This window comes from Pseudomonas frederiksbergensis (assembly GCF_017114915.1).
GTDB lineage: Bacteria > Pseudomonadota > Gammaproteobacteria > Pseudomonadales > Pseudomonadaceae > Aquipseudomonas > Aquipseudomonas frederiksbergensis_I.
On sequence record NZ_JAAUOE010000003.1, the window covers coordinates 57,527 to 270,620 of the forward strand.

General features: G+C 60.2%; 206 protein-coding genes, 2 tRNA genes, 2 pseudogenes and 1 riboswitch. Of the genes and pseudogenes, 154 read left to right on the plus strand and 56 right to left on the minus strand.

Translation table 11 applies throughout. The annotated features are described in order from the left end of the window. Positions 1-169: 169 nt before the first annotated feature. From cysM to HCU66_RS03230, 5 genes are all read left to right on the plus strand, one after another. A complete protein-coding gene (cysM, locus tag HCU66_RS03210; RefSeq protein ID WP_205887131.1) occupies positions 170-1,072 on the plus strand; it encodes a cysteine synthase CysM in 903 nt (300 codons plus the stop codon). Then, entirely contained in the window at positions 1,072-2,457 is a 1,386-nt protein-coding gene (gene rlmD, locus HCU66_RS03215) for a 23S rRNA (uracil(1939)-C(5))-methyltransferase RlmD (RefSeq protein WP_205887132.1), read from the plus strand. The genes cysM and rlmD overlap by 1 nt, the downstream gene beginning before the upstream one ends. 88 nt (positions 2,458-2,545) lie before the next feature. After that, positions 2,546-4,789 (plus strand): GTP diphosphokinase, encoded by a 2,244-nt coding sequence (relA, locus tag HCU66_RS03220; protein WP_205887133.1) that lies wholly within the window; start codon positions 2,546-2,548, stop codon positions 4,787-4,789. A 130-nt stretch (positions 4,790-4,919) separates the two neighbouring features. After that, positions 4,920-5,753 carry a nucleoside triphosphate pyrophosphohydrolase gene (gene mazG, locus HCU66_RS03225; RefSeq protein WP_205887134.1) on the plus strand — a complete coding sequence of 278 codons (834 nt, stop codon included), beginning with the start codon at positions 4,920-4,922 and terminating at the stop codon, positions 5,751-5,753. A gap of 25 nt (positions 5,754-5,778) precedes the next feature. Beyond that, positions 5,779-6,321, plus strand: a complete 543-nt coding sequence (locus HCU66_RS03230) for a DUF2058 domain-containing protein (protein WP_008074959.1) — start codon at positions 5,779-5,781, stop codon at positions 6,319-6,321. Positions 6,322-6,502: 181 nt separating this feature from the next. Here HCU66_RS03230 and fabB read toward each other — a convergent pair whose 3' ends face one another. From fabB to HCU66_RS03255, 5 genes are all read right to left on the minus strand, one after another. Next, positions 6,503-7,723 (minus strand): beta-ketoacyl-ACP synthase I, encoded by a 1,221-nt coding sequence (fabB, locus tag HCU66_RS03235; RefSeq protein WP_007937568.1) that lies wholly within the window; start codon positions 7,721-7,723, stop codon positions 6,503-6,505. Between the two features lie 11 nt (positions 7,724-7,734). After that, positions 7,735-8,250 carry a 3-hydroxyacyl-[acyl-carrier-protein] dehydratase FabA gene (gene fabA / locus HCU66_RS03240; RefSeq protein ID WP_205887135.1) on the minus strand — a complete coding sequence of 172 codons (516 nt, stop codon included), beginning with the start codon at positions 8,248-8,250 and terminating at the stop codon, positions 7,735-7,737. A gap of 247 nt (positions 8,251-8,497) precedes the next feature. Further along, on the minus strand, positions 8,498-10,411 hold the full coding sequence (locus HCU66_RS03245; protein ID WP_205887136.1) for an ATP-binding protein: 1,914 nt from the start codon (positions 10,409-10,411) through the stop codon (positions 8,498-8,500). Further along, complete coding sequence (locus HCU66_RS03250; RefSeq protein WP_205887137.1) at positions 10,408-11,340, minus strand: ABC transporter substrate-binding protein; 933 nt, start codon at positions 11,338-11,340, stop codon at positions 10,408-10,410. Before HCU66_RS03250 ends, HCU66_RS03245 begins: the two co-directional genes overlap by 4 nt. Before the next feature lies 1 nt (position 11,341). Then, complete coding sequence (locus HCU66_RS03255; protein WP_205887138.1) at positions 11,342-13,465, minus strand: TonB-dependent receptor domain-containing protein; 2,124 nt, start codon at positions 13,463-13,465, stop codon at positions 11,342-11,344. A gap of 196 nt (positions 13,466-13,661) precedes the next feature. Here HCU66_RS03255 and HCU66_RS03260 point away from each other — a divergent pair, with 196 nt between their 5' ends. The 10 genes and pseudogenes from HCU66_RS03260 to HCU66_RS03300 all read left to right on the plus strand — a co-directional run bounded on the left by HCU66_RS03260 (position 13,662) and on the right by HCU66_RS03300 (position 20,775). Next, entirely contained in the window at positions 13,662-14,687 is a 1,026-nt protein-coding gene (locus tag HCU66_RS03260) for an NAD(P)H-dependent glycerol-3-phosphate dehydrogenase (RefSeq protein WP_205887139.1), read from the plus strand. Between the two features lie 35 nt (positions 14,688-14,722). Continuing rightward, a complete protein-coding gene (locus HCU66_RS03265; protein ID WP_007937595.1) occupies positions 14,723-15,070 on the plus strand; it encodes a DUF4389 domain-containing protein in 348 nt (115 codons plus the stop codon). Next, on the plus strand, positions 15,067-15,519 hold the full coding sequence (gene sixA, locus HCU66_RS03270) for a phosphohistidine phosphatase SixA (protein ID WP_205887140.1): 453 nt from the start codon (positions 15,067-15,069) through the stop codon (positions 15,517-15,519). Before HCU66_RS03265 ends, sixA begins: the two co-directional genes overlap by 4 nt. Before the next feature lie 173 nt (positions 15,520-15,692). Continuing rightward, positions 15,693-15,818, plus strand: a pseudogene (locus HCU66_RS27470) (hypothetical protein); the annotation flags it as partial. A 32-nt stretch (positions 15,819-15,850) separates the two neighbouring features. Then, a complete protein-coding gene (locus HCU66_RS03275; protein WP_205887141.1) occupies positions 15,851-16,294 on the plus strand; it encodes a hotdog fold thioesterase in 444 nt (147 codons plus the stop codon). A gap of 162 nt (positions 16,295-16,456) precedes the next feature. Then, the gene (locus HCU66_RS03280; protein ID WP_205887142.1) at positions 16,457-17,263 is read left to right on the plus strand and encodes an alpha/beta fold hydrolase; all 807 of its coding nucleotides are present in this window, start codon (positions 16,457-16,459) and stop codon (positions 17,261-17,263) included. Continuing rightward, positions 17,260-18,114 (plus strand): alpha/beta fold hydrolase, encoded by an 855-nt coding sequence (locus HCU66_RS03285; RefSeq protein WP_205887143.1) that lies wholly within the window; start codon positions 17,260-17,262, stop codon positions 18,112-18,114. The genes HCU66_RS03280 and HCU66_RS03285 overlap by 4 nt, the downstream gene beginning before the upstream one ends. A gap of 50 nt (positions 18,115-18,164) precedes the next feature. Then, positions 18,165-18,824 (plus strand): glutathione S-transferase family protein, encoded by a 660-nt coding sequence (locus tag HCU66_RS03290; protein WP_205887144.1) that lies wholly within the window; start codon positions 18,165-18,167, stop codon positions 18,822-18,824. Between the two features lie 8 nt (positions 18,825-18,832). Next, positions 18,833-19,639, plus strand: coding sequence for a DUF4892 domain-containing protein (locus HCU66_RS03295; protein WP_205887145.1), 807 nt, complete (start codon positions 18,833-18,835; stop codon positions 19,637-19,639). 80 nt (positions 19,640-19,719) lie between these two features. Beyond that, on the plus strand, positions 19,720-20,775 hold the full coding sequence (locus tag HCU66_RS03300) for an AI-2E family transporter (RefSeq protein WP_205887146.1): 1,056 nt from the start codon (positions 19,720-19,722) through the stop codon (positions 20,773-20,775). Positions 20,776-20,832: 57 nt separating this feature from the next. Here the strand turns inward: HCU66_RS03300 and lapD are convergent, their stop codons facing one another. From lapD to HCU66_RS03320, 4 genes are all read right to left on the minus strand, one after another. Further along, positions 20,833-22,773, minus strand: coding sequence for a cyclic di-GMP receptor LapD (gene lapD, locus HCU66_RS03305; protein ID WP_205887147.1), 1,941 nt, complete (start codon positions 22,771-22,773; stop codon positions 20,833-20,835). A gap of 22 nt (positions 22,774-22,795) precedes the next feature. Then, a complete protein-coding gene (gene lapG / locus HCU66_RS03310) occupies positions 22,796-23,503 on the minus strand; it encodes a cysteine protease LapG (RefSeq protein WP_205887148.1) in 708 nt (235 codons plus the stop codon). Positions 23,504-23,719: 216 nt separating this feature from the next. Continuing rightward, complete coding sequence (locus tag HCU66_RS03315; protein WP_205887149.1) at positions 23,720-24,115, minus strand: YbaN family protein; 396 nt, start codon at positions 24,113-24,115, stop codon at positions 23,720-23,722. 10 nt (positions 24,116-24,125) lie between these two features. Beyond that, positions 24,126-24,713, minus strand: coding sequence for a UPF0149 family protein (locus HCU66_RS03320; RefSeq protein WP_205887150.1), 588 nt, complete (start codon positions 24,711-24,713; stop codon positions 24,126-24,128). A 285-nt stretch (positions 24,714-24,998) separates the two neighbouring features. Here HCU66_RS03320 and recQ point away from each other — a divergent pair, with 285 nt between their 5' ends. From recQ to HCU66_RS03340, 4 genes are all read left to right on the plus strand, one after another. Further along, positions 24,999-27,125: a DNA helicase RecQ gene (recQ, locus tag HCU66_RS03325; RefSeq protein ID WP_205887151.1), complete on the plus strand. Its 2,127-nt coding sequence runs from the start codon at positions 24,999-25,001 to the stop codon at positions 27,123-27,125. A gap of 119 nt (positions 27,126-27,244) precedes the next feature. Further along, the gene (locus tag HCU66_RS03330; RefSeq protein WP_205887152.1) at positions 27,245-27,679 is read left to right on the plus strand and encodes a MarR family transcriptional regulator; all 435 of its coding nucleotides are present in this window, start codon (positions 27,245-27,247) and stop codon (positions 27,677-27,679) included. A gap of 128 nt (positions 27,680-27,807) precedes the next feature. Then, complete coding sequence (locus HCU66_RS03335) at positions 27,808-29,610, plus strand: motility hub landmark protein FimV (protein ID WP_205887153.1); 1,803 nt, start codon at positions 27,808-27,810, stop codon at positions 29,608-29,610. A 112-nt stretch (positions 29,611-29,722) separates the two neighbouring features. Beyond that, positions 29,723-30,010, plus strand: a complete 288-nt coding sequence (locus HCU66_RS03340; RefSeq protein WP_205887154.1) for an Rdx family protein — start codon at positions 29,723-29,725, stop codon at positions 30,008-30,010. Here HCU66_RS03340 and HCU66_RS03345 read toward each other — a convergent pair. After that, positions 30,004-30,897: a DMT family transporter gene (locus HCU66_RS03345; RefSeq protein WP_205887155.1), complete on the minus strand. Its 894-nt coding sequence runs from the start codon at positions 30,895-30,897 to the stop codon at positions 30,004-30,006. The genes HCU66_RS03340 and HCU66_RS03345 overlap by 7 nt on opposite strands. 102 nt (positions 30,898-30,999) lie before the next feature. Beyond that, on the minus strand, positions 31,000-31,758 hold the full coding sequence (locus tag HCU66_RS03350) for a helix-turn-helix transcriptional regulator (protein WP_205887156.1): 759 nt from the start codon (positions 31,756-31,758) through the stop codon (positions 31,000-31,002). A 133-nt stretch (positions 31,759-31,891) separates the two neighbouring features. Between HCU66_RS03350 and HCU66_RS03355 the strand changes: the two genes are divergently transcribed. Next, positions 31,892-32,707: a UDP-2,3-diacylglucosamine diphosphatase gene (locus tag HCU66_RS03355; protein WP_063342878.1), complete on the plus strand. Its 816-nt coding sequence runs from the start codon at positions 31,892-31,894 to the stop codon at positions 32,705-32,707. 139 nt (positions 32,708-32,846) lie between these two features. Here HCU66_RS03355 and HCU66_RS03360 read toward each other — a convergent pair whose 3' ends face one another. After that, positions 32,847-33,437 (minus strand): HD domain-containing protein, encoded by a 591-nt coding sequence (locus tag HCU66_RS03360; RefSeq protein ID WP_205887157.1) that lies wholly within the window; start codon positions 33,435-33,437, stop codon positions 32,847-32,849. A gap of 49 nt (positions 33,438-33,486) precedes the next feature. After that, positions 33,487-33,798, minus strand: coding sequence for an Mpo1-like protein (locus tag HCU66_RS03365; RefSeq protein ID WP_205887158.1), 312 nt, complete (start codon positions 33,796-33,798; stop codon positions 33,487-33,489). Between the two features lie 158 nt (positions 33,799-33,956). Here HCU66_RS03365 and HCU66_RS03370 point away from each other — a divergent pair, with 158 nt between their 5' ends. Then, positions 33,957-35,018, plus strand: coding sequence for an AraC family transcriptional regulator (locus HCU66_RS03370; RefSeq protein WP_205887159.1), 1,062 nt, complete (start codon positions 33,957-33,959; stop codon positions 35,016-35,018). On the opposite strand, the gene HCU66_RS03375 is transcribed toward HCU66_RS03370, so the two are convergent. Next, positions 34,975-36,429 (minus strand): TrkH family potassium uptake protein, encoded by a 1,455-nt coding sequence (locus tag HCU66_RS03375; protein ID WP_205887160.1) that lies wholly within the window; start codon positions 36,427-36,429, stop codon positions 34,975-34,977. The two genes, HCU66_RS03370 and HCU66_RS03375, sit on opposite strands and share 44 nt — an antisense overlap. Positions 36,430-36,551: 122 nt before the next feature. Here HCU66_RS03375 and HCU66_RS03380 point away from each other — a divergent pair, with 122 nt between their 5' ends. After that, a complete protein-coding gene (locus HCU66_RS03380; protein ID WP_205887161.1) occupies positions 36,552-37,115 on the plus strand; it encodes an NAD(P)H nitroreductase in 564 nt (187 codons plus the stop codon). Positions 37,116-37,236: 121 nt separating this feature from the next. On the opposite strand, the gene HCU66_RS03385 is transcribed toward HCU66_RS03380, so the two are convergent. The 6 genes from HCU66_RS03385 to HCU66_RS03410 all read right to left on the minus strand — a co-directional run bounded on the left by HCU66_RS03385 (position 37,237) and on the right by HCU66_RS03410 (position 41,370). After that, positions 37,237-38,577 (minus strand): ATP-binding protein, encoded by a 1,341-nt coding sequence (locus HCU66_RS03385; RefSeq protein ID WP_205887162.1) that lies wholly within the window; start codon positions 38,575-38,577, stop codon positions 37,237-37,239. A 76-nt stretch (positions 38,578-38,653) separates the two neighbouring features. Beyond that, positions 38,654-39,103, minus strand: a complete 450-nt coding sequence (locus HCU66_RS03390; protein ID WP_019579533.1) for an LTXXQ domain-containing protein — start codon at positions 39,101-39,103, stop codon at positions 38,654-38,656. A 163-nt stretch (positions 39,104-39,266) separates the two neighbouring features. Continuing rightward, positions 39,267-39,944 carry a response regulator transcription factor gene (locus HCU66_RS03395; protein ID WP_008010984.1) on the minus strand — a complete coding sequence of 226 codons (678 nt, stop codon included), beginning with the start codon at positions 39,942-39,944 and terminating at the stop codon, positions 39,267-39,269. 7 nt (positions 39,945-39,951) lie between these two features. Then, on the minus strand, positions 39,952-40,362 hold the full coding sequence (locus HCU66_RS03400) for an SH3 domain-containing protein (RefSeq protein ID WP_205887163.1): 411 nt from the start codon (positions 40,360-40,362) through the stop codon (positions 39,952-39,954). A 110-nt stretch (positions 40,363-40,472) separates the two neighbouring features. Continuing rightward, positions 40,473-40,772: a YciI family protein gene (locus tag HCU66_RS03405; RefSeq protein ID WP_007984134.1), complete on the minus strand. Its 300-nt coding sequence runs from the start codon at positions 40,770-40,772 to the stop codon at positions 40,473-40,475. Between the two features lies 1 nt (position 40,773). Then, a complete protein-coding gene (locus tag HCU66_RS03410) occupies positions 40,774-41,370 on the minus strand; it encodes a septation protein A (protein WP_205887164.1) in 597 nt (198 codons plus the stop codon). 87 nt (positions 41,371-41,457) lie between these two features. Here HCU66_RS03410 and HCU66_RS03415 point away from each other — a divergent pair, with 87 nt between their 5' ends. The 5 genes from HCU66_RS03415 (at position 41,458) to rluB (ending at position 46,205) form a co-directional block, all read left to right on the plus strand. Continuing rightward, positions 41,458-42,321, plus strand: coding sequence for a PHP domain-containing protein (locus HCU66_RS03415; protein WP_205887165.1), 864 nt, complete (start codon positions 41,458-41,460; stop codon positions 42,319-42,321). A 13-nt stretch (positions 42,322-42,334) separates the two neighbouring features. Next, positions 42,335-42,964 (plus strand): L-threonylcarbamoyladenylate synthase, encoded by a 630-nt coding sequence (locus tag HCU66_RS03420; RefSeq protein WP_205887166.1) that lies wholly within the window; start codon positions 42,335-42,337, stop codon positions 42,962-42,964. 66 nt (positions 42,965-43,030) lie between these two features. Further along, positions 43,031-43,789: a segregation and condensation protein A gene (locus HCU66_RS03425; protein WP_420908041.1), complete on the plus strand. Its 759-nt coding sequence runs from the start codon at positions 43,031-43,033 to the stop codon at positions 43,787-43,789. Between the two features lie 11 nt (positions 43,790-43,800). Further along, positions 43,801-44,775: an SMC-Scp complex subunit ScpB gene (scpB, locus tag HCU66_RS03430; protein ID WP_205887168.1), complete on the plus strand. Its 975-nt coding sequence runs from the start codon at positions 43,801-43,803 to the stop codon at positions 44,773-44,775. Between the two features lie 182 nt (positions 44,776-44,957). Then, complete coding sequence (gene rluB, locus HCU66_RS03435; protein ID WP_205887169.1) at positions 44,958-46,205, plus strand: 23S rRNA pseudouridine(2605) synthase RluB; 1,248 nt, start codon at positions 44,958-44,960, stop codon at positions 46,203-46,205. Between the two features lie 101 nt (positions 46,206-46,306). Here the strand turns inward: rluB and HCU66_RS03440 are convergent. After that, a pseudogene (locus HCU66_RS03440) lies at positions 46,307-47,020 on the minus strand (M29 family metallopeptidase); the annotation flags it as partial. Between the two features lie 881 nt (positions 47,021-47,901). Here HCU66_RS03440 and HCU66_RS03445 point away from each other — a divergent pair. After that, on the plus strand, positions 47,902-49,323 hold the full coding sequence (locus HCU66_RS03445; RefSeq protein WP_205887170.1) for an amino acid permease: 1,422 nt from the start codon (positions 47,902-47,904) through the stop codon (positions 49,321-49,323). A gap of 207 nt (positions 49,324-49,530) precedes the next feature. After that, on the plus strand, positions 49,531-49,944 hold the full coding sequence (gene arfB, locus HCU66_RS03450; RefSeq protein WP_007938537.1) for an alternative ribosome rescue aminoacyl-tRNA hydrolase ArfB: 414 nt from the start codon (positions 49,531-49,533) through the stop codon (positions 49,942-49,944). Here the strand turns inward: arfB and HCU66_RS03455 are convergent. The 6 genes from HCU66_RS03455 to phhA form a co-directional block, all read right to left on the minus strand. Then, positions 49,941-51,140: an MFS transporter gene (locus HCU66_RS03455; RefSeq protein ID WP_205887171.1), complete on the minus strand. Its 1,200-nt coding sequence runs from the start codon at positions 51,138-51,140 to the stop codon at positions 49,941-49,943. The genes arfB and HCU66_RS03455 overlap by 4 nt on opposite strands. A 102-nt stretch (positions 51,141-51,242) precedes the next feature. After that, the gene (locus HCU66_RS03460; protein WP_205887172.1) at positions 51,243-51,425 is read right to left on the minus strand and encodes a hypothetical protein; all 183 of its coding nucleotides are present in this window, start codon (positions 51,423-51,425) and stop codon (positions 51,243-51,245) included. Positions 51,426-51,500: 75 nt separating this feature from the next. Continuing rightward, positions 51,501-51,632, minus strand: a complete 132-nt coding sequence (locus HCU66_RS27295; protein ID WP_277397041.1) for a hypothetical protein — start codon at positions 51,630-51,632, stop codon at positions 51,501-51,503. A 297-nt stretch (positions 51,633-51,929) separates the two neighbouring features. Beyond that, on the minus strand, positions 51,930-53,123 hold the full coding sequence (locus HCU66_RS03465; RefSeq protein WP_241015343.1) for an amino acid aminotransferase: 1,194 nt from the start codon (positions 53,121-53,123) through the stop codon (positions 51,930-51,932). Then, positions 53,123-53,479 carry a 4a-hydroxytetrahydrobiopterin dehydratase gene (locus HCU66_RS03470; protein WP_018929944.1) on the minus strand — a complete coding sequence of 119 codons (357 nt, stop codon included), beginning with the start codon at positions 53,477-53,479 and terminating at the stop codon, positions 53,123-53,125. The genes HCU66_RS03465 and HCU66_RS03470 overlap by 1 nt, the downstream gene beginning before the upstream one ends. Before the next feature lie 105 nt (positions 53,480-53,584). Further along, entirely contained in the window at positions 53,585-54,370 is a 786-nt protein-coding gene (gene phhA / locus HCU66_RS03475; RefSeq protein WP_205887173.1) for a phenylalanine 4-monooxygenase, read from the minus strand. A 281-nt stretch (positions 54,371-54,651) separates the two neighbouring features. On the opposite strand from phhA, the gene HCU66_RS03480 reads away from it, so the two are divergent. The 64 genes from HCU66_RS03480 (at position 54,652) to HCU66_RS03795 (ending at position 123,530) form a co-directional block, all read left to right on the plus strand. Beyond that, on the plus strand, positions 54,652-56,211 hold the full coding sequence (locus HCU66_RS03480; RefSeq protein ID WP_205887174.1) for a sigma-54-dependent transcriptional regulator: 1,560 nt from the start codon (positions 54,652-54,654) through the stop codon (positions 56,209-56,211). A 407-nt stretch (positions 56,212-56,618) separates the two neighbouring features. Continuing rightward, the gene (locus HCU66_RS03485; RefSeq protein ID WP_205887175.1) at positions 56,619-57,359 is read left to right on the plus strand and encodes a flagellar basal body rod protein FlgF; all 741 of its coding nucleotides are present in this window, start codon (positions 56,619-56,621) and stop codon (positions 57,357-57,359) included. A gap of 45 nt (positions 57,360-57,404) precedes the next feature. Further along, positions 57,405-58,190, plus strand: coding sequence for a flagellar basal-body rod protein FlgG (gene flgG, locus HCU66_RS03490; protein WP_205887176.1), 786 nt, complete (start codon positions 57,405-57,407; stop codon positions 58,188-58,190). Positions 58,191-58,242: 52 nt separating this feature from the next. Then, positions 58,243-58,938 (plus strand): flagellar basal body L-ring protein FlgH, encoded by a 696-nt coding sequence (flgH, locus tag HCU66_RS03495; protein ID WP_030130509.1) that lies wholly within the window; start codon positions 58,243-58,245, stop codon positions 58,936-58,938. Between the two features lie 18 nt (positions 58,939-58,956). Further along, on the plus strand, positions 58,957-60,066 hold the full coding sequence (locus tag HCU66_RS03500) for a flagellar basal body P-ring protein FlgI (RefSeq protein ID WP_205887308.1): 1,110 nt from the start codon (positions 58,957-58,959) through the stop codon (positions 60,064-60,066). Positions 60,067-60,077: 11 nt separating this feature from the next. Next, the gene (flgJ, locus tag HCU66_RS03505; RefSeq protein ID WP_205887177.1) at positions 60,078-61,364 is read left to right on the plus strand and encodes a flagellar assembly peptidoglycan hydrolase FlgJ; all 1,287 of its coding nucleotides are present in this window, start codon (positions 60,078-60,080) and stop codon (positions 61,362-61,364) included. 23 nt (positions 61,365-61,387) lie between these two features. Beyond that, positions 61,388-63,448: a flagellar hook-associated protein FlgK gene (gene flgK, locus HCU66_RS03510; protein WP_205887178.1), complete on the plus strand. Its 2,061-nt coding sequence runs from the start codon at positions 61,388-61,390 to the stop codon at positions 63,446-63,448. Between the two features lie 13 nt (positions 63,449-63,461). Continuing rightward, the gene (locus HCU66_RS03515; RefSeq protein ID WP_205887179.1) at positions 63,462-65,027 is read left to right on the plus strand and encodes a flagellar hook-associated protein 3; all 1,566 of its coding nucleotides are present in this window, start codon (positions 63,462-63,464) and stop codon (positions 65,025-65,027) included. A gap of 96 nt (positions 65,028-65,123) precedes the next feature. Then, on the plus strand, positions 65,124-68,684 hold the full coding sequence (locus HCU66_RS03520; protein WP_205887180.1) for a glycosyltransferase: 3,561 nt from the start codon (positions 65,124-65,126) through the stop codon (positions 68,682-68,684). A gap of 255 nt (positions 68,685-68,939) precedes the next feature. Then, complete coding sequence (gene rfbF / locus HCU66_RS03525) at positions 68,940-69,713, plus strand: glucose-1-phosphate cytidylyltransferase (RefSeq protein ID WP_205887181.1); 774 nt, start codon at positions 68,940-68,942, stop codon at positions 69,711-69,713. Further along, positions 69,695-70,777 (plus strand): CDP-glucose 4,6-dehydratase, encoded by a 1,083-nt coding sequence (gene rfbG / locus HCU66_RS03530; RefSeq protein WP_205887182.1) that lies wholly within the window; start codon positions 69,695-69,697, stop codon positions 70,775-70,777. The genes rfbF and rfbG overlap by 19 nt, the downstream gene beginning before the upstream one ends. Further along, entirely contained in the window at positions 70,774-71,334 is a 561-nt protein-coding gene (gene rfbC, locus HCU66_RS03535) for a dTDP-4-dehydrorhamnose 3,5-epimerase (protein WP_205887183.1), read from the plus strand. Before rfbG ends, rfbC begins: the two co-directional genes overlap by 4 nt. A gap of 11 nt (positions 71,335-71,345) precedes the next feature. Continuing rightward, positions 71,346-72,203: an NAD-dependent epimerase/dehydratase family protein gene (locus HCU66_RS03540; protein ID WP_205887184.1), complete on the plus strand. Its 858-nt coding sequence runs from the start codon at positions 71,346-71,348 to the stop codon at positions 72,201-72,203. Then, positions 72,193-73,263: a class I SAM-dependent methyltransferase gene (locus HCU66_RS03545; RefSeq protein WP_205887185.1), complete on the plus strand. Its 1,071-nt coding sequence runs from the start codon at positions 72,193-72,195 to the stop codon at positions 73,261-73,263. Before HCU66_RS03540 ends, HCU66_RS03545 begins: the two co-directional genes overlap by 11 nt. 16 nt (positions 73,264-73,279) lie before the next feature. Next, positions 73,280-74,017 carry a cephalosporin hydroxylase family protein gene (locus HCU66_RS03550; protein WP_205887186.1) on the plus strand — a complete coding sequence of 246 codons (738 nt, stop codon included), beginning with the start codon at positions 73,280-73,282 and terminating at the stop codon, positions 74,015-74,017. A gap of 51 nt (positions 74,018-74,068) precedes the next feature. Further along, positions 74,069-77,008 (plus strand): TIGR00180 family glycosyltransferase, encoded by a 2,940-nt coding sequence (locus HCU66_RS03555; protein ID WP_205887187.1) that lies wholly within the window; start codon positions 74,069-74,071, stop codon positions 77,006-77,008. A 31-nt stretch (positions 77,009-77,039) separates the two neighbouring features. Beyond that, positions 77,040-78,041: a UDP-N-acetylglucosamine 4,6-dehydratase (inverting) gene (pseB, locus tag HCU66_RS03560; protein ID WP_205887188.1), complete on the plus strand. Its 1,002-nt coding sequence runs from the start codon at positions 77,040-77,042 to the stop codon at positions 78,039-78,041. Then, positions 78,038-79,201 carry a UDP-4-amino-4,6-dideoxy-N-acetyl-beta-L-altrosamine transaminase gene (gene pseC / locus HCU66_RS03565; protein ID WP_205887189.1) on the plus strand — a complete coding sequence of 388 codons (1,164 nt, stop codon included), beginning with the start codon at positions 78,038-78,040 and terminating at the stop codon, positions 79,199-79,201. Before pseB ends, pseC begins: the two co-directional genes overlap by 4 nt. A gap of 6 nt (positions 79,202-79,207) precedes the next feature. Continuing rightward, positions 79,208-79,903, plus strand: coding sequence for a pseudaminic acid cytidylyltransferase (gene pseF / locus HCU66_RS03570; protein WP_205887190.1), 696 nt, complete (start codon positions 79,208-79,210; stop codon positions 79,901-79,903). Then, positions 79,900-81,402, plus strand: coding sequence for a UDP-2,4-diacetamido-2,4,6-trideoxy-beta-L-altropyranose hydrolase (gene pseG / locus HCU66_RS03575; protein WP_205887191.1), 1,503 nt, complete (start codon positions 79,900-79,902; stop codon positions 81,400-81,402). Before pseF ends, pseG begins: the two co-directional genes overlap by 4 nt. After that, on the plus strand, positions 81,399-82,451 hold the full coding sequence (gene pseI, locus HCU66_RS03580; protein WP_205887192.1) for a pseudaminic acid synthase: 1,053 nt from the start codon (positions 81,399-81,401) through the stop codon (positions 82,449-82,451). The genes pseG and pseI overlap by 4 nt, the downstream gene beginning before the upstream one ends. A 229-nt stretch (positions 82,452-82,680) precedes the next feature. Continuing rightward, positions 82,681-83,607 carry a ketoacyl-ACP synthase III gene (locus HCU66_RS03585; protein ID WP_007894181.1) on the plus strand — a complete coding sequence of 309 codons (927 nt, stop codon included), beginning with the start codon at positions 82,681-82,683 and terminating at the stop codon, positions 83,605-83,607. Positions 83,608-83,704: 97 nt separating this feature from the next. After that, positions 83,705-84,997, plus strand: a complete 1,293-nt coding sequence (locus HCU66_RS03590; protein ID WP_205887193.1) for a motility associated factor glycosyltransferase family protein — start codon at positions 83,705-83,707, stop codon at positions 84,995-84,997. Further along, positions 84,994-85,263: a hypothetical protein gene (locus tag HCU66_RS03595; RefSeq protein ID WP_205887194.1), complete on the plus strand. Its 270-nt coding sequence runs from the start codon at positions 84,994-84,996 to the stop codon at positions 85,261-85,263. The genes HCU66_RS03590 and HCU66_RS03595 overlap by 4 nt, the downstream gene beginning before the upstream one ends. A 255-nt stretch (positions 85,264-85,518) precedes the next feature. Beyond that, the gene (locus HCU66_RS03600; RefSeq protein WP_205887195.1) at positions 85,519-86,370 is read left to right on the plus strand and encodes a flagellin domain-containing protein; all 852 of its coding nucleotides are present in this window, start codon (positions 85,519-85,521) and stop codon (positions 86,368-86,370) included. A 71-nt stretch (positions 86,371-86,441) separates the two neighbouring features. Then, entirely contained in the window at positions 86,442-86,807 is a 366-nt protein-coding gene (locus HCU66_RS03605; RefSeq protein WP_205887196.1) for a flagellar protein FlaG, read from the plus strand. A gap of 82 nt (positions 86,808-86,889) precedes the next feature. Beyond that, a complete protein-coding gene (gene fliD, locus HCU66_RS03610; protein WP_205887197.1) occupies positions 86,890-88,326 on the plus strand; it encodes a flagellar filament capping protein FliD in 1,437 nt (478 codons plus the stop codon). A 126-nt stretch (positions 88,327-88,452) separates the two neighbouring features. Next, on the plus strand, positions 88,453-88,848 hold the full coding sequence (fliS, locus tag HCU66_RS03615) for a flagellar export chaperone FliS (RefSeq protein ID WP_205887198.1): 396 nt from the start codon (positions 88,453-88,455) through the stop codon (positions 88,846-88,848). Positions 88,849-88,858: 10 nt separating this feature from the next. After that, positions 88,859-89,155 (plus strand): flagellar protein FliT, encoded by a 297-nt coding sequence (gene fliT, locus HCU66_RS03620; protein ID WP_205887199.1) that lies wholly within the window; start codon positions 88,859-88,861, stop codon positions 89,153-89,155. Positions 89,156-89,327: 172 nt separating this feature from the next. Next, the gene (locus tag HCU66_RS03625) at positions 89,328-90,803 is read left to right on the plus strand and encodes a sigma-54 dependent transcriptional regulator (RefSeq protein ID WP_007938611.1); all 1,476 of its coding nucleotides are present in this window, start codon (positions 89,328-89,330) and stop codon (positions 90,801-90,803) included. 128 nt (positions 90,804-90,931) lie between these two features. Then, entirely contained in the window at positions 90,932-92,137 is a 1,206-nt protein-coding gene (locus tag HCU66_RS03630; RefSeq protein ID WP_205887309.1) for a sensor histidine kinase, read from the plus strand. A gap of 5 nt (positions 92,138-92,142) precedes the next feature. Next, on the plus strand, positions 92,143-93,528 hold the full coding sequence (locus HCU66_RS03635) for a sigma-54-dependent transcriptional regulator (protein ID WP_205887200.1): 1,386 nt from the start codon (positions 92,143-92,145) through the stop codon (positions 93,526-93,528). Between the two features lie 129 nt (positions 93,529-93,657). Then, a complete protein-coding gene (gene fliE / locus HCU66_RS03640; RefSeq protein WP_205887201.1) occupies positions 93,658-93,987 on the plus strand; it encodes a flagellar hook-basal body complex protein FliE in 330 nt (109 codons plus the stop codon). A 15-nt stretch (positions 93,988-94,002) separates the two neighbouring features. After that, positions 94,003-95,790, plus strand: coding sequence for a flagellar basal-body MS-ring/collar protein FliF (gene fliF / locus HCU66_RS03645; protein ID WP_205887202.1), 1,788 nt, complete (start codon positions 94,003-94,005; stop codon positions 95,788-95,790). After that, positions 95,783-96,802 carry a flagellar motor switch protein FliG gene (fliG, locus tag HCU66_RS03650; RefSeq protein WP_205887203.1) on the plus strand — a complete coding sequence of 340 codons (1,020 nt, stop codon included), beginning with the start codon at positions 95,783-95,785 and terminating at the stop codon, positions 96,800-96,802. The genes fliF and fliG overlap by 8 nt, the downstream gene beginning before the upstream one ends. A gap of 7 nt (positions 96,803-96,809) precedes the next feature. Next, positions 96,810-97,610 (plus strand): flagellar assembly protein FliH, encoded by an 801-nt coding sequence (fliH, locus tag HCU66_RS03655; protein ID WP_205887204.1) that lies wholly within the window; start codon positions 96,810-96,812, stop codon positions 97,608-97,610. Further along, entirely contained in the window at positions 97,600-98,958 is a 1,359-nt protein-coding gene (fliI, locus tag HCU66_RS03660; RefSeq protein WP_205887205.1) for a flagellar protein export ATPase FliI, read from the plus strand. Before fliH ends, fliI begins: the two co-directional genes overlap by 11 nt. Before the next feature lie 6 nt (positions 98,959-98,964). After that, complete coding sequence (gene fliJ / locus HCU66_RS03665) at positions 98,965-99,414, plus strand: flagellar export protein FliJ (RefSeq protein WP_205887206.1); 450 nt, start codon at positions 98,965-98,967, stop codon at positions 99,412-99,414. Between the two features lie 91 nt (positions 99,415-99,505). Beyond that, the gene (locus HCU66_RS03670) at positions 99,506-99,811 is read left to right on the plus strand and encodes an STAS domain-containing protein (protein WP_205887207.1); all 306 of its coding nucleotides are present in this window, start codon (positions 99,506-99,508) and stop codon (positions 99,809-99,811) included. Positions 99,812-99,816: 5 nt separating this feature from the next. Next, positions 99,817-101,520, plus strand: coding sequence for an ATP-binding SpoIIE family protein phosphatase (locus HCU66_RS03675; protein ID WP_205887208.1), 1,704 nt, complete (start codon positions 99,817-99,819; stop codon positions 101,518-101,520). A 32-nt stretch (positions 101,521-101,552) separates the two neighbouring features. Further along, entirely contained in the window at positions 101,553-101,900 is a 348-nt protein-coding gene (locus HCU66_RS03680; RefSeq protein WP_205887209.1) for an Hpt domain-containing protein, read from the plus strand. A gap of 156 nt (positions 101,901-102,056) precedes the next feature. Beyond that, entirely contained in the window at positions 102,057-103,424 is a 1,368-nt protein-coding gene (locus HCU66_RS03685) for a flagellar hook-length control protein FliK (protein ID WP_205887210.1), read from the plus strand. Positions 103,425-103,587: 163 nt separating this feature from the next. Beyond that, entirely contained in the window at positions 103,588-104,088 is a 501-nt protein-coding gene (gene fliL / locus HCU66_RS03690; RefSeq protein ID WP_205887211.1) for a flagellar basal body-associated protein FliL, read from the plus strand. Between the two features lie 9 nt (positions 104,089-104,097). Further along, on the plus strand, positions 104,098-105,066 hold the full coding sequence (gene fliM, locus HCU66_RS03695; protein ID WP_205887212.1) for a flagellar motor switch protein FliM: 969 nt from the start codon (positions 104,098-104,100) through the stop codon (positions 105,064-105,066). Between the two features lie 55 nt (positions 105,067-105,121). Continuing rightward, positions 105,122-105,580 carry a flagellar motor switch protein FliN gene (fliN, locus tag HCU66_RS03700; protein WP_420908040.1) on the plus strand — a complete coding sequence of 153 codons (459 nt, stop codon included), beginning with the start codon at positions 105,122-105,124 and terminating at the stop codon, positions 105,578-105,580. Further along, the gene (fliO, locus tag HCU66_RS03705; protein ID WP_205887214.1) at positions 105,581-106,024 is read left to right on the plus strand and encodes a flagellar biosynthetic protein FliO; all 444 of its coding nucleotides are present in this window, start codon (positions 105,581-105,583) and stop codon (positions 106,022-106,024) included. Then, positions 106,024-106,782, plus strand: coding sequence for a flagellar type III secretion system pore protein FliP (fliP, locus tag HCU66_RS03710; RefSeq protein ID WP_205887215.1), 759 nt, complete (start codon positions 106,024-106,026; stop codon positions 106,780-106,782). Before fliO ends, fliP begins: the two co-directional genes overlap by 1 nt. Then, positions 106,779-107,048 carry a flagellar biosynthesis protein FliQ gene (gene fliQ, locus HCU66_RS03715; protein WP_007938648.1) on the plus strand — a complete coding sequence of 90 codons (270 nt, stop codon included), beginning with the start codon at positions 106,779-106,781 and terminating at the stop codon, positions 107,046-107,048. The genes fliP and fliQ overlap by 4 nt, the downstream gene beginning before the upstream one ends. Before the next feature lie 3 nt (positions 107,049-107,051). Then, positions 107,052-107,834 carry a flagellar biosynthetic protein FliR gene (gene fliR, locus HCU66_RS03720; protein WP_205887216.1) on the plus strand — a complete coding sequence of 261 codons (783 nt, stop codon included), beginning with the start codon at positions 107,052-107,054 and terminating at the stop codon, positions 107,832-107,834. Between the two features lie 3 nt (positions 107,835-107,837). Beyond that, positions 107,838-108,977, plus strand: a complete 1,140-nt coding sequence (gene flhB, locus HCU66_RS03725; RefSeq protein WP_205887217.1) for a flagellar biosynthesis protein FlhB — start codon at positions 107,838-107,840, stop codon at positions 108,975-108,977. 229 nt (positions 108,978-109,206) lie between these two features. Beyond that, positions 109,207-111,336 carry a flagellar biosynthesis protein FlhA gene (gene flhA / locus HCU66_RS03730; RefSeq protein ID WP_205887218.1) on the plus strand — a complete coding sequence of 710 codons (2,130 nt, stop codon included), beginning with the start codon at positions 109,207-109,209 and terminating at the stop codon, positions 111,334-111,336. A gap of 11 nt (positions 111,337-111,347) precedes the next feature. Further along, a complete protein-coding gene (flhF, locus tag HCU66_RS03735) occupies positions 111,348-112,673 on the plus strand; it encodes a flagellar biosynthesis GTPase FlhF (protein WP_205887219.1) in 1,326 nt (441 codons plus the stop codon). Between the two features lie 116 nt (positions 112,674-112,789). After that, positions 112,790-113,620 carry a flagellar synthesis regulator FleN gene (gene fleN, locus HCU66_RS03740; protein ID WP_003222917.1) on the plus strand — a complete coding sequence of 277 codons (831 nt, stop codon included), beginning with the start codon at positions 112,790-112,792 and terminating at the stop codon, positions 113,618-113,620. Further along, complete coding sequence (gene fliA / locus HCU66_RS03745; RefSeq protein WP_108231306.1) at positions 113,617-114,357, plus strand: RNA polymerase sigma factor FliA; 741 nt, start codon at positions 113,617-113,619, stop codon at positions 114,355-114,357. The genes fleN and fliA overlap by 4 nt, the downstream gene beginning before the upstream one ends. A 167-nt stretch (positions 114,358-114,524) precedes the next feature. Then, entirely contained in the window at positions 114,525-114,896 is a 372-nt protein-coding gene (locus HCU66_RS03750) for a chemotaxis response regulator CheY (protein ID WP_003183998.1), read from the plus strand. Positions 114,897-114,917: 21 nt separating this feature from the next. Beyond that, on the plus strand, positions 114,918-115,706 hold the full coding sequence (locus HCU66_RS03755) for a protein phosphatase CheZ (protein ID WP_205887220.1): 789 nt from the start codon (positions 114,918-114,920) through the stop codon (positions 115,704-115,706). 37 nt (positions 115,707-115,743) lie between these two features. Continuing rightward, positions 115,744-118,002, plus strand: coding sequence for a chemotaxis protein CheA (locus HCU66_RS03760; protein ID WP_205887221.1), 2,259 nt, complete (start codon positions 115,744-115,746; stop codon positions 118,000-118,002). Positions 118,003-118,051: 49 nt separating this feature from the next. Beyond that, positions 118,052-119,200, plus strand: a complete 1,149-nt coding sequence (locus HCU66_RS03765) for a protein-glutamate methylesterase/protein-glutamine glutaminase (RefSeq protein WP_205887222.1) — start codon at positions 118,052-118,054, stop codon at positions 119,198-119,200. Next, positions 119,200-119,940 carry a flagellar motor protein gene (locus HCU66_RS03770; RefSeq protein WP_007938659.1) on the plus strand — a complete coding sequence of 247 codons (741 nt, stop codon included), beginning with the start codon at positions 119,200-119,202 and terminating at the stop codon, positions 119,938-119,940. Before HCU66_RS03765 ends, HCU66_RS03770 begins: the two co-directional genes overlap by 1 nt. Positions 119,941-119,955: 15 nt before the next feature. Continuing rightward, positions 119,956-120,849, plus strand: a complete 894-nt coding sequence (gene motD, locus HCU66_RS03775; RefSeq protein ID WP_205887223.1) for a flagellar motor protein MotD — start codon at positions 119,956-119,958, stop codon at positions 120,847-120,849. A gap of 43 nt (positions 120,850-120,892) precedes the next feature. Continuing rightward, complete coding sequence (locus tag HCU66_RS03780; protein WP_205887224.1) at positions 120,893-121,681, plus strand: ParA family protein; 789 nt, start codon at positions 120,893-120,895, stop codon at positions 121,679-121,681. Positions 121,682-121,711: 30 nt separating this feature from the next. Further along, positions 121,712-122,578 (plus strand): CheW domain-containing protein, encoded by an 867-nt coding sequence (locus tag HCU66_RS03785; protein WP_205887225.1) that lies wholly within the window; start codon positions 121,712-121,714, stop codon positions 122,576-122,578. A gap of 73 nt (positions 122,579-122,651) precedes the next feature. Continuing rightward, positions 122,652-123,137 (plus strand): chemotaxis protein CheW, encoded by a 486-nt coding sequence (locus HCU66_RS03790; protein ID WP_007938663.1) that lies wholly within the window; start codon positions 122,652-122,654, stop codon positions 123,135-123,137. Further along, a complete protein-coding gene (locus tag HCU66_RS03795) occupies positions 123,138-123,530 on the plus strand; it encodes a DUF2802 domain-containing protein (protein WP_205887226.1) in 393 nt (130 codons plus the stop codon). It begins immediately after the preceding gene. Between the two features lie 137 nt (positions 123,531-123,667). Here HCU66_RS03795 and HCU66_RS03800 read toward each other — a convergent pair whose 3' ends face one another. Beyond that, entirely contained in the window at positions 123,668-123,997 is a 330-nt protein-coding gene (locus HCU66_RS03800) for an EscU/YscU/HrcU family type III secretion system export apparatus switch protein (protein WP_205887227.1), read from the minus strand. Beyond that, on the minus strand, positions 123,994-125,568 hold the full coding sequence (gene fliK / locus HCU66_RS03805) for a flagellar hook-length control protein FliK (RefSeq protein WP_205887228.1): 1,575 nt from the start codon (positions 125,566-125,568) through the stop codon (positions 123,994-123,996). The genes HCU66_RS03800 and fliK overlap by 4 nt, the downstream gene beginning before the upstream one ends. Before the next feature lie 197 nt (positions 125,569-125,765). Between fliK and ccmA the strand changes: the two genes are divergently transcribed. From ccmA to HCU66_RS03865, 12 genes are all read left to right on the plus strand, one after another. After that, complete coding sequence (ccmA, locus tag HCU66_RS03810) at positions 125,766-126,401, plus strand: cytochrome c biogenesis heme-transporting ATPase CcmA (RefSeq protein WP_205887229.1); 636 nt, start codon at positions 125,766-125,768, stop codon at positions 126,399-126,401. Beyond that, positions 126,398-127,066 (plus strand): heme exporter protein CcmB, encoded by a 669-nt coding sequence (gene ccmB, locus HCU66_RS03815; protein ID WP_205887230.1) that lies wholly within the window; start codon positions 126,398-126,400, stop codon positions 127,064-127,066. The genes ccmA and ccmB overlap by 4 nt, the downstream gene beginning before the upstream one ends. Positions 127,067-127,160: 94 nt before the next feature. Then, complete coding sequence (locus HCU66_RS03820; RefSeq protein WP_205887231.1) at positions 127,161-127,916, plus strand: heme ABC transporter permease; 756 nt, start codon at positions 127,161-127,163, stop codon at positions 127,914-127,916. After that, the gene (ccmD, locus tag HCU66_RS03825) at positions 127,913-128,089 is read left to right on the plus strand and encodes a heme exporter protein CcmD (RefSeq protein WP_007939192.1); all 177 of its coding nucleotides are present in this window, start codon (positions 127,913-127,915) and stop codon (positions 128,087-128,089) included. Before HCU66_RS03820 ends, ccmD begins: the two co-directional genes overlap by 4 nt. Further along, the gene (ccmE, locus tag HCU66_RS03830; RefSeq protein ID WP_205887232.1) at positions 128,086-128,541 is read left to right on the plus strand and encodes a cytochrome c maturation protein CcmE; all 456 of its coding nucleotides are present in this window, start codon (positions 128,086-128,088) and stop codon (positions 128,539-128,541) included. The genes ccmD and ccmE overlap by 4 nt, the downstream gene beginning before the upstream one ends. Before the next feature lie 3 nt (positions 128,542-128,544). Beyond that, entirely contained in the window at positions 128,545-130,548 is a 2,004-nt protein-coding gene (locus HCU66_RS03835; protein WP_205887233.1) for a heme lyase CcmF/NrfE family subunit, read from the plus strand. Then, entirely contained in the window at positions 130,545-131,081 is a 537-nt protein-coding gene (locus HCU66_RS03840) for a DsbE family thiol:disulfide interchange protein (RefSeq protein ID WP_205887234.1), read from the plus strand. The genes HCU66_RS03835 and HCU66_RS03840 overlap by 4 nt, the downstream gene beginning before the upstream one ends. Then, entirely contained in the window at positions 131,078-131,551 is a 474-nt protein-coding gene (locus tag HCU66_RS03845) for a cytochrome c-type biogenesis protein (RefSeq protein ID WP_205887235.1), read from the plus strand. Before HCU66_RS03840 ends, HCU66_RS03845 begins: the two co-directional genes overlap by 4 nt. Continuing rightward, positions 131,544-132,746, plus strand: coding sequence for a c-type cytochrome biogenesis protein CcmI (gene ccmI, locus HCU66_RS03850; protein WP_205887236.1), 1,203 nt, complete (start codon positions 131,544-131,546; stop codon positions 132,744-132,746). The genes HCU66_RS03845 and ccmI overlap by 8 nt, the downstream gene beginning before the upstream one ends. A gap of 14 nt (positions 132,747-132,760) precedes the next feature. Continuing rightward, positions 132,761-133,165 (plus strand): hypothetical protein, encoded by a 405-nt coding sequence (locus HCU66_RS03855; RefSeq protein ID WP_205887237.1) that lies wholly within the window; start codon positions 132,761-132,763, stop codon positions 133,163-133,165. A gap of 218 nt (positions 133,166-133,383) precedes the next feature. After that, positions 133,384-133,596 (plus strand): type II toxin-antitoxin system HicA family toxin, encoded by a 213-nt coding sequence (locus HCU66_RS03860; RefSeq protein ID WP_205887238.1) that lies wholly within the window; start codon positions 133,384-133,386, stop codon positions 133,594-133,596. After that, positions 133,596-134,000, plus strand: a complete 405-nt coding sequence (locus HCU66_RS03865; protein WP_205887239.1) for a type II toxin-antitoxin system HicB family antitoxin — start codon at positions 133,596-133,598, stop codon at positions 133,998-134,000. Before HCU66_RS03860 ends, HCU66_RS03865 begins: the two co-directional genes overlap by 1 nt. Positions 134,001-134,089: 89 nt before the next feature. Here HCU66_RS03865 and HCU66_RS03870 read toward each other — a convergent pair whose 3' ends face one another. The 8 genes from HCU66_RS03870 to gcl all read right to left on the minus strand — a co-directional run bounded on the left by HCU66_RS03870 (position 134,090) and on the right by gcl (position 144,253). Next, positions 134,090-135,295, minus strand: coding sequence for an MFS transporter (locus tag HCU66_RS03870; RefSeq protein WP_205887240.1), 1,206 nt, complete (start codon positions 135,293-135,295; stop codon positions 134,090-134,092). Between the two features lie 151 nt (positions 135,296-135,446). After that, positions 135,447-136,445: a sulfate ABC transporter substrate-binding protein gene (locus HCU66_RS03875; protein ID WP_205887241.1), complete on the minus strand. Its 999-nt coding sequence runs from the start codon at positions 136,443-136,445 to the stop codon at positions 135,447-135,449. 150 nt (positions 136,446-136,595) lie between these two features. After that, the gene (locus HCU66_RS03880) at positions 136,596-137,510 is read right to left on the minus strand and encodes an urea transporter (RefSeq protein WP_205887242.1); all 915 of its coding nucleotides are present in this window, start codon (positions 137,508-137,510) and stop codon (positions 136,596-136,598) included. A 196-nt stretch (positions 137,511-137,706) separates the two neighbouring features. Then, on the minus strand, positions 137,707-139,122 hold the full coding sequence (pyk, locus tag HCU66_RS03885) for a pyruvate kinase (RefSeq protein WP_205887243.1): 1,416 nt from the start codon (positions 139,120-139,122) through the stop codon (positions 137,707-137,709). After that, a complete protein-coding gene (locus tag HCU66_RS03890) occupies positions 139,112-140,392 on the minus strand; it encodes a glycerate kinase type-2 family protein (RefSeq protein WP_205887244.1) in 1,281 nt (426 codons plus the stop codon). Before HCU66_RS03890 ends, pyk begins: the two co-directional genes overlap by 11 nt. A 163-nt stretch (positions 140,393-140,555) precedes the next feature. Further along, on the minus strand, positions 140,556-141,446 hold the full coding sequence (locus HCU66_RS03895) for a 2-hydroxy-3-oxopropionate reductase (protein WP_205887245.1): 891 nt from the start codon (positions 141,444-141,446) through the stop codon (positions 140,556-140,558). A gap of 92 nt (positions 141,447-141,538) precedes the next feature. Further along, entirely contained in the window at positions 141,539-142,321 is a 783-nt protein-coding gene (gene hyi / locus HCU66_RS03900; protein WP_205887246.1) for a hydroxypyruvate isomerase, read from the minus strand. 156 nt (positions 142,322-142,477) lie between these two features. After that, positions 142,478-144,253: a glyoxylate carboligase gene (gene gcl / locus HCU66_RS03905; protein ID WP_205887247.1), complete on the minus strand. Its 1,776-nt coding sequence runs from the start codon at positions 144,251-144,253 to the stop codon at positions 142,478-142,480. A 266-nt stretch (positions 144,254-144,519) separates the two neighbouring features. Between gcl and HCU66_RS03910 the strand changes: the two genes are divergently transcribed. Continuing rightward, positions 144,520-144,960, plus strand: coding sequence for a GlcG/HbpS family heme-binding protein (locus tag HCU66_RS03910; protein WP_205887248.1), 441 nt, complete (start codon positions 144,520-144,522; stop codon positions 144,958-144,960). Between the two features lie 130 nt (positions 144,961-145,090). Here HCU66_RS03910 and HCU66_RS03915 read toward each other — a convergent pair whose 3' ends face one another. Continuing rightward, the gene (locus HCU66_RS03915) at positions 145,091-145,699 is read right to left on the minus strand and encodes a TetR/AcrR family transcriptional regulator (RefSeq protein WP_205887249.1); all 609 of its coding nucleotides are present in this window, start codon (positions 145,697-145,699) and stop codon (positions 145,091-145,093) included. A 134-nt stretch (positions 145,700-145,833) separates the two neighbouring features. Between HCU66_RS03915 and HCU66_RS03920 the strand changes: the two genes are divergently transcribed. Then, positions 145,834-146,748 carry a DUF808 domain-containing protein gene (locus HCU66_RS03920; protein ID WP_205887250.1) on the plus strand — a complete coding sequence of 305 codons (915 nt, stop codon included), beginning with the start codon at positions 145,834-145,836 and terminating at the stop codon, positions 146,746-146,748. Positions 146,749-146,822: 74 nt separating this feature from the next. On the opposite strand, the gene HCU66_RS03925 is transcribed toward HCU66_RS03920, so the two are convergent. Beyond that, positions 146,823-147,611, minus strand: coding sequence for an MlaA family lipoprotein (locus HCU66_RS03925; RefSeq protein ID WP_205887251.1), 789 nt, complete (start codon positions 147,609-147,611; stop codon positions 146,823-146,825). Next, the gene (locus HCU66_RS03930) at positions 147,604-148,902 is read right to left on the minus strand and encodes an alpha/beta fold hydrolase (protein ID WP_205887252.1); all 1,299 of its coding nucleotides are present in this window, start codon (positions 148,900-148,902) and stop codon (positions 147,604-147,606) included. Before HCU66_RS03930 ends, HCU66_RS03925 begins: the two co-directional genes overlap by 8 nt. Before the next feature lie 221 nt (positions 148,903-149,123). Here HCU66_RS03930 and HCU66_RS03935 point away from each other — a divergent pair, with 221 nt between their 5' ends. Continuing rightward, positions 149,124-149,492, plus strand: a complete 369-nt coding sequence (locus tag HCU66_RS03935; RefSeq protein WP_205887253.1) for a hypothetical protein — start codon at positions 149,124-149,126, stop codon at positions 149,490-149,492. A 119-nt stretch (positions 149,493-149,611) separates the two neighbouring features. Here the strand turns inward: HCU66_RS03935 and HCU66_RS03940 are convergent, their stop codons facing one another. Beyond that, complete coding sequence (locus tag HCU66_RS03940; RefSeq protein ID WP_205887254.1) at positions 149,612-151,207, minus strand: glycoside hydrolase family 17 protein; 1,596 nt, start codon at positions 151,205-151,207, stop codon at positions 149,612-149,614. A gap of 286 nt (positions 151,208-151,493) precedes the next feature. Here HCU66_RS03940 and HCU66_RS03945 point away from each other — a divergent pair, with 286 nt between their 5' ends. The 3 genes from HCU66_RS03945 to HCU66_RS03955 all read left to right on the plus strand — a co-directional run bounded on the left by HCU66_RS03945 (position 151,494) and on the right by HCU66_RS03955 (position 154,497). Further along, the gene (locus HCU66_RS03945) at positions 151,494-152,345 is read left to right on the plus strand and encodes a glycine betaine ABC transporter substrate-binding protein (protein WP_205887255.1); all 852 of its coding nucleotides are present in this window, start codon (positions 151,494-151,496) and stop codon (positions 152,343-152,345) included. Between the two features lie 185 nt (positions 152,346-152,530). Further along, a complete protein-coding gene (locus tag HCU66_RS03950) occupies positions 152,531-152,842 on the plus strand; it encodes a DUF485 domain-containing protein (RefSeq protein ID WP_205887256.1) in 312 nt (103 codons plus the stop codon). Continuing rightward, on the plus strand, positions 152,839-154,497 hold the full coding sequence (locus tag HCU66_RS03955; RefSeq protein ID WP_205887257.1) for a cation acetate symporter: 1,659 nt from the start codon (positions 152,839-152,841) through the stop codon (positions 154,495-154,497). The genes HCU66_RS03950 and HCU66_RS03955 overlap by 4 nt, the downstream gene beginning before the upstream one ends. Positions 154,498-154,845: 348 nt before the next feature. Here HCU66_RS03955 and gltA read toward each other — a convergent pair whose 3' ends face one another. Continuing rightward, the gene (gene gltA / locus HCU66_RS03960) at positions 154,846-156,132 is read right to left on the minus strand and encodes a citrate synthase (protein ID WP_205887258.1); all 1,287 of its coding nucleotides are present in this window, start codon (positions 156,130-156,132) and stop codon (positions 154,846-154,848) included. 363 nt (positions 156,133-156,495) lie between these two features. Here gltA and sdhC point away from each other — a divergent pair, with 363 nt between their 5' ends. The 12 genes from sdhC (at position 156,496) to HCU66_RS04020 (ending at position 170,792) form a co-directional block, all read left to right on the plus strand. Continuing rightward, positions 156,496-156,870: a succinate dehydrogenase, cytochrome b556 subunit gene (gene sdhC, locus HCU66_RS03965; protein WP_032830362.1), complete on the plus strand. Its 375-nt coding sequence runs from the start codon at positions 156,496-156,498 to the stop codon at positions 156,868-156,870. Then, positions 156,864-157,232, plus strand: coding sequence for a succinate dehydrogenase, hydrophobic membrane anchor protein (sdhD, locus tag HCU66_RS03970; RefSeq protein WP_205887259.1), 369 nt, complete (start codon positions 156,864-156,866; stop codon positions 157,230-157,232). Before sdhC ends, sdhD begins: the two co-directional genes overlap by 7 nt. 3 nt (positions 157,233-157,235) lie before the next feature. Then, the gene (gene sdhA, locus HCU66_RS03975; RefSeq protein ID WP_205887260.1) at positions 157,236-159,008 is read left to right on the plus strand and encodes a succinate dehydrogenase flavoprotein subunit; all 1,773 of its coding nucleotides are present in this window, start codon (positions 157,236-157,238) and stop codon (positions 159,006-159,008) included. A gap of 11 nt (positions 159,009-159,019) precedes the next feature. Continuing rightward, the gene (locus HCU66_RS03980; protein ID WP_205887261.1) at positions 159,020-159,724 is read left to right on the plus strand and encodes a succinate dehydrogenase iron-sulfur subunit; all 705 of its coding nucleotides are present in this window, start codon (positions 159,020-159,022) and stop codon (positions 159,722-159,724) included. Between the two features lie 262 nt (positions 159,725-159,986). Continuing rightward, positions 159,987-162,818, plus strand: coding sequence for a 2-oxoglutarate dehydrogenase E1 component (locus HCU66_RS03985; RefSeq protein ID WP_205887262.1), 2,832 nt, complete (start codon positions 159,987-159,989; stop codon positions 162,816-162,818). A gap of 42 nt (positions 162,819-162,860) precedes the next feature. After that, positions 162,861-164,078, plus strand: a complete 1,218-nt coding sequence (odhB, locus tag HCU66_RS03990; protein ID WP_205887263.1) for a 2-oxoglutarate dehydrogenase complex dihydrolipoyllysine-residue succinyltransferase — start codon at positions 162,861-162,863, stop codon at positions 164,076-164,078. 107 nt (positions 164,079-164,185) lie between these two features. Then, the gene (gene lpdA, locus HCU66_RS03995) at positions 164,186-165,622 is read left to right on the plus strand and encodes a dihydrolipoyl dehydrogenase (protein WP_205887264.1); all 1,437 of its coding nucleotides are present in this window, start codon (positions 164,186-164,188) and stop codon (positions 165,620-165,622) included. Between the two features lie 199 nt (positions 165,623-165,821). Beyond that, the gene (gene sucC / locus HCU66_RS04000; RefSeq protein WP_007919879.1) at positions 165,822-166,988 is read left to right on the plus strand and encodes an ADP-forming succinate--CoA ligase subunit beta; all 1,167 of its coding nucleotides are present in this window, start codon (positions 165,822-165,824) and stop codon (positions 166,986-166,988) included. Then, a complete protein-coding gene (gene sucD / locus HCU66_RS04005) occupies positions 166,988-167,869 on the plus strand; it encodes a succinate--CoA ligase subunit alpha (protein ID WP_095191616.1) in 882 nt (293 codons plus the stop codon). The genes sucC and sucD overlap by 1 nt, the downstream gene beginning before the upstream one ends. A gap of 301 nt (positions 167,870-168,170) precedes the next feature. Next, positions 168,171-169,484, plus strand: a complete 1,314-nt coding sequence (brnQ, locus tag HCU66_RS04010) for a branched-chain amino acid transport system II carrier protein (RefSeq protein WP_205887265.1) — start codon at positions 168,171-168,173, stop codon at positions 169,482-169,484. A 169-nt stretch (positions 169,485-169,653) separates the two neighbouring features. Continuing rightward, on the plus strand, positions 169,654-170,391 hold the full coding sequence (locus HCU66_RS04015; protein ID WP_205887266.1) for a DUF599 domain-containing protein: 738 nt from the start codon (positions 169,654-169,656) through the stop codon (positions 170,389-170,391). Continuing rightward, a complete protein-coding gene (locus tag HCU66_RS04020) occupies positions 170,391-170,792 on the plus strand; it encodes an MAPEG family protein (protein WP_205887267.1) in 402 nt (133 codons plus the stop codon). The genes HCU66_RS04015 and HCU66_RS04020 overlap by 1 nt, the downstream gene beginning before the upstream one ends. 64 nt (positions 170,793-170,856) lie before the next feature. Here HCU66_RS04020 and HCU66_RS04025 read toward each other — a convergent pair whose 3' ends face one another. Next, positions 170,857-171,102 (minus strand): hypothetical protein, encoded by a 246-nt coding sequence (locus HCU66_RS04025; protein WP_205887268.1) that lies wholly within the window; start codon positions 171,100-171,102, stop codon positions 170,857-170,859. 157 nt (positions 171,103-171,259) lie between these two features. Between HCU66_RS04025 and HCU66_RS04030 the strand changes: the two genes are divergently transcribed. The 4 genes from HCU66_RS04030 to HCU66_RS04045 all read left to right on the plus strand — a co-directional run bounded on the left by HCU66_RS04030 (position 171,260) and on the right by HCU66_RS04045 (position 174,967). Then, the gene (locus HCU66_RS04030; protein ID WP_205887269.1) at positions 171,260-171,736 is read left to right on the plus strand and encodes a PaaI family thioesterase; all 477 of its coding nucleotides are present in this window, start codon (positions 171,260-171,262) and stop codon (positions 171,734-171,736) included. After that, positions 171,733-172,185 carry a PaaI family thioesterase gene (locus HCU66_RS04035; protein ID WP_205887270.1) on the plus strand — a complete coding sequence of 151 codons (453 nt, stop codon included), beginning with the start codon at positions 171,733-171,735 and terminating at the stop codon, positions 172,183-172,185. Before HCU66_RS04030 ends, HCU66_RS04035 begins: the two co-directional genes overlap by 4 nt. A gap of 81 nt (positions 172,186-172,266) precedes the next feature. Further along, complete coding sequence (gene htpG / locus HCU66_RS04040; RefSeq protein ID WP_205887271.1) at positions 172,267-174,171, plus strand: molecular chaperone HtpG; 1,905 nt, start codon at positions 172,267-172,269, stop codon at positions 174,169-174,171. Positions 174,172-174,238: 67 nt separating this feature from the next. After that, on the plus strand, positions 174,239-174,967 hold the full coding sequence (locus HCU66_RS04045; protein WP_205887272.1) for a dienelactone hydrolase family protein: 729 nt from the start codon (positions 174,239-174,241) through the stop codon (positions 174,965-174,967). 56 nt (positions 174,968-175,023) lie between these two features. Here the strand turns inward: HCU66_RS04045 and HCU66_RS04050 are convergent, their stop codons facing one another. Beyond that, a complete protein-coding gene (locus HCU66_RS04050) occupies positions 175,024-175,911 on the minus strand; it encodes a pirin family protein (protein ID WP_205887273.1) in 888 nt (295 codons plus the stop codon). A 61-nt stretch (positions 175,912-175,972) separates the two neighbouring features. Then, positions 175,973-176,389 carry an OsmC family protein gene (locus HCU66_RS04055; protein WP_205887274.1) on the minus strand — a complete coding sequence of 139 codons (417 nt, stop codon included), beginning with the start codon at positions 176,387-176,389 and terminating at the stop codon, positions 175,973-175,975. A gap of 186 nt (positions 176,390-176,575) precedes the next feature. Here HCU66_RS04055 and HCU66_RS04060 point away from each other — a divergent pair, with 186 nt between their 5' ends. Then, the gene (locus tag HCU66_RS04060; RefSeq protein ID WP_205887275.1) at positions 176,576-177,040 is read left to right on the plus strand and encodes a DUF3859 domain-containing protein; all 465 of its coding nucleotides are present in this window, start codon (positions 176,576-176,578) and stop codon (positions 177,038-177,040) included. Between the two features lie 68 nt (positions 177,041-177,108). On the opposite strand, the gene HCU66_RS04065 is transcribed toward HCU66_RS04060, so the two are convergent. Genes HCU66_RS04065 through purM form a run of 3 tightly spaced genes read right to left on the minus strand, consistent with a single transcriptional unit; the run spans position 177,109 to position 179,539 of the window. Continuing rightward, positions 177,109-177,822 carry a DUF3108 domain-containing protein gene (locus tag HCU66_RS04065; RefSeq protein ID WP_205887276.1) on the minus strand — a complete coding sequence of 238 codons (714 nt, stop codon included), beginning with the start codon at positions 177,820-177,822 and terminating at the stop codon, positions 177,109-177,111. Positions 177,823-177,830: 8 nt separating this feature from the next. Continuing rightward, positions 177,831-178,481, minus strand: a complete 651-nt coding sequence (gene purN, locus HCU66_RS04070) for a phosphoribosylglycinamide formyltransferase (RefSeq protein WP_205887277.1) — start codon at positions 178,479-178,481, stop codon at positions 177,831-177,833. Beyond that, positions 178,481-179,539 carry a phosphoribosylformylglycinamidine cyclo-ligase gene (gene purM / locus HCU66_RS04075; RefSeq protein WP_205887278.1) on the minus strand — a complete coding sequence of 353 codons (1,059 nt, stop codon included), beginning with the start codon at positions 179,537-179,539 and terminating at the stop codon, positions 178,481-178,483. The genes purN and purM overlap by 1 nt, the downstream gene beginning before the upstream one ends. Positions 179,540-179,912: 373 nt before the next feature. Here purM and HCU66_RS04080 point away from each other — a divergent pair, with 373 nt between their 5' ends. From HCU66_RS04080 to HCU66_RS04100, 5 genes are all read left to right on the plus strand, one after another. Next, positions 179,913-180,971 (plus strand): DUF2066 domain-containing protein, encoded by a 1,059-nt coding sequence (locus tag HCU66_RS04080; RefSeq protein WP_205887279.1) that lies wholly within the window; start codon positions 179,913-179,915, stop codon positions 180,969-180,971. 32 nt (positions 180,972-181,003) lie between these two features. Continuing rightward, positions 181,004-182,077 carry an AI-2E family transporter gene (locus HCU66_RS04085; RefSeq protein ID WP_205887280.1) on the plus strand — a complete coding sequence of 358 codons (1,074 nt, stop codon included), beginning with the start codon at positions 181,004-181,006 and terminating at the stop codon, positions 182,075-182,077. Between the two features lie 209 nt (positions 182,078-182,286). After that, a complete protein-coding gene (hda, locus tag HCU66_RS04090) occupies positions 182,287-182,991 on the plus strand; it encodes a DnaA regulatory inactivator Hda (RefSeq protein WP_007898944.1) in 705 nt (234 codons plus the stop codon). Positions 182,992-183,219: 228 nt separating this feature from the next. Beyond that, positions 183,220-183,855: a C40 family peptidase gene (locus HCU66_RS04095; protein ID WP_205887281.1), complete on the plus strand. Its 636-nt coding sequence runs from the start codon at positions 183,220-183,222 to the stop codon at positions 183,853-183,855. A gap of 166 nt (positions 183,856-184,021) precedes the next feature. Further along, a complete protein-coding gene (locus HCU66_RS04100) occupies positions 184,022-184,558 on the plus strand; it encodes a C40 family peptidase (protein ID WP_205887282.1) in 537 nt (178 codons plus the stop codon). Between the two features lie 132 nt (positions 184,559-184,690). Here HCU66_RS04100 and HCU66_RS04105 read toward each other — a convergent pair whose 3' ends face one another. Then, on the minus strand, positions 184,691-186,004 hold the full coding sequence (locus HCU66_RS04105) for a PQQ-dependent sugar dehydrogenase (RefSeq protein WP_205887283.1): 1,314 nt from the start codon (positions 186,002-186,004) through the stop codon (positions 184,691-184,693). Between the two features lie 68 nt (positions 186,005-186,072). Then, on the minus strand, positions 186,073-186,657 hold the full coding sequence (locus HCU66_RS04110; protein WP_205887284.1) for a hypothetical protein: 585 nt from the start codon (positions 186,655-186,657) through the stop codon (positions 186,073-186,075). A gap of 154 nt (positions 186,658-186,811) precedes the next feature. Continuing rightward, a riboswitch (cobalamin riboswitch) is annotated at positions 186,812-187,046 on the plus strand. An 81-nt stretch (positions 187,047-187,127) separates the two neighbouring features. On the opposite strand from HCU66_RS04110, the gene cobO reads away from it, so the two are divergent. From cobO to HCU66_RS04175, 14 genes are all read left to right on the plus strand, one after another. After that, the gene (gene cobO / locus HCU66_RS04115) at positions 187,128-187,739 is read left to right on the plus strand and encodes a cob(I)yrinic acid a,c-diamide adenosyltransferase (protein WP_007936078.1); all 612 of its coding nucleotides are present in this window, start codon (positions 187,128-187,130) and stop codon (positions 187,737-187,739) included. After that, positions 187,736-189,118, plus strand: coding sequence for a cobyrinic acid a,c-diamide synthase CobB (locus HCU66_RS04120; RefSeq protein WP_205887285.1), 1,383 nt, complete (start codon positions 187,736-187,738; stop codon positions 189,116-189,118). Before cobO ends, HCU66_RS04120 begins: the two co-directional genes overlap by 4 nt. Next, positions 189,115-189,765 (plus strand): 5,6-dimethylbenzimidazole synthase, encoded by a 651-nt coding sequence (gene bluB / locus HCU66_RS04125; RefSeq protein ID WP_205887286.1) that lies wholly within the window; start codon positions 189,115-189,117, stop codon positions 189,763-189,765. The genes HCU66_RS04120 and bluB overlap by 4 nt, the downstream gene beginning before the upstream one ends. After that, entirely contained in the window at positions 189,762-190,670 is a 909-nt protein-coding gene (gene cbiB / locus HCU66_RS04130) for an adenosylcobinamide-phosphate synthase CbiB (protein WP_205887287.1), read from the plus strand. The genes bluB and cbiB overlap by 4 nt, the downstream gene beginning before the upstream one ends. After that, a complete protein-coding gene (cobD, locus tag HCU66_RS04135) occupies positions 190,663-191,655 on the plus strand; it encodes a threonine-phosphate decarboxylase CobD (RefSeq protein ID WP_205887288.1) in 993 nt (330 codons plus the stop codon). Before cbiB ends, cobD begins: the two co-directional genes overlap by 8 nt. Continuing rightward, the gene (locus tag HCU66_RS04140) at positions 191,652-193,103 is read left to right on the plus strand and encodes a cobyric acid synthase (protein ID WP_205887289.1); all 1,452 of its coding nucleotides are present in this window, start codon (positions 191,652-191,654) and stop codon (positions 193,101-193,103) included. The genes cobD and HCU66_RS04140 overlap by 4 nt, the downstream gene beginning before the upstream one ends. A 38-nt stretch (positions 193,104-193,141) precedes the next feature. Next, positions 193,142-193,663: a bifunctional adenosylcobinamide kinase/adenosylcobinamide-phosphate guanylyltransferase gene (cobU, locus tag HCU66_RS04145; protein ID WP_205887290.1), complete on the plus strand. Its 522-nt coding sequence runs from the start codon at positions 193,142-193,144 to the stop codon at positions 193,661-193,663. Continuing rightward, positions 193,660-194,715 (plus strand): nicotinate-nucleotide--dimethylbenzimidazole phosphoribosyltransferase, encoded by a 1,056-nt coding sequence (gene cobT, locus HCU66_RS04150; RefSeq protein ID WP_205887291.1) that lies wholly within the window; start codon positions 193,660-193,662, stop codon positions 194,713-194,715. The genes cobU and cobT overlap by 4 nt, the downstream gene beginning before the upstream one ends. After that, complete coding sequence (gene cobC, locus HCU66_RS04155) at positions 194,712-195,287, plus strand: alpha-ribazole phosphatase family protein (RefSeq protein ID WP_205887292.1); 576 nt, start codon at positions 194,712-194,714, stop codon at positions 195,285-195,287. Before cobT ends, cobC begins: the two co-directional genes overlap by 4 nt. Before the next feature lie 2 nt (positions 195,288-195,289). Further along, on the plus strand, positions 195,290-196,021 hold the full coding sequence (locus tag HCU66_RS04160; RefSeq protein WP_205887293.1) for an adenosylcobinamide-GDP ribazoletransferase: 732 nt from the start codon (positions 195,290-195,292) through the stop codon (positions 196,019-196,021). Positions 196,022-196,242: 221 nt separating this feature from the next. Continuing rightward, positions 196,243-196,647, plus strand: a complete 405-nt coding sequence (locus HCU66_RS04165; protein ID WP_205887294.1) for a MarR family winged helix-turn-helix transcriptional regulator — start codon at positions 196,243-196,245, stop codon at positions 196,645-196,647. 52 nt (positions 196,648-196,699) lie between these two features. After that, positions 196,700-197,908 (plus strand): MFS transporter, encoded by a 1,209-nt coding sequence (locus HCU66_RS04170; protein WP_205887295.1) that lies wholly within the window; start codon positions 196,700-196,702, stop codon positions 197,906-197,908. After that, positions 197,905-198,027 carry a hypothetical protein gene (locus HCU66_RS27300; RefSeq protein WP_052967201.1) on the plus strand — a complete coding sequence of 41 codons (123 nt, stop codon included), beginning with the start codon at positions 197,905-197,907 and terminating at the stop codon, positions 198,025-198,027. The genes HCU66_RS04170 and HCU66_RS27300 overlap by 4 nt, the downstream gene beginning before the upstream one ends. 56 nt (positions 198,028-198,083) lie before the next feature. Further along, the gene (locus HCU66_RS04175) at positions 198,084-198,635 is read left to right on the plus strand and encodes a glutathione peroxidase (protein ID WP_205887296.1); all 552 of its coding nucleotides are present in this window, start codon (positions 198,084-198,086) and stop codon (positions 198,633-198,635) included. A gap of 89 nt (positions 198,636-198,724) precedes the next feature. Here the strand turns inward: HCU66_RS04175 and HCU66_RS04180 are convergent, their stop codons facing one another. The 3 genes from HCU66_RS04180 to HCU66_RS04190 form a co-directional block, all read right to left on the minus strand. After that, entirely contained in the window at positions 198,725-199,996 is a 1,272-nt protein-coding gene (locus tag HCU66_RS04180) for an OmpP1/FadL family transporter (RefSeq protein WP_205887297.1), read from the minus strand. A gap of 149 nt (positions 199,997-200,145) precedes the next feature. Then, positions 200,146-200,625: a hypothetical protein gene (locus HCU66_RS04185; protein ID WP_205887298.1), complete on the minus strand. Its 480-nt coding sequence runs from the start codon at positions 200,623-200,625 to the stop codon at positions 200,146-200,148. A 274-nt stretch (positions 200,626-200,899) separates the two neighbouring features. Next, on the minus strand, positions 200,900-201,124 hold the full coding sequence (locus HCU66_RS04190; protein WP_003204606.1) for a hypothetical protein: 225 nt from the start codon (positions 201,122-201,124) through the stop codon (positions 200,900-200,902). A 990-nt stretch (positions 201,125-202,114) separates the two neighbouring features. Here HCU66_RS04190 and HCU66_RS04195 point away from each other — a divergent pair. Both HCU66_RS04195 and HCU66_RS04200 read left to right on the plus strand, forming a co-directional pair. Beyond that, positions 202,115-202,438, plus strand: a complete 324-nt coding sequence (locus HCU66_RS04195) for an SEL1-like repeat protein (RefSeq protein ID WP_338136412.1) — start codon at positions 202,115-202,117, stop codon at positions 202,436-202,438. A 175-nt stretch (positions 202,439-202,613) separates the two neighbouring features. Then, positions 202,614-203,978, plus strand: a complete 1,365-nt coding sequence (locus HCU66_RS04200; protein WP_169342498.1) for a DNA recombination protein RmuC — start codon at positions 202,614-202,616, stop codon at positions 203,976-203,978. A 17-nt stretch (positions 203,979-203,995) separates the two neighbouring features. Here the strand turns inward: HCU66_RS04200 and HCU66_RS04205 are convergent, their stop codons facing one another. Then, positions 203,996-207,466, minus strand: a complete 3,471-nt coding sequence (locus HCU66_RS04205; protein ID WP_205887300.1) for a hybrid sensor histidine kinase/response regulator — start codon at positions 207,464-207,466, stop codon at positions 203,996-203,998. A gap of 300 nt (positions 207,467-207,766) precedes the next feature. Here HCU66_RS04205 and HCU66_RS04210 point away from each other — a divergent pair, with 300 nt between their 5' ends. The 3 genes from HCU66_RS04210 to HCU66_RS04220 all read left to right on the plus strand — a co-directional run bounded on the left by HCU66_RS04210 (position 207,767) and on the right by HCU66_RS04220 (position 211,312). Continuing rightward, complete coding sequence (locus HCU66_RS04210) at positions 207,767-208,078, plus strand: cupin domain-containing protein (protein WP_205887301.1); 312 nt, start codon at positions 207,767-207,769, stop codon at positions 208,076-208,078. Positions 208,079-208,183: 105 nt separating this feature from the next. Beyond that, positions 208,184-209,335, plus strand: a complete 1,152-nt coding sequence (locus HCU66_RS04215) for a TDT family transporter (RefSeq protein WP_205887302.1) — start codon at positions 208,184-208,186, stop codon at positions 209,333-209,335. Positions 209,336-209,437: 102 nt separating this feature from the next. After that, positions 209,438-211,312, plus strand: a complete 1,875-nt coding sequence (locus HCU66_RS04220; protein ID WP_205887303.1) for an MFS transporter — start codon at positions 209,438-209,440, stop codon at positions 211,310-211,312. A gap of 52 nt (positions 211,313-211,364) precedes the next feature. Here the strand turns inward: HCU66_RS04220 and sugE are convergent, their stop codons facing one another. Further along, entirely contained in the window at positions 211,365-211,679 is a 315-nt protein-coding gene (gene sugE, locus HCU66_RS04225; RefSeq protein ID WP_205887304.1) for a quaternary ammonium compound efflux SMR transporter SugE, read from the minus strand. Positions 211,680-211,839: 160 nt separating this feature from the next. Next, entirely contained in the window at positions 211,840-212,760 is a 921-nt protein-coding gene (gene rdgC / locus HCU66_RS04230) for a recombination-associated protein RdgC (protein ID WP_205887305.1), read from the minus strand. A 160-nt stretch (positions 212,761-212,920) separates the two neighbouring features. Between rdgC and HCU66_RS04235 the strand changes: the two genes are divergently transcribed. Beyond that, positions 212,921-212,996 (plus strand) — tRNA-Val (locus HCU66_RS04235). Between the two features lie 18 nt (positions 212,997-213,014). Next, positions 213,015-213,091, plus strand: a tRNA-Asp gene (locus HCU66_RS04240). Positions 213,092-213,094 lie beyond the last annotated feature (3 nt).

The window sequence follows — 213,094 nt, forward strand, 5'->3', positions numbered from 1 at the left end:
TTTATTGGCTGATGACGCCATCGCGGGCTTGCCCGCGAAGAGGCCCCTCACATCCACCATAAAACCAGCCTTATTCCCATAAGCCATAAGTCCCTTACTTTGCGTGATATGGCCTGCGCACGTTTGCCGGTATGATAGTCGCCCCCGCAGTCTGGATTGCGAATACGCCATGACCTTGCAGTACCCAACCATCGCCGATTGCGTCGGCAACACTCCGCTGGTCCGTTTGCAGCGCCTGCCTGGCGTCACCAGCAACACCCTTTTGCTCAAGCTCGAAGGGAACAACCCGGCGGGTTCGGTCAAGGACCGTCCGGCGCTGTCGATGATCACCCGCGCCGAGTTGCGCGGGCAGATCCACGCCGGCGATACGCTGATCGAAGCGACCTCGGGCAACACCGGGATCGCCCTGGCCATGGCCGCCGCGATCAAGGGTTACAAGATGATCCTGATCATGCCGGACAACTCCAGCGCCGAACGCAAAGCCGCGATGACGGCCTATGGCGCCGAGCTGATTCTGGTCAGCCAGGAAGAAGGCATGGAAGGCGCGCGCGACCTCGCCCAGCGAATGGAAGCCGAAGGCCAGGGCAAGGTATTGGACCAGTTTGCCAACTTCGACAATCCCGAGGCGCACTACACCACCACCGGCCCGGAAATCTGGCGTCAGACCCAGGGCACCATCACCCATTTCGTCAGCTCGATGGGCACCACCGGCACCATCATGGGCGTCTCGCGCTACCTCAAGGAACAGAACGACAACGTGCAGATCATCGGCCTGCAACCGATGGAAGGCTCGGCGATTCCGGGCATCCGTCGCTGGCCGCAGGAATATCTGCCGAAGATCTACCAGGTCGATCGCGTGGACCGGATCGTCGACATGGCGCAAAGCGAAGCCGAAGACGTGACCCGTCGTCTGGCCCGCGAAGAAGGCATCTTCTGCGGCGTGTCCTCGGGCGGTGCTGTGGCGGCGATGCTGCGTCTGTCCAAAGAAGTTGAAAATGCGGTGATCGTCGCGATCATCTGCGACCGTGGCGACCGTTACCTGTCGACCGGCATTTTCGACGCGCCCAACTGATGGCCAAACACGAGAGAGGCCTGCGCTTCCAGCCCACGGGCGGCAGCAAGGCCCCGCAAGTCCCGACCGGTAAAAAGCAGCGCTTGACCATCGAGCGCCTGGCCAATGATGGTCGCGGTATCGCGTTTTTTGAAGGTCGCACCTGGTTCGTCATCGGCGCATTGGCCGGTGAAGAGGTCGAGGCTCGGGTCTTGGGTGCCCACGGCAAAGTGGTCGAGGCACGTACCGAGCGGGTGTTCAAGACCAGTGAACTGCGCCGCCCGGCGCCGTGCGCCCATGCCGGCCGCTGCGGTGGTTGCAGCGTGCAGCATCTGCCCCATAACGAACAGCTCGCCCTGAAACAGCGCATGCTCGCCGAGCAATTGTCGCGGGTTGCCGGTGTCGAACCTGATGAGTGGGCAGCGCCGTTGAGCGGTCCGGAGTTCGGTTACCGGCGTCGCGCCCGAGTGGCGGTGCGTTGGGACATGAAAGCGAAAAAACTCGAAGTCGGCTTCCGCGCAGCCGGCAGTCAGGACATCGTCGCCATCGACGAATGCCCGGTGCTGGTACAGCCCTTGCAACCGATCATGACCGGCTTGCCGGACATGCTGCGGCGTTTGAGCAAACCTCAGGCGCTGGGGCATGTGGAGTTGTTCAGCGGTTCGTCATTGGCGGTGTTGCTGCGGCACATGGCGCCGTTGTCCGAAGCTGACATGACGATCCTCAAGGAATTCTGCGCGTTCCATGAGGCCCAGCTGTGGTTGCATGGCAACGGCGATCCGCAACCGGTCGAGGCCGATCAGTCCCTGGGTTATCGCCTTGAGCAGTGGGACTTGAACCTGGCGTATCGACCGGGAGACTTCATCCAGGTCAACGCCGGGGTCAACGAAGCGATGGTCGCCCAGGCATTGGAGTGGTTGGCGCCGAAATCCGATGAGCGGGTTCTGGATCTGTTCTGTGGCTTGGGCAACTTTGCCTTGCCGCTGGCCAAAGCCGTTCGCGAAGTGGTGGCGGTGGAAGGCGTGCAGGCCATGGTCGAGCGGGCCGCTGCGAACGCGGCTAGCAACAATCTGAATAATGCGAAGTTTTTTCAGGCCGATTTATCCCAGCCTTTGGCTGATGCCGAATGGGCCAGTGAAGGCTTTTGTGCGGTACTCTTGGACCCACCTCGCGACGGTGCTTTGGAGGTGGTGCGCAAGCTGGCGTCCCTGGGTGCCGAGCGATTGGTGTATGTGTCGTGCAACCCTGCAACGCTGGCGCGCGACACGGTCGAATTGATCAAGCAGGGCTACCGGTTAAAACGTGCCGGGATTCTCGATATGTTTCCTCAGACGGCGCATGTCGAGGCCATGGCGTTATTTGAAGCGAGCCAGGATGGCTCGTCTGGTCCGACTGACCGTCCGTAACGCCGCGCCCCAGCCCGACGGGGCGTACGGACAATGAAGGTCAGCGATTTGACGCATTGAATCTGCGTCGTAGGGAAGGTAAAGCAAGATGGTACAGGTGAGAGCACACCAGCCGATCAACACAGACGGCAGTATCAATCTCGAGGCTTGGCTCGATCACGCGGTCAGTATCGATACGGCACTGGATCGCGAAGCCTTGAAGGAGGCCTGCGAGTTCGCTCGCGAGGCCGAACAACAAGCCAATGCGGCAAAGAATCTGTGGTCCGAAGGGAACTCGAGTTTCCGCACGGGCCTTGAGATCGCCGAGATTCTCGCCGACCTCAAACTCGATCAGGATTCGTTGGTCGCGGCGGTCTTGTACCGCGGCGTGCGCGAAGGCCAGATCCAGTTGCCGGCAGTCAGCCAGCGCTTCGGCCCGGTGGTGGCCAAACTGATTGACGGCGTGCAACGCATGGCGGCGATCAGCGACAGTCTGAGTCCGCGTAAATCCATGGTGATGGGCACCCAAGGCCAGGTGGAAAACCTGCGCAAGATGCTCGTGGCCATGGTCGACGACGTGCGCGTCGCGCTGATCAAACTGGCTGAACGCACCTGCGCGATCCGTGCGGTGAAAACTGCCGATGACGAGAAGCGCAACCGCGTCGCCCGTGAAGTCTTCGACATCTACGCGCCGCTGGCTCACCGCCTTGGTATCGGTCACATCAAGTGGGAGCTGGAGGACTTGTCCTTCCGTTACCTGGAGCCCGACCAGTACAAGCAGATCGCCAAGTTGCTCCACGAGCGACGGCTGGATCGCGAGCGTTTCATCAGCGATGTGATGACCCAGCTGAAAAACGAATTGCACGCCACGGGCGTTGAGGCCGACATCAGCGGCCGGGCCAAACACATCTATTCGATCTGGCGCAAAATGCAGCGCAAGGGTCTGGAATTCAGCCAGATCTACGACGTGCGCGCCGTTCGCGTGCTGGTGCCGGAAATGCGCGACTGCTACACCGCGCTGGGCATCGTCCACACTTTGTGGCGGCACATCCCGAAAGAGTTCGACGACTACATCGCCAACCCGAAAGAGAACGGCTATCGCTCGCTGCACACCGCGGTGATCGGTCCTGAAGGCAAGGTGCTGGAAGTGCAGATCCGCACCCATGCCATGCACGAAGAAGCCGAGCTGGGTGTTTGCGCGCACTGGCGTTACAAGGGCACCGACGTCAAGTCAGGCTCGAACCACTACGAAGAGAAAATCTCCTGGCTGCGTCAGGTCCTGGAGTGGCACGAAGAGCTGGGCGATATCGGCGGCCTTGCCGAACAGCTGCGGGTCGATATCGAGCCGGACCGGGTCTACATCTTCACCCCGGACGGTCACGCCATCGACTTGCCGAAGGGCGCGACACCGCTGGACTTCGCCTACCGCGTGCACACCGAGATCGGTCACAACTGCCGCGGCGCCAAGATCAACGGGCGCATCGTGCCGCTCAACTACAGCCTGCAAACCGGTGAGCAGGTCGAGATCATCACCAGCAAGCACGGCACCCCGAGCCGCGACTGGCTGAACCCGAACCTGGGTTACGTCACCACTTCGCGGGCGCGGGCCAAGATCGTTCACTGGTTCAAATTGCAGGCCCGCGATCAGAACGTCGCGGCCGGTAAAACCTTGCTCGAGCGCGAACTCAATCGCCTCGGCCTGCCGCAGGTGGATTTCGACAAGCTGGCCGAGAAGGCCAACATGAAGACCGCCGAGGACATGTTCGCCGCCTTGGGCGCGGGCGATTTGCGCCTGGCGCAACTGGTGAACCTGGCGCAGCAACTGGTCGAGCCGGAACGCGGCAACGAACAGCTGGAACTGATCCCGCGCAAAGCCACCGGCTACAAACCGGGCAAGCGCGGCGACATCCAGATCCAGGGCGTCGGCAACCTGATGACCCAGATGGCCGGCTGCTGCCAGCCGTTGCCGGGGGACGCCATCGTCGGTTACATCACCCAGGGCCGTGGCGTGAGCATTCACCGTCAGGACTGCGCCTCGGTGCTGCAACTGGCCGGGCGCGAGCCGGAGCGGATCATCCAGGTCAGCTGGGGTCCGGTGCCGGTGCTCACCTATCCGGTGGACATCATCATCCGCGCCTACGACCGCTCCGGTCTGCTGCGTGACGTGTCGCAGGTACTGCTCAACGAGCGGATCAACGTGCTGGCGGTCAACACCCGCTCGAATAAAGAGGACAACACCGCTTTGATGTCCCTGACCATCGAGATTCCGGGGCTGGATGCGCTGGGGCGGTTGCTGGGGCGGATTTCCCAGTTGCCGAACATCATCGAAACCCGCCGTAACCGCACGCCGTGAGAAACCTTCACGGAAATTGATGGTGAGATTTGTAGGAGCGAGGCTTGCCCGCGAAGGCGGTGTGTCAGGCACGACGCCTTCGCGGGCAAGCCTCGCTCCTGCAAGTGATGTGTGTAGGGATTAATGAAAGATGTATTCACTTGAAGATCTATTGCACCTGATGAACCGCCTGCGCGACCCGCAATACGGTTGCCCGTGGGACATCAAGCAAACCTACGCCACCATCGTCCCGCACACCCTGGAAGAAGCCTACGAAGTCGCCGACGCCATCGAGCGCGGCGACTTCGATCACTTGCAGGGTGAGTTGGGCGACTTGTTGTTCCAGGTGGTTTATTACAGCCAACTGGCCCGGGAAGAAGGGCGCTTCGAGTTCGATGGCGTAGTCGACAGCATCACCCGCAAGTTGATTCGCCGTCACCCTCACGTGTTCCCCACCGGTGACCTGTACGCGCCGCTGGACATCCCGCGTTTGAATGAAGAACAGGTCAAGCAACGCTGGGAGGAGATCAAGGCTGAGGAACGGGCCGAGAAGTCTTCGGCGCCGCAGCAGTTGTCCTTGCTCGACGACGTACCCGCGGCGCTGCCGGCGCTGTCCCGTTCGGCAAAGCTGCAGAAGCGCGCAGGGCAGGTCGGTTTCGATTGGCCGGACGCCTTGCCGGTGCTCGACAAGGTGCGCGAAGAGCTCGATGAAGTGCTCGAAGCCATGTCCGAAAACGATCCGGCAGCGGTGGCCGACGAAATCGGCGACCTGCTGTTTTCCGTGGTCAATCTGGCGCGACACCTCAAGGTCGACCCGGAAACGGCACTGCGTGGCGCGAACACAAAATTTGAAAGACGCTTCCGATTTATCGAACAGGCATTGCGCGACACCCGCCGTCCCATAGAAGATTGCACCCTCGAAGAGTTGGACGCCTTATGGGGCGAAGCCAAACGTCAGGAAAAGAATTTGCCCAGCTGCGGCTGAGCTGTTGCCTAAGTGAGTAAGCACCATGAGCCTTTCCCTTCGCGACCAGTTGCTCAAAGCAGGGCTGGTCAACCAAAAGCAGGCCAAACAGGTCGGCAAAGAAAAACAGAAACAGCAGCGCCTGGCCCACAAAGGCCAGATCGAACTCGATGACTCCCAGCAACGTGCAGCCCAGGAGGCCATGGCCGAGAAGGTCAAGCGCGACCAGGAACTCAACCGTCAGCAGCAGGAGAAGGCCGAAGCGAAGGCCCGCGCCGCCCAGGTCAAGCAATTGATCGAAGTCTCGCGTCTGCCCAAACTGACCACCGAGGACTACTACAACTTCGTCGACGACAAGAAGGTCAAGCGCATCTCCGTCAACACGCTGATGCGCAACAAGCTCAGCAGCGGTTCCCTGGCGATCGTGCATCACGCCGGCGGTTACGAAGTGATCCCCCGTGAAGCGGCCCTGAAGATTCAGGAGCGCGATCCCCAGCGCATCGTGCAGCTGAATGTGAAGACTGAAGAAGTCAGTACCGAAGACGATCCGTACGCGGCCTATCAGATCCCTGACGATCTGATGTGGTAAGCCGTTAGCGGCTGTAAAAACGACAAACCCCGCCGATGCGGGGTTTGTCGTTTTCAATCCAGCCATTATGCAGAACGCGCTTCGCCTGGCTCCTACGAAGAGCGATTCCCTGAGCCAATGTACAGACAAAAAAACGCCCCGAACCAGTCGGGGCGTTTTTATGTGTGGCGTAGGTAGGGTATTACTTACCCTGCCAGCGCTTCAGTACCAGCGTGGCGTTGGTGCCGCCGAAGCCGAAGCTGTTGCTCATCACGGTGTTGATGGTGGCGTCTTCGCGAGTCTTGGTCAGGATCGGCATGTCCGCCACTTCCGGGTCCAGTTCGTCGATGTTGGCGGAACCGGCCATGAAGTTGCCTTCCATCATCAGCATGCAGTAGATCGCTTCGTGAACGCCGGCGGCGCCCAGGGAGTGACCCGACAGGCTCTTGGTGGAGCTGATGGCCGGAGCGTTGTCGCCGAACACTTCACGCACACCTTTCATTTCCATCACGTCGCCGACCGGAGTCGAGGTGCCGTGGGTGTTCAGGTAGTCGATCGGTGCGTCAACGGTGGACATGGCCATCTGCATGCAGCGGATGGCGCCTTCGCCGCTTGGGGCGACCATGTCGTAGCCGTCGGAGGTCGCGCCGTAGCCAACGATTTCCGCGTAGATCTTCGCGCCGCGGGCCAGAGCGTGTTCCAGCTCTTCGACCACGACCATGCCGCCACCGCCGGCGATGACGAAACCGTCACGCTTGGCGTCGTAGGCACGGGAAGCTTTTTCCGGGGTTTCGTTGTACTGGCTGGACAGGGCGCCCATGGCGTCGAACAGGAACGACTGGCTCCAGTGCTCCTCTTCACCGCCGCCGGCGAACACGATGTCCTGCTTGCCCATCTGGATCTGTTCCATGGCGGTACCGATGCAGTGAGCACTGGTGGCGCAGGCAGACGCGATGGAGTAGTTCAGGCCCTTGATCTTGAACGGGGTGGCCAGGCAGGCGGAAACGGTGCTGCTCATGGTCCGCGTTACACGGTATGGGCCGACGCGCTTGACGCCTTTCTCGCGCAGGATGTCCAGCGCTTCCATCTGGTTCAGCGTGGAGGCGCCACCGGAACCGGCGATCAGGCCGGTACGCGGGTTGGAGACTTGCTCTTCGGTCAGGCCGGAGTCTGCGATGGCATCTTTCATGGCCAGGTAGGCGTAAGCCGCCGCGTGGCCGACGAAGCGATAGATCTTGCGATCGATCAGTTCTTCGAGGGGAAGGTCAATGGAGCCGGAAACCTGGCTACGCAGACCCATTTCGGCATATTCCGGGTTGAACCGGATGCCAGGGCGGCTTGCACGCAGGTTAGCGGAGACGGTCTCTTTGTCATTGCCCAGGCACGAAACGATGCCCAGACCAGTGATAACGACGCGGCGCATGCGGATAACCCTTAGAAGTTGTCAGTGGAGGTGAAAACGCCGACCCGAAGGCCATCGGCGGTGTAGATTTCGCGGCCGTCGACACTGACCGAACCATCGGCGATGGCCATGTTCAGTTTGCCCTTCAGGACGCGTTTGATATGAATGTTATAGGTGACTTTACTGGCGGTCGGCAGCACCTGACCAAAGAACTTCACTTCGCCGGAACCCAGGGCGCGACCGCGGCCCGGCAGGCCTTGCCAGCCGAGGAAGAAGCCGACCAGTTGCCACATGGCATCCAGGCCCAGGCAGCCCGGCATCACCGGATCACCTTCGAAGTGGCAGGCGAAGAACCACAGGTCCGGGGTGATATCCAGCTCGGCGACCAATTCACCTTTGCCGTACTTGCCACCCTCTGGGCTGATATGAGTGATGCGATCGACCATCAGCATGTTCGGGGCGGGCAGTTGCGCGTTACCCGGGCCGAACAGCTCACCACGACTACAGCGCAGCAGGTCTTCCCGGGTAAAGGCGTTTTGTTTGGTCATGCGAGCTCCTCAATAGTCCCGTGCGGCAGGGTGGGGCGAATCTTCCCGGCCGATCGAAGCGTCATGCCTCGAGTCAGCAGCCTACTCATAGACTATTGCGTTGTGGTGAAAGTCACAGCACCAAGGACATGAATGTACACTTGTGCACTGAAATTATTATTCAAGCCCCTTTTGGGGCTCGTTCGGGTGCCTAAGACTGCCGCACTTTCGTCATTCACGCCAGTCGCAGATAGCCGAATGGCCTGTACTACTGCACCCAACGCTGCAGAATTTGCTGCAAATCAGTGCGTTTGAAGGGCTTGGCCAGGTAATCGTTCATTCCCGCCGATAAACAGGCTTCGCGGTCGCCCTGCAAGGCGTTGGCCGTCAGCGCGATGATCGGCACGTCAGCGCAGCCGGGCAGTTGGCGAATTTGTCGGGTGGCCTCGTAGCCGTCGATGACCGGCAGTCGGCAGTCCATCAGAATCGCTTCGAAAATCAGGCTTTCGGCGCTGCGCACCGCTTGTGCGCCATCAGTAGCGACGCTGACCGTAAAACCCAGGCTGCGCAACATGGCTTCGACGACGGTGCGGTTGACCGGGTTGTCTTCCACCAGCAGCAGATTGCGACCTTCGCCGTGGGCATGGCCGGTGTGTATTCGCGGCGTCAGCGTCAGTGTCTGCGTCGGCAGCGGCTGCTTATAGAGGGCCAAAGGTATTTCCAGGGTGAACACCGAGCCCACGCCTTCTTCGCTCTGGGCGCGCAAGGTGCCGCCCATCCGCTCCGCCAGGGTGCGGGCAATCGGCAGCCCCAAGCCAGTGCCGCCGTAACGTCTTGAAATCGAGCTGTCGGCCTGCTGGAACGCGTCGAACATCAATTCCAGGCTTTCGGCCGGGATGCCGATTCCGCTATCGCGTACGGTGCAGGTGAACCACAGCAGTTCGTGATCCAGGGACTGCCACTGCGGTTCGATCGTGATGCGACCCCGTTCGGTGAACTTCAGCGCATTGCCGATGAGATTGACCAGAATCTGCCGGATCCGCGTCGGATCGCCCTGAACCTGTAGCCCGCGCATGTCCTCGGGAATTTGCAGTTGCAGGTCGAGCCCGCGTTGTACCGCGCTGTGCTGGAACGACTGGGCGCAACTGCCGATCAAGTCCGCGAGGTTGAATGCAATGTGCTCCAACTCCAGTTCCGAGCGCTCGATGCGCGAGAAATCGAGAATGTCGTTGATGACTTTGAGCAGGTGTTCGGTGGACTCCGAGGCCAGTGCCGCGTACTCGATCTGCTCCTCGGTCATCTCGGTGGTTTCCAGCAGTTGCAACATGCCCAGCACACCATTCATCGGCGTGCGCAGTTCATGGCTCATCATGGCCAGGAAATCGGATTTGGCGTTGTTGGCCCTTTCCGCTTCCTCGCGGGTCTGGATCAATTGCGCCATGGCCTGATGCTGTTCGCGGCTGGCTTGTTCAAGGCCTTGGGCAAGGTTGTTGATGTGTTGCGACAGGGCGCCCAGTTCGGTGTCGTCGACAATCGGCAGCGGTGTTTTGTAGTCGCCTTCCTGGATCGCCTTGACCGCATTGCCGATGTCGTGGATCGGTTGCGACAGGCTGCCGGCCAGGCGCCGAGCCAACAGAAACGTGAACAACAGGGCGAACAAGGCCAGGATCGCGGCCTTGAACAGGATTTCCTGCTGGCGCTGGCTGAAGGCGTCGTTGGACAGTCCGACGATCACCCGGCCCAGATAATCCTCGCCCGGTGCACTGGCGGCGGTACGGCTGTTCTGAAAGATGTCGTTGTTGAGCGCGATGCGTTGCAGCCGTACCGGTGCCTGGAACACTTCGACCTGGCGCGAGCGGTTGTGGGTTTCCGAAGGTTGTTCGACGTACACCAGAATCCGGTTGGTGCTGTCCTGTACCTCCAGAAAGCGCACATTGGGGGTGGCCAGGGTGGCCTTGAGCAAACTTTCGAGCACGTCGTTATTGCCCGAGATCACCCCGTATTCGGTGGCCGGTGCCAGTTGGTTGGCGATCAGTTGACCGGTGCGGTTGAGTTCCTGGCGCAGGTCCTGGATTCGCACGAAGGTGAAGAAACTGATCAGCAGCAACGTCAGCAACAGCGCCGGGCCGAGGCTGATGATCTGGGTACGGGTATTGATGTCCCAACCGCGACGAAAGGTCATGGGCGGCGTTCTCCTTCGGCCAGCTGTGTTGCGACAGAGGCTTCATTCATCGGTTCAATGCTTAATGAACGAGCCACTTGCGGGTTGCTCAAGACCTTGAAGTGCTGCGGATAAAGTGTGCGCGGCCAAGTGTGCGAAGGTCGGTCGAGCAATTCGTCGAGAATCTTCAGCCAATCGCTCTGGTCGCTGTAGGTGCTGGCGAGGCTGCCGGCCCTGACGAAGGCGGCGTTGGGGCCGATCAGCGGCAGTTGCCGCGCGTAGCTGCTGAGCAGCAGGTTTTTCACGGTTTTGGGGTTGTACAGATCAGGATCGTCCAGGCCCAGCAGCACGTCACTGTTTTTCAGCAGGGCCTGCAAGGGGCGGCTGTCATGGGTGTTGTCCCAGCGCTCGGTCACCACTTCAAGGCCCAGGGGCTGGGCGGCTTGACGCAGCTCCTTCAACAGGAATTCGCTATGGCTGTCGAAAAGCACGCCGACCCGTCGGGCCTCGGGCAGGAGAAGTCGAGTCAGGCGCAACTGTCGATCCAGCGGCGGATCGCTCCACAGCAGGCTGAGGTGCGGGGGTGAAACATCGCCAAAGCGTTGGTGGGCTTGCAGGCGGCTGATGCGCAACACCAGCGTCGCCGGGCCCCGGGTGTCTTGCAGACGCCAGTCGAGGCTTTGCAAGTCAAGCAGAATCAGGCGAGTGCCAGCGGACAGTTGGCCGGGCGCCGGCAAGCTGGCGACCGGCTGGAAACGCACGCTGTCGGTGGGGCGCAATTCGCTCAGGGCCTGAACGAAAGACCGCACCCCCGGGCTGTCTTCGGCGCCGGTCAGCAAGATGTCATCAGCCCGTACCGGCAGATTGCACAGCAGCCCGGCAAACGCCAGGCACAACCCGGCCAGCAGGCGGCCAAGGGTTGGCGTCTTGCGTGACAGGCGATGTTGCATCTTAAAACTCCAGCTCCGCGCTGAAGTAGAGCACCCGGCGCTCGTCGTAATTGTTATCGACGAAGGTCGTGGGCTGATTGTCGAGGCGTTGCTGGAGAACCCCGGCCAGTTCCAGATTGGCCTTGCCCAGGCCGATGCGTTTGGCGATGCGGGTGTCGACCCGTTCGAAACGGTAACCGTTGAGGGCGTCGGCGCCATAGTAGAAGAGCGCGCTGTTCCAGCCGTGGTCCCAATTGCGCAGCCAACCGGCGGAGCCGCTGTGGCGGGCCGTCTGTTGTGCATCCAGCGGGTTGCTCGCCTCGGCATCGACATAGGCGTAGGTCAGGCGCAGACGGTCGGCACTACTGACGCGCCAGTCCAGTTGGGTCTCAGTCCCGGTATAGCGCGAGTTGTTGGAGTTGCTGGCGATGTACTGATTGTTGCGCAGCGGTTCGCTGATCATGCCGGTGATTTCGTCGTAAAACAGTTTTACATCGACCGTCAGCCCCCACTCGGCGAAGTAGCCGTTGTAGCCCAATTCCCGGGAACGCATGCGCTCTTGTTCAAGGTCGCCTGGGCCGCGGGTCCTGACGAAATAGCGGGCGCTGGTCTGGCCGTAGGCACTGGGTTGCAAGTTGGTCACCTGGTAGCTCCAGTTGACGCTGTTTTCGAACATGTCCGGTGAGCGGACGGCTTCCGAATACACCGCGCGCAAGCCGTGGCGCGGGTTGATCAGGTAATTGACCGCCACCCGTGGAGTCAGCGAGCTGCCGGTCAATTGCGTGTTTTCGAACATCGCGCCGCCCTGCAGCAGCCAGTGCTCGGTGGCGCGCCACTCGAGTTGGCCGAACGCCCGCCAGGTGGTGTCGTCGAGCGTGCCATTGAAGTAGGTCTCGGAATCTGCCCGGTCGTAACGATAGTTCATGCCGCTGACCAGCCGCAGAGTGTCGGACAGGCTGAGGGTGTCTTGCAGTTCGAGGTCGTAGCGCGATTCCCGGGCGCTCTGATCGATGTCGCCGCACAGCGTTTGGCTGGCGCCGTTTCGCCATTGCGCCAGAACCTGATTGGCCAGGGCTTGTTCCGCTGCCGTGCCGGGAGGCGCGCCGAGGCCGGTGAAGCGTGCGATGTTGCGCGCCAGACGTTCGGTGTAATTGGGGTTGAGTTGCCAAAGCTGGGTCAGTTCCGGGCTGAACGAGACCTCGGCATCGCAGGCGCGCCAGGTCTGCTGACGGTCCCAGTGTTGCGCCGAACCCTGAATGTAAAGGCTGTGATCGGGGTTGATGTCCAGGTTCCAGCGCAGCGACCCGGCGTAGTCCTTGGCGATGACGTCGGAATTGTTCCCGGCGGCGGTAATCCCTGAGAACACCGGGCGGTAGGTATAGGGTCGCTGATTGGTCCCGTCCTTGGCATTCAGTTGCCAATCGATGCTCTGGTTTTCATTGAGCGTCTGGCTGACGGCGAGGCTGAAGCGGTTCAAGCGACGGCTGTCGCGGTAATCGGCGCCGGTGCGGTCCGAGTCGAAGCCATCGTCCTGTTGGCCGGACAGCGACAGGCGCAGGTCGCCACTGTCCCAACCCATGCCCTGGCTGGCGTAGAAGTCGTTGATGCCGCGCTGGCCGCGGGTGACTTTCAGCCGCGTGCCATGGCTGTCGGCCGGTTTGCGGGTGATGATGTTGACCACCGCCATCAACGCGTTGGCGCCGTAGCTGACGGTGTTCGGGCCACGGAAAACCTCGATGCGTTCGATGTCTTCCATGGCCACCGGAATGTCACTCCAGTCCACCGTGGCCAGGCCCGCGCGGTACACCGAGCGGCCGTCGATCAGCACTTGCATGCGCCGCGCTTCACTGGCGTTGGTCCCGTGGTAGTTCACCGCGGCCTGATTGCCGTTGATATTGCCAACCATCATCCCCGGCACCAGCCGCAGCAACTCGCTGATGTCCCGCGCGCCGCTGGCGTTGATCAGTTCGCTGTCGATCACCGTCATGCTGCCCGGCACGGCCGCCGGCGACTGCTTCAGGCGCGTCGCGGTCAGTACTTGCGGCAACGGATCGTTGTCCAGGAACAGATCGTCGGCCAGCAATGGCGGGCTGAAAATCAGCGCCAGCACCAGTGGCGAGCGAGGAGAGCGGGAGCCAAAAGACACGGTACGGCCTTGATAGCGATTAGTTGGCGCGCATGTTAACCGAGCTCAACGACTTTTCCAGTCACGTTATGGGCATTTTCCTCGGTTTTCTTGGTCTTCTTCCTACAAGTGTCGGTAATTGATGCGGGGGCTGGCCGCCACTGGGCCGCTCCGTATAATGCCGGCATCGCCACTGGTATGGATTAACGGATTGCATATGACTGAACAGCGCCCAATTGCGGTCCTGGGAGGCGGAAGTTTTGGTACCGCCGTGGCTAATCTGCTGGCCGAGAACGGGCATCAGGTGCGGCTGTGGATGCGTGACCCCGAGCAGGCCGAGGCCATACGGGTCAATCGCGAGAACCCGCGTTACCTCAAAGGCATCAAGATTCTTCCTGCGGTGGAGGCGGTCACGGACCTGCAAGCCACCCTGCAGGCCTGCGACCTGTGCTTCGTCGCGCTGCCGTCCAGCGCGCTGCGCTCGGTGCTGGCACCCTTCGCTCAGCTTTTGAGCGGCAAAATGCTGGTGAGCCTGACCAAAGGCATTGAAGCCCATACGTTCAAGCTGATGAGCCAGATTCTTGAAGACATCGCCCCGCAAGCGCGCATCGGCGTGCTGTCCGGGCCGAACCTGGCCCGTGAAATCGCCGAACACGCGCTGACCGCCACGGTGGTCGCCAGCGAAGACGAAGACCTTTGCCGGCAAGTCCAGGCCGCGCTGCATGGCCGGACCTTTCGCGTGTACGCCAGCGCCGACCGCTTTGGCGTGGAGCTGGGCGGGGCGCTGAAGAACGTCTACGCCATCATCGCCGGCATGGCGGTGGCGCTGGGCATGGGGGAAAACACCAAGAGTATGCTGATCACCCGGGCGCTGGCGGAAATGACCCGCTTCGCGGTGAATCAGGGCGCCAACCCGATGACGTTCCTGGGGCTGGCGGGGGTCGGTGATTTGATCGTCACCTGCTCGTCGCCGAAAAGCCGCAACTACCAGGTCGGGTTTGCCCTCGGCCAGGGCTTGAGCCTGGAGGACGCGGTGACCAGTCTGGGCGAAGTGGCCGAAGGCGTGAACACCCTCAAAGTGCTCAAGGCCAAGGCTCAGGAAGTGGGTGTGTACATGCCGCTGGTCGCCGGATTGCACGCGATTCTGTTCGAAGGGCGCACGCTTGAGCAGGTGATTGAGCTGCTGATGCGGGGGGAACCGAAAACCGACGTGGACTTTATCTCCACCAGTGATTTCAACTGAGTACTTAACCGATACGGGCAGGGAGCGAGACAGACATGAACGATCCGAAAGTAGAAGGCAAGTACGAATCCATCCTGCTGCGGGTGCTATGGATGATTGTCTATGTGCTGGTCTGGCAAGTGGCGCAACTGATCCTCGGTGCAGTGGTGCTGGTGCAGCTGATCTATCGTTTGATTTATGGCGCACCGAGCGCCAGCCTGATGAACTTCGGCGACAGCCTGAGCCAGTTTCTGGCGCAGATCGGTCGTTTCGGCAGTTTCCACAGCGACCAGAAACCCTGGCCGTTCGCCGATTGGCCAGCGCCGCGTACTCCGGAAGGTGAAGCCCCGCACGTTGTGGCGCCGGCACCGCATCCGGCCCGAGATGAGGAACCGAAGCTATGAAACTCTGGGTATTGCGTCATGGTGAAGCCGAACCTCACGGTACTCGCCCGGACTCCGAGCGGACTCTGACCGTCAAGGGGCGTGAAGAGGTGTTGCGCACTGCCGCACAATTGATCGGCCAGCCGCTCACCGCCATTTATGCCAGTCCTTATCATCGAGCGCAGGAGACGGCAGAAATCGTGCGTACGGCGCTGGGTTTCGGGCCGGAGATACGCACGGTCGACTGGCTCAAGCCCGACACTTTTCCGCAAGCAGTGGCGGAGCAGTTGGTGTCCGTGGATCATGCGCTGCTGGTCAGCCATAACCCGCTGGTCGGTAACTTGCTGGGTTACTTGCAGCACGGTCATGTGCAGGAACCGGAGAGAGTCGGCACCGCCGGGTTGGCCGAACTTGAAGGCGATGAACTGCTGGTCGGGGCGATGAAGCTCAACGGCATCAAAACCCCATAACCTGCCTTTGCTTCTGCTTTTGTAGGAGCGAGGCTTGCCCGCGAAGCTTTTAGCGTTTTCGAAGGCCCCTTCGCGGGCAAGCCTCGCTCCTACATGGACGGTGACGTTCTTTTTTGTGTGAAACAGTCAACCAAGCACCTGCTTGGTTGGCTGCGCTTGCGCCAGACCAAAAATGGGCGGTGGAAAACGGCTTCCTGACACCGACCCTGAAGATCAAACGCAACATGATCGAAGCGGCTTACGGCGCGCGCTTCGAAGAATGGAGCGCGCGCAGCGAGGCGGTGCTGTGGCAGGATTGAGCCACGAACAACACTAACAAAGGAACGTAACGATGAGTCTGTGGCGCACCACTCCCAACGTCGAGCAGTTGAACGCAATCCAGAAAAATACCATCGGCGAAGTGCTGGATATTCGCTTCGAAGCCTTCGATGACGAGTCCCTGACCGCGAGCATGGTCATCGACCATCGCACGCACCAGCCGTATGGATTGCTGCATGGCGGCGCCTCGGTGGTGCTGGCCGAAACCGTCGGCTCGATGGCCAGTTTCCTGTGCATCGACGCCAGCAAATTTTACTGCGTGGGCCTGGAAATAAACGCCAACCATTTGCGCGGCCTGCGCAGTGGGCGAGTGACGGCGGTGGCCAAGGCGATTCACATCGGGCGCACCACCCATGTCTGGGATATCCGTTTGAGCAGCGATGAGGGCAAGGCCAGTTGTGTGTCGCGGCTGACCATGGCGGTGGTGCCGTTGGGGGAGAAGCCGCCGGCGCGTTGAAGCAGCAAAGTCAAAAGATCGCGTGCCCCCGGAGCTGCCGAAGGCTGCGATCTTTTGATTCTGGCGACATCTCCTACCACCATTCCTGGCAGTTATGGTCATTGCTGTAGGATCCCGTCTTACAGACAATCAACTCTTGTTCTCGCTGATGGATCTGCCGGTATGTCGCAACAGATATTTTTCGCCCACGCCAATGGTTTCCCCTCGGCCACGTACGGCAAGCTGTTTGCCGCGCTGGCGCCGGAGTACCAGGTGGCGCATCTGGAGCAGCACGCCCATGACCCGCGTTTTCCGGCGGACGACAACTGGCACAACCTGGTGGATGAGCTGATTCATCACCTCAAACAGCAGCCGGAACCGGTCTGGGGCGTCGGCCACTCCTTCGGCGGCGTGCTGCACCTGCATGCCGCGTTGCGTTGCCCTGAGCTGTATCGCGGCGTGGTAATGCTCGATTCACCGGTGTTGACCCGCGCCGATCAATGGGTGATCCGGGCCGCCAAACGCTTCGGTTTCATCGACCGCCTGACCCCGGCCGGCCGTACGTTGGGACGACGGGAAGAGTTCGCCGATCTGGAGGCGGCCCGCCTGTATTTCGCCGGTAAGACCCTGTTTCGTGGCTTCGATCCGGAATGCTTCGAGGCCTATCTTCAACATGGATTGCAAAAGGTCGGCGACAAGCTGCGCCTGCGTTTCGACCCGGCCACGGAAATCAGCATCTACCGTGGCGTGCCCCACACCAGCCCCGGTCGCGCGCGGCAGCTGAAAGTGCCGCTGGCGGTAGTTCGCGGGCACAAGAGCCGCGTGGTGATGCGTCATCACGCTCGTTCCGTCGGGCGCATGCCGCTGGGTGAATCCTTGACCCTGCCCGGTGGCCATATGTTTCCCCTGGAACGTCCACAGGACACGGCCACGCTGCTCAAGCATCTGTTCAGTCGCTGGGAAGGTCGCCGCCAACAGGATTGCGCATGAGCAGCGTCGTCGAGGAAGTTCGCTTGAGCCTGCCGCACATCGAGTTGGCGGCGCACTTGTTCGGTCCCGAGGACGGCTTGCCGGTGATTGCCTTGCACGGCTGGCTGGACAACGCCAACAGCTTTGCCCGGCTGGCACCCAAGCTCAACGGCTTGCGCATCATCGCGCTGGACATGGCCGGGCACGGTCACTCGGGGCATCGGCCGAACGGCGCCGGTTACGCGCTGTGGGACTATGCCCACGACGTGTTACAAGTGGCCGAACAGTTGGGGTGGAAACGTTTTGCGCTGCTGGGGCATTCCCTCGGGGCGATCGTCTCGCTGGTGCTGGCCGGGTCGTTGCCGGAGCGGGTGACTCATCTGGCGTTGATCGACGGCATCATCCCTCCTACAGACAACGGCGAAAATGCCGCCGAGCGCATGGGCATGGCCCTGCAAGCGCAGCTGGATCTGCGGGAGAAACGCAAACCGGTCTACGGCACCCTCGACCGAGCCATCGAAGCGCGCATGAAAGGCCTGGTGGCGGTCAGTCGCGAAGCCGCTGAACTGCTGGCCCAGCGCGGCTTGATGCCGGTGCCGGGCGGTTATACCTGGCGCACCGACAACCGCCTGACGCTGCCGTCGCCGCTGCGTCTGACCACTGACCAGGCGATGGCTTTCGTCCAGCGCGTCAGTTGTCCTGCACACCTGGTGGTCGCGGCTGACGGCATGCTCGCCAAACATCCCGAGTTGCTGGAACGTCTACCCTTTAGCCATGAACAGTTGCCTGGCGGCCATCATTTGCACCTCAATGACGAACCCGGTGCCGGTCTTGTCGCAGACTGTTTCAATCGGTTCTTCGCCGTTCCTTGACTTGCGCCGGGCAACTGTCGAGGCTGGGCGGGTTGAAATGGGAGACAACCATGATAGATCTGTACACCGCTGCGACCCCCAATGGCCACAAGGTCTCTATCGTGCTCGAGGAACTCGGCCTGCCCTACACGGTGCATGCCTTGAGTTTCGATAAAAAGGAACAGAAGTCCGAGGCGTTCCTCAAGATCAATCCCAATGGGCGGATTCCGGCCATTGTCGACCGCGCCAATGACGATTTCGCCGTGTTCGAATCCGGCGCGATCCTGATTTACCTCGCCGAGATGACCGGCAAACTGCTGCCCCGGGATCCGAAAGGGCGCTCGGTGGTGTTGCAGTGGCTGATGTTCCAGATGGGCGGCATCGGCCCGATGCAGGGCCAGGCCAACGTGTTTTTCCGCTATTTCCCGGAAAAGCTCCAGGGCGCCATAGACCGCTATCAACATGAAACCCGACGCCTGTATGAAGTGCTCGACACGCGTCTGCAAGCCGTGGAATTTCTGGCGGGTGAATACAGCATTGCCGACATCGCGACCTTTCCGTGGGTCCGTGGCCACGACTGGTCTGGTGTCTCGGTGGACGGCTTGCCGGCCTTGCAACGCTGGATGGCCGCCATGGAGGCGCGTGCGGCGGTACAACGCGGTTTGCGGGTGCCAGAGCGCATCGATGACGACAGCGTCATCAAAGGTGCCCAGGCCATGTTGATCCGATGAGTCTATCCATGCGCTCACTCACTCTGCTGGCGCTGTGCAGTTTCAGTCCCTGGTTATTGGCCGCTGACATTCCGGGCAGTCAGGACTTGCCGATCGTACCGCGCATGGCCGATGCGCAAATCGTCGATTATCGCCCCGCGGCTGAACTTGAACGGATCTACCCGCTGGGTTCGATCCGCAAGATCAGCGGTCAGTTGCGCTTTGACGGCCAGGTCACCGCACGGGGGCAAACCACCTCGGTCACCTACGAATTGCCGCCGGAGCATTCCTCCACCGATGCCTTCACCGCCGCCCGCGAAGCCTTGCAGAAGCAGGGCGCCGAGCTGTTGTTCTGGTGTCAGGCCCGCGATTGCGGCGAAAGCAGCTTGTGGGCCAATGAAGTCTTTGGCAATGCCAAGCTTTATGGCTCCGATAACCAGCAGGCTTATTTACTGCTGCGTCTGGCGGCCCCTCAGGACAACACATTAGTGGCGCTTTACAGCATCACTCGCGGCAACCGCAGGGCGTATCTGCACGTCGAGCAGTTCAACGCCGCTGCGCCGCTGGGTGATCTGGTGCCGACGTCCGCGACCTTGCTGCGCCAGCTCAAAAGCACCGGAAAACTCGATTTTCCTAAACTCGTCGGCGACCCTGACGACACCTGGCTGCGTTTGATTTCCCGAGGCCTGAACTTGGATACCACGCTGCGCGTCAATGTTTCGGGGCCCAATGCCGAAGCCTGGCGTCAGGCGCTGATCGGCCAGGGTGTACGGTCGGCACGGATGGAAACCGGCAGCGTCGAGGGCTCTGGTCTGCGCTTTGAACTGTTGCGGTAAGTTTCATTCGGCGACGCATGGTGTGCGTTCGCCTACTCTTTGCTGAGTGACTTTTTCGGCTGATTTTTTCGGAATTTTACATGCTCAATAACGATCGGCTGTTGGTGCAGATCCTGCTTCTGGTGCTATTTGGCGCGAGTTTATGGGTGATGGCGCCGTTCTGGTCGGCGCTGTTCTGGGGCGCGGTGCTGGCGTTTGCCAGTTGGCCGCTGATGCGCCTGCTGACCCGTTGGCTCAATGGCCGTGAATCCCTGGCAGCATTGTTGCTGACGCTTGGCTGGATGATATTGGTGGCGGCGCCACTGGTGTGGCTGGGGTTCAACCTGGCGGATCATGTGCGCGATGCCACGGCGTTCATCAAGGATGTGCAAGTCGACGGTCTGCCTGAGGCTCCGGCGTGGCTGGGCGCTATTCCCTTGGTCGGCGAGCGGCTGGTAGGGATCTGGAACAGCATCGATCAGCAAGGCGCGGCGATGATGCTGGCGATCAAGCCCTATCTGGGCCAGGTCGGTAACTGGTTGCTGGCGCGCAGTGCGCAGATCGGCGGCGGGATTCTCGAGCTGACACTGAGTATTGTTTTCGTGTTCTTTTTCTACCGGGACGGGCCACGGCTGGCGGTGTTCGTCCATGGGTTGCTGGAGCGGCTGATCGGTGATCGTGCCGGCTATTACATCGAACTGGTGGCGGGCACCGTGCAGCGGGTGGTCAACGGGGTCATCGGCACCGCGGCGGCTCAAGCGGTACTGGCATTGATCGGCTTCCTGATTGCCGGCGTGCCCGGGGCATTGGTGCTGGGGATTGTGACGTTTTTGCTGAGCCTGATTCCGATGGGGCCGCCCTTGGTATGGATTCCGGCCACGGCGTGGCTGGCCTGGAAGGGCGAGTACGGGATGGCGGTGTTCCTCGGGGTTTGGGGGATGTTCATCATCAGCGGGGTCGACAATGTGCTTAAGCCGTACCTGATCAGTCGGGGCGGGAATTTGCCGTTGGTGATTGTGTTGCTCGGGGTGTTTGGCGGGTTGATTGCGTTCGGGTTTATCGGGCTGTTCATCGGCCCGACATTGTTGGCCGTGGCTTACAGCCTGCTGACCGATTGGAGCAAGAGCCAGGCTCGGGTTGAGGAGCGCCGGCCCTGAGGCACCGACGTGGTGAACGATGAAGCGGTGTATCCGGGATGATGCGGACCTGCCGATTTACATCGGCTCCGGCGGCCCGATCAAGCGCCCCATCACCCCGAATACCCCTAGCTCTCGAATCACCTCCAGCTCCCCCTGTGTCTCAACCATCTCGGCAATCAACGGCAGATCAATACTGTTGGTCGCCCGAAAAATCGCCTCGATGAACAGGCGTTTATCACCCTGCTCATCGATGCCACGAATGTACGCACCGTCGATTTTCAAGTAAGCCAAACCCAATTGAGTCAGGTTACCGATCTGGCTGAAGCTGCCGCCAAAATGCTGCAACCCGATGCGGTAACCGGTGTTGAGCAGGCTATGGCTCAGGCGTTGCAGCTCTTCGGGGGGCGGTAGTTGGCGTTCGTCGATTTCCAGCGTCAGCAGCGGCGCGAGCTCCGGCAGTGATTCGAGCAGGTCGCAGATCAGTTTCAGCTGGGTCTGATCGCGCAGGGTGCTGCCGGACAGGCTCAACGCGAGTGGCCAACGGTTGGCGGCCAGGTATTCGAGGGTGGTTTCGAGCATCGCCAGGTCGAACCGCGCCGACCAGCCAAGGCGTTCGATCCACGGCAGGAAATCCCCGGCGGCTATCGCCTCGCCTTGGGGATCAAGCAGGCGTGCGAGGACTTTGTGATGCAGCACCTGGCTGGTGTCGGCGCACTGCACCACCGGCTGGAAATACAGCTGCATATTGCCTTCGGTCAGCGCGTCGTCGATCCAGTTACGCCAGTCGCGTTGGGACTGGTTGAGCGCGTTATCGGACTGGGCCAGGTAAATCCACGGTCGCTCGGGATGTTGCCGAGCCTGGGTCAGTGCCTGATCGAGGCGCAGCAGCACATCGTCCGCCGGTTCGCCGGGGTGATAGGCGACCACGCCCAGATGCGCCACTGGCATGCAATCGCTGGCGCCAGTCAGGCGCAGGTTTTCCAGGGTGGCGCTGATTTCGGAGGCCAGGCGTGCGGCATCCTTACTGTCCAGGCCTGGAGTCAGCAAGCTGAATTCGCCGCCGCGATTGCGTGCGGCGAGCCAGGTGCGACGTTCCGGTGGTTGCGTCAGGCGCTTGAGCAATTCGCCGACGGCACTGATCAGGGCATCGGTGCGCTGGCCGCCCAGGCGTTGGTTGAGGCCGATCAGGTCATTGATCCGCAGCATCAGCAAATGACCGTCGCGGCTTTGCTCGCAAACCAGTAATTGATCGGTCAGTTGTTCATCCAGCAAGCGTCGGTTGGCCAGGCCCGTGAGGCTGTCCTGATAGGATTCGGCGCGCAGCTTTTCGCTGCGCGCGGCCTCTTCGGAGAACAAGGCTTTGAGTTTTTCGACCATCTGGTTCATGGCCAGCACCACGCGTTTCAACTCCGGTGTGCGCGGCAGTTTCGGCAGGCTCAGGAACTCGCGTTTGCTGATGGCTTCGGCCTGTTTGACCATCTTGTCGAGTGGCCGCAGTTGCCGGCGCAACAACCAGCCGCCAAACACCGCGCTGAGCAGTCCGCAAATCAGCAGCCAGATCAGACTGCCAAGGGTGCTGTCCCAGAGTTTGGCCAGGGCGAATTGCGGATTGCTCAGCACCTGGACCCGGGCTGCCTGCTCCCAACCCCGCATGACCAGTGCATCGCCACCCTGCGGACGCAGGTTCACCAGGTCGACGAACCAGCCGGGAACACCCTCGATTTGCGCCGTTATGCTGCGTTCCACCATTACCTGTTCATTTTCGATATTGATGACCCGAATGCTGCTGAAATAACCACTGTCGAAAATCGAGCTGACCATCAATTCGATCATCGCCGGGTCGTCGATCTGCGCGGTCAACGACAGGCCCAGCGCCGTGGCGGCGTCCTGGGCATGGGAGCGCAACTGGCTGAGCATCTGGTCGCGAGAGCTTTCCAGGCTGACAAAAAAACTGCCGCTGAAGGCCACCAGCAAGAACAGGCAAATGGCGAGAAACAACTGTTTACGCAATGACATAAAACGCTCCTTGCTATAGCGGCTAGCCTTCGCCTACGGCGAACCCTTCGATTTGCATCTTTTTCAATACGTCTTGCCAGCGCGACAGTTTTTTCGAGTCGCTGCTGCGTTTGCCGCCATTGGCCCCTGGCAAGTACAGGCCTTCGGCGTTGAAGGCATACACCGGCAACAGGTCGTTGCGTTGGGAAGCGGGGCGTATCTCGCCGATCAGGTTGTCCAGCACCAGCGGATCGGCCGTGGGGCTGCTGTAGAAGGTCAACACCATGTGCGCCTGATTCCGGGTCAGGGCCTTGACGTAGGTGATGCGCAGATTCTCGCTGGGAATCCCGAGGTGACGCAGGCTGAAGTATTTCGCCAGAGCGTAGTCTTCACAGTCGCCTGCGGCCTTGATCAAGGATTCCACGGGCGTGGCCCAGTAATCGGTCTGACGCCAAATGCGCGTGTCATCCTGAAAACTCAGTTGCTGATTGAAGAAGCGATTGACCGCGTTCAGTTGTTCGCGCTCAGGCTGGTTGCGTTCGCTTTGCAGCATCTGGCTCCAGGCCTCGATCCGTCCCTGTGCCTGGCCAAGGGGACCGTAACGTTTTTCGGCCGTTTGCAGAATCTGCGCAAAATCCCAGTCGGCCCGGACACTGCCCAAACCGGCCAGCAGAAAACTCATCAGCAGCAGCCATCCGCCGAACCGAAGTCGGAGCGTTGACCATCCTGGACTACGCAGACCGCGGGACATGTCTGACTGCTCGGATGCAGATTGCCTGAAGTCTAGGTGGTGTTTACGGCGAGGGAGGGCAGGTCGTCGGACGAAAGGCGCAGGATTGATGATCGTTCCCATGCTCTGCGTGGGAATGCATCCTGTGACGCTCTGCGTCACACCGGCGAAGGGACGCGGAGCGTCCCGGGCGGTATTCCCACGGGGACCGTGGGAACGATCAAGTGATTCAAAAACTCAGGATCTATGCAGTGTTTTCTGCTTGAGGATGTAAACCGTCACCAGCACTGCACTGGTCAGCATGAACCCACGCGCCCACGGCAGGGGCACCAGGTAGCAGGAAAGCAGGATGCTCGCCCACATCAACCCGATGGTGTAGACCTTGCCCTTGAGCGGGATGCCGTTGCCGTCCAGGTAATCGCGAACCCACGGCCCAAGCCGGGGATGTTCCACCAGCCAATGATAGAAACGCGGTGAACTGCGGGCGAAACAGGCGGCCGCCAGCAACAGGAACGGTGTGGTGGGCAGCACCGGCAGGAAAATCCCGATCACCCCCAGCACTACGCTCAGCCAGCCGATGGCCAGCAGCACGTAGCGCAACATCAGGGGGCGGTTGCCTATGGGGTTGTCCATAGGCAAAACCTTAGTGGTGACGTGGCTTGAGGATCGCCGGTTTTTCGTCTGGCGCGTTGCACAGCAAGTACAGCGCGGTCAGGGCTTCCGGGATCTGCACGATCATGTCGTCCATCAGGTTGGCGTCGGCCGCGATGTCGGAGAACTCAGGCTGTTCATCGAACAGACCCGAACCGACCATGATCGGCAGCAGCATTTCGCTGACTTCGTCTTCGGCGGTTTCGAACCAGGCCGCTTCGCGCAGGAACACGCCTTCCATGAAGCCGATGCACCAGCCTCGCAGGTCGGAATCGTCCGGGTCGTCGCCCAGGTCAAGTTCGCACGGCAGCTCGAACTCTTCATCGGACGCCAGTTGGCGGGCGATGTGCGCCTTGAGCAGTAAAAGGGTGGATTCGATCGCTTCACGCTCGGTGTCGTCGGCGTAATGCGGCTCTTCGGCGAAGAGCGCGTCGATCCATTCACGGTCGGGAACGCTTTCGGAACAGATCGACAGCGCGGTGAGGTAGCCGTGGGCGGCCACGTAGTCCAGCGCCTCGTCATGCAGCTCGTCGGCGTCGAGGAAGACTTGCAGGCGGGTTAGTTGCTCAGCGAAGGACATTAAAGGGCTACCTTGGGGAATATACGATGCGGGAATTCTAGGCCTTCTTGAGCGCACAGGCCAGCCGCGCGGCATATTTGCCCCCACAGGTTGGCTTGCGTGCGTCTTATCAGTGGCGCCCTTTGCAGAGGAGGGCTCGGGTATACTCCCGCGTTTTGTGATGCCCTGCTGGCATCCAGGCTGAAATATGAAGCGTCATGCAATGCGCACTTACGATTTGTCAGTGCAGCTTTCGTGATTCTGAACCAGCCTTGCAGGGATGTTTCGGTGATTTTTGGAGTTTTTATGCTCGAACAGGCTCAACGCGTTCTCAAGGACATCTTCGGCTACGACAGTTTCCGTGGCCGTCAGGGTGCAATCATTGAGCGCGTGGCCAGTGGCGGCGACGCCCTGGTACTGATGCCTACCGGGGGCGGCAAGTCCTTGTGCTTCCAGGTGCCGGCTCTGCTGCGCGAGGGCCTGGCGGTGGTGGTGTCGCCGCTGATCGCGCTGATGGACGATCAGGTCGCTACTCTCGAAGAGCTGGGCGTCGCCGCGGCGTCGTTGAACTCCACCCTCAGCGCCGAGCAGCAGCGCGATCTCGCCGCACGGATCAAGCGTGGCGAGGTGAAAATGCTCTACCTGGCACCCGAGCGTCTGGTTCAGCCACGGATGCTGGCCTTCCTGCAAAGTCTCGAAATCGCCCTGTTCGCCATCGACGAAGCGCACTGCGTATCCCAATGGGGCCACGACTTTCGTCGTGAATACCTGCAATTGGGGCAGTTGGCGGAACTGTTCCCCAGCGTTCCGCGCATTGCCCTGACCGCCACCGCCGACAAGCGCACCCGGGAAGAAATCGTCGATCGCCTGCACTTGCAGGATGCCGAGCGCTTTCTGTCGAGTTTCGACCGCCCCAACATTTTTTATCGCATCGTGCCCAAGGAACAGCCGCGCAAGCAGTTGCTGGCATTCCTCGCCGAGCGGCGCAGCGATGCCGGCATCGTTTACTGCCTGTCGCGCAAAAAGGTCGACGAAGTGGCGGTGTTCCTCAGCGAGCAAGGCTTTCCGGCGCTGCCGTACCACGCCGGTCTGGCCAACGAAACCCGGGCGCATCACCAGAAGCGCTTCCTCAACGAGGAAGGCCTGATCATGGTCGCCACCGTGGCGTTCGGCATGGGGATCGACAAGCCCAACGTGCGTTTTGTGGCGCACCTCGATTTGCCCAAGTCCCTTGAGGCCTACTACCAGGAAACCGGTCGCGGCGGTCGTGACGGTCTGCCGGCGGATGCCTGGATGGCGTACGGCCTGCAAGACGTGGTGATGCTCAAGCAGATGCTGCAAAACTCCGAAGGCGACGAGCGCCACAAGCGTCTGGAGCAGCACAAGCTTGACGCCATGCTCTCGCTCTGCGAAGAAACCCGCTGCCGTCGCCAGACCCTGCTCGCGTACTTCGACGAAGACATGCCCGAGCCTTGCGGCCACTGCGATAACTGCATCGACGGCGTGCAGACCTGGGATGCCACCGAGCCGGCCCGTCAGGCGCTGTCGGCGATCTACCGCACCGGCCAACGCTACGGCGTCGGCCATCTGGTGGACGTGTTGCTGGGCAAGGACAACGAAAAGGTCCGCAGCTTTGGCCATCAGCATTTGTCGGTATACGGCGTAGGCAAAGCGCTGGGCGAAAGTGAATGGCGCTCCTTGTTCCGACAGCTTGTTGCCCGCGGTCTGGCGGACATCGACCTGGAAGGGTACGGCGGGCTGCGCCTGAGCGATACTTGCCGACCGCTGCTCAAGGGCGAAGTGACCCTGGAACTGCGCCGCGACCTCAAGCCGCAAACCACCGCCAAAAGCAGCAAGAGCCAGGCCAGCCAACTGGTGCGCTTCGAGGAGCGCGAACAGTGGGAAGCCTTGCGTGCCCTGCGCCGCAAACTGGCCGAAGAGCATGGCGTGCCGCCGTATGTCATTTTCCCCGACTCGACGCTGCTGGAAATGCTCCGCAGCCAGCCGACCTCGCTGGCGCAAATGGCCACGGTCAGCGGCGTCGGTGCGCGCAAGCTGGAACGTTACGGCGAAGCCTTCCTGGAAGTGCTCGGCGGTCAGGTCGAGGCACCGAAAGTGGTGGCCGATGTGCGCCACGAACTGATCACGCTGGCCCGGGCCGGCATGACACCGCTGCAGATCGCCGGTCAGCTGCAATGCTCGGAAAAGAACGTCTACACGATGCTTGCCGAGGCCATCGGCAAGCAGCAGCTGTCGCTGGAACAAGCGCTGGACCTGCCCGAAGAGTTGATGGGCGAAGTCCAGGACGCTTTCCTTGACGGCGAAGGCGAGTTGCCGCCGGTGGCGGAGATAGCCGCGTTGTTCGCAGGGAGAGTGCCGGAAGGCGTTTTGTATTGTGTTCGCGCTGCTCTGCAGTCGGAATTCGAAATTTGAATGACCTGCCGCGCAGATGTAACGATTCAGTACAGCGCACACCTTGCCTATAGCCAAAGGTCATGCTTAGCTGACTAATAATTAGTTTTTCTCTATTTCAGTCTAACCATGAGTGTTTTATGCCGTTAACCGATCAACACCGTTTTGGCATGCAACTGGCCCAGATGTCCCGAGGCTGGCGTGCCGAACTGGACCGCCGACTGGCAGGTTTGGGTCTGTCCCAAGCGCGCTGGCTGGTGCTGCTGCACCTGGCGCGTTTCGATGATGCCCCGACCCAGCGCGAGTTGGCGCAAAGCGTCGGTGTCGAAGGGCCTACCCTGGCTCGACTGCTCGACAGCCTGGAAAGCCAGGGACTGGTGCAACGTCAATCGGTGCTGGAAGATCGTCGGGCGAAAAAAATCGTCCTCTGTGCCCCGGCCCGGCCCTTGATCGAACAAATTGAAACCATTGCCACGCAACTGCGCCACGAATTGTTCGCAGGCGTCGATGAGGCGGATTTGAAGGTCTGCATGCGGGTTCACGGGCACATTCTGGCCAACCTGGAAAAATCTTGAGGCACAACCACGCGCCGGACTTTTGAGATACCCCGTTGGGCAGACTATAAAGAACTACTAGGCAATATTGTGTTCGTACCGGATGTGCGAACACGTACAGGTTGGTTCTGGTTATCTAAGGGATGCTCATGCTCGAGAGTTGGCACGTTGTATTGCGGTGTTGCGCCAGGCTGCTGCTGGTCGGTGGTGCCGTCACTTACTCGGCATTGGCCCCTGCGCTGGGTTTGGGTGAGATCACCCAGCATTCGGCGTTGAATCAGCCGTTCAATGCCGATATCGCCCTGGTGGACGCCGGTGGCCTGGAGGAGGGCGAGCTGTCGGTCAGCTTGGCGACGGCGGACGAATTCAGTCGCGCCGGTGTCGAGCGGGTGTTCTTCCTCAATGATCTGAAGTTCACACCGATCCTGCGGGGCAACCGCAGCCTGATCCGGGTGACTTCCAGCAAACCGGTCAAGGAACCCTTCCTGAATTTTCTGGTGCAGCTCAATCAGCCCAACGGGCATTTGCTGCGCGAATACACAGTGCTGATCGATCCGCCGGGTTCGCCGGGGATTGTTCCCGCCAGTGACGACCCCGCGCCGCGCCCTCAGTCGTCCGCGTTCCCGTCCGTCGAACCGGCTGTTGCTCCGCCACCTGCCGTGAAGAGTTCGGCACCCAAGCCTGATGTCGATAAACCCGCCGCCGCACCGGTGAGTGATCCTGTTGCCGAACAACTGGCCACCAGCGTGCTGCAGAACCAGCAGCTGCAAAAGACCATTGATGAGCTCAATGCGAAGCTTCAGGCCCAGGACGAGCAGATCGCCGGTCAGAAAAAACAGGTGATCGAACTGCAAACCCAGTTGGCGGAAGTCAAACAGGCATCGCCGGCACCGGTTGCGCCCGCGGTGCCGACGCCGGTCCCGGCGGTTGTCGAGACGCCCGAGGCCAGCCATTGGCCGCTGATCGTCGGGTTGTTGGCGCTGATGGCTTTGGTGATGCTCGGCGTGTTCATTCGCCGTCAACGGCAGCAGGTTCAGGCCTTGCCCGAGCCATTACCCGTGCAGCCGTCGCGCCATGAGCCGGTGCCCAACCATGCCGCAGAACCGATCAGGCCGGCGTCCCAGCCGCAACCGGTAGCCGGATCGGCTGATGAGACTGCTGCAGGCGATGTGCTGGAAGGGGTTGGTATCTACCTGGCTTATGGACGTTTGGCCGAGGCGGCCGGTTTGTTGCGAGAGGCGTTGGTCAGGGAACCCCAGCGCACCGATCTGGCCGTGCAACTGCTGGAAGTCCTCGGCAAACAGGGGGACGCGCAAGCGTATGACGCGCAGGAAAGCAGTCTGCGCGATGCCGGGTTCGATGCACAGCAACTGCAGGATATCCGTACCCGCTATCCGAAACTGGTCAGCGCCGTGCCGGTCGCCGCCGTGGCAGTGACTCCACCCACGGCTGTAATCCCTGAAGCGGCACAAGGCGATGAGTTCAAGTTGAATCTGGATGACCTGTCGATGGATGCGAACTGGGACCTGATCAGCCCCTTCGAAAACTCACCGTCCAGCGCCAAACCGTCGAGTGAACCCTTGCCGGCGGACGAGCCTGGGTTCACTTCGAACCTGCACATATTGCCCGATGTCTTCGAAATGCCCGACGAGCCGACGCTGGATGAACCTGAGCTTGAATGGGTCGCCGAACCTGACGCTCAATCCCTGGACGACACCTTTCTCAACGAATTCAGCGATCCCGGTCAGCCGCTGGAGCTTGAACCGCTGAATGCTGAGTTGATCGATCTTGAACCAGTCGGGTCGAGCCGCGCGGGCAAACTCGAACAGGCCCAGACCTGCATCGACGATGGCGATCTGGACAGTGCCATCGAGCTGCTCAACGAGTTGCTCAAGGAAGGCGACGAACCGCTCAAGGAAACGGCCCGGACGCTGTTGGCCGGTATTCGCTGAAGATCGAAAAGATTGCAGCATTCGCTGGCAAGCCAGCTCCTACAGGAATGTATGTCATCCCACCTTTGCAGCTATCATGGCGACGCCCTCAGGCTCAGGAGTTTTGCCAATCATGACTGCGCGTAAACCGGAAATCGTCATCACCTATTGCACGCAATGCCAATGGCTGTTGCGCGCTGCCTGGCTGGCCCAGGAACTGCTCAGCACTTTCGGTGACGATTTGGGCAAAGTGTCCCTGGTGCCCGGCACTGGCGGGGTTTTTCATATTTTCTGTGACGATGTACAGCTCTGGGAGCGCAAGGCCGACGGCGGTTTCCCCGAGGCCAAGGTGCTCAAGCAGCGGGTCCGCGATCAGATCGATCCGGACCGCGACCTGGGCCACAACGAGCGCACTCAGTGAGACGAGGCTTGTACAGCAACGGTCTTTTTGCTTGAGCCACCCGAGAATCGGCTGGAAACCACAATCGCCACAATGATCAGTGCACCGCCGATCAGCATGCGCAGGGTCGGGTTTTCATCAAACAGCAGCCAGGCCACGGTGATGCCATAAACCGGCTCCATCGCGAACACCACTGACGCGGTTCGCGCCTTGATAACCGCCAGGCTGGCGACGAACAGACTGTGGGCCACACCAGTGCAGAATACACCGAGCAAACCGATCCACAGCCAGTCGATGGCGCGCACTTCGCTCAACTGCGGCAGTGCCACCGGTAGCAGGCAGATAGCAACCACCACGTTCTGACACAGTGCAGCCTGCACCGGCGGAATCCTTGCGGAGCTGGCGCGATTGGTCAGAGACAGCAGGGCGAACAGCAAACCGGACGCCACCGCCCACAGCAGGCCGGTGGTGGCGCCGCTGGCCAGATCGAAGTCCGGCGTGACCAGCACCAGTCCGACGCTGACCAGCACCACCAGCAGAATTTCATTGGCGCGGATTCGCTCGCGGAAGACCAGCCCTTCGAGGATCACGGTAAACGCCGGGAAACTGGCAAAACCCAGGGTCGCGATCGCCACCCCGGCCACCTTCACCGCGATGAAGAAACTCACCCAGTGCCCGGCCAGCAGCAGGCCACTGAGCAACAGGCGGCGCCAGTCCGTGGCGTCGAGTGTCTGCCAACGGGTAGTGCTGGCGAACCGGGCGAAAAATGCCAGGGCGAGGACGGCAAACGCGGCACGGCCGAACACGATGATGGCCGGGGAGGCGGCGGCGAGTTTGCCGAACACGCCGGTCAGGCCGAACATCAGTGCACCGATATGCAGAGCGCCAAGGGCGGTACGGGGAGTCATTGCGATCCTTGATAAACGTATCGAATCCGGCCGACAACATCGCCGGCCCATATCCATCCATTGAATCGTGCTGAGCGGGCTATGTCTGTCGCCAGACTCGCGTCATTTGTCGCCAGCCTCGCGCCGCAATCTACCGGGGGGGGCCCCGAACTCACGCAGCACCGCCGCGGCGAAAGCGCTTTGTGAGCTGTAACCGACCCGACTGGCAATCTCGCCAATGGGCAGCGCCGAATCGCGCAACAAGCCCACGGCGATGTGCAACCGGCGACTGCGAATGTAGTCCATCGGTGTCTGCCCGCATTCCGCTACGAAGCGCGCGTGCAACCGGGCGCTGGACAGGCCGACAATGCGCGCCAGATCGGCGACTTGCAGTGGATAGGCCGCGTATTGATCGATGTGTGCATTGAGCGCCGCATAAGGCAGGCGCCGGCCACCCACCCTGTCGGGTTTGGTGTTATTGAGGCTGGCCAGCAGCAACACCGCGCCTTGCTGGGCGATCAGCGGATCACTGATCGGGCTGCCCGCCAGCCAGCTCACCAATTGGCTTTGCCTGGCGTCCAGCGACAGGCGCCCGGCATTGTCGAGCAAGCGGCGACTGGCTTCGGCGTGGTCCCCCAGTGACTGAGAAACCCACTGATCGCTCGGCACATCCAGCACCAGGCAACGACTGCCATGGGCGCTGTCGCAGGCATGATGCGCCCCGGACGGCACGACCACGAAGCTCTGCTGAACCACCTGGCTGCCACGCCCCTCGACCTCGAAATCCAGTGCGCCTGACAGCCCGAATACCAGTTGTGCGTGGTCGTGACTGTGGACGATCAGGTCGTGGGTGTATTGGCGGAGTGTGAGGATCGGTCTCATCGCAGGTCTCCCGGAGCAGGTTGCCAGTCTACACCGCCATCCCCGGACTCACTGTCACCACACTGACTTGTTTATGTCACTTGCTGTTAACGGCATCGGCGCAAGCTCGCAAAAAATATCGCAGAGGTTGCCCATGACCAGCGCCGAGCTCGCCAAACCCAGCCGTAAGCAACGTGTGCGCACCTTGTGGATTTCCGACGTGCATTTGGGCACCCGGGACTGCCAGGCCGAACACCTGTCGCAGTTTCTCAAGGGCTACCACGCCGACAAAATTTACCTGGTCGGTGACATCATCGACGGCTGGAAACTGCGCAGCGGCATGTATTGGCCCCAGGCGCACACCAATGTGATTCGTCGCCTGTTGACCATGAGCAAGCGCGGCACGGAAGTGATCTACGTCACCGGCAACCATGACGAATTCCTGCGCCGTTATTCGAAACTGATGCTGGGCAATATCCAGTTGGTGGACGAAGCGGTGCATGTGACTGCCGATGGTCGTCATCTGCTGGTGATTCACGGCGATCAGTTCGACGTGATTACTCGCTACCACCGCTGGCTGGCTTTCCTCGGCGACTCGGCCTACGAATTCACCCTGACCCTCAACCGCTGGCTCAACCATTGGCGTGCCCGTTATGGCTACGGCTATTGGTCGCTGTCGGCGTACCTCAAGCATAAGGTCAAGACCGCCGTCAGCTTCATCAGCGATTTTGAAGAAGCCATCGCCCACGAATGCGTCAAACGCGAGTTGCATGGCGTGGTGTGCGGGCACATTCACCATGCCGAGATTCGCAAGGTCGGCGAGGTGGATTACCTCAATTGCGGGGATTGGGTGGAGTCGTGCACGGCGCTGATCGAACATTGGGACGGCTCGATCGAGTTGTATCGGTTGGCCGATGCCCAGGCGCGGGAGGCGGAGTTGAAGGCCATTAAAGTCGCGGAGCCGGCTTAAAAATCGGTGTATTGGCCGGCCCCATCGCGGGCAAGCCCGCTCCCACAGGATTGTGGTGGTGCACAACTTTTTGAACGCCGCAAAACCTGTGGGAGCGGGCTTGCCCGCGATGGACCGCGCAGCGGTCCCCTGCGATCCATCAGGCCGGCGCCTGTTCTTCCATCGCCGCCTTGTAGATCGAGTTCTTCGGCTGCGCAAACAACCGCTCCATCATCGGTTCGAAGAAGCTCAGCGGCAGCGTGTCGTATTGCGGATCAAATGCCGCCGCATCGTAGCGGGCGCAAAATTCGATGGTCGCCTGATACTGCGGATGAGCGTTGAATTGCTCGCGCAAATGCCGATCCATGCCCAGGTGATGGAAGAAGTAATAGCCCTGGAAAATCCCGTGTTTCTCCACCATCCACAGGTTCTCGGCACTGACGAATGGCCTGAGGATCGCCGCGGCGATGTCCGGGTGGTTATAGGAGCCCAGTGTGTCGCCGATGTCATGGAGCAAAGCGCAGACCACGTACTCTTCGTCGCGACCATCGCGCCAGGCACGGCTGGCGGTTTGCAGGGAGTGGGTCAGACGATCCACCGGGAAACCGCCGAAATCCCCCTCCAGTAACTTCAAATGCGCCACGATCCTTGTAGGCAATTGCCGGGCATAGGCGCTGAAGTCTGCGGCGATGATCGCCCAGTCTTCCAGCGTGCCGTCCTGCATGTGGGAAAAGCGGGCGCGGGCATTCATCGGCTAGCCTCTTGTTCTCATTAAAAGGAATGTTTTGAGTGTAGGGAGCCTAGAACGGTACGCGACCCACAATCATGTCGCGGTACATGACGAAATCGCCGAGCAGGCTGTAAACAGGATGCGCAAAGGTTGCTGGACGATTCTTCTCGAAGAAGAAATGCCCGACCCATGCGAAGCTGTAACCGGCCAGCGGCAGCGCCAGCAACCACCACCATGCGCCTTTGGCGAGGATCAGCGCCAGAATGAAAATAACCAGCGTGGTACCGACAAAGTGCAATCGTCGGCAAATGCTGTTGCGGTGCTCGCTGAGGTAGTACGGGTAAAACTCAGCGAAGCTGTTGAAACGCTTGATGTTTTCCACGACCGCGATCTCTGTGGTTGTTAAACAGGCGACAAGATGTGCCGCGGGTAGCCTATTTAAGTCTAGAGTGATCATAGGCATCAGCCAGTGACAATAGGCGCCACTTTAGTATCCTTCGGCATTGGGTCGTGGCATGCGGCCATCACGTAGTAAACGCCATGAGCGAACGAACGACTTCTGCAAGCTGGGCGATGGGGATTGTCAAAGCACTGGAAATGGACGGCCTGGATTGCCGGGTTATGTTCAAGCAGCTGGGGCTCGACTATGCGGCACTGGATGATCCGGATGCGCGCTTCCCGCAAGATTCCATGACGCGGCTCTGGCAGCGCGCGGTCGAGCTGTCCGGCAACCCGGCGATCGGCCTGAACATGGGCAAGGTGGTGCGACCGGCGTCCTTGCACGTCGCCGGTTACGCCTTGATGTCCAGCCAGACCCTGGCCGAAGGCTTTCAGCGTCTGGTGCGTTATCAGCGAATCATTGCCGAAAGTGCCGACCTGAGTCTTCGCTTGCTGGACGAAGGCTACGCGTTGGTTCTGACGGTGCATGGCGACCATCTGCCGCCGACCCGACAAAGCGCCGAAGCATCGCTGGCCTGTGCCCTGTCGCTCTGCGGCTGGCTGACCGGTCGCACGCTGCAACCGCGCAAAGTGCTGCTGCAAGGTGACCAACCCGTCGATCTCGAACCTTATAAGCAAGCCTTCCATGCCCCGATGATGTTCAACGCGCCCTATGACGCCTTGATCTTCGAGCGCGCCGACCTGGAGGCACCGTTGCCCACCGCCAACGAGGCCATGGCGCTGCTGCACGACCGCTTTGCCGGTGAGTACCTGGCGCGGTTTTCCGAGAGTCGCGTGACCCACAATGCACGGCAGGTGCTGTGCCGTTTGCTGCCCCAGGGCGAACCCAAGCGCGATGCGGTGGCGCAGGCGCTGCACCTGTCGCAACGCACCTTGCAGCGACGCTTGCAGGAAGAGGGCACGAGTTTTCAGACGTTGCTGGATGACACGCGGCGTGAACTGGCTGAGCAATACCTGGCGCGACCGGGCATGACGCTGCTGGAAATTGCCTACCTGTTGGGGTTTGCCGATCCGAGCAACTTCTTCCGCGCCTTCCGACGCTGGTTCGACACCACCCCCGGCGAATACCGGGCGCGGCTGGTGGAAGCGCCCAATCCGGTCAGTGACGCCAAAATGCCGGGATACACAGAACAAACACCGTAATGATCTCCAGTCGGCCCAGCAGCATGCCGAACGAGAGAATCCATTTTGCGGCATCCGGCAGGCTGGCGAAGTTACCCGCCGGACCAATCGTTTCGCCCAATCCCGGGCCGACGCCGGACACCGTGCTGGCCGCGCCGGTAAGGGCTGTCATCCAGTCCACCCCGAGCAACGACAACAGCAGTGCGATCACGCAAATGGTGATGGCGAAAAAGAACGAAAAGGTCAGAATCGAGCGCACGATTTCTTCGTCGAGACGGTGTCCGTTGTATTTCTGCTTGATCACCGCACGCGGGTGAATCAACTGGTTAAGGTTGGCCTTGAGCAGAATATAGGCCACCTGGAAGCGGAATATCTTGATCCCGCCCGCGGTCGAACCCGAGCAGCCGCCGACAAAACCCAAGTAGAAAAACAGCATCAGCGAGAAGTTGCCCCAGAGGCTGTAGTCCCCCAGTGCAAAACCGGTGGTGGTGACCACCGAGGTCACGTTCAGCGCCACATGTCGCAACGCCTCCAGCCAGTGCAGTTGAGTGGTCCACCAATACCAGGTGCCGAGCACCAGCCAGGTCACCAGCAACATGCCGAGCAAACCTTGAACCTGCTCATCCTTGATCAGTGCCCGCCGATTGCCACGCAGGGTCGCCACATACAGGGTGAACGGCAGGGCGCCGAGAATCATGATGACGATCGCGACCCAATGCACCGCAGGCTCCGGCCACTTGGCCAAAGACTGGTCGGAGGTCGAGAAACCACCGGTGGAGATCGCCGACATCGCGTGGTTGATGGCGTCGAACAGGCTCATCCCGGCCCACCAGAACGCCAGGCTGCCGACAATGGTGATGCCGATGTAGGACGCAACGATCAAACGCGCCACCATGTGCGAACGGGGCATGACCTTTTCGGAACGGTCTGACGACTCGGTCTGAAACAGCCGCATGCCACCGATGCGCAGCAGTGGCAGAATCGCTACCGCCATGCCGATAAAGCCGATCCCGCCGATCCAGTGCAACAATGAGCGCCACATCAGGATGCCGGGAGACATGGTGTCCAGGCCCGTAAGCACCGTCGCACCGGTGGCGGTGATGCCGGACATGCTCTCAAAGAATGAGTCGGTGTAGCTGATGTTCTGGGTCAGCAGAAATGGCAGCGCGGCGAAGATGCACACCACCAGCCAGCTGCTGACGGTCAGCAGGTACATGTCTCGCGGGCGCAGATGGATGTGCTCGGGGCGTCCCGGAATCACCAGGGCCAGGCCGGCGACAAAGGTGATCATGCTGGCCCAGAGGAACGATGGCAGGTCGCTGGTGTGCTCGAAGACCACCAGGGTGGCCATGGGCACGACCATGGAGATGGCCAGCGTGATCAGGAAGATGCCGATGATGAAACCAATGATCCGTAAGGTCGGCAACGCCATGAAGTCCGCTCGGGCTGAAATAGGGAAGGGCGCCATTCTACCTGTGGGGCAGGGCATGTAAACCGGCAGCCCTGCGGTAGATACCGCTAGAATAGGCGGACATTTTCTACAGGAGGTGGCCGATGCAGGCTCTCGACGCTTTGCTCAACCGTGTTTCCGTTCCACGACTGCTCGATCCGGCGCCTACTGCCGAGCAACGGGAAGTGCTGTTTGCCGCCGCGATGCGCGCGCCGGATCACGGCCATTTGCAGCCTTGGCGCTTCCTGACAGTCGAAGGCGCGGCACGCGAGCAAATGGGCGAGTTGCTGGCCGAGGCCGCGAAGCTGCAAGACAGCGAGGTGTCAGAAGCCGTGCTGGACAAGGCCCGTAACGGCCCGCTGCGTGCACCGCTGGTGGTGGTGGTGATTGCCCGTTTGCAGGATCACGTCAAATACCCCAAATCCGAACAATTGTTGGCGGCGGGCTGTGCGGCTCACGGAATTTTGCTGGCTGCCTACGCGCAAGGCATTGGCGCAGTGTGGCGCACCGGTGAGCTGGCGTATTCGGCGCATGTGGCCAAAGGCTTGGGCCTGGCGGAAGGGGAACAGGTGATTGCGTTCCTTTATCTCGGTACGCCGCAGAAAGAACCGCGGGTGGCGGAGAAGGTTGATCTGGCCGAGTTCGTCAGCGCCTGGCCAGCCGAGTAAGGATCGTACCCACGCTCTGCGTGGGAACGCCTCAATGGACGCTCTGCGTCCGCTGTGACGCAGAGCGTCACGGGCTGCATTCCCACGCAGAGCGTGGGAACGATCACTATCACCACAGAATTTACGGCTGGACGACAGCCCCCGGCACCAACGGCAATTCCAGGCTGGCAATAAACCCGCCCCCCGGGTGATTGGCCAGCACCAGACTGCCGCCATGGCGCTCCGCAGCACGGCGTGCAATGGCCAGCCCCAGGCCATGCCCGGCTGCTGTCTGCCCCGGCGCCCGATAGAAGGGTTCACCCAGTTGATTCAAGTGCTCGACCTCTACGCCGGGGCCGTGATCGCGCACGCTGACCACAATCCTGTCGCCCTGACGCAATGCCTGCATTTCGATCGGTTGCCCGATCGGGTTAAAACGCTGGGCATTGCGCAGCAGGTTGTCCACGGCGCGTTCGATCATGGTCGGCCAGCCTCTGAGGTTCAGTTGCGGCTCGGCCTCAAGGTGCACGTTCTGCTCTGGCGAACCGAGCTGAGCATCTTTTTGCAGGGTATTGAGTAGCGCATTGAGATCCACCTCTTCAGCACTGGCGTTGTCGGCATCGACCCGCGCCAGCACCAGGATTTCGCTGATCAGCGCTTCCAGTCGATCGCACTCACGGGTCAGGCGCGGCCAGAGTTTTTCTCGTTGCTCAGGATTGGCCCGCTCGGCCAGCGCCAGCGCAACGCGCAAGCGGGCCAAGGGTGAGCGCAATTCGTGGGACACATCGCGCAGCAATTGCCGCTGACTGCCGATCAGGCTTTGCAGGCGCGCACCCATGCGGTTGAAGTCGTTGGCCAGTACGCCAAATTCATCGCGACGGTTGGCCAGTTGCGCCAGGCTGTTTTGTTGATACGTCGTTTGTCCCAACTCATGCACCGCGCCGCGTAAACGGCTCAGCGGTCGGGTGATGGAAAAGGTCACCAGCAGGCTGAACAAGGTCAGTACCACCAGGGCGATCCCCAGGGCACTCAACGGCCAGAGCAGGCTTTCGCGGTGCCAGGCGTCCAGTTCCGGGTGCGGAATGCGATAGATCAGCAGGTAGGTGTCGCCGGTCTTGGCGCTGGTGTATTCATCAGTCAGGCGCCGCCATGGCAGGCGTCGATCATCATTTTGCTGCCGGGCTTCGAAGGCAGCCGCACGCCGAGGAAAGGTGCCGCGCACCACCGGGTCGCCCGTCTCGTTGAGCACCTGAACGTCGATGTGATACTGGCGCTTGCGCTGCTCCAGAATGTCCTGGGCAGCGTCTTCGCCCTGGCTCTCGTAGGTTTGCGTCCACTGTTCGGCCAGGGTGTTGAGGCCCGGGTGGCGACTGAGAATCCACGCGTCCTGGTTGAGCATGTGCCCCAGCAGAATGGAAAGCCCTGCAACCAGAGCGATGGCCAGCCAAAAGCTGGCCAGGATACGCCAGAACAATGAGCGCACAGAAAATCCTCGAACAAAGAAAGCCCAACGGCGATTAACCGTTGGGCTGGATCGTGAACCTAGAACATTATTGCGCCTACTGCGCTTTTTGCGCTTGCTGCGCTTTCCAGGCCTTGAACTCGGCCCATTCGGCGCGACGCTCAGCCTGTTTCTTCTGGATCTCGTCGAATTGCTTCTGTTGATCCGGTTTCAGCAGGGCGCGAACGTCGGCTTCGGCTTTCTTGTGCTTGGCCTCCATCTCGTCTTTCAGGGCTTTCTGGTCGGCTGGCGAGAGTTTTTCCAGGTACTTGTCGACCAGTTGCTGACGCTCGTGCATCTGCTCGCCCATGATCTTGCGGATCTGCTCGCGTTGTTCGCGGCTCAGGTCCAGCTGGCTGTAAGGGCCTTTACCGTGCATGCCGTGCATCTGACCGCCGTGGCGTGAGCCGTCCATGTGATCACCCATCGGGCCTGTGCCTTCAGGCATGGCCATGGCAACGGTCGGCAGGGCGGCAGCAAACATCAGAGCGATAAGAGTCTTGCGCATGGTGTATCTCCTTGTCTCGTTCCCGGTACGTTCCGGATGTGTGCAGATTACGCAGATCAAGGTCAACGGCGGTCAGCGGAGCGTAAAGCTTGGGTAAAGACGGTTTTCTACCTTCCTGACAATTCCACTACGGTCTGGGTAGGGGGATCGCAGGTCGTGCTTGTCAGAGGCTGTAGTAGTAACCGCGACTGCGCAGGGCCACGATGCGCGGGCGGCCGTCGGGATGCGGGCCGATTTTTTTGCGCAGGTTGCTGACGTGCATGTCCAGGCTGCGGTCGTACAGGGTCAGTTTTCGACCGAGGGCGATTTGCGCCAGTTCCTGTTTGTCCAGCGGTTCGCCGGGCTGCTTGAGCAGGGCTTCGAGCAGGCGGCTTTCAGAGACGGTGAGGGTGAATTCCTGTTCATCGATGCTGACCACGCCGCGCACCGGGCTGAAGCATAAATCGCCCAGTTCGAGCTGGCTGGAGACGGCCGTCGGATGACTGCGGCGTAATACCGCGCGCAGGCGGGCGGTCAGTTCCCGTGGGTCGCACGGCTTGGCCAGGTAATCGTCAGCGCCCAGTTCCAGGCCGAGGATGCGGTCCAGCGGTTCGCCACGGGCCGACAGCATCAGTACCGGCAAATCCGGATGGTCGCTGCGCAGTTGCTTGAGCAGTTCCAGGCCGCTGCCATCCGGCAGCATCACGTCCAGCACCACCGCCGCCGGAGACGTTTCGGCCAGCGCGCGACGGGCGCTCTGGCCATCGTGGCAGGCGCGGACCTGAAAGCCTTCCTGGCTCAGCCAACTGCTCAGGAGCTCACACAGCTCCTGGTCATCATCAATTAGTAACAGCTCGCTCATGACTCACTCAATTTAGCCATTGCCGACGTGTTCTACGTCCACCACTGGCGAAGATACCGCAGAGCAGGGCCAATAGCGCTACTCCGGCCCCGGTGACGAACCATTGCTGCTGGTCGGTCAGCAGGCGCGGCAGCGGGCTGGCCAGGGCTTCCTTGAGTTGCAGCTTCAGGCGCTGATTCTCCTGGCGCAACCGGCTCAGCTGGGCGCCTTCGCGTTCGGCATCGGTATTTTGCAGTTGTTTGCTCAATTCTTCTCGTTGCTGTTCGCTTGCCTTCAAGCGTTGCTGCAACTCGGTGATCTGGCTGCCGGCACTCAAGGACAGCGGCGTCGAGTTACCGCCTTCGGCGCTTTCTTCACCGTGGGCGGGCGCCATGATCGACAACGTCACCAACATCAGACACAACGGACCTTTGCGCATCGCAACTCCTGATTCCAATACGAGTATTGGGCAGGTTGTCGGCCGGTAAACGAGAATAATGAGCGATTGAACGCGCGATGAACCGACAAGGCTTACCGCGCGGGAGGATTTTACGGCAGGACTTGCTTGAACGGTTTGACCAAAACATTGGCGTAGACGCCTGCGGCAATGTACGGGTCGGCGTCGGCCCAGGCCTGGGCGGCGCTCAGAGAGTCGAATTCGGCGACGATCAGGCTGCCGGTGAAACCCGCCGCGCCCGGGTCATTGCTGTCGACCGCCGGGTGTGGGCCGGCCAGTACGATACGACCTTCGCCTTTGAGCACTTGCAGACGCTCAAGGTGCGCAGGCCGTGCGGCCAGTCGGGCTTCCAGGGAGTTGGCGACGTCTGTGGCAATGATTGCGTAAAGCATGTCAGTCCTCGGTTTTTGGCGTTGTGGTGTCGGCGTCATGCAAGTGGCGGGACAGGTAGATGCCCTGGCCGACCAGGAACAGCAAAGTCATGCCCAGGCTGCCGAAGACCTTGAAGTCCACCCAGATGCTCTGGAAGGTGAACGCGACGAACAGGTTGGCGGCGCCGCAAAACAGGAAAAAACCGATCCAGGCAATATTCAGGCGGGTCCAGACCGGCTCCGGCAGGGTCAGCGCGTGGCCCATGATGCGTTTGATCAGCAGTTGATCACCGATGAAGTGGCTGCCGATGAACCCGAGGGCGAACAGCCAGTTGACCACCGGGGCTTTCCATTTCAGGAAGGTCTCGCTGTGGAACGCCAGGGTCAGGCTGCCGAAGACCAGGCAGGCGATGAGGGTCAGCCACTGGCTCTTTTCCAGCTTGCGCTGCTTGATGTACAGCGTGCCATAGACCACCAGGGAGCTGATGATCAGCATCGCGGTGGCACTGTAAATACCACCGACAGACAGTTGATGCCCGCCAATGTCGACGACCCGTGGATCGATTTTGAATACGATGAAAAACAGCAGAAGCGGGATGAAGTCGATGAATTGTTTCACAGTGGCAGCCAGAAGCAGGATGTGGCGGCATAATAACAAACATATTGACGCGCGATAGCGTCAGCTGATTTGAGGTGACACAGTCCTGTGAATGTTGATTTGCACTGCCATAGCACGGCCTCCGATGGCGCCCTGGCGCCTGCGGCACTGGTTGAGCGTGCGTTCGAGAAAGGCGTGCGAGTCCTGGCCTTGACCGATCACGACACCCTTGAAGGCCTCGATGAGGCCCGGAGCGCCGCCACGGCGCTGGGGATGCAGCTGGTCAATGGCGTCGAATTGTCCTGCACCTGGGGCGGGGCGACTATTCATGTGCTGGGTTATGGTTTCGACGTCAATGCCGCACCATTGGTCGAGGCTATCGCAAAATTGCACGATGGCCGCTGGTTACGGTCCGAAGAAATAAGCCGCAAGTTGGCGTTGAAAGGCATGCCGGGGGCGCTTGACGGTGCCCGGGCCATTCAGCAGGAACTGGGCGACAGCGGCAACGCGCCGGCCCGTCCGCACTTCGCTGATTGGATGGTGCGCGAAGGTTTTGTCAAGGATCGCGCCGAAGCGTTCCGCAAATGGCTGGGGGCCGGCAAACTGGGGGACGTCAAACAACACTGGCCGACCCTCGAAGACACCGTCGAAACCCTGCGCGCCGCGGGTGCCTGGGTCAGCCTGGCGCATCCCTGGCACTACGATTTCACTCGCAGCAAGCGTCGCCGCCTGATTTCTGACTATATTCAAGCCGGGGGCCACGCGATCGAAGTGGTCAATGGCCATCAGCCCGCCGAGCAAGTGGGCAGCCTGGCAATTCTTGCCCGTGAGTTTGGTCTGCTGGTCAGCGCCGGCAGTGATTTTCATGGCCCTGGAGGCTGGTCCGAGATCGGTGAATATCGCCCGCTTCCGGAGGATCTGCCACCACTGTGGTGTCGGTTCAAACATGACCCAATTATTACCGCCGTCTGAACAGGTAGAGAATGTGAGTCAATTTTTCCAGATTCATCCGGAAAACCCGCAAGCGCGCCTGATCAAACAGGCTGTCGAGATCATCCGCAACGGCGGGGTGGTGATTTATCCCACAGACTCTTCCTACGCCATTGGTTGCCAGATCGGCGACAAGAACGCCGTGGAACGTGTGCGCCGGCTGCGTCAGCTGGATGAGAAGCACAACTTCGCGCTGATTTGCAGCGACCTGTCGCAGTTGGGGCTGTTCGCCAAAATCGACACCGGCACTTTCCGTCTGCTCAAGGCGCACTTGCCGGGGCCTTACACCTTCATTCTCAACGCCACTCGCGAAGTCCCGCGGCTGTTGCTGCATCCGAAAAAACGCACCATCGGCCTGCGCGTGCCGAGTCATCCGATTGCCCTGGCGCTGCTGGAAGAACTCGGCGAACCGCTGATGAGCGTGACCCTGATCATGCCCGGCGACACCGACCCGTTGACCGATCCCTACGAAATGCGCCAATTGCTGGAGCATCAGGTCGACCTGATCATCGATGGCGGTTTCGGCGGGATCAAGGCGTCCACTGTGATCAACCTCGCCGACGGCGAGCCGCAAGTCATCCGTGTCGGTTGCGGCGACCCTGCGCCCTTCATGGCCGAGGCGTAGATGTCTGCGGTAGAACCAGAACCGGTCGACAGCCAGGCCGGGGCCCAGCAAGAACTGCCTTTCGCCATGGTCTATGGCCAGGCGGTCATGGAAATGCCGCTGGACCTGTACATCCCGCCGGATGCCCTCGAGGTTTTTCTTGAGGCCTTCGAAGGTCCGCTCGACCTGCTGCTGTACCTGATCCGCAAACAGAACATCAACATCCTCGACATCCCGGTGGCGGAAATCACCCGGCAGTACATGGGCTATGTCGAGTTGATGCAGTCGGTGCGCCTGGAGTTGGCCGCCGAGTACCTGGTCATGGCTGCGATGCTGGCCGAGATCAAGTCGCGGATGCTGCTGCCGCGGGCCGAAACCATCGAAGACGAAGAAGAAGACCCCCGCGCCGAACTGATCCGCCGCTTGCAGGAGTACGAACGCTTTAAGGCCGCCGCCGAAGGCATCGATGGCCTGAGCCGGGTCGGTCGCGACGTGGTGGTGCCCAAGCTCGACGCCCCGGAGGCCCGGGCGCGCAAGCTGCTGCCGGACGTGAGGCTGGAAGAATTGCTGATGTCCATGGCTGAGGTCTTGCGCCGTGGCGACATGTTCGAAAGCCACCAGGTCAGCCGCGAGGCCTTGTCCACCCGCGAGCGCATGAGTGATGTGCTGGAACGGCTCAAGGGCGGTGGTTTCGTGCCTTTTGTCGAGCTGTTCACCGCTGAAGAAGGGCGCCTGGGGGTGGTGGTGACCTTTATGGCGATCCTCGAACTGGTCAAGGAATCCTTGGTCGAGCTGGTGCAGAATGAACCGTTCGCGGCGATACACGTGCGAGCCCGAGCCGAATAACGAGTTGAATCATGAACCTGACTGAACCCCGCGAGCTGGCGCCACTGCTTGAAGCCTTTCTGTTGGCCTCGGGAAAACCACAATCGCTTGAGCGCCTGTTCGAACTCTTCGAAGAGGGCGAGCGGCCCGAACCTGCGGTTTTCAAGAAAGCGCTGACGATTCTGGGCAAATCCTGCGACGGCCGAGCTTTCGAGCTGAAGGAAGTCGCCTCCGGGTATCGCCTGCAGATCCGCGAAAAGTTCGCGCCGTGGGTAGGACGTTTATGGGAAGAACGGCCGCAGCGTTACTCGCGGGCCATGCTCGAAACCATGGCCCTGATCGCCTATCGCCAGCCGATCACCCGGGGCGAAATCGAAGACGTGCGCGGCGTGGCGGTCAACAGCCACATTGTCAAAACCCTGCTGGAGCGGGAGTGGATCCGCATCGTCGGTTACCGCGACGTGCCCGGCAAACCGGCGATGTTCGCCACCACCAAGGCGTTTCTCGATCACTTCAACCTGAAGAACCTCGACGACCTGCCGCCGCTGGCCGAGCTGCGCGAGCTGGAACCCGAACCGATGCTCGAATTCGACGACGCACCGGTGCCGGCCGGGTTGCAAGCATTGGCGGATGCCAGCGCCGAGCCGGAAGAGCCCAAGGAAGAAACCAGTTTCCACACGCTGTTGCTGGAGCTGGACACCATGGAGGAGGGGCTCAAGACCGATTTCGACGATTTGCTGCGCGATGGCGAGTTGACCGAGACCGAAGAGGTTTTACAGCCGCCGGAGCCGGAAATCGACGCTGAACTTCTGGGTGAGCCCCAAGCCACTGTCGAACAAGAGCAGGAAGATGATGTGCTGGGCGTCGCCGAAGCTCGCGAGAAACTGCTGGCCGCCGTCGCCGCCCTCGAACAGCCGAAACCCGAGCCCGAGCTGACCGACGAAGAAGCCGAAGCCCAGGCCCTGGCAGAAGCGATTGAGGCCGAACGCCGTCAGTTCGAAGATTGAAGCCCGCCAAGGCGCCACCGGTCGGCGGAAAAGCAAATAACCTTCTGTCGATCAGCTAGTCTCTGATGCGCGAACGCTGTCATGAGCGTATGATTCGCGACCCTTTGGCGATCCCTTCGTCAAACGATCAGATTTCATATCTTCAGGCCACGCCTGAACAGACCACACCGGGAGGTGCCCAGATGAGTATCAACGACCAGAAAGACGACCAGGAAATCGGCCCGGCAGGCGAAAAACTGCAAAAAGTTCTCGCCCGCATCGGCGTCGGCTCGCGCCGTGACGTAGAAGCCTGGATCAGCCATGGCCGCATCAAGGTCAACGGCAAAGACGCCACCCTCGGCCTGCGTGTCGATCTGCATGACGCCATCACCATCGATGGCAAGGTGATCAAGCGCGAAGAAGCCGCCGAGTCGGTACGCCGCGTGATCATGTACAACAAACCCGACGGTGAAATCTGCACCCGTGACGACCCGGAAGGCCGTCCAACCGTGTTCGACAAGCTGCCGCGTCCCAAAGAAGGGCGCTGGATCAACATCGGCCGTCTGGACATCAACACCACCGGTTTGCTGATGTTCACCACCGACGGTGAGCTGGCCAACCGCCTGATGCACCCGTCCTACGAGATGGACCGCGAATACGCGGTCCGGGTGCGCGGTGAAGTCGACGACGAGATGATTGAGCGTCTCAAGGCCGGTGTCGTCCTCGAAGACGGCCCGGCGCGTTTCACCGATATCCAGCAGGCGCCGGGTGGCGAAGGTTTCAACCATTGGTACCACTGCGTGGTCATGGAAGGTCGTAACCGCGAAGTTCGTCGTCTGTGGGAATCTCAGGGTCTGGTGGTCAGCCGCCTGAAGCGCGTGCGTTTCGGTCCGGTGTTCCTGAACTCCGACCTGCCGATGGGTCGCTGGCGCGAAATGAGCCAGTACGAAGTCGACGTCCTCAGCGCCGAAGTCGGCCTGACCCCGGTGGCCATGCCGCAGTTGAATGCCAAGAGCAAGGACAAGCTCGAGCGGATGCAGCGCAAGTCGTCGCGGCCGATGGCCAAGACCGAACGTGTGCGTACGCTGCGTCCGGCTACCGGTGCCCCGGCTGCCGGCCCGCGTCCGAACCGTGAGCCGCAGATCGAAGGCGAGCGCCCGGCCCGCAAGCCAGCGCCACGTCAGGACGGCGAGCGCGGCCCACGCGCGCCGCGTCCGGCCAACGGTCGTACTGAGCGTGGCGAAGGTGGTCGTAGCGATCGCGGTGCGCCTGCCGGTCGTGGCACCCCCGTGGCAGACCGCCCGGCCGACACCAAGCGCCCGGCCAAGCCGGCGCCGAAGAAACGCCCAGGCATCGTGCTGGTCGACCGTGACGCGCCCTCGGGCAAACGCCGCGGCGCACCCGCCGGTTCCGGCCAGCGTCCGGGCTTCGGTCGTCGCAAGCCTGAGTAATCGGTAAGCGCCCCATGAAAAACGCCATCCCTCGGGATGGCGTTTTTTTGTGCCTGGTTTTGGCTGATCGTTCCCACGCGGAGCGTGGGAACGATCAGCCAGAAGACAAACCGCCCATCAAACACCGGCTCATCATCCAGCGCCAACACGCCGCCAGAGAAGATCAGGTCCAGATGATGGCTGCCCTTGGCGCCTCCGCCCAACCCCAGGTGCAAGCCGCAATGGCGTTCTTCGAACCCGGCATTGCGCGCATACAAGTCTTTCACGCCTTCGTTGGTACCGATCCCCAACTCCTCGATACGCCGATTGGACGGATTGGCGTCCAGGTACTTGTTGAAGTCATGTTCCAGTCCCGGCACATCGATGGCGATTTTGCTGAAGGTCGAGTGCTCGATCCATAACTCCAGGGGTGAAGCCAGTACGCCGTACTTGCGGGCAAACGGAATGGTGCCGAGGAACGTCCCCATAAACTTGACCCGGCCATTAATGGCCTCGCTATGGGTGGCGATCTCGCCGGGCGCCAGATCGAAGTTGCCGATGCCGTTAATGTCGGTCCACTTCTTGATACTGCTCAAGGGTGTTTCGAACCACGAGCCATGATCATCTTTAAAACTTAAAGTGGTGGCGTGGGACATGCGCTGGATCAAGTGGCTGTTCAACCCGGCAATCCGCTGCGGGGTGACACTGAACGTGTCGTAGAAGTAATCGCCGTAATCCTTGAACAGCAGCGACTTCTTCCAGTTCTGCGCCATCACGCCTTGCAGCGCGCGGACAAAGTCCGGGCCGTCGGGACGCAGGTTGGGCAGCGGCGCGTTTTTCATTCATCGAAAAGCGCGTCAACTAGCTGGGCGATGCGGCTCGGCTAGTCGCTGAAAACCTAGTCCACAGGTTTTTGCAAAGAAATGATTAAACAATTTTCATTTGAACTAATTATTCCATTTTTCGAAAGCAAGTTTCTTAATGAAAAACAGAAAACCAAGTCGGAAAATTCATGAGGAAGCTTCCTATCGTCAATTTACAGTCAGCATGTCTTTGGATCTGATTTGGAAAACTTATGTTACGCGTTGTAAATAAAACCTTACGAAAAGCGCGCTCAAACCTCGTGCAATGTGGCTAAGGAAAAGGCTGTAAGGAAAACCTGCCGTCTGCCGGTGTAATGACGCTATCCAAGGGCTCTGGCGCGCTTGTTTCAGAATCGTATGAAGGGTGAGATGCGCCCCATGCCTGTCGTGCAGGTGCATAACAAGAAGGAGGCGCAATGAACGCCGTGACTCATCTCCATCTCTCATCGTGGGGCGATTTTTCCGCTGCCCCCGTCGAAGACCTGCAAAGGTCTGACTCAATTTTTGCAGCCGCCCGAGACCCTCGAGGCGGACACAGGCAATCCCGGCAACCGACACGCTGATCCAGCGGTGTCTGGCAGCAGGGGGTTACAGGTGTACAATGCGCCGCGTTTTAACTGTGACCCTCTGCGTAACAGCGCAAACCTCAAGGCTATCGGCCTTGTTCACTCCGTCGCGTCACGAGCGTGTCGGGTTCGATTTCGTCACAGATAAAAACAAACAGGTGACGCATGACTGTCGTAAAAACGCTGAACTCCTGGTGCCTGCGCTGGGGTTTGATCGGCGCTGCTTGTAATCGCAATTGAGCAGCAACGTCTACTGAACATCATCAAACCTTGCGTGAGACCTTTTTCATGAGTGGACAAAACTCGCATTCAGGCGAGCTTAAACGCGGCCTGAAAAATCGCCATATTCAACTGATCGCCCTCGGTGGCGCGATCGGTACCGGGTTGTTCCTCGGCTCGGCCGGTGTACTGAAATCCGCCGGCCCGTCGATGATTCTCGGCTACGCCATTTGCGGCTTCATCGCCTTCATGATCATGCGCCAACTGGGTGAAATGATCGTCGAAGAGCCCGTAGCCGGTTCCTTCAGCCACTTCGCCCACAAATACTGGGGCGGTTTTGCCGGTTTCCTGTCGGGCTGGAACTGCTGGATTCTGTACATTCTGGTGGGCATGTCCGAGCTGACCGCGGTCGGTAAATACATCCACTACTGGGCACCGGATATCCCGACCTGGGTTTCGGCCGCCGCGTTCTTCGTGCTGATCAATGCGATCAACCTGGCCAACGTCAAAGTCTTCGGTGAGGCCGAGTTCTGGTTCGCGATCATCAAGGTCGTGGCGATCGTTGGCATGATTGCCTTGGGCAGCTACCTGCTGGTCAGCGGCCACGGTGGTCCGCAAGCCTCGGTGACCAACCTGTGGTCCCATGGCGGTTTCTTCCCGAATGGGGTCAGCGGTCTGGTGATGGCCATGGCGATCATCATGTTCTCCTTCGGTGGCCTGGAAATGCTCGGTTTCACCGCCGCTGAAGCCGACAAACCGAAAACCGTGATCCCGAAAGCCATCAACCAGGTGATCTACCGGATCCTGATTTTCTACATCGGTGCGCTGGTGGTCCTGTTGTCGTTGACCCCTTGGGACAGCCTGCTGACGACGCTGAACGCGTCCGGCGATGCCTATAGCGGCAGCCCGTTCGTGCAGGTGTTCTCGATGCTCGGCAGCAACACCGCCGCGCACATCCTCAACTTCGTGGTCCTGACCGCGGCGCTGTCGGTGTACAACAGTGGTACTTACTGCAACAGCCGCATGCTGCTGGGCATGGCCGAGCAGGGCGATGCGCCGAAAGCCTTGTCGAAGATCGACAAGCGTGGCGTGCCGGTACGTTCGATCCTGGCGTCAGCCGCCGTGACCCTGGTCGCCGTGCTGCTGAACTACCTGGTTCCGCAACATGCGCTGGAACTGTTGATGTCGCTGGTGGTAGCGACCCTGGTGATCAACTGGGCGATGATCAGCTTCTCGCACTTCAAGTTCCGCCAGCACATGAACAAGACCCGGCAGACGCCGCTGTTCAAGGCCCTGTGGTATCCGTACGGCAACTACATCTGCCTGGCGTTCGTGGTGTTCATCCTCGGCGTGATGCTGCTGATCCCGGGCATCCAGGTTTCGGTGTATGCGATTCCTGTGTGGGTTGTGTTCATGTGGGTTTGCTATGGCATCAAGAACAAGCGTAGTGCGCAGCAGGTGTTGCAGGCTGCGGGTTCCGCTGCCAAGTAAGTGCAAAACGCAGAAACAACAAACCCGGCCATGTGCCGGGTTTTTTGTGGGCGATAAAAAACGTTGAATTTGCATGAAACCTGTAGGAGCGAGGCTTGCCCGCGAAGAAGACGCCACGGTTTATCAGGCAAACCGCGTTATCGTTCTTCGCGGGCAAGCCTCGCTCCTACAAGGTATTCTGGCGGTCCTGATATCGGACTTTTTTCCATGCTGGTGATTTCCAACAACGTGCATCTGCCGGATGCCGAGATCGAGTTGACGGCCATTCGTGCCCAAGGCGCCGGTGGGCAGAACGTCAACAAGGTCTCCAGTGCCGTGCACCTGCGCTTCGATATTCCGGCCTCGTCCTTGCCCGAGTTTTACAAGGAACGGCTACTGGCGTTGCGCGACAGTCGCATCACCAGCGAAGGGGTGTTGATCATCAAGGCCCAGCAATACCGCACGCAGGAGCAGAACCGTGCCGATGCGCTGGAGCGTCTGACCGAGTTGATTCTCAGCGCCACCAAAGTGGAAAAGAAACGCCGTCCGACCAAGCCGACTCTGGGTTCGAAAAAGCGTCGGCTCGAATCCAAGACCAAACGCGGCAGCATCAAGGCCGGGCGTGGCAAGGTGGATTTCTAGCGCACTTCACGCTCTTCCCGATACTTAGGTGCCTGTCGGTACAAATAAACACTCAGCATCAATCCGCTCAAAGCGGCGAGGGCGGCGAACAGGAAGATCGAGGCAAACCCGAATCCAGCCGCTATCGCACCCGCCAGCGGTCCGGTAATTCCCAGCGACAAATCGATAAACAGCGAATAGGCCCCAACTGCTGAGCCACGGCTGGAGGCGGGCACCAGGTTGACCGCTTCCACGCCCAACGCCGGGAACACCAGCGAGAAACCGAAGCCGCTCAGCGCCGCACCGGCCAGTGCCCAATGGGCATCCGGCGCCAGCCACAGCAGCAACAGTCCGAGGGTTTCCACACAAAGGCAGGCAATTGCCACACGAAAGCCGCCGAGGCGGTTGATCAGGTTGCCGAACAGCAATCGCGCGCCAATGAAACAGGCGCCGAACAGGCTCAGGCACAACACCGCGTTGGACCAATGCCGGGTGGCGTAATACAGGGTGATGAAGGTCGCGATGGTGCCAAAGCCGATGGAACCCAGTGCCAGGCCGCAGCCATGAGGAAACACCCGCCCCAGCACATGCATGAACGGCAAACGTTCACCGGCGACAATCGGTGCCGCCGTTTTCGGCCAGGCCAGCGCCACGCCCAGCACGGCCAGCAGCACGATGCTCACGCCCATGCTCCACAGCCCCAATTGACTCACCAGCAGTACCCCCAGCGGTGCGCCGACCGCCAACGCGCCATAACTGGCGATGCCGTTCCAGGAGATGACCTTGGCGGTATTCGCCGCGCCGACCCGGCCGATGCCCCAGCCGATCGAACCTGAGCCCACCAGACTTTCCGCGCTGCCGAGCACCAGTCGGCCGATCAACAGGCTGATCAGGCTTAACGTCGGCAGGCTTAGGGTCCAGGCCGAAATCAGCATGAACACACCGCTCAAACCACAGCCGGCGAGGCCATACATCACCGCCAGCTTGCTGCCCTTGTTATCGATGATGCGCCCGGCGTAAGGGCGGCTGAGCAGGGTGGCCAGGTATTGCACGCTGATCACCAGCCCGGCGATCACCGCGCCAAAGCCGAGGTCGCTGTGGACGTAGCCCGGCAATACGGCCAGGGGAATACCGATATTGAGGTAGCCGATGAACGTGAACAGGACGATGGAAACGACTTGCAGCGTGACCGCCAAGGGGCGCTGGGTTTCTGACATGGGTAAAGGTCCACGGGGCAGCAGGATAGATAGGCTGCTTATGATAGCGGCGCGGCGCTCGTGGGGCGTGAAAAAGTAAAACTATTTGCCAGACGGCGGGGATCAGGATTTTGCGGGGGCGACCAGTTGCGTTGTGACCAGGGCGGCCAGGGCGTTTTCTTCGCTGCCGAAGCGGGCCAGCAAGGTGGCTTGTTTCTCGGGGGAAAGACGGTTCCAGATGTCGATCATCTTCTCGGCGGTGCCGATCAGGACGCTGGCCTGGGCTTCAGTGAAATCATCGCTCATGGTGCGGGCTCGCGGTTCAGGCAGTGTGGAAAGCGCATGTTAGCGCTTTCCACACGGTCTGGCATTGCAGGTGTATCAGTCTTCTCTGTCGGCCTGACGGCGTTCAGGTGCTTCTTTCGACTCGGGCTGTTGGGCACCGGCTTGTTGCGTGGTTGTCTGCTCAGTTTCGTGCAGGCTTGGGAAGGGGAGATTAGGGATCTCGTGCATGTTCGCGCTCCTCGCTAAGTCTGTTGATAGATCTGGTAGATCCGCGCTTTTAAAAAAGCCTGGGCAGGATACAGCAGGAGAAATGACAAATAGACTTTTATATCCATATGTTGCGACGGATGGGATTGTCTAGACAGGTCGGTAAGTGGGGGGGGAGACGATGATTGATGATCGTTCCCACGCTCTGCGTGGGAATGCAACCCGGGACGCTCCGCGTCCCAACAGCGGACGCAGAGCGTCCAATGAGGCATTCCCACGCGGAGCGTGGGAACGATCAGTTTGCAGGTGTTTGAGGGGTTACTTGCAGACGTCGGCGATGGCTTCTGCCAGCAGATTCAGCCGCGTCGCATCGATCCCCGCGACGTTTGCCCGGCCAGAGCTGACCATGTACACGCTGTGATGCTCGCGCAGCTGTTTGACCTGCTCCGGCGACAAACCGGTGTAGGAAAACATCCCGCGTTGCACGCCAATGTGCGCAAACCGCTCGCGCAAGCCATGGGGTTCAAGCGCTTCGACCAGACCGCTGCGCAATTGGGCGATGCGCAAACGCATGGTTTCCACTTCGTCGGCCCAGCGGCTTTTCAGCTCTGGATCGCCAAGAATGGTCGCGACCACGGCGGCGCCATGATCCGGTGGTGTCGACCACAGGTTACGGGCGATGTTGGCCAGTTGACTGCGGATATCCACCAGCTTGTCGGCGGTTTTTGCGCAGACAATCAGCGCGCCGGTGCGGTCGCGGTACAGCCCGAAGTTCTTCGAGCAGGAGCTGGTGATCAGCACTTCCGGCAACTCGGCCGCGAACAGCCGGGTCGACCAGGCATCCTGCTCCAGGCCGTCGCCAAAGCCCTGATAGGCGAAGTCGATCAGAGGCAGCAAATCACGACTGCGCACCACGTCCAGCACCCGACGCCAATCGTCATGGGACAGGTCGAAACCGGTCGGGTTGTGGCAGCAGGCGTGCAGCAGTACCACATCGCCCTTGGGTGCTTGATTGAGCACCGCCAGCATCGCTGCCACATCGAGACGGTTATCGCTACCCACATACGGGTAGTGACTGACCTTGACCCCGGCCGTCGCGAAAATGGTTTCGTGGATCGGCCAGGTCGGATTGCTCAGCCACACGCCACGGCCCGGCAGGCACTGGGCAATGAAGTCGGCGCTCAAGCGCAGCGCGCCGGTGCCGCCCGGTGTTTGCGTGGCGCCGGCCCGTTGCTCGATGATCAGCGCCGAATCGGTACCCAGCACCAACTCGTTGATGACTTTGCCGAACGCCGCATCGCCGTGACCGCCGATGTAGGTCTTGGTGGCCTGGCGATCCACCAGGCGCTGCTCGGCAAGCTTCACCGCTTCAAGGATTGGCGTCAGGCCCTGGGAGTCTTTATAGACCCCCACGCCCAAGTCGAATTTGCGCGGGTTGGGGTCCTGCGCATAGGCCTCCATCAGGCCGAGAATCGGATCGCCGGGTACTCGGCCGATGGCGTCGAAATGCATTATTTGCGGCCCTCGGCATCTTTGGCCACTTCGTCAGTGCGCGCGGCCATGATGAAGTCGTTGCGATGCAGGCCCTTGATGGAGTGGCTCCACCAGGTCACGGTGACTTTGCCCCACTCGGTCAGCAGGCCCGGGTGGTGACCTTCGGCCTCGGAGATTTCACCGACGGCGTTGGTGAACGCCAGTGCGTGCTTGAAGTTCTTGAACAGGAAAACTTTTTCCAGTTGCATCACGCCGTCGCGGACTTCGATGTTCCAGTCCGGGATCTGCTTGATCAGGATCGGCAATTCTTCGTCGCTGACCTGAGGGGCGTCGGCGCGGCAGGCTTCGCAATGGGCTTGGTTCAATGTGGACATGATGTGTTCCTGAAATCGAGTGTTTTGAAAAACGGTCGTCAGTGGGGCCACGCTAAAGCAAAGCGGCGATCCGTAACAGACTCACTTGATGCCAAAAGGCGCGGGTCACGCAGCTTTTGGCGGAAATTTCGGTGCGTGCAACCCAAGCTGCATGGCTTGCTTGACCATGCCCATGATGTCTTCGTGGGCCAGATCGAACAGGCGCTTGAGGTTTGGCAAGACAAAGTACAGCGGTTGCAGAATGTCGATGCGGTACGGCGTGCGCATGCATTCCAGCGGGTCGAAGGCCTGATGCTCAGGCTCGTTCGACAGGCAGTAAACGGTTTCTTTCGGCGAGGACAGAATGCCGCCGCCATAGATGCGCAGGCCTTGCGGCGTGTCGACCAGGCCGAATTCGATGGTCATCCAGTACAGGCGCGCCAGGAACACGCGCTCTTCCTTGGAAGCCTGTAGGCCGAGTTTGCCGTAGGTGTGGGTGAATTCGGCGAACCAGGGGTTGGTCAGCAGCGGACAGTGGCCAAAGATCTCATGGAAAATATCCGGCTCTTGCAGGTAATCCAACTCTTCGCGGGTACGAATAAAGGTCGCCACTGGAAATTGCTTGCTCGCCAGCAATTCGAAAAAGGTCTGGAAGGGAATCAGTGCGGGCACTCGGGCAACTTGCCAGCCGGTCGTTTCACCGAGGACTTTGTTGATTTCACCGAGTTGCGGGATGCGGTCGTGGGGCAGACCGAGTTTTTCGATACCGTCCAGGTATTCCTGGCACGCACGCCCCTCGACCACTTTCAGTTGGCGAGTGATCAGCGTGTTCCACACCGCGTGTTCTTCGGCGGGGTAGTCGATAAAACCTTGCGCATCGGGCTCACGAGCCACGTATTGCGTCTGCTTCATGCTGCTCTCCTGCTAGGGGATACATTCTTGTTGTGTGTACAGCTATGGACCTAGAAATACCCCAAGGAGTGCGGTGTTGCAGCAGGTGATTCGTGCCATGCGCAGGAAAAATCCATGCTTTTCGTAAAGTATTCGTTACGGATTGGCGTCCATCGCGCAAGTATTGATATTTGCGGGTTTGAAATGGCTCACAGGTGTCACATAATCTTGACGACTATCTTGAGGCCCGAGCCGAAAATTTCTTGCTCCGGGCCTCGTTTACCGCTGTTACGGGCCTTTATATGCGTATCAAAGTCCACTGCCAGAACCGCATCGGTATCCTGCGCGACATTCTCAACCTGCTGGTCGAGTACGGGATCAACGTCGCCCGCGGTGAGGTGGGCGGTGAGCACGGCAATGCGATCTATCTGCACTGCCCGAACCTGATCAACATCCAGTTCCAGGCATTGCGGCCGAAGTTCGAGGCGATTGGCGGGGTCTTCGGCGTCAAGCGGGTAGGGCTGATGCCCAGCGAGCGTCGGCACATGGAGCTCAATGCCTTGCTCGGTGCCCTGGAGTTTCCCGTGCTGTCGATCGACATGGGCGGCTCCATCGTTGCGGCCAACCGTGCGGCGGCGCAGTTGCTCGGGGTGCGGGTGGATGAGGTGCCGGGGATCCCGCTGTCGCGGTACGCCGAGGACTTCGACTTGCCGGAACTGGTGCGCGCCAACAAGTCGCGGATCAACGGCTTGCGGGTCAAGGTCAAGGGTGACGTGTTTCTCGCCGACATCGCGCCGCTGCAATCGGAGCATGATGAAAGCGAAGCCATGGCCGGCGCCGTGTTGACGCTGCACCGGGCGGACCGGGTAGGCGAGCGCATCTATAACGTGCGCAAGCAGGAGTTGCGCGGCTTCGACAGCATTTTCCAGAGCTCGAAAGTGATGGCGGCGGTGGTTCGCGAAGCGCGGCGCATGGCACCGCTGGATGCGCCGCTATTGATAGAAGGCGAAACCGGCACCGGCAAAGAGTTGTTGGCGCGGGCCTGTCACCTGGCGAGCCCGCGTGGGCAATCACCGCTGATGGCCCTCAACTGCGCCGGTCTGCCGGAGTCCATGGCCGAGACCGAATTGTTCGGCTACGGCCCCGGCGCCTTCGAAGGGGCGCGGGCCGAAGGCAAGCTCGGGCTGTTGGAACTGACGGCGGGCGGTACGTTGTTTCTTGATGGCGTCGGCGAAATGAGCCCGCGCTTGCAGGTGAAATTGCTGCGCTTTCTGCAGGACGGTTGCTTCCGTCGCGTAGGCAGCGATGAAGAGGTCTATCTGGATGTGCGGGTGATCTGCGCGACTCAGGTGGACTTGTCCGAGCTGTGCGCGCGTGGTGAGTTTCGCCAGGATTTGTACCACCGTTTGAACGTGCTCTCGCTGCATATCCCGCCGCTGCGCGAGTGCCTCGACGGGTTGGCGCCACTGGTGGAGCACTTCCTCGATCAGGCCAGTCGACAGATCGGTTGCCCGTTGCCGAAACTGGCGCCGGCAGCGATGGAGCGGCTCAGTCACTATCACTGGCCGGGTAACGTGCGGCAGCTGGAGAATGTGCTGTTTCAGGCGGTTTCCCTGTGCGATGGCGGCACCGTCAAGGCCGAGCACATTCGTCTGCCGGACTACGGCGTACGTCAGCCGCTTGGCGATTTCTCTCTTGAGGGCAGCCTGGACGAGATTGTCGGGCGTTTCGAGAAAGCGGTGCTGGAGCGCTTGTATTCCGAGCATCCGAGCAGTCGGCAACTGGGCAAGCGGTTGGGGGTTTCCCATACCACCATTGCCAATAAGTTGCGCGAGTATGAGGTCGGCAAAGAGCTCGGCTAAGCAGCTTGATCGTTCCCACGCTGCGCGTGGGAATGCCTCAATGGACGCTCCGCGTCCGCTCTTGGGACGCAGAGCGTCCCGGGCTGCATTCCCACGCAGAGCGTGGGAACGATCAACCGAATTATTGCAGGCAGATCGCGCAGGTTGGTTTGCGGCCGCTTCGCGCCCGAGCGGGAGCAGGCTCCCTCGCCACAGGGGAACGATCAGCATCCAGGCTGATCCTTGCCTCTTGGCGGCATAACACCGCCGGTTTTTCGTCTTCGATACATTCCCCCAATCCCCTCCGAATCCCCCAAGTCCTTTGTTTGCCGGGCCCCGCGCTGCCAGAAAAAAGTTGGTCTGCAAATTGCTTATGGCTCAGCAGTACAGCGGTGGGCGGCAAACGTCCGGCATGCAGAGGAAAGAGTGTGGACAAGTACCTTTATGTGGCAATGACCGGCGCCAGCCAGAATGCACTGGCGCAGAAGGCTCATGCCAACAACCTGGCGAACATCTCTACCAACGGTTTTCAAAAGGACCTGGAGCAGGCCCGTTCGATGCCTGTGTTTGGTGACAGCTTTCCGGCGCGCGCATTTGCCATGAGCGAACGTCCGGCCACCGACTTCTCCGCAGGCTCGCTGGTGGAAACCGGTCGCGACCTCGATGTCGCGGTGCAAGGCAACGGCTGGATCGCCGTGCAGAACCCCGATGGCGGTGAGAGCTACGTGCGCACCGGCAGCCTGAACGTTGACGCCCTGGGCGTGCTGCGCGCCGGCAACGGTATGCCGGTGATGGGCAATGGCGGACCGATTGCGGTGCCGCCCGAGCAGCAGATCGAAATCGGCGAAGACGGCACCATCAGCATCCGTGCGATGGGCGAAGGCCCGCGGGTGATGGCTGAAGTCGACCGCATCAAACTGGTCAACCCGGACTTCAGGAACATGACCAAAGGCCTGGACGGTTCGATCCACACCAAGGACGGCAAGCCGGCGCAAGCCGATGCCAACGTCAAGCTGGTGTCCGGCTTCCTGGAGTCGAGCAACGTCAATGCCGTGGAAGAAATGACTTCGGTGCTGGCGCTGGCCAAGCAGTTCGAGCTGCACGTCAAGATGATGAACACCGCCAAAGACGATGACCAGGCCATGGCTCGGGTCTTGCAGATCAGCTAATTATCAGAACGTCGCGCCGTAAAACAGGCGCACGAGGAGAATCGAATGCTTCCGGCTCTATGGGTTGCCAAAACAGGTCTGTCCGCCCAGGACACCAACCTCACCACCATTTCCAACAACCTGGCGAACGTATCGACCACGGGTTTCAAACGTGACCGCGCCGAGTTCCAGGACTTGCTGTATCAGATCAAACGCCAGCCAGGCGCCCAGTCGACCCAGGACAGCGAACTGCCGTCGGGTCTGCAAGTGGGTACCGGTGTGCGCATCGTCGGCACTCAGAAAAACTTCACCGCCGGCAGCCTGCAAACCACCGAGCAGCCACTGGACATGGCCATCGACGGTCGCGGTTTCTTTCAGATCCTGCAGCCCGATGGCACCACGTCCTACACCCGTGACGGTACCTTCCACCTGGACTCCAACGGCCAGATCGTCAACGCCAGCGGCTTCGCCCTGGAGCCGGCCATTGTCATTCCGAACAACGCCCAGACCTTCACCGTCGGCCGTGACGGCACCGTGTCCATCACCGTTGCCGGCAACCCGGCCGCTCAGGTGATCGGCAACCTGCAAACCGCCGACTTCATCAACCCGGCCGGTCTGCAAGCGGTGGGTAACAACCTGTTCCTGGAAACCGCTGCCAGTGGCGCGCCGCAAGTCGGCACTCCGGGCCTGGCCGGTTTCGGCACCACGCTGCAGAACACCCTGGAAACGTCCAACGTCAGCACCGTTGAAGAGATGGTCAATATGATCACCACTCAGCGCGCCTACGAGATGAACTCCAAAGTGATCTCCACCGCCGACCAGATGCTCTCGTTCGTAACGCAGAATCTGTAATCAAGTCTATGAGGCGGCCATGAGGTCGCCTGCAACACCGTGAGGTAGGGGCATGAATCGCTTTGTATCTGTTCTGGCACTGAGTGGGGCCGTTGTGCTCGCGGGCTGCGTCGCCCCGCCGCCCAAGCCCAATGACCCTTACTACGCCCCGGTGTTGCCGCGCACGCCGCTACCGGCTGCCGCCAATAACGGCTCGATCTACCAGGCCGGTTTCGAACAAAACCTGTACAGCGACCGCAAGGCGTTCCGGGTCGGAGACATCATCACCATCACCCTGAACGAGCGCACCCAGGCGAGCAAGAACGCCAACTCGCAGATCGACAAGAACAGCAAGACCGACATCGGCCTGAGCTCATTTTTCGGGGGCGGCCTGAGCACCAGTGATCCAGTGGGCAGCGGTAGCTTGAGTCTGGATGTCGGTTATGAAGGTGACCGCGCCACCAAGGGCGACAGCAAGTCCGGCCAGAGCAACAGCCTGACCGGTTCGATCACCGTGACCGTTGCTGACGTGTTGCCCAACGGCATCATCGCCGTGCGTGGCGAGAAGTGGCTGACCCTCAATACTGGTGACGAGCTGGTGCGGATTGCCGGCCTCGTTCGTGCCGATGACATCGCCACCGACAACACCGTGTCGTCGACCCGCGTCGCCGATGCACGCATCACCTATTCGGGCACCGGTGCGTTTGCCGATGCGAGTCAGCCAGGCTGGTTCGACCGTTTCTTCCTCAGCCCGCTGTTCCCTTTCTAGGTGGCTTTTCTGGTGAGCATGTTGAATCTTAAACACCTGATGGTGGCCGCCTTTTTGTTGTCCGCAGCCTTCGATGTTCAGGCCGAGCGGCTGAAGGACATCGCCAGTATTTCCGGCGTGCGTTCCAACCAATTGATCGGCTACGGCCTGGTGGTCGGGCTTAACGGCACCGGCGACCAGACGACCCAGACCCCGTTCACCCTGCAGACCTTCAACAACATGCTCTCGCAGTTTGGCATCAAGGTGCCGCCAGGTTCCGGCAACGTGCAATTGAAGAACGTCGCGGCCGTGTCGATCAGTGCTGATCTGCCGGCGTTTGCCAAGCCGGGTCAGCAGATAGATATCACCGTAGCGTCCATCGGTAACTCCAAGAGCCTGCGCGGCGGCACCTTGCTGTTGACGCCGCTCAAAGGTATCGACGGCAACGTCTACGCCGTGGCTCAAGGCAACCTGGTGGTCGGCGGCTTCGATGCCGAAGGTCGTGACGGTTCCAAGATCACCGTCAACGTTCCATCGGCCGGTCGCATCCCGGGCGGTGCATCGGTCGAGCGTGCGGTGCCGAGCGGCTTCAATCAGGGCAACAGCCTGACACTGAATCTCAACCGTTCGGACTTCACCACCGCCAAGCGCATCGTCGACAAAATCAACGACATGCTCGGCCCTGGCGTCGCTCAGGCCATTGACGGTGGCTCGATCCGCGTGACCGCGCCGCTCGATCCGAGCCAGCGGGTCGACTATTTGTCGATCCTCGAAAACCTCGAAGTCGACCCGGGTCAGGCGGTGGCGAAAGTCATCATCAACTCGCGCACCGGCACCATCGTGATCGGTCAGAACGTCAAGGTTTCCCCGGCCGCCGTGACCCACGGCAGCCTGACCGTGACCATCACCGAAGACCCGATCGTCAGCCAGCCAGGTCCTCTGTCCAACGGGCAGACGGCGGTCGTGCCGCGCTCGCGGGTCAATGCGCAGCAAGAAGCCAAGCCGATGTTCAAGTTCGGCCCGGGCACCACCCTCGACGAGATCGTTCGTGCGGTGAACCAGGTCGGCGCGGCACCGGGTGACTTGATGGCGATCCTCGAAGCGCTGAAACAGGCCGGCGCGTTGCAAGCCGACCTGATCGTGATCTGAGGACGGCGATCATGGATATGCGCAAAAGCGGTCTGGTCAGCAGCAGCGACTCGGGTTCCTACTCGGACCTGAACCGCCTGAACCAGCTCAAGGTCGGCGACAAGAACAGCGATGCGAACATGCGCAAAGTGGCGCAGGAATTCGAGTCGCTGTTCCTCGGTGAAATGCTCAAGTCCATGCGCTCGGCCACCGAAGCGCTGGGGCAGGACAATCCGCTCAACACGCCAGCGGCCAAGCAATACCAGGAAATGTACGACCAGCAGTTGGCCGTTTCCCTGTCCCGCGAAGGCGGCGGTATCGGTTTGGCCGACGTGCTGATGCGCCAGATGTCGAAGAACAAACCGCTGGCGCCGGGTGAGGCTGCAGCCGCGTCTGCCGCCAAGCAGGCTGCCGCGAAAGCTGCCGTGGAAACGCCGATTGCCGCCGGCACGGTCGCCACCAACGGGCCGCTGTCGCGCCTCAATGGTGAGCGCCCGTTGTGGGCGTCGCGCTCGGTGACGGCGCCGGCCGGAGCGGGTGAGGGCGCTCACCGCAACGACATGGCACTGATCAATCAGCGGCGTCTGGCGCTGCCGCCGAAACTCGCCGACCGTTTGCTCGCAGGGCTGGTGCCGTCGGCATCGACCACCACCGCAGCGCAGAACAAAATCCAGCTGCCGCAGAACACCACGACCGGTGCCGGCCCGCTGTACAACGGCGACTGGCTGGCTTCGCAAACGGATACGACCTCCAGTGGGCGCCTGCAGATTTATGGGCGTGCCATGGCGCAAATCCCCCTGGCGCCGCCGAAGAAAGCCTTCAGTTCCGCCGACGAATTCGTCAACACCATGCTGCCGATGGCCAAAGAGGCCGCCGACCGAATCGGTGTCGATCCGCGTTACCTGGTGGCTCAGGCCGCCCTGGAAACCGGTTGGGGCAAATCGGTCATGCGCGCCCAGGATGGCAGCAGCAGCCACAACCTGTTCGGCATCAAGGCCAGCGGTAACTGGAAGGGCGATTCGGCGCGGGCGATCACCAGCGAATTCAGAAATGGCGCGATGGTCAAGGAGACGGCCGAGTTCCGTTCCTACGCCTCTTACAAGGACAGCTTCCATGACCTTGTGACGCTGCTGCAAAGCAACAATCGCTATCAAGATGTGCTGAAGTCGGCCGATAACCCGGAACAGTTTGTACGCGAGTTGCAAAAAGCCGGGTATGCAACCGACCCGGATTACGCAAGCAAGATTTCGCAGATAGCCAAGCAGATGACGAGTTACCAGAACTACGCTGCGGCGGGCGCTTCCACTACGCCTTTATAGGCACAAGGCATAAGGTTTGAATCATGAGTTTGCTCAACATCGGGATGTCGGGTTTATCCGCTGGCCAAAGCGCATTGATGGTGACCGGTAACAACATTGCCAACGCCGACACCGCAGGCTACTCGCGTCAGCAAACCGTGCAGGGCACCAAGGCCGCGAATCAGTTCGGCAATGTCTACATCGGCACGGGTACGACCCTGGCCGATGTGCGTCGGGTGTACAACAGCTACCTCGATGCGCAACTGCAAACCAGCACCTCGCTCAACAGCGACTCGGCGGCCTACGCCGGGCAGATCAGCCCGCTCGATAAGTTGCTGTCTGACAGCGGCACCGGCCTCAATGGCGCCCTGACCAAGTTCTTTGCCTCGGTACAGAACGTCAACGCCAAACCGGGCGACGATGCTTCCCGCCAACTGCTGCTCAGCGATGCGCAAGCCCTGAGCAACCGGTTCAACTCGATCTCCAGCCAGTTGACCACGCAGAACGCGAACATCAACGGCAATCTGGAGAACATGGCCGATCAGATCAACAAACTGGCGACCACCGTGGCCCAGTTGAACCAGAAGATCTCCGAAGTTTCCAACGCCGGCGGCCAGCCCAACGACTTGCTCGACGCGCGTAACGAGACTGTGCGCCAGTTGTCCACCTTCACCGGTGCGCAAGTGATCGAGCGCGACGGTAACCTCGACATTTACCTGGGCAGCGGTCAGCCGCTGGTCATGGGCAGCACCGCCAGCAAGCTGGAAGTGGTGCCGAGCAAAGACGACCCGTCGCGTTCGGCCATTCAGCTCAACCGCGGCTCGAGCACCATCGACATCACCTCGGTGATGACCGGTGGCGAAATGGGCGGCTTGCTGCGTTATCGCAGCACCGTGCTGGACCCGGCCATGAATGAGCTGGGGCGCGTGGCGCTGGTCGTTGCCGATCAGATGAACACCATCCAGGCCCAGGGCATCGACAAGAACGGTGACTTCGGTTCGAACCTGTTCAACAGCATCAACAGTGCCGCGCAAATGGCCCAGCGCAGCGTTGCCACGGTCGGCAACAGTGCCGGCTCAGGCAACTTCGACGTGAGCATCGAGGACAGCGGCAAGCTGACCATCAACGATTACAAAGTCACCTTCACCAGCGCCACCAACTACACCGTGCAGCGCCTGCCTGAAGGCACCGCCATGGGTGCGTTCAGCACGTTGACCACGCCGCCGCCGGTGATCGATGGCTTCTCCATGAAGCTCACCGGGGGTACCGCCGCCGCCGGCGACACGTTCAAGATCACCCCGACCCGTAACGCGGCGACCAACATAAAGACCGAGATGACCGACTCCAAACGTCTGGCCATCGCGGCACCGTTGGGTGCAGCCATCGCGCCGGGTGGCAGCGGTACCTTGACCATTGCGGCCAGCGGTCAACCGACCCTGACCACGCAGTTCAATATCTACGACTCGGCCACCACCCTGGCCATTCAGAATGGCCTGAAGAATTCGACCCCGGTCAAAGTGGTTTTTGGTGCCACCGGTGGCACCACCCAGACTTACCAGTTGCTCGATGCCAAAGGTAATGCACTCAGTACCGGCACCATTGTGCCGGGCCAGAACAATACACTGAGCCTGAGTATTCCACTGGTCGACGCCAGCGGCGCCGCGATCATGGATCCGGGGCCGCCAGCCGTGCAGCGCACCGCGACTTTCGACATGACCGTGGCCGGTTCGCCAGGTCAAGGCACTGCGATCAACGTCACGCTCAGTCAGCCCGGCACCCTGGACAACCGCAACGGCACCGTACTGGCTGGCTTGCAAACCAAGCAGGCCGTGGATACCGGGTCGGCCAGCAATGGCATTTCCCTGACCGACGCCTACGGCAAACTGGTCGAGGGCGTCGGCGCCAAGGCCGCGCAAGGCAAGCTCGACAGCGCTGCCACCGAGGCAATCCTGGCCAACGCCAAGGGCGCTCGCGATTCGCTGTCGGGTGTCGACCTTGATGAGGAAACCGGCAACCTGGTCAAGTATCAGCAGTACTACACCGCGTCTTCGCAGATCATCAAGGCTGCGCAGGAAATCTTCAGCACACTGATCAACAGTCTTTAAGGAGTCGTAGCCCATGCGCATTTCTACCGCCCAGTTTTACGAGTCCTCTGCTGCCAACTATCAGAAGAATTTCGCCAATGTGGTCAAGAGCAGCGAAGAGGCCAGCAGTCTGGTTCGCGTCAAGACCGCGGCCGATGATCCGGTCGGCGCTTCGCGTCTGTTGCAATTGGGTCAGCAGGCTTCGATGCTCGATCAGTACGAAGCCAACGCCACGACCATCAAGGCGACCCTCGGTGCTACCGAAGCGGTGATGACCAGCATCGGCAATGTATTGCAGCGCGCCAGGGAACTGGCCGTTGGCGCGGGCAATGCCGGTTACACCGATGCCGACCGCCAAGCCAACGCCTCGGAGCTGGGGCAGATCGAAGAGCAGTTGCTGAGCCTGATGAACAATAAGGACGAGAACGGCAAGTACATCTTCGCCGGCTCCAAGGGCGATACCGTGCCGTTCACACGCAACAATGACGGGACTTACAGCTATAACGGCGATCAGGTGACTCTTGACTTGGTGATCGGTGACACCATGTCGATGGCCACCAACAGCACCGGTTGGGATGCGTTCCAGCAAGCGATCAACACCAGCCGCAGCGAAGTCACCAGGACTGCGCCGGTCGTGGATGACGGCCGCGTGACCCTGTCCAACGGCCAGGTGTCGTCGAACGTCACCTACAACGACAAATTCCGCAGTGGCGAGCCATATACCGTGGACTTCGTCAGCGGCACCCAGCTGCAGATCACCGACTCGGCCGGCAACGACGTGACTGCCGAAGCCAGTCAGGGCGGCGCATTCGATCCGGCCAGCAAGGTGGGCCAAGCCGTCACTTTCCGCGGCGTCGAGCTGACTTTGAACATCAACCTGGGCGCTGGCGACACCGCGGCGACCGTGCTGCCTGGTCACACTTTTACCCTGGCGGCCAAGCCGGACACCTTCAGCGCTACCGGCAGCCCGGGCAACCCTTCGGCGGCGCAGGTCACCGGCAGCAGCATCACCAATCCGGTGGATTACCACGCCAGTTTCCCTACCGGCTCGGCGATTCTGAAGTTCACCAGCGCCACCGCCTTCGAACTGTACGCAGCGCCCTTGACGGCCAACAGCAAGCCGGTGTCTACCGGAACCATGGCTGGCAGCGTCGCCACGGCATCGGGTGTGAGCTTCACCCTGACCGGTACGCCGGCGGCCAACGATCAGTTCAGCATCGCGGTCAACACTCACGAAACCCAGAACATCCTGGACACCGTGAGCCAGTTGAAAACCGCATTGAATACGCCAACCAACGGTGACCCGATCGCTACTCAGAAACTGCAAGCGTCACTGGCTTCAGGCATTGCCAACCTGGCCAGCGGTATTGATCAGCTGTCCAGCGCCTTGAGTTCGGTCGGTGGTCGCGGTGCTGCCCTGGATACCCAGAGCGATACCAACCAGAGCCTTAAACTGGCCAACACCCAGACCCAATCGTCGATCCGCGATTCCGATGCGGCCGAAGTGATGACCCGACTGACCTTGCAACAAACCATGTTGCAGGCCTCGCAACTGGCCTTCAGCAAGATTGCTCAGTTGGGCCTGTTCAACAAGGTCTGAGCCTGCGCCTGCCGAGCAGCCAACCGTCTTTTTTTTAAGCGGTTCCGGGGCCTCTGCCTGAAAGGGTAGAGGCCCGCCGCTCGAGAGTTTCCCGCCGTGAATCAACGCCCCCTCGTCAGCATCGTCATCCCTGCCTTCAACCCGCGCTTTTTCAGTCAGGCATTGGAAAGTGCGCTCGCCCAGACTTACGAGCACGTCGAAATCGTTATTTGTGACGATTCGTCTGGCGACGAGATCCGCGACATTGTCGAGGCCTTCATCGAGCCGGCTCACCCGGTTCGCTACCTGCGCAATCCACAACATCTCGGGTTGCAGAAGAATGTGCTGCGTTGCGTAGAGCAAGCCGGTGGCGAATTCATCAAAGTGTTGTGCGACGACGATCGTCTGTTTGCGCCCAGCGTTGCGTTGCAGGCGCAGGTGTTGATCGACCACGCGGACGTGAATGTGGTGTTTGCCCTGCGGATGCTCAGCGACGCCGGCAATTTTCTGTTGCCGTCGCGGGTGGATAATTGCCGCTTTTGTCCAAGCGATGCGTTGCTCAAGGGCGACGATATGCTGGCGATTTTCGAGGGCACGCCCAAGAACTTCCTCGGCAATTTCAGCTCTGCCTTGATGCGTCGCGCTGATGTGCTGGAGCTGTTGCCAGCCTTGATCCAGGAAGGCGCCGGGTTCATCGCCATGCTCGATTTCGCCTTGTTCGTGTGCCTGATGCGCCGCGCTAACCTGGTGTCACTGAACACCGTGTTGAGCACCGAGCGGCTGTATCCGGAGCGACTGAGTCGAACCCCTGAGATGCTCAAGGCTGCGGCGCTCGAGTGGAGCTGGCTGGCGCAGATGCTTGCGGTACGCAGTGGCGAATCGGCGCCGGCATCGGGCTGGGTTCGCTATATCGACCTGAGCAAAGTCACTGATCAACCCCACGCCTGGGAAGAATTGTATGTGACGCGCATCCTCGGCAACCGCAGCACAGTGGTCAATGGTCGAGTAGGTGGGGAGAGCGAGAGTTACGCCGACTTCTATCGCCAATGGCTGGCGATACGCAGGTTCTCGGCAGTCGAGCAGCGGCTCATGCCAGCGTGCATCGACAGCTGGGCATTCCGCCCGCAGATCGTGCCGATCATCATTGACAGCCGTGCCGACAGCGCAGCGTTGAAATCCACATTGCAGAGCATCAGTGCTCAGCTGTATGCGCCTCAGGCGGTGGTGGTGCTGTCCGATGCGCACTGTGATGCCGATGATCGAATCGTTCAGTTGCCGTTCCAGTCGAACTGGGCGCAACAGCTCAATGCCGTGGTCCCGCAACTGGAAGGCGCCCACTGGTTTTACCTGCTGCGCGCTGGTGACACCTTGCGTGAATCCGCTCTGCTGATTCTGGCAGAGCGCATTGCCGGTTCTGCGGGGCTCCTCTGTGTCTACAGCGATGAGGGTGCGCTGGTCGACGGCGAGTCGATCGACCCGGTGTTCAAGCCCGATTTCAACCTCGACCTGATGCGCGCCTACCCTTACGTCGGCCGAGCCCTGGCCTTCGAACGTCAGCACTTCATGGCGCTGGGCGGGTTTGACCCGGCTCACGGCGAGCTGGCCCCCCATGACCTGATGTGGCGTCTGGTGGAAGAGGTCGGTCCGCAGACCATCGAGCACATCGCGGAAATTCAGGTGGAGTCGAGCCTGGCCTTTTCCGACTGGCTGTCATTACCCGAAGTCATCGAAAACAACGCTGGCATGATCGGTGCGCACCTGGACCGTATCGGTGTGGCGCACGCTGTCCGTCACGAAGAACTGCCACTGATTAATCGCATCGATTACCGGCATGAGACGCGTCCGCTGGTATCGATCATCATCCAGACCGGTGATTCGCTTTACGCCTTGCAGCGTTGCACCGAAGGTTTGATCGAGCGCACGGCTTACACCCGGTACGAAATCCTGATCGTCGACAGCGGCACTGACGACCCGGCGATGCTCGACTGGTTGGTTGCCATGACGCAGCTGGGGGCCGCGATGCTGCGGGTGATTCGTTACGCCGGTGACGCCAACGACGCAGCGATCCGCAACTTCGCCGCGAGCCTGGCTCATGGCGAATACTTGCTGCTGCTCAGTCCTCAGATGTTGATCTGCGACAGCGATTGGCTGGACGAATTGCTCAACCACGCACAGCGTCCCGAAGTGGGGGTGGTCGGTGCCCGGATTCTCAGTCCGCAGGGTGCGATCGTCAGCGCCGGGTTGATCCTCGGGTTGGCGGGGTCGGTCGGTTCGCCATTTGCCGGTGAGGCTGCCGACTCTCGCGGCTACATGCAGCGGTTGCACGTGACCCAGAACTGGAGCGCGGTCAGTGACCGCTGCCTGATGGTTCGCAAGGAAGTTTTCGATAGTCTGGGGCAGCTCGATGAGATGACGTTTACCCACAGCCTCAGCGATGTCGATTTATGCCTGCGGGCGAACGATAACGGCTACCTGGTGGTCTGGACGCCGTACTCCAGCGTGGTGCTGGCCCCGGAAGGCGAGGAGTCGACGCTGCAATTGTGCGAGCGTGAACAGGACGCCTTTTATCATAAATGGCTGCCGAAGATCGCCAGGGATCCGGCCTACAGTCCGGCACTGAGCCTCGGGGTTTCCAGCTTCAGCCTGGAGCCTTCGTTGCGCAACAACTGGAACCCGTTCTGCACCCGTGCATTGCCGTTGATTCTCGGTCTTCCGGTCAATAGCACTGCCGTCGGTCACTACCGGGTGATCGCACCGCTGACGGAACTCGAAGCCACTGGACGAGTGATTGCACGGGTGGCCCATGAGTCGCCGTCGATCGTGGAAATCGAGCGTCTGTCCCCGGACACCATCGTCCTGCAAGGGCGTTACAGCGAAGGCTCGGCCGGCGATATTCTGCGGATGAAAAAGTATTCCAGCGCCCTGCGGGTTTTCGAACTCGACGACTACATTGTTAGCGCACCGAAGAAAAACGCTCACGCCCGCAACAAACCGGTGAACATCGAACAGATGCTGCGCGAAGGCATCGGCCTGTGCGATCGCTTGGTAGTCACTACCCAACCATTGGCCGATGCCTTGTCGAGCATGCACAACGACATTCGCGTGGTGCCGAACATGCTGTCGCCGGACCCTTGGGCCACGCTGACCAGTCGTCGCCGCACCTCCAGCAAGCCGCGCGTTGGTTGGGGTGGTGGCACCAGTCACACCGGGGACCTGGAGATCATTGCCGAGGTGGTGCGCGAGCTGGCGGACGAAGTCGAGTGGGTGTTCTTCGGCATGTGCCCCGACGCCTTGCGCCCGTATGTTCACGAGTTTCATTCCGCTATCGGCTTGCAAAGTTACCCGTTCAAACTGGCGAGCCTGAACCTCGATCTGGCACTGGCTCCGCTGGAGTTCCACATCTTCAACGATTGCAAAAGCAACCTGCGATTGCTGGAGTACGGCGCCTGCGGATACCCGGTGATCTGCACTGACACCGAGGCCTATCGCGGCCACTTGCCGTGCACCAGAGTCTTCAGTAACAGCACGGACGAATGGCGGCAGGCGATTCGCATGCACCTGGCCGACCCGGACGCCAGTTACCGCATGGGTGATGAACTGCGCGAAGCGGTTCATCGGGACTTCATGCTGCGGGGCGATAACTTGAACCACTGGCTGTGGGGTTGGTTGCCGGACTGATTCTGTTATTAGCTCTAAACATCAAAAGATCGCAGGCTTCGACAGGGATGTAGGCCGAAGGCTCGAGCCGCGTTCGGACGATCTTTTTTGTCCTGCGCAATTGGCTCACTTCCTGCAAGTCCCCCATATATCGCCATAAAACCTTCACTGCCAAGGGCGTGAGTGGCCCAGTGGCTGCGGGTAAATGATGTGCATCTGACGGTTCGCCGACCCCCCGAGGGGCTGCCGCGCCGTGCGAAGAGCAAGAGGACAGCGATGAAGGCAGTAATTCTGGCAGGTGGTCTCGGTACGCGCATCAGCGAAGAGTCGCACCTCAAGCCCAAGCCGATGATCGAGATCGGCGGCAAGCCAATTCTTTGGCACATCATGAAACAGTACTCCGCCCACGGAATTCATGACTTCGTGATTTGCCTTGGCTACAAGGGATACGCGATCAAGGACTTCTTCGCCAACTACTTCCTGCACACCTCCGACGTCACTTTCGACATGCGCAATAACCGCATGGATGTTCACCAGAACTATAGCGAGCCGTGGAGCGTCACCCTCATCGACACTGGCGAGGAAACCATGACCGGTGGCCGTCTGTTGCGCACGGCGCCCTATCTGAAAGATGAAAAAGCCTTTTGCTTCACCTATGGCGATGGCGTCTGCGACGTCGACATCAGTGCGCTGGTGAAATTTCACGAGGCCCACGGCAAGTTGGCCACCGTTACCGCTGTGCAACCGCCAGGTCGTTATGGCGCCCTGCAACGCATGGGTGACCAGGTTTTGGGGTTTACTGAAAAACCGCGCGGTGATGGCGGCTGGATCAATGGTGGATTTTTTGTTCTGTCACCGCAGGTACTGCCCTACATCGCGGGTGATGCGACCAGTTGGGAAGCGGAGCCGCTGATGCGTCTGGCCGAGCTTGAGCAATTGCGTGCCTTCGAGCACTCGGGCTTCTGGCAACCGATGGATACCCTGCGCGACAAGAACCACCTCGAAGCACTGTGGCAGAGCGGGGAGGCCCCATGGAAACAATGGGACTGAGCCCGCAATTCTGGTGCGGCAAACGGGTGCTGGTCACCGGGCACACCGGTTTCAAGGGCAGTTGGCTGACTCTGTGGCTGCAAAGCCTCGGTGCCGAGGTCAGCGGTTTTGCCCTCGACCCGTCCACTGAGCCGAGTCTGTTCGAACTGGCGCGGGTGCACGAAGGCATCAATGACCAACGCGGCGATCTGCGTGACCTCGGTGCCCTGCTGGAACTGATCGCCGAGACGCAGCCGCAAATCGTCCTGCACCTGGCGGCCCAGCCGCTGGTGCGCGAAGGCTATCGCGACCCGCTGGGCACCTATTCCAGCAATGTCATGGGCACGCTCAACCTGCTCGAAGCGATCCGTCAGGTTGGTGGCGTGCGTGCCTGTGTGCTGGTGACCACCGACAAGGTCTACGCCAACAAGGAATGGCTGTGGCCCTACCGCGAGGACGAAGCGCTCGGTGGTCACGATCCGTACAGCAGCAGCAAGGCTTGCTGCGAGTTGCTGGCCCAGTCTTATGCCGCGTCGTTTTTCCCCGCCGAAAAGTATGCCGAGCACGGCCTGGCGTTGGCCACTGCCCGTGCCGGCAACGTACTGGGGGGTGGCGACTTTGCCCCGGAGCGCCTGATTCCCGATGTACTCAAAGCCTGGTCGGTCGACGAACCGGTGACCCTGCGCTACCCGCACGCCGTGCGCCCATGGCAACACGCGCTGGAGCCGCTGGCTGGTTATCTGCAACTGGCTGCCGGTCTCTACGAACAAGGCCCTGAGTTTGCCGGTGCATGGAACTTCGGCCCGAGCGAAGCCGACATGTGCAGCGTCGGAGACGTGGTCGAGTTGCTCGCCAACCGCTGGCCGCAAGCACGTGGATTGCGCATCGAACCCAGTGATTTGCACGAAGCAGGCTTGCTGCGCCTGGACAGCAGTCGCGCTCGTCAGGTGCTTGGCTGGCAACCACGCTGGTCGTTGCAGCAGTGCCTGACCCAGACCCTCGATTGGCATCTGGCGTGGCAGAACGGTGACGACATGCGCACGATGACTTTGTGCCAATTGAATTTCTACAGGGAACGGTCATGACTGAGTTCACGCTCCAGACGCTGGCGCTGGATGGGTTGTATCTGATCCAGCAAAAAGTGTTCTGCGATGATCGAGGCCGGTTTGCCCGGCTGTTTTGCCAGAGCCGTCTGACATTGCAGGGCCGCCCGTTTGCCATCCGTCAGATCAACCATTCACGTACGGTCGAAAAGGGCAGTGTGCGTGGCCTGCACTATCAAAAAACCGGCTATGCAGAGTCCAAGCTGATCACCTGCATACGTGGTGCGGTGTGGGACGTGGTGGTGGATCTGCGGCCCCAGTCACCGACGTATTTGCAGTGGCACGCCGAAGAGTTGCAGGCCGACGATGGGCGCAGTTTGCTGATCCCGGCGGGCTTTGCTCATGGTTTTCAATCCCTGACCGACGACTCGGAAGTGCTCTATCTGACAGACGCGGACTACGCGCCGGATCATGAAGCAGGCCTGTCGGTCACAGATCCTGCGTTGTCGATCCCTTGGCCATTGCCCGTCAAGAACCTGTCGGCCAAAGATGCGTGCCATCCTCTGCTGGACAAAGACTTCAGCGGTGTCGAACTGTGACGGGGCACCCCATGACAGTGCTGGTTACTGGCGCCACCGGTTTTGTCGGCCGGCATCTGATCAGCGCCTTGCTCGCCAAAGGTTTCAAGGTCCGTGCGGTTTCTCGAAATATCGAAGCTGCGCGCGCGATGCCGTGGTCCGATGAAGTGGAGTATGTCGCCGCGGATATCCACGCACCGGATCTAGACGTGGAAAGCCTGGCCGATGGTATGGATGCTATTGCGCATCTGGCGTGGGCCGGCCTGCCGAACTACCAGGCACTGTTCCATTTCGAGCGAAACCTGCCACTGGATTACGCGTTTCTCAAGCGGGTGATCGAGGCCGGTGTCAGCCAGGTGCTGGTCACTGGAACCTGTTTTGAGTATGGGCTGCAAAGTGGCCCGTTAAGTGAGGCGATGGCCGCACAGCCCTGCACCCCCTATGGCCTGGCCAAACACACGTTGCGCCTATTCCTCGAAGCCTTGCAGCGTGAGCGCGCGTTCACATTGCAGTGGGTACGGCTGTTCTATCTGCATGGCGAGGGACAGAACCCCAACAGCTTGTTGGCCAGTCTCGACCGGGCCATCGACGCCGGTGACACGCAGTTCAATATGTCGAAGGGCGACCAGTTGCGTGACTACCTGGACATCAGGCAGGCCGCTTCCCGGCTTGCATCACTCATTGCCCGTCGCGATGTCGATGGCGTGATCAACTGTTGCAGCGGCCAACCGGTGTCCGTGCGGGCGCTGGTTGAGCAGCGTGTGCGCGAGCGCCAATCCTCCATCGTCCTGAATCTTGGGCACTACGGTTATTCCGTCCATGAACCCATGGCATTTTGGGGTGTTGCCCAGCGGATTTCGCAACTGACGGGAGAAGAGCATGCAGCATGAACTCTATCGAGCGTCCGGGCTGCCGGTTCTGCAGAACCGCACGTTTGCCAGCGCTGAACAGGCTCAGGTGTCGGGCAGTGCGGATATTGTGCTGGTGCAGGACAGCCGGAGCGGGCTCATCTTCAACCAGGCATTTGACGCAAGCAAACTCAGCTATGACGCCGACTATCAAAACGAACAGGCCCATTCGGCGCAATTTCAGCAGCACCTGAATGATGTCGAAGTAATCCTGGCACGTCATTTCAAGAATAAAAGCCTGATTGAAGTCGGCTGCGGCAAAGGCTACTTCCTGGAAATGCTTCGGGGGCTCGGCTATGCCATCACCGGGATCGACCCTTCCTATGAAGGTGACAATGCCGAAGTGATCAAAGCCCCTTTCACCCAGGAACTGGGGCTGGCCGCCGAAGCGATCGTCCTGCGCCACGTGCTGGAACATATCAGCGACCCGGTCAGCTTCCTGGCTGAAATTGCCCGTGCCAACCATGGTGGGCAGATTTACATCGAAGTGCCGTGCTTCGACTGGATTGTCGAGCACAACGCCTGGTTCGATGTTTTCTACGAACACGTGAATTACTTCCGTCTTGCGGATTTGCGCGCAATGTTCGGAACGGTGCACGAGGCGGGGCACCTTTTCGGTGGTCAGTACCTGTACATCGTTGCGGATCTGTCGACGTTGCGCCGCATGCCGGTCGAGACACCGTCGTTGCTGACGCTGCCGGAACATTTCACCGCCAGCCTCGACCGTGCGGTGCAGATCATTCAAGCGGCGCCTGAGCAAGGTTCGGCGATCTGGGGCGCGTCGTCCAAAGGCGTGATTTATTCGCTGTTCCTGCAACGAGCGGGCGTGGCGGTGGATCGCGTGGTGGATATCAATCCGGCCAAACAGGGGCGTTATCTACCTCTGAGCGGCGTGCGGGTGTCCTCACAGCAAGAGGCCATGGATGCCTTGCCCGAAGGCGCCAACCTGTTTGTGATGAACTCCAACTACCTCGAAGAAATCAAGCGGATGACCGGTGGACGCTACGTCTATCACGCCGTCGACAGCGCTTCGTTCCAGTGACTATTGAGATTCTGAAATGACCGACTACAGCATCAATAAAGCCTTCGAAGCCGAATGCCAGGAACAGATCGCCCAACAGGGTGACAACCAGAAACTCACGGGCCTGGCCCGGGATTTCTTCAACGAATCGGCCAGGCACAAATACAGCTACCACTTCTCGTGGATGGGCCGCCCAATCATTCAGCTGCCCCAAGACATGATGGCAATGCAGGAGATCATCTGGCAGGTCAAACCTGATCTGGTCATCGAGTGCGGCATCGCCCACGGCGGTTCGATCATCTACTACGCATCCTTGCTGGAGCTGCAAGGCCACGGTGAAGTGCTGGGTATCGATCTCGACATTCGTGCGCACAACCGCGAAGCCATCGAAAACCACCCGATGAGCAAGCGCATTTCCATGATCGAAGGTTCGAGCATCGATCCTGCAACCGCTGCCCAGGTACGCGCCGCGGCCGAAGGCAAGAAAGTCATTCTGGTGCTGGACTCCAACCACACCCACGATCACGTACTCGAAGAGTTGCGTCTGTATGCACCACTGGTTTCGGTGGACAGCTACTGCGTGGTCATGGACACCGTGGTTGAAGACATGCCGGCCGATTTTTTCCCGGATCGTCCTTGGGGCCCGGGCGATAACCCGAAGACCGCGGTGTGGAAGTACCTGGAAGAAAACCAGGATTTCGAAATCGATCGGCAACTGCAAAACAAGCTGCTGATCACCGTAGCGCCGGATGGTTATCTGCGCCGCGTTCGTTAATAAAAAGTGGTTTCAGGTTCTTGGCGATTGGCCGGTTGTGGGGATGGAAAGATGCAGGTTCAAAACAGTGCTCAAAACAACGTTGCGCCGCTGAGCGAGCGGTTCACGGTGGTGGTGATTTCCCACAACCGAAACGCGTTCCTGCGGCGTACTTTGCAGTACTACAGTCACTATCCCTGTACGATTCTGGTTCTGGACTCGTCCGTTGAGGGCGATGAGCACATGGCCCGGGACTTCCCGTCAGTCGACTATCGCCACTTGCCGCAATACACCTATCAGGGGCTGCAGGAAAAACTCACTTACGGCGTCAATCAGGTCACCACGCCGTACATGGTGTTTGCTGCCGATGACGACTTCCTGTTGCATGGCGCCCTGACCGAGTCGGTGGAGTTTCTTGAAGCCAACCCTGACTATGGCCTGTGCCATGGCTACGGGATGATGTACCTGGCCCGTGCCACCGAAGTGAACTACTACCGCCGCGACCAGAGGGTGCAAGAGGATTACAACTCAGAGCAGCCTGAAGGTCGGGTAATGGAATTCATGGGCCAGTTCCTGCCGCCGTTCTATGCGGTGACCCGCACGGACCTGCTGCAACAGTGGTACAGCCTGTTGCCTCCCGGCACCAGTTTCGAGTGGCAGGAAATCGGCCACGCGTTCTACCTGCTGGCGTGTTCCAAGGCGCGGATCTTGCCGATTCCCTACGCGGTGCGTGAGGCGAATTATGGCGCCTCGGATCACCAAACCAATGTGTTGACCGTGCTGACGTACAAAGATGCGAAAACCGTCGCCGACCGCGAGCAGTTTGCGCAATTCCTGGCCTCGATCCCGACGCAGTTCAGCGACAGTGACAGCGACCCGGCCCGGGTCAAACAGATTGTTCTGGACAGTTTTACCGCCATGGCCGACTGCCTGCTCGAAGGTCGTTCGCTCAGAGCTACCCTGATCTTCCGTTCGACCTGGATCGAGGTGGGGCGCGAGCCGGTTCGCTCGTTCGGCCCCGAGCAGTTCGTCGAAATGCCGTTCTACAACAAACCGATGTTCGACCTGCTGACCGAGTTCGAATTCCTGCTGCACGCGATGCCCGCCGGTCGCCTGCAACTTAAGGAACTGGAAGGCATCTTGCTCAAGCAGCACGAGCTGATGCGAATTCAACCTAACGACAACGACCGCACCATCCGCGCCCGTTTGTGGGAGGCACTGAGTCTTAACCGGTTCAACCGGTCGGTGGTCAAGCGCCTGATCGAGTCGCTCGAAGGCAGCGAGGACCAGGACGAGAAGCTCAAGCTTCAAGCATGGGCCACACGTCTGGATTCGTTCCCGGGGCAGGATGACCGCACACTGTTTCAGAACATGCCGTCCGGGCGTTTGCTCGACTGGATTGAAGCGCGCAGTCCCGATACTGCTCAACTTTCAGCGATCTCCAAACATCTGGCCAGGCACAATGGTGGCCCACAATTCGGCATTCTGTTGCTGGACCTGGACGCCGACATGGTCAAGTTGCAGGCAACCTTCGACAGCCTGGTTAACGGCCACTGCAGGGCCTTCAAGGTAGTGGTCTTCACTACCGGCGACATGCCGGCGACCACGTCCGTGCGCGACACCGTGCACTTCGTCAAAGTCACCACTGCCAACTACGTCGAGCGCATCAACCAGATCGTCGCCCAATGGTCTGTCGACTGGCTGCTGCTGGCCGAGGCCGGGGACCAGTTGACCCCAAGCGGGTTGCTGCGCGCCAGCCTTGAGCTGATCGGCGCCGAGGGTGTGCGTGCGGTGGCGATGGATGAAATTCAGCGTCAGGCCAACGGTTCTCTGGCGGATGTGTTCCGCCCTGGCGTCAACCTCGACCTGCTGCAAACCGTGCCGTCACTGATGGCGCGGCATTGGTTGATCCAGCGTGACGTGTTGGCTCAGGCCAGAGGCTTCTCGACCGAGTACACCCAGGCCCTGGAGTTTGACCTGTTGCTGCGTCTGATCGAAGACGGCGGTCTCGGTGGTCTGGCTCATCTGGCCGAACCCTTGCTGATCTGCAACGCGCCGGCCACTGAAGAAAATGCTCAGGAACGTCAGGTCCTGAGCCGTCATCTGAGCAATCGTGGGTATCGCGGCCAGGTCAGCTCGACGCTGCCGCAGACCTGGCAGATCGACTATCAGCACGCTCAGCGACCGATGGTGTCGATCATCCTCCAGAGCCAGGACAACCTGGAACACCTGCAACGTGCATTGGTCAGCGTACTGCAACGCACCCGCTACCAGCGTCACGAAGTGCTGATTGTCGACAACCACAGCCAATCGCCGGAATTGGCCGAATGGCTGAGCAGCCTTGAGGGCAAAGGCGATCGCATTCGTGTCGTGCGCAGCGGTCAGCGCCTGAGTGCCTCGGCGCTGAATAATTTTGCCTGCGCCGAGGCCAAAGGGGACTACCTGGTGTTGCTGTCGGCAGAGTCCGAAGTGATCAATGCCAACTGGCTCGACGCCCTGCTCAATCAGGCTCAGCGTCCGGAAGTCGGCATCGTTGGCGCCAAATTGATGGACACTCGTGGCGTCACCACCCTGGCCGGGTTGGTCCTGGGTTTGAATGGCGATATTGACTCGGCGTTTATCGGTGAGCGTAAAGACGCCAAAGGCTATCTGAATGGCCATCAAGTGGAGCAGAACTATTCGGCGGTGTCCGGTGCGTGCCTGATGATTCGCAAGGACTTGTATGAAGCGGTCGGAGGCCTGGACGAAGAGCGTTTCGACGAGGCCTTCGCTGATGTCGACCTGTGCCTGAAAGTCGCCGATGCCGGTTACCTCACTGTCTGGACGCCACAAGCGCAACTGTTGCACCCGGGCGTGCTGCCTGAGGCAACCCAGGCCCGTGCCGCTCTGCGCGACAAGTGGCAGGCCCGTTTCGCTCAGGACGTCGCCTACAACCAGAACCTGGCCTTGACCGGCAAGGGCTTTACTCTCAGTGAGCCGACCCGTGTGAACTGGGCGCAGCTGCTCGCATAAGCCTGGCTGACAGGTAAAAGGACCCAAGGCAATGTTCAACGGTAAATCGATTTTCATCTCCGGCGGTACCGGCTCGTTCGGACGCAATTTCATCCGTCGGCTGCTGGAGCAATACCAGCCCAAGCGTGTGGTGGTGTTTTCCCGCGATGAGCTCAAGCAGTACGAGATGCAGCAGACGTTCAATGCACCGTGCATGCGTTACTTCATCGGTGATGTGCGCGATGCCGAACGTTTACGTCAGGCCATGCGCGGCATCGATTACGTTGTGCATGCCGCGGCCCTGAAACAAGTACCGGCAGCGGAATACAACCCCACCGAATGCATCCGCACCAACGTCAACGGCGCGGAAAACATCATCGCCGCGGCCATCGACAACGGCGTGAAAAAAGTCGTCGCACTGTCTACTGACAAGGCCGCCAGCCCGATCAACCTGTACGGCGCGACCAAGCTGCTGTCGGACAAACTGTTCGTGGCCGCCAACAACATCGCCGGCGAACAGCAGACCCGCTTTGCCGTGGTGCGCTACGGTAACGTCGCCGGCTCGCGGGGTTCGGTGGTGCCGTTCTTCAGCAAGCTGATTGCCGAGGGCGCCAAGGAGCTGCCAATCACCGACGAGCGTATGACGCGGTTCTGGATCACCCTCGATCACGGTGTGAAGTTTGTGCTCGACAGCTTCGCGCGCATGCACGGCGGTGAAGTGTTTGTGCCGAAGATCCCGTCGATTCGCATCGTCGATCTGGCGCAGGGCATGGCTGAACATTTGCCGCACAAACACGTCGGCATTCGTCCGGGTGAAAAGCTCCATGAATTGATGGTGCCGCTGGACGACGCGCGCATGACCCTGGAGTTCGATGATCACTACACCATTCAGCCGTCGATCCGTTTCACCAGCGTCGACGTGGATTTTGCCGTGGACAAACTGGGCGAGCAGGGCCGGCCGGTGAGCGAAGATTTCGAGTACCGCTCCGACACCAACCCGCACTTCCTGTCGGTCGGTCAGATCGCAGACCTGCACGCGGAGCTGTCGGCATGATTCCCTACGGTCGGCAAAGCCTGGATCAGGAAGACATCGACGCGGTGATTACCGTGTTGCAGTCCGACTGGCTGACTCAAGGGCCGACCATCGAGCGTTTCGAACAGGCCATGGCCGAGCGTTGCCAGGCCGATTTTGCGGTCGCGGTATGCAATGCCACCGCGGCGTTGCACATTGCCTGTCTCGCCGCGGGCCTGGGACCGGGCGATCGGTTATGGACCACGCCGAACACCTTTCTGGCCTCGGCCAACTGCGGTCGCTACTGCGGCGCCGACGTTGATTTCGTCGACATCGATCCGCTGACCTGGAACCTCGACACCGACGCCTTGGCGTCGAAGCTTGAAATCGCCGAGCGCGACGGCAAGCTTCCAAAAGTACTGGTGGCGGTGGCGTTTTCCGGGCAGAGCTGCGATATGCGCATGATCGCCGAATTGGCCGAGCGCTATGGTTTGACGGTGATTGAGGATGCCTCCCACGCAGTCGGCGCGTCCTATGCCGGGCGCCCGGTGGGTTGTGGCGAATTTGCGGCGATGACGGTGTTCAGTTTCCACCCGGTGAAGATCATCACCAGTGCCGAAGGCGGCATGGTGTTGACCAATCGCCCGGAACTGGCCGAACGCTTGCAGCGCCTGCGCAGCCACGGCATGACCCGTGACCCTGCGCAGATGACCGAACCCAGCCACGGCCCCTGGTACTACCAGCAAGTGGAGCTGGGTTTCAATTACCGGATCACCGACCTGCAAGCAGCCCTCGGTCTGTCACAGCTGAACAAGCTCGATGGCTTTATCGAGCGTCGACGTGAGCTGGCGGCGCGTTATGACCGGTTGCTGGCGGACTTGCCACTGACCTTGCCCGGCGCACAGCCGGAGGCCGAGTCGGCGTGGCATCTGTACGTGGTGCGCTTGCAGACGGAGCGGATCAATCTCAGTCATCGGCAGGTGTTCGAAGGCTTGCGAGCGGCCGGTGTCGGGGTGAATCTGCACTATATTCCCGTGCACTTGCAGCCGTACTATCGCGACCTGGGTTTTGCCGAAGGTGACTTCCCCCAGGCCGAACGTTATTACGCCGAGGCCATCAGCCTGCCGCTGTTTCCTCTGCTGAGCGATGAACAACAGGATTATGTGGTCGAGCAATTGCGACGGCTGATCCTTGAGGAGTAGTGACTCTTGAGCTGTGTTGCGATCATTCCGGCCCGCGGTGGCAGCAAACGAATCCCACGCAAGAACCTCAAGCCGTTCGACGGCGTGCCGATGATCGTCCGTTCGATACGCACGGTGCTGGAGTCGAAGCTGTTCGACCAAGTAATCGTCAGCACCGACGACGAAGAGATCGCCGAGGTCGCGCTGGCCCATGGCGCTCAGGTGCCGTTCGTGCGGCCCGCAGCGCTTGCCGACGATTTCACCGGGACCGCAGCGGTGATTGTGCATGCCTTGAATCAATTGCCGCCGTTCGACTATGCGTGCTGCGTCTACGCAACGGCGCCGTTGTTGCATGCGCGTTATCTGCGTCAGGGGTATGAGTTGCTGGAGTGGCACCCGGACAGATCTTTCGCGTTCTCTGTCAGCAGTTTCGGTTTCCCGGTGCAACGGGCCTTGACCCTGGACGAGCAGGGCGCCTTGACCTCGCTCTACCCGGAATTTCGCGAGACCCGTTCCCAGGACTTGCCCGACGCTTTTCAAGATGCCGGCCAGTTCTACTGGGGGCGCAGCGAGGCCTGGTTGCGTGGCGATGTGCTGTTTTCGCCGGCGAGCCTGCCGGTGATTTTGCCGCGCTACCTGGTACAGGACATCGACACCCTCGAGGACTGGAAGCGCGCCGAATACCTTTACGCCGCATTGAAGGCCAGTGGTGAGTTGCAATGAGGGTACTGATCCGCGCCGACGCGTCGCCGACCATTGGCAGTGGCCATATCGCCCGCTGCCTGACCCTGGCCAGAGTGTTGCGAAAGCAGGGCTCGCATGTTGCCTTCGCCTGTCGTCTGTTGCCGGGGCATCGGCTGGACAGTCTGCGAGCCGAAGGTTTCGAGACCTTTGCGCTGCCGGAGCGCTATCGAGATGAGGATCCGCAGCAGGCCATCGAGTCGATGCTGCCGTGGCAAGCGGAGATCGCGGCGCTGGGGCAAGCATTGGAAAGCCATCCGGCTTTCGACTGGATCATCGTCGATCACTATGGCCTTGACCATCATTGGCAGACCGCCGCACGCCGCTGGGCTCCACGGATCGCGGCGGTGGACGACCTGGCCACTCGACAATACAGCGTCGATCTGCTGCTCAATCAAAATCTGTCGGGCACCCCAGAGGCTTACATCTCACTGCTGACGCCCGATTGCCAGACCCTGCTCGGCCCACGGTTTGCCCTGCTGCGCGATGAGTTCTGTTGCCCGGCGATCGAGATCAAACCTCGAGCCAGGCGCGTGCTGGTGAACTTCGGCGGTTTCGATGCGGCCATGCAAACCCACCACGCGATGTTGGCGCTGGCGGACTTCCATGAGCTGGAAATCGATTTCGTGGCGGGGGCCGACAATCCGGCGTGGGAACAGATGCAGGGTCTGGTGGATTATCGTCCGAACTGGCGCCTGCACAGTTTTGTCAGCGACTTCTACCGGCTGATGACCGAAGTCGATCTGTTCATCGGTGCCGGTGGCGGTACCAGTTGGGAGCGGGCGGCCCTGGGATTGCCGACAATCTGCATTGCTGTCTCGAATAATCAGCAGGCCAACGGCGAGGTGATGGCGACTTCGGGAGCTCATGTGTTCCTGGGCAACCGCGAGCAGGTCAGTGTCGAGCAGTTGCGCCAGGCCATCGGTTTTGTCGTGGGCAATCAGGGCGTTCGTCAAAATCTGGCCGAACGCTCGCGGCAGTTGGTCGATGGCCGTGGGGCGCAGCGGGTGGCGGCGGCGCTGGCGGGGGCGGTGTTGCAGGTGCGTCGGGCCACTTCGGACGATGCGCAATTGTTGTTCGAGGGGCGTAATGCCGAAGCGGTACGGCGTTGGTCGCTGGACACCCACGCCATCGATTGGCAACGGCATCAGGCCTGGCTGGCCACGAGCCTGAGCAATCCGCGGCGACTGCTGTTGATCGCCGAGGCGGATGACGGCCCGGTCGGTATGCTGCGCTATGACCTTGACGGTACTCAGGCCGAAGTCTCGATTTATCTGTTCGAAGGCCGATTCGGCCTGGGTTGGGGCAGGGCGCTGCTGTCGCGGGGCGAAGCGTTCGTCACGGCTCATTGGCCACAACTTGAGGCCGTCACCGCTCAGGTGCTGCCGGCCAATCAGCCTTCGCTGAAGGTTTTCCGCGAAGCAGGTTTTACTCAGAGTGCTTGCGCGTTCACGCGCGTACTGAAGGATCCCAAACAATGACCCGTTTCAAGATCGGCCATCGCTCGATCGGTGCCGATGCGCCGCCGTTCATCATTGCCGAAATGAGTGGTAACCATAACCAGTCGCTGGACGTGGCGCTGCGAATCGTCGAAGCCGCGGCCAAGGCCGGCGCCCATGCCTTGAAGCTGCAAACCTACACCGCCCAGACCATGACCCTGGACTTGTCCGAAGGTGAGTTCTTCATCAAGGACCCCAACAGCCTGTGGGCCGGTTCTTCGCTGTATGCGCTGTACGAAAAGGCCCACACGCCATGGGAATGGCACGCGCCGATTTTCGCCCGGGCCAAAGAGCTGGGCATGCTGGCGTTTTCCACGCCGTTTGATGACACCGCGGTGGACTTTCTCGAAAGTTTCGATGTGCCGGCCTACAAAATCGCCAGTTTCGAGAACACCGATCTACCGTTGATCCGGCGGGTCGCGGCCACCGGCAAGCCGCTGATTATTTCCACCGGCATGGCCAGCCTCGCCGAACTCGATGAAACCGTGCGTGCCGCCCGTGAGGCCGGTTGCAAGGACCTGGTGTTGCTCAAGTGCACCAGCACGTACCCGGCGACGCCGGCCAACAGCAATGTGCGCACCATCCCTCATCTGCGCGAGTTGTTTGGCTGTGAAGTCGGTTTGTCCGACCATTCGATGGGCGTCGGGGTGTCTGTCGCCGCCGTCGCGTTAGGGGCGACGGTGGTGGAAAAACATTTCACTCTCGACCGTGCCGCCGGTGGGGTGGACGCCAGTTTCTCCCTGGAGCCCGCCGAACTCGCCAGCCTGGTGATTGAAACCGAACGCGCCTGGCAGGCGATGGGCCAGGTGCATTACGGCGTGACCGAGGCCGAGCGCAAATCCCTGGTGTACCGCCGGTCGCTGTATGTCACCCAGGACATGGCCGCCGGAGAGCCTTTCACCGTCGCCAATCTGCGGGCCATCCGTCCGGGCTTGGGGCTGGCCCCCAAACACGCTGAAACCCTTCTGGGCCGCCGCGCCCGCCAGGCCATCAAGCGCGGAACGCCGCTGGACTGGTCATTGGTCGAATAACCTGTTGTTGGGTTGATTCGGCAAAATAGCGTGACCTGCGAGTCATTACGCGCATCTTCACTGTATTGTATAAATAGGGGAGAGGGCGCCTGGTCTGTTTTTTGACTCAGTGATGGCCTTTTACTCTTCCCGCTGTCACCCCCTTGAGGGCGACGTTATCGTTGTTTGTCGGCGCCCCTCGATTCCTTGCGAGCGGTGGTATTGGGCTGTTTATTATTGGGAAGCCGTAATGATTGGCATAAAGAGCATTGCGAGCTACGTTCCTGTAGCCGGCGTGGACAATTACGCACAAGGTGCAAAATTCGAAAAGGATGAAGAGTTCATCCTGGGCAAGATCGGTTCGGCTTTCCTGCCGCGCAAAGACGCCGGGCAAGAAACGTCGGACCTGTGTGTCGAAGCGGTCAACGCGCTGTTTGCCAACAATCCCGAATTGAAGCGTGAAGCTATCGATGTGCTGATCGTCGTGACCCAGAACGGCGACGAAGAAGGCCTGCCGCACACCGCCGCCATCGTTCAGGACAAACTGGGCCTGCCGACGACCGTGGCCGCGTTCGATATTTCCCTGGGCTGCTCCGGTTACGTCTATGGCATTTACGCCATCAAGGGCTTCATGGAAGCTGCGGGCCTGAAGAATGGCCTGCTGGTGACCGCCGATCCGTACTCCAAGATCGTCGACCCGGAAGACCGCAACACCACCATGCTTTTCGGCGATGCCGCCACCGCCACCTGGATGGGCGAAGACGCCCCCTGGCAGCTGGGCAAGGCCAAGTTCGGCACCGACGGTTCCGGCGCGCCGCACCTGAAGGTTTCCGACGGGGTGTTCTTCATGAACGGCCGTCAGGTCTTCAACTTTGCGCTGCTCAAAGTGCCGGCGCATTTGCATGAGCTGCTCGCAGATTCGGGCCTGACGGCTGACGATATCGATGCCTTCTGCATTCACCAGGGCAGCGCGGCGATTGTCGATGCCGTGGCGCGGCGTTTCGAGGGTGAGCCAGAGAAGTTCATCAAGGACATGGTCGAGACCGGTAATACCGTATCGTCGAGCATTCCGCTGCTGCTGGAAAAACACGTGCTGGACTCGAAGTGGAAGCGCGTGGCGCTGAGTGGTTTCGGGGTGGGGCTGTCCTGGGGGTCGGCGATCATCTATCGCCCTTGAATCAGGCTCTTTAGTCAAAGAAAGCCAGGCACAAAAAATAGCGTTCAAGGTGTAACCTTGAGCGCTATTTTTTTGCCCGAATGAAAAGCGAGGCTTCATGAGCGAGTTCTTTGAGCGCAACGCCGAGGTCATACAGCGCCGCTGGCCGCAGCTGTCGGCGCGCTTACCGGTTGAAGCCACGAGCCTGTTGCAGGCCGATCTGGTCGAAGGCCTGGGCTCGACGTTGAGCATCAACGGCATCCAGCTGACCAGTCGCCACGACCGCACCCGCGAGGCCAGGCTTCAGGCCGACAGCCTGCCCATCGACCATCCGGTGGTGCATGTCTACGGCACCGGGCTTGGCGATCTGCAACTGGAGTTGCTGGCGCGCGCCGGGCTTGAGCGCGTGTACGTGCACATCCTCAATGGCGCGGTGTTTGCGTTGGTGCTGCAACTGCTCGATCAACAGCAGTGGCTCAGCGATCCGCGAGTCGAGTTGCTGTATGCCGGCGATCTGGCGGAAATCCAGCTGCCGTTCTTTGCATTGCCATCCGAACTGGTACTGGCCGATGACTTCAATGCCAAGATCCGCGATCGTCTGATCAGCGAAACTCACCTGGCGTTCAATAACCGTGAATTCGACCCTCAGGCCCCGGACATCGTCGAGCGCTTGCAAGCGAGTCTGGAGCTTGTGCAAGCCGATAGCGATGTGGCCGAGTTGTTCGGTTCCTGTGTCGGGCAGGAAGCGTTCGTCATTGCCACGGGCCCGAGTCTTGAGCTGCACTTCGAGCGCTTGCGGGCGATTCGTGAGCAGGCGGTGCGACCGTTGTTCATTTGTGTCGATACCGCCTACCGGCCACTGCTCAATCATGGTATTCGCCCGGACGTGGTGGTCAGCATCGACCAGCGTATTTCGGGCCGGCATCTGCCACCAGAGGGTACGGCCGACATTACCCTGGCGTACATGCCTATGGTCGACCCTCAGGTGCTGGCGGCCTGGCAAGGGCCGCGGTATACCGGTTACTCCGCCAGCCCGATCTACCAACAGCTGCGTAGACAATGGCCCAAGGGCGAGCTGTATGTCGGCGGCAGCGTGATTCACCCAGCGGTGGACCTTGCGGTGAAGATGGGCGCAACGCAGATCACCCTGTTCGGTGCCGACTTCGCCTTCCCCAATGACAAGACCCATGCCGGCTGGAACGATGGCGACCTCGGCCCGCAACTGGGTGCGGCCAAACACTGGGTGCTCGATGGTCACGGTCAACGCATCAAAACCCAGCTCAATTTCCGCAGCTATCTGTGTGAGCTGGAGCGATTTATCGCCGGGCATCCTCAGGTGCGCTTCTATAACAGCAGTCGGGCAGGGGCGATGATCGCCGGTACGGCTTTTCACCCGGAGTTGGCGTCATGAGCGGGTTTGAATCCTTTGTCGTCGACTCAGAACAATGTGCGGCATTGTTTCGGTTGGGGCGTGAAGTAGAAGCAGGGCTGGCGATGATCGAATTGATCGGAGCGGTGCAGCCGTCCTTTGATCTGACGCCGCAGGATATTCAGCAGCAGTGGGTGCTGTTGCTCGGCCAGATGCTTGAGTGTCAGGAGACCCAGAACTGGTTGGCGCTGGCGGACTACCTGGAATATGAGCTGGTCCAGTTGCTGCGCGACAGTCTGTCCATTTAAACAATTTCTCTTCTGCCGGTGCAGGCGAGTTTTCGCCATTTTCGTCACCGGCATTTCTCTGACGTCATTTCTTTCGCTGCTCTCACGCTGCCAAGTCCTTGTATTACGGGGGGTGGCAACGTGATGGCAAATTTTTTTCAAAATCCCCTAAAGCAAGTTCCAATCCCGACGATAACTATTACGAAGGTTCTCTAGGCCATACCCGGCGGTTGCCAGGGCCGGAAGCCGCAGTACCCAACCAACGAGGAATTCGTCATGGCTTTAACAGTAAACACCAACGTCACATCGTTGAACGTTCAGAAAAACCTGAACCGCGCTTCCGACGCTCTGTCGACGTCGATGACTCGCCTGTCTTCCGGCCTGAAAATCAACAGCGCTAAAGACGACGCCGCCGGCCTGCAAATCGCTACCCGTATGACTTCGCAGATCCGTGGTCAGACCATGGCGATCAAAAACGCCAACGACGGTATCTCGATCGCTCAGACCGCTGAAGGCGCGATGCAGGAACAGACCAACATTCTGCAGCGTATGCGTGAGCTGGCTGTTCAATCGCGAAACGACTCCAACGGCACTGCTGACCGTGCTGCTCTGAACAAAGAATTCGCTTCGATGTCGGACGAGCTGACTCGTATCGCCAAGTCGACCAACCTGAACGGCAAGAACCTGATCGACGGCACTGCCGGCACCATGACTTTCCAGGTCGGTTCCAACACTGGCGCGACTAACCAGATCACCATCTCTCTGGCTGCCGGCACCGACGCCGTAACACTGGCCGTTGATAGTGACGCTATTGCCATCACCGGTACCGATGGCGCCACCGCAGAAGCCAGCACCGCTGCTGCGTTGAATGCGATCGATGCTGCTCTGTCGACCATCAACTCCACTCGTGCCGACCTCGGTGCTGCACAAAACCGTCTGACCAGCACCATCTCCAACTTGCAGAACATCAACGAAAACGCCGCTGCTGCACTGGGTCGCGTACAAGATACCGACTTCGCTGCTGAAACTGCACAGCTGACCAAGCAACAAACGCTGCAACAAGCGTCCACCGCAGTTCTGGCCCAAGCCAACCAACTGCCATCCGCTGTACTGAAACTGCTTCAGTAATAGTTGATAAGTTTTGGCGGGGGAGTGCGCTTGTCGCGCTCTCTCGCTTTTTACTTTAAGAGGTGATGGACATGGATATGAGCGTCAAGCTGAACTTGTCTTATCCTGCGGCCAAGCAGGCGACGACTGTTGCCGATCAGTCTGCGGAAAAGCCTCTAGCGGAAACTGCGCCAGTGGTTGCCGTCAAGGAAGGAGGTAAAAGCGACAAGACCGAGCAGGAAAAACTGAAGATGGCCGTTCAGGAAATCGAAAAGTTCGTTCAGTCAGTCAAGCGCAACCTGGAGTTCTCGATTGACGAGCCTTCAGGAAAAGTAGTGGTCAAAGTGATTGCCAGTGACTCCGGTGAGGTGATTCGTCAAATCCCCAACGAAGAAGTCCTCAAGCTGGCGAACAGTTTGAATGATGCAAGCAGCCTGTTGTTCAGCGCAAAAGTCTGACAGCTGGCACGAATTTTGTTGCTATGTTCTTTTGGGCGTTGTAGTGGTCAAAAGGCCGGCGAAACACTGAAGGGAGTTCTACATGGCAAGTCCGATTCTACCAGGCACGGGTCTAGGCTCCGGCCTTAACACCGGCGCTATCGTCAAAGCCTTGGTGGACGCTGACAAAGCGGCCAAGCAAGGTCAGATCGATCGTGGGACTGCGACCAACACCGCGAGTATCTCCGGTATCGGGACCTTGAAGTCGTTGATGGCTGCCTTCAATACGGCCATGAAGGGGCTGGGCAGCACGACTACCCCGCAATTTCCGGGTTTTGCAGCCACTTCCTCCGATGTGAAGATCGTCGGCGCCACTGCCAGTAACTCGGCGGTAAACGGCACCTACGTCGTGAAAGTGGACAATCTGGCTACATCTTCGAAAGTCACCAGTGCGGCGTTCGCCGGCGGTACGACCAGCCCGATCACTGCGGGTACGTTGAGCATCAAGCAGGGCTCCAGCACCTACAACCTCGACATCGAGGCCGGGGCGACGCTGCAATCGGTTCGTGACTCGATCAATGCCGATGCCTCGCTCAAGGGCGCAGGTATCAGTGCCAACATCATCACCGACTCTTTTGGTTCGCGCCTGGTGCTTGGCTCGACCACGACGGGTGCGGGCTCCGACATTTCCGTCAGCGGTATTTCGGAACTGACCATCGATGGCAGCAATGTCGTTGGCGCCAGCGGCGGTCCGGCAATGACTGCCACCTCGGCCGGTTCGATCGGTGCTACGGCCATTGATGCTAAATTCTCCATCGATGGCATGGAGCTGACCAGCAAGAGCAATACCGTAGACCAGGCCGTTTCCGGGCTGACCTTAAACTTGGTGGCAGCCGGTACGTCGACCGTCACCGTGGCCAGCAACAATGATGGTCTGAAGGCTTCGATCCAGAAGTTCGTCGATGCCTACAATGCTCTGGCCAACGGCATCACAGCATTGACCAAGCCTTCGCTCGACGATGACGGCAATCCCACTGTTGCGGCTGCATTGACCGGCGACGCGTTGCCGCGTTCGATTCTGTCGGCCATGCGCGGTCCGCTATCGGAAACCGGTGCGGGCGACAAACTGACTGTTCTGGCTCAGCTGGGTATCACCACCGACCAGAAAACCGGTGCCCTCAACTTCGACAGCACTAAGTTCACCAGTGCCATGAACGACAAGAAGCTGGGTGGTGAAGTCCAGAAGCTGTTTGTTGGCGACACTGGCAGTGACAATGGTTTGCTGGCGCGCATGCAGAAGGCTATCGCGCCGTTCTCCGATACCGGCGGTATTCTGGATCAGCGCACAACAAGCCTGAACAAGACAAAGACCAAGTTGACCAATGATCAGGCCGCCCTGGATCGCCGAATCGAGACCTTGACCGCGGTATTGACCAAAAAGTACAACGACATGGACACCCTGGTCGGCAAGTTGAAGGCCACCGCCAGTAACATCACCTCGATATTCGAAGCCATGACCGCGCAGCAGAAGAACTCGTAACACTCAGAGTGCCAAAAGCCCGGCAGCGTTTTCACGCTCCGGGCTTTTTGTTTTTGAATCTAAAGTTTTTTGACGCGTCGTCGATACATTGTTTATACGAACCACAGAATTCTGATGAGGTACAACATGAATCCAATGTTAGCCCTTCGCCAATACCAGAAGATTGGCGCTCAGGCGCAGACTTCCGAAGCCAGTCCACATCGCCTGGTGCAGATGCTGATGGAAGGTGGCCTGGACCGTATCGCCCAGGCCAAAGGTGCGATGGAGCGTAAGGATATTTCGAACAAAGGTGTGCTGATCGGCAAGGCCATCGGCATCATCGGTGGTCTGCGTGAAGGTCTGGACCTGGAAAACCAGGCTGAATCCGTAGGTGAGCTGGATAACCTCTACGCTTACATGATGAAGCGTCTGGCGGAAGCCAATATTAAGACCGATCCAAAAATCCTCGACGAAGTTGCCGATTTGCTTCGCACGGTGAAAGACGGTTGGGATGCTATTGGCGCACCTGCTCCCCAGTTTTAAGGAGATCACCATGAGTCTTGTATTGCAGCGAATCGAACAGACCCGGGACGCCCTGGTCGATGCATTGGCCGAGCGCAACTGGGAAGCCATTGGCGAATTGGACCTGGCTTGCCGTTCCTGCATGGAAGACGTCTTGAGTGAAGCTTCGGTGGACGAGGCCGCGTTGCGCGACAACCTTGAGGAGTTGCTGGGGGTGTATAAACAGCTTCTGGAGGCGGCGACGGGGGAGCGTCAGGCGATAGTCGACGAGATGTCGCAGATCCACCAAGCACAGAACGCGGCAAAGGTTTACCATCTGTTTGGTTAATTAACCCTAAGTTAATCCAAACATAGTGCGCCATAAATTTGACTGTGCACGTTTTTTTGACTTAACTAGTGGCTGGTTCCAGATTTCAGGCGTCTACAGGCACAACGTGTCTGCAAGCGTCTAGCTTGCCCCTCATTTTGGGCATTGAGTTGACTAGGGAAGTTGCTATTGCATGTGGCGTGAAACCAAAATTCTGCTGATTGATGACGATAGCGTCCGCCGCCGCGATTTGGCGGTGATTTTAAATTTTCTCGGCGAAGAAAATTTACCCTGTGGCAGCCATGACTGGCAGCAGGCGGTCGGCTCTCTGTCATCAAGTCGTGAAGTAATCTGTGTCCTCATCGGGACGGTCAATGCTCCTGGTGCACTTTTGGGCCTGTTAAAGACACTCTCAACCTGGGATGAGTTCCTTCCAGTTTTGTTAATGGGTGATAATTCTTCCATTGACTTGCCGGAAGACCAGCGTCGTCGAGTGCTTTCGACCCTCGAAATGCCACCCAGCTACAGCAAACTGCTCGATTCGCTGCACCGTGCCCAGGTCTATCGCGAGATGTATGACCAGGCCCGCGAGCGCGGTCGTCACCGTGAGCCCAATCTGTTCCGCAGCCTTGTCGGCACCAGCCGGGCGATTCAACACGTCCGTCAGATGATGCAGCAAGTCGCCGACACCGACGCCAGCGTGCTGATCCTTGGCGAATCCGGGACCGGCAAGGAAGTGGTTGCGCGCAATCTGCATTACCACTCCAAGCGTCGTGAAGCGCCGTTCGTTCCGGTCAACTGCGGGGCGATCCCGGCCGAGTTGCTGGAAAGCGAATTGTTCGGTCACGAGAAGGGCGCCTTCACCGGCGCGATCACCAGCCGCGCCGGGCGTTTCGAGTTGGCCAACGGCGGCACACTGTTCCTCGATGAAATCGGCGACATGCCGCTGCCAATGCAGGTCAAGCTGCTGCGCGTCTTGCAGGAGCGCACCTTCGAGCGCGTGGGCAGCAACAAGACCCAAAGCGTCGATGTGCGGATCATTGCGGCGACCCACAAGAATCTCGAAAGCATGATCGAGATCGGCACCTTCCGCGAAGACCTCTACTATCGCCTGAACGTGTTCCCGATCGAGATGGCGCCGTTGCGCGAGCGCGTCGAAGACATCCCGTTGCTGATGAACGAGTTGATCTCGCGCATGGAGCACGAGAAGCGCGGTTCGATCCGTTTCAACTCGGCAGCGATCATGTCGCTGTGCCGTCATGGCTGGCCGGGCAACGTTCGCGAGCTGGCCAACCTGGTGGAGCGCATGGCGATCATGCACCCGTACGGGGTGATCGGCGTGGTCGAATTGCCGAAGAAATTCCGCTACGTCGACGATGAAGACGAGCAGATGGTCGACAGCCTGCGCAGCGATCTCGAAGAGCGGGTGGCCATTAACGGTCATACCCCGGACTTCACCGCCAATGCGCTGCTGCCGCCAGAAGGCCTGGACCTGAAGGACTACCTGGGTGGTCTGGAGCAAGGGTTGATTCAGCAGGCGCTGGATGACGCCAATGGCATCGTGGCGCGGGCGGCCGAGCGGTTGCGTATTCGTCGCACCACGCTGGTGGAGAAGATGCGCAAGTACGGCATGAGTCGTCGTGATGGTGATGAACAGGCGGATGATTGACGCCTGTTTTTCAACTCCTTCATTTATAGGCAGTTTTTTTTAGGCACGGGTATTGCTACATCCCTCGCAACGTTCCGTTTAACTGACGGTCAGCCACGCGAGAGAGCACAATGCCCCAAGCCGCCCAGATGTCTCCTGTCCCTGACACTTCGGGGCAATCGTCGTCCGTAGAGCAGGCAAGTCGGCTTGGCCTTGAGCAGGCGTTTGCGCTGTTCAGCCAGATGTCGAGCCAACTGACCGACTCCTACAGCATGCTCGAAGCCCGGGTCACCGAGCTTAAGGGCGAGCTGGCAGTGGTCAGTGCTCAGCGCATGCAGGAGCTGGCGGAAAAAGAACGCCTGGCCAACCGTCTGCAAAACCTCCTCGATCTATTGCCCGGCGGCGTCATCGTCATCGACGCCCAAGGCATCGTCCGTGAAGCCAATCCCGCCGCATGTGAGCTGCTCGGCTTGCCCCTCGAAGGCGAGCTGTGGCGCCATGTCATTGCGCGATGCTTTGCGCCGCGCGAAGACGACGGTCACGAAATTTCTCTCAAGGACGGTCGGCGCCTGTCGATCGCCACGCGCTCGTTGGACGCCGAACCCGGTCAGTTGGTGTTGCTCAACGACCTGACTGAAACCCGCCATCTACAAGATCAATTGGCTCGTCATGAGCGCCTGTCGTCCCTCGGTCGCATGGTTGCGTCGTTGGCCCATCAGATTCGTACGCCGTTGTCCGCTGCGTTGCTCTACGCCAGTCATTTGACTGAGCAGGAGCTGCCGATCGCCACGCAACAGCGTTTTGCCGGTCGGCTGAAAGAGCGTCTGCATGAGCTGGAGCACCAGGTGCGCGACATGCTGGTGTTCGCTCGCGGCGAGTTGCCGTTGACCGATCGCGTGACGCCCAAGCTGTTGATGCAGGCGCTGCAAGCGGCCGCCCTGACCCATGTTCAGGATCTGCCGATTCGCTGGCAGTGCGACAGTCATGTCGGTGAGTTGCTGTGCAATCGCGACACGCTGGTCGGGGCGATCCTCAATCTGATCGAGAATGCCATCCAGGCCAGTGCTGGCGATGTCCGTTTGAAAGTCCATCTCTACACCCGTGATAACAACTTGCGTGTATCGGTCAGCGACAGCGGCAGCGGCATCGCTACGAAAGTGCTGGCGCGTCTGGGCGAGCCGTTTTTCACCACCAAAACCACCGGCACCGGCCTGGGCCTGACCGTGGTCAAGGCAGTGGCCCGTGCTCATCAGGGAGAATTGCAGCTGCGCTCGCGGCCGGGTCGCGGTACTTGCGCACAGGTGATCTTGCCGCTTTTTTCCGGTGAACAGCCCAGCGCTCAGGGAGCGAAGTGAAAGACATGGCCATCAAGGTTTTGCTGGTCGAGGATGACCGCGCGCTACGGGAGGCATTGGCCGATACGCTATTGCTTGCCGGGCACGATTACAAGACGGTCGGTTCGGCGGAGGAGGCGCTGGCCGCGGTCGGCGCCGAGGCATTTAATTTAGTGGTCAGCGACGTCAACATGCCGGGTATGGACGGTCATCAATTGCTTGGATTGCTGCGGGCTCGTCAGCCGCAACTGCCGGTGTTGTTGATGACCGCTCACGGTGCGGTCGAGCGAGCGGTCGACGCCATGCGTCAGGGCGCGGCGGATTATCTGGTCAAGCCGTTCGAGCCCAAGGCCTTGCTCGATCTGGTGGCGCGTCACGCCCTGGGCAATCTCGGCGCGATCGAGAGCGAGGGGCCTGTGGCGTTTGAGCCGGCCAGTGCGCAATTGCTGGAATTGGCCGCGCGGGTGGCGCGCAGTGACTCCACAGTGTTGATCTCCGGTGAGTCCGGGACCGGTAAGGAAGTGCTGGCGCGTTACATCCATCAGCACTCCCATCGCGCCAGCCAGCCGTTCATTGCGATCAACTGCGCAGCGATCCCGGACAACATGCTTGAAGCCACCTTGTTCGGTCACGAAAAGGGTTCGTTCACCGGCGCTATCGCGGCGCAGGCCGGCAAGTTCGAACAGGCCGATGGCGGGACGATCCTGCTCGACGAAATCTCTGAAATGCCCCTCGGCCTGCAGGCCAAATTACTGCGCGTATTACAGGAGCGTGAAGTCGAGCGAGTCGGTGCGCGCAAGCCGATCACCCTGGACATTCGAGTGGTCGCCACCACCAACCGTGACCTGGCCGGTGAAGTGGCGGCGGGGCGTTTTCGCGAAGACCTCTACTATCGCCTGTCGGTGTTCCCGCTGGCCTGGCGTCCGCTGCGCGAGCGTACCGCCGACATCCTGCCGCTGGCCGAGCGCTTGCTGGCCAAGCACGTCAATAAAATGAAGCATGCCGCGGCGAAGCTCTCACCCGAGGCGCGGGCGTGCCTGATCAGCTATCCGTGGCCGGGCAATGTGCGTGAGCTGGACAACGCGATCCAGCGTGCCTTGATTCTGCAGCAGGGCGGTTTGATCCAGCCGCAGGATTTCTGCCTGGCCGGGCCCGTGGCGTGTGCGCCGTTGCCGGCATTGATGCCAGCGCCGGTGCGTGTATTGGAGGTTGAAGCCGAATCGGCCGGTGCCCTCTGCGATGATCTGCGGCGCCGGGAGTTCCAGATGATCATCGACACCTTGCGCTCCGAGCGTGGCCGTCGCAAAGAAGCCGCCGAACGACTGGGCATCAGCCCGCGCACCTTGCGCTACAAGCTGGCGCAGATGCGCGACGCCGGAATGGATGTGGAGGCGTACCTGTTCGCCACGTGAAGGGTTGGCAAACAAAAGCACAGAAGGTCTTTTGTTTAGAGCAGCCATGGAGCTGGCACCCTTGTTGCTAACACCTCACTACCCGCCGAGTGAGTGTCAAAAAATTGCGGGTCGTCAAAGAGAGAAACCATGAGCCAAGGTATTGAATTCAATCGGTTGATGCTGGATATGCGCGCCATGCAAATGGATGCCATGTCTGCGCCGAAATCGACTGCCGCTGTCCCTGAGTTGGGTGGCAGCAGCTTTTCCGACATGCTCGGTCAGGCCGTCAATAAAGTGAACGACACCCAGCAGGCGTCCAATCAGTTGGCCAGTGCCTTCGAGATCGGTAAAAGCGGCGTCGACCTGACGGACGTGATGATTTCCTCACAGAAGGCCAGCGTGTCTTTTCAGGCGCTGACCCAAGTGCGTAACAAGCTGGTTCAGGCTTACCAAGACATCATGCAGATGCCGGTTTAAGGACGAGATTGAGTCATGGCAGAAGCAATCGCCGATAACGTTCCGGCCAAGGCCACTCCGATAGACGGCAAACCGCCGCTGTTCGGGTTGTCCTTCCTGGAAAACCTCTCCGAGATGACCATGTTGCGTCAGGTGGGCCTGTTGGTCGGCCTGGCGGCGAGCGTGGCGATTGGTTTTGCCGTGGTGTTGTGGTCCCAGCAGCCAGACTACCGGCCTTTGTACGGCAGTCTCGCCGGCATGGACGCCAAGCAGGTCATGGAAACCCTGGCCGCCGCCGACATTCCCTATACCGTCGAACCGAATTCCGGTGCCTTGCTGGTCAAGGCCGATGATCTGTCCCGTGCGCGGCTCAAGCTCGCGGCCGCTGGTGTCACTCCCAGTGATGGCAATATCGGTTTCGAGATCCTCGACAAGGAACAAGGACTGGGCACCAGCCAGTTCATGGAAGCGACCCGTTATCGTCGCGGTCTCGAGGGCGAACTGGCCCGGACCATTTCCAGCCTGAACAACGTCAAGGGTGCCCGCGTGCATCTGGCGATTCCGAAAAGTTCGGTGTTCGTGCGTGATGAACGCAAGCCCAGCGCCTCAGTGCTGGTTGAACTGTATTCCGGTCGCTCGCTGGAGCCAGGCCAGGTCGTGGCCATCGTCAATCTGGTGGCGACCAGCGTTCCCGAACTGAGCAAATCGCAGATCACCGTCGTCGACCAGAAGGGCAATCTACTGTCGGATCAGGCGGAAAACTCCGAACTGACCATGGCCGGCAAGCAATTCGATTACAGCCGTCGCATGGAAAGCATGCTGACCCAGCGCGTGCACAACATCCTGCAACCGGTACTGGGCAACGATCGTTATAAAGCCGAAGTCTCGGCCGATGTGGATTTCAGCGCCGTCGAATCGACGTCCGAGCAGTTCAACCCGGATCAGCCGGCGTTGCGCAGCGAGCAGTCGGTCAACGAGCAACGCACCGCCAGCAATGGCCCGCAAGGCGTACCGGGTGCCCTGAGCAACCAGCCGCCGTCGCCTGCTTCGGCGCCGCAAACCACCGGTGGCACCACGGCGTCGGCCGGCATGGTGCAACCAGGCCAGCCACTGCTCGATGCCAACGGCCAACAAATCATGGACCCGGCCACCGGCCAGCCGATGCTGGCGCCGTACCCGGCGGACAAGCGTCAACAGTCCACCAAGAACTTCGAACTCGACCGCTCCATCAGCCATACCAAACAACAGCAGGGCCGTTTGAATCGCCTGTCGGTGTCGGTGGTGGTGGATGATCAAGTCAAGGTCAACGCAGCCAATGGCGAAACGACTCGGGCGCCATGGAGTGCCGATGAATTGGCGCGCTTTACCCGTCTGGTGCAGGACGCGGTCGGTTTCGATGCCAGCCGTGGCGACAGCGTCAGCGTGATCAACATGCCGTTCTCCGCCGAGCGCGGTGAAGTGATCGCCGATATTCCGTTCTACTCCCAGCCATGGTTCTGGGACATCGTCAAGCAAGTGCTGGGTGTGTTGTTCATCCTGGTGCTGGTGTTCGGTGTGTTGCGTCCGGTGCTCAACAACATCACCGGCGGCGGCAAAGGCAAGCAGTTCGCAGGCCTTGGCAGCGACGTGGAACTCGGTGGCATGGGCGCACTGGATGGCGAGCTGGCCAACGACCGCGTCAGCCTTGGTGGTCCGACCAGCATCCTGTTGCCGAGCCCGAGCGATGGCTATGACGCACAGTTGAACGCAATCAAGAGTCTGGTGGCAGAAGATCCGGGTCGCGTGGCCCAGGTCGTGAAAGAGTGGATTAACGCAGATGAGTGATAACCGAGCCGTTGCCGCCAAACTGTCCCGGGTCGACAAAGCCGCGATTCTGCTGCTGTCCCTGGGTTCTACCGATGCCGCGCAAGTGCTGCGCCACATGGGGCCCAAAGAAGTCCAGCGTGTGGGTGTGGCCATGGCCCAGATGGGCAACGTGCACCGCGAACAGGTCGAACAGGTCATGAGCGAGTTCGTCGACATGGTCGGCGACCAGACCAGCCTGGGCGTCGGCTCTGACGACTACGTGCGCAAAATGCTCACCCAGGCCCTGGGCGAAGACAAGGCCAACGGCCTGATCGACCGGATCCTGCTGGGCGGCAACACCAGTGGCCTCGACAGCCTGAAGTGGATGGAACCGCGCGCCGTGGCCGACGTGATCCGCTACGAGCACCCGCAGATCCAGGCAATCGTGGTGGCGTACCTCGACCCGGATCAGGCCGGTGAAGTGCTGGGCAACTTCGACCACAAGGTGCGGCTGGACATCATCCTGCGCGTCTCGTCGCTGAACACCGTGCAGCCGGCGGCCCTGAAAGAGCTCAACCAGATTCTCGAGAAGCAGTTCTCCGGCAACTCGAATGCCTCGCGCACCACCCTGGGTGGCATCAAGCGCGCGGCAGACATCATGAACTTCCTCGACAGCTCGATCGAAGGTCAGTTGATGGACTCGATCCGCGAAGTCGACGAAGACCTGTCCGGTCAGATCGAAGACCTCATGTTCGTGTTCAACAACCTGTCCGATGTCGACGACCGCGGCATTCAGGCGCTGTTGCGCGAAGTGTCCTCGGACGTTCTGGTACTGGCCCTCAAGGGATCGGACGAAGGCGTCAAGGAAAAGATCTTCAAGAACATGTCCAAACGGGCGGCCGAACTGTTGCGCGACGACCTCGAGGCCAAGGGCCCGGTGCGCGTCAGCGACGTGGAAACGGCGCAGAAAGAAATCCTCACCATTGCCCGCCGTATGGCCGAAGCCGGAGAAATCGTTCTCGGCGGGAAGGGTGGCGAAGAGATGATCTAAGGTCACTATGTCGTCCAAACATGATGAGTCCCAGACCGACCTGATCCGTGCCAAGGACGTCGCGGGTTTCGACGTCTGGGCGCTGCCCAGCTTCGACCCGTTTGTGCCGGAACCCGAGCCGGAGCCGGAACCCGAACCGCCGGAAATGGAAGAAGTGCCGCTGGAAGAAGTCCAGCCACTGACCCTCGAAGAGCTCGAAAGCATTCGCCAGGAGGCCTACAACGAAGGCTTTGCCATTGGCGAGAAAGAAGGTTTCCACAGCACCACGCTCAAGGTTCGTCAGGAAGCCGAAGTGGCCCTGGCGGCCAGGATTGCGGGCCTGGAACAACTGATGGCCAACCTGTTCGAACCCATTGCGGAGCAGGACACCCAGATCGAAAAGTCGCTGGTCAACCTCGTTCGGCATATCACCAAACAAGTGATTCAGCGCGAACTGGCCATCGACTCCACGCAAATCGAACACGTCATGCGTGAAGCACTCAAGCTCTTGCCGCTGGGCGTGGGCAATGTGCGGCTGTACGTCAACCCGCAGGATTTCGAACAGGTCAAAGCCCTGCGCGAGCGCCATGAAGAAACCTGGCGCATCGTCGAGGATGAATCCTTGTTGCCGGGTGGTTGCCGGGTCGAGACCGAACACAGTCGCATCGACGCCACCGTCGAAACCCGTGTTACCCAGGTCATGGCCAAGCTGTTCGATCAATTGCACGATCAGGCGCTGCACCCGGCCGCGCCGGACCTGAGCCTTGAACTGCCGGTCAGCGAAAAACCTGCGGTTGCCCCGGCACTGGACGATCCCGATGCGCCTTGATCGCACCAGCTTCGCCAAGCGCCTCGGTAGCTACGCCGAGGCCACGGAGCTGGCTGGCGCACCGATTCTCGAAGGTCGCCTGCTGCGCATGGTCGGCCTGACCCTGGAAGCCGAAGGCTTGCGCGCCGCCATGGGCAGCCGCTGCATGGTCATCAACGATGACAGCTATCACCCGGTGCAGGTCGAAGCCGAAGTCATGGGCTTCTCTGGCAGCAAAGTCTTTCTGATGCCGGTCGGCAGCGTCGCCGGCATTGCGCCAGGCGCGCGCGTGGTTCCCTTGGTGGACAACGGTCGTTTGCCGATGGGCATGAGCATGCTCGGGCGGGTACTCGATGGCGCCGGTCGTGCGCTGGATGGCAAGGGCGGGATGAAGGCTGAAGATTGGGTGCCGATGGACGGCCCGACCATCAACCCGCTCAAGCGTGACCCGATCAGTCAGCCGCTGGACGTCGGTATTCGCTGCATCAACGGTTTGTTGACGGTTGGTCGCGGTCAACGCCTTGGGCTGTTCGCCGGCACCGGCGTCGGCAAGAGTGTGCTGCTGGGCATGATGACCCGCTTCACCGAGGCCGACATTATCGTGGTCGGGCTGATCGGTGAGCGGGGGCGTGAAGTTAAAGAGTTCATCGAGCACATCCTCGGTGAGGAGGGGCTCAAGCGTTCGGTGGTGGTGGCTTCGCCGGCGGACGATGCGCCGCTGATGCGTCTGCGCGCGGCGATGTACTGCACGCGGATCGCCGAGTATTTCCGCGACAAGGGCAAGAACGTCCTGTTGCTGATGGATTCCCTGACCCGTTTCGCCCAGGCTCAGCGGGAAATCGCCCTGGCCATCGGCGAACCGCCGGCGACCAAGGGCTACCCGCCGTCGGTGTTCGCCAAGTTGCCGAAGCTGGTGGAGCGGGCCGGTAACGCCGAAAAGGGCGGCGGTTCGATCACGGCGTTTTACACCGTATTGTCCGAGGGCGACGACCAGCAGGACCCGATCGCCGACTCAGCGCGGGGCGTGCTCGATGGGCACATCGTGCTGTCCCGGCGTCTGGCCGAGGAAGGGCATTACCCGGCCATCGATATCGAAGCCTCCATCAGCCGGGTCATGCCATCGGTGGTCGGCATCAAGCATTTGAACCACGCGCAGATGTTCAAGCAATACTGGTCGCGCTATCAGCAGAGCCGCGACCTGATCAGCGTCGGCGCCTATGTGCCGGGCGGTGACCGGGAAACCGACACTGCGATCAATTTGCAACCGGCCATGTCCCTGTACCTGCGCCAGGGCTTGAACGACAACATCAGCATGGGCGCCAGCGAAGGCCATCTCGCTTCGGTCTTCGCGCCAGCGCCGGGCGGTTAACCGGCCATGGCCTCGAGTCGCGCGGCACGCCTGGCGCCCGTGGTGGAAATGGCTGAAAAGGCCGAGAAAACCGCCGTCCAGCGCCTGGGGCACTTCCAGGGGCAGGTTCGCCTGGCAGAAAGCAAACTCGCCGACCTCGAAGCCTTCCGTCTCGACTACCAGGAACAATGGATCGTACGCGGCAGTGGTGGTGTCTCGGGTCAGTGGTTGCTGGGCTATCAGGGCTTTCTCGCGCAACTGGGCACGGCCATCGACCAGCAGCGCCAGAGCCTGAGCTGGCATCAAAACAACCTGAACAAATCCCGGGAAGCCTGGCAGCAGGCGTTTGCCCGGGTCGAAGGCTTGCGCAAACTGGTTCAGCGCTACAGGGATGAGGCACGGCATCTGGAAGACAAGCGCGAACAGAGGCTGCTGGATGAGTTGTCCCAGCGGTTGCCGCGACAGGATCCTTACTGAGCGGCACCTTCGAAAAGATCGCCTTGCTCCTGCCCCCGTCAAGTGCTAAACCTTCTACACGTACGTTCGCCAATGACAAGGAAGCCGTCAAATGTCAGTCGTTACAGAAGTATCCCCGGATGGGCAAAAGCTGACGATTTCGATCAAGGGTCGATTCGATTTCGGTCGGCATCAGGAGTTTCGCGAGTCCTACGAGAGACTCAACAAGAAACCCGATTCCATTGTCGTGGACCTGAAGGAAGCCACGTATCTCGATAGCTCTGCTCTGGGCATGTTGCTCTTGCTGCGTGATCACGCCGGTGGCGATAGTTCCGACATTCGTGTCGTCAACAGCAGTTCCGACGTGAAGAAGATCCTCGCCATCTCCAACTTCGACAAGCTGTTCGACATCAGTTGAGCGTCATGCAGTCGCTCGAGCCGCTGACGATACTGATCGCCGAAGACAGTGCGGCCGACCGTATGCTGCTGTCGACTATCGTCCGTCGCCAGGGCCATGAAGTGCTGACGGCCGGTAACGGCGCCGAGGCGGTCGAAGTGTTTCGCTCACAACGACCGCATCTAGTGCTGATGGACGCCATGATGCCAGTGATGGACGGTTTCGAGGCTGCGCAGCAGATCAAGGCACTGGCGGGGGAAACCCTGGTGCCGATCATCTTTTTGACGTCACTGACCGAAAGCGAAGGCCTGGCCCGTTGTCTGGAAGCCGGGGGCGACGACTTTCTGGCAAAGCCTTACAACCAGGTGATTCTCGCCGCCAAGATCAAGGCCATGGACCGCTTGCGGCGTTTGCAGGCCACCGTGCTGGAGCAGCGCGACCTGATCGCCAGGCACCATGATTACCTGCTCAACGAGCAGCGCGTGGCCAAAGCCGTATTCGACAAGGTCGCCCACTCCGGTTGCCTGAGTGCACCGAACATCCGTTACCTGCAATCACCCTATGCGCTGTTCAACGGCGATTTGTTGCTGGCCGCGTTCACCCCGGCCGGCGACATGCATGTGCTGCTCGGTGATTTCACCGGTCATGGTTTGCCGGCCGCTGTCGGTGCCATGCCTCTGGCCGAAGTTTTCTATGGCATGACCGCCAAGGGCTATGGCCTGTCCGAAACCCTGCGCGAGATGAACGCCAAGCTCAAACGCATCCTGCCGGTGGACATGTTCTGCTGTGCGGCCCTGCTGTGCCTGAGCTTTCAGCGAGGTTCGGTGGAGGTCTGGAACGGCGGGATGCCGGACGGTTACCTGCACAGCGTCGCCAGTGGCGAGCGTACAGCGCTGACGGCACGCCACTTGCCGCTGGGCGTGCTGAGCCCGCAAACTTTCGATGACCGCACCGAGGTATTCCCGATGGCCGTCGGCGATCGGGTGTTTCTGCTGTCCGACGGGGTGATCGACACCTGCGATGCCAATGAACAGTTGTTTGGCGTAGAGCGATTGGAGCGGGTATTTGCAGCCAATCGTCAGCCTGATGCGTTGTTCGAAGAGATCGAGCAGGCCTTGCGGGACTTTCGCGGCGAGGCTCGTGATGACGTGAGCATGGTCGAGGTCCGTCTGGTGGAGGCCGCGCAACTGAGCCCGCCGGTGCCGGTGTATTCCGACAGTGGTCAGTCCTGCCCGCTGGACTGGTCGGTAAGTTTCGAGTTTCGCGCCGCCACCCTCAAACGCTTCAACCCGCTGCCATACCTGTTGCAATTGCTACTTGAAGTGCACGGCCTGCGGGCCCAGAGTGGCGCGCTTTACAGTGTGCTGGCAGAGCTGTATTCCAACGCCCTGGAGCATGGCGTGCTGGGTCTGGATTCAAACCTTAAGCGCGATGCTTCGGGTTTTGCGCGTTATTATCAGCAGCGCAATGCCCGCCTGGACGAATTGCGGGACGGCTATGTGCGAGTGCATTTGCAGGTGACGCCAAAAGGCGAGGGCGGTTGCCTGACCGTCCGGGTCGAAGACAGTGGCAAGGGCTTCGATGTGGCGCGGGTGATGGAGCGTCCGGTCGATGATGTCCGTCTGTCGGGACGTGGCGTCAGTTTGATCCGTCAGTTGAGTCATCGTGCGCGCTGGTCCGATAATGGGCGCAGTGCTCACGTGGAGTTTTTCTGGGAGGCTCAAGCATAATCCCAGGCATTCTTGATCAAAGGAGTGAACAAGTGGACAACACACATCTGGATCGCGACGTGCTGAGCGCGTTGCAAGAAGTTATGGAGGACGGGTATCCAGAATTGCTCGATACCTTTCTCAGCGATTCCGAAGAGCGCTTGAGTCTGCTGCGTCAGGCTGACGATGCCGATCGGTTAGGCGCCACGGCGCACAGTTTCAAGGGCAGCAGCAGCAACATGGGTGCGACCCGGCTGGCCGAGCTGTGCCATGAACTGGAGCAGCGAGCCAAAGATAAAAAGCTCGAAGGTATCGAAGCGCTGGTTGGAGAGATCGACGGCGAATTCGCGATTGTCCGACCGCTTTTCGAGGCTGAGCGCCAGCGCTCCCTGGCGGAATAAGACAACAGCCGAACGCAGGCTTCGCCAGCTGCTACAGATCGCATTTTACCGCTTAACCGTCCGGCGCTTTTGGCGGCCAGCGAGCAAAGCTGGCTCGACCCTTGCAATCAACTCGCTCAACTGTACCTACGATCCCAGTGCAGCGGAGACAGTTCTATGCCCGTTACCCCTAACATTCTTCTTCAGGCCGCCGCTGCGGCCAAGACTCAAGCCGCGTCCGCCAATACTCCGGCGCCGACGGCAGAGCCCGGGGACAAGGCCTCCAGCTTCGCTCAGGTCTACGCCAATCAGGCGCAGAACAAGCCCTCGGTCATGGTGGACGGATCGGCTAAACCCGCACGCGACAAAGCCACGGACAACACCGGCAAAAAGGACGTGAGCGGTGATAAGTCTGCCGCCCCGGAACCGACCGTTGCCGATAGCGGCAAATCCTTGCCCGCCGAAAAACCGGCGCAGACTGACGACAAGACAGCCAGCGATGACGCACCGGATGCCGCCGAGGCCTCGACACCGGTGGCCGATACCGCGCCTGTCGATCCGGCCCTTGATCCAGCGTTGATGCAAGTGATGCAGCCGGAGCTGCCGGCCCCCGTGGCTGAAACTCCACCGGGTGTGGTCACTGTGCCGTCAGCCGTTGAAGCACCTGTCACAGCCGCCGTCACCGCGGCAGCGGCGCAGACTGTTGCGACCGCTGATCCTGATTTCGATCCCGAAGCCGATCCTCTCGATGCACTGCCGGCCGTGCGCATGGCCATGGAACTGGGCGGGCACGTTTCGGCCGCCAGCCAGGCCCAGCCAAAAGCGACGCCGACCCCGGCTCAAGTCGACGGCGAGCCGACCTCGGCGCAGAACTTTGCCGCGGGCATGGCGAGCATGCTCGATGTGCAGGCCGATCAGGACGGCACCAGCCAGGGCGGCGAGAAGGCGTTCAGTGGTCTGATCAATGATGGCCTCAAGGATCTGAAGTCCGCCAGCAGCGATACCCGTGTCGATGACTTCGCCAACCGTCTGGCGGCGCTGACGCAGGCGGCAACGCCCAAGACAGCCAATGCATTGCCGGTGAACCAGCCGATCGCCATGCATCAGAGCGGTTGGACCGAAGAGGTGGTCAACCGGGTCATGTACCTGTCCAGCGCCAATCTCAAGGCGGCTGACATCCAGTTGCAACCGGCCGAGCTGGGACGCCTGGATATTCGGGTGAACATGGTTCCGGATCAGCAGACTCAGGTGACCTTCATGAGCGCCCACCCAAGCGTTCGCGAAGCACTCGACGGACAAATGCATCGCCTGCGTGACATGTTCGCGCAGCAGGGCATGGGCCAGGTCGACGTCAACGTTTCCGATCAGTCCCGTGGCTGGCAGGGCCAGGGTCAGGAACAGGCTCAACAGGGCCAGGGTGGGCGCGCCAATGCCAGTGGCGGTCGCCTCGATTCCGTCGATGAAGAACTTCCCGCGACTGTCGCTGAAGTAGCCGCCAACACCACCAGCGTGATCGGCACCAGCGCCGTCGACTACTACGCCTGATTCCCCTTGTAGGAGCTGGCTTGCCAGCGAAGACGGTGTGTCAGCCAATACACCTATCGACTGACACACCGCCTTCGCCGGCAAGCCAGCTCCTACATGGCATAACACTTGCTCTTGCCTTGCCGTGCGACTGTGAAAACCCGATTAGTGACGGATTATTGGCATGGCGAAGAGCGAAGCAGTAGTAAAAGACCCCGCAACCAAAGGCAAAATCAAGCTGATCATTGTGATCGTCGTGGCCCTGCTGCTGGCGATCGGCTTGTCCGTGGGGGCGACCTGGTACTTCATGCACAGCGCCCAGAGCAAACCTGCCGCCGCGGCTGAAACCGCTGTGGTCGGCAAGCAGCCGGCGATCTTCGAGCCCATGGCTCCGGCCTTCGTGGCCAACTACACGCAGAACGGACGTCAGCGCTACATGCAGGTGAGCATCACCATGCTGGGTCGCAATCAGGCTGATCTGGACGCGCTCAAAGTCCACATGCCGGTGATCCGCAATAACCTGGTCATGTTGTTTTCCGGTCAGGATTTCGCCGCGCTGGCGACCCCGGTCGGCCAGGAGATGTTGCGTCAGAAAGCCACAGCCAGCGTCCAGGAAGTGGCGCAGAAAGAGCTGGGCAAAGTGGTGATCGAACAGTTGCTTTTCACTAATTTCGTACTGCAGTAGGAACACGACATGGCCGTGCAGGACCTGCTGTCCCAGGATGAGATCGATGCGCTGTTGCATGGCGTCGACGATGGTCTGGTACAGACCGATAACGCTGCTGACCCCGGCAGTGTCAAAAGCTACGACCTGACCAGCCAGGATCGCATCGTCCGCGGACGCATGCCGACCCTGGAGATGATCAACGAACGTTTCGCCCGCTACACCCGCATCAGCATGTTCAACATGCTGCGCCGCTCGGCGGACGTTGCCGTCGGTGGCGTGCAGGTGATGAAGTTCGGCGAATACGTGCACTCGCTGTACGTGCCGACCAGCCTCAACCTGGTCAAGATCAAGCCGCTGCGTGGCACGGCGCTGTTCATCCTTGACGCCAAACTGGTGTTCAAGCTGGTGGACAACTTCTTCGGCGGCGACGGCCGTCACGCGAAGATCGAAGGGCGTGAATTCACCCCCACCGAACTGCGTGTGGTGCGCATGGTGCTGGAGCAGGCCTTCGTCGATTTGAAGGAAGCCTGGCAGGCGATCATGGAAGTGAACTTCGAGTACATCAACTCGGAAGTGAACCCGGCCATGGCCAACATCGTCGGCCCGAGCGAAGCCGTTGTGGTGTCGACGTTCCACATCGAGCTCGATGGCGGTGGCGGCGACCTGCACGTGACCATGCCGTACTCGATGATCGAGCCGGTGCGCGAAATGCTCGATGCCGGTTTCCAGTCGGACCTCGACGATCAGGACGAGCGCTGGGTCAATGCCCTGCGCCAGGACGTGCTCGACGTCGATGTGCCGATCGGTGCGACTGTCGCCCGCCGCCAGCTGAAGCTGCGCGACATCCTGCACATGCAGCCGGGTGATGTGATTCCGGTGGAAATGCCGGAAGACATGATCATGCGCGCCAACGGTGTGCCGGCCTTCAAGGTCAAGATGGGCTCGCACAAAGGCAACCTCGCGTTGCAAGTGATCGAGCCGATCGAGCGTCGCTGACCGGCGCTCATACCCCTACGCCTTTAACTGAATTGTTGCCCGCCGAGGACAAATGATGAACGACGATATGAACGCCCAGGACGACCAGGCTCTGGCCGACGAGTGGGCTGCGGCCCTGGAAGAAACCGGTGACGCCGGGCAGGCCGACATCGATGCGCTGCTGGCGGCCGATGCCGGTACGTCGAGCTCCAACCGTCTGCCGATGGAAGAGTTCGGCAGCGTTCCCAAGAGCAATGAGCACGTGACGCTGGACGGTCCGAACCTGGACGTGATCCTCGACATCCCGGTGTCGATTTCCATGGAAGTGGGCAGCACCGACATCAACATCCGCAACCTGCTGCAACTCAACCAGGGGTCGGTGATCGAGCTCGATCGTCTGGCCGGCGAACCGCTGGACGTGCTGGTCAACGGCACGCTCATTGCTCACGGCGAAGTGGTGGTGGTCAACGAGAAGTTCGGCATCCGCCTGACCGACGTGATCAGCCCAAGTGAACGCATCAAGAAGTTGCGCTGAGTGAACAAGGTGCTAGCGGGCCTGCTGGCCTTGCCATTCAGTGTGCTGGCGGCGGAGCCGGTGACGACTGCTGCAACAGCGGCGCCAGCCGTCAGCAGTGGTGTGGCCGGGCAATTGACGCAATTGGTGTTCGGCCTGCTGCTGGTGCTGGGGTTGATTTTCTTCCTTGCCTGGCTGCTGCGCCGGGTCCAGCAGGCCGGACCGGCCGGCAAGGGGCAGGTGATCGAGCTGATCGGTTCCCGGGCCCTTGGCCCCCGTGACCGTTTGATGTTGGTGCAAGTGGGCAACGAGCAAATTCTGCTCGGCCTGAGCCCCGGCACCATCACCGCGTTGCATGTGCTCAAGGAGCCGGTGCAAGTGGCGAGCGGGACTGAAAAAGCGACCCCGGAGTTTGCCCAGCGCCTGTTGGAGCTGTTGGGCAAGGATCAGAAGGATAAGAAGTAATGGGTGCGCTACGCATCGTCTTGACGCTGGCCCTGATGCTGGCCGCGCCGCTGGCGTTCGCCGCCGATCCGTTGTCGATCCCGGCGATCACGTTGGGCACCAACGCCGAAGGCGCGCAGGAATACTCGGTCAGCCTGCAAATCCTGTTGATCATGACGGCGCTGAGTTTCATCCCGGCGTTCGTCATGCTGATGACCAGTTTCACCCGGATCATCATCGTTTTCTCGATCCTGCGTCAGGCCCTGGGCTTGCAGCAGACACCGTCGAACCAGATCCTCACCGGCATGGCGTTGTTCCTCACGATGTTCATCATGGCGCCGGTATTCGATCGGGTGAATCAGGATGCCTTACAACCTTATCTGGCGGAAAAACTCACCGCTCAGGATGCCGTGGCCAAGGCCCAGGTGCCGATCAAGGACTTCATGCTGGCCCAGACTCGCAGCAGTGATCTGGAGCTGTTCATGCGCCTGTCCAAGCGCACCGACATCGCTTCGCCGGAACAGGCACCGCTAACGATTCTGGTGCCGGCCTTCGTGACCTCCGAGCTGAAAACCGCGTTCCAGATCGGCTTCATGATTTTCATTCCGTTCCTGATCATCGACCTGGTGGTGGCCAGTGTGCTGATGGCCATGGGGATGATGATGCTCTCGCCACTGATCATTTCCCTGCCGTTCAAAATCATGCTGTTCGTGCTGGTGGATGGCTGGGCGTTGATCATCGGCACGTTGGCCAGCAGCTTCGGCGGCGTTTCACCATGACGCCCGAAGTTGCCGTAGACATCTTTCGCGAAGCGCTGTGGCTGACCACCATGATGGTCGCCGTGCTGGTGATTCCGAGCTTGCTGGTGGGGCTGTTGGTGGCGATGTTCCAGGCGGCCACCCAGATCAACGAACAGACCTTGAGCTTCCTGCCGCGTCTGCTGGTGATGCTGGTGACACTAATCGTTGCCGGCCCGTGGCTGGTGCAGACGTTCATGGAATACATCCTGCAGCTGTACCACAGCATTCCTCAGGTCATCGGTTAAGCCATGTCGCTGTTGCAACTGACCGATACCCAGATCAGCACCTGGGTGGCAACGTTCATGTTGCCGCTGTTTCGCATCGGTTCGTTGCTGATGGTCATGCCGATTTTCGGCACGACGCTGGTGTCTACGCGCATCCGCCTGTATTTCGCGCTGGCGATCACTTTCGTGATTGCCCCGGGTCTGCCACCGATGCCGCCGGTCAACGCGCTGGACCTGAGCGCTCTGCTGCTGATTGCCGAGCAGATCATCATCGGCGCAGTCCTCGGCTTCTCCTTGCAACTGTTCTTTCAGGCGTTCGTGGTGGCGGGGCAGATCGTCGCGATCCAGATGGGCATGGGCTTCGCCTCGATGGTCGACCCTACGAACGGCGTGTCGGTGGCGGTGATCGGGCAGTTTTTCACCATGCTGGTGACGCTGCTGTTCCTGTCGATGAACGGCCACCTGGTGGTGTTCGAAGTCCTCAGTGAAAGCTTCACCACGCTGCCAGTCGGTGGCGGGTTGATGGTCAATCATTTCTGGGAGCTGGCCGGTAAGCTCGGCTGGGTACTCGGTGCGGCGCTGCTGCTGGTGTTGCCGGCGATCACCGCGTTGCTGGTGGTCAACATTGCCTTTGGCGTGATGACCCGGGCGGCGCCGCAGCTGAACATCTTCTCGATCGGCTTCCCGCTGACCCTGGTGCTCGGCCTGTTCATCGTCTGGGTCGGCCTGGCGGACATTCTCAACCAGTATCAACCGCTGGCCGCCGAGGCCTTGCAGTTGTTACGCGAACTGGCGAAGGCGCGCTGAGTCATGGCTGAGAGCGAAAGCGGTCAGGACAAAACAGAAGACCCCACGGAGAAACGTAAAAAGGACTCCCGGGAGAAGGGTGAGATTGCGCGCTCCAAAGAGCTCAACACCCTGGCGGTCATGCTTGCCGGCGCCGGTGCATTGCTGATTTTCGGTGGCGCCCTGGCCCTGGATTTGATGGAGCTGATGCGCATGAACTTCTCGCTCTCGCGCGAGGTGATTCTGGATCAGCGCTCCATGGGCACCTATCTGCTGCACTCGGGGCAGATCGCGCTGTTGTCGATTCAGCCAGTGATGATCACGTTGTTGCTGGCCGCGCTGATTGGCCCGATCTCCCTGGGCGGTTGGCTGTTCGCCGCCGGCTCCATGGCGCCCAAGTTCAGTCGCATGAACCCTGGAGCGGGTCTGAAGCGGATGTTCTCGGCCAAGGCGCTGGTGGAATTGCTCAAGGCCCTGGCCAAGTTTTTCATCGTGTTGTTCGTGGCGTTGGCGGTCTTGTCGTCAGACATCGACGATCTGCTGCGCATTGCCCACGAGCCGTTGGACATGGCGATCATTCATAGCCTGCAAGTGGTCGGCTGGAGCACCTTGTGGATGGCGTGCGGGCTGATCATCATCGCGTTGGTCGACGTGCCGGTGCAGCTCTGGGAAAGCCACAAGAAACTGCTGATGACCAAGCAGGAAGTGCGCGACGAGCACAAGGATCAGGAAGGGCGACCGGAGGTCAAACAACGCATTCGCCAGTTGCAGCGCGAGATGTCGCAGCGACGAATGATGGCCGCGATCCCCGATGCCGACGTGGTCATCACCAACCCGACCCACTACGCCGTGGCGCTCAAGTACGATCCCGACAAGGGCAATGCGCCGGTGCTGTTGGCCAAGGGCAGCGATTTCCTCGCGTTGAAGATCCGCGAAATCGCTGTGGCCAACCAAGTCATGCTCCTCGAATCGCCGGCCCTGGCGCGTTCGATCTACTACTCCACCGAGCTGGAGCAGGAAATCCCCGGCGGGCTGTATCTGGCGGTCGCCCAGGTACTGGCCTACGTCTACCAGATCCGCCAATACCGCGCCGGCAAGGGCAAGCGACCGGATCCGCTCAAGGACGATTTGCCGATTCCAGCGGATTTGCGGCGCGATTCCTGATCGCACCTGTAGCAGCTGCCGAGCCTGCGAGGCCGCGTTCGAGGACGAAGTCCTCGCAAAGGTTTACGACTGCTGCGCAGCCGAACGCAGCCTCGCAGGCTCGGCAGCTGCTACAGGACTCAAAACACCTCATTTCGCACCCCGGCAAAAGTTGGAAAGCTTCTTGCAGTAGCCGCCCAGCGCCTGCTTCAGGCGTCAAAAGTTTGCTTTAAAGGAACGGGGAAAACCGGTGGATCGCTCTCAGTTAATCAACACTGCACGCACAAACGTTGCCGACCTCAGTCGGGGCAATCTGGGCGTGCCGCTGTTGCTGCTGGTCATGCTGGCCATGATGATGTTGCCGGTACCGCCGTTCCTGCTGGACGTGTTTTTCACGTTCAACATCGCCTTGTCCATCGTTGTGTTGCTGGTCTGCGTGTACGCCCTGCGGCCGCTGGATTTTGCGGTGTTCCCGACCATTTTGCTGGTGGCGACGTTGTTGCGGCTGGCGCTGAACGTGGCTTCCACGCGGGTGGTGATGCTCCACGGTCAGGACGGCCATGCCGCCGCCGGCAAGGTGATTCAGGCCTTCGGTGAAGTGGTGATCGGCGGTAACTACGTGGTCGGTATCGTGGTGTTCGCGATTTTGATGATCATCAACTTCGTCGTGGTGACCAAGGGTGCCGGGCGGATTTCCGAGGTGAGCGCGCGTTTCACCCTGGACGCGATGCCCGGTAAACAGATGGCGATCGACGCCGACCTGAACGCCGGCCTGATTGATCAGAACCAGGCCAAGGCCCGACGTCAGGAAGTCGCCCAGGAAGCCGAGTTCTACGGTTCCATGGACGGTGCCAGCAAGTTCGTGCGCGGTGACGCCATTGCCGGTCTGCTGATTCTGTTCATCAACCTGATCGGCGGTATGGCGGTCGGTATCTTTCAGCACGGCATGACCTTTGGCGATGCCGGCAAGGTGTATGCGCTGTTGACCATCGGTGACGGTTTGGTGGCGCAATTGCCATCACTGCTGTTGTCGACTGCCGCCGCGATCATGGTGACCCGTGCTTCCGGCTCGGAAGACATGGGCAAGCAGATCAATCGCCAGATGTTCGCCTCGCCAAAAGCCTTGGCGGTGGCCGCCGGCTTGATGGCGGTGATGGGCCTGGTGCCCGGCATGCCGCACATCTCCTTCCTGTCCATGGCGGCCCTGGCGGCCGGTGGCGCTTACCTGTTCTGGAAGAAGCAGAACGCGGTCAAGGTTCAGGCCCTGCAGGAGGTCAAGCGTCAGCAGGAGCTGCTACCGTCGCCGGCCCGGGCTCAGGAAACCAAGGAGCTTGGCTGGGATGATGTGACGCCGATCGACATGATCGGCCTGGAAGTCGGCTACCGCCTGATTCCGCTGGTGGACCGCAACCAGGGTGGCCAGTTGCTGGCGCGGATCAAGGGCGTGCGTAAAAAACTCTCCCAGGACCTGGGCTTCCTGATGCCGACGGTGCATATCCGTGACAACCTCGACCTGGCGCCAAGCGCTTATCGCCTGACCCTGATGGGCGTGATTCTGGCTGAAGCGGAGATTTACCCGGAGCGCGAACTGGCGATCAACCCGGGGCAGGTCTACGGTACGCTCAACGGTATCACCGCCAAAGATCCGGCTTTTGGCCTGGAAGCGGTGTGGATCGAAATCAGCCAGCGCGCCCAGGCGCAATCCCTTGGCTATACCGTGGTCGATGCCAGTACGGTAGTGGCGACCCACTTGAACCAGATTCTGTACAAGCACTCCAGCGAGCTGATCGGCCACGAAGAAGTCCAGCAACTCATGCAATTGCTGGCTAAAAGCTCGCCGAAACTGGCCGAAGAGTTGGTGCCGGGGGTGGTTTCGCTGTCGCAACTGCTCAAGGTCTTGCAGGCGTTGCTGGCCGAACAGGTGCCGGTGCGCGACATTCGCAGCATCGCCGAAGCTATCGCAAACAATGCCGCCAAGAGTCAAGATACTGCCGCTTTGGTGGCGGCGGTGCGCGTCGGCGTATCCCGTGCAATCGTGCAAAGCATTGTAGGCACTGAGTCGCAGCTGCCTGTGATCACCTTGGAACCAAGGTTGGAACAAATATTGCTCAACAGTCTTCAGAAGGCAGGACAAGGCTCGGAAGAGGGCGTTCTGCTGGAGCCAAGCATGGCAGAGAAGCTGCAACGCTCGTTGATCGAAGCGGCGCAGCGTCAGGAAATGCAAGGTCAACCGGTGATTCTGCTGGTGGCCGGCCCGGTGCGCGCGATGCTCTCGCGATTCGGCCGGCTGGCAGTCCCGGGTTTGCATGTGTTGGCGTATCAGGAAATTCCTGACAACAAGCAAGTGACCATCGTTGCGACAGTAGGGCCCAACGGCTGAGGTAGTGGTTTATGCAAGTTAAGCGTTTTTTCGCCGCCGATATGCGTCAGGCCATGAAGCTGGTTCGTGATGAGCTGGGCGCTGATGCCGCCATCATTGGCAACCGCCGGATCGCCGGCGGCGTCGAGCTGACGGCTGCCCTGGATTACAAGCTGTCGGCGCTGGCCCCGCGTGTTCCGAACATGGAACTCGAGGATGAGCTGCGCAAGACCCAGTCGCGGATCGCCACCGCTCAGGCCGAGCTGAGCCTGCGCGGCGAGGGCGAGAGCGACAAGACCACCAATCGCCAGTTGTTCGCCGGCCTGCCGTTGACCGCCGCCGAGCCGCTGATCGAACCGACGCTGGCCGAACCTCGGCGCCCGGCGCCCGCGCCTGTTGCAGCGGCCGGCCTCGACCCGCGTGCATTCGATTCGATGCGTTTCGAACTCAACAGCCTGCGTGAACTGATGGAAGTGCAGCTTGGCTCGCTGGCCTGGAATCAGTTGCAAGGCAGCCGTCCGGCCCAGGCCAACCTCTGGCGTCGCCTGCAACGCATCGGCCTGTCCGGCCCGTTGTCGCGGGATCTGCTGGCGCTGATTACCGACATTGAAGAGCCACGTCAGGCCTGGCGCATGTTGCTCGCGCACCTGGCGCGGATGATCGCCACGCCGGAAGTCGAGCCGCTGGAAGAAGGCGGTGTGATTGCCATGGTCGGCCCGGCTGGCATGGGCAAGACCACCACGCTGGCCAAGCTTGCCGCCCGTTACGTGCTCAAGTACGGCGCGCAGAACATCGCGCTGGTGAGCATGGACAGCTATCGCATCGGCGCTCAGGAACAGCTCAAGACGTTGGGCCGCATCCTCAACGTGTCGGTGACCCACGTCGACCCGGGCCAATCCCTGGTGCAGGCGCTGGAGCCTTTGTTGCGCAAACGCGTGGTGCTGATCGATACCGCCGGCCTTCAGGCCAGTGACCCGGCCCTGCGCATGCAGCTCGAAAGCCTGGCCGGACGAGGCATCAAGTCAAAAAATTATCTGGTCCTGGCAACCACCAGCCAGAAACAGGTTCTAACCGCCGCTTATCACAGTTACAAACGCTGCGGCCTCGCCGGCTGCATCCTGACTAAACTGGATGAAACGGCAAGTCTTGGCGAGGTGTTGAGCCTGGCTATCAGCCATGAGTTGCCGGTGGCTTACCTGACCGATGGCCCGCGGATTCCGGATGATTTGCATCTGCCGCGTCGTCATCAGTTGGTCAGCCGCGCCGTTAGCGTGCAAATGCAGGAAGAACCCAGCGAAGAAGCCATGGCCGACATGTTCGCTGATATTTACCACAGCCCGACCAAGCAGGTTGGCTGAGGCATTAATGAACATTTTTTGTACCTACATCGATGGTCTGCCATGCATTGTTCAGTCGCTGAACGCGCAGCCAGTAATGTGGCCTCCGTCTATGCAAGACAAGGTAAAGAAATAACATGGGCAGCATGCATCCCGTACAGGTGATCGCGGTGACCGGCGGCAAAGGTGGCGTCGGGAAGACTAACGTGTCAGTGAACTTGTCCCTGGCTCTAGCTGAGCTCGGCCGGCGCGTCATGCTGCTGGATGCCGATCTGGGGCTGGCGAACGTCGACGTTCTGTTGGGGCTGACACCCAAACGCACGCTGGCCGACGTGATCGAAGGCCGCTGTGAGCTGCGCGACGTGCTGTTGCAAGGCCCCGGCGGCATCCGCATCGTCCCGGCCGCGTCCGGCACCCAGAGCATGGTTCATCTGAGCCCGGCCCAACACGCCGGCCTGATCCAGGCGTTCAGCGACATTGGCGACAACCTTGACGTCTTGGTGATCGACACCGCTGCGGGCATTGGTGACTCGGTAGTCAGCTTCGTGCGCGCCGCGCAGGAAGTCTTGCTGGTGGTGTGTGACGAGCCGACCTCGATCACCGACGCCTACGCGCTGATCAAACTGCTCAACCGCGACTACGGCATGAACCGCTTCCGCGTCCTGGCCAACATGGCGCAAAGCCCGCAGGAAGGGCGCAACCTGTTCGCCAAGTTGACCAAGGTCACCGATCGCTTCCTCGACGTCGCCTTACAATACGTCGGCGCGGTGCCTTACGACGAAAGCGTGCGCAAGGCCGTGCAGAAGCAGCGCGCCGTCTATGAAGCCTTTCCGCGTTCCAAGTGCGCCCTGGCGTTCAAGGCCATTGCGCAGAAAGTCGATACCTGGCCGCTGCCGGCCAACCCGCGTGGGCACCTGGAGTTTTTCGTCGAGCGGCTCGTGCAACAAACGGCAGGACCGGTGTTATGACAGCGAGCGGTTACAACCTCTACAAGACGTCGGCACGTGACGCGCAGTACGAGCTGATCGAGCGTTACGCGCCACTGGTCAAGCGCATTGCCTACCACTTGCTGGCGCGTCTGCCGGCCAGTGTCCAGGTCGAAGACCTGATCCAGGCCGGGATGATCGGCCTGCTTGAAGTATCAACCAAATATGACGCCAGCAAAGGCGCGAGTTTCGAGACGTACGCGGGCATCCGCATCCGCGGCGCGATGCTCGATGAAGTGCGCAAGGGGGACTGGGCGCCACGTTCGGTCCACCGCAATACCCGCATGGTCAGCGACGCGATTCGCTCGATTGAAGCTAAAACCGGCCGTGACGCTAAAGATCACGAAGTTGCGGCCGAACTCCAATTGAGTCTCGACGATTACTACGGGATTTTGAACGACACCCTGGGCAGCCGGTTATTCAGTTTCGACGATCTGTTGCAGGACGGCGAACACGAAGGGCTGCATGAGGATGGCGCGAGTGCTCATCTGGAGCCGTCACGCGATCTGGAAGATGAACGCTTCCAGGCGGCGCTGGCGGACGCGATTGCCAATTTGCCGGAGCGTGAGCGACTGGTGTTGGCGCTGTACTACGACGAAGAGTTGAATCTCAAGGAAATCGGCGAGGTCCTGGGGGTCAGCGAATCGCGGGTCAGCCAGTTACACAGCCAGTGCGCGGCCCGTTTGCGGGGGCGTTTGGGGGAGTGGCGAGCGCGCTGAAGGCAGTGTGGGGACACTGCGAATGGAGCTGGTGGGGTGTTGAACCGTACCGGTCTCGATCTGTTGTGCTCCAGACAGTCATTGAGTGCTTTGCCGGATTGATTGAAATGGCGCGTCCAGGTGCTGGGCGCGTTTAAGACTGCTTGGAGGTCGAATTGGACAAGAACATGAAAATCCTCATCGTTGATGACTTCTCAACGATGCGGCGGATCATAAAAAACCTGTTGCGTGACCTTGGGTTCACCAACACGGTCGAGGCGGACGACGGCACCACTGCCATTCCGGTTCTCAACAGCGGGAGCATCGACTTTCTGGTAACGGACTGGAACATGCCTGGCATGACCGGTATCGATCTGCTGCGTCACGTGCGCGCCGATGAAAAGCTCAAACACCTGCCAGTGCTGATGGTGACCGCCGAAGCCAAGCGCGAGCAAATCATCGAAGCGGCCCAGGCCGGTGTTAACGGCTATGTGGTCAAACCCTTCACAGCCCAGGCGTTGAAAGAAAAAATCGAGAAGATTTTCGAACGCATCGGTTGATGTACTGCGCACGGGGGAGCTATGGAGCATTACGAATCTTCACAGGGCGATTTCGAGTCGACCCTGAAAAAACACGCAGTCGAACTGGTCGAGAGCCTTGAAAAAGGCAGGTTCGGCGACGCTGTGCAATTGATCCATGAGCTCAATCAGACCCGTGACCGCGGCCTGTATCAGGAAGTGGGCAAGCTCACCCGCGAGCTGCATAGCGCGATCGTCAATTTCCAGATTGACCCGCACATGCCGCAAGCCGAGGAAGTGTCTCAGATCACGGATGCCACCGAGCGCCTGTCCTATGTGGTCAAGCTGACCGAGGCCGCGGCCAACCGCACCATGGACCTGGTGGAAAACGCCACGCCGCTGGTCAACAGCCTGAGCGACGAAGCCCAGGCGTTGAGCACGGATTGGGGCCGGTTCATGCGTCGCGAAGTCGGGGCTGAAGAATTCCGTGAACTGGCCCGGCGGGTCGACGGTTTCCTGGCACGCAGCAGCGAAGACAACCGCACGGTGTCGAGCAACCTCAACGACATTCTGCTGGCTCAGGATTATCAGGACCTCACCGGACAGGTGATCAAGCGCGTGACCCAACTGGTCACCGAAGTTGAAAGCAACCTGCTCAAGCTCGTACTCATGGCCAGTCAGGTAGACCGCTTTGCGGGTATCGAACATGACCGTGAAGCGATGCTGGCTGAAAAAGATCCGCAAAAACATCTCTCTCAGGGTGAAGGTCCGCAGATTCATGCCGATAAAAGAGAAGACGTTGTGTCCGGTCAGGACGATGTGGACGATTTGCTATCCAGTCTTGGATTTTAGTTTTCTGGGTTTTTAGACCTGTAGGAGCACCCCCTTAATGAGCTTCGGCGCCGATGAAGAGATCCTTCAGGATTTCCTGGTTGAGGCCGGCGAGATTCTAGAGCAACTGTCCGAACAGTTGGTCGAGCTTGAAAGCCGGCCAGATGATGCGGATTTGCTCAATGCAATTTTTCGCGGTTTTCACACTGTAAAAGGGGGCGCCGGCTTCCTCCAGCTCAACGAGTTGGTGGAGTGCTGCCACATCGCCGAGAACGTGTTCGACATCCTGCGCAAGGGTGAGCGTCGCGTCGACTCGGAATTGATGGACGTGGTTCTCGAAGCATTGGACGCGGTGAACGGCATGTTTGCCCAAGTCCGCGAACGCAGCCCGATCACGCCTGCCACGCCTGAGTTGCTGGCCGCTCTGGCCCGTCTGGCCGAGCCGCAAACGGCTGATGAAGCAGCACCGGCGCCGGTCGCTGAAGTGGTTGAGGAACCGGTCGCGCACAGCGATTCGGGGGACATTACCGATAACGAATTCGAACAACTGCTGGACTCGCTGAACGCCGTCAAGGCCCAGGCCGAGGCGCCAGCCGCTGTTCCAGTGCCGGCGCCGACCAGCGATGCGGCGGCCAGCGACGAAATCACCGATGACGAGTTCGAGTCGTTGCTCGACCAGCTGCACGGCAAAGGCCAGTTCGCAGTCGATTCAGTGGTCGCAGCACCAGCACCGGCTGCCCCGAAAGCGGCCGGCGACAGCTCCGACATTACCGACGACGAGTTCGAAGCATTGCTCGACCAGTTGCACGGCAAAGGCAACTTTGCAGTGGATGCGCTGGAATCGGCGATTGCTTCGGCCTCAGCCCCGGCTGTGCCAACCGCCGCTGCGGCCGGTAGCGATCTGATCTCCGATCACGAGTTCGAATCGCTGCTCGACGAACTGCACGGCAAGGGCAAGTTCACTGAAGTGGGTACTGCTTCTGCTTCTGCTGCTGTTGCTTCAGTTGCTTCAGTTGCCAAGGCAGCGGCGCCAGCCCCTGTCGCCAAAGCGTCCGAGCCAAAAGCCGAAGCACCTAAGCCTGCCGCCGCCGCACCGGCGCCTGCTCGCGCGCCGGCCGCGCCGTCCGCGGAAAAACCGGCCAGCGAAGCCGAGACCACCGTGCGGGTCGATACCGCGCGGCTGGACGAAATCATGAACATGGTCGGCGAGTTGGTACTGGTGCGTAACCGCCTGGTCCGTCTGGGCCTCAACAGCGGCGACGAAGCCATGTCCAAGGCCGTGTCGAACCTCGATGTGGTCACGGCCGACCTGCAAACCGCGGTCATGAAGACCCGGATGCAGCCGATCAAGAAAGTCTTCGGGCGCTTCCCGCGGCTGGTTCGCGACCTGGCTCGCCAGCTCAAGAAAGAGATCAACCTGGAGCTGGTCGGTGAAGAAACTGACCTCGACAAAAACCTCGTCGAGGCCCTGGCCGACCCGTTGGTCCACTTGGTACGCAACTCGGTCGACCACGGTATCGAAGAGCCGGCTGATCGCGAAGCGATGGGCAAGCCCCGCAGCGGCAAAGTGATCCTGTCCGCCGAACAGGAAGGCGACCACATCCTGCTGTCCATCTCCGATGACGGCAAGGGTATGGACGCTGATGTCTTGCGCGGCATTGCCGTGAAAAAAGGCCTGATGGACAAGGATGCGGCGGACCGTCTCAGCGAGTCCGATTGCTTCAACCTGATCTTCGCGCCGGGTTTCTCGACCAAGACCGAGATCTCCGACGTGTCCGGTCGTGGCGTGGGCATGGACGTGGTGAAAACCAAGATCGCCCAGCTCAACGGCACCATCAATATCTACTCGACCAAGGGCAAAGGCTCGAAGATCGTCATCAAGGTCCCGTTGACCCTGGCGATCATGCCGACGCTGATGGTCATGCTCGGCAACCAGGCGTTCGCGTTCCCGCTGGTGAACGTCAACGAGATCTTCCACCTCGACCTGTCGCGCACCAACGTGGTGGACGGCCAGGAAGTGGTGATCGTGCGGGACAAGGCGCTGCCGCTGTTCTACCTCAAGCGCTGGCTGGTCAGCTCCGCCGCTCACGAAGAGCAGCGCGAAGGCCATGTGGTGATCCTTTCGGTGGGCACTCAGCGGATCGGCTTCGTCGTCGATCAACTGGTGGGCCAGGAAGAAGTGGTCATCAAGCCATTGGGCAAAATGCTCCAGGGAACCCCGGGCATGTCCGGCGCCACCATCACCGGTGACGGCCGCATTGCACTGATTCTCGATGTTCCGAGCATGCTCAAGCGTTACGCCGCACGGCGTATTTGATTCTGGGGGAGCGGGGCGCCAGAGCCTCGCCCCGTCTAACGGAGTGTTTATGGCAGTCAAAGTCCTGGTGGTGGACGATTCGGGGTTTTTCCGCCGCCGCGTCTCGGAAATTCTCGCAGCGGATTCGAATATCCAGGTCGTCGGTACGGCGACCAACGGAAAAGAGGCGATCGATCAGGCCCTGGCCCTCAAGCCAGACGTGATCACCATGGACTACGAGATGCCAATGATGGACGGCATCACAGCGGTGCGGCACATCATGCAGCGCTGCCCGACCCCGGTGTTGATGTTCTCCTCGCTGACCCACGAAGGCGCCCGGGTCACCCTCGACGCGCTGGACGCCGGCGCGGTGGACTTCCTGCCGAAGAACTTCGAAGACATCTCCCGTAACCCGGAGAAGGTCAAGCAACTGCTGTGCGAGAAGATTCTCAGCATCTCGCGCAGTAACCGTCGTGTCAGTGCCTACACCCCTGCGGCGCAGGTGTCCGCGCCAGCCCCGACACCTGCGCCTTCGAGCGTCGCCAGCTATGGCAGCAGCGCGCCAGCGCGTCCGGCACCGGCACCGGCACCGGCACCGGCCGCGATTGCGCCTCGCAGCCATGCAGCGGCTCCATCGTCTCCAGCGCCGAAACGCAAAGCCTACAAACTGGTCGCCATCGGTACCTCCACCGGCGGCCCGGTCGCGCTGCAACGGGTGCTGACCCAGTTGCCGGCCAACTTCCCGGCACCGATCGTGTTGGTCCAGCACATGCCGGCCGCCTTCACCAAGGCCTTCGCCGAGCGTCTGGACAAGCTGTGCCGCATCAGCGTCAAGGAAGCCGAGGATGGCGACATCCTGCGTCCGGGCCTGGCGCTGCTGGCACCGGGTGGCAAGCAAATGATGATCGACGGCCGTGGCGCGGTGAAAATCCTGCCAGGCGACGAGCGTCTGAACTACAAGCCATGCGTGGACATCACCTTCGGTTCGGCGGCCAAGTCCTACGGCGACAAAGTTCTGGCGGTGGTATTGACCGGCATGGGCGCCGACGGTCGCGAAGGCGCGCGTCTGCTCAAGCAGGGCGGCAGTGCGATCTGGGCTCAGGATGAAGCCAGCTGCGTGATCTACGGCATGCCAATGGCGATCGTCAAAGCCGAACTCGCGGACGCGGTGTACAGCCTTGACGACATCGGCCGGCACTTGGTCGAGGCCTGCCTCTGATGGATGTACTCAGCCTTATCGGGATCATCATGGCGTTCGTCGCCATCATTGGTGGCAATTACCTTGAAGGCGGTCACCTCGGCGCGCTGGCCAACGGCCCGGCGGCGTTGATCGTCCTTGGTGGGACCATCGGCGCGGCGCTGCTGCAATCGCCGATGAGTGCCTTCAAGCGCGCCATGCAGATTCTTGCCTGGATTCTGTTTCCGCCTCGCGTGGACCTGGCCGGCGGCATTGATCGCGTGGTGAACTGGAGCCTGACCGCTCGCAAGGAAGGTTTGCTCGGGCTGGAAGGGGTGGCCGACGCCGAACCCGACAGCTACTCGCGCAAGGGCCTGCAACTGCTGGTGGACGGCGCCGAGCCGGAAGCAATTCGCAGCATTCTGGAAGTGGATTTCTACACCCAGGAAAGCCGCGACATCGAAGCCGCCAAAGTTTTTGAAAGCATGGGCGGCTACGCGCCGACCATCGGTATCATCGGTGCGGTGATGGGGCTGATCCACGTCATGGGCAACCTGGCCGATCCATCGCAACTGGGCAGCGGCATTGCCGTCGCCTTCGTCGCCACCATCTACGGCGTGGCCAGTGCCAACCTGGTGCTGCTGCCGATTGCCGCCAAGCTCAAGTCCATCGCGTTGCGGCAGTCGCGCTATCGCGAAATGTTGCTGGAAGGGATCCTGTCGATCGCCGAAGGTGAAAACCCTCGCTCTATTGAGTTGAAGCTTCAGGGCTTCATGGATTGATGGGAGTAATGGACTATGGCTCGTCGCCGGCAACAGGAAGAACACGTTAACCACGAGCGCTGGCTGGTGTCCTACGCGGACTTCATCACCTTGCTGTTCGCGTTCTTCGTGGTGATGTACTCGATCTCGTCGATCAACGAAGGCAAGTACAAGATCATTTCCGAGGCGTTGATCGGGGTGTTTACCGACTCTGACCGCGCCCTCAAGCCGATTCCCATCGGCGAAGAGCGACCCAAGACCGTGACCCCGGCCAAGCCGCTGGTCAAGGACAGCGAACAGATCGACGCCGGCATCGCCCAGGCCGCCAACGATCCGCTCAAAAGTATTGCCGATGACATCAGCGCGGCGTTCGGCGACTTGATCAGCTCCAACCAGATGACCGTGCGCGGCAATGAGTTGTGGGTCGAGATCGAACTTAATTCCAGCCTGTTGTTCGGCAGTGGCGACGCCATGCCCAGCGACATCGCGTTCAACATCATCGACAAGGTCGCCGCGATCCTGCGGCCATTCGACAACCCGATCCACGTCGAAGGCTTCACCGACGATCAACCGATTCGCACCGCGCAATACCCGACCAACTGGGAGCTGTCCTCGGCCCGTTCGGCGAGCATCGTGCGCATGCTGGCGATGCAGGGGGTGAACCCTGGTCGCCTGGCGTCGGTGGGTTACGGCGAGTTTCAGCCGGTGGCCAACAACGCCACCGCCGAAGGCCGCGCGCGCAACCGTCGGGTGGTGCTGGTGGTGTCACGCAATCTTGATGTACGCCGCAGTCTCACCGGTACCGGAACGGCCCATGCACAACCGGATGCCGCGTTGAAGCGGGCTGGCACACAAACTGCACCGACCCCGGTCAAGTCGCCGGGACGCGAGAGTGCCGTCAATTCTCCGTCACCCGCATTAATACGTTGAGCTATTTCTCGGTCGACGTTTTCGACCGGGAGGAACAATCCGAATGAGAGTCTGGGCAGTCGCCAATCAAAAGGGTGGTGTCGGTAAAACCACTTCCTCCATCGCTTTAGCCGGTTTGCTGGCTGAGGCGGGCAAGCGCGTGGTTATGGTCGATCTCGATCCCCACGGCTCCATGACCAGTTACTTCGGTTACGACCCCGACAGCCTGGAACACAGCAGCTACGACCTGTTCCTGCACAAGGGCAACGTGCCGCAAGGTTTGCCCGGACAGTTGCTGATGCCCACCAGCGACGAACGCATTTCCCTGTTGCCATCGAGCACCGCGCTGGCAACCCTCGAGCGCCAGTCGCCGGGCCAGAGTGGTTTGGGCCTGGTGATCGCCAAGAGCCTGGCGCAACTCTGGCAGGATTTTGATTACGCCGTGATCGACAGCCCGCCGTTGCTTGGCGTGCTGATGGTCAATGCCTTGGCGGCCAGCCAGCAGCTGGTGATTCCGGTTCAGACCGAACACCTGGCGGTCAAAGGCCTGGAACGGATGGTCAACACGTTGGCGATGATCAACCGCTCGCGCAAACAAGCGCTGCCGTTCAACATCGTGCCGACCCTGTTCGACCGCCGCACCCAGGCTTCGCTCGGCACCCTTCGCGTGCTGCGCGACAAGTACCCCGAAGAAATCTGGCAAGGCTACATCCCGATCGACACCCGCTTGCGTGACGCCAGCCGGGCCGGAGTGACGCCGTCGCAATTCGATGGCAAGAGCCGCGGCGTGCTGGCTTACCGCGCACTGCTCAAGCATCTGTTGGCGGCGCAACTTGCTCCGCAGGTGGCTTGAGATGAGCCCGACTCCTACGATGGTGTTCGCATGAATCGGCCGGTGAAAATCACTTCGCGCCCGCAACTGGCCCTCCAGTCCTATCTGGACAACTTGCTGCAGGACGCGACCGAAGAGTGGCCGCCGGAAATAGAGGCGCTGCCCGAGGTTGTCGAAGTTGAAGCGGCGCTGGATGAGTTCCAGGCTGCGGTGCTCGAAGAGCAGGCCCGTGATGCGCAGAAACTGGCAGTGGCCGTGGCACCCGTCATCGCGCCAGTGGCGAAAGCACCGGTGGCCGTGATCGAAGCGCCGGCACCGATTCTGGCGCCCGTGTCGACGATTGCACCGTTGCTGCAGGCGTTGGTGCCGCCGGTGGTGGAAGTTCATTTGCCGCCGAGCAACACACCGCCTCCGGTGGAAACCGACGGTCGTCCGTCATGGGCGGCCGAGCCATTCGAATGCCTGTTGTTTGACGTTGCCGGGTTGACCCTGGCAGTGCCGCTGGTGTGCCTGGGCTCGATTTATTCCCTGGCCGGTCATGAGCTGACGCCGCTGTTCGGTCAGCCGGAATGGTTCCTGGGGATACTGCCGAGCCAGGCCGGCAACCTGAAAGTGCTGGATACCGCACGCTGGGTCATGCCGGACCGTTACCGCGATGATTTCCGCCAGGGCCTGCAATACGTCATTTCGGTCCAGGGCTATGAGTGGGGGCTGGCGGTGCATCAGGTCAGCCGCTCGTTGCGCCTGGACCCGAACGAAATCAAATGGAGAAGTCACCGGGGTCAGCGGCCATGGCTCGCCGGCACGGTGATTGAACACATGTGCGCCTTGCTCGATGTCGCCGCACTGGCCGAATTGATCGCCAGCGGCGGGGCGAAGCACATGGGCGGCAGTAAACCGAGCCACAAACCGACATAAAAACACGCATCGGCATTCAACTGCCGGTGCACTGAATACACACCGCCAGGGCGGTTTTTCGAGGGGTCTGGGTATGAATGACAAGGCGACGGCGGCAAAAGGTTCCGAAGATCCGATCCTGCAATGGGTCACCTTCAAGCTGGATAATGAAACCTACGGCATCAACGTGATGCGCGTTCAGGAAGTCCTGCGCTACACCGAAATCGCTCCGGTGCCGGGTGCCCCGAGCTACGTGCTGGGCATCATCAACCTGCGCGGCAACGTGGTCACCGTGATCGACACCCGCCAGCGTTTCGGCCTCGGTACGGTCGATGTCAGCGACAACACCCGTATCGTCATCATCGAAGCCGACAAGCAAGTGGTCGGGATCATGGTCGACAGCGTGGCTGAAGTGGTTTACCTGCGTCAGTCGGAAATCGAGACCGCGCCGAACGTCGGTAACGAAGAGTCCGCCAAGTTCATTCAAGGCGTGTGCAACAAGAACAATGAACTGCTGATCCTGGTCGAGCTGGACAAGATGATGAGCGAAGAAGAATGGTCGGAACTGGAGAGTATCTGATTGATTCTTGAGGTGGCTGTGATTGTCCTGTTCGTCTTGTGGGCAGGCACGCTGGCGATGCTCCTGGCGTACATCCGCGCTCAAAGGCAGATCGCCGCACAACAGGCCCAGGGCGATGCGCTGCGCGATCAGCGTATCAAAGACCTGGCCAAACGGGTCGAGGACTACCTGAACGGCAACGTGCGCATGGGCGAAGACCTGCACGAACTGCGCGCGGTCATCGGCCCGTTGCCGGACAAACTGGCGCAGTTGGAACAGCGTGATCCGTCGAGCCTTTCATTCGCCCAGGCCGCGCGCCTGGTGGGGATGGGGGCCAGTGTCGATGAACTGACTCAGTCTTGCGGGTTGACCCAGGCTGAGGCGGAGTTGATGAGCAAGTTGCACAGAAACTAACGCCTGCCAGGATCATTCCCACGCTCTGCGTGGGAATGCCTCTTGGGACGCTCCGCGTTCCGTTGTTGAATGTGACGCGGAGCGTCACGGGCTGCATTCCCACGCGGAGCGTGGGAACGATCAAACGATCAGTAACCTCAGAAATCATCCCCGCGCTCGGTGACGTCCTTCTCCAGCATCGGCGCCTGCGGATCATGCCCCTCGGGAAACTTGCCCTTCAGGTTCCACGCAAACGCAATGATCTCGGCAATCGTGCGATACAACTCTTCGGGAATACTCTCCCCCAACTCCATCCGCGCCAGCAGTTTCACCAGTTCGGCATTTTCGTAGATCGGCACTTCATAGTCGCGGGCAATTCGCAGAATTTCTTCGGCCAGTTCTTCGTCACCCTTGGCCGTGAGGGTAGGGGCGTGGCTGCCGTCGTATTTGAGGGCGATGGCCTGGCGGTGTGTGGTGGATTCGCTCATGCGGTTTCGTCGACCCAGCGTTGTTCGAGGCGGGTTTGAGGGCCCTGTGGCGGTGTGCCGAGATGGCAATCCAGATCGCCGACGTTCAGGCCTGACGCCAGCAAGCGTTCGCGCAGCGCGGCCAGATTACTTTCGATCAGGCTGGCGGTGTATGGCCGTTCGGCCCATAGCTGACTGGAGAGACTGCCTTTGATCAGTTGGGCCTGAATCTGTAATGGCCCCAGCGGTTCCATGTCGAACGCCAGGTCGACTCGCCACAATTGTTGTTTTGGTTCGCGTTCGTCGCGGCGTTCGTGCGGTTGCTCTTTCTCGGGCGCTTCTTCGCGCTGGAATTTGATCTGCAACGGCACGATGTCCTGCAGGTTGCGCATGGGGATTTCCAGCTGCCAGGTACTGAGCAGCCGGCCATCGTCGGTGACGCCGGTCTGTTCCAGGCTCGACAGTTGATGGCTTTGCAGGCGCGAAACGGCTGCCGCTGCCAGACGCAGCAAATGCTCCAGATCGTTTTCACCGTCCTGACTTTGCAACAGGCGTTCGGGCAGCGGAAAACTGGTCGGTAGCGGTTTCGCGCTGACCTGTCCGAGCATGCCGAGAGCATTGCGCACGAAACTCGGCATGGCCTGGACCAGGGTGTTGGCGACAATGATCGCATGGAGATTGGTGTTGGCCGGCAGGCCCGGCGTCAGTTGGGCGATCAGCTTGAGCAGGTCGCCTTTCATGTCCGGCGTCAGCGTCGGGTTTTGCCCGGTCAGCAGTTTCGCTTCGAGGAACAGGCCACTGCTGGCCAGCGCCTGGGCCAGGCCTTTGGGCGTACTCAGTTGCTGGACGTCGGGCAGGCCGGCGAGCAGTTTGTCCACGGCGGCGCGCAGGTCGGTGGAGGTCTGATCCGATGGCGGCAGGTTTTGCAGGGCTTTGAGCAAACCGTCCAGAGAACCCTGGCGACTTTGTTGGCTGACCAATTGTTGCGTCACCGCCAATTGTTCCTGACGGCTGCTCAATGGCACGAATTTCAGGGTCTGGGTGTCCTGCACCAAGGCGCTCAACAAGGTGCCGATGCGCAGCGGCGTCGGGCTGTCGATACTCAACGTGCTGCCGCTCAATGCGGTGTTGAGCAGGCTCACCATCGAGCGAAACACCGTCGGCTGGCCCGGCACCTGTGGCATCACCTGAGAGGTCAGCACTTTGCCTTGCAGCAAGGTGCCGACCGGCAGTTGCGCGGTGTCGATGCGGGTGAGGGTGGCGACACTGGAGGCGATGGCCTGTTGCACCGTGACCGCCAGATTGCCCGCCGATGGCTGGGTGATCGCCAGGCTGGTGCCCTGGGGCAGTGGCTGAGTGCTGGTGGCCTGGACCGTGGTCTGGCGGCCGCTGTCGAGGGTGACCTTGAGCAACAGTTCAAAGGTCTGATCCGCCTGCTTGAGCGACAGCACTTCGGCCTTGGCGGTCTGGCCGGTGCTGATCAGACCCTCCATCGGCGTCAGCAGCTTGAGCAGCTCGCCGCTCACCACCAATGGACGCGAAGTCGCCGGGGTGGTTGGCGGGAGCGGGAGGATGTTCATTTCGCCTGTCATACGCGGACACAACCTGAGGAAATTGCACTCTTGAGAGTAGGATGCGGCATGTATAATGCCGCCCGTCTTTCGCTGAGTGGCGAAAACATTGCAATTGATTGACGCAGCTCTCTAGAACAAGCCGTCATAGCATCTATGCTGCCTCTCTTTAACGGCCGCGCCAGAGCCGACTTGAACCGTATAAGGCCCGTGAACCCTTGACCAGTCCTGTCCTGCAAACCGTTGCCCTTGCCTGTGAGCGAGACCTTCGGCTGCTCTTCGAAAATCTCGAATTGCGACTGGCCAGTGGCGAAATGTTGCAGATCAGCGGCCCCAACGGCAGTGGCAAGACCAGCCTGTTACGTCTGCTCTGCGGTCTGATGCACCCGACCGCCGGTCAAGTGTTGCTCAACGGCCAGCCACTGAACGAGCAACGCAGCGAACTGGCGCGCAACCTGTTGTGGATCGGCCATGCCGCCGGGATCAAGGACCTGCTGACCCCCGAAGAAAACCTCAGTTGGCTCTGCGCCTTGCATCAACCGGCCTCCCATGAGGCGATCTGGCAAGCGCTGGCGGCGGTGGGGCTGCGCGGTTTCGAGGATGTTCCTTGCCATACCCTGTCTGCCGGCCAGCAACGTCGCGTGGCATTGGCGCGGTTGTACCTGGACAGCCCGCCGTTGTGGATCCTCGACGAGCCGTTCACCGCGCTCGACAAACAAGGCGTGGCGCAACTCGAAGAACACCTGGCTGCGCACTGTGAGCGGGGCGGCATGGTGGTGTTGACCACTCACCACACGCTGACCCGGATGCCGGCCGGCTATCGCGACATTGATCTGGGGAACTGGGCCGTATGAGTGTTTTCGGCCTGTTGGTCGCCCGCGAGGCACGTTTGCTGTTCCGCCGTCCCGCCGAATTGGCGAACCCGTTGGTGTTCTTCGCCATCGTCGTCTCCCTGTTCCCATTGGCGGTCGGTCCCGAGACTCAATTGTTGCAAACCTTGTCTCCGGGGCTGGTCTGGGTGGCGGCGCTTTTATCGGTTTTGCTCTCGCTGGACGGGCTCTTCCGCAGTGATTTCGAAGACGGATCCCTTGAGCAGTGGGTCCTTTCGTCGCACCCTCTGCCTCTTCTGGTGCTGGCCAAGGTGCTGGCACACTGGGCCTTTTCCGGCCTGGCACTGGTGTTGCTCGCGCCGTTGCTGGCATTGATGCTCGGTTTGCCTGCCGCCTGTCTGCCGGTGTTGCTGCTTTCTTTAATGCTCGGTACACCGGTATTGAGCCTGCTCGGTGCGGTGGGCGCGGCGCTGACGGTAGGATTGAAGCGTGGTGGCCTGTTGCTGGCGCTGCTGATTCTGCCGCTGTACATCCCGGTGTTGATCCTGGGCAGTGGCGCCTTGCAGGCGGCCTTGCAGGGCATGCCGGCGACCGGTTATCTCTTGTGGCTTGGTAGCCTGACCGCCCTGGCGATAACCCTGACACCTTTTGCAATAGCTGCTGGCCTGAAGATCAGCGTCGGCGAATAATAATGAGGTCTGGTTATTTATTAACCACTTCTTTTAAGAAAAGCAGACCCTTGCTAGCTCGTTATAACGAGCAGCACCCGTGATGGAAACAGCAATGAACTGGACCTGGTTTCATAAGCTCGGCTCGCCCAAATGGTTTTACGGCATCAGCGGCAAATGGCTGCCATGGCTGAGCGTCGGGGCGTTGCTGCTGATCAGTATCGGCGTGGTCTGGGGCCTGGCCTTCGCGCCGCCGGATTACCAGCAAGGCAACAGCTTTCGCATCATCTACATCCATGTGCCCGCCGCCATGCTGGCGCAGTCCATCTATGTGATGCTGGCCGTGTGCGGCATTGTCGGGCTGGTGTGGAAAATGAAACTGGCCGACGTCGCCCTGCAATGCGCCGCCCCCATCGGTGCCTGGATGACCGCCGTGGCGCTGGTCACTGGCGCGATCTGGGGCAAACCGACCTGGGGCTCGTGGTGGGTCTGGGATGCGCGACTAACGTCCATGCTGATTCTGCTGTTTCTGTACTTCGGTCTTATTGCGCTGGGCAACGCCATCAGCAATCGTGACAGCGCGGCCAAGGCCTGTGCGGTGCTGGCGATCGTCGGCGTGATCAACATCCCGATCATCAAATACTCGGTGGAGTGGTGGAACACCCTGCACCAGGGCGCGACCTTCACCCTCACCGAAAAACCGGCAATGCCCGTCGAGATGTGGCTGCCACTGCTGCTGACGGTGCTGGGTTTCTACTGTTTCTTCGGTGCAGTGCTGTTGCTGCGCATGCGCCTTGAAGTGCTCAAGCGCGAAGCCCGGGCGAGCTGGGTGAAAACCGAAGTGCAGAACAGCCTGGAGGCCGCTCGATGAGTTTCGCTTCATTCGGCGACTTTCTCGCCATGGGCCATCACGGCCTGTATGTCTGGTCAGCCTATGGCATTTGCCTGGCGGTGCTGGCCCTCAACGTGGCGGCGCCGATCCTGGCCCGCAAGCGGTATCTGCAACAAGAGGCGCGTCGTTTGCGCCGGGAGAACGGCCAGTGAATCCGCTGCGTAAAAAGCGTCTTGTCATCATTCTCGCGATTCTGGTCGGTATCGGCGCTGCCGTCGGCCTGGCCCTGAGCGCCCTGCAGCAGAACATCAATCTGTTTTACACCCCGACCCAGATCGCCAACGGCGAAGCCCCGCAAGACACGCGCATCCGCGCCGGCGGCATGGTCGAGAAAGGGTCGCTGCAACGTTCCGGCGATTCCCTGGACGTGAAATTCATCGTCACCGACTTCAACAAGTCCGTGACCATCAGCTACCGCGGCATCCTGCCGGACCTGTTCCGCGAAGGGCAGGGCATCGTTGCCCTCGGCAAGCTCAACGCTGATGGCGTGGTGGTGGCCGACGAAGTGCTGGCCAAGCACGACGAGAAGTACATGCCGCCGGAAGTGACCAAGGCGTTGAAGGACAGTGGTCAGTCGGCACCTGTTCCGGCGAAAGAGGGTTAACCGATGACTTCTGCACTTTTTAGTTCAGGGCTGTTTATCCCCGAACTCGGCCATCTGGCCATGATCCTGGCGCTGTGTTTTGCGCTGGTGCAGGCCGTGGTGCCGTTGCTCGGTGCCTGGCGTGGCGACCGTTTGTGGATGAGCCTGGCCCAGCCGGCCGCGTGGGGGCAGTTCGCGTTTTTGCTGTTCGCCTTCGGTTGCCTGACGTATGCGTTCATGGTGGACGACTTCTCCGTCGCCTATGTGGCCAGCAACTCCAACAGCGCCTTGCCGTGGTACTACAAATTCAGCGCCGTGTGGGGTGCTCACGAAGGCTCGTTGCTGCTGTGGGCGTTGATCCTCGGCGGCTGGACCTTCGCGGTGTCGGTGTTCTCCCGACAGTTGCCGCAAGTGATGCTGGCCCGGGTGCTGGCGGTGATGGGCATGATCAGCACCGGTTTTCTGCTGTTCCTGATCATGACGTCCAACCCGTTCGCCCGGATCCTGCCGCAGATGCCGGCGGACGGGCGCGACCTCAACCCGTTGCTGCAAGACATCGGCCTGATCGTTCACCCGCCGATGCTGTACATGGGTTACGTCGGTTTCTCCGTGGCGTTTGCCTTCGCCATCGCCGCGCTGTTGGGCGGTCGTCTCGATGCAGCGTGGGCACGCTGGTCCCGCCCGTGGACCATCGTGGCCTGGGCGTTCCTCGGTATCGGTATCACGCTGGGCTCCTGGTGGGCCTACTACGAACTCGGCTGGGGCGGCTGGTGGTTCTGGGACCCGGTGGAAAACGCATCCTTCATGCCTTGGCTGGTGGGCACGGCGCTGATTCACTCGTTGGCGGTCACGGAAAAACGTGGCGTGTTCAAGAGCTGGACCGTGTTGCTGGCCATCGCCGCGTTCTCGTTGAGCCTGCTGGGAACCTTCCTGGTGCGTTCCGGCGTGCTGACCTCGGTTCACGCCTTTGCGTCCGACCCTGAGCGCGGCGTGTTCATCCTGATCTTCCTGCTGTTTGTGGTCGGCGGTTCGCTGACGCTGTTCGCCCTGCGCGCGCCAGTGGTCAAGAGCCATGTTGGCTTCAACCTCTGGTCCCGGGAAACCCTGCTGCTGGGTAATAACCTGGTGCTGGTGGTGGCTGCTTCGATGATTCTGCTGGGCACCTTGTACCCGCTGATTCTCGATGCGATGACCGGCGCCAAGCTGTCGGTCGGCCCGCCGTACTTCAATGCGCTGTTCATTCCATTGATGGCGATCCTGATGGTGGTGATGGCGGTCGGCGTGGTGGTGCGCTGGAAAGACACCCCGGTCAAATGGCTGATGAGCATGCTGACCCCGGTGTTGCTCGGCAGCGCCGCGCTGGCCGTCGTGGCGGGTATTGCTTACGGCGATTTCAACTGGGCGGTGCTGGCGACATTCATGCTGGCGGCCTGGGTATTGCTGGCCGGCGTGCGGGACATTTTCGACAAGACTCGCCACAAAGGCTTGATCAAAGGCCTGCCGACCCTGACCCGCAGCTATTGGGGCATGCAACTCGCGCATTTGGGCATTGCCGTGTGCGCGCTGGGTGTCGTGTTGTCGAGCCAGAACAGTGCCGAGCGCGATCTGCGCCTGGTACCGGGCGAGTCCATGAGCCTGGCCGGTTACCAGTTCGTGTTCGAAGGCGCCAAGCACTTCGAAGGGCCGAACTTCACGTCCGACAAGGGCACCGTGCGGGTGATCCGCGACGGTAAGGAAATCAGCGTACTGCACCCGGAAAAACGCCTCTACACCGTGCAGAACTCGGTGATGACCGAGGCCGGAATCGACGCCGGTTTCACCCGTGACCTTTACGTCGCGCTGGGCGAACCGTTGGGCGAAGGTGCCTGGGCGGTCCGGGTGCACGTCAAGCCGTTCGTGCGCTGGATCTGGTTTGGCGGGCTGCTCACGGGGGCAGGCGGATTGCTGGCGGCGCTGGATCGTCGTTATCGGGTCAAGGTGAAAAGCCGCGTGCGTGAAGCGCTCGGCATGACGGGAGCCACCGCATGAGACGTTGGTTGATGCTGTTGCCGCTGGCGATTTTTCTGGTGGTTGCTGTTTTTCTGTATCGGGGGCTGTACCTGAACCCGGCCGAGTTGCCCTCGGCGATGATCGACAAACCCTTCCCGGAGTTTTCCCTGCCCTCGGTGCAGGGCGACAAAACCTTGACCAAAGCGGACCTTCTGGGTAAGCCGGCGCTGGTCAACGTGTGGGGCACCTGGTGCATTTCCTGCCGGGTCGAGCACCCGGTGTTGAACAAACTGGCCGAGAAGGGCGTGGTGATCTACGGCGTCAACTACAAGGACGTCAATGCCGATGCCTTGAAGTGGCTGGCCGAGTTCCACAACCCGTATCAACTGGACATCCGTGACGATGCCGGCACCTTGGGCCTGAACCTCGGTGTTTACGGCGCGCCGGAGACCTTCTTCATCGACGCCAAGGGCATCATCCGCGACAAATTCGTCGGGGTGATCGACGAGCAAGTCTGGCGCGAAAAACTGGCGGCCAAGTATCAGGCGCTGGTCGACGAGGCCAAGCCATGAAGCGCTGGATTGCCGCCGCTGTTCTGGGGTTGAGCATGGCCGGCGTGGCCCACGCCGCCATCGATACTTATGAGTTCGCCAAAGAGGGCGATCGCGAGCGTTTTCGTGAGCTGACCAAAGAGCTGCGTTGCCCCAAGTGCCAGAATCAGGATATTGCCGATTCCAACGCACCGATCGCCGCCGACCTGCGCAAAGAGATTTTCCGCATGCTCGGCGAGGGCAAGGACAACCAGCAGATCATCGACTTCATGGTCGACCGCTACGGTGATTTCGTCCGCTACAAACCTGCTCTGAATGCCAAGACCGCATTGCTCTGGTTCGGCCCCGCCGGCCTGCTGCTGGGCGGTGTTGTAATCATCGCCGTGATTGTCCGCCGTCGTCGCGTGCAACGCACTGACAGCCCGGACACGCTTTCCTCTGATGAGCGCGAGCGCCTCGACCACCTGTTGGATAAAACCAAGCATGATTGATTTCTGGCTCGCTGCAGGCCTGCTGCTTCTGGTTGCCCTGAGTTTTCTGTTGATCCCGGTTCTGCGCGGTCGTCGCGCCCAGCTTGAAGAGGACCGTACGGCGCTGAACGTCGCGCTGTACCAGGAGCGCGTGGCTGAGTTGCAGGCTCAGCAGGAAGAAGGCGTGCTCAACGCCGAGCAGATGGACGCCGGCCGCGCCGAAGCAGCCCGTGAACTGCTCGCCGACACCGAGGGCGTCGAGGCGCCGCGGGTGTCGCGTCTGGGCAAGCCATTGCCATTGCTGGCGGCGATTCTGGTGCCCGTGCTGGGCCTTGGGCTGTACCTGCATTTCGGCGCCAGCGACAAAGTCGAGCTGACCCGCGAGTTCGCCCAGGCGCCGCAGTCGATGGAGGACATGACCCGTCGCCTGGAGCGTGCGGTCGCGGCCCAACCTGACTCGGCCGAAGGTTTGTACTTCCTCGGCCGTACTTACATGGCTCAGGACCGCCCGGCCGATGCGGCGAAGATCTTCGAACGCACCGTGAGCCTGGCCGGTCGCCAGCCGGAACTGCTCGGGCAGTGGGCTCAGGCGCAGTACTTCGCCGACGGCAAGAAATGGTCGGACAAGGTCCAGGCCTTGACCGACGAAGCGCTGAAAACCGATCCAAAGGAAGTCACCAGCCTCGGCCTGCTGGGCATCGCTGCCTTCGAAGGTGAGCGTTACCAGGACGCCATCGACTACTGGAATCGCCTGCTGGTGCAACTGCCGCCGGAAGACCCATCCCGTGTCGCGCTGCAAGGCGGCATCGCCAAGGCCGCCGAGAAGCTTGAAGCCAGTGGTGGCAAGGTGGCCGAAGCTCCAGCTGCGAAGGCTGTTGCAGCGCTCAAGGTGCGCGTCGATCTGGCGCCGGACCTGAAAGCCAAGGTCCAGCCCGGCGACAGCGTGTTCATCTTCGCCCGCGCCATCTCCGGCCCGCCCGCACCGCTGGCCGCCAAGCGTCTGACCGTCGCCGACTTGCCGGCAACCGTCGAGCTGGGCGATGCCGACGCAATGATGCCGCAGTTGAAACTGTCGAACTTCCCTGAAGTCCAACTGGTTGCGCGTATCTCCCGCGCCGGCCAACCGACTGCCGGCGAATGGATCGGTCGCAGCCAACCCCTGGCCACCAGCACCACCGCGCCACAAAAACTGACCATCGACAGCCCGGATAAATAACAGGAAACGCCACCATGACCGCCATTGCTCGTATCACTCTCCTTAGTTTGGTTTTGGGGCTAAGCGGCTGTGCGGTCCAGGAGTACGAACCCGAACGGCTGCCGCCGATTCCGCCCTCGCAGCCGAGCACCAAACCGGCTCCGTCGACAATGCCGAGTAAACCAAGCACGCCGGTCAAACCGTCCAAACCGATCCCACGCACCTCCGCCAGCTTCGCCCCGCCACCGGGTGGCAACAGCCATTGGGACGCGAAACTCGGCGTTTACGTTCTCGACAACCAGACCAACACCTTCTACCGCCAGCGCACCTACTACCGCTGGAACAACGGCTGGAGCCGCTCGATCAGCCCGAACGGGCCGTGGGAAGAGACCGACATCCATGGTGTGCCGGGTGGGTTGGGCAGACAATTCGGGCAGTGAATGGAAACGGCGATCTGAGGATCGCCGTTTTGCTTTTTGGGGTTTGACAAGATCGCAGGCTCCGCCAGCTCCTTGAATCGCCTACGACGATGCTCGCGCGTGTAACCCGATCAAATCAATACCTTGTAAAACAACCGAGCGTCGCCATGCGGATTTTTGTGCTCGAGTAAAAATAACCCTGGGGTTATTTTTGTTGGGCCGGAGCAAGGAGGCCGGGGGTGCAGAGCAGGTTATTGATCAAGGAACTGATAGAGGCAGGCTGGACACTGGACCGGGTCACCGGCAGTCATCACATCTTCACTCACCGTTACAACCCTTACACGATACCCGTCCCTCATCCGAAGAAGGATTTGCCGATCGGGACGGTCAAAAGCATCAGGAGGCGAGCCGGTCTTTGTTGCCCGGGAGCCAGTTTGGCAGGAGATCCATAATGCAATACCCAATCTGTATCGAGTGGGGCGACGAGAACACCGCCATCGGTATTCAGATCCCCGATATTCCTGGTGCCGTTACGGCCGGGGATACGTTTGAAGACGCTTACAACGCGGCAGTCGAGATTGCCCACATCATGCTGCAGCAGATCACGGCGGACGGGGAGTCAATTCCGATGCCGACCTCTGCGGCCGCGCACCGCGAGAATCCGGAATTTGCCGACATGGGTTGGGGGATGCTGGAGCTGGACATCTCGCCGTATCTGGGCAAGACCGAGAAGGTCAACGTGACGCTGCCTGGCTACGTGATTCAGCGCATTGACCGTTATGTGCGAGAGCACAATGTCAAAAGCCGCTCCTCCTTTCTCGCGGATGCGGCGATGGAGAAGCTGGTTCGGCATTGAGTCAGTTACATCGCCTTCGCGGGCAAGCCTCGCTCAGGGTTTGCGTAAGACCCGTAGGAGCGAGGCTTGCCCGCGAAGCTTTTAGGTCTTTAAGCCGCTACCAATGCAGGCTTCTCTGAAACACTCAAAAACCGCAACAACGCCAGCAACGCAAACGCACTGCCGACAATCACGATCCACAACCAGCCGCCATGTTCGTACACCGCACTGGCCACCGATGAACCGAATGCACCGCCGATGAAGATGCTGGTCATGTACAGCGCATTCAGACGGCCGCGGCTCTTGGCGTCGAGGGTGTAGACCGCGCGCTGGCCGAGGACCATGTTCATTTGCACACAGAAATCCAGCACCACGCCCGTCACGGCCAGGCCGATGACGCTGTAGGCCGGGTGGATGAAGGCCGGCAGGAAGCTCAGGCTGGCGAACAGCATGGCCAGCAGCGAGGCGATGCGGGTATGGCCGGCATCGGCCAGTCGACCGGCGATGGGCGCGGCAATCGCGCCAATGGCACCGACCAGGGCGAAGATCGCGATTTGGGTTTGCGACAGGCCATGATTTCGTGCCAGTTCCAGCGGTACGGCGGTCCAGAACAGGCTGAACGTGGCGAACATGCAGCCCTGATAAAAGGCCCGTTGGCGCAATACCGGTTGCTGACGCAACAGCGTCCAGAGCGAGCCCAGCAACTGGCCATAAGAGGCGCTGTGATCAGGCTGGCGCTTGGGCACCGTCAGGGCCAGGACGATGCTGATCGCCGCCATCAACACTGCGGCGATGACGAACATCGCGCGCCAGCCGAAGTGGTCGGCCACTACGCTGGACACCGGCCGAGCCAGCAGAATCCCCAACAACAGACCACCCATGATGCCGCCAACCACGCGGCCGCGTGACGCTTCCGGCGTCAGGTGGGCGGCCAGCGGAATCAGGATCTGCACCGACACCGAGCTGAAACCCACCAGCAACGAGATCAGCAGGAAAACGTTCGGTTGATCGGTGAACGCCGCACCCAACAGACTGGCAATCGCCACCACGGTGGTGGTGATCATCAAGCGGCGGTTTTCCAGCAGGTCCCCCAGCGGTACCAGGAAGAACAGGCCCAGCGCATAACCAATCTGCGTCAGCGAAACGATCAGGCTGGCCATGGTGTCGGTCAGGCCGATGTCCGGCGCGATCAGGCCGATGATCGGCTGGGCGTAGTAGATGTTGGCGACGATCGCGCCACAACAGAAGGCGAAGAGCAGCACCATTGCGCGGGTCATTGTCGCGGCACCGTGGGGCACCTGAGTCGCTGGATTCATAACGTGGCTCGCTGAGCAGAAAGAAGTGCGCAAAGGCTAATCGGCAGGCTAGAGCGGCGGAAGCGGGTTTGGAGTGATAGTAATCATTGCTTTGCGGAATGAACAAAAAAAAGCGACCTTCACAGGTCGCCTTTTTCATTGAACTCAGGAATTACTGACCGCTGTAAACCTGATCGAAAACCCCACCATCATTGAAGTGGGTCTTCTGCACGGTGCGCCAGTCGCCAAAGGTCTTTTCCACCGACAGGAAATCCACTTTCGGGAAGCGATCGGTGTACTTGGCCAACACCGCCGGATCACGCGGACGCAGGTAATTGGCAGCGGCAATCTCCTGACCTTCCGGCGACCACAGGTACTTCAGATACTCTTCGGCAGCAGCGCGGGTGCCTTTTTTGTCGACGGTCTTGTCGACGACCGACACCGGCGGCTCGGCCTCGGCAGAAACGCTCGGGTAGATCACTTCAAACTGATCACGACCAAACTCGCGGGCAATCATTTCCGCTTCGTTTTCGAAGGTTACCAGCACGTCGCCAATCTGGTTGGTCATGAACGTGGTGGTCGCTGCACGGCCACCGGTATCCAACACGGGGGCTTGTTTGAACAGTTTGCCGACGAAGGCTTTTGCTTTGTTCTCGTCACCACCGTTTTTCAGCACATAGCCCCAGGCCGAGAGGTAGGTGTAGCGGCCGTTGCCCGAGGTTTTCGGGTTGGGAACGATCACTTGCACGCCGTCCTTGAGCAGGTCCGGCCAGTCTTTCAGGGCTTTCGGGTTGCCTTTGCGGACGATGAATACGGTGGCCGAGGTAAACGGCGCGCTGTTGTTCGGCAGGCGCGTGACCCAGTTGTCCGGGACCAGTTTGCCGTTGTCTGCCAGGGCGTTGATGTCGGTGGCCATGTTCATGGTGATGACGTCAGCCGGCAGGCCATCGATCACGGAACGGGCCTGTTTGCTGGAACCGCCGAAGGACATCTGCAGCGTGATGTTTTCGTTGTGCTCGGCTTGCCAGTGTTTCTGGAACGCAGCGTTGTAGTCCTTGTAGAAATCTCGCATCACGTCGTAGGAAACGTTAAGCAGGATCGGTGCGGCCTGAACCATGCTGCTCAAGGCCAGGCCAGCGGCCAGAAGTGAGGCGCCAAAGAGTTTTTTCACTGCGCATTCCTTGTTTTATCAAACAGGCTCGATGGAAAGTGTTGGCAATTTGCCGGCGACTATAGCCGGGCTCGCATAGTCGTTTAAAGATTAAAAAGCTCTTTGCTTATTCCAGATTCTTGAACAGATGAAAAACGCCTGAACCGGGAATCAGCGCAGCCTAGGTCGATTTTCCCCGGTAGCGCAAGGCGCGCTGTCCACGGCAGCCTGACGCAGCACCTGAGTGCCTGCGCGAATCAGCCAGCAGGCAAGGATGAAGGGCGCCGTCAGTGCTGTCAGCCCCAGTGCGGCGAAACCCGGCGTGAGCAATACCGCGAGCAGAATGCCAGATAGCGGCAGCCACGGTTGGCGGCGTTGCGAGCTGAAGGCGAGGGCGGCGAGCAGCGGGTTGTAGCTGCTCAAACCCTGCAAGGCGCTCGAGGTGCCGTGATGCAGCAAGGCGAAGCCCAGGCCGGCGGCGGCGCCGAGCAGCGCCCACAGAAAGGCGCGGCGGTCGGCAATCAGCAACCCGGCGGCAATCAACGCACCGGCCAGGGGATGGCCGAGAAACATGACTTGCCCCAGGCCTTTCAGTTCGGCGGCGAGTAGGTTGAGGGTGTTCAGTTCAATCGGCGGAACGGGTTGCGGTGGCGCGGCAAAGCCGAGCAGCAACCAACTCAACCCAACGAAAGGTGCGGTATAGACCGGTAAATATTGATGATCGCCGGCGCCTTTGAGCCATTGCTGGGTGAGCATCGCACTCAGGCCGCCGCAGGCGATGATCAGCGGTGGCAACAGTGTTGACCATGGGAAATACAGGCTCAGCAGCAGGCCAAGCAAAATACCGTTGTAACTGAACAGCCCGGCCTGGCGATCCGCCTTGGCATACCCGCGACGTTGCGCGGTGAGCAGCCCGGCGACACCGCCCAGCAGCGCGCCGCCGAGTAGAGCGGGCGCGGTGAACAGAATCGCTGATAGACACAACAGACCGCACAGCGGATGGCGCTGGAGAAAGATCTGGCTGAAGCCGTTGAGCAGGGCGGTCGCCCAATCGGGGCAGTGGGTGTTGAAGTGGTTGGCAGGCATGATGGGGCAGTCGGTACAGATCGTTCCCACGCTCTGCGTGGGAATGCAGGTCGTGACGCTCCGCGTCCCTAGAGGCATTACCACGCAGAGCGTGGGAACGATCAGCCTCAATGGACGCTCTGCGTCTGCTCTTGGGGCGCGGAGCGTCCCGGGCTGCATTCCTTTGCTGCGCGTGGGAACGATCATGGTGAGGGGGTTAGATTAATGTCTCGATGCGCAACGAATTGGTCGACCCCGGCTGCCCAAACGGCACCCCCGCGGTAATCAGCAACGTATCGCCGCGCTGAGCCATCCCCTGTGCCTGGGCGATTTCCAGCGCCGTCGAGCACACTTCATCCACCTGCCGCAGCCGGTCGTTGACCACCGAGTGCACGCCCCACGCCACCGTCAAACGCCGTGCGGTTTGCAGGTTCGGCGTCAGGTTGAGGATCGGCACCGTGGGCCGTTCCCGCGCCGCCCGCAGGCTCGAGGTGCCAGACTCGCTGTAGTTCACCAACACCGCCACCGGCAGCACGTTGCTGATGCGGCGGATCGCGCAGCTGATCGCGTCCGACACCGTGGCCTCGGCTTTCGGTCGGCTCACGTCCAGTTGGGTCTGATAATCCGGGCCGTTTTCCACCTGACGAATGATCTTGCTCATCATCTGCACGGCTTCCAGCGGGTATTCGCCGGACGCGGTTTCCGCCGACAGCATCACCGCGTCCGCGCCTTCGGCCACCGCGTTGGCGACGTCGGTGACTTCGGCGCGGGTCGGGGCCGGGGAGAAACGCATCGACTCCAGCATCTGCGTCGCCACCACCACCGGTTTGCCGAGTTGGCGGCAGGTGCTGATGATGTTTTTCTGAATCTGCGGCACGCTCTCGGCCGGCACTTCCACGCCCAGATCACCGCGAGCGACCATGATCGCATCGCTCAATTCAGCGATTTCCCGCAGTTGCGTCACGGCCGATGGCTTCTCGATCTTGGCCATCAAGAATGCCTTGTCGCCGATCAGCGCGCGGGCTTCGCGGATGTCTTGCGGGCGTTGCACGAACGACAGCGCGACCCAGTCCACACCCAGCTCCAGGCCGAAGCTCAAGTCGCGACGATCCTTGGCGGTCAGCGGGCTCAGGTCGAGCACCGCTTGCGGCACATTGACGCCTTTGCGATCCGACAGTTCGCCGCCGTTGAGTACCGTGGTGTCGATGGCGTCGGTGTACTTGGTCACCACCCGCAGGCGCAACTTGCCGTCGTCCAGCAGCAGGTCCATGCCGGGCTCCAGGGCGGCGATGATTTCCGGGTGGGGCAGGTTGACCCGGCGTTGATCCCCCGGCGTTGCATCCAGATCCAGGCGCAATGCCTGGCCGCGATGCAGCTGCACTTTGCCTTGGGCGAATTGGCCGACCCGCAGTTTCGGACCTTGCAGGTCCATCAGAATCCCCAGCGGATAATTCAGCTGGCGCTCGACTTCACGAATCCACTGATAGCGCTGCGCGTGGTCGGCGTGATCGCCGTGGCTGAAGTTCAGGCGAAAGATATTGACCCCGGCCCGCACCAGCTCACGGATGTCGTCGATCCCGTCGGTGGCCGGACCGAGGGTGGCGAGGATTTTGACCTTCTTGTCAGGCGTCATGTTTAGGGCTCTCGAGAATCAGGATGGCGCGCAAGTCGTTGACGTTGGTGCGGGTCGGCTCGGTGACGATCAGTGCGTCGAGCGCTGCGAAGTAGCCGTAGCCATTGTTGTTATCGAGTTCATCGCTGGCGCTCAGGCCGAGGGCGGTGGCGCGGGCGTAGCTGTCCGGAGCCATGATCGCGCCGGCATTGTCTTCGGAACCGTCGATGCCGTCGGTGTCACCGGCCAGGGCGTAGACGCCGGGCAAACCTTTGAGGTTGTCGGTCAGGCTCAGCAGGAATTCGGCGTTGCGCCCGCCACGGCCATTGCCGCGCACGGTGACGGTGGTTTCGCCGCCGGACAGAATCACACACGGCGCCGCCAACGGTTGGCCGTGCTGGACGATCTGCCGCGCAATGCCGGCGTGGACCTTCGCCACGTCCCGGGACTCGCCTTCCAGGTCGCCGAGAATCAACGGACTGAAACCGGCCTGCCGGGCTTTCACCGCTGCCGCTTCCAGCGATTGCTGCGGGCGGGCGATCAGTTGGAAATGGCTGCGGGCCAGACTCGGATCGCCGGGTTTGACCGTCTCCGACTCCGGGCTTTGCAACCAGTTGCGCACCGAGGCCGGGACGTCGATGGCATAGCGCTTGAGGATCGCCAACGCTTCAGCCGAGGTGCTCGGGTCGGCCACGGTGGGGCCGGAGGCAATGACCGTGGCGAGGTCGCCCGGCACATCGGAAATCGCATAGGTGTAAACCGTGGCCGGCCAGCAGGCTTTGCCCAAACGTCCGCCCTTGATCGCCGAGAGGTGTTTGCGTACGCAGTTCATCTCGCCGATGGTCGCGCCGGATTTGAGCAGCGCTTTGTTGATCGATTGCTTGTCGGCGAGGGTGATGCCGGCGGCGGGCAGGGCGAGCAGGGCAGAGCCGCCACCCGAGAGCAGGAAGATCACGCGGTCGTCTTCGCTCAGGTTGCTGACCAGCTCCAGTACCCGTTTCGCGACGGCCAGACCGGCAGCGTCCGGCACCGGATGCGCGGCTTCGACCACTTCGATTTTTTCGCAGGGGGCGCCGTGGCCGTAGCGGGTCACCACCAGGCCGGACACTTCGCCCTGCCAGCAGCGCTCGACCACCTGGGCCATGGCCGCTGCCGCTTTACCGGCGCCGATGACGATTACCCGACCGCTGCGATCGGTTGGCAAATGGGCTTCAAGGACGTGCTGCGGATGGGCCGCGTCGATGGCTGTGGCAAACAGCTCGCGCAGCAATTGTTGCGGATCGACCGACATGGCGGGCTCCAATTTTTATTGTTCTGGGTATGGTGCTAATGATCGTTCCCACGCTCTGCGTGGGAATGCCTCAACTGGACGCTCCGCGTCCGCTCGGCAGGGACGCGGAGCGTCCCGGGATGCATTCCCACGCAGAGCGTGGGAACGATCAGTACGGCAGGTGTTATTTATCGCGAATCGAAAAATTCGCCATGTGTTCCAGGCCCTTGATCAGCGCCGAGTGGTCCCAGTTGCTGCCACCGATGGCCGCGCAGGTGCTGAACACTTGCTGGGTATTGGCGGTGTTCGGCAGGTTGATGTTCAGCTCGCGGGCACCGGCCAGGGCCAGGTTCAGGTCCTTCTGGTGCAGGCTGATGCGGAAGCCCGGGTCGAAGGTGCCTTTGATCATGCGCTCGCCGTGAACTTCAAGGATCTTCGACGAGGCGAAACCGCCCATCAGCGCTTCACGCACCTTGGCCGGATCGGCACCGTTTTTCGAGGCGAACAGCAGCGCTTCGGCCACGGCCTGGATGTTCAGGGCGACGATGATCTGGTTCGCCACTTTCGCGGTTTGCCCGTCGCCGTTGCCACCGACCAGGGTGATGTTCTTGCCCATGGCCTGGAACAGCGGCAGGGCGCGTTCGAAGGCATCGGCCTGGCCACCGACCATGATGCTCAGGGTCGCGGCCTTGGCGCCGACTTCACCGCCGGAAACCGGTGCGTCGAGATACTGCGCGCCTTTTTCGTTGATCTTGGCAGCGAAAGCTTTGGTGGCGGTGGGCGAGATCGAGCTCATGTCGATCACGACTTTGCCCTTGCTCACACCGGCGGCAACACCGTCGGCGCGGAACAGCACGTCATCGACCTGCGGAGTATCCGGGACCATGACGATGATGAATTCGGCTTCTTGCGCGACTTCTTTCGGGTTCGCCAGCGCGATGGCGCCAGCGGCGACCAGATCGGCAGGCGCGGGGTCGTGGTGCGCCGACAGGAACAGGCTGTGACCGGCTTTCTGCAGGTTCAACGCCATTGGGTGGCCCATGATGCCGGTGCCGATAAATCCGATTTTAGCCATGAGAAAATCCTCTTGTTTTTATTGCTCTGGTTCGCAAATTGATCGTTCCCACGCTCTGCGTGGGAATGCAGCCATCGACGCTCTGCGTCGCTTTAGATCGCGTTATGGGTTTTCAACCAGCCCAGACCCGCTTCGGTGGTGGTCAGCGGCTTGTATTCACAGCCAACCCAACCCTGATAACCGATGCGGTCCAGGTGGTCGAACAGGAAGCGGTAGTTGATTTCACCGGTGCCCGGCTCGTTACGCCCAGGGTTGTCGGCCAACTGGATGTGGTTGATCTCGTCCAGGTGCGCGGCCATGGTGCGGGCCAGGTCGCCCTCCATGATCTGCATGTGATAGATGTCGTATTGCAGGAACAGGTTGGCGCTGCCGACCTGTTCGCGAATCGACAGGGCTTGCGCCGTGTTGTTCAGATAAAAGCCTGGAATGTCGCGGGTGTTGATCGCTTCCATCACCAGTTTGATGCCGGCCGCTTGCAGCTTGTCGGCCGCGTACTTGAGGTTGGCGACGAAGGTTTTTTCCACGGTGGCCTCGTCGACGCCTTGTGGACGAATGCCGGCCAGGCAGTTGACCTGGGTGTTGCCCAGCACTTGGGCATAAGCGATGGCCAGATCGACACCGGCGCGGAATTCTTCGACCCGATCCGGCAGGCACGCAATACCACGCTCGCCCTTGGCCCAGTCACCGGCCGGCAGGTTGAACAGCACTTGGGTCAAGCCATTGGCATCGAGCCTGGCCTTGATTTCGGCGGAGCTGAAGTCATAAGGGAACAGGTATTCGACACCACTGAAGCCGGCCTTGGCGGCAGCGTCGAAACGGGCAAGAAAATCCTGCTCGGTGAACAGCATGGACAGGTTGGCTGCGAAACGCGGCATGGTGGTCTCCTGTAAGTGTGTGAGGGCTGATCGTTCCCACGCTCTGCGTGGGAATGCCGCCCCGGACGCTCTGCGTCCAGCCGTTTTGTGATGCGGAGCGTCACCGGATGCATTCCCACGCAGAGCGTGGGAACGATCACAGGTGTCAGGTCATTCTTAATCGAGCAACGAAATTGCCGTTGGCGCATCGTTGCCGACCAGCGCCAGGTCTTCGAATTCGTTGACGGCGTTGATCTCGGTGCCCATGGAAATGTTGGTCACGCGCTCCAGAATGATCTCGACGATCACCGGCACCTTGAACTCTTCGATCAGCTCTTGGGCCTTGCGCAGGGCAGGGGCGATGTCAGCCGGCTCGAATACCCGCAGCGCCTTGCAGCCCAGGCCTTCGGCGACCGCGACGTGGTCGACGCCGTAACCGTTGAGTTCCGGCGCGTTGAGGTTGTCGAAGGACAGCTGCACGCAGTAGTCCATGTCGAAACCGCGCTGCGCCTGACGGATCAGCCCCAGGTACGAGTTGTTCACCACAACGTGGATGTACGGCAGCTTGAACTGCGCGCCCACCGCCAGTTCTTCGATCATGAACTGGAAGTCGTAGTCGCCCGAGAGCGCCACCACCTTGCGGGTCGGATCGGCCTTGACCACGCCGAGCGCTGCCGGAATGGTCCAGCCCAACGGGCCGGCCTGGCCGCAGTTGATCCAGTGCCGCGGTTTGTAGACGTGCAGGAACTGCGCGCCGGCAATCTGCGACAGACCGATGGTGCTGACGTAGCAGGTGTCTTTGCCGAACACCTGGTTCATCTCTTCGTAAACGCGCTGCGGCTTGACCGGCACGTTGTCGAAGTGGGTCTTGCGCTGCAGGCTGGCTTTGCGCTGCTGGCAGTCTTGCAGCCAGGCGCTGCGGTTTTTCAGCTTGCCGGCGGCTTGCCACTCGCGAGCGACTTCAATGAACACGGTCAACGCGGCAGCGGCGTCGGACACGATGCCCAGGTCCGGGGTGAACACGCGGCCGATCTGGGTCGGTTCGATGTCGACGTGAATGAACTTGCGGCCTTCGGTGTAAACGTCGACCGAACCGGTGTGACGGTTGGCCCAACGGTTACCGACGCCGAGCACCACGTCGGATTTCAGCATCGTGGCGTTGCCATAACGGTGCGAGGTTTGCAGACCGACCATGCCGACCATCAGCGGGTGATCGTCCGGGATGGTGCCCCAGCCCATCAGGGTCGGGATCACCGGAATACCGGTCAGCTCGGCGAACTCCACCAGCAAGTCGCTGGCGTCGGCATTAATGATGCCGCCACCGGCCACCAGCAATGGGCGTTCAGCCTGGTCGAGCATGGCCAGGGCTTTTTCCACCTGCACGCGAGTCGCGCTCGGCTTGGCCAGTGGCAGCGGCTGGTAGGCGTCGATGTCGAATTCGATTTCAGCCATCTGCACGTCGAACGGCAGGTCGATCAGCACCGGGCCGGGGCGGCCGGAGCGCATCTCATAGAAGGCTTTCTGGAAGGCATAAGGCACCTGGCCCGGCTCCAGAACCGTGGTCGCCCACTTGGTGACCGGCTTGACGATGCTGGTGATGTCGACGGCCTGGAAGTCTTCCTTGTGCATACGGGCCCGCGGCGCTTGCCCGGTGATGCACAGGATCGGGATTGAGTCGGCCGAGGCGCTGTAGAGCCCGGTGACCATGTCGGTACCGGCAGGTCCCGATGTACCGATGCACACGCCGATGTTGCCGGCCTTGGTGCGGGTGTAACCCTCGGCCATGTGCGAGGCGCCTTCAACGTGGCGAGCGAGGACGTGATCGATGCCACCGACCTTCTGCAAGGCGGAGTACAGCGGGTTGATCGCGGCGCCCGGGATGCCAAAAGCGGTATCGACCCCTTCGCGGCGCATCACCAGAACGGCGGCTTCGATTGCTCTCATTTTGCTCATTGTTTTGTGCCTCTTACGTTTTGTAATTGTATACAAGTGGCTTTGCGCAGAGTGTATTCACGGCGGACGGCGCAGGTCAATCCATTTTCTCAAGCGGCTGGTTCATTCGTCGGAAGCCCAAAGAACTGTGGCTTTTCGTCGCATGTGGCGCTTTTCGAAAATTATTGTATACAAAAAAATAATTCATTGTGTTCTATTTGTTGCATCGGATTGCGTAACACAAAGCAGTCCAACGGCTTTCCCTATAACAAAATGAGGACGGCACCATGAGCGCTTTAACCTTGAACGTCGCAGTTAACCTGGCCACTCAGGCCATCTGCGCAGGCCGTGAAATTTCCGCCGCACCATTAACCGTTGCCGTGCTGGACGCCGGCGGGCACTTGATAACGCTGCAACGCGAAGACGGCGCCAGCCTGCTGCGCCCGCAGATCGCCATCGGCAAGGCCTGGGGCGCGATCGCCCTGGGCAAGGGCTCACGCCTGCTGGCACAGGACGCCCAACAACGCCCGGCGTTCTTCGCTGCGTTGAATAGTCTGGGGCAGGGCAGCGTCGTGCCGGTGCCGGGCGGCGTGTTGGTTCGGGATCAGGACGGGACTGTGTTGGGGGCGGTCGGCATCAGTGGGGATTTGTCAGATGTTGACGAGCAGTGTGCGATCCGCGCGATCGAAGGGCAGGGGTTGAGGGCGGATGCGGGTGTGGTTGGTTGATTTTGTATTGACTGATCTACCGCTTTCGCGAGCAAGCCCGCTCCCACACTTGATCTCTGTCGTTCACAGATTTTGTGTACGCAGTAAATCCCTGTGGGAGCGGGCTTGCTCGCGAAGGCCGCGCCTCGGTCTATCGATCCGGTTCACACCCCTTGAGCACCAACCGGATAATCGTCTGTGCCGCCGCCTCATAGTCGGCCTCATCCAGCTTGGCCTTACCGGTCACCGCCGAGATCTGCCAGTCGAAGTCGGCGTAGGTCTGGGTCGCGGCCCAGATGCTGAACATCAGGTGGTTGGGGTCGATCGGGGCGATCTGGCCGCGGTCGATCCAGGTCTGGATGCAGTCGATGTTGTGCCTGGCCTGGCCATTGAGTTGCTCGACCAGATCGGCGCTCAGGTGTGGGGCGCCGTGCATGATTTCGCTGGCGAATACCTTGGAGGCGAAGGGCAGGTCGCGGGAGATGCGGATTTTCGAGCGGATGTAGCCACTGAGCACTTCGCTGGGCACGCCATCGGCGTTGAACGGCGTCGAGGCCTGCAGGATCGGCTCGATGATGCTTTCCAGGACCTCGCGGTAGAGGTTTTCCTTGGATTTGAAGTAGTAGTAGACGTTAGGCTTGGGTAGCCCGGCCTTGGCCGCGATGTCACTGGTTTTGGTCGCAGCGAAGCCCTTGTCGGCAAATTCTTCGCTGGCGGCACGCAGGATCAGTTCTTTGTTGCGCTCGCGGATAGTGCTCATAAACCAAGGAGTTCCTTGCCTGTTCTGGCGGTTGCGCATGGTAGCACCGGCCTCGCGCGGCGCTCAAGAATGCCCCCGTGTGCCCTCGGTCGCGCTATGCTGCGCAGCATTCATTCAAGAAGGAAACCCGATTCATGGCAGGAAGCAGTTTGCTGGTGCTGATCGACGACATCGCCACCGTACTGGATGATGTGGCGTTGATGACCAAAATGGCCGCGAAGAAGACCGCCGGCGTGCTTGGCGATGATCTGGCGCTCAATGCCCAGCAGGTTTCCGGCGTGCGTGCCGAGCGGGAAATCCCGGTGGTGTGGGCGGTGGCCAAGGGCTCGTTCCTCAACAAGCTGATCCTGGTGCCGTCGGCGTTGGCCATCAGCGCGTTCATTCCGTGGCTGGTCACACCATTGTTGATGGTCGGTGGCGCTTACCTGTGCTTCGAAGGTTTCGAAAAACTCGCCCACAAATTCCTGCACAGCAAAGCTGAAGATCAGGCCGAACACGCAGAATTGGTCGAGGCTGTGGCCAACCCGGCGGTCGATCTGGTGGCGTTCGAAAAGGACAAGATCAAGGGGGCGATCCGTACCGACTTCATCCTCTCGGCGGAAATCATCGCCATCACCCTGGGCACCGTGGCTGACGCCGCGCTGACCCAGCAAGTGATCGTGCTCTCTGGCATCGCCATCGTCATGACCATCGGCGTTTACGGCCTGGTGGCCGGCATCGTCAAGCTCGACGACCTCGGTCTGTGGCTGACCCAGAAGCCCGGCCAGATAGCCAAAAGCATCGGCGGCGGGATTCTGCGTGCAGCGCCGTACATGATGAAAAGCCTGTCGGTGATCGGTACCACGGCGATGTTTTTGGTCGGCGGCGGGATTCTGACCCATGGCGTGCCGGTGGTTCATCACTGGATCGAGAAAGTCACCGCAGCGTCTGGTGGGGTCGGGTTTATTGTGCCGACATTGCTCAACGCGGTCGCCGGGATTGTGGCGGGGGCAGCGGTGTTGGTGGGGGTGTTGGCAATCAGCAAGGTTTGGAAAACGGTGAAAGCATGAGCCTGTAGGGGGTGCAGTGCATGAAAAAAGGCCATTCGACGCAAATCAAATGGCCTTTTTTGTCGCCAACGCAATTACTCGGCGATCTGCAACTTGCGCGACTCGGTATACACGTAACGCACTTTTTCATACTCGAACGGTGTGTTCAGCTGGCCGTAGCGGAAGCTGGTCTGGTAGCGCTTGTCGATGCTGCGCAGTGCCCAGACTTCCGGGTGGTTGGAGCTGACTTCGGCAACGTTCAGGAAGTTGATCGCCGAATCGGCCGTGTAATCGACCGCCAGGCCCGCGGTGTCACGCAGGTTCGACGGGCCGAGGATCGGCAGCACGAAGTAGGCGCCGCCCGGTACGCCGTAGAAGCCCAGTGTCTGGCCGAAGTCTTCGCTCTGACGCGGCAGCCCCATGGCGGTGGCCGGGTCCCACAGGCCGGCGACACCGATGGTGGTGTTGAGCAGCAGGCGCGCGGTGGTTTCCAGCGAGCGCTGCCCCTTGAATTGCAGCAGGCTGTTCATCAGGTTCGGTACATCGCCGACGTTATTGAAGAAATTACTGACGCCGGTGCGCAGGAAGCTTGGGGTGATGTAGCGATAGCCGTTGACCACGGGCAGGAACACCCATTGGTCGAAGCGGTAGTTGAAGTGGTAGACGCGGCGGTTCCACTCTTCCAGCGGGTCATAGACGTTCAGCGCGTTGAGCGTCGAGCGTTCGAACTCGCGCTGGTCCAGCCCCGGGTTGAATTTGAGTTTGCTCAACGGTTGCTTGAAGCCGTCACTATCGACCACCACAGGTGCGTTGGCTTTGCTGTTGTCGGCTTGGGCGACGCCTGCACAGAGTAACGCTGCAATCAGCAGGGGGTATTTAGCCACGGAAAAACTCCAGCATGGCGTCGCTGTTGACGCGATAGTTGAGGTTGCCGCAATGGCCGCCCAATGGATAAACAGTCAAACGGTCGCCAAAGGTGCGGCGCAGAAACCCGAGGTCGCCAGGGCCGAGGATCACATCGTCGGCATTGTGCATGACGGCGATTTTCGGGCTGTCGTGCAGGTAGTCCTTGAGCGCATACAGGCTGACCTGATCGATCAGTTGCAGCACGCTGCCGCCGTCGGTGCGCGCGCGCCACATCGGAATGACCTGCTCGGTGATGTAGCAGTCGAAATCGCACTGCAGCGCGCGTTTGAGGAATGGTGTGAGGGTGGTGCCTTCGGTGATCGGGTATTTCGGTGGCGTGATCAGGCCGCGACGGTTGATCAGGTCCGAGGTGAAGGCGATGTCCGCCGCCGAGAAGCGGAACGAAGTGCCGATCAGCATCGCCATCTGCTCGTTGGTCAGGTGTTGCTTGGACTGCTGGAAGTCGTAGAGCAGGGCATCGTTGAGGTCGATGTAACCCTTTTGCTGGAAGTAGCGGGTCAGTTTGTCCAGCACCAGTTCATAGAAAGTGGTGGTGTTGTTGATGCCTTTCACCTCTGTCTGTACCAGCTTGTCCAGGTTGGTGACCGAGGTGTAAAGGTTGACCGGCGGGTTGAGCAGCAAGACTTTCTTGAAGTTGAAGCTGCGACGGGTTTCATCCAGGTGGGCAACAAAGGCCGCATCCAGGGCGCCAAGGCTGTAGCCGCTCAGGAAAAAATCGGTGACCGGCAGTTTCGGGTTTTGCGCTCGCACGGCTTGCATCACCCGGTACAGGTCTTCGGCATCTTCCTTGGTTATGCCTGGGGTGGCGAAGCGCGAGGCCGCGCTCATGAAATCGTAGCTGGTGGGCGACGACAGTTGCACCACGTGATAGCCGGCCTTGTAGTAGAGCTTTTTCAGGTACTCATTGAGGGTGCTGTCGTAGCGTGCACCGGTACCGGAGATCAGGAAGATCAACGGTGCGGCTTGATCTTGCGTGGCGATGCGGTAGGTGAGTTGCTTCACTGGCCAGAAGTTGTCCGGCAGGTTGAACTCACGCTCGGGGCGCATCGTGACACTGCGATCCGACTGATTGATGTCGTCGTCCAGCGGCAATTCCGGACGCAAGTCCGGCGGTGTCGTGGCGATAGTCGCCTCGAACGGGTTGGTCAGGGGATAGCCGTAACTGGCGGCATCAATGTCGGCCGCCAGTGCGGACGCACTTAAAAACAAGCCGCCAAACAGGGCGGCGCAGCGCAAGGAGCGGAGCATGACTAGATCCCTTAGAGGAAGGTGCCGAATGAAGTTCGCAGGCTATGACCATCGGATTTGGGTCAAAGTGCCATGCATCGGCAGCAAACAGACCTGATTTCGGAGCAACGGTAGCGGGACGATACACGTTGCCGCTATTTCATGAAAAGTTAATTGATGTTAGTTGCTTACCACGGGCGGGGGATTAAGCTGGCCGCCGATTTCGTTTATTGGAGTGCTTCATGTCCCGCCGTCTGCCCGTGATTCTGCTGCTCGTTCTTCTGCCATTGTGGCTAGCCGCCAGTTATGGCGCGCGTTATGGCTTCATGGAGGATGCTCAATGGGTCGGCATCTGCGTTGACGAGGCCAGTCGCTGGGAATGCCAGGTACGCTCGAGTCTGGGCTTGATGATTCATTTCAAGGTGTTGGGCTGGGCTGCAGTGGCGGCAGCCGTGACCGGTTTTGTGCTGCCGGGCCGGGCGGGGTGGTGGCTGGCGGTGGTGGCGCTGGTGTTCGGGTTGCCAGCGCTGGCGTTGTACACCACCACGTTGGCGGTGTTTGCGGTGGTGATTGCTGCTTTGCGTCTGGTTCGGGCTTCTCGTAGTGCCTGATAGTCAGCCTTCGCGAGCAAGTCGGATCGCCGCATCGCTCGCTCCTACAGAACAGTGTCGTTCAACAACCCTGTAGGAGCGAGGCTTGCCCGCGAAGAGGCCATTAAACACGCTGAAGATCAGCCCTTGTGAACCCGCAAGCTGCGCCACAATGCCGCCACCATCAACATACTCACCAGCGCCCAGCCCCATGCCTGCTGGTTCTGCAAGCCTTCACGAAACAGTTGCGGCGCAATGCCGGCGCCGATAATGAAGGTCAGCAGGGCGATCTCCCGACGCGGCACGCTGACCGGGCGGCACAGGTACACCAGCGCCGGCAGGACGAAGGCGACGCTCGGGAAGCTGCGATAACGCGGGTCGAACACCAGCTCCAGCATCATCACCGCCGCGGCAAAACCTGCCGTCGCCAGCCACCAGCCGGCTCGACGCTCCAGTGCATTGAAGGCGCGCTCACGCCAACCGGTGCGGGCGCTCAAGGTCAGTGCGGCATGGGCCAGCACCAATAGATTCAACCCCGTCAGCAAGGCGACCCACAACCATTCACTGGCAAACCGGGTGGTGACGCGGGCCAGGTCGCCCCAGGCGCCGATCGAACAGGCCGCCAGGGCACCGAGCAGTGGCAGCACCAACGCTGCGCGAGTGCTGCGAACGCGACCGCCCAGGATCAACGTACCGATGAAGATCAAACCGCTCACCGCCAGCCATTGCGACCAGTACGGCACGTTCGAGACCGGCCCGGCGAGTACGCCTTTGTCTTGGCGATCGGCGTCGAACAGTCCCCAGTAACCTCCCACAGCACCTTCACTGGCGCGTTTCCAGGGCTGGTCGAACGCCTCGATCAGGTTGTAATGCCAGCCTTGCTGCTCGGCTATGGCGACAAAACCGCGAATGAATTTGGCTTCGTTGACCCGGCTCGGCAGCGCCGTTTCGCGCTGGCGACCTTCGCTCGGCCAACCGGTTTCACCAATCATCACGTCCTTGGGCGCGAACCTGTTGCCGAACACCTGACGCACTTCGGCCACATGCTGCAGCGCGGCGTCGATGTTCGACGGCTCGTCTTCCCAGTACGGCAACAAATGGATGGTCAGGAAGTCCACCGCCGGGGCGACTTCGGGGTGTTTGAGCCAGAATTCCCAGACGTCGGCGTAGGTCACCGGCTGTTTGACCTGGCTTTTGACTTTGTTGATCAACGTTGCCAGCTGCGCGCCGGTGACTTCCTTGCGCAGCAGGGTTTCGTTGCCGACGATGACCGAGGTCACCACATCGGCGTTGGCATTGGCCGAGGCGATCAGCAGATCGACTTCCTTGGCGGTGTCCACCGGGTTGCTGTTGACCCAGGCGCCGATCATCAGTTTCAAACCGTGCTTGCGCGCCAGTTCGGGCAGATCCTGGAGGCCAGTCATGGAATAGGTGCGAATACATTCGAAACGGGTCGCCAGCAGCGCGAGGTCAGCGTCCATGCGCTCGGGTCGCAGTTTGAACGGTACATCGAACGGTGACTGATCCTTGTCGAACGGGGTGTAGGAGGCGCATTGCAGTTTGTGCGTTGCGCTGGCCACCTCCGGCAGGATCACCGGTTTGCCGAGGCCGTACCAGAAGCCGCCGAGGGCAAACAGCCCCAGCAGGCAAGCGAAAAGATAAGCCAAAAAAGGAAAGCGTGATGTCGCGGGCATGTTCAGGCCGTCTGGGAGCAAAGCGGCGCATGTTACCTGCATTTGTCCCGCGCTTGGTGGCCGGCATGATTTTGACATGCAAAGTTTGGGCGGGTCGGCCGAGGCATTTGCGACGGTCGCAATTAATGGCCTTCTGATGTCGTTTCTCGATGCCTTGATGTCGCTGACAGAGCAGGTCACTGTTGGCGTCAGGTTGATGATCGACACGTCAGTACTCCACTGATAATCGAGCGAGTTTGCGGTCAGGCGTGATGGGGGCGCTGTGCACCATAAAAATACGTTGAGCGACTCGGCATCCGTCGAGTGCAGCACTTTCGGGGAAGTAACGATGAAGATGCGACGACTCTTGGGCGCAGGTGCCGCTTTGGTGCTGGCGATCAGCTCTACTATGGCTAGCGCTGAAGGCAAGGCAGTGACGATCGGTTATGTCGACGGCTGGTCGGACAGCGTCGCCACGACCAACGTGGCAGCAGAAGTGATCAGGCAGAAACTCGGTTATGACGTGAAGCTGCAAGCCGTTGCCACCGGAATCATGTGGCAAGGCGTGGCCACCGGCAAACTCGACGCCATGTTGTCGGCGTGGCTGCCCGTGACCCACGGTGAATACTGGGCCAAGAACAAGGATCAGGTCGTCGATTACGGCCCGAACTTCAAGGACGCAAAAATCGGTCTGATCGTGCCGGAGTACGTCAAGGCCAAGTCTATTGCCGATCTGAAAACCGATGACAGCTTCAAAAATCGCATCGTCGGCATCGACGCCGGTTCGGGTGTGATGCTCAAGTCCGAGCAGGCCATCAAGGATTACGACCTGACCGGCTATCAACTCAAGGCCAGTTCCGGCGCCGGCATGATCGCCGAGCTGACCCGTGCCGAGAAGAAGAACGAATCCATTGCTGTCACCGGTTGGGTGCCGCACTGGATGTTCGCCAAGTGGAAACTGCGCTTCCTGGAAGACCCGAAAGGCGTTTACGGCGCGGCTGAAACCGTGAACAGCATCGGCAGCAAGGAGCTGGCAACCAAAGCGCCTGAAGTCGCGAAGTTCCTGAAGACCTTCCAGTGGGCGTCGAAAGACGAAATCGGCGAAGTCATGTTGGCGATTCAAGAGGGCGCCAAGCCTGAAGCCGCAGCGAAAGACTGGGTGGCCAAACACCCGGATCGCGTTGCCGACTGGACCAAATGATTTGAGCTGAAGCGTCTGTTCAGCGCATTACAAGGCCCCTTGGCTTAACTGCCAAGGGGCCTTTTGCTTTTCGGTAGGGGCAAGACAGTCATGTCGTTCTAATACTAAGGTCGTCTGGAACCTGTCCGGCAGCCGCATAGAGTGGATACCGTTCCAACTAAATCTGTGCTGCGAGGATAAAAACAATGAACGACAGCATTTACCTCTCGATTCAAAACAGCCCGCGCTTCAAGGAGCTGGTTAGCAAGAGGGAACGATTCGCCTGGATTCTTTCAGCGATCATGCTTGGGCTGTACTCCGGATTCATCCTGTTGATCGCTTACGGGCCGCATATTCTGGGCACGAAAATCAGCCCCGAGTCTTCGATAACCTGGGGCATTCCGATCGGCGTCGGGCTGATTGTTTCGGCCTTTATCCTGACCGGTATCTACGTGCGACGCGCCAACGGCGAGTTCGACGACTTGAACAATGCGATTCTCAAGGAGGCTCAGCAATGATCCGGCGTCTAATGGCTCTATTGAGCATCGCAGCCTTTGCACCGGGCGCCTGGGCGGCCGAAGCCCTGACGGGAGCCGTGCAAAAACAACCACTCAACATTTCCGCCATCCTGATGTTCGTGGTGTTCGTCGGTGCAACCCTGTGCATCACCTACTGGGCGTCCAAACGCAACAAGTCGGCGGCCGACTACTATGCGGCGGGCGGCAAGATCACCGGTTTCCAGAACGGCCTGGCGATTGCCGGTGACTACATGTCCGCTGCATCCTTCCTGGGTATTTCCGCGCTGGTTTTTACCTCCGGCTACGACGGCCTGATCTACTCGATTGGCTTCCTGGTGGGCTGGCCGATCATTCTGTTCCTGATCGCCGAGCGCCTGCGTAACCTGGGCAAGTACACCTTTGCCGACGTGGCGTCCTATCGCCTGGGGCAAACCCAGATCCGCTCGCTGTCGGCGTGCGGTTCGCTGGTGGTGGTGGCGTTCTACCTGATCGCGCAAATGGTCGGCGCCGGCAAGCTGATCCAGCTGCTGTTCGGTCTGGACTACCACGTTGCGGTGATCCTGGTGGGTATCCTGATGTGCGCCTACGTGCTGTTCGGCGGCATGCTGGCGACTACCTGGGTGCAGATCATCAAGGCAGTGCTGTTGCTGTCCGGTGCCTCGTTCATGGCGCTGATGGTGATGAAGTACGTCAACTTCGACTTCAACACGCTGTTCTCCGAGGCGGTCAAGGTTCACGCCAAAGGTGAAGCGATCATGAGCCCGGGCGGCCTGGTGAAAGACCCGATCTCGGCGTTCTCCCTCGGCCTGGCACTGATGTTCGGTACCGCTGGCTTGCCGCACATTCTGATGCGTTTCTTCACGGTGAGTGACGCGAAAGAAGCGCGTAAAAGCGTGCTGTATGCAACCGGCTTCATTGGCTACTTCTACATCCTGACCTTCATCATCGGTTTCGGCGCGATCCTGCTGGTCAGCACCAACCCGGCCTTTAAAGATGCGGCTGGCGCGCTGTTGGGCGGCAACAACATGGCGGCGGTGCATTTGGCCAATGCGGTGGGTGGCAGTGTGTTCCTGGGCTTCATCTCGGCGGTGGCGTTCGCGACCATCCTGGCGGTGGTAGCCGGTCTGACCCTGGCCGGTGCTTCGGCGGTGTCCCATGACCTGTATGCCAGTGTGATCAAGAAGGGCAAGGCCAACGAGAAGGACGAGATCCGCGTCTCGAAAATCACCACCATCGCCCTGGCGGTGCTGGCGATCGGCCTGGGCATTCTGTTCGAGAAGCAGAACATCGCGTTCATGGTGGGCCTGGCGTTCTCCATCGCGGCGAGCTGCAACTTCCCGGTGCTGCTGCTTTCCATGTACTGGAAGAAACTGACGACTCGCGGTGCGATGGTCGGCGGCTGGCTGGGTCTGGTCAGTGCTGTTGGCTTGATGGTACTGGGGCCAACCATCTGGGTGCAGATCATGGGTCACGAGAAGGCGATCTTCCCGTATGAATACCCGGCACTGTTCTCCATGATCATTGCCTTTATCGGGATCTGGTTCTTCTCGGTCACCGACAAATCGGCTGAGGGCGTTAACGAGCGGGCGTTGTTCTTCCCGCAGTTCGTGCGTTCGCAGACCGGGTTGGGGGCGAGTGGGGCGGTTGCGCACTGAGGCTTTGAGTTTCTATATATAAGCTGAGCTACACACAATGCCCCGGTCGAGAGATCGGGGCATTTTTATTGGGCGGTTATCGCCCTTTGTACAAGGAGCGAGGGCACCCTGAGCCTAGGCGAAGGGCCGAACGAAAGGGGCAAAAGCGCTTTGGTTACTTTCGCCTGGGCCGGCATTCCGGCTTTTCGAAAGTGACCCGCCGTAAGGGCGGTACCCTAAGTGGCCGTTACCGCAGAAATGGATATGTACCCAACCCAAGCAGCCATTACCGCCCAAACAAAAACGGCCTCTATAAAAATAGAGGCCGTTTCCGGTGCAACTTAAGACGCTATCGCCAGACAGGTCTTATCAGCGGTCTTCAAGCTTGGTGATGTCACGCGACTCGTAGCCGGTGTACAACTGGCGTGGGCGGCCGATCTTGTACGGGCTGGAGAGCATTTCTTTCCAGTGGGAGATCCAGCCGACGGTCCGCGCCAGGGCGAAGATCACGGTGAACATGCTGGTCGGAATGCCGATCGCCTTGAGGATGATCCCCGAGTAGAAGTCGACGTTCGGGTACAGCGAGCGTTCGATGAAGTACGGGTCGGTCAGGGCGATCTCCTCCAGGCGCATGGCCAGTTCGAGTTGCGGATCGTTGGTGATGCCCAGTTCCTTCAGCACTTCGTCGCAGGTCTGCTTCATGACGGTAGCGCGTGGGTCGCGGTTTTTGTAAACCCGGTGACCGAAGCCCATCAGTTTGAACGGATCGTTCTTGTCCTTGGCCTTGGCGATGAACTTGTCGATGTTCGAGACATCGCCGATTTCATCGAGCATGGTCAGCACGGCTTCGTTCGCACCGCCGTGGGCAGGGCCCCACAGTGCAGCGATACCGGCGGCAATGCAGGCGAACGGGTTGGCGCCCGACGAGCCGGCCAGACGTACGGTGGAGGTCGATGCGTTCTGTTCGTGGTCGGCATGGAGGATGAAGATCCGGTCCATGGCCTTGGCGAGTACCGGGCTGATCGGTTTGATCTCGCACGGGGTGTTGAACATCATGTGCAGGAAGTTTTCCGCGTACGACAGGTCGTTGCGCGGGTACATCATGGGTTGGCCCATGGAGTACTTGTAAACCATGGCGGCCAGGGTCGGCATCTTGGCAACCAGGCGGACCGCGGAGATCTCGCGATGCTGCGGGTTATTGATGTCGAGGGAATCGTGGTAGAACGCCGAGAGGGCGCCAACTACACCACACATGACGGCCATCGGGTGGGCGTCGCGACGGAAGCCGTTGAAGAAGGTCTTCAGCTGCTCGTGGACCATGGTGTGGTTCTTCACGGTGCCGACGAACTGGGCCTTTTGCTCTGCGGTCGGCAGCTCGCCGTTGAGCAGCAGGTAGCAGGTTTCCAGGTAGTCCGACTTTTCAGCCAGCTGTTCGATCGGGTAGCCGCGGTGCAGCAGAATGCCGTTATCGCCATCGATATAGGTGATCTTCGACTCGCAGGAGGCAGTCGACATGAAACCAGGGTCAAAGGTGAAACGGCCCGTGGCCGTCAGGCCCCGCACGTCGATTACATCGGGACCAACGGTGCCGGTTAAAATGGGCAGCTCGACGGGGGCTGCGCCCTCGATGATCAACTGCGCTTTTTTGTCAGCCATGTGGCCTCCTATTTATGCTTGAAATCATCAGACAGACCCCCCACGCAGGGCCCGCACCACTATAGTGAGATAAATTCGAATGTCAATTTGCCTAAAGTCTTGCTCCAGAAGGCTTTAACCGGACTTTTTTCTCGAAATTGCCTGCCGTTTACGCCTTTTATGTCGCTTGTGCAATCCACTATTAGGGGAAGGTGAACGCGTTGTCATTAGTAGCCTAACTGTCTATACTCGGCCACCGACCGCCAGGGGCTTTTGGGCCTGCTTTATTGGGGGTCGCATCCCTGGGTGGTGGTTACCTGACCAGTGCACTCCCCAACAACTTTGCCCTGATTGTTAGGGGCTCTTCAGTGTGAAAAAAAAGCCGTGAAAAGCCAACGACCTGTAAACCTAGACCTAAGGACCATCAAACTCCCCATCACCGGCGTTACGTCGTTTCTTCACCGTGTTTCCGGCATCATCCTCTTCCTGGGCCTTGGCTTCATGCTGTATGCATTGGGCAAGTCTCTGGGTTCCGAGGAAGGTTTTGCCGAGGTGAAGGCATGCTTGACCAGTCCGCTGGCCAAGTTCGTAGCATGGGGCCTCCTGTCCGCTCTTCTGTATCACCTGGTAGCCGGTGTGCGCCATTTGATCATGGACATGGGCATCGGTGAGACGCTGGAAGGCGGCAAGCTGGGCTCGCAAATCATTATCGCCGTATCTGCGGTGTTGATCGTTCTGGCGGGAGTTTGGATATGGTAACCAGCGTTACGAACCTGTCGCGTTCGGGCCTCTATGACTGGATGGCACAGCGTGTGTCTGCGGTCGTTCTCGCGGCTTATTTCATCTTCCTGATCGGATACCTCGTTGCGAACCCTGGCATTGGCTACGCCCAATGGCACGAACTGTTCGCCCACAACGGAATGCGTATCTTCAGTCTGCTGGCCCTTGTAGCCCTGGGCGCTCACGCCTGGGTCGGCATGTGGACCATCGCGACCGACTACCTGACGCCGATGGCGCTGGGCAAGTCCGCGACTGCAGTACGTTTCCTTTTCCAGGCAGTATGCGGCGTTGCGATGTTCGCTTACTTCGTCTGGGGTGTGCAGATTCTCTGGGGTATCTGATCCATGGCTAACATTCCAACGATTTCTTTCGACGCCATCATTATTGGCGGCGGCGGTGCCGGCATGCGCGCAGCGCTGCAACTGGCACAAGGCGGTCACAAGACTGCCGTGATCACCAAGGTTTTCCCGACCCGTTCGCACACTGTGTCGGCCCAGGGCGGCATCACCTGCGCCATCGCGTCTGCCGACCCGAACGATGACTGGCGCTGGCACATGTACGATACCGTCAAGGGTTCCGACTACATCGGTGACCAGGACGCTATCGAATACATGTGTCAGGAAGGTCCGGCCGCGGTTTTCGAGCTGGACCACATGGGCCTGCCGTTCTCCCGTACCGAGACCGGTCGTATCTACCAGCGTCCGTTCGGCGGTCAGTCCAAGGACTATGGCAAGGGCGGCCAGGCCGCGCGTACTTGCGCGGCGTCCGACCGTACCGGTCACGCGCTGTTGCACACGCTTTATCAGGGCAACCTGAAAGCCGGCACCACATTCCTGAACGAGTACTACGCTGTTGATCTGGTGAAAAACCAGGACGGCGCATTCGTCGGCGTGATTGCCATCTGCATCGAAACCGGCGAAACCACCTACATCCGCTCGAAAGCCACCGTGCTGGCGACCGGCGGTGCAGGCCGTATCTATGCTTCCACCACCAACGCCCTGATCAACACCGGTGACGGCGTTGGCATGGCGCTGCGTGCCGGTGTGCCGGTACAGGACATCGAAATGTGGCAGTTCCACCCGACCGGCATCGCCGGTGCCGGTGTACTGGTTACAGAAGGTTGCCGTGGTGAAGGTGGTTACCTGATCAACAAGCACGGCGAGCGTTTTATGGAGCGTTATGCTCCGAACGCCAAAGACCTTGCCGGTCGTGACGTGGTTGCCCGTTCGATGGTTAAGGAAATCATCGCTGGCAACGGTTGCGGTCCGAATGGCGACCACGTGATGCTCAAGCTCGACCACCTGGGCGAGGAAGTGCTGCACAGCCGTCTGCCAGGCATCTGCGAACTGTCCAAGACGTTCGCACACGTTGACCCGGTTGTTGCTCCGGTTCCGGTTGTTCCGACCTGCCACTATATGATGGGCGGCGTTCCGACCAACATTCACGGTCAGGCAATCACCCAGAACGACGAAGGCGTGGACGAAATCATCCCTGGCCTGTTCGCAGTGGGTGAAGTGGCGTGCGTATCGGTTCACGGCGCCAACCGTCTGGGCGGTAACTCGCTGCTCGACCTGGTGGTATTCGGCCGTGCGGCCGGTCTGCACCTGGAGAAAGCGCTGACCGACGGTATCGAATACGACGACGCCACCGACGCCGACATCAATGCGGCCCTGTCGCGCCTGTCCGCTCTGAACGAGCGTACCGAAGGTGAGGACGTGGCAACCCTGCGTCGCGAGCTGCAAAGCTGCATGCAGAACTACTTCGGTGTGTTCCGTACCGGCGAATACATGCAGAAGGGTATTGCTCAGCTGGCTGATCTGCGTGGCCGTATCGCCAACGTCAAGATCAACGACAAGAGCCAGGCGTTCAACACCGCGCGTATCGAAGCGCTGGAGCTGCAAAACCTGCTGGAAGTGGCTGAAGCTACCGCCATCGCTGCAGAAGTACGCAAAGAGTCCCGCGGCGCTCACGCCCGTGAAGACTTCGAAGACCGTGACGACGAAAACTGGCTGTGCCACACCCTGTACTTCCCGGGTGAGAAGCGCGTTGCCAAGCGTGCAGTGAACTTCTCGCCGAAGACTGTTCCGACTTTTGAACCTAAGATTCGGACTTATTAAGGGTGGCCGCCATGTTGCAAGTCAGTGTTTATCGTTACAACCCTGATCAGGACGCTGCGCCGTTCATGCAGGAATTCCAGGTCGATACCGGTGGTAAAGACCTGATGGTGCTGGACGTGCTGGCCCTGATCAAAGAGCAGGACGAAGGTTTCTCCTATCGTCGCTCTTGCCGTGAAGGTGTTTGCGGTTCCGACGGCATGAATATCAACGGCAAAAACGGTCTGGCGTGCATCACGCCGCTGTCTGCCGTCGTAAAGCGTAACAAGCTGATCGTTCGTCCGCTGCCAGGTTTGCCGGTAATCCGTGACCTGGTCGTCGATATGAGCATCTTCTACAAGCAATACGAAAAGGTTAAGCCATACCTGCAGAACGACACGCCGGCTCCGGCCATCGAGCGTCTGCAGTCCCCTGAAGAGCGTGAAAAGCTCGACGGTCTGTACGAGTGCATCCTGTGCGCTTGCTGCTCGACTTCGTGCCCGTCCTTCTGGTGGAACCCGGACAAGTTCCTGGGCCCGGCTGCTCTGCTGCAAGCGTACCGCTTCCTGGCCGACAGCCGCGACACCAAGACATCCGAGCGTCTGGCTTCGCTGGATGACCCGTTCAGCGTATTCCGCTGCCGGGGCATCATGAACTGCGTCAACGTTTGTCCGAAAGGCCTGAACCCGACTAAGGCCATCGGTCACATTCGTAACATGCTGCTGCAAAGCGGCGTGTGATTCAGCTGCTGTACCCGTAGGACCGCAATACCCGTAGATGCTACGGCGCAGGCTTCAACCGGCGCCGTAGTTTTAACCTGAGCAGCAGCCCATAAAGCTGCGGCTCTTATTTTGAAGAAATGAGACAAGCAGGGGCATCCGGGCTGGTACCCGGACTATCAGCGTGATCCTAAGTGGCTTGTTTTGGTCGCTGCATTCGGACTTCTGCAAGTTTGCTCGGTGTCGACGCCGGTGGTGTTCCCCTAACCGAGGGTGACCAAGCATGCAAGAAAGCGTGATGCAGCGCATGTGGAACAGCGCCTACCTATCCGGTAGTAACGCTGCCTATGTGGAAGAGCTCTACGAGCTCTACCTGCACGACCCTAACGCTGTGCCAGAAGAGTGGCGCACCTACTTCCAGAAGTTGCCTGCTGATGGCAACACTGCCACCGATGTTTCGCACTCCACAATTCGCGATCATTTCGTCTTGCTGGCAAAGAACCAGCGCCGCGCCCAACCGGTTTCCGCCGGCAGCGTGAGCAGTGAGCACGAGAAGAAGCAAGTTGAAGTGCTGCGATTGATCCAGGCCTACCGTATGCGTGGCCACCAGGCAGCCCAGCTTGACCCGCTGGGGCTGTGGCAGCGTCCTGCACCTGCAGACCTGTCAATCAATCATTACGGCTTGACCAATGCCGATCTTGATACGACCTTCCGTGCCGGCGACCTGTTCATCGGCAAAGAGGAGGCGAGCCTACGCGAAATTCACGAAGCGTTGCAGCAGACATATTGCCGCACCATCGGCGCTGAATTCACGCACATCACCGATTCCGAGCAGCGCCAGTGGTTCCAGCAGCGTCTGGAGAGCGTGCGCGGCCGTCCGACCTACTCCGCCGACATCAAGAGCCATCTGCTCGAGCGTGTCACCGCCGGCGAAGGCCTGGAAAAATACCTGGGCACCAAGTACCCGGGCACCAAGCGTTTCGGTCTGGAAGGCGGCGAGAGCCTGATTCCGATGCTCGACGAGCTGATCCAGCGTTCCGGTTCCTACGGCACGAAGGAAGTCGTGATCGGCATGGCCCACCGTGGTCGTCTGAACGTACTGGTCAACACCTTCGGTAAAAACCCGCGCGAGCTGTTCGACGAGTTCGAAGGCAAGAAGAAGGTCGAGCTGGGTTCTGGTGACGTTAAATATCACCAGGGCTTCTCGTCCAACGTGATGACCACCGGCGGTGAAGTTCACCTGGCCATGGCGTTCAACCCGTCCCACCTGGAAATCGTTTCTCCAGTGGTCGAGGGTTCGGTTCGTGCTCGTCAGGATCGTCGTAACGACCCTACCGGTGAGAAGGTTCTGCCGATCTCCATCCACGGTGACGCGGCATTTGCCGGTCAGGGCGTGGTGATGGAAACCTTCCAGATGTCGCAGACCCGCGGTTTCAAGACCGGCGGCACCGTGCACATCGTGATCAACAACCAGGTCGGTTTCACCATCAGCAACCCGCTGGACTCGCGTTCCACCGAGTACGCCACCGACGTCGCGAAAATGATCCAGGCGCCGATCCTCCATGTAAATGGTGATGATCCGGAAGCCGTATTGTTCGTGACCCAGCTGGCCATCGACTACCGCATGCAGTTCAAGCGTGACGTGGTGATCGATCTGGTCTGCTACCGTCGTCGCGGCCACAACGAGGCCGACGAGCCAAGCGGTACCCAGCCTCTGATGTATCAGCAGATCACCAAACAGCGCACCACCCGTGAGCTGTATGCCGATCGTCTGACCCAGAGCGGCGTGCTGGACGCTGAGCGTGTTCAGGCGAAAGTCGATGAATACCGCAACGCGCTGGACAACGGTCTGCACGTAGTAAAAAGCCTGGTCAAAGAGCCGAACAAAGAGTTGTTCGTGGACTGGCGTCCGTACCTGGGCCACGCCTGGACTGCGCGTCACGACACTCGTTTCGATCTGAAAACCTTGCAGGAACTGTCCGCCAAGCTGCTGGAAATTCCGGAAGGCTTCGTGGTTCAGCGTCAGGTTGCGAAGATCTACGAAGACCGTCAGAAGATGCAAGCCGGCGGCCTGCCGATCAACTGGGGTTACGCCGAAACCATGGCGTACGCGACCCTGGCGTTCGAAGGTCACCCGATCCGCATGACCGGTCAGGACATCGGCCGCGGTACGTTCTCGCACCGTCACGCTGTTCTGCACAACCAGAAAGATGCCGGCACCTACATCCCGCTGCAGAACCTGTACAAAGGTCAGCCGCGTTTCGATCTGTATGACTCGTTCCTGTCGGAGGAGGCCGTACTGGCATTCGAATACGGTTACTCGACCACCACGCCGAACGCGCTGGTGATCTGGGAAGCCCAGTTCGGCGACTTCGCCAACGGTGCGCAAGTGGTGATCGACCAGTTCATCACCAGTGGCGAGCACAAGTGGGGCCGTCTCTGCGGTCTGACCATGCTGCTGCCGCACGGTTATGAAGGTCAGGGCCCTGAGCACTCCTCAGCACGTCTTGAGCGTTACCTGCAACTGTGCGCCGAGCACAACATTCAGGTGTGCATGCCGACCACCCCGGCCCAGATCTACCACTTGCTGCGTCGTCAGGTGATTCGCCCGCTGCGCAAGCCATTGGTTGTCCTGACGCCGAAGTCGCTGCTGCGTCACAAGCTGGCCATCTCGACCCTGGAAGATCTGGCCGAAGGTTCGTTCCAGACCGTTATCCCGGAAATCGATGCCCTGGATCCGAAAAAGGTCGAGCGCATTGTCCTGTGTAGCGGCAAGGTCTACTACGACCTGCTGGAAAAACGCCGTGCCGAAGGTCGTGACGACATCGCCATCGTGCGTATCGAGCAGCTGTACCCATTCCCTGAGGACGACTTGAACGAAGTCCTGGCTCCTTACACCAACCTCAAACATATCGTTTGGTGTCAGGAAGAGCCGATGAACCAGGGTGCCTGGTACTGCAGTCAACACCACATGCGTCGCATCGTTGGCAATCACGACAAGTCTCTCGTACTCGAGTACGCGGGCCGTGAGGCTTCTGCTGCACCTGCTTGTGGTTACGCATCGATGCACGCTGAGCAGCAGGAACAACTGCTGCAAGACGCCTTTACTGTTTAACGCCTTCGCGCACCTGAAACCGAATTTAAGGAACCACAGATAATGGCTATCGAGATCAAAGCCCCCACTTTCCCGGAATCGGTTGCCGATGGCACCGTTGCCACCTGGCACAAAAAACCGGGCGACGCCGTCAAGCGTGACGAACTGATCGTCGACATTGAAACCGACAAAGTCGTACTGGAAGTTCTGGCTACCGCTGACGGCGTGCTGGGCGCTATCGTCAAGAACGAAGGCGACACCGTTCTGTCCGACGAAGTTCTGGGCTCCATCGGTGAGGGCGGTGCTGCCGCCGCTCCAGCCGCTGCCGCTGCTCCTGCCGCCGCTGCCGCTGCTCCTGCCGAAGCGGGCGAAGAAGATCCTGTTGCTGCACCGGCTGCTCGCAAGCTGGCTGAAGAAAACGGCATCAACATCGCTTCCGTTGCCGGCACTGGCAAAGGCGGTCGTGTGACCAAGGAAGACGTGGTAGCCGCTGTTACCGCCAAGAAAGCCGCTCCGGCTGCCGCGCCTGCCAAGCCTGCCGCACCGGCTGCTTCGGCTCCGGTATTCGCTGCTGGCGAGCGCGTGGAAAAACGCGTTCCGATGACCCGTCTGCGCGCCAAGGTTGCCGAGCGTCTGGTTGAAGCTCAATCGAACATGGCCATGCTGACCACGTTCAACGAAGTCGACATGACCGAAGTCATGGCACTGCGTTCGAAGTACAAGGACCTGTTCGAGAAGTCCCACAATGGCGTGCGCCTGGGCTTCATGTCGTTCTTCGTGAAAGCGGCCACCGAAGCGCTGAAACGCTTCCCGGCTGTCAACGCGTCGATCGACGGTGCCGACATCGTTTACCACGGCTACGCCGACGTTGGTGTGGCTGTTTCCAGCGATCGCGGTCTGGTTGTACCGGTTCTGCGTAACGCCGAACTGATGAGCCTGGCTGAAATCGAAGGCGGCATCGCTACCTTCGGCAAGAAAGCCCGTGACGGCAAACTGTCGATGGAAGAAATGACCGGCGGCACCTTCACCATCACCAACGGCGGTACTTTCGGTTCGATGATGTCGACGCCGATCGTCAACCCGCCGCAGGCCGCGATTCTGGGTATGCACAACATCATCCAGCGTCCTATGGCGATCAACGGTCAGGTGGTTATCCGTCCGATGATGTACCTGGCGCTGTCCTACGATCACCGTCTGATCGATGGCAAAGAAGCTGTGACCTTCCTGGTGACCATCAAGAACCTGCTGGAAGACCCGGCTCGTTTGCTGCTGGATATCTAAAGAGAAGCTGCAAGCTGCCAGTTGCAAGCCTCAAGCGCAAAGCGTGCGAATGGGCTTCAACTTGCAGCTCGCGGCTTGAAGCTTGCTGCTAAAAGGGAACCTTTTTTATGACTCAGAAATTCGACGTGGTAGTGATTGGCGCAGGCCCTGGCGGCTACGTGGCTGCCATTAAAGCAGCGCAACTGGGCCTCAGCACTGCCTGCATCGAGAAGTACACCGATGGCGAGGGCAAGCTGGCCCTGGGCGGCACCTGCCTGAACGTAGGCTGCATTCCATCCAAGGCGCTGCTGGACAGCTCCTGGAAATACAAGGAAGCGAAAGAGAGCTTCAACGTCCACGGTATTTCTACCGGCGAAGTCAAAATGGACGTCGCTGCAATGGTTGGCCGCAAGGCTGGCATCGTCAAGAACCTGACCGGCGGCGTCGCTACCCTGTTCAAGGCTAACGGCGTTACTTCGATCCAGGGCCACGGCAAGCTGCTGGCCGGCAAGAAAGTCGAAGTCACCAAGGCAGACGGTTCGGTTGAAATCATCGAAGCCGAGAACGTGATCCTGGCTTCCGGTTCCCGCCCGATCGATATTCCACCGGCGCCGGTTGACCAGAAAGTCATCGTTGACTCGACGGGTGCACTGGAATTCCAGACCGTGCCTAAGCGTCTGGGTGTGATCGGTGCAGGTGTAATCGGCCTGGAACTGGGTTCGGTATGGTCCCGTCTGGGTGCTGAAGTCACTGTGCTGGAAGCGCTCGATACCTTCCTGATGGCCGCTGATGCCGCCGTTTCGAAGGAAGCGTACAAGACCCTGACCAAGCAGGGTCTGGACATCAAGCTGGGCGCTCGCGTAACCGGTTCCAAGGTGAATGGCGACGAAGTCGTTGTGAACTACACCGATGCCAACGGCGAACAGACCATCACTTTCGACAAGCTGATCGTAGCCGTTGGTCGCCGTCCGGTGACCACCGATCTGCTGGCTGCCGACAGCGGTGTGACCATCGACGAGCGCGGTTTCATCTTCGTCGACGACCACTGCGCGACCAGCGTACCGGGCGTTTACGCCATCGGTGACGTGGTTCGCGGCATGATGCTGGCTCACAAAGCCTCGGAAGAGGGCATCATGGTTGTCGAGCGCATCAAGGGCCATAAAGCCCAGATGAACTATGACCTGATCCCTTCGGTTATTTATACTCACCCGGAAATTGCGTGGGTCGGTAAAACCGAGCAGGCCTTGAAAGCTGAAGGCGTAGAAGTTAACGTCGGCACCTTCCCGTTCGCAGCCTCTGGCCGTGCCATGGCCGCCAACGATACCGGTGGTTTCGTCAAGGTCATCGCTGATGCCAAGACTGACCGCGTATTGGGCGTCCACGTGATTGGCCCGAGCGCCGCAGAACTGGTTCAGCAGGGCGCGATCGGCATGGAATTCGGCACCAGCGCTGAAGACCTGGGCATGATGGTTTTCTCCCATCCGACCCTGTCTGAAGCCTTGCACGAAGCTGCATTGGCAGTGAATGGCGGCGCCATCCACATTGCCAATCGCAAGAAACGCTAAGCGGATAATAAGAAACCACGGCGGCACGGCCCGTCGTGAGCCTTGCATGCAAGACTCACCGCGGAATGTCCGCTGGACGCAGTCTTGCGTAGCTGCACCGGGTACCCGGAAAGGTTACGCAAGCAGCAGTCACAGGTGGTGCGGCACTTGAATGAGTGCAGCACCGAATGCGCAGTACCTAACGAAGACGGTAATAAGCATGAATCTTCACGAGTATCAGGGTAAGCAGCTGTTCGCTGAGTACGGCCTGCCAGTATCCACCGGTTACGCGGTAGACACCCCGGAAGCAGCAGCAGAAGCTTGCGACAAAATCGGCGGCAGCGAGTGGGTTGTCAAAGCCCAGGTTCACGCCGGTGGTCGCGGTAAAGCGGGCGGCGTAAAGCTGGTTCGCAGCAAAGAAGACGCCAAAGCCTTCGCACAGCAGTGGCTGGGCAAGCGTCTGGTGACTTACCAGACTGACGCCAACGGTCAGCCAGTCACCAAGATCCTGGTTGAATCGTGCACTGATATCGCTAAAGAGCTGTACCTGGGCGCTGTCGTTGACCGTTCGAGCCGTCGCATCGTGTTCATGGCTTCCACCGAAGGTGGCGTGGACATCGAGAAAATCGCTCACGACACTCCAGAAAAAATTCTGAAAGCCACTATCGATCCACTGGTTGGCGCTCAGCCATTCCAGGGTCGCGAGCTGGCATTCCAGCTGGGTCTGGAAGGCAAGCAAGTTGCTCAGTTCGCCAAGATCTTCGTAGGTCTGGCCAAACTGTTCAAGGATCACGACCTGGCTCTGCTGGAAGTGAACCCGCTGGTGATCAAGGCTGACGGCGATCTGCACTGCCTGGACGCCAAGATCAACATCGACGCCAACGCCATGTACCGTCAGCCTAAGCTGAAGACTTTCCACGATCCGTCGCAAGACGATCCGCGCGAAGCGCACGCTGCCAAGTTCGAACTGAACTACGTAGCGCTGGAAGGCAACATCGGTTGCATGGTCAACGGTGCTGGCCTGGCCATGGGTACCATGGACATCGTCAACCTGCATGGCGGCAAACCAGCCAACTTCCTCGACGTGGGCGGCGGTGCTACCAAAGAACGCGTGACCGAAGCGTTCAAGATCATCCTGTCCGACACTAACGTCGCTGCAGTACTGGTCAACATCTTCGGCGGCATCGTTCGTTGCGACATGATTGCCGAAGGCATCATCGGTGCGGTGAAAGAAGTCGGCGTGAAAATCCCGGTTGTTGTTCGCCTTGAAGGCAACAACGCTGAGCTGGGCGCTAAAGTACTGGCAGAAAGCGGTTTGAACATCATCGCTGCTACCAGCCTGACCGACGCTGCTCAACAAGTTGTCAAAGCTGCGGAGGGCAAATAATGAGCGTCCTGATCAATAAAGACACCAAAGTTATCTGCCAGGGTATTACCGGTTCGCAAGGTAGTTTCCACACCCAGCAAGCCATTGAGTACGGCACCCAGATGGTTGGCGGCGTAACTCCAGGCAAAGGCGGCACCGAGCACCTGGGCCTGCCAGTGTTCAACACCGTGAAAGACGCTGTAGCTGCCACTGGCGCCACCGCCAGCGTGATCTACGTTCCAGCTCCTTTCTGCAAGGACTCGATCCTTGAAGCTGCTTTCGGCGGCATCAAGCTGATCGTTTGCATCACCGAAGGCATTCCTACCCTGGACATGCTGGACGCTAAAGTTAAGTGCGACGAGCTGGGCGTAGTCCTGATCGGTCCTAACTGCCCAGGCGTGATCACTCCAGGCGAATGCAAGATCGGCATCATGCCAGGTCACATTCACTTGCCAGGCAAGGTCGGTATCGTTTCCCGTTCCGGCACCCTGACCTACGAAGCTGTGAAGCAAACTACTGACGCCGGTTTCGGTCAGTCGACTTGCGTCGGCATCGGTGGTGACCCGATCCCGGGTTCGAACTTCATCGACATCCTGAAGCTGTTCCAGGAAGACCCGAAGACCGAAGCGATCGTGATGATCGGCGAGATCGGCGGTTCGGCTGAAGAAGAAGCGGCTGCCTACATCAAGGCACACGTGACCAAGCCGGTTGTTTCCTACATCGCTGGTGTGACTGCTCCTCCGGGCAAGCGCATGGGCCATGCTGGCGCAATCATCTCTGGCGGCAAAGGCACTGCAGACGAGAAATTCGCTGCTCTGCAAGACGCAGGCGTGAAAACCGTGCGTTCGCTGGCAGACATCGGCAAGGCCCTGGCCGAGCTGACCGGTTGGGCCGTCAAGTAAGCCTCGCGCTTAACTGACGCTCCACCCAACAAAGGCCACCTTCGGGTGGCCTTTGTCATTTGTGCGATCAAGGAAAATTAGATATGTAAACGCGACATTGAAATGTCGCGTATCGGATAGTTCGCCCTGTAATAGTGCGTTTGTCGTGCAGATTCGTTAGGCTAGCCGCCATTTTTGCGTCCGCGGCCCACAAGGCAGCGACGCGCTAAACGGGTCAGTCCTATACGGATCGACAGCATTTCCCTCACCCATAAGGGAAATCCCTCTCTAAATTCCGATTCAGTAGTGTGGTATTTCCTTAATGAAAGTGTTGAAAGGCCAGGACATCCTGGCACTGGGTTTTATGACGTTTGCCCTGTTCGTCGGGGCCGGCAATATCATTTTCCCGCCTATCGTCGGTTTGCAGTCCGGGCCTAATGTCTGGATGGCGGCGCTGGGTTTCCTGATCACCGCGGTCGGTCTGCCGGTGATCACCGTTGTTGCCCTGGCCAAGGTCGGTGGGGCAATGGACGCCTTGAGCAGCCCGATCGGTAAAATCGCCGGTGGCCTGCTGGCAGCCGCGTGCTACCTCGCTGTCGGCCCGCTGTTCGCGACGCCGCGCACCGCGACCGTGTCGTTCGAAGTCGGTCTGGCGCCGCTGACCGGCGAGAGCCCGTTGGCGCTGTTTCTCTATAGCTCGGTGTACTTTCTGGTGGTGTTCTTCATCTCGCTCTATCCGGGCCGTCTGCTGGACACCGTAGGACGTTTCCTCGCACCGCTGAAGATCATCGCCCTGGCCGTTCTCGGCATCGCAGCGTTCGCATTGCCGGCCGGCGATATCGGCGTGGCCACCCCTGAATACGTGGCTGCACCGTTCTCCCAAGGCTTCATCAATGGCTACCTGACCATGGATACCCTGGGCGCGCTGGTATTCGGCATTGTCATCGTCAACGCGATCCGCTCCCGCGGCGTGGAATCGCCGGCGTTGATCACCCGTTACGCGATCATCGCCGGGCTGATTGCCGGCGTGGGTCTGGCGCTGGTTTACGTCAGCCTGTTCCGTCTCGGTTCGGGCAGCCATGAAGTGGCCGCCGGTGCCACCAACGGCGCGGCGGTATTGCACGCCTACGTGCAGCACACCTTCGGTTCCCTGGGCAGCGGTTTTCTCGCGGTGCTGATCTCCCTGGCCTGCCTGGTGACAGCGGTCGGTCTGACGTGCGCCTGTGCCGAATACTTCAGCCGTGTACTGCCACTGTCCTACAAGACCCTGGTGATCATCCTGGCCGCGTTCTCCCTGCTGGTGTCCAACCTGGGCCTGACCAAGCTGATCGCGTTCTCGATCCCGGTGCTGACCGCGATCTACCCGCCGTGCATCGCTCTGGTGGCCCTGAGCTTCTGCAAGGACTTCTGGCATGAACAGGGTCGCATCGTCGGTCCGGTGATGCTGGTGTCGTTCATCTTCGGCATGATCGACGCGCTCAAGGGTGCCGGTCTGGCGGACTGGATGCCGACTCAACTGGCTCACCTGCCGCTGAGCGAGCAGGGCCTGGCGTGGCTGGTGCCGTCGGTCATGACCCTGGCGGTTGCCGTGGTCTGCGATCGTTTGCTGGGCAAGCGCGAAGAAGTGCTGGCTTAAGCCGCTTCATCGCCCGCCACAAGCGGGCTTTGGGCTGCAAATGGAAATGCCCCGTATCAATCGATACGGGGCATTTTTTATGGATGCGGTGCAGTGTCTTTTTCCTTGGGCTAACGTCGAAGCACTATCCACAGGGTTTCATCATTGCTTCCATATCACAGGGACCTGCATGTCGTTCATCCACGCCAATCTGATCCACATCCTCGCCGCGCTCTGGTTTGTCGTCTGCTGGGGTGGCTATACCCGTTACGCGACATGGAAGGGGCGCGACACCGCGTGCCTGGCCAGCGTGCTGCACCTGTATCGCGAAGACTGGATGCGCCGCATGCTGCTGCGCGACAACCGCATCGCCGATGCCAGCGTGATCGGTAACCTGGAGCGCAACGCCTCGTTCTTCGCTTCCAGCACGTTGATTATCCTGGCCGGTGTTCTCACGGTGCTCGGTTCATCCGAAAGAGCGGTGTCGTTGCTGGCGGACATCCCGATGGTGCAACAGGCCTCCCAGGGCATGTCGGAGATCAAGTTGTTGTGCCTGGCCCTGGTGTTTGTCTATGCGTTCTTTACGTTCAGCTGGTGCATGCGTCAGTACAACTTTGCGGCCATTCTCGTGGGCTCGGCACCGATGATCGGTGAGCGCCATGTGTCCGAGCAGGAGCGTAAAGCTTTTGCTTCCCGAGCGGCCCGTGTCATCTCCATGGCGGCCAATCAGTTCAACTTCGGTCTGCGTTCCTATTACTTCGGCATGAGCATGCTGGCGTGGTTCGTCAGCCCCTGGTTGTTCATGTTGATGAGTGCCGGCGTCGTGTTTGTGTTGTATCGCCGCGAGTTTCACTCCGACGTTCTTGATGTGATGGTCTATACCCCTACAGAGGCGCCATTACCTGAGGCGAACAAAGAGGCGGCTTGATGAGTATTCCGTTCTGGTGTGTGTTTATCAGTGCATTGTTGATTTTCGTGGCAAAGATCCCGGTGGCCAAAGCCATGAGCGAGCAGGGCGGTTACAACAATCACCTGCCGCGTCAGCAACAGGCGCAACTGACGGGTTTCGGTGCCCGGGCGCTGGCGGCTCACCAGAACAGTTTCGAGGCGTTCATTTTGTTTGCGGCAGGGGTGTTGATGGCGCACACCACGCAGACGGCGGGATGGCTGATCGACACGTTGGCGATCCTCTTCGTGATCACACGCATCATCTACTTGTTGTGCTATTGGGGAGATCTGGCCTGGCAGCGCAGCCTGGTGTGGTTTGTTGGATTAGTGTGTTCGTTGTTGCTGATGATTAGTCCGACTTTTAGGACAATTTTGCTCTAACACTTATCGCCAATAAAAAGAAAACCCGCACTTGGCGGGTTTTCTTTTATCCCTAAAAACGCTTTTAGTTTTTAGGTGCTTCCGGCGCGGCTTCTTTTGCCGCTGCTGCGCTCGATTCGGCCTGAGCTTTGGCAGCTTCGGCGTTTTCTTTTGCTGCCTCGTTCACTTTATCCTGAGCTTCGCTCATTTTTTCCTGAACTTGCTCAGTTTGTTTGGTGGCTTCTTGAGCTTTGTCCTCGGATTTTTTATCGCAGGCAGCGAGACCGAGGGAAGCGGTCAACATCAAGGCAATAGCTAAAGTCTTACGCATGGGGTGTTTCTCCTGATGGAAAATATCTACTGGCCTTTCGAGCACAGTGATCAGGATTAAGTTCCTCAATTCACACAGATATATATGTTTGTTTTGCCGCGGAACTTTTGCCCACTAGCCTGCTACTTTGTCCGGACACTAAGAAGAGTTTTATCAAATGGCCGAAAACCCCGTTTTTGAGCGTGCGACGCGATTCCTGTCGGCGTTGCGCCATTGTCAGGTACTCGGCATGCGCGTTCACAGCGCCAGCAGCGAAGGGTTGACGGTGGTTCTGCCGTACAGCCCGCAGATTGTTGGCAACCCGCAAACCGGAGTGATTCATGGCGGCGCGCTGACCTCGCTGATGGACACCGCCTGCGGCATGGCTACGCTCTGTGTGCTGCCCGAGTTCGAGGTCTGCCCGACACTCGACTTGCGCATTGACTACATGCACGCCGCTGAGCCGCACAAGGACGTATATGGCTTCGCCCAATGCTACCGAGTGACCACCGACGTGATCTTCGCGCGCGGTTTTGCCTATCAGGACGACCCCGAACAGCCCATCGCCCACGTGGTGGGTACCTTCATGCGCATGGGCAAGGGCGTCAAAGGTACTAAAAGCTTTGGTGGTGTCATTGCTGGAGGCGCGAAATGACCGACACGTTCAAGGCGCAACTCCAGCAGGCTCATGCGCAGGGGGACTACACCTCGTTGCTGCAGCTGATTCCTTACGCCGGGTTGATCGGCGTCGAATGTTCGCGGGTGGGGGATGAGTTGCTGTTTCGTCTGCCGGCCAACAAAGACAACATTGGTAACCCTTTATTGCCGGCAATTCATGGCGGGGTGATTGCCGGTTTCATGGAGCTGTCGGCGGCGCTGCACCTGCTGATTTTCACCGGTTCGCCCGGCGTGCCGAAAATTATCGACTTTTCCCTCGACTATCTGCGCGCGGGGCAGTTTCGTGATACCTGGGCCAGATGCCAGGTTTGCCGGCAGGGTCGCCGGGTAGCCAACGTGGCGATTACCGCCTGGCAAAGCACTGAAGCCGAGCCCATTGCCACAGCCCGGGCCCACTTCAAAATCGACGAGCCCTTGAAATCCTGATCTCAGCCCCCAACTCTGAGGACAACCCGCCGCCGACCCTCAAGGTCGCGGCCACTGCCATCTGATTGGAGTTTGATGACCATGAGTGTGGAAACTCAAAAGGAAACCCTGGGCTTCCAGACCGAGGTGAAGCAACTGCTGCACCTCATGATCCATTCGCTGTATTCCAACAAGGAAATTTTCCTTCGCGAATTGATCTCGAACGCCTCTGACGCTGTCGACAAATTACGCTTTGAAGCGCTGGCCAAGCCTGAGTTGCTGGAAGGCGGCGCTGAACTGAAAATCCGTGTGAGCTTCGACAAGGACGCTAAAACCGTCACCCTCGAAGACAACGGCATCGGCATGAGCCGTGAAGACGCGGTCACCCATCTGGGTACCATCGCCAAGTCCGGCACCGCCGATTTCATGAAACACCTGTCTGGCGATCAGAAAAAAGACTCGCACCTGATCGGTCAATTCGGTGTCGGTTTCTATTCGGCGTTCATCGTCGCCGATAAAGTCGACGTATTCAGCCGCCGTGCCGGCCTCGCTGCCAGCGAAGGCGTGCACTGGTCGTCCAAGGGCGAAGGCGAATTCGAAATTGCCACCGTCGAGAAAGCCGACCGCGGCACCCGCATCGTCCTGCACCTGAAGTCCGGTGAAGACGAGTTCGCCGATGGCTGGCGTCTGCGCAACATCATCAAGAAGTACTCCGACCACATCGCCTTGCCGATCGAGTTGCCGAAAGAAGTGGCAGCCGTTGAAGGTGAAGAGAAGCCTGCCGTTGAGTGGGAAACCGTCAACCGCGCCAGCGCCCTGTGGACTCGCCCTCGCACTGAAGTGAAAGACGAGGAGTATCAGGAGTTCTACAAACACGTCGCTCACGATTTCGAAAATCCGCTGAGCTGGAGCCACAACAAGGTCGAAGGCAAGCTCGAGTACACCTCGCTGCTGTATGTACCGACCCGTGCGCCGTTCGATCTGTACCAGCGTGAAGCGCCCAAAGGCCTGAAGCTGTACGTACAGCGTGTGTTCGTCATGGACCAGGCCGAGTCGTTCCTGCCGCTGTACCTGCGCTTCATCAAAGGCGTGGTCGACTCCAACGACCTGTCGCTGAACGTGTCGCGGGAAATCCTGCAGAAAGATCCGATCATCGACTCCATGAAGTCGGCGCTGACCAAGCGCGTTCTGGACATGCTGGAAAAACTGGCGAAGAACGAGCCTGAGCAATACAAGGGCTTCTGGAAAAACTTCGGTCAGGTCATGAAAGAAGGCCCGGCAGAAGATTTCGCCAACAAAGAAAAAATTGCCGGCCTGCTGCGTTTCGCGTCCACTCAGGGCGACGATGGCGAGCAGGTTGTGGGGCTGGCCGACTACCTGGCCCGCGCCAAGGAAGGTCAGGACAAGATCTACTACCTGACCGGCGAAACCTACGCGCAAGTCAAAAACAGCCCGCACCTGGAAGTCTTCCGCAAGAAAGGCATCGAAGTGCTGCTGCTGACCGACCGCATCGACGAGTGGCTGATGAGCTACCTCAACGACTTTGACGGCAAGAGCTTTGTCGACGTGGCGCGCGGTGACCTGGACCTCGGCAATCTTGATTCGGAAGAAGACAAGAAAGCCGCGGAAGAAGTCGCCAAGTCCAAAGAGGGCCTGGTTGAGCGCCTTAAGACCGCTTTGGGTGAATCCGTCGCTGAAGTACGGGTTTCCCACCGCCTGACCGATTCCCCGGCGATTCTGGCCATCGGTGAGCAGGACCTGGGCCTGCAAATGCGTCAGATCCTCGAAGCCAGCGGTCAGAAGGTTCCGGATTCGAAGCCAATCTTCGAATTCAACCCGGCTCACCCGCTGATCGAAAAACTCGACAACGAGCAGAGTGATGAACGCTTCGGCGATTTGTCGCACATCCTGTTCGATCAGGCAGCCCTGGCGGCCGGCGACAGCTTGAAAGACCCGGCCGCTTATGTGCGCCGTTTGAACAAGCTGCTGGTTGAACTGTCGGTTTAACCGCGTTGTAGAAAAACCCGCTTCGGCGGGTTTTTTCATTCTGGGGCTTTTTTACTGGGAGTCAGTCATGAGCCAAATCACTGTTCGTTCCGTCGCCTATCAGATCGACGGCCAGTCGTATGAAAGCCGTTTGGCCTTCGATGCCGACCATAAGGGCCCGCGCCCCGGTCTGTTGATGGCGCCAAACTGGATGGGCGTCAGCGCCGGTGCCGAGGAAATTGCCAAATCGGTGGCAGCCAAGGGTTATGTGGTGTTGATCGCGGACCTCTATGGTCAGACGGTTCGTCCGCAGAACGGCGATGAGGCGGGCGCGGCAATGATGCCGTTGAAGAATGACCGTGTCTTGCTGCGCAAACGCATGCAGGCTGCATTCGAACAGCTGCAAGGGCAGGGCGAGGCGGCGGTCGATACCTCGAAACTGGCGACCTTCGGTTTCTGCTTTGGTGGTTGCTGTGCGCTGGAGTTGGCGCGTAGTGGTGCGCCGGTGAAAGCGGCGGTGTCGTTCCACGGCACGCTCGATACGCCAAACGTGAACGATGCGAAAAGCATCAAGGGTTCGGTGCTGGTGTTGCATGGCGCTGCCGACCCGCTGGTGCCGAAAGAGCAACTGCCGGCATTCGAGGCGGAAATGAATGCCGCCGGTGTGGATTGGCAATTACTGAGCTACGGCGGTGCGGTGCATTCGTTCACCGATCCTGGTGCCAACGTGCCGGGAACGATGATGTATGACGCAAAGACTGCCGCTCGTGCGTTTACGTCGATGCATAACTTGCTGGATGAAGTGTTTAAAGGCTGATGGCTGCCTGACACTGATCGTTCCCACGCGGAGCATGGGGACGATCAGCCGATCAGTTACAGGGGAGTTGGCGGGCTTCGGTGTTTCGGCAACTCAATCCGCTCGCTTTCCCCCGGTACTGTCGGCCAATCCCCGGCCGCCCAGCGCCGGCGTGCCTCGTCGATCAATGCTGGATCACTGGCCACGAAATTCCAGTTGATCCGTCGCGGCCCATCCAGCGGCGCGCCGCCGAACAGCACGGCATGACAGTCGCTCTCTGCGGTCAGCGTCATCTCTTCCCCGGCCGGCAGCACCACTAGCGTGTAGGGCTCCAGCAGCTCGCCATCAAGCTGCGCCTCGCCGCTCAACACATACAGTGCCCGCTCTTCATGCTCGGTGGGAATCAGCAGTGTGGTCGCCGTTTGCAGGTTCAATTCGGCATACAGCGTAGGAGAAAGCACCGGAACCGGTGATTCGAGGCAAAAGCCTGACCCGGCGATCATCCGTATCTTCACGCCAAGGTTATCGTTGACGGGCAGCGTGGCAGCCGGATGGTGGCTGTAGTGTCCAGGACCCTGTTCACGGTCCTTGGGCGAAGCCAGCCAGATCTGTAAGCCGTGCATCGTCCCGCCGCTTTCTCTCAATGCTTCGGGCGTGCGCTCGACGTGGGCAATCGCACTGCCGGCGGTCATCCAGCTGACATCGCCGGCATTCACCACCTGATCGGAACCGAGGCTGTCCTTGTGCTGGATTTGCCCTTCGAACAGGTAGGTGAGGGTGGACAGGCCGATGTGCGGATGCTGACGGATGTTCATGCCTTTGCCCGGTAGGTAACGGGTTTCGAGCATGTGGTCGAAAAACACGAATGGCCCGACGTTGCGGCATTTGGCTGACGGCAAAGGGCGAAGGATCGGCTGGCCTTCGACATCTTCGGCGCGGGGGCGGATCACGAGCGGAGTGTTCATGGTGCATTCCAGGCTGAGCGGGTGACGCAGGGAGCATAACCCGCTTGTGCAGCGGTTGCCGCTATTGGCTGAAGGCGCCTTCGGACAGATGAGTCTCGATGCTGACTTCGGAAGTGGTCATCAGTTTGTGTACCGGGCAGCGGTCGGCCACGCGGTGCAGCTCGTCGCGCTGGGCGTCGGTGAGCACGCCCTTGAGCGTGAGTTTGACGTGCAGGGCATATTTACCTTTCTGCTCTTCACTGTTGTCGCGCTTGACCTCGACCCCGACACCGGTCAGTGGGATGCCCTTCTTCTTCGCATACAGTTTCAGGGTCAGGGCCTTGCAGGCGCCGAGGGCAGCGTCGAAATAGTCATGGGGCTCTGGCGCGGTGCCTTCGCCACCGGAGGTTTTCGGCACATCGGCAAACAGTTCGTGGTCATCGATCTGGACACTGTGACGAAAACCTTCGGCGGAGACAGTATTGACGGTAACAGTCATGGAAAACCTCGCGGGGATCAGGAAATGTCATTCGATCAAAAAAGACCCTGAAGTTATAGAGCATTCCTTCAATTTCCCGTTCCACTTTCTTGCTGTGGCGAGGGGGCAAGCCACGCTCCTACAGTTGTCATCGTCTTGTCACCCCCGCGTCATACCCTCGCGCTCATCTCAATCAAGGAGCGCACCATGCATCTCACCCGTTTAACCGCCCTGGCCACATTGATGTTCGTCAGTGGTCTGGCCAGTGCCGAAGTCCGCGTCGAGGGCCCGGTGGAATACGGCGTGTTTGCTGGCCCGAAAGCCGAACTGCAATCGGGCGAGCGAGTTTTGCGCCGCAGTAATGAGCAGATCCAACAGACTGAAATCGTCCCCGCCAAACTGGGCACTAAATTCGGCATACGTTACCAGTTGGCCGGCAAAGTCGCCGAAGACCAGCCACTGACCTTGCTCTATTTCACACCGGGCATTCGCACCCCGGACGGCGTGCGTCACGACAAGCTGGAAGTGACTCAAAAATTGGTGCCTGGCGCTCCACAGGACCTGATGGCCTTCGAGTTCACCGAAAGTCATGAAGTCGTTCCTGGCGAATGGCGTTTCATGGTGTTCCAGGGCGATCGTCTACTGGCTCAGCAACGCTTTACCGTGCGCTGATCGCTCCCACGACGAAACGCCAGACGAAAAAAAGCCCCGCGTTTGCGGGGCTTTCATGTCGATCCGGATCAGCTGCCTTTGACCGTCTTGCCGTTGACCGTGCCGTCGAGGAGCATGATGTTGTACTCCTTGCCGTCGGTTTCGACCTGTTGCAGACGGACCAGCAGGTAATCCCAGTCCTTGGCGAACCACAGCACGGTGATGCGCTTGCTTTGTGTCGGATCGCGCACGCGCTCGACCTTGATCGCATCGATCTGGCCAGCCTTGGTGTCGACTTTCTCCGAGCCCAGCACGCGGAAGTCATAAGTATCGACTTCGCCGTCATCGACGACCTGATAGCTCATGCTTTTTTTGCCGGCGGCCACGTCGTGCTGCAGCGCCAGTTGATAGGTGGACTTGTCGACCATGCCGCGGTTGAGCGGGAGCTTGACAGCGTCACCACGATCGGTGCCGGTGACCATCTTGTTGGTCCAGTCGAAGTCCAGATCAGCCTTCTTGGCTTTGCCCAGGCCTCCACGTTCGAAGTGGTAGGACTGCGGCAGCAATGTGTCCTTGTCCAGGGTCAGGGTGCTTTCTTCGGTCAGGCTGGCGATCATCATCGACGCCTTGAAGCTGAGTTTCCAGACGCCGTTGGCTTCCTTGGTCAGGCTGCGTTCAGCGGTGCCGCTCATGGGTAACTGCTTCCAGTCGGCGGTGTAGCTGGCGGAGAAGGGTTGAAGCTCCGCGGCCTGCGCAAACGGCAGGGCGAGCAGAGCGCAAGCGAAGAGCAGGGCGCGACGCATAAAATCTCCTAGGTTCGAATCAAGTGGCCGCTGGCCGCGAGTAGCTGTCCGTCCAGTAAAGCACCTTGTTCGCCAAGTGATAGACGACCTTCGGCAAACCAGCGCACGGCCATCGGGTAGATCAGGTGTTCCTGGGTATGGACTCGCTGCGCCAGACTCTGCGCCGAATCGTGCAACTCTACCGGTATTACTGCCTGTACGACCAGTGGTCCGCCATCGAGTTCCTCGGTGACGAAGTGCACGGAGCAGCCGTGTTCAGTGTCGCCGGCCTCCAGCGCGCGCTGATGAGTGTGTAACCCTTTGTATTTGGGCAACAGCGAGGGATGGATGTTGAGCAGGCGCCCCTGATAGTGGCGTACGAAGTCAGCGCTGAGAATGCGCATGAAACCGGCCAGTACCACGAGTTTGGGATTGAAGGCGTCGATCAGTTCGATCAGCGCGGCATCGAAGGCCTCGCGACCTTCGAAAGCCTTGTGATCCAGGGTGCGGGTGTCGATACCCGCGTCCCTGGCGCGTTGCAGGCCGTAGGCGTCGGCGCGGTTGGAAATCACCGCAGCGATGCGAACCGGGCTGTCGCCGGTCCGCGTGCTGTCGATCAAGGCCTGCAAGTTACTGCCGGTGCCGGATAGCAGCACCACCACATCACAGGTTTTAGGCATCAGTGAGCCTTGAGATTCTTCAGTTCAACCTGAGCCGCGCCTTCGGCAGCGGTGGCGATCTGACCGATGACCCAAGGCTGCTCGCCGGCTTCACGCAGGACGTTCAACGCGGTTTCAACGTGCTCTTGAGCCACGCAGATCACCATGCCGACGCCGCAGTTCAGCACGCGGTGCATTTCGGTTTCGTCGACGTTGCCTTTCTCTTGCAGCCAGTCGAATACCGCAGGGCGAGTCCAGCTGGCGACGTCAACCACCGCTTGAGCGCCTTTTGGCAGCACGCGCGGGATGTTGTCCAGCAGGCCACCACCGGTGATGTGGGCCATGGCCTTGACGGCGCCGGTGTCCTTGATCAGCTTGAGCAGCGGCTTCACGTAGATACGGGTCGGGGCCATCAGCAGGTCGGTCAGCGGTTTGCCGTCGAGCTGGGTGTTTTCGATGTCAGCACCGGACACTTCGATGATCTTGCGGATCAGCGAGTAGCCGTTGGAGTGCGGGCCGGAAGACGGCAGGGCGAGCAGGGCATCGCCGGCAGCGACTTTCGAACCGTCGATGATTTCGGATTTTTCCACGACGCCGACGCAGAAGCCGGCCAGGTCGTAGTCTTCGCCTTCGTACATGCCAGGCATTTCAGCGGTTTCGCCGCCGACCAGGGAGCAGCCGGACAGTTCGCAGCCGGCGCCGATGCCGGTCACAACCTGAGCGGCGGTGTCGACGTTCAGTTTGCCGGTGGCGTAGTAGTCGAGGAAGAACAGCGGCTCGGCGCCGCATACCACCAGGTCGTTCACGCACATGGCAACCAGGTCGATGCCGATGCTGTCGTGCTTGTTCAGGTTCAGCGCCAGGCGCAGCTTGGTGCCGACGCCGTCAGTGCCCGAGACCAGCACCGGTTGTTTGTAACCGGCCGGGATTTCGCAGAGGGCGCCGAAACCGCCCAGGCCGCCCATGACTTCCGGGCGCGCAGTGCGCTTGGCGACGCTCTTGATGCGTTCGACCAATGCTTCACCGGCGTCGATGTCTACACCGGCGTCCTTGTAGCTCAGGGAGGGTTGCTTGCTCATGATCCAGGCCTTTAGGGGGGATTCAGGGGTAACGACCGAGTCCAGTGGGGCCACTGAAGCTGGCGAAGGGCAATTGCCGTACGCGAATTTCAGGGGCCCGGCTGTTGCCGGTCTGCGAAGGCGCGCGATTTTATCAGGCTTGAGGGGCAGCGGCCATCCTCGTGCCGACGGGCAGAGGCATATCGCGTTAAAAAAACCGATATTGCCCGTGTCAGTGGCCTCCCGGATGGCTGTATAAGGTATCGACGTCAACCGTCTATCGTTAAGACAATGCGAAAACTTACCGGGACCGGATGAATGTTTTGCTCGGGCGTGTGGTCACAGCCTGGTTCATGCGGTCTGTTCCAGCCGCTCTTGTCGTCAGGAATCTTTCATGCGTTTTCTTAAATTCTTGTTCGTGGGCTGTTTGTCCGTGGTCAGCCTGGCCAGCCATGCCGAAACCGTTAAAGGCCTCTATCAAGTGCGCGAGCCCGTCAGCAGCCAGACGCCGGAGGAGCGCGATCAGGCGACTCAGCGGGCGCTGGATACGTTGGTATTGCGCCTGACCGGCGACCCCAAGGCGGCGCAAAGCCCAGGCCTGGCGGCCGTGCGCAAAGACCCTCAGCAGATCATCAGTCAATTCGGTTATGACGCCGGGCCGCCGCAAGTGTTGAAAGTCGATTTCGACCCGGCCACCACCGAACAGGCCTTGCGTCGTGCCGGGTTGGCGGTATGGGGCGCGAATCGGCCGTCGATCCTTGGCTGGTGGTTGAACGACTCGGCTGAAGGTTCGAGCCTGGTGGGCGATGGTCAGGCCAGCGCTGCGCCCCTGCGCCGGGCGGCCCAGCACCGTGGGCTGCCGCTGCGTCTGCCGTTGGCGGATCTGGATGAGCAGATCGTCGCCACTGCGCCGAATCTGGAAAGTGCGGACCCGGCGCCGCTGCGGGACGCCTCCGATCGTTACAATGCCGACGCCTTGCTGGCGGTGCATGCCCGGGAAGAGGGCGGTCAATGGCAGGCCAAGTGGCGTCTGTGGTTGGGCGATCAGAAAGAGGCCGGTAGCGTGCAGGGCGCCGATACCGCCGCTCTGGCCGATGCGGTGATGCTGGCGATCAGCCAACGCCTGGCGCCGCGTTTCGTCGCTAAACCGGGTGCGTCCGGCGAGCAATTACTGGAAGTGCAGGGGATGAGTCTGGAGCGTTATGCAACGCTCGGGCGTTTGCTGGAGCCTTTTGGTGCGCGTCTGCAAAGTGTCGACGGCGATCGCATCCTTTATCGCGTCAATGGCAGCGCCGATCAGTTGCGGGCGCAGTTGTCCCTGGCGAAGTTGCAGGAAGTTCAGGGCGGTCAGGCGCCGGCACCTGCGACGCCTGTTCAACCGGTGGCTGCTGGCTCGGCGCCGACCGTAGCGCCAGCCCCGGCACCGACCCCGCCGTTGCGTTTCCGTTGGTAATTTTTTTCTTTATATAGAAGCAGGAGTGGTACATGGCCGATACGCGGCGTTGGTTCTGGCTCGGTGGGGTGGTCCTGCTTTGCGCATTCGTTTACCTGTTGCACCCGATCCTGACGCCGTTCCTGGTGGCGCTGTTGCTGGCCTATCTGTTCGACCCGCTGGTGGATCGGCTGGAGAAGTACGGTTTATCGCGCACCTGGGGCGTGGTGGCGGTGTTCGCGTTGTTCACGTTGATCGTCACTGCGTTGCTGCTGGTGTTGGTGCCGATGCTCGCCAAGCAACTGTTTCGTTTGTATGAACTGGCGCCACAGATGCTCGACTGGTTGCAGCACACCGCTGTGCCATGGGCGCAATCGAAGTTGGGCTTGTCGGAAGGCTTCTGGAAGTTCGACAAACTCAAGGCGGCGATCAGCGAGCACATGGGGCAGACCACCGACATTGTCGGGGTGGTGCTGAGTCAGGCGACGGCTTCAGGCCTTGCGCTGATTGGCTGGCTGGCCAATCTGGTGCTGATCCCTGTGGTGAGTTTTTATCTGTTGCGCGACTGGGACCTGATGATGGTCAAGATCCGCGGCCTGCTGCCGCGTGATCGTGAAGAGCGCATGATGTCTCTGGCCGGAGAATGTCATGAAGTGCTCGGGGCGTTCGTGCGCGGCCAGTTGCTGGTGATGCTGGCGCTGGGCGTGATCTATGCCGCGGGCTTGATGATCGTCGGCCTGGAATTGGGCTTGTTGATCGGTCTGATTGCTGGTCTGGCGGCGATCGTGCCGTATATGGGGTTCGTCATCGGGATTGGTGCGGCATTGATTGCCGGTCTGTTCCAGTTCGGGGGTGATCTGTATCCCATGATTGGCATCGTCGCGGTGTTCATGGTCGGCCAGGCGCTGGAAGGCATGGTCCTGACGCCGTTGCTGGTGGGCGACCGGATCGGTCTGCACCCGGTGGCGGTGATCTTCGCGATTCTGGCCGGCGGCGAGCTGTTCGGTTTTACCGGTGTGCTGCTGGCATTGCCGGTGGCGGCGGTGATCATGGTCCTGGTGCGCCACATGCATGATTTGTATAAGGATTCGGAGATCTACGGCGGTTTCGACGAGTCTGAGCTGTAGGGTTTTTGATCGCTCTTGGCGGGCGGACTGGTTACATGCCCGGTTTGCCCGCCTCCTCCTCGCGGCTGCGCCGCCAAAGAAACTGTCGTTAACGCAAACCTTTGATTTTGCTTGTGGTCTGTCGCATTGTGCGGTCAGCTTCACGGGTATAAACTTCGCAAACTTTACACAGAGGCCACTAACGGTTCGTTTGGAACTGTTCAGTCAGCATGAAACCGATTCAGCTGCCCCTAGGTGTGCGTCTGCGTGATGACGCCACCTTCATCAATTACTACCCAGGCGCCAATGCCGCTGCACTCGGCTATGTCGAGCGGCTCTGCGAAGCCGACGCCGGCTGGACGGAAAGCCTGATTTACCTCTGGGGCAAGGACGGGGTAGGGCGTACGCATTTGTTGCAGGCAGCGTGTCTGCGCTTCGAACAGCTGGGAGAGCCCGCGGTGTATCTGCCGTTGGCTGAGTTGCTGGATCGCGGCATCGAAATCCTCGACAACCTCGAACAATATGAACTGGTCTGCCTGGATGATTTGCAGGCGGTCGCCGGCAAGGCGGATTGGGAAGAGGCATTGTTCCATCTGTTCAATCGTCTGCGTGACAGCGGTCGGCGTCTGCTGATCGCCGCTTCGACCTCCCCACGTGAACTGCCGGTGAAGCTGGCGGACCTCAAGTCGCGACTGACGCTGGCGCTGATTTTCCAGATGCGCCCGCTCTCTGACGAAGACAAATTGCGTGCTTTGCAGTTGCGCGCTTCCCGTCGTGGCCTGCACCTGACCGACGAAGTCGGGCATTTTATTTTGACCCGCGGTACTCGCAGCATGAGTGCGCTTTTCGAGTTGCTCGAACGTCTCGATCAGGCCTCCCTTCAAGCCCAGCGCAAGCTGACAATTCCGTTCCTGAAAGAAACCCTTGGTTGGTGAAAAAAACCGGGTAAAGCTCAGGTTTTTCGCGGGTTTCGGCATATTTCAGGCGTCAACGAATCCGCTTTCCTGCAAGGTGACAGGCTGCGTAAAGGTTCAAAATGGGCTTAAGCGCTTAGATGGAAACGAGAAACCGATAAGTCACATAAAGATCGATTGAATTTGCAAATGAGATCGATAGCGGGCATAGTCTCGGCTTCTTTACAACTATCAGCCACGGTCGTGCCCATGCTAAATCGCTTCGCACCCCTCGTGCCTCTCGCACTCGTCACCCTGTTGTTCGGTTGCGCTGCTCACTCTCCAGTGTCCCAGCAAGAGCCACAGCATCAGGTTTCAAATTCAGTTACCGCACAGTCTTCTTCCGTTCTTTTCCAGGAAGAGCTAGCTACCGATAAAGAACTGGCAGACTTCGCCGGCGGCAAGTCGTACCAGCTTCCGGTTCTGGCCGACAGCATTCTCGAACGTGGCATGTCCCTGATCGGTACCCGTTACCGTTTCGGCGGCACCTCCGAGGCTGGCTTCGACTGCAGCGGCTTCATCGGTTATCTGTTTCGTGAAGAGGCCGGCATGAACCTGCCGCGCTCCACCCGCGAAATGATCAACGTTGACGCTCCGCTGGTAGCTCGCAGCGCCCTCAAGCCGGGTGATCTGCTGTTCTTCGCCACCAATGGTCGTCGCGGTCGTGTCAGTCACGCCGGGATCTACCTGGGTGACAACCAGTTCATCCACTCCAGCAGCCGCAAAAGCGGTGGTGTCCGGATCGATAGCCTGGGCGACAGCTACTGGAGCAAGACCTTCATCGAGGCCAAGCGCGCCCTCGCGATGGCACCGGCTGCTGCCCCTATCGTCACTGCACGCAAGTAAGCGGACAGTTTATAAGGCGAACTTAAAGTCTTACTTGAAGTTTGCCGCGTAGCCGCTAGAATCCTGATCTAATATTGATGGCAAACCGCCTGCGTTCTGCGCAGGCGGTTTTCTTTTCTGTCTTTGTGGCAGAAAAAAGCCGCAGCCAGATCAGGATGTTCTGCTTATGACGATGTCGGCCCGCCTCACACTTTTGTTCTTCGCAGCGCTGCTCAGCGCCTGCGCCAGCCGCACACCGCCACCTGCGCCGGTGGTTCGCGCACCGATTGTTTTCGGTTCTCCCCAAGCCTTTTCCCCTGCGGCAGAAGACGTACTGTTTCGCGCGCTCGGTCTGGTGGGGACGCCTTATCGTTGGGGCGGCAACACGCCGGATTCCGGGTTCGATTGCAGCGGTTTGATCGGTTACGTCTATCGCGATGTCGCAGGCATTTCCTTGCCGCGCTCCACGCGCGAGATGATCGGCATGCAGGCTCCCGATGTCGGCAAGGAAGGCCTGCAAACCGGCGACCTGATCTTCTTCGCCACCAATGGTGGCTCCCAGGTCAGCCATGCCGGGATCTATGTCGGCGAAGGGCGCTTCGTCCATGCACCAGCCACGGGCGGCACGGTCAAGCTGGACAGCTTGTCCAAGGCTTACTGGCAGAAAGCCTACCTGAGCGCCAAGCGCGTCTTGCAACCCGAGCACTTGGCACATAATCCGTAGCGGAGATTGTCGTGACCGTGCGCAGAAGACTGTAGGAGCGAGGCTTGCCCGCGAAAGCGGTGTGTCAGTCGATATCAATGTTGACTGTGCTGCCGTCTTCGCGGGCAAGCCTCGCTCCTACAGTCGAGCTGATTACTTGGCTGCGGAAACGCGCCACACCTTGTTCCCCACATCATCGGCCACCAGCAGGCCGCCCTGTTGATCGATCACCACGCCCACCGGCCGGCCCATGGCTTTTTCCTCGTCATTGAGAAAGCCAGTGAGCACATCCACTGGCTGCCCGGTCGGTTTGCCCGCGTTGAACGGCACGAAAATCACTTTGTAGCCGCTGTGCGGTTTACGGTTCCACGAGCCATGCTGGCCGATGAAGGCGCCTTGAGTGAAAGGCGCGGGCAATTTGCTGCCTTCGGCGAACGTCAGTCCCAGTGACGCGGTATGGGGGCCGACCGCGTAGTCTGGTGCGATGGCTTTGGCGACCAGATCAGGGTTTTGCGGTTCGACGCGAACATCGACATGTTGTCCGTAATAGCTGTAAGGCCAGCCGTAGAACCCGCCGTCCTTCACCGAAGTGATGTAATCGGGCACCAGGTCGCTGCCGATTTCGTCGCGCTCGTTGACCGCGGTCCACAGGGCGCCGCTCTGAGGCTCCCAGGCCAGGCCGTTTGGATTGCGAATCCCCGAGGCGAAGATCCGATGGTTGCCGGTGGCACGATCCACTTCCCAGATCGCCGCGCGGCCTTCTTCCTGATCCATGCCGTTTTCACCGACATTGCTGTTCGAGCCCACGGTGACGTACAGCTTGCTGCCGTCCTTGCTGGCGATGACATTTTTGGTCCAGTGATGATTCAGTGTGCCGCCCGGCAAATCGACCACTTTGATTGGCTGCGACTTGATCGTTGTCTCGCCGTCTTCGTAGTGGAAACGCAGCAAACGGTCAGTATCGGCGACGTACAGGTCTTTGCCGACCAGGGTCATGCCGAAGGGTGAGTTGAGGTTTTCCAGGAACACCGTGCGGGTTTCGGCGATGCCGTCGTGGTCCTTGTCCCGCAGCAGGGTGATGCGGTTCGGGCTGGGGACGCCGGCGCCAGCACGGTCCATGACTTTGCCCATGACCCAGCCACGAATGCCTTTGCCGTCGTCGGGTTTGGCCGGTGCATTGGTTTCGGCCACCAGCACGTCGCCGTTGGGCAACACGTAGAGCCAGCGCGGGTGCTCGAGGCCTTCGGCAAACGCTACTACTTGAGTCCCAGCGGCGGCGATGGGTTTTTTACCTTGAGGCCAGCCGATCGCCGGGGCGATGTTCACCGTCGGGATCAGGGTTTTGTTCGGTTCCGGCAGCTTCGGTGAGGGGCCTGTGCCATCCGAGACTTGCAGGCTGGAGGTTTCACCACAGGCGGCGAGCCCTCCGGCGAGCGCGATGATGAAAGCGAGCTGGGGTTTGCGCATTACTGATCTTCCCTATGAATGCATGGACGTAATCATAGAGAAGCGTAGACGCAAGATGGTTCAACCGGTCAGCCGCGGGCCTCCTTGAGCAGCACGGCGATCCCGGGATGGTAGTTGCCGGCTTCATTGCGCAACTTGCGGTAGGCGTAGGGGAAATACCAGGCCACGGCGCAGGTGTGTTCCTTTTGCAGGTCGTCGAGCATGTCCTGGAGTTCTTCCGGGGTGGCGCTGTGCTGGGCTTTTTGTGGCGCGACAAACAGGCAGCCGAGTTTCAGGTCGCTGGCGTAGCTGATGCGCTTCGCCTCGCTGGTGATGTCTGCCAGTGCCTGGGTCAGGTTCAGGCTATTGACCCGCGGCCAGCGCTGGGTGGCCTGGAGGTACGCGCGTTCTTCACCGGTGGCAATAAACAGATCGGCGCGGGCATTGCGTTCGCCTTCTTCGGTCTGTTTGCGCGTCGGCGTCTGCTGCAGCGTGACCATTTCCGCCATCCAGGCCGCGGCAGAGAGCAGGCCGAGGTTGGCGTTTTCGTCGTACCAGTAAGGCGTATCGTTATCGCCGCGCACGGCGTTGTAGCGGTCGATACAGTCAAACCAGCGTTCCAGCACCGGGCGCAGGAATTCCAGCTTCGGATTGCTGATGATCATGCCTTGCATGTGGCTCACCCTTGTTATTGTGTTATGAGGTTGTGGCTCTTTGATATCACTGCTGGCAGTGTGGCACAAGATTGGCGTCAGTTAATTGATCGACGGCAGTTATTCGCCGCAAGGCGCCCCGTCTTCAATTGACGCTCCCCCCCCAACCCTCTAACCTTCGCGGCTTGTTTCAGGTGCTCTGTGGCCTTGGTCGACAGAGTGAAACAGGGAAGCCGGTGAGTGGATTTCTTCCAGCGAGGAGCGATCACGATCCCGGCGCTGCCCCCGCAACGGTAAATGAGTGAAGACTGCGCCTTGAGCCACTGTGTCGACTATCGATATGGGAAGGCGCGCAGTTGGCCTTGAGGCCGCTCATGAGCCCGGAGACCGGCCTGATCCATCCAGCGGCATCACGGTGGGCGATGCCAGGCTTCTTGCCGTCTATTCTTGTGCCTGCCCGCCGTTATCCAGCCTCAACGGAGAGCTCCCCCATGACTGATACCCCCGATCGTGACGAACGCCATCTGGCGCGCATGCTGCGCAAAAAAGCCGTGATCGACGAACGCATCGCCAACTCCCCGAATGAATGCGGCCTGCTGCTGGTGCTGAGCGGCAACGGTAAAGGCAAGAGCAGTTCAGCATTCGGCATGCTTGCCCGGTCCATGGGCCACGGCATGCAGTGCGGTGTGGTGCAGTTCATCAAGGGGCGCAGTAGCACCGGCGAGGAGCTGTTCTTCCGGCGCTTTCCTGAACAAGTGCGTTTTCATGTGATGGGCGAGGGCTTCACCTGGGAAACCCAGGACCGCCAGCGCGACATCGCCGCCGCCGAAGCCGCCTGGGCGGTGTCTCGCGAACTGCTGAGCGATCCGTCCATTGGCCTGGTGGTACTCGATGAACTGAACATCGCCCTCAAGCACGGTTACCTCGATCTCGATCAGGTGCTCAGCGACTTGCAGGCCCGTCCGCCGATGCAGCACGTGGTGGTCACTGGCCGTGGCGCCAAGCCGGAGATGATCGAACTGGCCGACACCGTCACCGAAATGGGCATGATCAAGCACGCCTTCCAGGCCGGGATCAAAGCGCAAAAAGGCGTCGAGTTGTGAATCAACCACGTCATTGCCCGGCGGTACTGATCGCCGCGCCGGCTTCCGGTCAGGGCAAGACCACCGTCACCGCCGCGCTTGCCCGGTTGCATCGCAATCAGGGGCGCAAGGTGCGCGTGTTCAAATGCGGCCCGGACTTTCTCGACCCGATGATTCTCGAGCGCGCCAGTGGTGCACCGGTCTATCAATTGGACATGTGGATGGTCGGCGAACAGGAAAGTCGCCGGCTATTATGGGAAGCCGCTGGCGAAGCCGATCTGATTCTCATCGAAGGCGTCATGGGGCTGTTCGACGGTACGCCGTCCAGTGCCGACCTGGCGCGACACTTCGGAGTACCGGTGCTCGGGGTGATCGACGGCACCGCGATGGCGCAGACCTTTGGCGCACTGGCCCTGGGCTTGGCGCGCTATCAAACGGATTTGCCGTTTGCCGGTGTGTTGGCCAACCGGGTCGGCACCTTGCGTCATGCGCAGTTGCTCGAAGGCAGCCTGACGGAAGGCTTGCGCTGGTACGGCGCGTTGTCCCGGGAAACCGGCATCGAATTGCCGAGCCGGCATCTGGGCCTGGTTCAGGCCAGCGAACTGAATGATCTTGACCTGCGCCTCGATGCGGCGGCCGCCTCACTGGCCGGCAGTTGCGATGTGGCGCTGCCGCCGGCCGTGGAATTCGCCGCGCCTGAAATGATCACCGCCGAACCGTTGCTGGCCGGTGTGCGGATTGCCGTGGCCCGGGACGAAGCTTTCGCGTTTACCTACGGCGCGAGCCTGGATCTGCTGCGGGCCATGGGCGCGCAATTGTCTTTCTTCTCGCCGATCCGCGACACCGGATTGCCCGAGTCGGACAGCCTTTATCTACCGGGCGGCTACCCCGAATTGCACCATGTGACGTTGTCGCAAAACACACCGATGCTGAACGCGATCCGCGCCCACCACTCGGCGGGCAAACCGTTGCTGGCTGAGTGTGGCGGCATGCTGTATCTGCTGGATTCGTTGACCGATGTTGAGGGCACGCGCGCTGAACTGGTCGGTTTGCTGGCCGGTGAGGCGGTGATGCAGAAGCGTCTTGCCGCGTTGGCCTTGCAGGCGGTGGAACTACCCGAAGGTTTGCTGCGTGGGCACACCTATCACCACTCGCTGACCAGCACCGAGCTTGAGCCGATTGCGCGTGGCGTGAGCCCCAATGGCGGGCGAGGGGCGGAGGCGGTTTATCGTGAGGGGCGGATGACGGCTTCTTATGTGCACTTTTATTTTCCGTCCAATCCATCGGCGATTGCCGCGTTGTTTGCGCCTGACCGTGAGGCCGCCTTCGCGGGCAAGCCCGCTCCTACATTGGATCACCTAAACCCTGTAGGAGCGGGCTTGCCCGCGAAGAGGCCATGACGGACAACGCCTTTTCCGAAGCCGAACGCGCTGCGGTCTACCGAGCCATCGGCGAACGCCGCGACATGCGCCACTTCAGCGGCGGCACGGTCGAGCCCGAGTTACTGAGGCGCCTGCTTGAAGCCGCGCACCAGGCGCCGAGTGTCGGCCTGATGCAGCCCTGGCGGTTCATCCGCATCAGCGACCGGGCGCTGCGCGGCAAGATCCAGCAACTGGTGGAAGACGAACGCATCCGCACCGCCGAAGCCCTCGGCGAGCGCTCCGACGAATTCATGAAGCTCAAGGTCGAAGGCATCAACGACTGCGCTGAAGTGCTGGTCGCCGCGCTGATGGACGATCGCGAGCGGCATATCTTCGGCCGTCGTACATTGCCGGAAATGGACATGGCCTCGCTGTCCTGCGCCATCCAGAACCTTTGGCTGGCGTCCCGCGCCGAAGGGCTGGGCATGGGATGGGTGTCACTGTTCGAGCCGCAAGCCCTGGCAGACTTGCTGGGGTTGCCGGCCGGAGCCAAGCCTTTGGCCGTGCTTTGCCTGGGACCGGTCAAGGAATTCTATCCAGCGCCGATGCTGGTGCTCGAAGGCTGGGCGCAGGCGCGTCCGCTCAACGAGTTGCTGTTTGAAAATTATTGGGGAGTGAGTCAATGAGTGTGGCGTTGTTGAGTGTCGCCGCGGTCGCGCTGGATGCGCTGCTGGGTGAGCCCAAACGCTGGCATCCGCTGGTGGCGTTCGGTCGTTTTGCCGATCGCATCGAGCAACGTTTCAACTCCGCTGGCCGTGGCTGGCGCAGTCACGGCGTGACGGCCTGGGTGATGGCGGTTGTGCCGCTGACCTTGCTGGTCACCGCGCTGTCCTGGGCGCCTTACGTGGGCTGGATCGTCGAGATTCTCGCGCTCTATTGCGCCCTCGGCATGCGCAGCCTCGGCGAGCATGTCGAGCCGGTGGCCAGGGCCCTGCGCAGCGATGATCTGGTTGAGGCGCGCGCACGCGTCGGTTACCTGGTCAGCCGTCAGACCAGCGAACTGGACAAAACCGAAGTCGCCCGCGCCGCCACCGAATCGGTGCTGGAGAACGGCAGCGATGCGGTGTTCGCCGCGCTGTTTTGGTTTGCCGTGGCGGGTGCGCCCGGCGTGGTGCTCTATCGTCTGAGCAACACCCTGGATGCGATGTGGGGTTATCGCAACGAACGCTTCGAGCGTTTCGGCTGGGCCGCCGCAAAGATCGACGATGTCCTGAACTACATTCCCGCACGCCTGGTGGCGTTGACCTACGCACTGCTGGGTAAAACCCGACTCGCTCTGAAATGCTGGCGCACTCAAGGCCCAACCTGGGACAGCCCGAATGCCGGGCCGGTGATGGCGGCCGGTGCCGGTGCGCTGGGGGTCGAGTTGGGCGGGGCGGCGATTTATCACGGTGAACTGCATCAACGCCCACCGTTGGGCGAAGGCGTGCCGGCGGATGCCGATTCCATCGACCGTGGCTGGCAATTGGTCCAGCGCGGGGTATGGTTATGGCTGCTGATTCTTTGCGTGGGGGCTGAATTCTATGCTTGAGCACGGTGGCCGGTTGCGCAAGGCGGCAATCGAATACGGTATCGCCGAAGCCGATTGGCTGGACCTGTCCAGTGGCCTGGCGCCCTGGCCATTTCCGGTCCCGGACATTCCGCTGCGAGCCTGGGCGCGCCTGCCGGAAACCGATGACGGTCTGGAGCAGGCCGCCTGCGACTATTACGGTGCGGCCCAGGTGTTGCCAGTGGCGGGTTCGCAAATGGCGATCCAGTTGCTGCCGCGTTTGCGCCGGGCCGGCAAGGTCGGCGTGCTGTCGCCGTGTTACGCCGAACACGCCGAAGCCTGGCGCCGCAACGGTTACATCGTGCGTGAAGTGCTGGAGCAGGAAGTCGATTTCTTTCTCGACAGCCTCGACGTGCTGGTGGTGGTCAACCCGAACAATCCCACGGGCCTGAGCCTGACCCCGGCTCGCCTGCTGGATTGGCATTCGCGGCTGGCCCAACGCGGTGGCTGGCTGGTGGTGGACGAGGCGTTCATGGACAACACGCCGCATTTGAGCCTGGCGCCGTTCGCCGATCAGATCGGCTTGATCGTGCTGCGTTCCTTCGGCAAGTTTTTCGGCCTGGCCGGTGTGCGGCTGGGGTTTGTGCTGGCCGAGCGCAAGTTGCTCAAACTGCTGGCCGAACAGGTCGGGCCCTGGGCGGTCAGCGGGCCGACCCGCGTATTGGGTCAGGCTTGCCTGACGGATACCCACGGGCATACCCGACAGCGCATTCGCACTGACGAGGCTGGTGAGCGTCTGGCGCTGCTGCTTGAACAGTATGGCTTCAAGCCTCAGGGCGGCTGTGCACTGTTCCAATGGCTGATCACCGAGCGCGCCGAAGCCCTGCATGAATTCATGGCCCGACGCGGCATTCTGCTGCGCTTGTTCCCCCACAACAGCAGCGTGCGGTTTGGCTTGCCAGCGGAGGAAGCGGACTGGTCGCGCCTCGAACAAGCCCTGCAGATCTATGCCAAGGAAAACCCATGACAACGTTGATGGTGCAGGGCACCACCTCCGACGCCGGCAAAAGCACGCTGGTGACGGCGCTGTGTCGCTGGGTCACGCGTCAGGGCGTGAGCGTCGTGCCGTTCAAACCGCAGAACATGGCCCTCAACAGTGCCGTGACCGCCGACGGTGGCGAGATCGGTCGCGCGCAAGCGGTGCAGGCCCAGGCCGCCCGTCTCGAACCGCACACCGACATGAACCCGGTGCTGCTCAAACCCAACAGCGACACCGGCGCCCAAGTGATCATCCATGGTCGCGCGGTCACCACCATGAATGCCGTCGCGTATCACGACTACAAGGCCATCGCCATGCAAGCGGTGCTGGCCTCCCATGAACGTTTGAGCGCGGCGTATCCGCTGGTGATGGTCGAAGGGGCAGGCTCGCCGGCCGAGATCAATCTGCGCGCCGGCGACATCGCCAACATGGGGTTTGCCGAGGCGGTGGACTGCCCGGTGGTGCTGATTGCCGACATCAATCGCGGCGGGGTTTTCGCGCATTTGGTCGGGACGCTGGAGCTGTTGTCGCCCAGCGAGCAGGCGCGGGTCAAAGGCTTCATCATCAACCGGTTTCGCGGCGACATCGCCTTGTTGCAACCGGGGCTGGACTGGTTGGAAGCGCGCACCGGCAAACCGGTGATTGGCGTGTTGCCCTATGTGATGGACCTGCATCTTGAGGCCGAGGACGGCCTCGATCAGCGTCAGGCCGACAAGGCTGATCAAGTGCTCAAAGTGGTGGTGCCGGTACTGCCGCGCATCAGCAACCACACCGATTTCGATCCGCTGCGCCTGCATCCGCAAGTGGACCTGCAATTCATCGGCCCCGGCCAGGCAATTCCACCGGCCGACCTGATGATTCTTCCCGGCTCCAAAAGCGTGCGCAGTGACCTTGCGTACCTGCGGGCCAACGGCTGGGACACGGCCATCTCGCGGCACTTGCGCTACGGCGGCAAAGTGCTGGGGATCTGCGGCGGTCTGCAAATGCTCGGTGAGCAGGTGCATGACCCGCTGGGTCTTGAAGGCGCGCCGGGTTCCAGTGCCGGTCTGGGCTGGCTGGCGTTCGAAACGCAGCTCGAAGAAGAGAAGCAGTTGCGCAATGTGCGCGGGCGTCTGGCGCTGGAAGGTGCGCACGTCAGCGGCTATGAAATTCATGCCGGCGTGACCACCGGGCCGGCGTTGGAAAACGCCGCCGTGCAGCTGGACGATGGTCGCTGCGACGGTGCGCAAAGTGCCGATGGGCAGGTTTTCGGCACGTATCTGCATGGCCTGTTCGAATCACCGGCGGCGTGCAGTGCGTTGCTGCGCTGGGCTGGTTTGCAGGACGTGCAGGAGGTGGATTACCACGGGTTGCGCGAGCGCGATATCGAGCGGTTGGCGGATCTGGTGGAGAAGCATTTGGATACCTCGCTGTTGCGAGAACTCTGCGGGTTTTAAGGTCCCTTCAGCTCACCGACGATTTTAAGGAATGAACCATGCTCCAACTGATTCTCGGCGGCGCCCGTTCCGGTAAAAGCCGCCTGGCTGAAAAGCTGGCGACAGACACTCAGCTTCACGTGACCTACATCGCCACCAGCCAACCTCTGGACGGTGAAATGAACGAACGGGTGGCCCATCACCGCGCCCGTCGTCCGGCCGAATGGGCGTTGATCGAAGAGCCGCTGGAACTGGCCCGCGTACTGCGTGAAAACGCCAGTGCCGATCGTTGCTTGCTGGTGGATTGCCTGACGCTGTGGCTGACCAATCTGCTGATGCTCGACGACGCCGAGCGCGTGCAGGCCGAGCGCGATGCCCTGCTGGACTGCCTGGCGTCGTTGCCGGGTGAAATTATTTTTGTCAGCAATGAGACCGGGATGGGTGTCGTGCCGCTGGGCGAATTGACTCGCCGCTATGTCGATGGAGCCGGGTGGCTGCATCAAGCCTTGGCCGAGCTCTGCCAGCGGGTCGTCCTGACCGTTGCCGGTTTGCCCCTGACTTTGAAAGGAACTGCGTTATGACTCACGCCTGGTGGCTGAACCCATGCAAGCCGGTCGATGCGCAAGCGGTCGAGCAGGCGCAGGCCCGTCAACAGCAACTGACCAAGCCTGCCGGCTCCCTGGGTCAGCTCGAATGGGTGGCGGTGCAACTGGCCGGGTTGCAGGGGCAGGTCAAGCCGACGCTCGATCAACTGTGGATCGCGATTTTTGCCGGTGATCATGGCGTGGTCGCCGAAGGGGTGTCGGCGTTTCCGCAGGAAGTCACCGGGCAGATGCTGCACAACTTCGTCAGCGGCGGCGCGGCGATCAGCGTGTTGGCGCGGCAGTTGGGAGCGTCCCTTGAAGTGGTCGACCTCGGCACCGTCACGCCGTCGTTGAATCTGCCGGGTGTGCGTCACCTGAATGTCGGCCCGGGCACGGCGAATTTCGTCCAAGGGCCGGCGATGACTCGGGCCCAGGGCGAACTCGCCCTGCAGGCCGGTCGCGACAGTGTGCAACGCGCCATCGCGGCGGGCGCGCAGTTATTCATCGGTGGCGAAATGGGCATCGGCAACACCACGGCGGCCAGCGCGTTGGCCTGTGCCTTGCTCGATTGCCCGGTGGCGCACCTGGCCGGGCCGGGCACCGGATTGAACGCAGCGGGTGTCAGCCATAAAGCCCAGGTCATCGAACGCGCCCTGGTGTTGCATGGCGCGCAGCGTGGCGATGCATTGCAGACCTTGTTCAACCTCGGCGGTTTCGAAATCGCTGCGCTGGTGGGTGCTTATCTGGCCTGTGCTCAGGAAGGCGTCGCGGTGTTGGTCGACGGGTTTATTTGCAGCGTCGCCGCGCTGGTGGCGGTGCGTTTGAATCCGGCCTGTCGCGAGTGGTTGCTGTTCGGTCATCGTGGCGCCGAGCCGGGTCATCGCCATGTGCTGGAAACGCTGAACGCCGAACCGTTGCTGGACCTCGGCCTGCGGTTGGGTGAGGGCAGTGGTGCGGCGTTGGCGGTGCCATTGCTGCGGCTGGCCTGCGACCTGCACGGGCAGATGGCGACGTTCGCCGAAGCCGCGGTGGCGGATCGCCCGGCATGACCTTGCGCCTGGACCTGCTGCGCCACGGCGAAACCGAACTCGGCGGTGGCCTGCGCGGCAGCCTCGATGATGCGCTGACCGGCAAGGGCTGGGAGCAGATGCGCGCCGCGGTGGTCGAGCAGGGCCCTTGGGATCGCTTGGTCAGTTCACCGTTGCAGCGTTGTGCACGCTTTGCTGAAGAACTTGGGGCGCAACTGGGGTTGCCGGTGCAGCTGGACAAGGATCTGCAAGAGTTGCACTTCGGCGCCTGGGAAGGGCAGAGCGCCGCAGCGCTGATGGAAACCAGCGCCGAGGCCTTGGGCTTGTTCTGGGCCGATCCTTATTCGTTCACGCCGCCTGACGGTGAGCCGGTTACGGACTTTTCGACACGGGTGCTGGCGGCCATCGAACGGCTGCATACGGCCTGTGCGGGTGAGCGAATCCTGCTGATCAGCCATGGCGGTGTAATGCGCTTGTTGCTGGCTCAAGCGCGCGGGTTGCCTCGTGAACAGCTGCTCAACGTTGAGGTCGGCCACGGTGCGTTGTTCTCGCTGACGGTTGAATCCGGCGGCTTGTTAAGGGAAGCGAACTGATCATGTTGCCGTTCTGGATCGCCCTGCAATTTCTGAGCAGCCTGCCGATTCGCCTGCCAGGCATGCCGGCGCCCGAGGCGTTGGGCCGGTCGCTGCTGTGCTATCCGCTGGTCGGGTTGCTGTTCGGCGGGATCTTGTGGGCGCTGAACTGGCTGTTGCTCGGTACGCCGCTGTTGCTTCACGCCGCGCTCCTGTTGAGCGTTTGGGTGGTGCTCAGCGGCGCGTTGCACCTGGATGGCTTGGCCGATAGCGCTGATGCGTGGCTCGGCGGTTATGGCGACCGTGAACGCACCCTGACGATCATGAAAGACCCGCGCAGCGGGCCGATCGCGGTGGTGACGCTGGTGCTGGTGTTGCTGCTCAAATTCGCCGCGTTGCTGGCGCTGATCGAGCAACAGCAGAGTGTGGTCCTGATCATCGTTCCACTGATTAGCCGCGGCGCGCTACTGGGGTTATTCCTCACCACGCCTTATGTGCGTCCCGGCGGATTGGGCCAGGCGCTGGCCGATCATCTGCCGCGTTTGGCTGGCAAGCAGGTGTTGGCGGTCAGCGCAGTGGCCTGTGTGCTGATGGCTGGCCTCAGCGGAATATGGGTGCTTGCGCTGGCAGCTGTGGTGTTTGTCTGGTTGCGGCAAGTCATGATGCGGCGATTGGGCGGGACGACGGGTGATACCGCCGGGGCGTTGCTGGAATTGCTGGAAGTGGCGCTGCTGGTGGGCTTGGCGCTGCTCTGAATTCTCGTAGGGGCGAGGCTTGTCAGGTGCAGCGCACTCTTTGTAGCAGCTGCCGAGCTCGCGAGTCCGGCTGACGCGGTCTGCCTGGCGCACCGCGAGCTCTGATTTTACGACTGCTTCGCAGTCGAACGCAGCCTTCGGCAGCTGCTACAGGGCAAGCCCTACGGATAAAATGTGTCGAAAAATTTGCTTTCATTTAACCGCGGGTATATACACGCACCATGCTTCCTTCTCAATGTTTGTGCACTAACCTGCGTCGCGCCGCTCGTGGCGTCAGCAGGCATTACGACGGCGCGCTCGGCGGCTTCGGGATCAACGTTGCCCAGTATTCGCTGCTGTGCAATCTGCAGCGTCTGGATCAGCCGAGCATCTCGTCTCTGGCTGAAGCCATGGGCCTGGATCGCAGCACTCTGGGGCGTAATCTGCGGGTGCTGGAGGGCGAAGGCCTGGTGACGCTGGTCGAGGGCGAGGACATGCGCAATCGCATCGTCCTGCTCACCGAGACGGGGCGCGAACGTCTGGCAGCGGCCTTGCCGGCCTGGGAAGCGGCGCAGCAGCGGTTGATCGACCGTCTGGGCGCCGAGAAGCGCGAAATCTTGCTGAAACTGTTGGATGAACTGGCCTGAGGCCAGTTTTTTCGATCTTAAGCGGGTATATACCCGCTACCGGAGAACAACAATGACATCGATGTGGCGTACGTGCGGTTGGGTGCTATTGGGCAGTGCGCTGATTCTGGCGTTGTCCCTGGGGGTGCGACACGGCTTCGGGCTGTTTCTGGCGCCCATGAGTGCCGAGTTCGGTTGGGGGCGCGAAGTGTTTGCTTTCGCCATCGCCCTGCAGAACCTGATCTGGGGCCTGGCGCAGCCGTTTACCGGCGCACTGGCCGACCGCTTTGGCGCCGCGAAGGTGGTGTTGATCGGGGGTGTCCTGTACGCCTTGGGCCTGGTGTTCATGGGGTTGTCTGATTCGGCGTTGACCCTGTCCTTGAGTGCCGGACTATTGATCGGTATTGGTCTGTCCGGCACCTCGTTCTCGGTGATCCTCGGCGTGGTCGGTCGTGCCGTGCCGCCGGAAAAACGCAGCATGGGCATGGGGATCGCCAGCGCCGCCGGTTCTTTCGGTCAGTTCGCCATGCTGCCCGGTACGCTGGGGTTGCTCGGCTGGCTGGGCTGGTCCGCGGCATTGCTGGTGCTGGGCCTGCTGGTGGCGCTGATCGTGCCGCTGGTGAGCATGCTTAAAGACAAACCGCTGCCGGTGCTTGGGCATGAGCAAACGCTCACTGAAGCGCTACGCGAAGCCTGCACCCATTCAGGGTTCTGGCTGCTGGCGTTCGGCTTTTTTGTCTGCGGTTTTCAAGTGGTGTTCATTGGCGTGCACCTGCCGGCCTATCTGGTGGATCAACACCTTCCGGCCTCTGTCGGGACTACGGTGCTGGCGCTGATCGGGCTGTTCAATATCTTCGGCACCTATACCGCGGGCTGGCTTGGCGGGCGGATGTCCAAGCCGCGTTTGCTGACCGGTCTGTATCTGTTGCGGGCGGTGGTGATTGTGCTATTCCTCTGGGCGCCGGTCACTCAGGTCACGGCTTATCTGTTCGGCATGGCCATGGGCTTTCTGTGGTTGTCGACGGTGCCGTTGACCAACGGCACGGTGGCAACCTTGTTTGGCGTACGAAATCTGTCCATGCTCGGTGGGATCGTTTTCCTCTTCCACCAGCTCGGTTCGTTCCTTGGCGGCTGGTTGGGCGGGGTGGTGTATGACCGAACCGGGAGCTATGACTTGATCTGGCAGGTGGCGATTCTCTTGAGTCTGATGGCTGCAGCCCTGAACTGGCCGGTGCGTGAGCAGCCGGTGGCGCGTCTGCAAACCCGGATGAGTGCCGCATGAACAGTCTCTGGCCGCGGATGGCTGCTATCGCTGTCGGCGTATTGCTGTTGGCCCTGGCTTGGTGGGGCTGGCATCAGGGCGGGCTGGCGTTGATGCAGTTGGGCATGGGTGCTTGCTAGCGAGCGGCGAAGGCGAGTAATTTCGTTTTCTGACGATTGCTCAAGGATGCACCGACATGCCGATGCGCTGGCTTGCAGTTCCCGCGTTGCTGATGGTTTTTTCCGGGCTGGCTCAGGCAGCAGAATGCCCGGAGCTGTTGCAAGGCTCATTGCCCAAGCTGCGCGCCAAGGAATCCATCGATTTGTGCCAGCGCTTCGCCGGCAAGCCGCTGGTGGTGGTCAATACCGCGAGCTTCTGTGGCTTCGCCCCTCAGTTCAAAGGCCTTGAGGCGCTGTATCAGCGTTACAAGGATCAAGGGCTTGAAGTGGTCGGTGTGCCGTCCAATGACTTCAAGCAAGAGGCCAAGGATGGTGCAGAGACGGCCAAGGTCTGTTACGTGAACTACGGCGTGACCTTCACCATGACCGAACCGCAGAAAGTCCGCGGCGATGACGCCACGCATTTGTTCAAGGTTCTTGCCAGGCAAAGCAGTTCGCCGAAGTGGAACTTTTACAAATACGTGGTCGATCGCCAAGGCAACGTGATCGCCAATTTCTCCAGCCTGACCAAGCCCGACAATCCCGAGTTCATCGAGGCGGTGGAGAAAGCGCTGGCCTCGAAACCCTGATCGACGCGCACTAAAAAGCCCCGCTTCTGTACAAGAGCGCGGGGCTTTTTCAATTCAGGCGGCGAAGGGTTCAGGTTCGCCGTGAATTATCAGAAACGGTAGGTTGCGCCTACACCGAAACCGTTCGCCCAGTTTTCATACGTAGCGTTGTAGCTCTGGCCACGGTTATTGCTGTTGTTGACCTTGACCGACTCTTCATGCAGGTACGAATACGCCACGTCGATGGTCAGGTCGTCGGTCGGGCTCCAGCCGGCGCCCAGGCTGAAGATCTTGCGATCGCCCGTCGGGATGCGCGGGGAGCGGTTGACGTTGTTGGTCGGTGCCTGGTCGAAGGACAGGCCGGTACGCAGTACCCATTCCTTGTTCAGCTGGTAGGACGCGCCGATGGCGTGAGCCCAGGTGTCGTGCCAGTTTTGATCTTCGGTGATGGTACCGAACTGGCCGTTGAGGATGGTCGGCACGCCTTTGTTCTCGACGGAGATTTCTTTCAGGCGGCTCCAGCGAGTCCAGGTGCTGCCTGCGTAGAGGGTCCACTTGTCATTCAGCTCGTGAGTGACCGAGAGGTCGACCGACTCAGGCGTGGTCACGTCCAGCGAAGCATCGTACTTCTGGCTTGGGCTCTGGCCCACGGCCGCGAGGACGTTGTAGTTGACCTTGGTGTCGCCTTCGAGCTTGTACTTCACTTTCGAGTGGTAGGTCAGGCCGACGCGGGTGCTGTCGGTGGCTTGAACCAGTACGCCGATGTTGTAGCCCAGCGCGGTATCGTCACCCTTGATTTTGACCTTGCCGTCCGGTGCGGCCTGGGTAATCGACAGGTTCGACTCCAGGGTCCCTTCAATGCGGTTGATGGTCGGACCGAAGCCGATCGACACCTTGTCGTTGAAGGCGTAGCTGACGGTCGGTTGCAGGGTTACGACTTTTACTTCGCTCTTGCTGCCGAAGTAGCGGCCGGCGAAGCCGTTCTCGTAGTCGGTCACCAGGCCGAATGGGGCGTACATGCCGATGCCGAATGCCCAATGGTCATCGATTGGTTTGACGTAGTAACCCATCGGCACGGCGACCAGGGGAACCATGTCGCCATCGTTGCTGCCGCTGTTCGGTCTGGAGCTGGCGTGGCTGATGTCAGCGTGTGCATCGAGCAGTGCAACGCCGCCGGACACTTGTTCGCGCTTGAGGCGAGACATGCCGGCAGGGTTGCCGAAAATGGTGCTTGCGTCATCGGCAGCGGAAGATCGCCCGGCAAAACCCGTACCCATCCCGCTGATGCTTTGTTCGTTGAGGGCAAAACCACTGGCGAAGATCTGGGTGGATGCCAAGGCAACGGCGAGGCTAAGGGAGGTTTTGAGTATTACTTTTTTCATTATTAGAACTCCTGGTGATCAGCGGGGCGAAAATTACCAACATTTTCGTCCGGGCGCTATAGCCTGTATCGCTTGATTTAGAGCGGTTTTGTAGGACAATCAGACCAAAATCGCGACATGTTGTGCGATTTTCGAAAAAGAGGGGGTCATCAGGCGACTTGATTCAACGATGAGACACAGGTTTGCCAGGCGTAGGTGAAATCTCGCAGACGACCTTGAGGCTGGAAAGTCTGGCGCCAGATTCGGGCCATTCCCAGCAAGTCATCGGGAGCGGGGAGGGGAGTGTTCTGTTCTTCTACCAGCAGCCAGGCAATGGCTGTGGCGTAGCGCAGGTTAACGGTCAATTCCAGGTGCGGCCCGCTGAGAAAGGCATGCTGACTGGCCAGTCCGCGGACCAGGCTCGCCCGTTCCGGGTCCAGGGCCAGATAATGATCCCAGAGGGCTTGGTGGCGGGGTTCGGCGATTCGGTACAGGCCGTGTCCACGGCGATCATGCAGGGCTGAACCAAGGGCCGACTGACTGGCGGCGATGCCCAGCAGCAGGGATTCGGCAGTCGCGCTATGGCGTCCGAGGTAAAGCAGTGTCGGACGGATCACATAACGGCACAGTTCGCTGGCGGCGATACCCATAAAGCCCTCGAAACGTGAAGTGGTCGGCGATACCTGAAGGGGTCTTGGCAGCGGTGGATCGAATCAGGCTCGCCGGAAGCGGATCAAGCCGCTTGAGTTGAAGTGTAGTGTCATTATTTTGCTGTAAAGGACTGTTTTTAAAATATTTCCGGCTTCGAGTTATAACCGTTATATCGGTTAGTGCTTAGGCAATGGGAGCTAAAAGAGAAATATCGGGCAATAAAAAGCCCTGCTTTTCAGCAGGGCTTTTGAGGTTTTCAGCCTTTCTGGCGTCTCAGGCAACCAGTGCCTGGCGAGTACGCTCGATCACAGCCTGCAGCGGCTCGGCGCTGGAGTATTGATCGGGGTACAGGCGTTCGCTGTGACGAGCGATGCCATGTTCATTGACCAGGGTAAAACTGAAGCAGCCTTTGCGAGCGGCCATGATCAGGCAGTTCATAGGGGCAAAAGCGTTGGTTAGGGTGCGAATGGCATCCTGAGCGTGGATTTGGGTAGACATAATTGGGTGTTCCTACAAGCGACACGGATAAGAACCGTGCAAAGTTAAAACGTTCCAGTAACGACGACCACCGTTGGTCGAACGAAGAACCCGACTGGAACAAAGCAGCCAGTTTGAAGCGCTGATAAGTTGGCGCGCTTGGGCTGGCAGGTAGGTACTTAGGAGGGCAGGCAGCACATCAAGGGCAAAGGTTCTGGGCCCGGGGTGAAGATCCTGATCAATTTGCAGGTTGGTTCGGTCAGAGTAAGTGAGCTTCGCAACACCCTTTGCTTTCGATTCAAAGGCTGTGTTGGCGCAAGATTTACCTGGAAACCATCGAGGTGGTCGATCCCGCTTTTTCGATTGAGCTTCCTAGGGAAGGCTGACCGGGGGGATTTGTTCGACCAGAATTGACTTTCAGCTTGGTACTAACGCCGCGGATACTAACGGATCGAGTTGTCGAAAGGAAGCCTGTTCGCAAAAAAGATCGCTGGAGTGCCTGCCGACTATGTCCGGTGGGCTATCGGAAAAGCCCGCTGAAAGACCCGCGCCCTGTAATAGCCCAGAACCCGACCGTTGATTCGAGAGAGTGATCCAGCCAGGATCAATCTGGCACGGGGGTTACCCGGGTTTATCCCCAGGCGTTACCGAAAAACGCGCCGAAAAAGCGCATCGATATAACCGCCTCGCAGGGACTTGTGCACATAAGTTGCGCGGACTGTCATCCCACTGTCATCCCCGCGTCAACAGGGGTGGGTGCCTGTAACGAAAATTTAAGTCAATGAAAAACATCGCTTTTTTTTGCTGGTGAAAAAATCGTCAGTTTGACTGCGAGCCCCATTCCACACGGCTTTGCGCGAGTTAAGGGGCGGTTGTCCACTGAGTTATCCACAGCTTCTGTGGATTGTCCCAAGCGCTTGCTCTAGGACGGGCGTGCAGGCTTTTTTCGACTTTACCTGTACGAAAAAAAGAGTAGAGTGGCGCGCCTTCCGATCTGCCCCACAGTGCTTTATGAAGTTTCGCTCAGTACCCGTCTCTCCTGCCTCAACACCCTCCAGTGTTATCCCTCCCAAGCGTTTTTCGATGCGTGTGGCTGAGTGGCTGCTGGACAGCCCGCGCCTGGGCGAAAACCCCAACGTCAAACACTTCGCCGGACGTTTGCTCAAGCAGCCCGCCCGTGAAGGCATCGTGGCCGCGCAAAGCCGTCTCGGCCAATTGATGTGCCGCGAATGCGGGAACGCCCGGGATCGCCGCATTGGTCAGGATCTGTTGCGCCAGGCCGCGCGAGCAGGGGACCGACGCGCCCAGCAGGAACTTGGCCTGATCGAAGACTGAGCTGTCCAAGACCTGACGCCTTGGTTAACCTTCACGCTTTACCTAATTGGCAGGAGTGGCTATGGCGATGGACTTGACCAGCGCATTACTGGGTTTGGCGGGTGCGGCACTGCCATTACTGGTACTGGCCTGGCAACTTCAGCGTCGGGCGAGCATGGGGCAGGCCGAACTGGCATTGCTGGAAGAACGCCTGGCCATGGCCCAGCTGACGCAGGATGGCTTGAATGCCCAGCTCGACACCTGCCGTGATGAAGTCGCTGACCTGAGCCAGGCCAACGCCGCCAAACAGGCAGATCTGGCCGCACTGCGCCGCGAAGTCGAACTGCTGCAGATCGAACGCGACGATGCCCGCGATGCGGCCCACGCCTGGAATATCGAACGTGCCGGCAAAGAGGCTGAGTTGCGTCGCCTGGACGCCCAGGCCGCCTCCCTCAACGCCGAGCTGCGTGAGCAGCAGGAAAGCCATCAACAGCGCCTCAACGACCTGCAAGGCTCGCGAGACGAGTTGCGAGCGCAATTCGCCGAGCTGGCGGGCAAGATCTTCGACGAGCGCGAGCAGCGTTTCGCCGAAACCAGTCAGCAGCGTTTGGGCCAATTGCTCGATCCGTTGAAGGAACGCATTCAGTCGTTCGAAAAGCGTGTCGAGGAAAGCTATCAGGCTGAAGCCCGCGAGCGATTTTCCCTGGCCAAGGAACTGGAGCGTCTGCAGCAACTCAACCTGCGTCTGAGCGACGAAGCCACCAACCTGACGCGCGCCTTGAAAGGGCAGAAAACCCAAGGCAACTGGGGCGAGCTGATTCTGGAGCGGGTGCTTGAGCACGCGGGCCTGGAGAAGGGGCGTGAGTACCAGACCCAGGTCAACCTCAAGGGGCCGGACGGCGAGCGTTTCCAGCCGGATGTGATTATTTACCTGCCCGGCGACAAACAGGTCGTGGTCGACTCCAAGGTCAGCCTCACGGCTTATCAGCAATATGTGGCGGCCGAAGACGACGGCATCGGCCAGATCGCCATCAAGCAACACGTATTGTCCCTGCGCAATCATGTCAAAGGCCTGGCCGGCAAGGACTACAAGCGGCTCGACGGCTTGCACAGCCTGGATTTCGTGCTGCTTTTCGTCCCGATCGAAGCGGCATTTTCCGCGGCATTGCAAGCTGAGCCGACGCTGTTTCAGGAGGCCTTCGACCGCAATATCGTGATCGTCAGCCCGACCACGCTGCTGGCCACTTTGCGGGTCATCGACAGTCTGTGGAAACAGGAACGCCAGAGCCAGAACGCCCGGGAAATCGCCGAGCGCGCCGGTTGGCTGTACGACAAGTTCGTGTTGTTCATTCAGGATCTGGATGAGGTCGGCAATCGCCTGCAGCAACTGGACAAGGCCTACAGCTCTGCACGCAACAAGCTGACAGAAGGCCGTGGCAACCTGGTCAGCCGCAGCGAACAGCTCAAATTGCTTGGGGCGCGGGCCAGCAAGAGCTTGCCGGCTGATCTGCTGGAGCGGGCGATGACGGATGTCGATGGCTTGGCCGAGTTGCCCGAGTAAAGAGCAAAGGCGACACGCTACAACGGCAAATGCCGACTCAACAACGCCCGCAACGCCGCCGGTTTCACCGGTTTGGCCAGGTAATCCAGACCCGCTGCATGCACCTGGGCTACCGTCTCCGGCCGTCCATCGGCACTGATCACCACCCCCGGCACCGGCTCGCCCAACTGCGTGCGCAACCACGCCATCAAGTCGGTTCCGGTCTCGCCATTGTCCAGGTGGTAATCCACCAGCGCCAACTGCGGGCGCATCCCGTCGCTGAGCAGCGTCGCGCATTCATCACGGTTGCGCGCGGTCCAGACCTGGCAACCCCAACGCGTGAGCAGGCTGTTCATGCCGATCAGGATGCTGTCTTCGTTATCGATGCACAGCACCTGTGCGCCGCCGAGTAGATGGCCGTTGAGTTCGGCGACTTTAGCCGGCGTCGCGGTTTGTGCCTGAGCCAGCGGCACGCTGACACTGAACACACTGCCGCGACCTGGCCAGGAGCGCACGCGCAGGGTGTGACCCAGTACGCGGCATAGCCCATCGGCAATCGCCAGTCCCAGGCCCAGACCTTTCTCGGCCCGGGTCTGGTGGCTGTCGAGGCGTTTGAATTCTTCGAAAATCACCTGCAGTTTGTCTTCCGCAATGCCCGGTCCACGGTCCCAGACTTCCAGGCACAGCTCGCCGTTGCGCCGCCGAGCGCCGAGCAGCACGGGCCCTTTGGCGTAGCGGAAGGCGTTAGTCAGGAAATTCTGCAAGATCCGGCGCAGCAGTTTGATGTCGCTGTCGACCCGTAACGCACTGCCCCTGACGCGGAATGTCAGCCCTTGTTCCTGAGCCAGCGCCTTGAACTCGGCACCCAGCGTATGGAACAACTCATTGAGCACAAAGGACTTGCGATCAGGGTTGATCTTGCCGTTTTCCAGACGGGAAATGTCCAGTAGATCGCTGATCAGGTCTTCGGCCGAACGCAGTGAACTGTCCAGGTGATGAACCAGTTTCTGCGCCTCGCTGGACAAACCGTCTTCTTGATGGGAGAGGGCGGCCGAGAACAGCCGCGCGGCGTTCAGCGGTTGCATCAGGTCATGGCTGACGGCGGCCAGGAAACGGGTTTTCGACTGGTTGGCCGATTCGGCGGTGCCCTTGGCTTCGGTCAGGGCCAGATTGAGTTGCGACAGCTCGTGGGTCCGTTCTGCGACCCGCCGCTCAAGGCCTTCGTTGGCTTCGGTCAGCGCCTGCTCGGCCTCGCGGAACGCGGTGATGTCGGTGAAACTCATGACGAAACCGCCGCCGGGCATCGGGTTGCCGATCAGCTCGATCACTCGACCGTTGGGGAACAGGCGCTCGGAGGTATGGGCACGGCCCTGACGCATCCAGTGCAAGCGGCGGGCGACGTGTACTTCCGCTTCGCCGGGGCCGCACAGGCCGCGCTCGGCGTTGTAGCGAATGATATCGGCAATTGGCCGGCCGACGCTGATCAAGCCGTCGGGATAGTTGAACAGCTCCAGGTAACGCCGGTTCCAGGCCACCAGTTTCAGCGACTGGTCGACCACGCTGATGCCCTGGGTGATGTTCTCGATGGCGCCTTGCAGCAGGGCGCGGTTGAACTGCAGCACTTCCGAGGTTTCGTCGGCAATCCGTACGACATCCTCCAGTTGCATTTCCCGACCTTCGATGGCGGCTTTTACCACCGCCCGGGTCGAAGAAGCGCCGAGTACACCGGCCAGCAAGCGTTCGGTATGGGCGATCCATTCATTGTCGGCGTTCTGGTTCGGGTTGAAGCCTTTGCCCTGGTGGTAGGCGAAACGGATGAAGCTCTGACGGGCGCGTTCTTCGCCGACAAAACGGGCCGCCAGTTGCAGCAAGTCGTCGATCTGTACCGCGAGCATCGAACGGGCGTTGGGGCGGGCGCTGATTTCCTGGCCGATGAAACGGCCGGCCTGCCAGTGCTCCGAAACCCGCGTACGTGATAGCACCGAGACCCAGGCGAATAAAGTGAAGTTGCCCGCCAGGGACAGCACCACGCCTTGAGTCAGTGGCGTGATCGGCAGGTTCAACGGGTTACTCTGCAGCCAGGCCAGGCCCGGAAAACTGCTCAAGGGCAAGCCCAGACCATTGGCGGCGATCGGCAACACCAGGGTGTAGAACCAGAGGAACGTCCCGGTGGCCAGTCCGGCGAACACCCCCTGGCGATTGGCCTGTTTCCAGTACAGGGCGCCGAGCATGGCCGGGGCCAGTTGGGTCACGGCGGCGAAGGCGATCTGGCCGATGGTCGCCAGGCTGGCGGTCGAGCCCAGCAGGCGATAGCTGACGTAGGCCAGCAACAGAATGACCACGATGCTCAACCGGCGAACCGAAAGCATCCACTGGCGGAACACTTCGAATGGTCGTTCGGCGTTGTTGCGCCGCAGCAACCAGGGCAGCAGCAGGTCGTTGGAGAGCATGGTCGACAGTGCCACGCTGGCCACGATCACCATGCCGGTCGCCGCCGAAGCGCCGCCGATAAACGCCAGCATCGCCAGGGCCGGGTGAGATTGGGCCAGAGGCAGGCTGATGACGAATGAGTCCGGTATTACCGAACTGGGCAGCATCATCTGACCGGCCAGTGCGATTGGCACCACAAACAACGCGGCCAGCGCCAGATAGATCGGGAATACCCACTTGGCCAGGCGCAGGTCCTGGGGGTCGATGTTTTCCACCACGGTCACGTGGAACTGCCGGGGCAGGCAGATGATCGCCATCATCGCCACACCGGTCTGCACCACCATGGACGGCCAGTTGATGGTTTCCTTCCAATAGGCTTCCAGGCGTGGGGCGAGCATGGCCTGATCGAACAGGTCGTCGAAACCGTCGTACAGGCCGTAGGTCACGAACGCGCCGACCGCCAGAAAAGCGAACAGCTTGACCAGCGATTCAAAGGCAATCGCCAGCACCATGCCGCGGTGGTGTTCCGTGGCGTCGAGGTTGCGGGTACCGAAAACGATGGTGAACAGCGCCAATGCCAGTGACACGATCAGTGCCGTGTCTTGGGCTCGCGTGCCCATGGCATCGGCGCCGGCGCCGATCAGCAGGTTTACGCCCAGCACGATGCCCTTGAGCTGCAAGGAGATGTAGGGCAGCACGCCGACCAGGCAGATCAGCGCCACCACCACCGCCAGGGACTGGGATTTGCCGTAGCGGGCGGCGATGAAATCGGCGATGGAGGTGATGTTCTCCTGCTTGCTGATCATCACCATTTTTTGCAGGACCCACGGCGCGCACACCAGCAGCAGGATCGGCCCAAGGTAGATCGGCAGGAATGACCAGAGTTGTTCGGCTGCCTGGCCGACGGCGCCAAAGAATGTCCAGCTGGTGCAATAAACCGCCAGCGACAGGCTGTACACCCAGGCACGCAGCCGTGGCGGCAACGGCGTGCTGCGACGGTCGCCGTAAAAGGCGATGGCGAACAGGATGGCCATATAGGCCAGGGCGACGGAAGCAATCAGCCCGGTGGACAGCGACATGGGAACTCCAGACAAAAGACATCCGGGACTATGCCCGATCCAGACAGTCTCGCATGACTGCCGGAGTTAGTCAGTGTCGACCAAGGTCGTGGCGTGGCGGGGTGTCGCAGGTTGGGAGTCAGTTCGATCTTTAGTGTCTTGTCGGGCCTCTTCGCGGGCAAGCCTCGCTCCTACAAGATGTAATACCTGTAGGAGCGAGGCTTGCCCGCGAAGACGGCGTTACTGCCTGGCAAAGTCTGTGGCGTCGATGTTCGATGACCGTTAGCCTTGGCACCGCCATTCATTTCGACGGACCGACCCATGAAGATCATCCGCAGCAAATCCTTCACCGGTGACCGCGCCTGGGCGGCGCTGGATATTGCCAACATGAACGGCATCACCACCCGTTTGCACTGGACCGATCAGCCCTATAAATGGCACGTCAACGATGGCCAGGAAGTGTTCGTGGTGCTCGATGGGCAGGTGCGGATGCGTTATCGCGAAGAGGGTGTCGAAAGGGAGACGCTGCTGGAAGTGGGCGATATTTTTTATGCTTCGGTGGGCACCGAGCATGTGGCTCATCCGTTGGGTGTGGCGAGGATACTGGTAATCGAGACTGAAGGTAGCGTCTGATGGCTTATCTGCAAAATAGATAACAGTTAGAGAAAATACCCGTTATATCGATATGCGATTCGGATCTACCATGAGCTCCACCTCATCAGAGGACAGGAGTTCACCATGACCTGCACCCAAAGCGTTAAACCCGGTCTCAAACCGTTCAGTCATTTGCAACACCCACGAGAGGCCATCCGCCAATTCACCCCCAACTGGTTCGCCGCGACCATGGGCACCGGGGTATTGGCACTCGCGCTCGCGCAACTGCCCCTCGTAACGCCCGGCCTGCATGCACTGGCCGAAGCCTTGTGGCTGTTCAATATGGTTCTGTTTGTCTTGTTCACGACCATGTATGCCGCGCGTTGGGTCATGTTCTTCGACGAGGCGCGGCGGATTTTCGGCCACTCCACGGTTTCGATGTTTTTCGGCACCATTCCCATGGGGCTTGCGACCATCATCAATGGCTTTCTGCTGTTCGGTATGCCGCGCTGGGGCGATGCCGTGATTCAAGCAGCCGAAGTGCTGTGGTGGCTGGACGTGGCGATGTCGCTGGCCTGCGGCGTACTGATCCCCTACATGATGTTCACCCGTCAGGAACACAGCATCGACCAGATGACTGCCGTGTGGCTGTTGCCGGTGGTGGCGGCGGAAGTGGCGGCTGCCAGTGGTGGCTTGCTGGCGCCGCACCTGGTCGACGCTCATTCCCGGTTGGTTGTGCTGATCACCAGCTACGTGCTCTGGGCATTCTCCCTGCCGGTGGCGTTCAGCATTCTGACCATCCTATTGCTGCGCATGGCGTTGCATAAACTGCCCCACGAGAACATGGCCGCCTCGAGCTGGTTGGCTCTTGGCCCCATCGGTACCGGCGCATTGGGCATGTTGCTGCTGGGCGCCGACGCTCCGGCGATCTTTTTCGCCAACGGTCTGCCGGGGATTGGTGAAATAGCTGAGGGGCTTGGACTGGTGGCCGGTATCACACTGTGGGGCTTCGGGTTCTGGTGGATGCTGATGGCGCTGTTGATTACCGTGCGTTACTTGCGCGCCGGTATCCCGTTCAACCTCGGCTGGTGGGGGTTTACTTTCCCGCTGGGTGTCTATTCCCTGACTACGCTGAAACTGGCCAGCACCTTGAACCTGACGTTCTTCAGTGTCTTTGGTTGCGTGTTGGTGGCCATGCTGGCAGTGATGTGGCTGATTGTCGCCAAACGTACAGTGCAGGGCGCGTGGCGGGGCGAGTTGTTTGTCTCGCCGTGCATCGCAGGATTAAAGAAATGACCGGTAAAGATTAGGTAATGTGTGTGGCCTGGATCGACGTTCGACATTCCAATAACAGTATCCACGCCACCCTTTACCAAAAAAATCAGGGACACATGGAAGATGAGTCACCCCTCGCAATTCACCTTGCTTCGCACTCGGCGCTTCCTGCCGTTTTTTATCACGCAATCCCTTGGGGCCTTCAACGACAACATCTTCAAGCAGTCGCTGATCCTCGCCATTTTGTACAAGCTGACGATCGAGGGTGACCGTTCGATCTGGGTCAATCTGTGTGCGTTGCTGTTTATCCTGCCGTTTTTCCTGTTCTCGGCGCTGGCCGGGCAGTTCGGGGAAAAATTCGCCAAGGACGCGCTGATCCGTCTGATCAAGCTCGGGGAAATCGTCATCATGGCGGTCGGAGCGGTCGGTTTCATGTTCGATCACCTGTCGCTGATGCTGCTGGCGTTGTTTGCCATGGGCACCCACTCGGCGCTGTTCGGGCCGGTGAAGTACTCGATCCTGCCGCAAGCGTTGCGCGAAGAAGAACTGGTCGGCGGCAACGGCCTGGTGGAAATGGGCACCTTCCTGGCGATACTCGCCGGGACCATTGGTGCCGGGGTCATGATGTCGGCCAGCAACTACGCACCGGTGGTGTCCACGGCAATCATCGGCATCGCGATCCTCGGTTACCTGGCCAGCCGCAACATTCCCCGGGCTGCGGCAGCATCGCCGCAGATGCGCCTGAACTGGAACATCTTCAGCCAGTCCTGGGCCACCTTGAAGCTGGGCCTGGGGCAAACCCCTGCGGTCTCGCGCTCGATCGTCGGCAACTCATGGTTCTGGTTTGTCGGGGCGATTTATCTGACGCAGATCCCGGCGTACGCCAAGGAGTGGATGCACGGTGACGAGACCGTGGTGACGCTGATTCTTACAGTGTTCTCGGTCGGCATCGCACTGGGTTCGATGCTCTGCGAGAAATTGTCCGGGCGCAAAGTCGAGATCGGTCTGGTGCCGTTTGGCTCATTCGGTCTGACCGTATTTGGCCTGTTGCTGTGGTGGCATTCCGGCGCAATTCCGGACAGCGTTACCGGCCATGGCTGGATCGAAATCCTTGGGTTCGGTCACACTTGGCTGGTGTTGATCGACATCCTCGGGCTTGGAGTCTTCGGCGGTTTTTACATCGTGCCGCTGTATGCACTGATCCAGTCCCGCACCGTCGAGAATGAGCGGGCTCGGGTGATCGCCGCCAACAACATTCTCAACGCCCTGTTCATGGTGGTATCGGCAATTGTGTCGATCGTCTTGCTGAGCATCGCCAAGCTGTCGATCCCGCAGCTGTTCCTGGTGGTGTCGCTGCTGAACATCGGCGTCAACGCTTACATCTTCAAAATCGTCCCCGAGTTCACCATGCGCTTCATGATCTGGTTGCTCGGCCATTCCATGTACCGCGTCGAGCATCGCAACCTGGAACTGATTCCCGAAGAGGGCGCGGCACTGTTGGTTTGCAACCACGTGTCGTTCGTCGACGCGCTGCTGATTGGCGGCGCGGTGCGCCGGCCGATTCGCTTTGTGATGTATTACAAAATCTACAACCTGCCGGTGCTGAACTTCATATTCCGCACCGCCGGAACGATTCCGATCGCCGGGCGCCAGGAAGACATCCAGATTTACGAAAAAGCCTTCACCCGCATTGCCCAATATCTGAAGGACGGTGAGTTGGTTTGCATTTTCCCGGAAGGCAAGTTGACCGCTGATGGGGAGATCAACGAGTTCAAGGGCGGGCTGACGCGGATTCTCGAAGAAACGCCGGTGCCGGTGATTCCACTGGCGTTGCAAGGGTTGTGGGGGAGTTTCTTCAGCCGCGATCCGAACAAGGGGATGTTCCGTCGGTTGTGGTCGCGGGTGACCCTGGTGGCGGGGCCGGCGGTGGCCGTTGAGGTGGCGGAGCCGGCGACACTGCAAGGGTTGGTGGGGGAGTTGCGTGGGACCGTTAGATAGTTGGTGAGTGGGTGGGCGCCATCGCGGGCTTGCCCGCGATGGCGTCAGTGGCCTAAGCGCTGACCTTGAGCCCAACCAACCCGGTAATGATCAACGCCACGCTGGCCAGCCGAAACAGCGCCATGGATTCACCAAACAGAATGATCCCGGCAATCACCGTTCCGACCGCCCCCACTCCCGTCCAGATCGCATAGGCCGTGCCCAGCGGCAATTCCTTCATGGCAAGGCCCAGCAGGCCAAGGCTGATCGCCATGGCGGTAACGGTCAATGCGGTGGGAAGAGGGCGGCTGAAACCGTCGGTGTATTTCAGGCCCACGGCCCAGCCGACTTCGAACAGACCGGCGAAAAACAGAATGATCCAGGACATCAAAGACCTCCATCGATGGATGGGGTCGTCCCCGGATTAATCACTCGATCGAGCCGCGAGGTCGTCCCCGCGCTGCGCAATAGAGTGCCCATCATTAACCCGAGGATCAAGTATCGACCTTGGTCAGATGCCTGCTGAGCGGCGAAGCGCCCTGAGGTAATCAGATCCCCTGCGGTGTCTCTTCACCGCCCAACGCTTCAACCAGCGCCGGCAGGTAGTCGCCGAAGGTCAGCATCATCAGGGTGAAGCTGGCGTCCAGTTGGCCCAGCGCTTCGTCGCCACCGTCCTGTTCCGCCTGATCTTGCAGCAGGTCTTCGAACTTCAGGCGCTTGACCACCATTTTGTCGTCGAGCACGAACGACAGTTTGTCCTGCCAGGCCAGCGACAGTTGAGTGACCACTTTGCCGGTGCTCAGGTGCAGCTGGATTTCTTCGCTGGTCAGGTCCTGACGCTTGCAGCGCACGATGCCGCCGTCTTCGTGGGTGTCGCGCAGTTCGCACTCGTCCAGCACGAAGAAATCGTCCGCGGCTTTCTGAGTGGTAACCCACTCGGTCATGGTCGCGGTCGGCGACATCTTCACCGTCAGCGGACGCACCGGCAGCGAGCCGATCACTTCGCGCAAGGTGGACAGCAGGTCCTCGGCACGTTTCGGGCTGGCCGAGTTCACCAGGATCAGGCCCTGTTTCGGCGCGATGGCGGCGAAGGTCGACGAGCGACGGATAAAGGCGCGGGGCAGGAAAGCCTGGATGATTTCATCCTTGATCTGATCGCGCTCCTTTTTATAGACCTTGCGCATTTGTTCGGCTTCGATCTCTTCGACCTTTTCCTTCACCGCGTCGCGCACGACGCTGCCCGGCAGAATGCGTTCTTCCTTACGGGCGGCGATCAGCAGGAAGTCCCCGCTGACGTGTACCAGCGGCGCATCTTCGCCCTTGCCGAACGGCGCGACGAAACCGTAGGTGGTCAACTCCTGGCTTGCACATGGGCGCGCCAGTTTGGTGGCCAGTGCAGTTTCCAACGCCTCGGCATCAAAAGGCAGATCTTGGGTCAGGCGATAGATAAGCAGGTTTTTGAACCACATGGGGTGAGTCTCTCCTTTATACAAAGGAGGGCATTATTCTCTTAGCGGCGTCATAGGCCAACCCTTCGCTAAGCCTTTGGAAGGCCTGAAAAAATTAATTAAAAAAGTGCTTGCCAGAGGTGAAGTCGCTCCGTAGAATGCGCGCCACACCGAAAGTGAAGGGTGATTAGCTCAGCTGGGAGAGCGTCTGCCTTACAAGCAGAATGTCGGCGGTTCGATCCCGTCATCACCCACCATTCGCTTTAGTGTTACGCGCAGCGGTAGTTCAGTCGGTTAGAATACCGGCCTGTCACGCCGGGGGTCGCGGGTTCGAGTCCCGTCCGCTGCGCCATAT

What these genes read in the sequence shown, in the direction of transcription:
- cysM (WP_205887131.1), top strand. Translation starts at nt 170, where the DNA reads ATGACCTTGCAGTACCCAACCATCGCCGATTGCGTCGGCAACACTCCG.
- rlmD (WP_205887132.1), top strand. Translation starts at nt 1,072, where the DNA reads ATGGCCAAACACGAGAGAGGCCTGCGCTTCCAGCCCACGGGCGGCAGC.
- relA (WP_205887133.1), top strand. Translation starts at nt 2,546, where the DNA reads ATGGTACAGGTGAGAGCACACCAGCCGATCAACACAGACGGCAGTATC.
- mazG (WP_205887134.1), top strand. Translation starts at nt 4,920, where the DNA reads ATGTATTCACTTGAAGATCTATTGCACCTGATGAACCGCCTGCGCGAC.
- HCU66_RS03230 (WP_008074959.1), top strand. Translation starts at nt 5,779, where the DNA reads ATGAGCCTTTCCCTTCGCGACCAGTTGCTCAAAGCAGGGCTGGTCAAC.
- fabB (WP_007937568.1), bottom strand. Translation starts at nt 7,723, where the DNA reads ATGCGCCGCGTCGTTATCACTGGTCTGGGCATCGTTTCGTGCCTGGGC.
- fabA (WP_205887135.1), bottom strand. Translation starts at nt 8,250, where the DNA reads ATGACCAAACAAAACGCCTTTACCCGGGAAGACCTGCTGCGCTGTAGT.
- HCU66_RS03245 (WP_205887136.1), bottom strand. Translation starts at nt 10,411, where the DNA reads ATGACCTTTCGTCGCGGTTGGGACATCAATACCCGTACCCAGATCATC.
- HCU66_RS03250 (WP_205887137.1), bottom strand. Translation starts at nt 11,340, where the DNA reads ATGCAACATCGCCTGTCACGCAAGACGCCAACCCTTGGCCGCCTGCTG.
- HCU66_RS03260 (WP_205887139.1), top strand. Translation starts at nt 13,662, where the DNA reads ATGACTGAACAGCGCCCAATTGCGGTCCTGGGAGGCGGAAGTTTTGGT.
- HCU66_RS03265 (WP_007937595.1), top strand. Translation starts at nt 14,723, where the DNA reads ATGAACGATCCGAAAGTAGAAGGCAAGTACGAATCCATCCTGCTGCGG.
- sixA (WP_205887140.1), top strand. Translation starts at nt 15,067, where the DNA reads ATGAAACTCTGGGTATTGCGTCATGGTGAAGCCGAACCTCACGGTACT.
- HCU66_RS03275 (WP_205887141.1), top strand. Translation starts at nt 15,851, where the DNA reads ATGAGTCTGTGGCGCACCACTCCCAACGTCGAGCAGTTGAACGCAATC.
- HCU66_RS03280 (WP_205887142.1), top strand. Translation starts at nt 16,457, where the DNA reads ATGTCGCAACAGATATTTTTCGCCCACGCCAATGGTTTCCCCTCGGCC.
- HCU66_RS03285 (WP_205887143.1), top strand. Translation starts at nt 17,260, where the DNA reads ATGAGCAGCGTCGTCGAGGAAGTTCGCTTGAGCCTGCCGCACATCGAG.
- HCU66_RS03290 (WP_205887144.1), top strand. Translation starts at nt 18,165, where the DNA reads ATGATAGATCTGTACACCGCTGCGACCCCCAATGGCCACAAGGTCTCT.
- HCU66_RS03295 (WP_205887145.1), top strand. Translation starts at nt 18,833, where the DNA reads ATGCGCTCACTCACTCTGCTGGCGCTGTGCAGTTTCAGTCCCTGGTTA.
- HCU66_RS03300 (WP_205887146.1), top strand. Translation starts at nt 19,720, where the DNA reads ATGCTCAATAACGATCGGCTGTTGGTGCAGATCCTGCTTCTGGTGCTA.
- lapD (WP_205887147.1), bottom strand. Translation starts at nt 22,773, where the DNA reads ATGTCATTGCGTAAACAGTTGTTTCTCGCCATTTGCCTGTTCTTGCTG.
- lapG (WP_205887148.1), bottom strand. Translation starts at nt 23,503, where the DNA reads ATGTCCCGCGGTCTGCGTAGTCCAGGATGGTCAACGCTCCGACTTCGG.
- HCU66_RS03315 (WP_205887149.1), bottom strand. Translation starts at nt 24,115, where the DNA reads ATGGACAACCCCATAGGCAACCGCCCCCTGATGTTGCGCTACGTGCTG.
- HCU66_RS03320 (WP_205887150.1), bottom strand. Translation starts at nt 24,713, where the DNA reads ATGTCCTTCGCTGAGCAACTAACCCGCCTGCAAGTCTTCCTCGACGCC.
- recQ (WP_205887151.1), top strand. Translation starts at nt 24,999, where the DNA reads ATGCTCGAACAGGCTCAACGCGTTCTCAAGGACATCTTCGGCTACGAC.
- HCU66_RS03330 (WP_205887152.1), top strand. Translation starts at nt 27,245, where the DNA reads ATGCCGTTAACCGATCAACACCGTTTTGGCATGCAACTGGCCCAGATG.
- HCU66_RS03335 (WP_205887153.1), top strand. Translation starts at nt 27,808, where the DNA reads ATGCTCGAGAGTTGGCACGTTGTATTGCGGTGTTGCGCCAGGCTGCTG.
- HCU66_RS03340 (WP_205887154.1), top strand. Translation starts at nt 29,723, where the DNA reads ATGACTGCGCGTAAACCGGAAATCGTCATCACCTATTGCACGCAATGC.
- HCU66_RS03345 (WP_205887155.1), bottom strand. Translation starts at nt 30,897, where the DNA reads ATGACTCCCCGTACCGCCCTTGGCGCTCTGCATATCGGTGCACTGATG.
- HCU66_RS03350 (WP_205887156.1), bottom strand. Translation starts at nt 31,758, where the DNA reads ATGAGACCGATCCTCACACTCCGCCAATACACCCACGACCTGATCGTC.
- HCU66_RS03355 (WP_063342878.1), top strand. Translation starts at nt 31,892, where the DNA reads ATGACCAGCGCCGAGCTCGCCAAACCCAGCCGTAAGCAACGTGTGCGC.
- HCU66_RS03360 (WP_205887157.1), bottom strand. Translation starts at nt 33,437, where the DNA reads ATGAATGCCCGCGCCCGCTTTTCCCACATGCAGGACGGCACGCTGGAA.
- HCU66_RS03370 (WP_205887159.1), top strand. Translation starts at nt 33,957, where the DNA reads ATGAGCGAACGAACGACTTCTGCAAGCTGGGCGATGGGGATTGTCAAA.
- HCU66_RS03375 (WP_205887160.1), bottom strand. Translation starts at nt 36,429, where the DNA reads ATGGCGTTGCCGACCTTACGGATCATTGGTTTCATCATCGGCATCTTC.
- HCU66_RS03380 (WP_205887161.1), top strand. Translation starts at nt 36,552, where the DNA reads ATGCAGGCTCTCGACGCTTTGCTCAACCGTGTTTCCGTTCCACGACTG.
- HCU66_RS03390 (WP_019579533.1), bottom strand. Translation starts at nt 39,103, where the DNA reads ATGCGCAAGACTCTTATCGCTCTGATGTTTGCTGCCGCCCTGCCGACC.
- HCU66_RS03395 (WP_008010984.1), bottom strand. Translation starts at nt 39,944, where the DNA reads ATGAGCGAGCTGTTACTAATTGATGATGACCAGGAGCTGTGTGAGCTC.
- HCU66_RS03400 (WP_205887163.1), bottom strand. Translation starts at nt 40,362, where the DNA reads ATGCGCAAAGGTCCGTTGTGTCTGATGTTGGTGACGTTGTCGATCATG.
- HCU66_RS03405 (WP_007984134.1), bottom strand. Translation starts at nt 40,772, where the DNA reads ATGCTTTACGCAATCATTGCCACAGACGTCGCCAACTCCCTGGAAGCC.
- HCU66_RS03425 (WP_420908041.1), top strand. Translation starts at nt 43,031, where the DNA reads ATGGTCTATGGCCAGGCGGTCATGGAAATGCCGCTGGACCTGTACATC.
- scpB (WP_205887168.1), top strand. Translation starts at nt 43,801, where the DNA reads ATGAACCTGACTGAACCCCGCGAGCTGGCGCCACTGCTTGAAGCCTTT.
- rluB (WP_205887169.1), top strand. Translation starts at nt 44,958, where the DNA reads ATGAGTATCAACGACCAGAAAGACGACCAGGAAATCGGCCCGGCAGGC.
- HCU66_RS03445 (WP_205887170.1), top strand. Translation starts at nt 47,902, where the DNA reads ATGAGTGGACAAAACTCGCATTCAGGCGAGCTTAAACGCGGCCTGAAA.
- arfB (WP_007938537.1), top strand. Translation starts at nt 49,531, where the DNA reads ATGCTGGTGATTTCCAACAACGTGCATCTGCCGGATGCCGAGATCGAG.
- HCU66_RS03455 (WP_205887171.1), bottom strand. Translation starts at nt 51,140, where the DNA reads ATGTCAGAAACCCAGCGCCCCTTGGCGGTCACGCTGCAAGTCGTTTCC.
- HCU66_RS03460 (WP_205887172.1), bottom strand. Translation starts at nt 51,425, where the DNA reads ATGAGCGATGATTTCACTGAAGCCCAGGCCAGCGTCCTGATCGGCACC.
- HCU66_RS27295 (WP_277397041.1), bottom strand. Translation starts at nt 51,632, where the DNA reads ATGCACGAGATCCCTAATCTCCCCTTCCCAAGCCTGCACGAAACTGAG.
- HCU66_RS03465 (WP_241015343.1), bottom strand. Translation starts at nt 53,123, where the DNA reads ATGCATTTCGACGCCATCGGCCGAGTACCCGGCGATCCGATTCTCGGC.
- HCU66_RS03470 (WP_018929944.1), bottom strand. Translation starts at nt 53,479, where the DNA reads ATGTCCACATTGAACCAAGCCCATTGCGAAGCCTGCCGCGCCGACGCC.
- phhA (WP_205887173.1), bottom strand. Translation starts at nt 54,370, where the DNA reads ATGAAGCAGACGCAATACGTGGCTCGTGAGCCCGATGCGCAAGGTTTT.
- HCU66_RS03480 (WP_205887174.1), top strand. Translation starts at nt 54,652, where the DNA reads ATGCGTATCAAAGTCCACTGCCAGAACCGCATCGGTATCCTGCGCGAC.
- flgG (WP_205887176.1), top strand. Translation starts at nt 57,405, where the DNA reads ATGCTTCCGGCTCTATGGGTTGCCAAAACAGGTCTGTCCGCCCAGGAC.
- flgH (WP_030130509.1), top strand. Translation starts at nt 58,243, where the DNA reads ATGAATCGCTTTGTATCTGTTCTGGCACTGAGTGGGGCCGTTGTGCTC.
- HCU66_RS03500 (WP_205887308.1), top strand. Translation starts at nt 58,957, where the DNA reads ATGTTGAATCTTAAACACCTGATGGTGGCCGCCTTTTTGTTGTCCGCA.
- flgJ (WP_205887177.1), top strand. Translation starts at nt 60,078, where the DNA reads ATGGATATGCGCAAAAGCGGTCTGGTCAGCAGCAGCGACTCGGGTTCC.
- flgK (WP_205887178.1), top strand. Translation starts at nt 61,388, where the DNA reads ATGAGTTTGCTCAACATCGGGATGTCGGGTTTATCCGCTGGCCAAAGC.
- HCU66_RS03515 (WP_205887179.1), top strand. Translation starts at nt 63,462, where the DNA reads ATGCGCATTTCTACCGCCCAGTTTTACGAGTCCTCTGCTGCCAACTAT.
- rfbF (WP_205887181.1), top strand. Translation starts at nt 68,940, where the DNA reads ATGAAGGCAGTAATTCTGGCAGGTGGTCTCGGTACGCGCATCAGCGAA.
- rfbG (WP_205887182.1), top strand. Translation starts at nt 69,695, where the DNA reads ATGGAAACAATGGGACTGAGCCCGCAATTCTGGTGCGGCAAACGGGTG.
- rfbC (WP_205887183.1), top strand. Translation starts at nt 70,774, where the DNA reads ATGACTGAGTTCACGCTCCAGACGCTGGCGCTGGATGGGTTGTATCTG.
- HCU66_RS03540 (WP_205887184.1), top strand. Translation starts at nt 71,346, where the DNA reads ATGACAGTGCTGGTTACTGGCGCCACCGGTTTTGTCGGCCGGCATCTG.
- HCU66_RS03545 (WP_205887185.1), top strand. Translation starts at nt 72,193, where the DNA reads ATGCAGCATGAACTCTATCGAGCGTCCGGGCTGCCGGTTCTGCAGAAC.
- HCU66_RS03550 (WP_205887186.1), top strand. Translation starts at nt 73,280, where the DNA reads ATGACCGACTACAGCATCAATAAAGCCTTCGAAGCCGAATGCCAGGAA.
- HCU66_RS03555 (WP_205887187.1), top strand. Translation starts at nt 74,069, where the DNA reads ATGCAGGTTCAAAACAGTGCTCAAAACAACGTTGCGCCGCTGAGCGAG.
- pseB (WP_205887188.1), top strand. Translation starts at nt 77,040, where the DNA reads ATGTTCAACGGTAAATCGATTTTCATCTCCGGCGGTACCGGCTCGTTC.
- pseC (WP_205887189.1), top strand. Translation starts at nt 78,038, where the DNA reads ATGATTCCCTACGGTCGGCAAAGCCTGGATCAGGAAGACATCGACGCG.
- pseG (WP_205887191.1), top strand. Translation starts at nt 79,900, where the DNA reads ATGAGGGTACTGATCCGCGCCGACGCGTCGCCGACCATTGGCAGTGGC.
- pseI (WP_205887192.1), top strand. Translation starts at nt 81,399, where the DNA reads ATGACCCGTTTCAAGATCGGCCATCGCTCGATCGGTGCCGATGCGCCG.
- HCU66_RS03585 (WP_007894181.1), top strand. Translation starts at nt 82,681, where the DNA reads ATGATTGGCATAAAGAGCATTGCGAGCTACGTTCCTGTAGCCGGCGTG.
- HCU66_RS03590 (WP_205887193.1), top strand. Translation starts at nt 83,705, where the DNA reads ATGAGCGAGTTCTTTGAGCGCAACGCCGAGGTCATACAGCGCCGCTGG.
- HCU66_RS03595 (WP_205887194.1), top strand. Translation starts at nt 84,994, where the DNA reads ATGAGCGGGTTTGAATCCTTTGTCGTCGACTCAGAACAATGTGCGGCA.
- HCU66_RS03600 (WP_205887195.1), top strand. Translation starts at nt 85,519, where the DNA reads ATGGCTTTAACAGTAAACACCAACGTCACATCGTTGAACGTTCAGAAA.
- HCU66_RS03605 (WP_205887196.1), top strand. Translation starts at nt 86,442, where the DNA reads ATGGATATGAGCGTCAAGCTGAACTTGTCTTATCCTGCGGCCAAGCAG.
- fliD (WP_205887197.1), top strand. Translation starts at nt 86,890, where the DNA reads ATGGCAAGTCCGATTCTACCAGGCACGGGTCTAGGCTCCGGCCTTAAC.
- fliS (WP_205887198.1), top strand. Translation starts at nt 88,453, where the DNA reads ATGAATCCAATGTTAGCCCTTCGCCAATACCAGAAGATTGGCGCTCAG.
- fliT (WP_205887199.1), top strand. Translation starts at nt 88,859, where the DNA reads ATGAGTCTTGTATTGCAGCGAATCGAACAGACCCGGGACGCCCTGGTC.
- HCU66_RS03625 (WP_007938611.1), top strand. Translation starts at nt 89,328, where the DNA reads ATGTGGCGTGAAACCAAAATTCTGCTGATTGATGACGATAGCGTCCGC.
- HCU66_RS03630 (WP_205887309.1), top strand. Translation starts at nt 90,932, where the DNA reads ATGTCTCCTGTCCCTGACACTTCGGGGCAATCGTCGTCCGTAGAGCAG.
- HCU66_RS03635 (WP_205887200.1), top strand. Translation starts at nt 92,143, where the DNA reads ATGGCCATCAAGGTTTTGCTGGTCGAGGATGACCGCGCGCTACGGGAG.
- fliE (WP_205887201.1), top strand. Translation starts at nt 93,658, where the DNA reads ATGAGCCAAGGTATTGAATTCAATCGGTTGATGCTGGATATGCGCGCC.
- fliF (WP_205887202.1), top strand. Translation starts at nt 94,003, where the DNA reads ATGGCAGAAGCAATCGCCGATAACGTTCCGGCCAAGGCCACTCCGATA.
- fliG (WP_205887203.1), top strand. Translation starts at nt 95,783, where the DNA reads ATGAGTGATAACCGAGCCGTTGCCGCCAAACTGTCCCGGGTCGACAAA.
- fliH (WP_205887204.1), top strand. Translation starts at nt 96,810, where the DNA reads ATGTCGTCCAAACATGATGAGTCCCAGACCGACCTGATCCGTGCCAAG.
- fliI (WP_205887205.1), top strand. Translation starts at nt 97,600, where the DNA reads ATGCGCCTTGATCGCACCAGCTTCGCCAAGCGCCTCGGTAGCTACGCC.
- fliJ (WP_205887206.1), top strand. Translation starts at nt 98,965, where the DNA reads ATGGCCTCGAGTCGCGCGGCACGCCTGGCGCCCGTGGTGGAAATGGCT.
- HCU66_RS03670 (WP_205887207.1), top strand. Translation starts at nt 99,506, where the DNA reads ATGTCAGTCGTTACAGAAGTATCCCCGGATGGGCAAAAGCTGACGATT.
- HCU66_RS03675 (WP_205887208.1), top strand. Translation starts at nt 99,817, where the DNA reads ATGCAGTCGCTCGAGCCGCTGACGATACTGATCGCCGAAGACAGTGCG.
- HCU66_RS03685 (WP_205887210.1), top strand. Translation starts at nt 102,057, where the DNA reads ATGCCCGTTACCCCTAACATTCTTCTTCAGGCCGCCGCTGCGGCCAAG.
- fliL (WP_205887211.1), top strand. Translation starts at nt 103,588, where the DNA reads ATGGCGAAGAGCGAAGCAGTAGTAAAAGACCCCGCAACCAAAGGCAAA.
- fliM (WP_205887212.1), top strand. Translation starts at nt 104,098, where the DNA reads ATGGCCGTGCAGGACCTGCTGTCCCAGGATGAGATCGATGCGCTGTTG.
- fliN (WP_420908040.1), top strand. Translation starts at nt 105,122, where the DNA reads ATGAACGACGATATGAACGCCCAGGACGACCAGGCTCTGGCCGACGAG.
- fliP (WP_205887215.1), top strand. Translation starts at nt 106,024, where the DNA reads ATGGGTGCGCTACGCATCGTCTTGACGCTGGCCCTGATGCTGGCCGCG.
- fliQ (WP_007938648.1), top strand. Translation starts at nt 106,779, where the DNA reads ATGACGCCCGAAGTTGCCGTAGACATCTTTCGCGAAGCGCTGTGGCTG.
- fliR (WP_205887216.1), top strand. Translation starts at nt 107,052, where the DNA reads ATGTCGCTGTTGCAACTGACCGATACCCAGATCAGCACCTGGGTGGCA.
- flhB (WP_205887217.1), top strand. Translation starts at nt 107,838, where the DNA reads ATGGCTGAGAGCGAAAGCGGTCAGGACAAAACAGAAGACCCCACGGAG.
- flhF (WP_205887219.1), top strand. Translation starts at nt 111,348, where the DNA reads ATGCAAGTTAAGCGTTTTTTCGCCGCCGATATGCGTCAGGCCATGAAG.
- fleN (WP_003222917.1), top strand. Translation starts at nt 112,790, where the DNA reads ATGGGCAGCATGCATCCCGTACAGGTGATCGCGGTGACCGGCGGCAAA.
- fliA (WP_108231306.1), top strand. Translation starts at nt 113,617, where the DNA reads ATGACAGCGAGCGGTTACAACCTCTACAAGACGTCGGCACGTGACGCG.
- HCU66_RS03750 (WP_003183998.1), top strand. Translation starts at nt 114,525, where the DNA reads ATGAAAATCCTCATCGTTGATGACTTCTCAACGATGCGGCGGATCATA.
- HCU66_RS03755 (WP_205887220.1), top strand. Translation starts at nt 114,918, where the DNA reads ATGGAGCATTACGAATCTTCACAGGGCGATTTCGAGTCGACCCTGAAA.
- HCU66_RS03760 (WP_205887221.1), top strand. Translation starts at nt 115,744, where the DNA reads ATGAGCTTCGGCGCCGATGAAGAGATCCTTCAGGATTTCCTGGTTGAG.
- HCU66_RS03765 (WP_205887222.1), top strand. Translation starts at nt 118,052, where the DNA reads ATGGCAGTCAAAGTCCTGGTGGTGGACGATTCGGGGTTTTTCCGCCGC.
- HCU66_RS03770 (WP_007938659.1), top strand. Translation starts at nt 119,200, where the DNA reads ATGGATGTACTCAGCCTTATCGGGATCATCATGGCGTTCGTCGCCATC.
- motD (WP_205887223.1), top strand. Translation starts at nt 119,956, where the DNA reads ATGGCTCGTCGCCGGCAACAGGAAGAACACGTTAACCACGAGCGCTGG.
- HCU66_RS03780 (WP_205887224.1), top strand. Translation starts at nt 120,893, where the DNA reads ATGAGAGTCTGGGCAGTCGCCAATCAAAAGGGTGGTGTCGGTAAAACC.
- HCU66_RS03785 (WP_205887225.1), top strand. Translation starts at nt 121,712, where the DNA reads ATGAATCGGCCGGTGAAAATCACTTCGCGCCCGCAACTGGCCCTCCAG.
- HCU66_RS03790 (WP_007938663.1), top strand. Translation starts at nt 122,652, where the DNA reads ATGAATGACAAGGCGACGGCGGCAAAAGGTTCCGAAGATCCGATCCTG.
- HCU66_RS03800 (WP_205887227.1), bottom strand. Translation starts at nt 123,997, where the DNA reads ATGAGCGAATCCACCACACACCGCCAGGCCATCGCCCTCAAATACGAC.
- fliK (WP_205887228.1), bottom strand. Translation starts at nt 125,568, where the DNA reads ATGACAGGCGAAATGAACATCCTCCCGCTCCCGCCAACCACCCCGGCG.
- ccmB (WP_205887230.1), top strand. Translation starts at nt 126,398, where the DNA reads ATGAGTGTTTTCGGCCTGTTGGTCGCCCGCGAGGCACGTTTGCTGTTC.
- HCU66_RS03820 (WP_205887231.1), top strand. Translation starts at nt 127,161, where the DNA reads ATGAACTGGACCTGGTTTCATAAGCTCGGCTCGCCCAAATGGTTTTAC.
- ccmD (WP_007939192.1), top strand. Translation starts at nt 127,913, where the DNA reads ATGAGTTTCGCTTCATTCGGCGACTTTCTCGCCATGGGCCATCACGGC.
- HCU66_RS03835 (WP_205887233.1), top strand. Translation starts at nt 128,545, where the DNA reads ATGACTTCTGCACTTTTTAGTTCAGGGCTGTTTATCCCCGAACTCGGC.
- HCU66_RS03840 (WP_205887234.1), top strand. Translation starts at nt 130,545, where the DNA reads ATGAGACGTTGGTTGATGCTGTTGCCGCTGGCGATTTTTCTGGTGGTT.
- HCU66_RS03845 (WP_205887235.1), top strand. Translation starts at nt 131,078, where the DNA reads ATGAAGCGCTGGATTGCCGCCGCTGTTCTGGGGTTGAGCATGGCCGGC.
- ccmI (WP_205887236.1), top strand. Translation starts at nt 131,544, where the DNA reads ATGATTGATTTCTGGCTCGCTGCAGGCCTGCTGCTTCTGGTTGCCCTG.
- HCU66_RS03855 (WP_205887237.1), top strand. Translation starts at nt 132,761, where the DNA reads ATGACCGCCATTGCTCGTATCACTCTCCTTAGTTTGGTTTTGGGGCTA.
- HCU66_RS03865 (WP_205887239.1), top strand. Translation starts at nt 133,596, where the DNA reads ATGCAATACCCAATCTGTATCGAGTGGGGCGACGAGAACACCGCCATC.
- HCU66_RS03870 (WP_205887240.1), bottom strand. Translation starts at nt 135,295, where the DNA reads ATGAATCCAGCGACTCAGGTGCCCCACGGTGCCGCGACAATGACCCGC.
- HCU66_RS03880 (WP_205887242.1), bottom strand. Translation starts at nt 137,510, where the DNA reads ATGCCTGCCAACCACTTCAACACCCACTGCCCCGATTGGGCGACCGCC.
- pyk (WP_205887243.1), bottom strand. Translation starts at nt 139,122, where the DNA reads ATGACGCCTGACAAGAAGGTCAAAATCCTCGCCACCCTCGGTCCGGCC.
- HCU66_RS03890 (WP_205887244.1), bottom strand. Translation starts at nt 140,392, where the DNA reads ATGTCGGTCGATCCGCAACAATTGCTGCGCGAGCTGTTTGCCACAGCC.
- HCU66_RS03895 (WP_205887245.1), bottom strand. Translation starts at nt 141,446, where the DNA reads ATGGCTAAAATCGGATTTATCGGCACCGGCATCATGGGCCACCCAATG.
- hyi (WP_205887246.1), bottom strand. Translation starts at nt 142,321, where the DNA reads ATGCCGCGTTTCGCAGCCAACCTGTCCATGCTGTTCACCGAGCAGGAT.
- gcl (WP_205887247.1), bottom strand. Translation starts at nt 144,253, where the DNA reads ATGAGCAAAATGAGAGCAATCGAAGCCGCCGTTCTGGTGATGCGCCGC.
- HCU66_RS03910 (WP_205887248.1), top strand. Translation starts at nt 144,520, where the DNA reads ATGAGCGCTTTAACCTTGAACGTCGCAGTTAACCTGGCCACTCAGGCC.
- HCU66_RS03915 (WP_205887249.1), bottom strand. Translation starts at nt 145,699, where the DNA reads ATGAGCACTATCCGCGAGCGCAACAAAGAACTGATCCTGCGTGCCGCC.
- HCU66_RS03920 (WP_205887250.1), top strand. Translation starts at nt 145,834, where the DNA reads ATGGCAGGAAGCAGTTTGCTGGTGCTGATCGACGACATCGCCACCGTA.
- HCU66_RS03930 (WP_205887252.1), bottom strand. Translation starts at nt 148,902, where the DNA reads ATGCTCCGCTCCTTGCGCTGCGCCGCCCTGTTTGGCGGCTTGTTTTTA.
- HCU66_RS03935 (WP_205887253.1), top strand. Translation starts at nt 149,124, where the DNA reads ATGTCCCGCCGTCTGCCCGTGATTCTGCTGCTCGTTCTTCTGCCATTG.
- HCU66_RS03940 (WP_205887254.1), bottom strand. Translation starts at nt 151,207, where the DNA reads ATGCAGGTAACATGCGCCGCTTTGCTCCCAGACGGCCTGAACATGCCC.
- HCU66_RS03945 (WP_205887255.1), top strand. Translation starts at nt 151,494, where the DNA reads ATGAAGATGCGACGACTCTTGGGCGCAGGTGCCGCTTTGGTGCTGGCG.
- HCU66_RS03950 (WP_205887256.1), top strand. Translation starts at nt 152,531, where the DNA reads ATGAACGACAGCATTTACCTCTCGATTCAAAACAGCCCGCGCTTCAAG.
- HCU66_RS03955 (WP_205887257.1), top strand. Translation starts at nt 152,839, where the DNA reads ATGATCCGGCGTCTAATGGCTCTATTGAGCATCGCAGCCTTTGCACCG.
- gltA (WP_205887258.1), bottom strand. Translation starts at nt 156,132, where the DNA reads ATGGCTGACAAAAAAGCGCAGTTGATCATCGAGGGCGCAGCCCCCGTC.
- sdhD (WP_205887259.1), top strand. Translation starts at nt 156,864, where the DNA reads ATGGTAACCAGCGTTACGAACCTGTCGCGTTCGGGCCTCTATGACTGG.
- sdhA (WP_205887260.1), top strand. Translation starts at nt 157,236, where the DNA reads ATGGCTAACATTCCAACGATTTCTTTCGACGCCATCATTATTGGCGGC.
- HCU66_RS03980 (WP_205887261.1), top strand. Translation starts at nt 159,020, where the DNA reads ATGTTGCAAGTCAGTGTTTATCGTTACAACCCTGATCAGGACGCTGCG.
- HCU66_RS03985 (WP_205887262.1), top strand. Translation starts at nt 159,987, where the DNA reads ATGCAAGAAAGCGTGATGCAGCGCATGTGGAACAGCGCCTACCTATCC.
- odhB (WP_205887263.1), top strand. Translation starts at nt 162,861, where the DNA reads ATGGCTATCGAGATCAAAGCCCCCACTTTCCCGGAATCGGTTGCCGAT.
- lpdA (WP_205887264.1), top strand. Translation starts at nt 164,186, where the DNA reads ATGACTCAGAAATTCGACGTGGTAGTGATTGGCGCAGGCCCTGGCGGC.
- sucC (WP_007919879.1), top strand. Translation starts at nt 165,822, where the DNA reads ATGAATCTTCACGAGTATCAGGGTAAGCAGCTGTTCGCTGAGTACGGC.
- sucD (WP_095191616.1), top strand. Translation starts at nt 166,988, where the DNA reads ATGAGCGTCCTGATCAATAAAGACACCAAAGTTATCTGCCAGGGTATT.
- brnQ (WP_205887265.1), top strand. Translation starts at nt 168,171, where the DNA reads ATGAAAGTGTTGAAAGGCCAGGACATCCTGGCACTGGGTTTTATGACG.
- HCU66_RS04015 (WP_205887266.1), top strand. Translation starts at nt 169,654, where the DNA reads ATGTCGTTCATCCACGCCAATCTGATCCACATCCTCGCCGCGCTCTGG.
- HCU66_RS04020 (WP_205887267.1), top strand. Translation starts at nt 170,391, where the DNA reads ATGAGTATTCCGTTCTGGTGTGTGTTTATCAGTGCATTGTTGATTTTC.
- HCU66_RS04025 (WP_205887268.1), bottom strand. Translation starts at nt 171,102, where the DNA reads ATGCGTAAGACTTTAGCTATTGCCTTGATGTTGACCGCTTCCCTCGGT.
- HCU66_RS04030 (WP_205887269.1), top strand. Translation starts at nt 171,260, where the DNA reads ATGGCCGAAAACCCCGTTTTTGAGCGTGCGACGCGATTCCTGTCGGCG.
- HCU66_RS04035 (WP_205887270.1), top strand. Translation starts at nt 171,733, where the DNA reads ATGACCGACACGTTCAAGGCGCAACTCCAGCAGGCTCATGCGCAGGGG.
- htpG (WP_205887271.1), top strand. Translation starts at nt 172,267, where the DNA reads ATGAGTGTGGAAACTCAAAAGGAAACCCTGGGCTTCCAGACCGAGGTG.
- HCU66_RS04045 (WP_205887272.1), top strand. Translation starts at nt 174,239, where the DNA reads ATGAGCCAAATCACTGTTCGTTCCGTCGCCTATCAGATCGACGGCCAG.
- HCU66_RS04050 (WP_205887273.1), bottom strand. Translation starts at nt 175,911, where the DNA reads ATGAACACTCCGCTCGTGATCCGCCCCCGCGCCGAAGATGTCGAAGGC.
- HCU66_RS04055 (WP_205887274.1), bottom strand. Translation starts at nt 176,389, where the DNA reads ATGACTGTTACCGTCAATACTGTCTCCGCCGAAGGTTTTCGTCACAGT.
- HCU66_RS04060 (WP_205887275.1), top strand. Translation starts at nt 176,576, where the DNA reads ATGCATCTCACCCGTTTAACCGCCCTGGCCACATTGATGTTCGTCAGT.
- HCU66_RS04065 (WP_205887276.1), bottom strand. Translation starts at nt 177,822, where the DNA reads ATGCGTCGCGCCCTGCTCTTCGCTTGCGCTCTGCTCGCCCTGCCGTTT.
- purN (WP_205887277.1), bottom strand. Translation starts at nt 178,481, where the DNA reads ATGCCTAAAACCTGTGATGTGGTGGTGCTGCTATCCGGCACCGGCAGT.
- purM (WP_205887278.1), bottom strand. Translation starts at nt 179,539, where the DNA reads ATGAGCAAGCAACCCTCCCTGAGCTACAAGGACGCCGGTGTAGACATC.
- HCU66_RS04080 (WP_205887279.1), top strand. Translation starts at nt 179,913, where the DNA reads ATGCGTTTTCTTAAATTCTTGTTCGTGGGCTGTTTGTCCGTGGTCAGC.
- HCU66_RS04085 (WP_205887280.1), top strand. Translation starts at nt 181,004, where the DNA reads ATGGCCGATACGCGGCGTTGGTTCTGGCTCGGTGGGGTGGTCCTGCTT.
- hda (WP_007898944.1), top strand. Translation starts at nt 182,287, where the DNA reads ATGAAACCGATTCAGCTGCCCCTAGGTGTGCGTCTGCGTGATGACGCC.
- HCU66_RS04095 (WP_205887281.1), top strand. Translation starts at nt 183,220, where the DNA reads ATGCTAAATCGCTTCGCACCCCTCGTGCCTCTCGCACTCGTCACCCTG.
- HCU66_RS04100 (WP_205887282.1), top strand. Translation starts at nt 184,022, where the DNA reads ATGACGATGTCGGCCCGCCTCACACTTTTGTTCTTCGCAGCGCTGCTC.
- HCU66_RS04105 (WP_205887283.1), bottom strand. Translation starts at nt 186,004, where the DNA reads ATGCGCAAACCCCAGCTCGCTTTCATCATCGCGCTCGCCGGAGGGCTC.
- HCU66_RS04110 (WP_205887284.1), bottom strand. Translation starts at nt 186,657, where the DNA reads ATGCAAGGCATGATCATCAGCAATCCGAAGCTGGAATTCCTGCGCCCG.
- cobO (WP_007936078.1), top strand. Translation starts at nt 187,128, where the DNA reads ATGACTGATACCCCCGATCGTGACGAACGCCATCTGGCGCGCATGCTG.
- bluB (WP_205887286.1), top strand. Translation starts at nt 189,115, where the DNA reads ATGACGGACAACGCCTTTTCCGAAGCCGAACGCGCTGCGGTCTACCGA.
- cbiB (WP_205887287.1), top strand. Translation starts at nt 189,762, where the DNA reads ATGAGTGTGGCGTTGTTGAGTGTCGCCGCGGTCGCGCTGGATGCGCTG.
- cobD (WP_205887288.1), top strand. Translation starts at nt 190,663, where the DNA reads ATGCTTGAGCACGGTGGCCGGTTGCGCAAGGCGGCAATCGAATACGGT.
- HCU66_RS04140 (WP_205887289.1), top strand. Translation starts at nt 191,652, where the DNA reads ATGACAACGTTGATGGTGCAGGGCACCACCTCCGACGCCGGCAAAAGC.
- cobU (WP_205887290.1), top strand. Translation starts at nt 193,142, where the DNA reads ATGCTCCAACTGATTCTCGGCGGCGCCCGTTCCGGTAAAAGCCGCCTG.
- cobT (WP_205887291.1), top strand. Translation starts at nt 193,660, where the DNA reads ATGACTCACGCCTGGTGGCTGAACCCATGCAAGCCGGTCGATGCGCAA.
- cobC (WP_205887292.1), top strand. Translation starts at nt 194,712, where the DNA reads ATGACCTTGCGCCTGGACCTGCTGCGCCACGGCGAAACCGAACTCGGC.
- HCU66_RS04160 (WP_205887293.1), top strand. Translation starts at nt 195,290, where the DNA reads ATGTTGCCGTTCTGGATCGCCCTGCAATTTCTGAGCAGCCTGCCGATT.
- HCU66_RS04165 (WP_205887294.1), top strand. Translation starts at nt 196,243, where the DNA reads ATGCTTCCTTCTCAATGTTTGTGCACTAACCTGCGTCGCGCCGCTCGT.
- HCU66_RS04170 (WP_205887295.1), top strand. Translation starts at nt 196,700, where the DNA reads ATGACATCGATGTGGCGTACGTGCGGTTGGGTGCTATTGGGCAGTGCG.
- HCU66_RS27300 (WP_052967201.1), top strand. Translation starts at nt 197,905, where the DNA reads ATGAACAGTCTCTGGCCGCGGATGGCTGCTATCGCTGTCGGCGTATTG.
- HCU66_RS04175 (WP_205887296.1), top strand. Translation starts at nt 198,084, where the DNA reads ATGCCGATGCGCTGGCTTGCAGTTCCCGCGTTGCTGATGGTTTTTTCC.
- HCU66_RS04180 (WP_205887297.1), bottom strand. Translation starts at nt 199,996, where the DNA reads ATGAAAAAAGTAATACTCAAAACCTCCCTTAGCCTCGCCGTTGCCTTG.
- HCU66_RS04185 (WP_205887298.1), bottom strand. Translation starts at nt 200,625, where the DNA reads ATGGGTATCGCCGCCAGCGAACTGTGCCGTTATGTGATCCGTCCGACA.
- HCU66_RS04190 (WP_003204606.1), bottom strand. Translation starts at nt 201,124, where the DNA reads ATGTCTACCCAAATCCACGCTCAGGATGCCATTCGCACCCTAACCAAC.
- HCU66_RS04195 (WP_338136412.1), top strand. Translation starts at nt 202,115, where the DNA reads ATGAAGTTTCGCTCAGTACCCGTCTCTCCTGCCTCAACACCCTCCAGT.
- HCU66_RS04205 (WP_205887300.1), bottom strand. Translation starts at nt 207,466, where the DNA reads ATGTCGCTGTCCACCGGGCTGATTGCTTCCGTCGCCCTGGCCTATATG.
- HCU66_RS04210 (WP_205887301.1), top strand. Translation starts at nt 207,767, where the DNA reads ATGAAGATCATCCGCAGCAAATCCTTCACCGGTGACCGCGCCTGGGCG.
- HCU66_RS04215 (WP_205887302.1), top strand. Translation starts at nt 208,184, where the DNA reads ATGACCTGCACCCAAAGCGTTAAACCCGGTCTCAAACCGTTCAGTCAT.
- HCU66_RS04220 (WP_205887303.1), top strand. Translation starts at nt 209,438, where the DNA reads ATGAGTCACCCCTCGCAATTCACCTTGCTTCGCACTCGGCGCTTCCTG.
- sugE (WP_205887304.1), bottom strand. Translation starts at nt 211,679, where the DNA reads ATGTCCTGGATCATTCTGTTTTTCGCCGGTCTGTTCGAAGTCGGCTGG.
- rdgC (WP_205887305.1), bottom strand. Translation starts at nt 212,760, where the DNA reads ATGTGGTTCAAAAACCTGCTTATCTATCGCCTGACCCAAGATCTGCCT.